Source organism: Thermoflexus hugenholtzii (assembly GCF_018771565.1).
In the GTDB taxonomy this organism is placed as follows: Bacteria; Chloroflexota; Anaerolineae; order Thermoflexales; family Thermoflexaceae; genus Thermoflexus; species Thermoflexus hugenholtzii_A.
In genome coordinates this window covers 2,889,567-3,114,774 of record NZ_CP076326.1, presented here as the reverse complement: position 1 = coordinate 3,114,774, position 225,208 = coordinate 2,889,567, and the positions used below count along the sequence as shown (strand labels likewise).

Genomic DNA, 225,208 nt, shown 5'->3' with positions numbered 1-225,208 from the left:
TCCGGCATGCCGGAGAAGCCTTGCGTGGCTCTGATCCACTACACGGCCCCACCGGTGGTCGGCGGGGTGGAGGCCGTGCTCGCCCGCCAGGCCCGCGCCCTGGCGGCGGCCGGCTACCCCGTGCGGATCATCGCCGGCGTGGCGGCCGTGGATGCGCCCGGGGTGGAGGCGGTGGCCATCCCACCGATGTATGGAGCCCATCCGGACATTGCCCCTCTCCAGGCGGCGCTGATGGAGGGCCGCCTCCCGGGCGCTTTCTCTCAATGGCGGGAGCGGCTGCGTCGCGCCCTCCAGGAGGCCCTGCACGGGGCCGACGTGGCTATCCTCCACAACGTCTGTACCATGGATAAGAACCTCGTCCTCTCCGCTGCCCTCTATGATCTGGTCACCGAAGATCCCCGGCGCTGGATCGGATGGCACCACGATGCGGTGATCCTGCGGGCGAGGGCCCCGCGTTCCCCGGGCGAGCCGTGGGAGCTGCTCGTTCGGCCCTGGCCGGTGATCCACGTGACGGTCTCCGAGGCCCGTCGGCAGGCCCTGGCCGCCGCCTGGGGGATCCCGGCCACGCGCATCCACGTGATCCCGAACGGAGTGGACCTGGGGGCGTTCTTCCGCTGGAGCGCCTGCACGCGATCCCTGGTGGAACATCTGGGTCTCATGGCCGCCGACGCCATCCTCCTGACGCCGGTTCGCATCACCCGCCGCAAGCGGCTGGAGGAGGCCCTGGCGGTCCTCCGGCATTTGCGGGCCCGGACCGGATGGGATGCCCGGCTGGTGGTGACCGGCCCGCCGGGCGCCCACACGCCGGCCAACCGGGCCTATCTGGAAGCGCTGCGCGCCCAGCGGGCCGCGTGGGGGCTGGAGGGGGCGGCGCACTTCCTGTATGAACATCTGGGAGAGGGTTTGCCGGAGGAGACGGTGGCGGATTTCTACACGTTGGCGGACGCGGTGCTGCTCACCAGCGAGGAGGAGGGGTTTGGGCTGCCGGTCCTGGAGGCGGGCCTGGCGCGTCTGCCGGTGTTCGCCCGGGAGCTCCCCCCCTTGCGGGAGCTGGGCCAAGAGGATGTCTTCCTGTTTCCCATGGAGGCCCCCCCGGAGGCCCTCGCCGCTGCCATCGCCCACTTCCTGGAGACGGATCCGGTGGCCCGGCTGCGCCGCCGCGTCCGCCAGCAATTCGACGCCGATCGCCTGATCCGGGAGCGCCTGATCCCCCTGCTGGAAGAGATGCCCTCCTGAAATTTCCTGCTCACCAGCGATAAAAACCCCTCCCGGTCTTCCGGCCGAGGAGGCCGGCCCGGACCATCTGGCGAAGCAAGGGGGCGGCCCGATAGACACCGCTTCGATGCTCCGCCTCCAGGGCATCCAGGATGGCCACCACCAGGTCCAGGCCGATGAGGTCCCCCCACTCCAGGGGTCCCCGAGGGTAGTTCGTGCCCAGCTTCATCGCCGTGTCGACGTCCTCAGGGGCCGCTACCCCTTCCATCACCGCGAAGGCCGCCTCGTTGATCAGGGCGCACAGGATGCGCGGGTGCACCATCCCCACCGCGTCCTGAACCACCACGGGGGAGAGGCCCAGCGCCTGCCACCAGGCCCTCGCCCGCTCCAGCGCTCCGGTATCCCCCGGAAGGGGATGGGCCAGCTCCACCGGGAGACCGAGGCTCAGGGGCGGCAGGAGGGCGAACCCCACCACACGGCCCGGATGATGGGTCCAGCCCGCCACCCGGGTCGCGGAGACGGTGAGGCAGAGGCTCAGCAGCAGCGCCTCGGGGGGCAGGGCCGCGTCCAGGATCTCCACCAGAGCCTGCTTGGCCTCCGGGGGGTAGGGCAAGGCCTCCACTGCCAGGGCGCTCCGCCGCGCCTCCGCCTCCAGGGTGGGGCGCAGCTCCGGCGCGGGCCACCCCTCCAGAGTCAGCACGGAAGCCGGATAGCCTTTCTCCAGACACCACGCGCCGATCTCCTCCGCGAGGATACCCGCTCCCACGATCAGCACGCGCTCCTTCAGCGGTTGGGTTCCCATCCCCCCTTCCTCCCAAACCGTGATCCGGGGATCCCGCGGGCTCAGGCCGGTGAGCCCTCGTAGTCATACCATCCTTTCCCGGTTTTGCGGCCCAGACGGCCGGCCTGGACCATCTGGCGCTGCAAGGGGTGTGGGCGAAAGCGGGGCTCCTCGAAGAAGGCCCGATAGACGCTCTCGCTGACCGCTAAGTTGACATCCAGACCGATGAGATCCATCAGCTCGAAGGGCCCCATCCGGAACCCCAGGGTCCGCATGATCCGGTCCACCGTGGATGGATCGGCGACGCCCTCTCCCACCAGGCGCAGGGCCTCCAGGTAGAAGGGCCGGGCCACCCGGTTCACGATGAACCCCGGCGTGTCCTTCACCACCACGGGGGTTTTGCCCCAGCGCCGGGCGAGATCGACCAGCGCCCGCACGGTTTCCTCGGACGTAGCCAGGCCTCGCACCACTTCCACCAGGCGCATGACCGGGGCCGGGTTGAAGAAGTGCATGCCGGCCACCCGCTCCGGCCGACGGGTGGCGGCCCCCAGGGCCGTGATGGAGAGGGAGGAGGTGTTGGAAGCGAGGATGGCAGTGGGAGGGCAGAGGTCATCGAGCCGGCGGAAGACCTCCTGCTTGAGGTTCAGATCCTCCGGGGCCGCCTCGATGACGACCTCGGCCTCCGCGAGAGCCTCCAAGCGGTCGCTGAGGCGCAGGCGCTCCCGGGCGTTCCGGGCCTCCGCCTCCGCGAGGCGCCCCTTCGCCAAAGCCTCCTGCAGCCATCCTTCGATCTGGGCGCGGGCGCGTTCCAGGGCTTCCTCCACGACATCGTAAAGGACGACCTCGGCGCCGTGGGTCAGCGCCACATACGCGATCCCTCGTCCCATCGTCCCCGCCCCGATGATCCCCACGCGCTCCATTGTTCTCCACCTCAAATGCGGCATCTTTCACGCCGATTGAAATCGGCCTTCTTAGGCGCTTCGCGCCAAGCGTCGGCCTCCGCCGACGCCAGAGATGCTTTCGGTCGGCGCAGGCCGACCGTCGGCCGCAAGGCCTCCCGAGGCCGAATTCATTCGGCACCCAGGGCCAACCGCCGGCCACAGGCTTTCACGCCGATTGAAATCGGCCTTCTTAGGCGCTTCGCGCCAAGCGTCGGCCTCCGCCGACGCCAGAGATGCTTTTCGGTCGGCGCAGGCCGACCGTCGGCCACAAGGCCTCTGGAGGCCGAATTCATTCGGCGCGCAGGCCAACCGTCGGCCGCAGGCTTTCACGCCGATTGAAATCAGCCTTCCAGGGCGCTTCGCGCCAGGCGTCGGCCTCCGCCGACGCAAAAGACACCCTCCCGGTCGGCGCAGGCCGACCGTCGGCCGCAAGGCCTCCCGAGGCCGAATTCATTCGGCGCGCAGGCCAACCGTCGGCCGCAGGCTTTCACGCCGATTGAAATCGGCCTTCTTAGGCGCTTCGCGCCAGGCGTCGGCCTCCGCCGACGCAAAAGACACCCTCCCGGTCGGCGCAGGCCGACCGTCGGCCGCAAGGCCTCTGGAGGCCGAATTCATTCGGCGCGCAGGCCGGCCATCGGCCGCAGGCCTCCCGGTCGAATTCATTCGCCACCATTCCCGTCATCCCCGTCGGCGGAGGAAGGCCTCCACGCGCTCTCGGTGCTCCGGCGTGCGGGCGGCCACCTCCTGGAGATGGGCCTCATAATCGAGGGACTGCTCCAGCGTGAAGGTCAGCGCCCGGTTGAGGGCCCGCTTCAGGAACCCCACCGCCCGGGCCGGCAGCTCCCGCAGCCGGGCCGCCCACTCCTGGGCCGTCGGCATCACCTGGTCCGGCGGGACCACCGCGTTGACCAGCCCCCAGGCCAGGGCTCGGGAAGCGTCCAGCCGATCGATGAGGGTGGCCGCCTCGAAGGCCCGGGCGTATCCGGCCAGATGGGGCAGGAACCAGGTGGAGCCCGAATCGGGGATCAGGGCGATCTTGGCGAAGGCGTTGAAGACGAAGGAGGCCGTCTCCGCCATCACCCGCAGGTCGCAGGCCAGGGCCAGGCTGCAGCCCGCGCCCGCCGCCACCCCGTTGATGGCGGCGATGAAGGGCTTCTCCGTGTTGCGGATGCGCAGGATCAGGGGATTGTAGCGGCTGCGCAGATGCTCGCCGATGGACATCGCCTCTTCCGGCCGCTCGTAGCGCGCCCGCATCTCCGCCAAGTCCTGCCCGGCGCAGAACCCCCGGCCGGCCCCGGTCACGATCACCACGCGGACCGCCTCGTCCCGCTCCACCGCCCGCAGGACGTCCTGCAATTCCCGGAACATCTGCTCGTTGAAAGCGTTGAGGACATCCGGTCGGTTCAGGGTGATGGTGGCGATTCCCTCCTGAACCTCATACTGCAGCGTCTCATAGGCCATGGCGCGACCTCCTCTACAGGGTCTGTCCTTGGCGAACCCGATGGATCCTCAGCGTTCTCCCGAAGGGATGAGGGCCGCAAGCCCTCCGATCAAGAGGGCCGTCGCTCCAGCCGTTAGCGGGAGGATCCTGGGGAGCTCCGGGATGGGCAGCGTCGTGGATCCGAAGAGCAACAAGGAGTAGACGGACCAACCGGCGATGAAGCCGAGCAGGGCGGCCCGCCACGCGCGATCCAGATCCCGGCGTCGGCCCAGCCGGAAGGACAGGCCGCTGACCCCCAGGATGGCCAGCGCGCTCCATCCGAAGATCGACCACCCTGCCAGGCCCGGCCCCAGACCCCGGCCCGGGCGCGACGGGGCCGCAGGCGTGGGCGTGGGCGAGGGGATCGGCGTCCGGGTCGGCTCGGGCGGAGCGGTGGGCGTCGGCGGGACCACCGTGGCGATGCGGCCCGGCTGGTTCTTCGCAATCTGGAGCTGCAACCGGTAGGAGAGGCGCGCCGGCTCGCTCACCGCCCGGATCTCCAGCATCCCCTCCCGATCCAGCGGGATGTCCACCTCCGCGAACCCATCCCGGGTTCCCACGACGAAGGGCCCGATGCTCCCCTGACCGGAATAAACGCCGGTGAAGGCAACCGGCGTGCCGTCCGGAACCAGGTATCCATCCCGGTCGCGGATCGGCCCGGCCCAGACGCGTAACGTCTCCCCAACCCGGACGGTCACGGGGGCCGGGGTTCCGGAGACGGTCCCTTCCCGTGGGCCTGCCCCCAGGGGGATCACCTGATTGGGATCCGGCCGCAGGCGGTCCGCCAGGTTATAGCCAAGGGCCGCGATGGAAAGGGGCGCGCGACTCCGGGGGTTCAAGGCGCCGAAGAGGGCCCGGGCCATGATCTCCACCGCGGGAGGCACGTGCGTCCAGAGCGCTTCGTAGCGGCTCAGCCGGCTCACCTCCCGGGCGGTCAACGGATACAGCGGCCCGAGGCTCCAGAAGACCACCTGCTTGCCGGCCAGCAGATCCGTCCGCTCGCTGAGCAGGAGATGCGGCAGGCTGGAGGCCGGATCCTCCGGGCGCTCGTCCAGGGCGACGATCAGCACCCACGTTGCCCGCTCGAACTCCGGCTGCAGGTCCGGCGCTTCGGGCGCCCGGGAAAGGAAGGCGAGGGCTTCCGCAAAGGTGCGCACCGTGATCCGGGTCGCGTCGAGGGCCTCCCCGCTGGCCGTCATGAGGGCCCGCGTGAGCATCTCTGTGGGCAACAGCCGTTGCTCCGGGCACGCGGCGCAGGCCCGGGCCGTCCGCCCGTCCACCAGCACCAGGAAGGTCTCCCCAGGCTGCGGGATGGGCACCGGACCGGTTTCGCGGGGGTGCAGGCGGACGAGGGCCTCCTCCAGGGCCTGGCGCACGATCTGGAGGTGAGCGGGGGTCGCGACGGTCTGGGGAAGGTTCGCAGAAGTGGGGAGCACCATCGGGGCGCTGAAGCCCGGGTAAAGGCCATACTTCAGGCGCAGGATGCGGGCCACGGCGCTGTTGACCAGGTTCTGGAACGCCAGATCGGTGGAGTATTTCTCCCGGAAAAAGGCGATGATCGCCGCCGCCTGACGGGCAGCCTCCTGGGGATCCGGGTGGAGCGCCCCCAGCCAGATCAGATCGTTCCCGGCCAGGAAGGCCTCCAGCGCCGCACGCCGGAAATCCACCTCCCCCCGCTCATCGACATACAGGTTGCGGATCACCGGAAGTCCCAGAGGCGGGGAGAGGAGGACGCCTCCGCCTTCCCGCCAGGCCTTGATCTCCGGCAACGCCAGCAGAGCGCCCAGCGCCGCCCCATCCACCGTTAGGGGACGGGTCCATTCCTGAGCGCTTCCTCCGAAGCCCCGCACCCGCATCGTGGAGACCTGGACGGCGCGCAACAGCGGGCGGCCGGATTCGGTGGACGTGCGCATCAGCGTGATGAAGGGGACCAGATCAAAGGCGGCCAGATCCTCCCGGGTGAGGACCGCTACCCGTTCCTCCCGCCCGTAGGCGCGCCCCTCGCCGGGGAACGCGCCCGGGACGACGAGAAGCCGGCCCTCGCTTCCTTCCGCGAGGCCGCTCAGATACGCCCGGGCCATGCGGCTCACCCAGTGGGGATCCCCTCCGAAGGTCTGCACCCCTGCATCCCCGAGGTCCGGCCGGGGCTCCAGCAACACTTCCAGGGGAGGGCCCAGGAGCAAATTGATGCCGACCGCCCGGAGCTCCTCCCCCAGGGACCGCCCCACCGCCTGCACCCGGTCCGGATTCCACGTGGCGCCGAGGGCCAGGGGGGAGGGAAGCGGCATCGCCCCGGAGGTCCAGGCGGAGCCGGGAGGGCCATCTCCCTGCTGGCGCAGGCCGATGAACAGCGGGATGAATGGGGTGAGCCCGGCGGCCTGTTGTTGCAGGGAAACGGTGATGGAGAACAGCTCCGAAGCGGTGGCTCCCACGTTGGAGAAGTTCCCCTGCTCGGGGCTCAGGATCACCCCGCCGATGCGCTGCGTCTCCAGCAGCGATCGCAGCGGATGATCCGGGCGGGCCACCGGGCCGGGGAGGGTGATCAGGAAGAGCTGCCCTACTTTGGCCTCCGGCGGCATCTGAGCCAGCAGGCGGGCGATGAACTCATCCTCGCCCCCCTGCGCGACGGCCGGAGCCACGTCCAACGGCCCCAGGGCCAGGCTCACGAGGAGAAGCCACCGGATCCATCGAGCCACCGGCTCACGCTCCCGTCCGCAACAGGCGCTGATGCTCGATCTTCATACAGCGGTCCATCACCACCAGCAGGCCTGCCTCCCGGGCGCGCTGGGCGGCCTCGAAATGGATCACCCCCAGCTGCATCCAGATCACCTTCGCCCCTTTGGCGATGGCCTGCTCCACGATCTCCGGGACGTAACGGGCCGGCCGGAAAACGTCCACCACGTCCACCGGTTCGGGGACGGAGAGGAGATCCGGGTAGGAGGGCTCCCCCAGGACCTCCGGGATCGTGGGGTTCACGGGGATGATCCGATAGCCCTGGCGCTGGAGATACGAAGCCACCTGATGGCTGGGCCGTTCGGGATCCGCGGAGAGGCCCACCACGGCGATCACGCGCGCCTCCCGGAGGATGCGGCGCAGGGTCTCGTCGTCCTGGACGGTGATCGGCTCCGGGATGCGCACCGTCGTTTCCTGGCGATCCAGCACGCGATCCCCGGCGAGGAGCCGGGCTTCCACCCGGTAAGGCGCCCCAGGATCCGGCTGCCGCAGGTGCAGCACATACGCCGGCCGGAGCTCCATCACCTCCATGACCGCCATGGAGTGGACCTCCTCTCCCCGGGCGTTGTAAAGGATGAGCTCCAGATCCGGGCGATGAGGGGAGGGCGCGAACTCCAGCTCCAGCTCCACCACCACCCGGCGCCCGTCCGGCATCGGGGTGGCCTGCAGGGAACGAATGCGCGGCGTCCCTTCCTGCGTCACGTGTTCCATGGGCGCCTCCATCGCCGGGTCGACCATCCGCAGCCGGGGCCTCTCTGGAGGGCGCAGGCGATTCCGGGAAACACCTTTCCCAATTTTATCACTTTCCTGCGCAGTCCCTTCCGGGGATCCGAGGAGACCTCAGCGTTTCCCGGGCTCGCTTCCGGCTACATCAGGTAGAGGATCAGGATCGCCGTCACCCCCCAGAGGATCACGGTGAGCAGAAGGGGGAGGTCTTTCAAAACCAGCTCGTCCGGCGGCGCGGTCTCCCCTCGGACGTGAATGAGATAGAGATAGCGGAAGATCCCATACAGCACGAAGGGGATGGTCAACATCATGGCGTGGTTGGAAGGAAGGTTGGGGGCGGAAAAGGTGTAAAGGGAATAGGCCACGATGGTGGCGGCCATCACCACGCCCATCATCTCGTCCAGGAAGCGGACGGTGTATTCCTCCAGGATCGCCCGGTGGTTGCGGGCGTTCTCGCCGAGCAGGATGATCTCCTGGCGTCGCTTGGCGAAGCCGATGAAAAGGGCCAGAAGCAGCGTGCACAGATAAAGCCAGGGGGAGAACCGTTCCACCTGAACCAGGGGCACGCCCGCGGCGACCCGCAGCACGTAGCCGCTGGCCAGGGCCAGCACATCCAGGATCACCTGATGCTTCAGCCAGAGGGAGTAGGCCAGGTTAAGCCCCCAGTAGACGTAGGCGAGGAGGGCGAAGAGGGGGTCCAGGGCGAGGGCCGGATAGGCCAGCCCGAGGGGGATGAGCAGGGTCGCCCCCCACGCTACCCGAGGATCCAGCTCCCCCGCAGCCAGGGGACGGTTCCGCTTGCGCGGGTGCTGCCGGTCTCTTTCCAGATCCTGGAGGTCGTTAAAGAGGTAAACCGCGCCGGAGAGCAGGCACAGGATCAGGAAGCCGGCGACGGTGCGCCCCAGGGGCTCCGGGCGGAGCAGTTTCTCATCGAACACCAGCGGGGCGAAGATGAACACATTCTTGATCCACTGGCGCGGCCGCATGGAACGGGCCAGCGCGGCCAGCGTGCGGCCCCGTGGCCAGACGAGGGCTTTCATCCGACAGCTTCCCCTCCTCTCATCTGGATCCCTGCCTTTCCCATTATAATATCGAGCAAAGGTCGAATTGCCCCGTCGAACGCCCGGGGGATCCTGTGAGGATCGTCTGCCGATGGACGAACAAGAACGTTTGACGTTGCGCCGGAAGATCGTCGGGATCGCCCTGCGGCAGGCCCGGGAGCGGGCCGGCCGCACGGTCCAGGCCTGCGCCGCCCTGCTGGGGATCTCCCCTGCGCGCTATCGGGCCTACGAGGCCGGGCGGCAGGATCCCACCCTGCCGGAGCTGGAGGTCCTGGCCTGGTTTTTCCAGACGCCCCTCTCCGCCCTCCTGGAACCGGATCAGCGGAACGCATCGCCGGAGGAGGAGATAGCGGAGGCGGCTCCGGAGTTCATCGCCCTCCGGCACCGGGTCATCGGGCTGATCCTGCGCCAGGCCCGGGAGGCTGCGGGGAAGAGCCTGCGGGAGGTGGCCGCCGCCCTGGGATGCACCCCCCGGCGGCTCCGCGCCTACGAATCCGGCGAGCGCCCGATCCCCCTGGTGGAACTGGAACGCCTGGCGGCCCATCTGGGGCTTTCCCTGGCCGACTTGCGGGACGCGGAGAGTCCCATCGGGCAGGCCGCCATCCTGCTGGATCAGATCGAAGGGTTCCGCGCGCTCCCGCCGGAGGTGCGGGCCTTCGTGACCGCTCCTGTGCACCTGCCCTATCTGCGCCTGGCCATGCGCCTGTCGGAGCTGCCCGCGGATCGGCTCCGGCACATCGCCGAAGATCTGCTGGAGATCACCCTGTGATGTGGACCACCCCTGTTCTGCTCCTCTTCCTCGGCGTGGGGGCCGGGCTGATCCGACACGTCCTGGCCGGCGGCGGGGCCCGCCGTTTGATCGGGGATCTGATCCTCGGGTGCCTGGGGATGATCCTGGGCCACGCGGCCGGGCGCCTCCTGGCCCCGGGCTTCGGTCAGCTTGGGACCACCGCCGTCCTCCCCGGGCTCCTGGGGGCGCTCCTCCTGCTGGGGCTCACTTCCCTCCCCCTCCCCCGCCGCTGAGCGAAGGTCGCGGCTGAAGCCGCTCCGATAACTCCGAACCTCCGTCTTCGATGACACAAAGGTCGCGGCTAAAGCCGCTCCTACAAAAAGATGGTTTCTGGTAGGAGGGGCTTTAGCTCCGAACTTCCCGTCTTCGATGCCACAAGTCGCGGCTAAAGCCGCCCCTACGGCCCCAAACCTCGGTCTTCGACCCTGCAAGGATCGCGGCTGAAGCCGCTCCTACAAGAATCGATTTTTCTGCAGGAGGAGCTTTCACCCCGAACCCTCCTTCGATCCCGCAAGGCCGCGGCGAAAGCTGCGCCCACGGGAGGAGGCCGAAATGAATTTCGGCTTACGTAGGAGGGGCTTTCGCCTCGGACCGCAGCTCCTGCGGCCCCGATAGGTCCCGGGAGTTCCGGGACACATGTCCCGGGAAAATCGGGACGCGCGCCTCTACCGGGCCTCCGACCTTCCGCTTAGAGTGAGAAGCGGAAAGATCCTTCCAAAGGAGGTCGGCGATGGAGCGCATGGCGCGCATCTGGTTGCTGCTCATCCAGATCGTCCTGGGCTATGAGTGGCTGCGCGGCGGTCTGGAGAAGCTGGAGACCGGCGGCGGGTTTGTGAAGGCTCTGCCTCAGACCCTGGCCCGCTTCGCCGAGAAGAACCCGTATCCCTGGATGAAGTCCTTCCTCACCGGCCCGGCCACGGCCAATGCGACGCTGTTCGGCAACCTGGTCCAGTGGGGCGAGTTGCTGGCCGGCCTGGGCCTGATCGCCGGCGCCCTCTACTTGCTGTTCCTGGCCCATCGCCTGAACGGCGTCCTGCGCCGGGTCGCCGGGATCCTGGTGGCCATCGCCCTGCTGGGCGGGATGACCATGAACGCCTTCTTCGGCCTGGCCGCCGGCCATACCAGCCCCTCCACCTCGGGGATTAACCTGGTGATGTTCTTCTCGCAGCTGATGCTGCTGGGCTTCTGGATCGGCGTCATCCTCCAGCCGGTGGAGGAGCTGACCCTGCAGCGGCGGCCGGCCTGAGCCGTTTCGTCCAGCCTCACGGAGGGGGGCGCGACTGCGCCCCCCTCGGCTTCATGAATCCGGTGGAACGTGGAACACCCGGATCCCCAGGCCGTCGCAGCGGGTGCGCGGCCGCCACGCCCACCACCCCCGGGGATACGCCGCCTGCAGGACGGCCCGGGTGGCCTCGTCCTCCGGATGCACCAGATACAGCTTGGGGCCCGGCAGCCGGCGATGCCGGGCCACCACCTGGGGCAGATCCTCATACCAGACCGTGTAGGGCCAGTCCAGATCCCCCAGCCACATCCCGATCAGCCGCGAATCGAACCAGTAAGGATAGGCCACGTAGAAGGCGTTCGTGGGCGGGCCGCCCCCCACATAGAAGCCGCGCAGGATCTCCGCCGCATCCGAAGCGTTGAGAACATGGTGGCAGTAGGACTGCGCGTATGTCTCAAAAACACGTGCGGCGTTCAGGCGGATCAACGCCAACGCCAGCAGCCCGGCGATCCCCCACCCCAGCCATCGCCGCGCGCCCGCGCGGCCCCACCATGCGGTCCACATCGCCGGGACCAGCGCGGCGAGGGCGAGGACGGAAGGCAGGGCGCCGGCCGCCCGCACCGTGCTGGGATTCTCCCGCGGGAATGAGAGGTTATACGCCGAGGGGAAGAGCATCACGAAACCGGCTGCCAGCGCCGCCAGGGGGACGGGATCCCGTCGGCGGATCATCCACCCGAACGCAGCCGCTCCACCCAGGACCAGCAGGGCTCCCATCACGGGATCCAGCATCGGCCGCAGGGGAATCGTCGCCACATACACCTCGTCGCCCGTCCAGTGGAACATCAACAGCGCCCGCCGCAGGTTATCGAGAAGGATCCACAGCGGATCCCCCTCGAGGGGCTTCTCCCAGGTGGAGACCCGGGTCATCAGGCGATAGAAGAACACCTCGGGGGACTCCACGATGAAGCGGAGCATGGGGGCCAGGACCGGGAGGGCCGTGAGCATGCCAAGGATGAAATCCCGCATCTGGCGCCACCCTTCGGCGGTCCGCCAGCCCCGACGGATCCCCCACACGAGCAGGAAGGCGGCCGGGAGCGCAGCGATCATCCCCCGAAAGGGGGAGTAGCCATACAGGCCGATCCCCAGGAACCATCCCATCCCCAGGAAGTCCGCCCGACGGCCGGAGCGCAGCCCCCGGATGAGGAAGGCCAGGGACCAGGCGGCGAAGGTGGGCAGGAAGGGGTAGCGCAACCCCACCCGGGACGGGATCACCGCCCAGGAGGCCACAGCCCCCAGGAACATCGTCCACAGCCCCCCATGCCGCCCCCACAGGGCCGCGCCGAGCAGATAGAGGGCGGGCAGGAGCAGGACCCCGATGAAGGCCGTCCCCACCTGGAGGGTGAACTTATGCAGCGGCATCCCGAAGAGCCGGATTGTCGCCGCCGCCAGATAAAACTGGAAGGCCTCCCGCCCGGTGTTCCGGGGAAAAAAGATCCGATACTCCCCGTTCAGGACGTCCCGCACGTCGAGGAGCTTCTCGGCGTGGTCGCTGTTCACATCCAGGGGAAGGTTCCAGAGATCCCAGTAGCGGAAGCCGATCCCGAGCCCCAGGACGAGCAGGAGCAGCAGATGCCACCCATGCACCCGCAGCCCCTCCCGGGGCCATCGTGGGAGCGGCGCGTCCCACCACGCGGCCAGCCAGGCCGCCACCGCCAGCCCCCACGCGATCACCCCGGGGAGCCGGAAACGGTTGCCGCCGGACTCAAGGAAAGCCAGCGCGGCCAGCCCCAGGCTCAGGACGGCCCAGAAGGGGCGACCGGAAGGCGAGGGGCTGGGAGTTGAGACGCTGGGACGTTCCCCCTCCAGCCAGGCTGGCTCCTGCCGAAGGGCCCAGAGGAACAGGGCCAGCGCCCCCGCATAAACCCCGAACGCCCGCGGGTCCGGAGCTTCCCGGGGGCTGGCGTCCAGCAGTCCCTGCGCGAACATGGCCAGAAGGCCCGCGAAGAGGAAAGCCAGCGCGCTCGCGATCCGCCGGGCCATGGGGCTATCCGCCTCCCTCTTTTCGCGCGATCATAAAGAAATACGCGCCCTCCGGGCCCGGGGGCTCCTCGTAGAACGGCCGCAGGATCCGCTCCACCGGCCGCAGGCTCCACCGCCAAGGGGCGAGGATCCAACGGCCGAGGAGCTTTTTGTAGATCAGGGAAGGCAGCCCATACGGGTGGCCCCACTCCAGCAAGGCCGTGGCGCCCGGGGAGAAATAGAACCACCAGCGGAGGGGGCGCAGGCCGGCCCGCTCCAGCCGGGCCGCCCAGACCTCGGGGGCATCGCAATGATGGTGACGGGAGATGCGGTTGAAGAGCCGGCCGTAGGCCTCCGCAGCCCATGGCAGCCGCAGCCGGCGCAGCAGCCGATAGAGCGAGAGGAACTCGACAAAGCGATGGCTGGGCGAGCAGAACAGGAAGAAGCCTCCCGGCCGCAGCACCCGGGCCACCTCCGCCAGGACGGCCTCCACCGGAGGGATATGCTCCAGGACCGAGTTGCTGACCACGGTCCCGAAGAAGGACGAGGGGAAGGGCATGCGGGCGCCATCGGCCTGCACCACCCACCGGTAGGCCCGGCGGGCGGCGGCCTCCTTCAGAGGCCCCCATTCGGGGTCCAGCCCGACCCACGCCTTCCCCGGGAAGGCCACGGAGGCGAAGTGCCCGTCCCCGCAGCCCAGATCCAGGACCGGCTCCGGCATCTCCAGGCTCTGGTAGAACCGGGCCTCCACCGCCCGCAGCAGCGCCCGGAAGGCAGGCACCTCCTTCAAATGGAGCCAGAGGAAATCGGGGGCCATCACGATCCGTCCAGACGGGTGAGATACGAGCGGACGAACGCCTCAGATCCCTATGCTTAAACTTTTGGGAAGGATCTCTTGAGCCTGTCGCTGGGGCTCGCTTCCCTCCTCACCCTGGAGATGAGAGAACAGCCATTCGTCCAGGAGGATGAGGCGGGAGGGCATCGCGGCTTCTCCTGAGAGGTCGTTCTCATTCGGAGGCCTCGGGCACACCGAGGAAGACACGGAGATCCTCCAGCTCCGCCTCCACAAACGTCCGCAACCCCCCTTCGATCTGGCCGCGCTCGTTCACATGCTGACGCGTGAAGACCGAAACGCCGTCCTTTCGTTCCACGAAATAACACGCCAGATCCGCAGGCCGGAGCGCGCCCCGGGCCACCTGAGCCAGAAGGGCGCCCAGGAACGCCTCGCTGTGGTAGGTGCGAGCTCCAGATCTACAATCTACACGCTCGATCGAACGGAAATTCCGAACAAACAGCCCGCGGATCGCCATTTTCAATCTCCTTTCTTCCTCCGGTCCCGGGACGCCCGCAGCTCCTCGAAAAGCGCCTCATAAGCGGCGGCGGTTCGCTCCGTATTATAGTGCTGGGCCACCCACTCCCGGGGCCGGCAGAAGGCCGGGCGCTCCGCCAGCACCCGCAGGATCGCCTGGGCCAGCGCCCGGCTGTCCCGCGGGGGGAAGGTCAACCCCATCCCTGTCGTCTGCGTCGGCACCCGCACCCCCGGCAGATCGCTGGCCACCACCGGGGTTCCGCACAGCATCGCCTCCACCTGCACCAGGCCGAAGGACTCGGTGGCGTTCCAGCTGGGAAGCACCACCACGTCGCAGCTGGCGTAGAAGGCCGCCATCTCCTCCGGCTCCAGCACCCCCACGAAGGTCCAGTGGTCCCGGTAGCGCTCAAAGAGGGGCGCCAGCCGGCGGGCGTAGGCCTCCTCCCCCAGGACGTTCCGGTAAGGCCCGGCGAAGAGCACGCGGGCGTTCGGATAGACCGCCAGGATATGGGGGAGGGCTTCCAGGAGATACTCCACCCCTTTCTCCGCCGCCAGGCGAGCGGCCATCCCGATGACCACATGTCCCTCCAGCCCCCAGCGGGCCCGGAAGGCCGCCACCCGCTCCGGATCCGGAACCGGGATCTCCACCGGCGGGGGGATCACCCGCACCTTGGCGAGATAACGGGAAAGATAGGGGGAATGGCGGGCGTAATCCTCCGTATAGCTCACGATGACATCGGCGAGGCGGGCCGCCAGGTGATCCATAAGGTGGACCACCTGGTTGGCCACCCGGTTCAGCCATCCCGGGGGAAGGGTCACGTCGCAGTGATAGGTCAGGACGACGGGCTTGTGGAACAGGCGCCCGCGCAGGGCGATGCCGGCGGCGTCGAACTGGGGCAGATGCAGCCAGAGGACGTCCGCCCAGCGGGCCAGGCGGGTCGCCCACCATCCGATGGTGGGCATGATCACCCCCTTGCTCACCCGCATCAGCACCGGCACCCGCCGGATCCGCACGCCGTCCCGCACCTCCTCGAGAGGAAGACGGCGGTCATACCGGGAGGTCAACACCAGGACTTCGTGACCCCGGGCCGCCAGGGCCCGGGCCGCCCGCTCCACATAGATCGTCAGACCGCTGATATGGGGACGGTAATAGGTGAGCGCGACCAGGATCTTCATCGAAGGTTCTCCCGCACCCACTCCGCCAGCCGGGTCAGCCCCTCCCGCACCCCCACCTGAGGCCGCCAGTCCAGGTCCCGCATCGCCTTGCGGATATCGCTGACATACACCTTCTGATCCCCCGGCCGCCAGGGCCCAAAGGCGGGAGGATCCAGGGGACGGCCCAGGATCTCCGCGAGCAGGGGGGCGAACTCATGCCAGACCGAGAGGGTGTGCTCGGGACCACCTCCGATGTTGTAAACCTGCCCCGCCGTCCGATCGATCCGCTCCACCGCCGCCCGCATGGCGGCCACCAGGTCCGTGACGAAGAGAAGGTCCCGCACCTGCTTCCCATCCCCGTAGATCGTGATCGGCCGCCCGGTCATGGCGGAGATCACGAAATGGGCCACCCACCCCTGATCCTCCGTCCCGAACTGGCGGGGGCCGTAAATACAGGACATGCGGAACACCACGGTGGGGAGGCCGTAGATGCGGGCGTAATCCCGCACATACTGATCGGCCGCCCCCTTGGAGCAGCCGTAGGGGGAGTGGAAGTCCAGGGGCTGACGCTCATCGATCCCGAAGGGGCGGTCCGCATATCGGTAACGGGTGGCCTCCTCCACCACCGGCACCTCCTCCATGGCCCCGTAGACCTTGTTGGTGGAGGTATACAGCACGATGGGGCGATGGCGGGCCTGGCGGGCGGCCTCCAGGACGTTGAGGGTGCCCAGGGCGTTGATCTCGAAATCCGTGCGGGGATCGATCAGGGAGGTGGTGACCGCCACCTGGGCGGCCAGATGGAAGACCACCTCCGCCTGCCGCACCGCCTCCGCCACCGCCGGGAAGTCCCGGACGTCGCCCCGGATGAAGCGGATGCGCCCGCCGTGCCGTTCCTGGAGCCAGGCCAGGTTCCGCTCCACGCCGGGCCGGGCCAGCAGATCGAAGATCCAGACCACCCAGCCGTCCGAGGCCAGGGCGTCCGCCAGGTTCGATCCGATGAAGCCCGCGCCGCCGGTGATCAGGGCCGAGGGGGGCATTTCCGACCTCCTGAGCGCGTTGAGGATCCCGAAGCACGCCCGAAGTCGAGCATGCCGCGGGATATTTTATTCCTCAGCCTGTAAACCGGAAGGGGCCATGAGGGGCCGGGCCCCTGCCTCTTTTCAGCGGTCCACCCTCTCCCCCTCCGCCCGCCGCAGGAACCCGAGCCCTACCTGCCCGGTCTCCAGCCACAGGCCGAGGGCCCCGAGGGTGGAGAGGACCCCATAGATCAGCCCGTGGGAGGCGACCGAGATGCTAAAGGCCGTGGCCTGCGGGATCCCGAATTCCCCCATCACCCAGACCGTGATCCCCTGCACCACCCCGATGTAGCCGGGGGTGGAGGGCACCAGCATCCCGAAGGTCAGGGCGCTCATCGTCAGCAAAGCCACCCACCCATCCGGGGTCTCCAGGAAAACCCCCATGACCGCGTAGAGATGAGCGGCCGTCGCCAGCCACGCCACCAGGGACCAGCCTGAGGCGGCGGCCAGAGCCCGGGGGGTCCGGAGGACCTCCAGTCCCCGCAGGGCCGCCTCCGCCTCCCGGCGCAGCCGGCCCTGAAGCGGCCGGGGAAGCGGCCGGGTGAGGGCGTCCGTGAGCCGCCGGGCCCACTGGGGCCGGAAGGCCCCGAGGAGGAGCCCTCCCAGCGCGCCCAGGGTGAGCACCGGCCCGGCGTGGCTCAGAAGCCCCAGCCCGCGGGCTCCCGGCTGGAGGGCCAGGGCCACCCCGGTCAGGGCCAGCACCACCCCCAGATCCAGCACGTGCTCCACGACGATCGACATCGCCACCAGGCCGGCCGGGGTCTGGGGGAAGCGGGCCAGCAGGAGGACCCGCGCGAGCTCCCCCATCCGGAAGGGGAGAACGTGGGTGACCAGGTAGCCGGCGTTCAGGATGTTCCAGAGGCGGAGGAAGGACACCCCCGGAGGCGCGTTCAGCAGGATCCGCCAGCGGGCGGTCCGGGCCGCCACGCTCAGGATCAGGGCGAGCAGGGCCGGGAGCATCCATCCGTAGTTCCCCGCGCGCAGCGTGGCCCAGAGCGTGGGGAGATCCAGCCCTCGCACCGCCCCGTAGAGCGCGAGGGCCCCGATCATCAGCCCCAGCACCCATCGCCAGCGACCCATCGAAACACCTCCGAACGCCCAAGATCCGCCGGCCGTCAGGGAGCGAGCCGGCCGGGGCGGCCCTCCGATCCCGTGGCTCCCAATGATAAACCGGGAGGGCCCGTTCCGCGATCTCCTCCGCTCACCGGAAGGGCGCAGACGCCCTGATCCGTCCTCCATCGGCGTGTCCATCGCATCCGGATCAAATTTAGGCTTGCCTAAATTTGCATCGCTCTCCTACAATGGGCGTGAGGGTGGATCCATCGGCATCTGTCCCAACTCTTGCAGAAAGGAGCGAGCGATGGTCGGCAAATGGGTCTACTACCAGGAGATGGAAGGCGCGGCGGCGCCTGCCCCCGAGGCGCCTGCGGAGGAGATGGCCCCGCCTCCGGCCCCCGCTCCGGCCAAGCCGGCCCGCAAGCCTGCGGCCAAGAAGCCTGCCAAGAAGGCCGCGGCCAAGAAGACGGCGAAGAAGGCGGCGGCCAAGAAACCCGCGAAGAAGGCCGCAGCCAAGAAGACGGCCAAGAAGACCACCAAGAAGACGGCCCGGAAGTAGCCGGAGCCTGCGTTCCCATCCTCCCTTCGGGCGGGCATGCCGGCTCCCGGCATGCCCGCCTGTCTTTTCCCCGGAAGTCGGTCAGGTCCTCAGGGGGCCGTGGGGGTGGGAGAGGGCGCAGGGGTGACATCCGGCGTCCCGGTCGGCGTCGGCGGGGGAGGGACGTAGAGGCGTTGCCCGGCGCTCAAGGACAGCGTGGTCAGGCAGTTCGCCTGCATCAGGTCGGAGAGGGGAACCCCGAAGCGCACGGACAGCCGGTAGAGGGTCTCCCCGGGTTGCACAGTGTAGAGCACCCAATCCGCGGGAGGCCCGCATGGCGTGGGGTTCGGGGTCGGGGTGGGCAGGCGAACCGGCAGATAGACCCGTTGCCCGATGAAAAGGGCCGGATGCCGCAGGCAGTTGGCCTCCAGGAAGCGCGAGACGGAGATCCCCGCCAGGGTCGCCAGCCGGTAGGCCGTGTCCCCCGGCTGCACCCGATAGGGGATCCAGTCCGCCGGCGGCCGGCACGGAGCCCTCGGCGTCCCGGTCCCCGTGGGGGTTACGGAGAGGGTCGGCATAGGGGCCTCCCCCGGCGTCCCGGACGGCGTTGGGGAGGGGGAGGCCGGGACAGGGGAGAACGCGGGCGAGGGGGGCGGTGTCTCCACCGTCTCCACCAGCCCCTCCTCGGTGGGGGTGGCGGTTCTCCCCTCTGGGAGAGAAGGCGCGGCGGGACGGGTGGCCCGGGGAACGGCCGCCGGGCGCAGCCGGCCCTCCACCACCGCCATCCCCAGGGCCCCCAGGATCAGAATCCCCAGCCCGAGCAGCGCCAGCAACGTCCGCATTGTTTCTTTCCTTGCCACAGTCCTCAGGAGACGGCCAGGGGCAGCACGACGGTGAAGGTGCTTCCCACCCCCGGCTCGCTTTCCACCCAGATCCGCCCCCCGCTGGCCTCCACCAGGGCCCGCGCGATGGAGAGGCCGATGCTATCCCCCACCCCGGGGATCAGCGGCGTCGTCGCCCGATAGCGTGGGACGAAAACCCGGGGGATCTCCTCCACCGGGATCCCTCCCCCCGTATCCCGCACGCTCAGGAAGAGCACGTCGGGGATGCTGGGGTTGCGGCGGGCCCGCAGGACGATGGCCGTGCCCGGACGGCTGCAGAGGGCCGCATTGTTCAAGAGATGATAGAGGATCTGCTGCCCTGCATCCCGGTCCAGCCGCACCGGAGGCAGATCCTCCGGCCACTCCAGCTCCACCCGGAGGCCCCGCTCCTGGAGCACCGGCTGCAACTGCTGGAGGGCCTCGTCTCGGACCTCCTCCAAGCGCAGCGGGCCGGGCTCCAGCCGGTAGGATCCGGCCTCCAGGGCGGCGATCTGCAGGGTCTCCCGGATCAGCCCCGCCATGCGCTCGATGTTGGCCCGGATCCGCAGCAGGAACTGCCGCTGGGTGGCGCCCAGGATCCCCACCGCTTCGCCCAGGAGCAGATCTGTATAGCCCAGGATGGCAGTGAGCGGCGTGCGCAGCTCCTGGAGGAGGGCCAGGACCAGCCCATCTCGCTCCTCCCCGGATCCAGAGGGAGTTTCCTTAACCGAGGCGGCCGCCACCGGCAGGGCGGCCCGGGCCTCCAGCAGCTGGGCCAGCTCCTCCGCCCGGCGCCGCCAGCGCTCCCGCTCCTCTTCCGCCTCCGCCGCCCGGGTGGCCCAGCGATGGATTTCCCGCTGCAGCGACCGGCGCTCTTCCTCCAGCCGGGCCTCCAGCTGCCGGATGGCCTCCTGGCGCTCCTGCTCCAGGGCCTGCAGCGCCGCCTCCAGGCGCGTCAGGCGCTCCCACTCCCGGAACAGGCGCAGCGTCCGGGCCAGCGCTCCGGCCATCTCCCGGGCCAGCCCGGGATCCGGGGGACGGCTTTTCCCGGCCTCCGGGGGATAGCCGATCAGCCAGAGGCCCAGAACCTGATCCGAAACGACGAGGGGCTCCACCTGCAGGGAGCCGATGCGCTCCATCCCGAAGGCCTGCCAGAGGCGGAGGAAGGCCTCTCCGGCTTGATCCGCCGGGGTCATGAAGTCCCCCCGACGTTGATCGATCGCCTCCTGACAGCGCGGGTATTCCGACAGCGTCAGGACGAGGTCCGAGCCGGCGCGGGGCAGGTTCTCCCCCTCCCGGGCGATGAAGACCAGGTGGTCCTCCTGCAAGAGCCCGATCCCCGTCCAGCGCGCGCCGAGCCATTCCCGTGCCATCCGGAGGGCTTCCCGGAAAGGATCCGAGACCTCCCGATCCTGAAGGGCCTGGAGCAGGCTTGCCGTCCAGGCCGGCCACGCGGATGCGGCCTGCCGCATCGCCGAAGGGCGCCCCCACGCCGCATCCAGGGCAAGCTGATAGGTCCCCGCCAGCCAGAGCGGATACGCGGCGAGGGCGCCCAGGCGGATCCATGGGGAAAGATGGGTTCCCAGGAGCGGGGCGTTCAGCTGCAGCAGCGCCCCCAGGGCGAGGAGGGAGAAGCCCAGGGCCCCGGAGGTGGGGAACCTCCGCGGGCGCTGGGAGAGCAGCAGCCCTCCGATGGCCAGGTTGAGCCCCAGCGCCCACAGGGTCCATGCCCGCTCCGGAGGGGTGGTGACGTAGACGGCCGTGGGATCCTGGAGGGCGATGCTCCACCAAGCCGGCGCCGTTGCCCCATAAGCGCCCAGGACCAGCACCGTATGGAGGGCCGGCGCCCAGAGCCCGGGCCCCGCGCCGGCCATGGCCCAGCCCAGCCATCCCCAGGTCGCCAGATCCACCGCCCGCTCCAGAGGCGGCAGGAGCGTCCCCGGAGGCAACCCCCGCGTCTCCCCGAAGGCCGCCCCGAACAGGATCAGGCGGCCCATCAGGCCCAGGCCAGCGGCCACCATCAGGCGATCCGCGAGCCCGCCCCTGCCGGACCGGCGCCGGAGGTCGAGGGCCATCAGGAGCAGGCCCTCCAGGGCCAGGCCCACGAGGAGATGGTAGAACAGGGAGGCGGAGGCCTCCGTCAGCCCGCGCATCAGCGCCTGGATCCCTTCCATATCTATCCCCCGGAGGATGCTCCGGATCCTTCGCCCGGAGGGCTCCCTCCGGCTTCTTGCTGGGCCATCCGGGTGGCGGCCATGGCGAGGCCGATCATCAGCCAGAACCACTGCACCATGTGGTGGAAATCGAAGTTCACGAAGTGATGATCGAAGATCCCGCTGACCAGCGCGGCGAGCACCGCCCCGTGGAGGCCCAGCCAGAGCGGCTCCAGCTCGGGCCGACGCCGGACCCCCCGCCGGGCCCTCCAGGCGGCGACGAACAGCACCCCGATGACCAGCAGGAAAATCCCCAGCCCGACCAGCCCCATCTGCACCGCCACCAGCAGGTAAATGCTGGCCACCTTGATGTAGAGATCCACATCCGGCACCCCGGCGAACCCGACGCCGAACAGCGGATAGCGGGAGATCAGGGTAAGGGCATCCCGATACTCCCCGAACCGCATGCGGGTGGCCAGGTCTTCCCCGCGCAACCCGGCCAGAAGATGCAGCGTGTAGTCCCGGGTTGCGGGAAGCAACAGCACTCCCACCAGGAGGATGAGCAGGAACGGGAGCGCACGGCGGTAGCGCAGGAGGCTGAGGGCCAGGAGGGCCGCCGCCGCCCCGATGAACGAGCCCCGGGAGAACGTCAGCAACAGCGCCACTGCCATCGTCCCCAGGAACATCAAGAGGAGCGGCCGGGGCCACACCGGCCGCCGGGCGAAGGCCTGCGGGAAGGCCAAGGCGATCAGGGTAGACAGCGTCGCCCCCAGCAGGTTGGGGTCCACCGCCGTCCCGATGGCCCGCTCCGGCTGCTGCGGATCATCCAGGATGTAGCGCAGGACCGGGCCGCCCTCCGGATAGTAGCCCAGCGGCCGCAGCCGCAGCAGCCAATCCTCCGCCCGGGCATCGGGGAGCGCATAGAGGACGACCGCCACGAGGGCCGCCAGGAATCCCAGCCCGAGGATCCATCGGACCAGCCGGGCCAGCCGCGTCGGATCCCGAACGAGGGTGACCACCCAGAAGAACGAGGCGATGGAGAGCAGGAACTCAGCGAACCGCCGGGCCACCGTCTGGGTCAGGGAGGCATGGCCCAGCCCCGCCAGAAAGGTCACCAGCGTGGTCCCCATGAAGGCCAGCACCGGGAAGGCCAGGGCCGTCCCCTCCAGGGCCGCCGTCCGCCCGGCGGCCCACCAGGCCAGCCCGCTCAGCAACCAGCCCATGACCGCCAGGTCCAGCCAGGTGGGGGTGAAGCCCAGGCGGACCGGGAAGGTGGCGAAGGGGAGCAGGAAGATCACCGCGAAAACCAGGAAGAAGGCCAGGTCGATGGAGCTCAGGACGCCCAGGACCAGGAAGGCGCCGAGCAGCCCTCCCAGCGCCAGGATCGGCCCCCCGGTGGCGATCCCCCATCCCAGCGCCCAGGCCATCGCCAGGCCCAGGGCCAGCATTCCCATTCTCTGCATCGGGAAAGAACGAAGCCGCGCCTGCAACCGATCCTCCGTTCCTCGGCGTCCGCGCGCCGGAGCGCCAGGCCCCTTTGTCCCCCAGAACCTGTTTCCGTCCCGCGATCCCGGCGAAGGCCCTGATGGCGGGGACGCCTGCAATTATAATCCTCGTGGGCTCCTTCACAGGGAACGCGAAGAGAGCTCCCTCGGGCCTCGAACGGAGGGACATTTCCGGAAGGAGGCACACATGGACGCCTTCACCGTCACCCTTCATCATGCCTATCAGGTGGCCGTAGAAGCCGCTGTGGAGGCCGGCCGGGTCCTCCGCTGGCACTTCCGGCGCGGCCTGGAGATCATTTACAAGGGGGAGATCGATCTCGTGACCGAAGCGGACCTCGCCGCTGAGCGGGTTCTGATCTCCCGCATCCGCGAGGCGTTCCCGGACCATCACCTGCTGTCCGAAGAGAGCGGGGAGATCCTCCAGGACTCTCCCTGGCTCTGGGTGGTGGATCCGCTGGATGGGACCACGAACTTCGCCCACGGGTTCCCGGTTTTCTCGGTTTCCATCGCGTTGCTCCATGAAGGGCAGCGGGTGCTGGGCGTGGTTTACGACGTGATGCGGGACGAGCTGTTCGCCGCCCGGCGAGGGGAGGGAGCCTTCCTGAACGGACGGCCCATCCGGGTCAGCCGGACCTCCCGGCTGGAGGCGGCGTTGCTGGTGACCGGGTTCCCCTATGACCGGCAGGAGTCGCCCTTCGACAACACCCGGGAGTTCGTCGCCCTGCTCAAACGCTGCCATGGGGTGTTGCGGGTTGGCTCCGCCGCCCTGGATCTGGCGGCGGTGGCGGCAGGGCGACTGGACGGATACTGGGAGTTCCGGCTGAGCCCGTGGGACCTGGCCGCCGGGGCTCTGCTGGTGGAGGAGGCGGGGGGGCGGGTGACCACCCCCACCGGGGACCCGTTGCCTCCCCTGGCCACGGACATCGTGGCCACCAACGGTCGCATCCACGAGGAGCTCCTGAAGGCCCTGGCTGCTGCGCGCGCCGGCGCTTGACCGAAGGGGAAGGCTCCGTGTAAAATGAAGGACGGCCCTGCGGGGTGGTGTAAGGGGCAACACACCGGACTCTGGATCCGGGTATGGAGGTTCGAGTCCTCCCCCCGCAGCCAGTCCGGCAGGAAAGGGCCGCTCCGCGCGGCCCTTTCTTCATCCGTTGCCAGACCACGCGGGAGGCGCTCCGTGTTCGCAGTCATTGAGATCGGCGGACATCAGTATCGCGTGAAGGCCGGCGATCGGATCCAGGTGGAAAAGCTCGACCTCCCTCCGGGCGCGTCCCTGGAGATCGACCGCGTCCTCATGGTCGGGGAGGGCGAGGGGGTGCAGATCGGCCGTCCGGTCGTCCCCCAGGCTCGGGTCCGGGCGACTGTGCTGGGCCACGTGAAGGGAGAGAAGATCATTGTGTTCAAATATCGCCCGGGGGCCAAGCGCTACCGGCGCAAGCAGGGCCACCGGCAGACCTACACCCTTTTGCAGATCGACGCGGTAGAGGCCGGCGTACCGGCCTCGGCGTGAAAGGAGGCGACGATGGCGCACAAGAAGGGCGGCGGTGCCAGCCGCAACGGCCGTGACAGCGAATCCAAGCGCCGCGGGGTCAAGCGGTTCGACGGCCAGTTCGTGCGGGCCGGCAACATCCTGGTCCGCCAGTGCGGCACCCGCATCTATCCCGGCAAGAACGTGGGGATGGGCCGGGATTACACCCTCTTCGCGCTCATCGACGGTTACGTCCGCTTCGAGATAGGGCGCGGAGGGCGCAAGCGGGTGAGCGTGTATCCCCATCCGGTCCAACCCGACGGCGCGTCCCCGAACGGAGGTGACGGATGAAGCCGGGCATTCACCCGACCTGGTATCCCAACGCCCAGGTGATCTGCGCCTGCGGCAACACCTGGACCACCGGAGCCACCGTGCCGGTGATCCGGACGGACGTGTGCTCCAAGTGCCATCCCTTCTTCACCGGGGAGCAGCGGATCGTTGACAAAGAGGGGCAGGTGGACCGCTTCATGCGGCGCCTGAGCGCCCGGGACGAGGCCTACCTGAAGGCCCGGGCGGAGCGCGCCCAGCGCCGCAAGCGCAAACAGGCGGTGATCGAGGTGGTCGAGGAGCCGGAGGAGATCCTCGAGCGCCTCGAGGGAGAAGAGGAAGCATCCTGAACGAGCGTGCGGGCGGGTCCTTCAGACCCGCTCGCATCGCTTTTTGGTAAGCCGAACTTCATTATCGGCTTAGGCCCGACGCCGCCGCCTACGGGAGCAGAGGCGGCGTCCCGTCTGATCCCAAGGAGGCGAAGGATGGAGAAGGCCCGCGCGGGCTGGGTGGAGGTGATCAGCGGGTGTATGTTCAGCGGCAAGACCGAGGAGCTCATCCGCCGGCTCCGCCGCGCCCAGATCGCCCGCCAGCAGGTCCAGGTTTTCAAACCCCTGATCGACACCCGCTACGGCCTGGAGAGAGTTCGCTCCCACAACGGCCTGGATATCGAGGCCATCCCGGTGCCGCACGCCCGGGCGATCCTGGACCATCTTCAGCCGGGGACGACGGTGGTGGGGATCGATGAGGCGCAGTTCTTCGACTGGGAGATCGCCGATGTGGTTCAGGCCCTGGCGGAGCGAGGGATCCGGGTGATCGTGGCCGGGCTGGATATGGATTTCCGTGGGGAGCCCTTCGGGCCGATGCCGTTGCTCATGGCTCAGGCGGATCAGGTGGACAAGCTGCACGCCATCTGTGTGGTGTGCGGGGCGCCGGCGACGCGCACCCAGCGGCTGATCAACGGGCGGCCTGCCCGCTACGACGACCCGGTGATCCTGGTGGGTGGCAGCGAGACCTACGAGGCCCGCTGCCGGCGCTGCCATGTGGTCCCCCGGGAGGCGACGGAAACCCCGTAGGGCTCGAACGGGACGGGGGAGGCGGGAGGTATGGAGACGCCGGTGGAGTCCCCCTCGAGCTGGGGATGTGAGCACCTGATCGACCGCATCCTGATCCCGGCGGATGTTCTGCAACGTCGTATCGCGGAGCTGGGCGCTCAGATCTCCCGGGACTACGCGGGCAAGGATCTGGTGCTGGTTTGCGTGCTCAAGGGCGGCGTGATGTTCCTCACCGACCTCATGCGCCACATCACCGTTCCCCATGAGATCGATTTCATGGCCATCACCAGCTATGGGATCGGCGCCCGGCAATCTACCGGGGTGGTGCGCATCCTGATGGACCTCCAGACCAACATCGAGGGGCGCCATGTCCTCATCGTGGAGGACATCGTGGACAGCGGGCGCACCCTCGATCACATCCTGCGGCTGTTGTGGACGCGGAACCCTGCCACCCTCCGGGTCTGCGCGCTGCTGGACAAGCGAGCGCGGCGCGAGATCCAGGTCCCCCTGGATTACGTGGGGTTCGAGATCCCCAACGTCTTCGTCTTCGGCTACGGCCTGGACCTGGACGAGAAGTTCCGGAACATCCCCTTCATCGCCGTGCTGAAGGCCGACGCTTTGACGGAAGGTTTGACCTGACTACAAAATCCACGTTAGCACAAAGACCGTAAGAGCTTGTTCCACGGAGGTGGGAGATGGGTCGGTGGCCGCGCCCGGTGCTTGTGCTGACCCTCGTGAGTCTGCTGGGCCAACCCTTCGTGCTTCCTCCGAGAGCCCCTGCCCCGGTTTTCCCCGAGCCCGCCTCCCGGCAGGCTGCGCCGGTCTTCCAGAGCCCGCTGCCTCCGCCTTCCCCCACTCCGCCGTCCGCGCCCCTGCCTCTGCCCCTGCCTCCACCGGAGGAACGGCCCGTCGTCCCTGGCGCCCCGGTGGCCTTCCTCAACGGCCGGATCACCGTGGAGGTCCCCGACCGGGTCCCCCTCGCCCGCCTGCGTCTGGCCGTGCGGGAGCAGCGCCGCCTGGGGGCCGGCCAGGCCGGCCTGGCCCTGGCCTTCGATCTGACCGCCGTGGATGCCCGGGGGGCGCCCCTTGCCCGCTTCGCCGCCCCCCTCACGGTGACCCTGCGGCTGGGGGACCTGGTGAACTGGGCCGCCCGCCCGGATTGGCTGCGGCCCTGGGTGGGACACTGGGACGAGAAGCGGCAGGGGTGGCAGACCCTCACCCCCACCCTCCTGGATGAGGCGGCGGGGGTGGTGGCCTTCCCCACCGACCACCTGTCGGTGTTCGGGGCCGGCACCCAGGGGGTGAAGGAGAGCGGCTGGGTGCTGAATTTCCACGACGCCCGGGTGGATCGCTTCTCGGGGGGTCTGGTGTGGGCATATCCCCTCGACCTCCCGCCGGGCCCGGGGGGCATCCGGCCGGATCTGCGCCTCGCCTATAACAGCCGCCGGCTGGACGGGGTGCTGACCTGGGCGCAGTCGGACGGGGTGGGCTGGGGCTGGAGCCTGGAGGTGGCCGAGGTGCTGTGGCGCAACGTGCGGCGGTGCTTTGACGGCGCGAACTTCTACCTGTGCTGGGACGCCGTGCCGCTGCTGGTGGTGAACGGGGAGGCGGTGAAGCTGGTGCCGGAGGCCCCGCTGCCCGATCGCGCTCAGTATCTCGGGCCGGGGAGCGCGACCTATCGCTTCCGCACCGAGGACGAGCGGTTCTGGCGCATCGAATGGCAGCCGGGGCCGGAGAACGGGTGGTGGGAGGTGACGCTCCGGGACGGCACCCGCTACCGCCTGGGGACCACCCCTGACAGCCGCCAGACCCTGCGGGGGTCCATCGGGCCGTGGACCGGCAGCGGCTGGACGACGGGGGCGGCCACCGTCCGCTGGCGGGTGAAGGAGATCGTGCATCCTACCGGGGTCACGGTGACCTTCTCCTACGCCGAGCAGACCCTGGCCCAGCAGTGCGACCTCTTCCGGGCGGCGGGCTTCCTCGGCCCGAACGAAGGCTGCCACGGGGACGACCCGAACTCCGAGCGGGCGAGCTATTTCACCCAGATGGAATATCCGGGAACCCGGGTGCGGGTCCTCTGGGACCGGCGCTGGAATGGCAACGGACCCCACGACGGCTTCGGGGCCCCGGCCTACCGATGGGACTTCGCCGCGGCGGGGATGGCGGCCATTTTCTGGCAGACGGACGCCGTGCAGAAGGTCGTGCTGGAGCGGCGGCGGGGGGATGGGACGTGGGCTGTGGTGCGGGAGATCCGCTTCACCTACGGGACCTTCATCCCCGAGGATGAGACGAACAAGCGCCTGCGGATCCTGACGGCGATCCAGGAATGGGCCCCCGAGGGCAATGCCTGGAAAGCCCTGCCGCCCTTCACCTTCGGCTACACCGGGTATCCCAATAAGGACTGGTGCAACGTCTTCGCCCAGCCCTGCAGCGAGTGGGACCAGGCCCGCTTTTTCTACCCCCGTCTGACCCGGATCGACAACGGCTACGGGGGCGTTATCGAGGTGGGCTACGAGACGCCGGATGGGGGCCACTGGCAGGCCAAGAACTACCGGGTGGCGTGGCGGCAGGTCACCGACGGCCTGGGCGGGGGCTGGCAGGAGGCCTACGCCTACAGCGGCGACAGCCGGGGGCGGTGCTATCTCTTCTGGGGCGAGGACCAGACCGGCTGCACCTGGCCGGATGGCTTCACCGGCCCCACCGGCGGCCCCTTCCTGGGCTACCGGGAAGTGACCGTGACCTTTCAGGACCGGAATGGGAATCCCCAGCGGGTGGAGTGGACCCGCTTCGCGCTCCCTGAAGGCCCCACGAACGACCCCTGGCCGGTTCGGGGGCGACCGCGGGAGCATCAGATCCGAAGCCCCAATGGGCAGGTCCTTCAGGCCATTGCCTCCACTTACGGTATTTCCCCCACCCTGGGCGGGGCGCATTTCGTCTTCCTCCAGCGCCAGGACGCCACGACCGATGGCCGCACTACACGCACCGAATGGCGCTACGACGGCTACGGGAACGTCACGGCGGTCTTCGAGCACGGCTTCCTGGATGTGGCCGGGGACGAGCGCACCACGCACCGGGGATATGCCTACAACACCTCGGCCTGGATCCTGGACAAAGTCGCCTGGGAGCGGGTCTACGAGGGGATCTCCGAGGATACCGGCGGGGCGGCCCTGCAGACCGAAACCCGCTTCTTCTACGACGGCGCCGCCTCCTTCACCACCCCACCCACGAAAGGCCTCCTCACCCGGGTGGATCGGGGCAAGGAAGGCTGGGGCTGGGTGAGAGAGCAGGCCGCCTACGACGTCTATGGCAACCCCACCGTCCTCACCGACGCCCGGGGCTTTACCACGACGTTCGGCTATGATCCGAGCGGCGTCTACCGGGTGTGGGAACGCAATCCCCTGGGGCACACCACCCGCTATGAACACTACGGGGTGAACGAGAGCGACCCGGGCGCCGGGCGGGGGCCGGTGGGGGCTTTGAAGCGGGAGGTGGACCCCAACGGGGCTTCCACGGCCTACACCTACGATCCCTTCGGGCGGCTGCGGACGGTGGTGCGGCCGGGGGACACCTGGGACTTCCCCACCGAGGAGTGGCTTTACTACGACGGTGTGGACCGTCCCTTCACGAACCGCTGGCCCCTGATGGTCGTGCGGCTGGTGCGGGGAACGCCTGGAGTCCCCTGGTGCGGGGGCGGGCTGGCCTTCTGGGAGCGGCTTTACTACGACGGCCTGGGGCGGCGGGTGGAGCGCCAGACCCCTGGCCCGGGATGGACCTGCTCGGGAGGGGGCCAGGAGATCGTCCAGTATACCCGCTACGACGCCCTGGGCCGGGCCGCCGAGGAGAGCCTGCCGTATTTCGTCCCTCAATACACCTACGCCACCACCCCGGACGGGAAAGTGGTCACCCCTTATCCGGGATCCAGACCCCAACGCCCCCCGGGTGCGCACCACGTATGACGCGTTGGGCCGTCCCCTCACGGTCACCGCCCCCGATGGGAGCGTCACCCGCTACGCCTACGCCGATGGCGGGGTGCTGGCCCTGGATCCCAACGGCCATCAGGCCCTGCGGTGCGCCGACGGCCTGGGCCGCCTGGCCGAAGTCTACGCCTTCAAAGGAACCTTCTCCTCCCCCACCCTTTCGGCGGAGCCCCTGGCGGTGGCCCGCTATCGCTACAATGCCCTGGACCGCCTCACCGATGTCCGGGATCCCCTGGGCAACCGGATCCGCATCGCCTACGACCCGTTGGGCCGCAAGGTGCGGATGGACGACCCCGCGATGGGCACCTGGTTCTACCGCTATGATGCGGCCGGCAACCTCATCGCCCAGGTGGACGCCCGGGGCTGGGCGGTGAACTTCTACTACGACCCCCTCAACCGGCTGAAAGGGAAAACCTACACCCCGAACGTCCCGGATGGCGCCGCTTACGTTCCCCCGCCGGACCCGGGGCCTTCGGGGTATGCCGTGGGCTTCGCTTACGATGAGCCCGGGTATGGGGCCTCCCTCGGGCGCAAGACCCGGGCCTGGACCGCCGAGGGGATCCAGCGGACCTGGGCCTACGACGCCCGGGGCCGCGTCCTCACCGCCACCCTCACCGTGGACGGCCAGACCTACCTCCAGCGCTTCGCCTACGACGCAATGGACCGCCTGGCGCAGCGGGTGGACCCCGACGGCGAGGTCCTCACGGTGGCCTATGGTCCGCACGGCTGGCCCACGGCCCTCACTGGATGGAGCCTCTATGCCGGGAACGCCGCCTACAATGCCGCGGGCCAGCTCACGAACCTCACCCTGTTCGGGGGCGGCCTCCTCCAGCGCGCCTACGACCCCCGCACCTTGCGGGTGGTCTGGATCCAGGGGCCGGGGCTGGACCTGGGCTACGCCTACGACCCGGCCGGCAACGTTTGGCGGATCACGGACACGGTGTGGTCGGAGGTTTGGGCCTTTGCCTATGATGAGCTGGACCGCCTCACCGGGATGAGCGGGCCGGTGAGCGGGACCTGGACCCTGGATGAAGGGGGGCGGTGGTTGCGGCGGACGGAGGGGGCCCAGGCCTGGGTTTACGACTATGGGGATCCCGCCCCGCCGACTGTCCCGCCGGGGCCTTACCGGGTCTACCTCCCCCTGGTGGCGAAAAGCCGCACCGTCCGCTGCCTGGACGAGGCCTGGCATGCGGCCTGGGCCGGAAGCGACCGCGGGCGTTCGTGGAAGCTGGTCTCGGTGAGCGATGGGACGACGCTGGGGTATGATGGGAACGGGAACGTGGTGACCCGCACCGTGGGCGGGGTGGAATGGCGCTACGTCTACGACCCCGAGAACCGCTTGAAGGAGGTCTGGCGGGGCGCCGAGCGGGTGGCTTCCTTCCGGTATGACCCCGAAGGGAACCGGGTCGTGCGGGAGGTGGGGGGCCTCCGCACGGTGGTGGTGGACGACGGCTACGAGATCCGGGGCGGGGTGGTGCGGAAGGTCTACCGCCTGGGCGGCGAGACGGTGGCGGTGCGGGAGGGAAGCGCGGTCTACGCCACGGTGGGGGACCATCTGGGCAGCGTCACGGTGCTGGCGCAGGGCGGAAGCCCGGCGGGCGTGACCCGGTATCTCCCGTATGGCGCCATCCGGCTGGAGACCGGGGTTTGGCCCACCGACCGCCGCTTCACCGGCCAGCGGTGGGAGGCGAATCTGGGCTTGTATGATTACCGGGCGCGCTTCTATGACCCGGCCCTGGGCCGCTTCCTGCAGCCGGATCCGCTGGTGCCTCAGGCGGGCGATCCGTCCAGCCTGAACCGCTATGCCTATGCCCGGTTGAACCCTTTGCGGTATGTGGACCCCACCGGCCATTGCTGGGGACCGGTGAGTTTCGTCCGGGGCCTCCCCGGATACGGGGTCACCTGCGGCAACCTGGATTTGGCCCTCACCATCGTCCAGCACCCCCAGGCCACCTGGGAGCAGAAACTGCTGGCTGGGGGCTATATTGCCGTGGTGGGGGCGGCCCACGGGGCATTGCTGGTGGGGCTGGGGATGCTGGCCTGGGAAGGGGGAAGCGCCCTCCTGGCGGGTGGGAGCGCGGCGGGGGGTGCGGTTCAGGCCGCCTGTGCCGATGCGGATTGCACCAATGAAGTCCGGGCGGCGGCGGAGGTGGCCAGGCGGGTATGGGATCTGCCTCCGCTGCAACGGGGGCAAATGCTTCATCGACTCTTTGGGCAAAATTTGCCAGAGCGGTTTCCAGTGGTGGATTATTGGATCCCTGAGGAAGGAAGGGTCGTCAGTCTCAAGACTCTAGATCTAGGGGCGCAGCGTTATCAAGACCTTAAGCAACTTCAGCAAGCTGTGCAAGAATATATTAAAAAATTAGCGGAATTTAGGGGTGCAAGTTACGGAAAAGAATCAGAACAAGTGATTATTCGAGCGCAAGATATTAAGATTCGTGAGCTTTGGTTAGTGATATCTGGAGGAAATGAAAAGCAATGGGAGTTGTTACACGCATTGAAGCAATTTGCTGCTGAGAGAAATGTGATGTTAAAAATTATCTTGGAGGTTACACGATGAAGCAGCGTGTTGAGATAGATATAACGGCTCGCTCCGGAAAAGCTTATCTTCCTACCCTCTATCGTGATGAAAAACACCGTTTATATTTTGCACGCGAACCGGTCTTAGTAGTGGATTTGACATCTGAGGGTCTCGCAGGTCTTGTCGAAGCAGTTCGGAGGAAGATAGAAGAAGGCAACCCTCATATTGAGGTGCCGGATTTGCAGAAAGCTTTCAAGCGTAAAGGTGTTCCCCCAGTGGCAAAAGCAGCAGGTTTTAAAAGCTGGCGCTCATTTGCTAAAAAAGCCCGCACCTATGGCATATCTTTTTTAGAGGAAAAGATTATCGTAGAGATGTCAGGTCCAGCGACGAGTGGTGGAGCATTTCTCTACGATCCGAAAAAGACACGAGAATTTCCTCCGGGCACGCCGCTGGAGGAGGTGGTGCAGGTGATCTGGGAAGACATCTGCTCCATTCCGGAGTTATGGGAGGAAGATGCACCTTAACAAGCATATAGCCCGGCTCCTGCCCCCTCGTCTACTTGGCGGATAGGGTCATTCCGGCGGAGAGTGGGCTTTTCCCCACCGACCGCCGCTTCACCGGCCAGCGGTGGGAGGCGAATCTGGGCCTGTATGATTACCGGGCGCGCTTCTATGACCCGGCCCTGGGCCGCTTCCTGCAACCCGATCCCATCGTGCCCGAGCCGGGGAACCCGCAGGCGCTGAACCGGTATGCATATGTCTACAACAACCCGCTGCGCTACACCGATCCCAGTGGCCACGTCCCGGTCATCCTGGTGATGATGGGGATCGGCGCCGTCAGCGGAGCGCTCATCAACTACGGCGTCCAGGTGGCCGCTAACATCAGCCAGAATGGCCTTCAGGTGCAGGCCTTTACGAACGTCAACTGGGCTGCTGTCGGCGCCAGCGCCGTAGCCGGGGCGGTCGGTGGAGCCACCTTCTATGGAGCCAGCGCGGTGTTGGGGACAGGCTTATGGGGGATGGTGGGCGCAGGGGCGTTCAGTGGCGCAGTGTCTGGGCAAGCGGCTCGAGCCACCGAGAACGTGCTGACCGGGAAGGCTATCGGGGAAGGGTTAGGCGATCCGGTTGAACTGGGGCGGGATGCGATCATCGGTGGGCTCAGCGGCGGGATCTTCCACGGTGTGGATCGGATGGTGATGCGAGCGGCATTTCGGGGAACCTATGTGCGCTATATCTCGGAGGGAGAACTCCGGGCCATCCAGGAAACCGGGCTGCTGCGTGGAGGACGGGTAGACAAAACGTATTTCACTACGGATGAATTTGAGAGCGCGAAGGAAGCCTTAAGCCATTTAGCCTTAAAGGAACCCCCTTCATATCGGGTGGAGTTTGAGATCACATCTCAGCCTCGTATCTATGGGCCTCGGCGAGTTCGGCCCTGGTTCTGGCCCCGAGACACGGGCTTCCGAGCCGGATGGGGAGTTGAATATTGGTCTCCAGATCCGGTTCGGGTTCTTCTTCTGCGCATCGAACGCTTGAAATAAGGAGCAAAAATCATGGGATCAAAAGCTCAGCTAATCATTGTCGACCCTTACGAGGCATTTGATGTTATTTATGGCGAAGTTTCCCGGATTCCCGTTTTGTTTCGCACAACTGACGGACGAATTTTCTATTTATGGCCTTATGGGTTGCTTGATGAGCTCGCGAATTGGTATTTAAGGGGAATTATGGATGTGATGATTATAGATCATAAAACCAAAAAATGGATTGGAAGGGGGGATTTAAGGAAAATATAGCCCTTCCTCGCGGACCGGCGGTTCACGGGGCAACGGTGGGAAGCGAATCTGGGCCTGTATGACTACCGGGCGCGCTTTTATGATCCCACGTTGGGCCGCTTCCTGCAGCCGGATCCGCTGGTGCCCGAGCCGGGGGATCCCCAGGCGCTCAACCGCTACGCCTACGTTTACAACAACCCGCTGCGCTACACCGACCCCAGCGGGCACTGGCTGGAGACCCTCTGGGACATCGCCAGCATCGCCTGGGACCTCTACGAAATCCGCAAGGACCCCCGCAACCTCTGGAACTGGGGCGCCCTGGCGGTGGATATCGCCGCTGCCGCGCTGCCCCTGGTGCCAGGAGGCGTGGGCGCGGTCGTCCACGGCAGCCGGGCCGCCCGGGCCGCCGCCCACGCCGATGAGGCTACCCGCCTGGCTCGCATCGCCGCCCGGCTGGAGCGTTTCGCCGGGGCCGGCCCGGAGGTGATCCGAGGGGTGGAGCGGCTGGCGAAACTGGTGGAAAACGAGCGGGTGCCTGCCCAGCTCCGGCGCGGCATGGCCGCGGAGCTGGCACGGGCCGAGGAATACTTCAAAGCCGGCAAGCTCCAGGCCGTGGAAGCAGTGATCGAGTCCGGCCGCGTCGACCTCATCCTCGTCACCGGCGAGATGGTGGAAGTCAAATACTGGAGGCAAAACTACGCTAAGGGTCATATCCGAGATATCCTGCGGCAAGTCAAGACCTACCAAGCTACCGGCCGGCCAGTGATCCTGGAGTTCGTGCAGACGAAAACCGACCCCATCACCGAGGCCTTTATTCAGGATCTTCTGGCTGCGGCTCGGGAAGCGGGAATCCCTCTGACCCGGGAGCAGATTCAGATCATTCCACTGGGAGGGCCATAAGATGCGTCACATCCGGGTGGATCTCTGCTTCTGGAACTGCGCCGCCACGGCGGTCGAAGATGTCGTCGCCTGGGCTCGCGTGCTTCAGGCTCACGGCATCCTCCTGCTGGCTCACTACACCTTGGAGCCCCTCGCTGAGGACACTTGGGAGGAAATCTTCCAGCAAGAACGATACAGGTTTGAGACTTTCAAATCCAGCATCAGCCATCGCATCGCCTTTGTGGACTGGGGGAAACTGAACGCTGATTTCGGGTTCGATGAATATCATGAAGGTGATGGCGGAGGGAATAAGCTACAGCTGGGGGGGTTGCTGGATTTCCAGTTTCAGGATGAGCGGCATCTGGTGGAACCTTTCGCCCAGCGGTTGCTGGCCATCGCCCGGGCGCTGTATCCCCTGGCCCGCCCCACCTACGGCGAGGTGGAAGGAAACTGGGGCGAGTGGGATACAAGGGCGGTCTCCCGCCTCCGCCTCCAGCACATCTCCTGGGCCAACTTCTTCAGCCCGGCCTACGTGGAAAAATATGGCCAGGACCTTCTGCTGAACATCCCTGGCTACAAAACCGAACTCCTTCCTGACGGGGGTGTCTTCCACCAGCTCTCGCCCACCTTCGTGGCCCCCAGCGAGGAGGAAGCCCAGCGCCTTCGCCAACAGGTCAAGGACTACTTCCGCCGGCACGGGCTCCAGGTCACCTGTAAGGCCCCCTTTATCATCCCGGGGCTGACCGTCCGACGGACACAGGCCAGGTCTCCGATCTCGGATGCCGAGCTGGCCGCCTATTTGAAGCAGATCCTGGGGGTGACCCTGGTGCTGGACGACGGCACACGGGTCAAGCATATTTCTATCCCCTGGGAAGCCCTGACACCGGAGCAACGGCAGATAGCAGTGGAGACCATCCGGCAGGCGGCCGTGGAGGAAGTGAAACAGGCCGGGGGGAAAAAGGTGCGCCTGGAATTCAACGAGATCCCCGACGAGCTGGACCAGGCGCTGGCGGAGTTTGCCGGGCGGGACAATCCGCATTTTGAGTGGGTGGAAGTGAGGAGGGATTCATAGGGCCTGGCAAGACTCATTTTAGAGGAGCACCTTAACAATCAAACTGTTCCACGGCGATGGGCGGGCCTCCGCACCGTGGCCGTGGATGAACGCGACGAGGTCCGGGGCGGGGTGGCGCGGAAGGTCCACCGGCTGAGCGGCGAGAGGGTGGCCGTGCGGGAGGGAAGCGCCGTCTACGCCGCGGTGGGGGACCATCTGGGCAGCGTCACCGTGCTGGCGCAGAGGGGGAGTATCGCGGGGGGCACGCGGTATCTTCCGTATGGGACGATTCGGTTTGAGGGCGGGGTTTGGCCCACCGACCACCGATTCACCGGCCAGCGGTGGGAGGCTTCTCTTGGCTTGTATGACTACAAGGCCCGCTTCTATGATCCCATCCTGGGTCGCTTCCTGCAGCCGGATTCTCTGGTGCCAGAGCCGGGGGATCCCCTGGCGCTGAACCGGTATGCTTACGTTTCCAACAACCCGTTGCGCTACACCGATCCCAGCAAGCGATGGCTGGAGACGGTGTAGGATGTAGCAAGGCCCAACGGATGAACTGAAAAGCGCGATTCGCCATGACCCCTGCGAGCAAAGCAAAGAGCCACTTCGGTCCAGAGCCCCAGCTCCCTGAGATCCGAAGACCTTTGAAACGAGAGCTGGATAAGGGGACTACCCGATTTGGGAAGTCCCCGTTAAAATCAAAGGGACCCGAACGTGTGGCATTGCCGCGGCTGCCTCAGCCTGAGCAAGCAAAGGCAAGGCGACGCAGGGATCCCCACGCAGGGGGTCAGGGAGCCATGAGCTGTCCCATAGCGTATGCGCTGGATCACTCCCATAGCGGCCGGAAGCATCCCTTCCGCGCCCCTCACATGCGACGCTGTCACTTCTGGACGGTTTGGGCCACTGCGGATTGCTGACCCCTTGCCCCTCCGCCTCTCACGGTTTCTCCTGCTTGCCGGATCCGGACACTCTCCTGCCTGGGAGGCATCCATGCGCGTGTTGGCCCTCGGTGGAGCAGGGGCCGTGGCCCGGGAGGCCACACGGGACCTCTGCCAGCACGGCTCGATCTTCCGCGAGATCGTGATCGCCGACATCGATCCCGCCAAGGCGGAACGCCTCGCCCGCGACATCGGAGACCCCCGCCTCCGGGTGGTCCCTCTGGACGTGCGGGATGAGGAAGCACTGGTCCGCCTGATCCGGGGCTTCGATGTCGTGATGAACGGCCTCCCCTTCGCCTATGATGTGCTGGTCACGCGGGCCTGCGTGGAGGCCGGGGTCAGCGGGGTGGACCTGGCCTTCGACGAGGCCCAGTTCGAGCTGGACGAGGCGGCCCGCTCGAAGAACATGGTGTTCATCCCGGGGGTGGGCGCCACCCCCGGCACCACCAACGTGATGGCCGCTTACGCCGCCCGTTCCATGGATCAGGTGGAATCCGTGGAGATCGCCTTCGCCGCCTTCCGCTGCCTGGCGCCCTCGCCGGGCCTCCTCCGCACCACCCTCTGGGAGTTCAACCCAGAGGAGCCAGAACGGGCGATGGTCTACTGGGAGGACGGGGCATGGCACCCCGCTCCGCCCTTCTCCGGGGAGAAGCGGGTGCGCTTCCATGAGCAGATCGGGGAGCAGACCGTGTATTACGTTCCCCACGATGAGGCCCGGACGATGCCACGCTCCTTCCCGGGCCTGCGCCGCGCCGCGGTGCGGGGCTGCTTCCCGCCTCACGTGATGCGGGCGATGCGCGCCCTCTACGAGATGGGCGCGCTCTCTTCCACCCCTGTTCCCCTCGATGGGGGCACCTACCCCGCCATCGATCTGGTGGCCCGCCTGCTCGCCGCCCTCCCCGCCTCCCGGGAGAACCCGGTGTGGGCCTACGGGCTGGTGGTGGAGGTGAGCGGCCGCCGGAACGGCCGCCCCCACACCATGGTGCTGCGCAACCGACATCCCCCCCAGGAGGTATGGGGCGGGGAGGCCGCCTACTATCGGAACATCGGCGTTCCCCTGAGCATCGGCGTCCAGATGATCGCTCGGGGTGAGATCTCCGTGCGAGGCGTTGTCCCCCCCGAACGGGCCATCCCCCCGGAGCGCTTCTTCGAGGAGCTGGCCCGCCGGGGGATTGAGATCCTGATCGAGTGAACCGAGCTTCTCATTCATCCTGAAAAGAATCAGGAGGTTCCCATGCGTCAGTGGCCGAAGACCCGCGCTCGATTTCTCCGGGCGAAGGAGGTGATGCCCTGGGGGGTTACCTCGAACTTCCGTTACTGGGGGGATGATCAGACCATCGTGGTCAGCCGGGGAGAGGGCCCCTACATCTACGATCTGGACGGCAACCGCTACATCGACTACCGCCTGGGCTACGGGCCGGTGATCCTGGGTCACGGCCACCCTGCGGTGGTGGAGCGGGTAAGCCAGGCCATCCGGGATGGGGTGATCTTCGCGGCCACCACCGAATGGGAGATCCGGGCGGCGGAGCGCATCATCCGCATGACCGGCGTGGACATGGTGCGCTTCTCCAACTCGGGGACGGAGGCGACCATGCACGCCCTGCGGATCGCCCGGGCCTACACCGGCCGGGAGAAGGTGATCAAGTTCGAGGGCCAGTATCACGGCCACCACGATTACCTGCTGTTCTCCACGGCCATGGCCCAGCGCCAACCCATGGGGAGCCGCCGCCATCCCATCCCCGTCGTCGCCAGCTCCGGCATCCCCCGGGTCATCGCCGACCTGGTCATCACCCTCCCCTTCAACGACTTCGAGGCCGTGGAGCGGACCGTGAAGGCCAAGTGGGGGGACATCGCGGCCATCATCGTGGAGCCTATGCTGGGCAACAGCGCGGCCATCATGCCCCACCCCGAGTTCCTCCCCTTCCTGCGGCGCCTGTGCGATGAATACGGCATCGTGCTGATCTTCGACGAAGTGAAAACGGGCTTCCGCATCGCCCGGGGCGGGGCCCAGGAGTTCTTCGGGGTGCGGGCGGACCTGGTCACCTACGCCAAGGCTATGGGGAACGGGTTCCCCATCTCCGCCATCGGCGGCAAGCGGGAGATCATGATGACCATCGAGCCCGGGGCGGTGGCCCACGCCGGAACCTACAACGGGAACGTGGTGGGCACCGCCGCCGCCGACGCCACCCTGGAGATCCTGGAGACCACGGACGCCCTGGAGCGGGCGGCCCAGGCCGGCGAGCGGCTAATGAAGGGGATCAGCGAGATCCTGACCGAGGCCGGCATCCCCCACGCCGTCTCCGGCCACCCCAACATGTTCAGCTTCCTCCTGAACTTCGATGGGACGCCCCGGGATCACCGGGACACCATGTCCAGCGACATCGAGCTCTACGCGGAGATCGGCCTGGCCTGCTATGAGCGCGGGGTGATGTTCGAGGTGGACCCGCGGGAGCCCTGGTTCACCTCGGCCGCCCACACGCCGGAGGTGGTGGACGAGACTCTCAACCGCTTCGCCGACGCCGTGCGCGCTGTCCTGCGGAAAGGGAAACCCGTCGGCCCGGCGGAGGTCACGTCGGTCGGGAAGTGAACGCAACCCGTGAGGGCTGGACGCCGGGAGAGCGATGGTGCAGAATGGACCCGGCGTCCAGCCCCCGCTTCCATCCTGATGCCGGCGAACCGCGGACGCTTCGGGACGAGGCCGCGATGGGCAAGGGGAACCGGACGGTCGCGGAGACCATCCTGCCCTCCGGGCACCGGGTGGTCCTGGTGCAGGGGGACCTGACGGAGGAGGAGGCGGACGCGCTGGTGAACGCCGCCAACTCCTACCTCCAGCACGGCGGCGGCGTCGCCGGAGCGCTGGTCCGCAAAGGCGGGCCTCAGATCCAGGCGGAGAGCGACGAGTGGGTGCGCCGCCACGGGCCGGTCCCCACAGGGGGCGTGGCGATCACCGGGGCCGGGCGGCTGCGGGCCCGCGCCATCCTCCACACCGTCGGCCCGGTGTGGTCCGGAGGGACCCGCGGGGAGGAGCAACAGCTGGCGGAGGCGATCCGCAACACCCTCGAGGCGGCTCGGGCCCAAGGTTATGAGCGGATCGCCATGCCGGCCATCAGCACCGGCATCTTCGGGTTCCCGAAGGAGCGGGCGGCTCCGATCTTCTGGGAGACCATCGCCGCCTTCGCCGCCGCCCACCCCGGCGAACCCCCCCGGGAGATCCGGGTGGTGATCCTGGACGAGGCCACGCTGCGCCCCTTCGAGGCCGCCTTCCACGCCCGGTTCGGGGGACAGGCCGCCGCTTCCCCGGCCTAACCGGCGAGCAGCCGGACCAGCAGGGCTTTCTGGGCATGGAGGCGGTTCTCCGCCTGATCGAAGATCACCGAGTGCGGGCCATCGGCCACCTCATCGGTGATCTCCTCGCCCCGATGGGCCGGCAGGCAATGCATCACGATGACATCCGGCCGCGCCTTCGCCACCAGGGCGGCGTTGACCTGATAGGGCGGGAACACCCGACGCCGGACCTCCGCCTCCGCCTCCTGGCCCATGCTGGCCCATACGTCCGTGTAGATGATGTCCGCGTCCCGCACCGCCTCCGCCGGATCGTAGGTGAAGAGCAGGCGGCTCCCGCTGCGGGCCGCGAAAGCCTTCCCCCGTTCGATGACGGCCTCCTTCAGCATATAGCCCGGAGGCGTGGCGATGGCGAAGTCCATCCCCAGCATGGCGCAGATGTAAAGCAGGGCGGTCGCCACGTTGTTGCCGTCGCCGACGAAAGCCAGCTTCAACCCCCGCAGGCGTCCCTTCTTCTCGTAAACCGTGAGCATGTCCCCCAGGGCCTGACACGGATGCTCATCGTCGGAGAGGCCGTTGATGACGGGGACCGTGGCGTAGCGGGCCATCTCCTCCAGGATAGAGTGGGCGAAGACCCGCGCCATGATGGCGTCCACGTAGCGGCTGAGCACCCGGGTCACGTCGGCCACGCTCTCCCGCTGGCCCAGGCCGACCTCCTGAGGGGAAAGGTAGATGGCGTCCCCTCCCAGATGGCGCATGGCCATCTCAAAGGAGACGCGGGTGCGCAGCGAGGGCTTCTGGAAGATCATCCCCAGGGTCTTGCCGGCGAGGGGCGTGGGGCGGACCCCCGCTTTCCACTCCGCCTTCATCCGCGCGGCGTCCAGGATCAGCGCCTCGATCTCCTCCGGCGCCCAATCCACCAGCGAGATGAAATGCCGCAGCGAGCCCATCGTTCCCTTCCCTCCGGATTCGATGTGTGAATCTCACGCCCCGACAGGAGCGCAGGATCGACCCGCCGAATCTTCCGTCTGCCTCTCGAGGTAGCGCGTCAGTCCGCGCAACAGGATCTCCCCCTCTAAATTGCCCCCGGAGAGGACGACCGCCACCCGCTGTCCGGCCCAGCGCGGGCCCGTCTCCCACAGGGCCGCGATGCCGACGGCGCCGGATCCCTCCACGATGAGGTGGGCCTCGGCCGCCAGCCACCCGATGGCCTCGAGGAGAGTCTCTTCCCGCACCACGAAGACTTCGTGGATCGCCCCCTCAAGCGCCAGCTGGTAGGCCCAGGCGCCCACCCCGCCGGCCAGGCCGTCCGCCAGGGTGGGGCCGGCCGGATAGTCCTCGTAGAGCCGTCCGTCCCGCAATGAGGCGGCCAGGGCCGGGGAGGCCTCCGTCTGCACGCCGATGATCCGGGTCCGGGGGGCGAGGGCCTGGTAAGCCCGGGCGATCCCGCTGATCAGGCCGCCCCCGCCCACCGGCACCAAGACGGCGTCGAGGGCCGGGAGCGCCTCCATGAGCTCCAGGGCGATGGTTCCCTGACCGGCCACCACCCATGGATCCTCATAGGCGTGGAGGTAACAGGCTCCTTGATGCCGGGCGAAGGCGACGGCGGCCGCGTGGGCCTCGGCGTAGGTCCGGCCCACCCGCTCCAGATGGACGCCGAAGGCCTCCAGGGCGCGGACCTTGTTGGGGGCGGCGGTCTCCGGGACGAAGACGGTGACTGGGATCCCGCTTAAGAGCCGGGCGGCGAAGGCCACTGCCAGCCCGTGGTTGCCCGCCGAGGCGGTCACCACCCCACGCGCCCGCTCCTCTGGTCGGAGCCGGCTCATCCGGGCCAGCGCCCCCCGCACCTTGAAGGAGCCGGTGGGCTGCCAGGCCTCCAGCTTGAACCAGACCTCCGCCCCCAGCTGCCGGTTCAGGTGGGGGAAGGTCCGCGCCGGCGTGGGCGGGAGGATCTCCCGCAGGATGCGATGAGCTTCCCGGATCATCGACAGATCCGGCGGGCTGTCCGTCGGCCGCTCGGAGAGTCCCATGGCTCCCTCAGCGAAACTGCGCCCGGACGAGACGGATGAGCTCCTCGGTGGGGCCCCGGAAGATGCGGGTGCGGGTGCCGTTCCACTCCAGCCACAACACGTCCGTTCCGGCCCATAGGGCCTGTCCGGGGCTTTCCCGAACCGGGCCGCGCCCGTAACGGGCCGTGGCGTAATCCCGATAGGCCTCCACGAACTCCCGGGCTTCGTCCTCGCTGTCCCAGACCGCTTCCAGAACCAGGAAATCCTGGCCGGCGGCCTCGTTCCAGTAGACCGCGTAGCGGTCCCCGCCCCAGCCGGCCGCCGCCTCCTCCGCCCGGGAGCGGTCCAGGCGTTCCTCCAGAACCACCCGGAGGTAGAACTCCCCCAGGACGTTCTCGTCGATCATCCGCCAGCCGCTTCCCAGGGTGTCGGTGAGCGGGGGCAGCGTCACCCGAATCGGGGCCTCGCGGCTCCAGAACTTCTCCGGATGCAGGATCTGCTCGGTGGAAGCGGGCGGGTCGCGAAACGCCGCGTCAATCGCCTCCCACCCTCCGCGCTCGTAGAGGGCCTGGACGAAAGCGAAACCCGCTTCATAGGGGAAGGTCAGCTCTTCGCGGATCGCGCGGGGGGCCCGGTCGAAGACCTCGCTGGGCTGGCGCTGGATGGCCCGGAGCCACTCCCGCTGCTCCGCGGCGGGCAATCGATTCAGATAGAACAGCTGCGTGAGGGTGGCGTCGCCCTCCACCAGGGCCCGCCGGGCCAGCATCGCGTCGTCGTCCAAGTCCTTCGGCCGCTTGCTTTTGTCGTCCGTGAACCCCAGGGCCACCAGGTCGAAATGTTGATCCTGGAGGAGGTGGGTGTATTCGTGGGCGAAGGTCACCCGCTCCAGGATGCCGGGCTGCCCCTGCTCGCTGATCACGAAGAACTGCTTGGTGTCCGGATCATAGAAGCCGGCGATCTGCTCGGTGTAAAGCTCCAGCAGGAAATCCCGCAGCGGGAAATCCCGGGGCAGCAGGTCGAAGGCGGCCAGGGTGAGGGTGTCCTGGCGGGCCTCCTCCGGCGTGTAGTCCTTTTCGAACTTCCGCTCCTGGTAGGCGCGCAGCTCCGCCTGGGTCATCAGGGATCGGGTGTAGGGCCCGGTGGCCCGCAGGCCCCGGATCTCCTCCACGGTCCGGGCGATGGTGTCGAAGACGGAGGCCGCCGGGGTTGCCGTGCGGGGAGCTGCCGTGGTGGGGGGAGGAGGCGCGGGGGTCTCCACCCGTGTGGGGGAAGGAGGCAAGGGCGTCGCGGTGGGCCACGTGGGTGGGGCCATCCGCTGAGCGGCCGTCCAGGTCAGGGCCACCGCCCCCGCGCTGCAGGCCAGGATCAGGAGGACGAGCAACGCGATCCCGAGTTTGCGCATGGCATCCCTCGCTCAGGGGTTCAGAGGGATTGTCCCCTGCGGGAGCGGGAACGTCAATCCGGGCGCAGTCGGGCGAGCAGCTCCGCATCGGAGCGGCGGCGGCGGGCGAAGACCTGAGGGCGTTTGCGGGCGACCCGGGGCCAGGTGAGGAGGCCCACGAGCATCCCCCGAAGACGCGCCCGGGCGGCCGCCCCCCGCCACGCCCGCAGCGCCTCGCCGGCGAGGCGCAGCTGCGCCCGGAGGACGCGCGGCCAGAACCGGCGCAGCAACCCCAGGGGGTAGTCCTTCGCGATCAAATAGAGGAAGTTGCGTCCGTCGTAGAAGCTGGCGATGGGGCCGCCGCCGGTGGCGCTGAGCTTGTGGTAGACCACCGCATCGGGGATATACCAGCAGTTCCATCCGGCGATCTGGGCCCGCCAGGCCAGATCCACATCTTCGCACGAATAGAAGAAATCCTCATCGAAGAGCCCGATGTCCTCGAGGAGCGCCCGCCGATAGGCGGCCGCCGCCCCGCAGGCGGAGAACACCTCCTCCTCCCGGTCGTATTGCCCGACGTCCGGCTCCCAGACCCCCCGGTTGCCCGGGATGCCGTCCACCCGGTAGTAATCGCCGGCGGAGTGGAAGACCTCCCGCCGGTCGAAGAGCAGGATCTTGGAGGCCAGCAGCCCGGCGTCGGGATGGCGCGCGAAGGCCGCTGCCAGCGCTTCGAGCCAGGTCGGCGCCGCCTCGGTGTCGTTGTTCAGGAGGACCAGGATCTCCCCGCGGGCAGCCCGGATCCCGGCGTTGACGGCCCCGGCGAAACCCCGGTTGCGCCCCAGCGCCAGGACCCGCACCTCGGGGTAGCGAGCGAGCAGGGAGAGGGAGCCGTCGGTCGAGCCGTTGTCCACCACCAGGATCTCCCGGTGGGGATACGTCTGTCGGCGCAGCGCCTCCAGGCAGGTCGGCAGATGCGCGGCGCCGTTCCAGTTGGGGATGATCACGGAGAGGAGGGGCAAGTTCATCCGACCAGCCATCCTTCCTCGGCCAGGTAGGCCTGCAGGGCCTCCGGCCAGGGCCGCAGGGTGATCCCCAGGGCGGCCCCGCACAGGTTGCGCAGCGGGGTAAAGGGAGGGACCCGCGAGGGGCGCGGGAACTCCGCCAGGGCGATGGGAGTCACCGGGATATGGCCCCGCCCGGTCCGGCGCAGGATCTCAACGGCGTATTCATAGCGGGAGCACATCCCTTCGTTGACGAAATGGTAGATGCCGTAGGCCTCGGTCTCGATCAGCCGGGCGATGGCGGCGGCCACGTCCCGGGTGTAGCTGGGCGAGCCCACCTCATCGTGGACCACGCGAAGGGCTCCCTGCTCGTCGGCCCGCCGGAGGATCTTGCGGATGAAGTGGTTGCCGCCCGGCCCGAAGACCCAGGCGGTGCGGACGATGTAGAAGCGCTGGAGGAGGTGGGAGACGAACCATTCCCCAGCCCACTTGCTGCGGCCATACGGGTTGATCGGGTTCGGGGGGTCGAACTCCAGATACGGCTCCCCTTTGGTCCCATCGAAGACCTCGTTGGTGCTGATGTAGACCAGGGCGGCGCCGGCGGCGACGCAGGCCATGGCCACCGCCTGGGTCCCCAGGGCGTTCACCCGGAAGGCTCGTTCCGGATCCCGGGCGCAGCCGTCCACGTCGGTCATAGCCGCGGCGTGGATGACCACATCGGGGCGGGCGCGGAGGATGGCCCGGAAGACCGCCGCGCGATCCGTGACGTCCAGGTCCGCCCGGGCGAGCGGAATCAACGTGTGGAAGGAGAGGGCCTCCTGCAGGGCCCGCCCCAGCTGCCCTCCCGCGCCGGTGATCAGGATGCGCATCGGCAGCCCGCCTCGGATGAAAGATGGGCACAGGGTTGAGGGAGCGGATCCCTCTTTACAGCAGGGGAGGCCGCCTGCGGCGGCCTCCCCCCATCCGACGCACGAACGTCCCGATCGCCGATGGGCTTCGGATCACTGGCCCGAGCCGGAGGCGGGCGCGCCGGCCAGCTCCGGCACCTCCCGCTTGCTCTGCCAGATCACCCAGAGCAGGACGGCGAGGAGGACCGCCACGGCCGCCCCGATGGCCAGCAGCGTCCCGGCGGTCAGGGCGCCGCGGAACTGGACGATGATGGGGGCGGCCAGCACCGAGACCAGGTTGACGGCCTTGATCATCGGGTTGATGGCCGGGCCCGCCGTGTCCTTCAGCGGATCGCCCACCGTGTCGCCGACCACGCTGGCCTTGTGGCGCTCGCTGCCCTTGCCCAGGTTGCGGGCGGGATCCCGCGGCTCGTTCTCCACCCGCTTCTTGGCGTTGTCCCAGGCGGCCCCGGCGTTGGCCATGAAGACCGCCAGCAGCTGTCCGACCAGGATGGAGCCGGCCAGGAAGGCGCCCAGGGCCTCCACCTGCAGCAACAGGCCCACCACCAGCGGGGTGGCCACCGAGAGCAGGGCCAGGGAGAGCAGCTCCTTCTGGGCCGCCAGGGTGCAGATGGTGACCACCCGGGCGTAGTCCGGCTTCACCGTCCCCTCCAGCACGCCGGGGATGCGGAACTGCCGGCGGACCTCCTCCACGATGAGGGTGGCGGCCCGGCTGACGGCCCGGATGGCGAAGGAGGAGAAGAGCCAGGGCAGGGCCCCGCCCAGCAGCAGGCCCACGAAGACCAGAGGCTGGTCGATGCGGATGCCGATGTCCTGGAGCGTAGGCATCTGGCCCAACTGGGCCTGCACCTTGCTCACGTCGGTGAGGTAGGAGCCGAACAGGGCCACGGCAGCGATCACCGCCGTGGCGATGGCCAGGCCCTTGGTGGTCGCCTTGGTGGTGTTGCCCACCGCGTCCAGGTCCGCCAGCACCTCCTGGGCCCGCTCCTCCAGCCCGGCCATCTCGGCGATCCCGCCGGCGTTGTCCGTCACCGGCCCGTAGGAGTCCATCCCCACCACGTTGCCGGTGAGCATCAGCAGGCCGATGCCGGTGAGGGAGACCCCGTAGAGGACGTAGACGGGCGGCAGGCCCCAGTAGATCAGGGTGGAGGTGGCGATGGTGAGGGCGATGACCACGATGGCCCACACGGTGGACTCATAGCCCACGGCCAGGCCGCTGAGGATGGTGGTGGCCGGCCCGGCCCGGGTGGCCTTCTCGATCTCGCCCACGGGGGCCCGCTCGGTGCTGGTGAAGTAATCCGTCAGCCGCTCGATGACCAGGGAGAGGATCAGGCCCACCGTCGTCGAGGCCACCACCCGCCAGTCCCGGGCGTAGAGGAAGCCGATGGCGGCGAAGCCGAGGAAGGAGAGCACCGCCCCGATCAGAAAGCCCCGGCTGATGGCCCGCAGGGCATCCCCCCGGCGGCCGGTCACCCCGCCGACAGTGTAGGTGCTGAGGATCGAGGCGATCACCCCCACCGCCCGGGCCAGCAGCGGGAAGATGATCCAGACCATCGAGTGCTGGGGATCCACCGCGCGGAGGGCGAGGCCCAAGATCATGGCCGAGACCATGGTGACCTCGTAGGACTCGAAGATGTCCGCGGCCATCCCCGCGCAATCGCCCACGTTATCGCCCACCAGGTCCGCCACCACCGCGGCGTTGCGCGGGTCGTCCTCGGGCACGTCCATCTCCACCTTGCCCACCAGGTCCGCCCCCACATCGGCGGCCTTGGTGTAGATCCCGCCGCCCACGCGCATGAAGAGGGCGAGCAGCGTCCCGCCGAACCCGAAGCCGAGCAGGGCGTCCGGCGCGGCGATCCCGAAGATCAGGAAGATGATGGAGCCGCCCAGCAGCCCCAGGCCGTTGGTCAGCATCCCGGTGATGGTGCCGGCCCGGTAGGCCAGGCGCAGGGCGGCGTCATAGCCCTGGGTGCGCGCCGCCTCCGCCACCCGGATGTTCCCCTGCACCGCCATGCGCATCCCCAGCTGCCCGACGGCCAGGGAGAAGCCGGCGCCCAGGATGAAGGCCACCGCCCGGCCCAGCCCCATCACCAGACGGAGGGTGGTCTCGTCCAGCTGGGGGAAGACCTCGCGGGCCTCCGGCGAGGGGGGGACGATGTAGACGCTGAGGAAGAGCAGGACGCTGAGCAACCCCATGAACGGCAGGATGCTCATGAGCTGCCGGCGCAGGTAGGCCTCGGCCCCCTCGCGGATCGCCTCCCAGACCTCCTGCATCTTCGGCGTGCCCTTGGGATGACGCATGACCTCCGCCCGGAGGATCCAGGCGAAGATCAGGCTGATCACCGCCACCCCGAGCACGGCGAGTACGGCGTAAAACTCAAAGGGCGTCAGCCCATGCCAGCCCATGCGCGCACCTCCCTAAGGGTTTCCGCCCGCACTGGGGAAATGTGAGGAAAGACGCAAACCCATTCTACTGAATCTGGCGGAAAGGGTCAAGGACAGTCTCCCCAAGGTTCATAAACTGGGGAAGAGAGCAACGATCGCCCGATCCACGGGCGAGACCGGTTCAGCCCACGAGGATTCAGCATAAGGAACTTTTCCGAGCTCCAGCCTGGCTGTAAAGGCCGGGGCGTCGAAGAGGACGTGCCCTCATCCGCACGGGGATCGCCCCCGGGATGGGTGCTCAGGGGTCTAACCCGCCTTGTCCCGAGATCTTCCCCCTCGGGCCCCCCTCATGGCCGAAGCGCGGTTCGCGGTTTCCCGGAAACTTGACAACCCGCCCATTTTGAGATAAATTTCACGAGGCCTGTCGGATCGGGGCGCGACAGGCCCATGGCTCACCTCCTGGCGTCGTGGGGCACGGGGGATCCCGTGCCCCACACGTCATGGATAGGGGTTTCTTCGGCGGGGGGCCGTCCACGAATGAGGAGCACGAATTAGGAGCCGCGACCCCTGCGCCATCGAGGACAGAGGGGTTCGGGGCGAAAGCCCCTCCTACCAAAACCGATTTTCGTAGGAGCGGCTTCAGCCGCAACCCCTGCGTCATCGAAGACGGAGGTTCGGGGCGAAAGCCTCTCCCACGTAAGCCGAAATTCATTTCGGCAACCCTGTCGTCAGAGCGGCTTTCGCCGCGACCTTTGCGTCATCGAAAACAGAGGGTTCCGGGCTGAAGCCCCGCCTACCATTCGACCCGGAGGTGTTTCAGCGCCTCCGGGATCGCGGCGGGGATCCGCGGGGCTTCGCCGGTGGCCCGGATGGCGCTGGGGACGTCTTTCAGGCCGTTGCCGGTGGCCATCACCACCACCTCCTCTTCCTCTCCCACCATCCCCTCCCGGACGGCTTTCTCCAGCCCGGCGAAGGCGGCGGCCGCCGAGGGCTCCGCGAACACCCCGACCTCCCGGGCCAGGGTCTGCATGGCCTGCAGGATCTCCTCATCCCGAACGGTGAGAAAGGCCCCGCTGGTTTCCCGGACCGCCTGCAGGGCGAAGCGAGCGTCCCGAGGGCGGCCGACGGCGATGCTGTCAGCGATGGTCTGGGCCGGCTCCGGGCGGGCATCCGGATCGCCCCGCGCCCACGCATGGGCCAGGGCCGCCGCGCCCTCGGCCTGCACGCCCATCAGGACAGGGAGGCGATCGATCCAGCCCAGCGCGGCCAGGTCCCGAAAGCCCTTCCAGATCCCGCTGAGGATGTTCCCATCCCCCACGGCCACGAACACCCGGTCCGGCGCCCGACCGCCCAGCTGCTCCCAGAGCTCGTAGGCCGCGGTCTTCTTGCCTTCGCGGGTGAAGGGATTGTAGGCGGTGTTGCGGCAATACCAGCCGAAGGCCTCCGCCGCTGCGACGGCCAGGTCGAACGCTTCGTCATACGTGCCTTCCACCAGATAGACCCGTGCGCCGTAGATCAGGAGCTGGGCGATCTTGGCCGGGGGGGCGGTATGGGGGACGAAGATGACGGCCGGGAGGCCGAGGGCCGCGGCCATGCCGGCCAGGGCCGCCGCCGCGTTCCCCGAGGAGGCGGTGGTGACCACGGAAGCGCCCTCCTCCAGGGCTTTCAGGGCCACCACGGCGCTGGCCCGATCCTTGAAGGAGGCCGTCGGGTTGCGGCCGTCGTCTTTCACGTAGACTGCCCGCAGGCCCAGCCGCCGCGCCGTCCGCTCCGCGCGATAGAGGGGGGTCCACCCCACGGTCTGCAAGGGCCCCGCCCCCTCCCCGCGCGTTAGGGTCTCGGGCCGCAAAGGGAGCAACGGGGCGTAGCGCCAGATGGACCGGGCCGGATGCGCCCGCAGCCGCTCCGGGTCCAGGGCCGCCCGCAATCGATCGTAGTCGTAGAGCACGTCGAGGGTCCCCTCCGCGCCGTCCCGCGGGCATACATATCGAACCTCGCCCGGATCGTAGGTGGCCCCGCACCGTCCGCAGCGAAAGCCGATGAACGCCATGGGATGCACCTCCGGCAAGGGATAGGGATGAGGCACTCCACGAATGATTCGTGGAATACCTTTTATGGTTCGCGCGCCGCCGCGCCGGAGGGGCATTGTTCCCCGGATCCTCCTATCGGTCAAGGGAAGGCCGATGGGAGCGCGCGGGGCCTGTGCTATACTGAGCGCGATTGCGGAGGCCGAAAGGAGTTTCGGCTTACATCCGAAAGGGGGAAGGAGTTCCCGATGCGAAACGGAGGCTATGTTCGGATCGCGCTAATTGCGCTGGGGCTGGCGGCCTGCGCCCGCCCCACGCCCGGCCCAGGGGGAGCGGGGACCCCAACGGCTCCCCCCTCTCCCAGCCCGTCCCCGGAGGCCACGGCCACCGTCCCGGCCGCTACGGCGCCGTCGGCCACCCCGGACCTGCAGCGGATCCTCTTCCCGACGCCGGAGGATTGGAGCAAAGGCGCCCCGGACGCCCGGGTGACCTTCATCGAGTGGGGCGATTTCCAGTGACCGTATTGCGGGCAGCTCGCACCGCTGCTCCGGCGTCTGGTAGACGCCTACCCGAATGAAGTGCGCGTGGTTTACCGGCATTTCCCCCTGCGGACCATCCACGACAAGGCGATGATCACCGCCGAGGCCAGCGAGGCGGCCGGGGCGCAGGGGAAGTTCTGGGAGATGCACGACTGGCTCTTCGCGCATCAGGCGGAGTGGGTCGCCAGCTCGAACATCACCGAAACCCTGATCTCCGCGGCGCGGACCCTGGGGCTGGACGCGGAGCGGTTCCGCCGGGATCTGGAGGAGGGACGCTATCGGGCCAAGGTGGAGGCCGCCTACGCGGAAGCGGTCGCCCTGGGCCTCCCGGGCACGCCCTTCCTGCTGGTCAACGGGCGTCCATGGCCGCAGACCCTGAATTACCTGGAATACGCCCACCTGGAGGCCATGGTGAAGCTGGCCCGGCTGGCGGAGCGTCATTTCCCGGCCCCGCCGCCCATGACCATCGATCCGACGCGGCGCTACCGCGCCATCCTGAAGACGGAGAAGGGCGAGGTGGTGATCGAGCTCTTCGCGGATCGAGCGCCGGTGACGGTGAACAACTTCGTCTTCCTCGCCCGACAGGGCTGGTATAACGACATCACGTTCCACTACGTGATCTCCGACGTGGTGGCCATCACCGGCGACCCCAGCGGCACCGGGTTCGGCGGGCCGGGCTACACCATCCCGGACGAGATCACGGAGACCCTGACCTTCGACGCGCCGGGGATGGTCGGGATGCTGAACGCCGGGCCGAACACCGGCGGCAGCCAGTTCTTCATCACGATGGCGCCCCTCCCTCAGCTGAACGGCCGCTATACGATCTTCGGGCGCGTGCTGGAGGGGCTGGAGGTCGTCCGCGCCCTGCGGCCCCGGAACCCGGAGGCGGACCCCGGGGCGCCCCCGGGCGACCGGCTGCTGGAGGTCGTGATCGAGGAACGCTGAGCGTTCCACCGTCCGGCTCCTGAACGGATCATCGACGGCCATGGGCATCCCGCCGATCCCGGAGGACCCATCCGAAAGGTACCACTCGGCGGAAGCCCGGGAGGAGGTCGCGGAGCGCTCCTCGCCGACCGGCGCGTTATGGGTGGCGGCGGGCCTCCTGACTGGGGTGGCCCTCGGCGGGCTGTGGCTGGGGCTGGCGGCTCTCGCCGCCCTCCTGAGCGCGCCGATGCCGCCCCCGGGGCTGCTCCTCCTCGGCTTGCTGATGGGGATAGGGCTCTTCCAGGAGGGCATCCGGATCACCCGGGGGATACCGGACGCCCTGCTCCCCGTCCCCACTCTGGCCGCCCAGGTCCGGATGTTGTCCTTCCTTCTGATCCTGATCGGATGCGGGGCGGTGGTCGAGCGGCTGGCTCCGGATCTTCCCATCGTGCTCCTTCCCCTCCACGCGGGGATCGCCGTGCTGGGGCCGCTGTGGTGGTTCAACCTGTTGCGCCAGCGCCTGGCCGCCTCCTGGTCCCGCCGTCGGACCTGGTGGGGCCTGGGCCTGGGGGGGCTGGCCGCGCCGGGCCTGGCGCTCCTCCTGGAGGGGATGGCACTGGTCGGGCTGGGCCTGGGGTTGCTGATCGCGCGGCTCGTCGTCGAGGGCCCCGATTTCATCCGCCGGTGGTTCCCGATGGGGTTCCCCCCGGGCGCGCCCCCCGTCGTCCCCACCGAGCGCCTGCTCGGCGATCCGTGGGTCTGGGCGGCCCTCCTCATCGGCGGCGCGGGGCTGGTCCCGCTGATCGAAGAGGCGGTCAAGCCGCTGCCGGCCTTCCTGCGAGCCCGGGCTCCCACCGCCGAGGGGATCCTGTATGGGGCGCTGGGAGGCACCGGCTTCGCCATCGCGGAGAATCTCTTGAACTGGACGCTGGGGGCTCCCTGGGCGCTGACGGCGCTGGGGCGTCTGGAGGCCTCAGCACTTCATGTCTTCAACAGCGCCCTGATGGGATGGGCCTGGGGGATGCTCCGTCAGGGTCGTCCGGGCGCGGGCCTCGGCGCGTATCTCCTGGTCGTCCTACTTCACAGCCTCTGGAACGCCGGGGCGCTGCTCCTGGGGATCGGCTTCCTAACTCCGCTCCCCGACCGGGTCCGGGTCCTGATCGCGCCCCCGGTGCTGATCGGGATGGGGGCGGTGGGGCTGGCGGTTCTCATCGGATTGGGATGGGCTCTGCCGGCGCTGGCGGGCGGAGAGGATCCGGTTGAACCGTCGGCAGGGGGATCATCGCAAGGAGGATGAAGGGGATGCAGGTCTGGCGGGAATGGCGGATGCGCTCCGCGCGGCTCCGGGCTTCTCTGGGGATCTCCGGGGAGGCCCGCGATCCGCATTTGCGGCGCAACTTCACGGTGGGGGTGATCAACGGCGCCCTGTTCATCTTCGCGGAGACCATCCTGGATCCCAACCTGGTGCTGATCTGGTTCCTCTCCCGCCTGGGGGCGCCCAACCTCCTGCTGGCCCTGGTCTCCCCGATGCGGGACGGCCTGTGGTTCCTGCCCCAGCTCTTCGTCTCCCGGCGGATGCGGCATCGCGTGTATTACATGGACCTGTATCGTCGCATGGCTTTCGTGCGAGCGGCAGGGGCCTTCGCCATGGCCCTGGGGATCTGGCTGGCCGCCCCGCATCCGACATGGATGCTGCTGGCCTTCTTCTTGCCTTATCTGGTGATCTCCCTCGCCTCCGGGATCTCCGGGCTGCCGTTTATGGAGATCGTGGGCAAGACCATCCCGCCCCGGCAGCGGGGCGTCTTCTTCGCCGCCCGCCTCTTCTTCGGAGGGCTGCTGGGTCTGGCGGCCAGCGGGCTGGTCCGTCTGCTCCTGGAGGAGCGCGCGGGGCTGTTCTTCCCCTACAACGTGGCGTTGCTGTTCCTGATCTTCGCGGTCTTCACCTCCGTCGGGATGGCGGTCTTCGCCATGGTGGTGGAGCCGCCCAGCCCCACCCGGGACGGTTATGCCGCGCCGCTCCCATGGCGGGAGGCCGTCCGGGCCCTCTGGCGCCATATCCCTTATCGGCTGTTCCTGGGAGCCCGGATGGCGCTGATGTGGGCGGCCATCGCCACCCCCTTCTTCACCGCCTACGCGGTCCGGGACCTGCGGATCCCGGACGCGGCCATCGGGATCTACCTGGGGTTGAACGTGGGGGCCTCCCTGCTCTCTAACCTGCTGTGGAGCTGGATCAGCGTGCGGTGGGGCCATCGGGCGGTGCTGGAGGGCGCCACCGCCTGCGGATTGGTCAGCGTCCTGTGGGCGTTGATGGTGGGGCCCCTGAGCGCAGTGCAGCCGGGCCTGGCGGAGGCGTTGATGGGGCCGGTGTTCGTCCTGAGCGGGGCCTACGCCTCCGGGGCGGCCATCGGCGGTCTCTCCCTGTTGCTGGAGATCGCCCCGGGCCACGATCGGCCCCTCACCATCGGCCTGACCAACACCCTGCTGGGCGTCGCCCTGCTTTCCACCGCCATGGGCGGCCTGATCGCCGACCTCATCGGCTACCGGGGGCTGTTCGCCCTCTCCTTCGGCTTCTACGCCCTGGCCCTGGCGTTGCTGTGGGGATTGCGACGGGCGATGGCGGCCTCCGCGTAAGCGCCCCACGCGTCTCTCCCTCACCGGAGACGCCACAGCTGGACGATCCCGCTGCGATGGCCCAGGGCCAGGCGCGCCCCGTCCGGCGAGAAGGCCAGGGCCCGCAGGGGATCCCCCTCCCGGCCCCAGCGGGCGTGGAGGATCCCCTCCGGCATCGCCCACAGGATCACCTCCCCTTCTTCGCCACCCGCGGCAAGCCACCGGCCGTCGGGAGAGAAGGCCAGAGCCCGAACGGCCTTCGTCCCTGCCTGCAGGACGCGGCGCTCGGAGCCGGCGAGGATGTCCCAGAGGCGCACCGTTCCATCCTCCGCCCCCACCGCCAGATACCGGCCGTCCGGGGAGAAGGCCACCGCATACAGGCGGAACGGATAGCGTCCCAGGACCTGGCTGCTAACGCCGTCGGCGGTCTCCCATCCCAGGAGGAGGGCTCCATCGCCTCCTACGGAAGCGAGAAGCTGTCCGTCCGGGGAAAAGGCCACATCCCAGACCTCGGCGGCATGGCCGATCCGCGCGTGTTCCACCCGTCGGTCCGGATCCCAGATCCGCGTCGTCCAATCCCACGAGGCGGAGGCCAGCCGCCGGCCGTCGGGGGAAAAGGTCACCGCCCGCACCGGCCCCCGGTGGCCGATCAATGTCCCTTCGAGGGACCAGTTCCCATCCGGGGCGCGCCGATAAAACCGGATGGGTCCCTCGGCCAGGCCGACGGCCAGCCGATCGCCCTCCGGGGAGAACGCCAGGCTCAGGCCCTCGCCGCTTCGGAGCGGGATCGGGGGATCGGCGGGCCCGTCGCCCAGAGGGCGGAACCGCACGAGCGCGCCCTCCAGGAGGCCTAAAGCCGCCCCGTCCGGCGTGAAACCCAGACCCCACACGGGGAGCAGGCGGGGGAGGAAGCGATAGCGCTCCGCGCCGGTCGCGGCTTCCCGGATCTGCACGAAGGGCCCGATGAGCTCCGGGAAGGCCGGATCCACCTGTCCTTCCCCGCGCACCGCCAGCCATCGCCCGTTGGCGGAGAAGGCGAGCTCATGCACGCGGCGGATCCACGGCTCCGGCCCGGCCGCCCAGCGCGCCCGCCCGCTTCGCAGATCCCGCAGAACCAGCGTGGGCGGGCTCCCCTTCGCCCACGCCAGCGCGGCTCCATCCGGGGAGAAGGCCGCCGGCCCGCCGGGTTCCGACCATCGGATCCGGCCGCTGCCTCGTTCCACCAGATCCAGGAAGTCCGCATGGCGGATGAGCAGCCAGCGCCCATCTCCGGAGAGCTGGAGCTCGCGGATCCGGGCGGAAAGGTTCCGCCACAGGATCGCCTCCGCGCCGCGCGGATCCCTCCGGCGGATCACGCCATCGCGCCCGCCAAGGATCCGCTCCCCCTCCGGGGTCCAGACCGGGGGGACCTCGGCGGGGAGGATCTCCCGCACCCGACCGGTGGCGACCTCCACCTCCAGCAGGCCCGATGGGGAAGGACACGGAGGATCCTCCGGACCCGGCGGCGCCGGAGAGGGACAGGTGAACAACCGCTCCCCGTCCGGGGAGAACCCGAGCGGCCGGGCCCCTAAGACGCGACGGATCTCCCGGCCGGTGGCCGTTTCCAGCAGGCGCACCCATCCATCGGCGTGACCCACGGCCAGGATCGCGGGATCCGGGGAAGCCATCAGGCCCGTGCCGATCATCCCGGCGTCGGACCATTCCTCCCGCCGGGAGGGGATCCCCCAGGCTTTCAGCGTGCCGGTCTCCAGCCGACCGATGAGGCGCTCCCCATCCGCGGCGAAGGCCAATTCGAGGACACGGGCCTCTGCGGTGAAGAACGCGAGAAGCCGCATGGAGGGGATGTGATAGACATACACCCGGTGGGAGGAGGCGAGGGCCAGCCATGGCCGGCGCGGGGACCAGGCCATCTGTAGCGGATGATCCCGAAACCCCCACTGGGCCTGGAGGGCGGGCTGAAGGGAGAGGGGGGTGGAGGGAAGGGTGGGGGCCGGAAGCGCAGGAAGAGGGGTGGGAGGGTTGCGCTCCGCAACTCCGGACACCTTCGGCGATGTCCGTTGACAGGACGCTCCGCCCAGCGTCAGAATCAGCCCCAGGGCGATCACCCATCCAGATCGGAAGAAGCTCACCGGTATCCGCCTTTCCATCCCAGCCCACTCCGGATTATAGGCGTAAGTCCGCAGGGCGTGGATCGCGCTGGAACGGGAGGTCCGATTCCATGCGGAGGAAGGGGCATGGAGCTGCGGGCGCTGGAGCAGGCCATGGAGGATTTCGTGACCTCGAAGGGCTGGTATCGGCCGGACTCGACGCGGCCGCAGACGCCGCGCAACCTGGCCATCTCCCTGGTCCTGGAGGCCGCGGAGGTCCTCGAGCTCTTCCAGTGGGGGGAGACGGCGGACCGCGAGGCCCTGGCCGATGAGCTGGCGGACGTGATGCTGTATCTGCTGCAGCTGGCCCGGCTGCACGGGATCGATCTGGGCGAGGCGGTGATGGCCAAGCTGGCCCGGAACGCCCAGCGGGAGTGGCCATGAAGGCGGAGGGACGGCTTCGCATCCTCGCCGTCTCCGACCAGGTGGTCGAGCCCCTCTATTCCCCTCAGGCCCGGGAGTGGCTCGCGCCGGTGCATCTCATCCTCTCCTGCGGGGATCTGCCTTACGGATATCTCGAGTTCCTGATGGAGGTGTTCAACGCGCCCCTGTTCTACGTCCATGGCAACCACGACCGGCCGGAGCTCCGCGCCGACGGGCGGATCCGCCTGGCCCCGGAGGGCGGACAAAGCCTGGAGGGGATCGTGGTGTGGGAGCAGGGGCTGCTGCTCAGCGGGCTGGGAGGATCACGGCGCTACCATCCCGAAGGCTCCCATCAATATACCGAGGGGGAGATGTGGGTGCGGGTCCTCCGGCTGGCCCCGCGCCTGCTCTGGAACCGGTGGCGGTATGGCCGAGCGCTGGATGTGTTCGTCGCCCACGCCCCGCCCCGCGCCATCGGCGACGCCCCGGACCTGGCGCATCAGGGTTTCGCCGCCTTCCGCTGGTTGATCCATCGGTTCCGCCCGCGCTATTTTTTGCATGGGCATGTGCATTTCTATGGGTGCCGGCCGATCTTTCAAATCGGCCCCACCCGAGTGATCAACGTGTTCCCGTATTACCTGCTGGAACTCTGATCGAACACACCACCCTGTGATGGGATGGAGGACAAGAGGCTGATCATGGAAGAGCATGGACCGCTCACCGAGGAGGTCGCTGCCCAGTATCGGAGGGCTCGTCTCCGGGCACTGGTGCGGAACCTTCTGGCCCGTTTGACCGGGCGTTCAAACCGGCTGCTGTCCTTCGGTGAGGTCAAGGAGAAGCTCCGCCTGCGGGGCTCCGTCTACCGGGGCCTCCAGCGGGTCCCCTTGGATCACATCATCGGGAGCGTCAACCGCTATCAGGATTTCGATCGGGCCTTCCTCCCGATCCATCCTCACACGGCCGACCGCTGGATCGCCGTGGGGACGATCCTCTTTCGGGAAGGAGATCTCCCTCCGGTCCGGTTGTATCGGATCGGCGACGCTTACTTCGTCCTCGACGGCCATCACCGGATCTCCGTGGCCCGGGCCATGGGCTGGAAGGAGATCGAGGCGGAGGTCATTGAGGTCCGAAGCCGGGTGCCGGTGGGGCCGGAGCTGCGAGCCGAGGATCTGGAGATCCTGCGGGAGTATGAGGAGTTCCTGGAGCGGACGCGCCTGGACGTCCTCCGCCCGGAGGCGGACATCCGGTTCACCATCGCCGGGGGCTATCATCGCCTGCTGGAACACATCGCCGTGCATCGCTACTTCATGGGCCTGGAGCAGGGGCGGGAGATCCCGGAGGATGAGGCCGTGACCCACTGGTATGACACCGTCTACCGGCCGGTGATCGAGATCATCCGCGCCCACCGCCTGCTGGAGGACTTCCCGGGGCGGACGGAGGCTGATCTCTATCTCTGGATCATGGACCATCTCTATTACCTGCGGGAGGCCTACGGTCCAGAGGTCGATGCGGAAAGCGCCGCCCTGGATTACGCCGAGCAGTTCCCGGAGCATCCCATCCGGCGCCTGGTGGCCGAGATCCGCCGCGCGGTGGAGGCCATGGGCGACCTCCCGCCGACTGAGATCGAGCCGAAGGTGTAGCGAGGATGGCCCGCGCGGTTGCCCGAAACCAAGCATGGGGAAGCACGGCCTGGGTCCGTTGGGGGTTCATGCTCGGCCTCCTGGGCCTGGCCTTCCAGCTCTCCGCCGCACCCGCCCGTGCCTATCAGGAAGAGGAGGCGGAGCGGGGGGCGGCCGTCTTCGCCCGACGTTGTTCGACGTGCCATGGCGACCAGGGGCAGGGGTTGACCGACGAATGGCGGGCGACCTGGCCCCCCACGCACCAGAACTGCTGGAAGGCCAACTGTCACGGCCCGCAGCCCTACCCCGAGGACGGCTTCACTCTCCCCCGGGTGGTTCCTGCGCTCATCGGGCCGGGGACCCTGCGTCGGTTCGCCACGGCCGCGGATCTCTACGCCTACATCCGGGCCCGGATGCCCTTCCACGCGCCCGGGAGCCTGCCGGAGGCCGATTACCGGGCGGTCACGGCCTTTCTGCTTCAACGCCACGGGATCCCTGCCGATGGCCGACCTTTCGATCCTGAGGCCGCCCGGGGCATCCCGTTATCCGCTCCGATTCCCCCAGGGGAGGGACGCCGGACGGTCCTGCCGGCGGCGATCCTGGCTCTGGGAGGTGTCGCGGCAGGGGGGATCCTGCTCGGCGTTCTCCTCGGGCTCCGGCGGCGAAGGAGGTCCTTGTGGCCATCCGGCTGATCCTGGAGACACTCTCTCCCGACGAATCGACGACCCGTCGCCTCGGCGCCGTCCTGGGACGCTGGCTCCGGGCCGGCGACGTGGTGGCGGTGCAGGGTCCTCTGGGGGCCGGGAAGACCCGCTTCATCCAGGGCCTCGCCGAGGGCCTCGGGGTGACGGACCCGGTCCAGAGCCCCTCATTTGTCCTGATCCAGGCCTATCCGCTGCCCGACGGCGGCCGGCTCTACCACGTCGACCTCTACCGGTTGTCGGAGCCCGGGGAGGCGTGGGCCCTGGGGCTGTGGGATCTGTTTGAGGAACCCGCGGTGATCGCCATCGAGTGGCCGGAGCGGGCGGTGGGTCTGATCCCGGAGCCCTATCTCCGGGTCACCCTGAGCCCGTTGGGGGATTCCGGACGCCGGGTTCGGATCGAGGCGATCGGGGAGTTTCCGCCGGAGCGCCTCGAGGCGCTCCTTGCACGATTGAAGGAGCAGGTGGAGACGGAATGAGGGAGCGGAAGCCCACGTATTTGCTGGCTCTGGATACGGCCACCTCCGGCCTCGCCTTGGCGCTTTTCGATGGGGTCGAATGGCGGGCGGTGGCCTGCTGGCGCACCCCGGACCGGCACACGGCCGAGCTGATGACGCGTTGCCAGGAGCTGTTGCGGGCAGCCGGTCTGGGGCCGGAGGATCTGGCGGCCATCGCCGTGGTGAGCGGCCCCGGGTCCTTCACCGGCCTGCGGGCGGGCGTCGCCGCCGCCAAAGGTCTGGCCCTGGCCCTGGAGCTTCCCCTCTTCGGGATCGGGACGGAAGAGGCCATCCTGGCGGAGCTGCCCGCCGCCCTCAGTCCTCTCCATCTGGTGATCCCGGCCGGGCGGGGACGGCTGGCCCTGCATCGTTACCGCTGGGAGGCCAGATGGATGCCGGAGGGAGAGCCGGTGCTGACCACCGCCTCCGCCCTGGCGGAAGCCTGGACGCCCGGAACCTGGCTGGTGGGGGAATGGACGGCCCGGGATCAGGCGGTGCTGGAGCGGCATCCGATCGCCGCCTGGTGCATCCCCTGGGAGATCCCATCCCGGGTGATGGGGGCGGCTCGGCGGGCCTGGGCACGCTATCAGGCCGGCGAACGCCCGGATCCGGCCCTCCTGCGCCCCACCTATCTGCGCACACCCAGCGTCCCGGAAGGTTAACCTCCCGCGCCGATTGGAAATCGGCCCTCCCAGGCGCTGCGCGCCAGGCGTCGGCCTCCGCCGACGCAAAACCCCTTCCCGGTCGGCGCAGGCCGACCATTGGCCGAAGGCCTCTCGAGGCCGAATTCATTCGGCACGTATGCCGACCATCGGCCGAAGGCCCCGAGGTCGAATTCGTTCGACGCACAGCACGCCGGGGGCCAGCCTTCGCCGGCGCTTTTCGGCTTCGCCTGTTTTCGCCCGGTGCGAAGATCCTTTGAGGGCGAATTCGCTCGAGGCTCGTCGATCGCCTCTCCCCCTGCGCTATAATCGGTGGGGGCTCGAGCCGGGCGTCCCGGCGGCGGGCCACTTTCGCGGCGGATGGATGGGCTTTCACCATTGAATCCGGACTGTGCGCGGAGGGAAGGCCCTGGTTCTGAGCCGGATGCTTGCAGGTCGAAACTCATTTCGACCGTCGACCGCGGCCCCGGCCGGCGCGGAGGACCGTCCGTCCGCAGGCGCCTGGATCAATTCGTAAAAGCTCCGCATCCGCTGCCTTCATCTCGAGGGAGAATGCCGGCGCTGGCGATCCCGGAGTCCGTTCCCTTTCAGATCGATCCGATGCGCTGGGAGGACGTCGCGGAGGTCATGGAGATCGAGCGGCGCACGTTCTCCATGCCATGGCCGATGCGCGCCTACGAGCAGGAGCTCCTGCGCAACCCCAACGCCCATTACCTGGTGTTGCGCCCGCGGGAGGTGCGCACGGCCATGCCGCTGCGGCCTTCCCAGCGCCTGCCGATCCTGGGCTATGGAGGCTTCTGGTTGGTCCCCGACGAGGCCCATATCAGCACCATCGCCGTCGACGCGCCGTGGCGGGGACGGGGGCTGGGGGAGCTGATGTTCCTGGCTCTGGTGGAGGAGGCCATCGCCTATGGAGCGAACCTGATCACCCTGGAGGTGCGGGCCTCCAACGCGATCGCCCAGCGCCTCTACCGGAAGTATGGCCTGGAGGTCGTGGGACGCCGCCCCCGATACTATCGGGACAACCTGGAGGACGCCCTGGTGATGAGTGTGGAGGGGGTGCGCTCCGCCGCCTACCGGGAGCGGCTGGAGGCCCTCAAGGCCCGCCTCTGGGCCCGCCTGCAGGCCGCCGGACCCATCTCCCTGCATCGATCCACACCCAATTAGCAAACGGCGGAGACGTTCTCTTCTATCTCTTCGAACTTTCCGGTTTGAGGAACAGCGATGCGCATTCGGGGGTTGATCTTCGATCTCGGCCACACGCTGATCGAGCTGCCGGCGGATCCGGAGAGCCTGCGCCGGGAGATGTATGCCGCCGCCCGGAGCGCGCTGAGCCATCACGGAATCCAGGTCGAGGCGCAAGCCTTCGAGGCCGCCCTCGAGCGCTGGATGGCCCTCCGGTATGGACGCTGGCAGGAGGACTGGCGGGAGTATCCCCTGGTGGAGACCTTCGGGCTGGCCCTGGCGGAGCTGGGCTATCCCGGGACGCCGGAGGCGATCCTCCGGGAAGCCGTTCGGGCGTTCCTGGCCCCTCAGGAGGCCCGCTGGCGGCTCTTCCCGGATGCCCTCCCGACCCTGGATCAGCTGAAGCATCGGGGCTATCGCCTGGCCCTGCTGACCAACTCCGGCGACGCCGATCACTCCTGGCGGCTGATCCGGCGCTTCGGGCTTCAGACTTACTTCGATCCCATCGTGATCTCCGCCGCCGTGGGTTGGCGGAAACCGCACCCGGCTCTCTTCGAAGGGATCGCGGCAGCCTGGGGTCTCCCCTCGGAGGCGATCGCCGTGGTCGGCGACCTCCCGGAGGCAGATATCCGGGGCGCCCATCTGGCCGGGATGCGGGGCATCTGGGCGGCGATGGTCGCCGGGACCTCCGCGCCGACAGGGGCCATCCGGCCCGATGCGGTGATCCGATCGCTCTTGGAGATCCCGGCGATCCTGGACCGCTGGGCTGATGGTGCGGAGGCATAGTTGACCTCGAGGGGATACGGTGGGATGTGGCGGGGAGTGCGGGTTTTCCTGGAAGCGATCAAGTTCGAGCACACCATCTTCGCCCTCCCCTTCGCTTACATCGGGATGCTGCTGGCGGCCGGAGGGTGGCCCCGCCTGGATCAGGTGTTCTGGATCACCGTGGCCATGGCGGCGGCCCGCACCCTGGCGATGAGCATGAACCGGCTGGCGGATCGGGAATACGATGCGCGCAACCCGCGCACGGCGAACCGTCCGTTGCCCCGGGGGCTGTTGCGGCCGGAGACCCTTCGATGGGCGGTGGGAGTCTCCGGGGTGATCCTGGTGATCGCCGCCTGGGCCCTGAATCCCCTCTGCGTGGCTCTGCTCCCGGTCGCGTTGCTCTTCCTGATCGGCTACCACTACACGAAGCGCTTCACCTGGCTCAGCCACTGGATCCTGGGGTTCACCGACGGCCTGGCCCCGATGGGAGCCTGGATCGCCCTGCGGGGCTCCTTCTGGAAACCGGAGGATCTCCCCGCCTGGATCCTGACCGCTGCCGTCACCCTCTGGATCGCCGGCTTCGATCTGATTTATGCCTGTCAGGATGTGGACTTCGACCGCCGGGAGGGCTTGCACAGCGTCCCGGCCCGGTTCGGGGTGGCCGCCGCGTTGCGGCTGGCCCGCCTGAACCACCTGGGGATGCTTCTCCTGCTGGCCGGACTGGGCCTCGGGCTCCGGCTGGGATGGCCTTACGGGCTCGGGCTGGCCGGGGTGGCGGCGCTGCTCGTCTACGAGCACCGTCTGGTCTCCCCGCAGGACCTCTCACGGGTGGACGTCGCCTTCTTCAACGTCAACGCCTACATCAGCGTGCTCCTGTTCGCCGCCACCTGGGGCGGGCTGGCCTGGGGACGATGGTAGCGACCCGCCTGGCTCCCTATGCCGATCGGCAATCCGCCTCTCAATCGGCTTCTCTGTTTAATCCGGACCGTGCGCGCGGGGAAGGCCGATCATATGGCGTCGCCCGGCTCTCGGTCAGGGCGACAGCCGGGCGACGATCAGAAGGAGGGAGCTCACGAGCAGCAGAAGCGTGGCGAGGACGATCAGACGCTCCCCCCAGCGTCGCCGCCGGCCGAGGCGGTGATGATGGCGGCGGCCCGCCTCCGCCTGCTCGGGATGCGCAACGGGATGCCCCTGGCGGCGATGCCACCACGCCCGGGCGCAGAAGACATACTCCCCGACCTCATGGGCCTGGATCCATCGCGGATCGTGAGGTTCCATCGCCTTTCCCACTTCGCGCGTGGATGAGGCGTCGCACACCTCATCTCATGCTTCTGGCCCGGAGGAGGCCTCCGAGCGTTCAGCAGGCCCTCAGGCCGGCAAGAGCGCGAGGGAGACCTCAAGCGAAAGGGTCTGCCCCAGCCGCTCGGAAGCATCCAGCACCGCAATGCCGATCAGCCGGCCCTCCCGATCGAAATCCGCATGCACACCCGGAGCGATCCACACTGTCCGGGCCTCGATCTTTATCGATCTTTTGCAGGAGAGGCTTCAGCTCCGAACCGGTATCTCGATGGCAACCGCGATCGTTTCGATAAGGAGGAGCCTTCCGCCCGCAATCCCTGTCTTCTTTGATCCCATCCATAGGGGCTCGCATTGAAAGCCGCTTCCGCAGCCCAAACCTCCGTCTCCTCGATCTCACAACGGTCGCGGCGAAAGCCGCTCCTGCAACAAACATATGGGTGCCGAAATGAATTTCGGATTACAACCGGAAGGGCTCCCGCCTCGCATCTTCCGCCATCAGACGGCCGGAGGTTGCAAGGGTTTTTTCGATCGCCTCCCGGGTAACACCCCGCTGGCCCATAGGAGCGCATCAATGCGGATGGAGATCCGCCTCAGTCAGCCGGATCCTGGGATCTTCCATCCGGACTGGCTCCCGTTGTGGGATGTGGCTCCCTTCGCGCTATCCACAGGCCATGGAGCGAATTCGCGAAGCCGGCCCTTCCGACGAGGGTTCCGGCCGGACCCAACCTGCCCGGTTGGCAGGATCCGCTGCTTCTACTATACTCGGTGTAGCGCGGGTTCCGTTGGGGCCTGTCAGGCGTTCCCGCAAACCCCTGTTTTGCAAAAGGAGGAGAAGCCATGCGTCGGAAGAGTCTTGTCGTTGCGCGTGTCCTGGTCCTGCTCGCCCTGGCGCTGGCCGCCTGCGCGCCCGGGGCGACCCCGACGCCGACGGCCACGGTTCCGCCCCCCACGCCCACCCCACCGCCTGCCACCCCGACTCCGGCTTTCCAACCCATGAAGGTGGAGGCGCCGGATTGCAACTACGGTGGGGAGTTCAAGGCCATCGAGGCCGTCGATCAATATACCGTGCGTTTCACCCTGTGCTACCCTGATCCCGCCTTCCCCTCCAAAGTGGCCTTCGCTGCCTTCGCCATCCAGGACAAAGATTACCTGGACGCCAACGGCGGCGACACGGTGAAGATGAGCGAGAAGCCCAACGGGACCGGCCCCTACAAGGTGAAGGAGTGGATCCGGGGCGATCGCATCATCTTCGAGGCGAACCCGGATTACTGGGGCGAGAAGCCGAAGGCCAAGACCCTCGTCTTCCGCTGGTCCAAGGAGGCCGCCGCCCGTCTGCTCGAGCTCCAGGCCGGGACGGTGGACGGCATCGACAACCCCAACCCGGAGGACTTCGAGACCATCCAGAAGGATCCGAACCTCAAGCTCTACATCCGTCCGCCGCTGAACATCGCCTACCTGGGCCTGAACAACAACCACCCGCCTCTGGACAACGAGAAGGTCCGCCAGGCCATCGCCATGGCCATCGACCGGGCGCGCCTGGTCAAGAACTTCTACCCGGCGGGCTCCATGGTGGCGGAGCAGTTCGTGCCGCCGGCCCTCAAGCCCGGCTACACCGAGGGCTTGAAGTGGTATGACTACAACCCGCAGGAGGCCAAGCGGCTCCTCGCCGAGGCCGGCTACCCCAACGGCTTCGACATCACCCTCTCCTACCGCGACGTGGTGCGGGGTTACCTGCCGCGGCCGGGCCAGGTCGCCCAGGACATCCAGGCTCAGCTCGCGGAGGTCGGCATCCGGGTCAAGATCAAGGTCATGGAGTCCGGCGCTTTCCTGGACGCGGTGTCTGCCGGCAGCGAGCCGATGTATCTCCTGGGCTGGCTGGCGGATTATCCGGACGCTACCAACTTCTACGACTACCATTTCGCCAATGAGCAGAACCAGCAGTTCGGCAAGCTCTTCCCCGACCTGGTTGAGGAGATCCGCGCCGCAGCCCGGCTGGCCGACCCGGCGGAGCGCCAGAAGCACTACGATAAGGTGAACGAGCTGATCAAACAGCACGTCCCCATGATCCCCCTGGCCCACGGGGTCTCTGCTGCGGCCTTCAAGGCGACGGTGAAGGGCGCCCACGCCAGCCCGCTGAACAACGAGCGCTTCTCGGTGATGGACCCCGGCAAGGACGAGCTGGTCTGGATGCAGAACGCGGAGCCCATCGCCCTCTGGTGCGCCGACGAGACCGACGGCGAGACCTTCCGGGCTTGCATCCAGGTCTACGAGCCGCTCCTGGATTACAAGGTGGGCGGCGTGGAGGTGGTCCCTGCCCTCGCCGAGCGCTACGAGGCCAACGCCGACCTCACGGTGTGGACCTTCTACCTGCGCAAAGGCGTGAAGTTCCACAACGGCGCGGAGCTGGACGCCAACGACGTGGTGGCCACCTTCAAGGCCCAGTGGGACGCCAAGGATCCCAACCACAAGGGCCGCACGGGGACCTTCGAATACTTCAGCGCCTTCTTCGGGAGTTTCCTGAACGCGGAGAAGTAGCGCGGGCCCTTGAAGCCTCTATCCGATCACCGGGGGGCGCCTGAGAGCGCCCCCCGGCGCTTTACGGCTGAATCTCAATGGGAACCTCGCACTGGGCAGCCTCCCGGGCCGCCTGATCCACCACCACCACGCGCAGCCGGTAAGCCCCCGGCTGGTTAAAGAACGGGCGGGGATCAAACAACCACAAGGGGCCCTGGAGCACCGGTTGCCGCACCACGTCCCCCAGAGTGACCCACTGGTCTCCCGTATACGGCCCGCGGATCTCCACCTTGTAGAACTGAAAGGCCGGATGGATGGCCGTCCCGATCATGGTCACCGGTTGGGAGATCACCTGGCCGGGGGCTGGGATCTCAATCTGCGCGTTCGGATCCGGGCAGCGGGCTCGCGGAACGGTTGGGCTCGGGGTGGGAGAAGGGGACGGTGAGGGGGAAGGAGACGGGACAGGTGTGGGCGTTCGAAGAGGCTCCGTAGGGAGTGGAGGAAGCACAGTCGGGGAAGGAAATGCTGGAACCGGCCGGGTGGGAGAAGGGGTGGGCGTGAAGGTCGGGGAGGGTGCCGCCGGGCCCAGCACAGGGAAGCCCGGTCCCAGCAGCAGCCACAGGCCCAGCCCCACGATGAGCAGCAGGCCCGCCCGGGCCAGCCCGCCCCACAGCTCCATTTGCGCCATCTCCCGCTCCACCCGGAAGAAAGCACGGACGAGCCGGCGATATGCGCGCCAGACCTGCCCCAGGGTGATCAGCACCAACAGGCCGATCCCCCCATACAGCACGGGGGCCAACGATTGAAGCAGCTCGCGAAGGGTTTCCATCAAGCGTGCGGCTTCGAAAGGTCAGACCCTGCTTCGTGGGGGAGGCGGCGCAGCACGCCGCGGATGAGGGTCAGCAGGCGAGGCGCCAGCACCCGACCGGCCTGAAGCACCTCTTCATGGGTGGGCGGCTCGAAGGCCTCCGGGTTCAGGACGTTGGAGATCCCCGAGAGCGCCAGGACGCGCATCCCCCCATGGCAGGCGACGATCACCTCGGGGACGGTGGACATCCCGACCGCGTCGGCGCCGATCATGCGCAGGAAGCGCACCTCCGCAGGCGTCTCGAAGCTGGGCCCGGCCAGCATCACGTAAACCCCCTCATGGACCGGCAGGCCCTCCGCCTCCCCGACCTCCCGCGCCAGGGCCCGCAGCGCCGGATCATAGGCCCGTGAGAGCTCGGGGAAGCGAGGCCCCCAATCGGCCTCGTTGGGCCCCCGCAGGGGGTTCATCCCTGCCATCCCCGGAAGCCCGATGTGATCCCGCACGATCATCACATCCCCGGGCCGGAAAGCCGGGTTCAATCCCCCCGCCGCGTTGGTGAGGATCAGCATCCGGACCCCGAGCAGCTGCATCACCCGGATGGGAAAGGTGATCCGCTGCACCGAGTAGCCCTCATAGAAATGGGCCCGCCCCTGAAGGACCAGGACCGGATGTCCTTCCAGACGGCCGGCGATCACCCGGCCGGGATGCCCCTCCACCGTGGCGGCCGGAAAGCCCGGGATCTCCGCAAACGGCCAGACCATGGCCTCCTCCACCGCTTCCGCCAGCGCCGCCAGGCCGGATCCCAGCACCAGTCCGATGCGCGGCAGGGAAGGTAGCCGCTCGCGGAGCCAGGCGGCGGCCGCCTCGTATTCCGAGCGGGGGATCACCTCGTGGACATGCATTCGGAGCCCCTCATCCCTGGGATTTGAGGAGAGCCTGTCGCTTCGCCTCGAATTCCTCTTCGCTGAGCAGACCGCTGCGCCGCAGGGCCTCCAGATGCATGAGCAGCCGGGCGCGGTCCTCCCCACCCTCCTCGCCCTCCAGCGCGAAGCGCCCCTCGAGGGCGGCTTTCTGATCCAGCATCACCTGTTTGAACCGCAGGGGGTCCGCGATGCAGCGCAGCCGGTTCACCCCGATCTCGCTGGCCGTCAGGATCTCGATGTCCCCGTAGTTCAGCAAGCGCCCCAACAGGGACTGGCGCAGCATGACATCGTTCACCTTCTCCAGGGACGAGTCCATAACGCTCTTGTTCAGGATCCCTTCGACCTGGACCACCCGCCGGGTGGTCACCAGATAAACCTCGTTCCACCAGCGCAGGAGGGTGTGGATCAACAGGATCAGGGGGATGGCAGCCAGCACCAGGCCGGCGATCAGGAGCGGGGGCGTCAGGGTCGGGAAAGCAGCCCCTCCCGCCAGGGCCAGGCCGATCAACACGCCGGTCAGCACCCCGTAGCCCAGAACCGGGCGGAGGAGGACCACCGGATGGGGATGGGTTCGGAAGAGGATCCGCTCGTTCTCCCCAAGCAACCGCTCGATGTATCCCATTCCGCACGCTCCTTTCCCGGGCGGACGGCGGGATTCGCCCACCCGATCGAAGGGGCTCCTGCGAACCTCGCCTCAGCGTTCGTCGGAAAGCTCCCCATGCCCGCCGGAGACTTGGGGGCCCTCGCTTTCCATCGCAGGCTCCCCGGTCCGGCCTCCCCCGCGCCGATGGGGCGGGATGGCTTCCATCAGCGAGAAAACCAGCTCGTAGCGGCCCATCGGCGGCATCACGTAAAGGCCCTGGACGAACTCTGCCAGCTCGGCGACGACCTCCTGCGCGATGCGGAGCCCCTCCCCCCGCGCCCGCCCCTCCCCGGCCCGCCGCAGGCGCTCCCGCACCGCCTCCGGCACCATGATACCGGGGACCTCGTTGTGGAGGAACTCCGCATGGCGAAGGCTGACCAGGGGAAGCACGCCGGCCAGGATCGGAATGGACAGCGGCCCCGCTTCTTCCTCGTAACGCCGCAGGAAAGCTCGTAGGGCCTCCGGCTCATACACCGGCTGGGTCATGATGAAATCCGCCCCCGCCCGCACCTTCCGGCGCAGGGCCTTGATCTCCCGGGCCGGATCCGGGGCGTTGAAGTTCAACGCCACCCCGACGAAGAAGGCGGTGGGGCGGCCGAGGGGCTCCCCGGCGTGATCCTGCCCCGCGTTGAACCGCTCCTTGATCAACCGGACCAGGCCGGAGGGCACGATGTCCATGGCGTCCGAGGCCTCTGGATAATCCCCCTGCGCGGGAGGATCGCCCATCACGATGAAGAGGTTCCGCACCCCCAGCGCGTGAACGGCCAGCAGATCGGACTGGATGCGCAGGAGGTTGCGACCCCGGGTGGGGAAGTGCAGGATGGTCTCCATCCCCACGTGGTTCTGCACCAGGAAGGCCAGCGCCCAGGGGCTCATCCGCAGTCGGGCCATCGGGCTGTCCGCGATGTTCAGCACGTCCACCCCGCCGGCCTTCAGGGAGCGGGCCACCTCCAGCAGGGCGCTGGCATCCGGCCCCCGGGGGGGATCCACCTCCACGCTGATCACCAGCCGCCCCGACCGCAGGCGCCTCGCCAGCTCCGTCGGGGGCTGCTCCGTGGGCGCAGGGGGTGGAGGAGGCATGAGGATCACCGGCCGAGGCTCCGGAGCGGGCTCCGGATGGGCCGACAGGGCGCGGCGAATCGCCGCGATGTGCTCCGGCGTCGTTCCGCAACATCCGCCGATCACCCGCACCCCCAGGGCGAGGAAACGTCCAGCATAGTCCGCGAAATAATCCGGCGTGGCCGGGTAGCGCAAGCGGCCCGCCGCCATCTCCGGCCAGCCGGCGTTGGGCATCACCACCAGATCGGGAGGCGGTCCCCCGGCCTCCCGCACTCGGGCGGCCATCCGGCGGATCACCGGGAGCAGCTTGGCGGGCCCCACGGAGCAGTTCGCCCCGATGAGGGGCACCCCCAGGGCCATCAGGGCGTCCACAACCTCCTCCGGCGTGTGGCCCATCAGCGTATGGCCATCCTGGGCGAAGGTCATCTCCGCCACCAGGGGAAGATGCGGGGCAACCTCCTGGGCGGCCCGCACCGCCTCCACCAGCTCCGGGAGCGAAGAGAAAGTCTCCAGGATCAGGAGATCCACCCCGGCTTCGGCCAGGGCGGCGATCTGCTCCCGGAAAGCCTCGCGGGCTTCCACCGCCTTCACCCGGCCCAGAGGGGCCAGGGGAACCCCAAGGGGCCCTACCGAGCCGGCGATCCACACCGGGCGGCCGGCGTCCGACGCAGCCTGACGGGCCAGCTCCACCCCCGCGCGGTTGAGGCGGGCCACCTGATCCTCCAGACCGTGCTCCGCCAGCCGGTAACGGTTCGCCCCGAAGGTGTTGGTCTCCAGGATCTCCGCCCCGGCCTCCAGATACAGCCGATGGATCTCTCGGACGACCTCAGGGGCTTCCACGTTCAGCGCTTCATAGCAGCGATCAAAGGAGAAGCCCCGGGCGTAGAGCATCGTGCCCATCGCCCCATCGGCCAGCACCGGACCCCGGGCCAGACGCTCCAGCAGCGAAGGTTTGGATGTCACCGCTCCTCTCTCCCGGGAGAAAGGGATCTGGGCTCCTCTCCACCAGCGATTTGACGAACCTGATCTCTCCTCAGTATACTATCCAACCCGGATGGGCGGGCGCTCGTCGGCTTGACCGGGAGAATTCGGACCGGGTATAATTGAGTCCGGGATGCCGACGTAGCTCAACCGGTAGAGCAAGCGCCTTGTAAGCGCGAGGTTGCGGGTTCGAATCCCGCCGTCGGCTTGACCTGGGCGGGTACCCAAGTGGCCAACGGGGCCTGGCTGTAAACCAGGTGGCGGAAGCCTTCGGGGGTTCGAATCCCTCCCCGCCCACTGAAACGGCTCACGCCGGGGCGCCCATGCGCCCCGGCCCATCGCACCGGCCCATCGTTGATCCAGGTTGTCCCGGCAGAAGCAGTTCCGCGAGCCCACGTAGCTCAGGCGGCAGAGCACACCCTTGGTAAGGGTGGGGTCACGGGTTCGAGTCCCGTCGTGGGCTCCTGTTCATCTCTCAGACGCTTGCACTTGATTTTTATTTTTTGTTGGAAAACCGCGGGGGATGCCCGGCTCATGCCCCGGGCATCCGTATGGGTGGTGCAGGCTGCAAAGTTCCGAACCCGACTGAAACCTTCTTCGAGAGGAGGCGAGCGATGTCGAAGGCGGTGTTTGTGCGGGCGAAGCCGCATGTGAATGTGGGGACGATTGGGCATATTGATCATGGGAAGACGACGCTGACGTCGGCGATTACGAAGGTGTTGTCGTTGAAGGGGTTAGCGGAGTTTGTGCCGTTTGAGCGGATTGACAAGGCGCCGGAGGAGCGGTTGCGAGGGATTACGATCAACATTACGCATGTGGAGTATGAGAGTGAGCGGCGGCATTATGCGCACATTGATTGTCCGGGGCATCGGGATTACATCAAGAATATGATTACGGGTGCGGCGCAGATGGATGGGGCGATTTTGGTGGTGGCGGCGCCGGAGGGGCCGATGCCGCAGACGCGGGAGCATGTGCTGCTGGCGCGGCAGGTGAACGTGCCGGCGATGGTGGTGTTTTTGAACAAGGTGGATATGATGGATGATCCGGAGTTGCTGGAGCTGGTGGAGCTGGAGGTGCGGGATTTGCTGAGCCAGTATGGGTATCCGGGGGATGAGGTGCCGGTGATTCGGGGGAGTGCGTTGCGGGCGCTGGAGAGCAAGAGCACGGATCCGGAGGCGGAGGAGTATCGGCCGATTTGGGAGCTGATCCGGGCGCTGGACGAGTATATTCCGGAGCCGGTGCGGGAGGTGGACAAGCCGTTTTTGATGCCGATTGAGGATGTGTTTAGCATTAAGGGGCGTGGGACGGTGGTGACGGGGCGGATTGAGCGGGGTCGGATACGGCCGGGGGAGGAGGTGGAGATAGTGGGGCTGCGGGAGGAGGTGAAGCGGACGGTGGTGACGAGCATTGAGATGTTTCACAAGTCGCTGGAGGAGGGGATTGCGGGGGACAATGTGGGGTGCTTGTTGCGGGGTGTGGCGAAGGAGGAGGTGGAGCGGGGGATGGTGCTGGCAGCGCCGGGGACGATCAAGCCGCATCGGGAGTTTGAGGCGGAGGTGTATGTGTTGAAGAAGGAGGAGGGGGGGCGGCACAAGGCGTTTTTCAGCGGGTATAAGCCGCAGTTTTACTTTCGGACGGCGGATGTGACGGGGGAGATTCAGTTGCCCGCGGGGGTGGAGATGGTGATGCCGGGGGACAATGTGAACCTGCGGGTGCGGTTGATTGCGCCGGTGGCCATTGAGGAAGGGCTGCGCTTCGCCATCCGGGAAGGCGGCCTCACCGTCGGCGCCGGCGTGGTCACCAAAATCCTCGACTAACCCCCGGGCTTACGGCGGCTGGACATCCCGGCCCCGTTCCGGTTAAAATATAGGAGGTGAGGCGCTGGGGCGGTTGCCCTCCGGGCTCGCCCCAGCGCAAATCCCCGGAATCTATCGAGACCGTCGAGGGCGCAATGGCGAAAGAGGTGCGGGTGGTGATCACCCTGGCGTGCACGGAATGCAAGGAACGGAATTACACGACCCAGAAAAACCGGAACAACGACCCGAACCGCCTGGAGCTGCGCAAGTATTGTCCCCGATGCCGCAAGCATACGCTGCATCGGGAGACACGCTGAGATCTTCTTCGCTTCTTGCTCGCAGGCCGGTAGCTCAACAGGCAGAGCAGCGGACTCCAAATCCGCAGGTTCCAGGTTCGAGTCCTGGCCGGCCTGCCTGAAGTTCCCCCGTGGGACACCGCTTGGCGGTGTCCCAATTTGTGTAAGGGGGATGTGGCCTCGGCCCCTATCAAGGGGAGGGGTGGCTTCGAAGTCCCGGCGGTCTTGCCGGGAGATCTCTTGCAGGGAGCGCATCCGGTGGCGAAGGTAGCGGAGACCCGGCGGTGGCTGCGGGGCGACTGGGCCCCGCTGCGCTATCTACGGGAGGTCCAGGGGGAGCTGAAGAAGGTCCGCTGGCCGGACCGGCAGGAGCTTTACCGGTTGACGGGGGTGGTCCTGGCGGTCACCATCGGCATGTCGATTCTCCTGGGGCTGGTCGACTATTTCTTCTTCTGGCTGTTCGGCGGGATCTTCACCACGCCCCAGGATCCCCTGCGGCTCGGGATCGCCGTAGTGGGCAGCTTGATCGGGCTGGGAGCCCTCGCCTTCGCCCTCAGCCGCGAGTGAGGCGAGGCGGGTGAGGACGGAGCGCTCCGGCCTCCTCTGTTATGCGCAATGGAAAGGAGATCTATGGAGGAAGAGCGGTCGGTGCCACAGGAGCCGGTGGAGGTCGATACGGAGTCGCTGGAGGAGCTGCTGCGCGAACTGGAACTGGAAGAACCGGCCTCCGCTCCTCCCGAGAAAGGAGAGGAGCCCGTCATGGAACCCCTTCAGGCTCCCGGCGAAGGCGCGGTAGAAGCCTCCGCCGAACCCGCCTGGTATGTGGTGCATTGTTACTCCGGCTCCGAGCACAAGGTGAAGCATAATCTGGAGCAGCGCATCGCCTCCCTGGGCATGCAGCACAAAATCTTCAACATCGTGGTGCCCGAGGAGGAGGAGATCGAGATCAAAGAAGGCAAGAAACGTCCGGTCCGCCGGCGGATCTATCCCGGCTACATCCTGGTGGAGATGATTATGGACGAGGATTCATGGGCGGTGGTGCGGAACACGCCGGGGGTGACGGGCTTTGTGGGGATGGGCAACCAGCCCACCCCACTGCGCCCGGAGGAGGTCCAGGCGATCTTCAAGCGCATGGAGAGCAAATCCCCTCGCATCCGGGTCACCTTCAAGCCTGGCCAGAAGGTCCGCATCACCGAAGGCCCCTTCGCGGATTTCGTGGGCATCGTGGACGAGATCGACCCGGACAAAGCGAAGGTGCGGGTTCTGGTCTCCTTCTTCGGCCGGGAAACCCCGGTGGAGCTGGATTTCACCCAGGTGGAGAAGATCTAAGACCTGCGGTCGGGGGCTCTAACTCCGAGGCGGATCTCCTCCAGGGCGGATGGAGGGAGGGATGGCGGTTCAGACGCTACGGCGGTTGTTCACCGTGGATGAGTATCATTCGGATGGCCCAGGCGGGGATCCTCTCTGAGGACGATCGGATTGAGCTGATCGAAGGAGAGATCGTGTGGATGAGCCCGATCGGAAGTCGCCATGCGAGGTGCGTCCGGCTTCTGAATCGGATCTTCTCGAAGGGGGTGGGCGACCGGGCGATCGCCGACGTTCAAAACCTCATCCACCTGGGGGAGCGTTCGGAGCCGCAACCGGACGTGGCGTTGCTGAAGCCCCGTCCGGATTTCTACGCGGGCCTCCATCCGGGCCCTGATGACGTGCTGTTGCTTGTGGAAGTGATGGAGCACTCCGCGGCTTACGATCGGGAGGTAAAAGTCCCGCTTTACGCCCGATTCGGGATCCCGGAGGTCTGGCTGGTGGACCTGGAGGAGGAGGTGGTGGAGGTGTATCAGGCGCCTTCTCCCCAGGGATATCAGAGGGCGGCGCGGTTCGGGCGGGGGGATCGGCTGGCGCCCCAGGCGTTTCCGGATCTCGTCCTGATGGTGGATGAGATCCTTTGATCCGAGAGCGAGACGCCGGATTCCTCTTTCGAAAACCTTGTTCTCAGGAGTTCGTCGATGGCCAAGAAGGTTAAGGCGATCATCAAACTTCAAATCGAGGCGGGCAAGGCCAACCCGGCCCCTCCGATTGGGCCGACCCTAGCCCCGCATGGGGTCAACGTGATGGCCTTCTGCAAGGAATACAACGCTCGCACCGCCCATATGGCGGGGCAGATCGTGCCGGTGGAGGTCACGATCTACACCGACGGCTCCTTCACCATGGAGCTCAAGACGCCTCCGGTGTCGGATCTCCTGCGTCGGGCGGCGGGCGTGGAGAAAGGGTCCTCGGAGCCGAACCGGCAGATCGTGGGCAAGATCACCCGTCAGCAGCTTCGGGAGATCGCCGAGCTGAAGATGAAGGACCTGAACACCGACGACATCGAGGCCGCTATGCGCATGATCGCCGGCACCGCCCGCAGCATGGGGATCCAGATCGTGGATTAAGCCGGCGCGCCGATACGCCCACCCATGTGGGAGGACCGAACAGGTCCGCTACAACCACAGGAGGTTCTCAACGATGGGGGAGCGAGGCAAGAAATATCTGGAAGCGCTGAAGAAGGTGGATCGCGAGCGTCTCTACTCTCCCCGAGAGGCGCTCGCCCTGGTGAAGGAAACCAGCTACACCCGCTTCGACGGCACCGTGGAGGTCCACATGCGCCTGGGGGTGGATCCCCGCCACGCCGACCAGCAGGTCCGCGGGGTGGTGGTTCTCCCCCACGGGCTGGGCAAGCGGGTGCGGGTGCTGGTGTTCGCGGCCGGGGAGGCGGCGCGGATCGCCCAGGAGGCCGGGGCGGATTACGTGATCAGCGACGACGAAGGCATCAAGCGGATCCAGGAAGGGTGGACGGATTTCGACGTCGCCATCGCCACGCCCGACATGATGCCCAAGGTGGGGCGCCTGGGGCGCATCCTGGGCCCGCGGGGCCTGATGCCCAACCCGCGGGCGGGCACCGTGGTCAACCCGGAGGACCTGCCCCGGGCGATCCGGGAGGCCAAGGCCGGCCGGGTGGAGTTCCGGGTGGATAAGACCGCCAACCTCCACGTGCCCATCGGCAAGGTCAGTTTCTCGGTGGATCAGCTGCTGGAGAACTTCGCGGCCCTGATGGACGCGGTGAAGAAGGCGCGTCCTTCCGGGCTGAAGGGGCCCTATATCCGGAAGGTGGTGGTGAGCGCGACCATGGGGCCGGGCATCAAGGTGGACCCCGCAGCGGCTCAGGCCCTGGAGGTCTCGGCTTAACGCATCGCCTGTTAAAAGATCCCTGCCGTTGAAGCTCGGTGCGCACGCTCAATGGGGGAACCCCGCCGGCGGAGGCAGGGCGTGAAGGATCCTCTCCGTCAAGGCCTGTGCGGCCTGGGGAGGGTTTCTGCGCGCGCCCTCATCTGCGCCGGCGGGGGCGCGCGATGTTTTTTCGGCAGTCCCCTCGCTGCCCCTCCGGGAAAGGCAGCGGGGATGAAAACCTCGCACAGGAGGTGACGCTTGCCGTTCACGCGAGCAGAGAAGGATCAGATGATCGCTCGGTATCGAGAGCTGCTCGCCCGCAGCCAGGCGGTGATCCTGGCGGACTATCAGGGGCTGGATGCGATGAGCATGTATCGCCTCCGGCAGAAGATCCGCAAATCCGGCGGGGTTTTCCACGTCACCAAGAACACGCTGCTGCGGATCGCCCTGCAACAGGCCGGGTGGACGGTGCCGGAGGACCTGCTGCAGGGTCCCACCGCCGCCGCCTTCTGCCTGGAGGACCCACCCGTCGTGGCCAAGGCGCTCCTGGAGTTCGCCGAGGAGAGCAAGATCCTGAAGGTCAAGGGCGGGCTGCTCGACGGGCGCCGGCTGCGCCCGGAGGACGTGAAGGCGCTCTCCGAGCTGCCGCCGCGCCCGGTGGTGCTGGGCCAGGTGCTGGGAGCCATCCAGGCCCCGGCGGCCCAGCTGGCCGGCGTGCTCACCGCGGTCCTGCAGCAGGTGGTGGGCGTGCTGCAGGCGCGGGCTGATCAATTGAAAGAAGCTTCCCAAACCCCTTAATCTTTTCGGAGGTGATCTTCCCATGGCGGATCTTCAGAAGCTGGTTGAGGAGCTGAGCAGCCTGACGTTGCTGGAGGCGGTGGAGCTGGTGAAGCTGCTGGAGGAGCGCTGGGGAGTGAAGGCCGCGGCGCCCGTCGCGGTGGCCGCTGCCGTCCCCGCGGCCGCTCCGGGTGCTCCCGCGGCGGCCCCAGCCGTGGAGGAGAAGACCGAGTTCGATGTGATCCTCAAGGAGGTCGGGCCGAAGAAGATCGAGGTGATCAAGGTGGTGCGCCAGCTGACCAACCTGGGCCTCAAGGAGGCCAAGGATCTGGTCGAGGCGGCCCCCAGGCCGGTCCTGGAGGGCGTCAGCAAAGAGGTGGCCCAGGACGCCAAGGCCAAGCTGGAGGCGGTGGGCGCGGTGGTGGAGATCAAGTAAGTTTGCCGCCGAGACAGGCGTCCGGCGGGGGCGATCCCCCCCGCTGGCCCCCGCCGGACGCCGTCCCAGAGGGCCTACAATGCGGAGCGGCCCCGGGCCTGCAGGAACAGGGCGTAAAGCGATCGCAACGCCTGCCCCGGCCGGTCCTCGTAATCCGCGGGGACGGGCAAAGGGGAGGGAGGGGCGGCCAGCGGGCGTCGGCGCGCGGCGAAACGGGCGATGACGTCCGCTGCTGGCTTGCGGGATCCGTCGGGCCGCAGCAGCCCGAAATGCCGCTCGTGGATCAGGCGATCGCACGGGGGCCGTGTCCACAGATCCGGATGATAGTCCGTGAAACACCAGATGAAGGCCCCCAGGGCGCCTTCCTGAACCAGCGCCTCCAGCGCCCGTTCATAGAAATCCGCCGTCTCGTTCTCGGAGATCAGCGTCACCTCGAACGCGCGATCCTCCAGCTGGATTGGGATCCGTTGGGTGGGCTGCCCGGGCGGCGCGGTGGGCAATCCGAACTCCTCCAGCAGCACCGGTTTCCCCCCCAGATCGGCGGTGAGCCGAGCCAGGAAGGGGAGAACCTGCTCATCCAGCGGATGGCGAGCCCAGGCCGCATAGACCGGGTAGCCGTGCATGCAGAGGAAATCCAGCATGGGAGCGAGGGTCCGCACCCGGAACCCCAGGTCCTCCTCCAGCACCGGGCTGTGGAAGCCGATGGTGATGGGATGGGCGGGATCGATGGCGCGCAGAGCCCGGGTGAGGGTGTCCAGCCACCGGGCAGCGGCCTCAGGGGTTCGAGGCCGCAGGACCAGGTCCGGTTCGTTCCCCAGATCCCATGCGAGCAGCGCCGGATGATCCCCCACCGCCTCAGCGGCAGCCTCCAGCATCCGGACCTGCGCCGCGAGGGCGAAGGGGTCCTCGTAGAGGTCCCGGATGCGGCTTTTCACGACGCGCCCGCCGGCGATCAAGCGGAAACGGGGGTCGCTTTCCCGCTCGCCGTCGAGCAGCCACGGCGGCAGCCAGTTCACGCCGCTCATGTGCCCGGTGAAGAGGGTGACGATCACCCGCAGTCCGTTCACCGCGGCCAGGTCCAGCACCTGGCGGAGGCGCTCCAGCATGCGGGGATCGACCCTCTCGGGGATGGGCATGAAGTCTTCCCAGAGCAGGAAGATGCGAACCCCTTCCAGGTTCAGGGCGGCGATCTCCGCCATGTCCGCCCGGACCTCTTCGGGGTCGAATTCCTTCCACCAGAACATCGCCTTGGTGCGCGGCCAGTAGTTCACGCCGATGAGGAAGTGATCTACCCATCCGCTCACCGCCGTCCCTCCTTGTCTGGTGGTCTGGGATTCGCGGCGCTGCTGCGCATGGATGGGGCCGCTCAGCGGCCGCGACAGAACCGCTCGACCTCCTCCGCGGTGACCGTGGCCACGCCGATCACCGCGTCCGCTCCACCGTAGTAAACATAATAGAGGCCATTGATCTCCACTGCCCCGCAGGTGAAGACCACCTGAGGGACCTGCCCCTCCTGCTCCCACGTGGTCTCCGGGGAGAGGATGGGAGCCTCCTGTCGCCGGATCACCCGAGCCGGGTTCTCCAGATCCAGGAGGGCCACCCCCAGTCGATAGACCCGCTGCTCATCCACACCGTGGTAAAAAAGCAGCCAGCCCCATGGCGTCCGGATGGGTTGGGCACCTGCTCCGATTTTCCATGACTCCCACGTGCCCGGGCGTGGCCGCATGATCACCTGATGGTCCGTCCAATGGATCAGATCCTCGGAGTAGGCCAACCAGATATCAGGAGGCCTACGGTGCAGCATCGCATATCGACCGTTGATCTTCTCCGGGAAGAGGGCCGCATCTTTGTTGTCTTCGTCCGGGAGCAGGATGCCGTGGCGGATCCAGGTGATGAAGTTGGTGGTGGATGCCATGGAAACCCGCACGCCGTGCTCAGAGTAGGCGGTGTAGAGGACGTAGAATCTTTCCCCGATTCGGGTGATGCGAGGATCTTCCACCCCACGGCTTTCCCAAGGTGTGGCAGGGACCAGGACCGGTTGGTCCAGACGATAGAAGTTCAGCCCGTCGGCGCTAACGGCATAGCCCAGGCGGGAGATCCCATCCTCTCCCATAGCCCGGTAGAGCATATGGACCAGACCGTTGTGGTAGACCACGCCGGCGTTAAAGACGTAGCGGGACTCCCAAGGATGATAGGCCACAGGTTTCAGGATGGGCTCAGGATGGCGGGTGAGACGCAGCATCGGTGTCCTCCTCAGACGGAGATGGGATACGGCGGACGACCTCCCGCCGGATGGACCAGATCAGGAGCGCCAAGAACCCCCCGCTGATCCCCAGGGCCAGGACGTCCACCACAAAGGCAGGGGATCCGGGCGGAAGGAAGGGGAGGGCCATCAGGGCGAGCAGGAACAGGGTCAGGCCCATTGTGAAGGCGAGGCGGCTGATAGCGGGTGCCATGGTGGGATCTCCGCCGCGAAATGGCAGGCCACGCGATGATCCACGGGGCCTTCGAGAGCCGGAGGGATCTCCCGGCAGATGGGACGCGCGTAAGGGCAGCGTGGGTGAAACCGACATCCGGAAGGCGGGCGCCGGGGATCCGGCGGATCAATCTCCTGGAGCGTCATCGGACGCATCGAACGAGCGCTCCGCGGATCCGGGATGGGCACCGCCGAAAGGAGGGCTTGCAGGTAAGGATGCCGCGGGTTCCCCAGGATCTCCCGAAAGGTGCCGTGTTCCACGATCTTCCCCAAATACATCACCGCCAGCTGTCCGTCCTCAGCCAGGTAACGGGCGGTTGCCAAATCGTGGGTGATGTAAAGGATGGCGATGCCCAGGCGGCGGTTGAGCTCGCGCAGCAGCTGAAGGATAGAAAGGCGTAGCGAGACGTCGACCATCGAAACCGGCTCGTCGGCCACGATGAGGCGGGGTTGCACGGTGAGGGCGCGGGCGAGGAGAACCCGCTGGCGCTGGCCTCCGCTCAGCTGATGCGGATACTTGTCCAGGAAGAGCTCCGGCGGCGTCAGCCCGACCTGGGTGAGCAGCGCTGCGACCTGCTCCCGAGCATCCCGCTCGGTCCGGGCGAGACGATGATGGAGCAGAGGGGCTTTCAGGGAGTGGTAAATGGTGCGGACCGGGTTCAAGGCGGCGAAGGCGTCCTGATGCACCAACTGGACAGCTCGCCGGTATTCCAGGAACGTGCGGCGGTCCATGGCCCGCAGATCTTGCCCTCGAAAGAGGACGCGGCCCCGGGTGGGCCGGTAGAGGCCGGCGACCAGCTTGCCCAAGGTGGTCTTCCCGCTCCCGGTCTCCCCCACCAGGGCCAGGATCCCACCCTCCGGGATGTTCAGGGATACACCCGCTACGGCTTCGACCCGCTCCCGAGAAGGCCAGCCTCGCGCGAAGACCAAGGAGACATCCTCCAGGGTGATCAGGCTGTTCTTCATTGCAGAGCCTCCAGGAGCGGCGCGCCCTGGTGGATGCGTTGCCAGTGATGACAGGCCACGCGACGGCCGCCCGCCTCCTCCAAGATCGGCTCCACCCGACGGCACAGCTCGTCGGCATAGGGACAGCGCGGATGGAAGCGACAACCCGAGGGCGGATGTCGCATGTCCGGAGGGGAGCCCGGGATCGGGCGCTTCGCGGCCAGGTCCCCGCGCAGGGTGGGGACTGCCTGGAGGAGGCCCTGGGTGTAGGGATGATAGGGCGCCTCGAATAGGTCTTCGGTGGGGGCCTCCTCCACAATCCGGCCCGCATACATGATCAGAACTCGACGGGCTGTTTTCGCGACCACAGCCAGGTCGTGGGTGAGCAGGAGCATCGTCAGCCCCAGCTGTTCCTGGATCTCCTTTAAGAGCTCAAGGATATGCGCTTGGGTGATCACGTCCAGGGCCGTGGTCGGTTCATCCAGGATCAGCAGGCGGGGGGTCAGCAACAAGCTCATGGCGATCAACACCCGCTGGCGCATCCCGCCGCTGAGCTCATGGGGATAGGCCCGGAGCACCCGGGAGGGCTCCAGGCGGACCATGCGCAGGCACCGGGCGGCCCGATCCAGGATCTCGTCGCGCGGCATGGCCTGATGCGTTCGCACGGTTTCCACCATCTGCTCGGCGATGCGCATGACCGGATTGAGGGCGTTCTGGGCTCCCTGGAAGACCATCGCGATATCCCGCCAGCGGCGCTCCCGCATTCGCCCGGGGCTCAGCTGGAGAAGGTCCACCGGCGTTTCCTCTCGATCATCCCACCACAACAGGCGGCCGCCGGAGATGAAGCCGGGGGGCGGGACCAGACGGATCAGGGCGAGGGCGGTGGTGCTCTTGCCGCTCCCGCTCTCCCCAACCAGGGCCACAAACTCGCCGTGCCCCAGGTCGAAGGACACCCGGTCGACGGCGACCAGACGGCCGTGCCGCCCCAGATCGAATGTGACCTCCAGATCCCGGGCCTGCAACAGAGGTTTCATGCCGGAGCTCGGAGACGGGGGTTCAGGATCTCATCCAGCCCGTGGGCGAAGAAGATTGCCCCCAGCTGGAAGAGGACGATCACCGCCATTGGCGCGATCACGTAGTGAAGTGCGTTGGGGATATAGATGGCACCGGTCTGGAAAACGGCCAGGTTCAGCATCGTGCCCCAGTTGGTGGGCGAGAAGGGAGCCAGCCCCAGGAAGATCAACCCTACGCTCGCCGTGATGGCGTCCCGCATGATCCGAATGAAGTGGATGACCACAAATGGGGTCAGGTTCGGAAAGAGCTCGCGGAACAGGATATGAAAAGTGCTCAGCCCCAGGACCCGGGCGGCCTCGATGAAATCGCGCTCCTTCAGCGAGAGGATCTGTGAGCGAACGGCGCGAGCCAGCGGGCCCCACATCCACAGGCTGATCAGGGCGGCGAACCCAATGGGGTCGCGGACCTGGAACACCGAGCCGATGAGAAGGTAAACCGGCACGGCCGGCACGGTGAGCTGAACGTTGGTCAGCAACATCAGAACAGCGTCCACCGCGCCGCCGGAGTAACCCGCGAGGGTTCCGACGCCGACGGCCACGGCCGTGGTGAACAGGGCGGTGAGGAAGGCGATGGCCAGGACATCCCGCGAGCCGTGGATGATCTGGGCCAGCACGTCCCGCCCGGCATAATCGGTGCCCAGAGGATGCGCGAGGGAAGGTGGTCGGAACCGTTCCGCGTATTTCATGGTGGGGTCGAGGGGAACGAGCGCCGGTCCGACGAGGGCCATCAAGAGGTAACCGGTCAGGATCAGGCCCCCCACAACAGCCCGTCGATTCTCTCGCAGCGCCTGGAGAAGATCACCCAGGAACGCGGCCGTGCCCATTTAATCCTCCATCCGGATCCGGGGATCCAGCAGGGGATAGATCAGATCGGTGATCAGGTTGGCCATCACGATGGCCACCGTGGTGAGGATGAGCAACCCTCGCATCATCCCGTAGTCCCGATGATCGAGGGCGAACTTGAAGAACCAGCCGATCCCAGGGTAATGGAAGACGGTCTCGATCAGGACGGAGCCTCCGAACATCCCCCCGAAGGCCAGGGCCAGCCCGGTGACCATGGGCAGGATGGCGTTGCGCCCGACATAGTGGGTGAGGATGCGGCTTTCCCGCAAGCCCCGGGCCCGGGCAAAGGCGATGAAGTCCTCACCCAGGACGGAGACCGCGCTCCCCTTCATCGCCAGCGCCCAGGCCCCGATGTTCTCCAGGGTATAGGCGGTGATGGGCAGGGCGGCGTGGTGAAGCACGCTGAGCAGGAAGGGCAGGTTGAACCCTGGGGTCAGGCTGCTGTCATAAGCCCCTTTGGAGGGAAACCATTTCAGCTGGAGGGCGAGGAAGATCAGCAGAAGGAGGGCGGTCAGGTAATCCGGCGTGGCGTCGGTGAGGGAGGCGTAGCCAGTGATCAGAGGATCCAGCCACGTGCGCCGGCGGACCGCGATCACTAGCCCGAGCAGGACGCCGATGGTAAAGCTCAGCAAAAGCGCTGTGGAGAGGACAAAGACCGTCCACGGCAGCGCCTGGAAGAGGATCTGATTCACGGAGATGCGATAAAAGTAGGAGAAGCCCAGGTTCCCCTGCAGCAGCTCCCCCATCCACTCGAGGTAGCGCTGGAGGAGGGGACGGGTGGGATCGTAGCCGACCATGCTGCGCACCTGGGCGTAAGCCACCTCGATGGAGACCCCCCGGGCTTGGGCGATCTCTTGAGCCATCAAATAGAAGATATCACCGGGCGCCTGTTCCACCACCACAAAGGTGAGGGTGGCCACCAGCCAGATCGTGAACAAGGCCAGCAACACCCGCCGTAGCCAGCGCATTCGGCGTGGACCTCCTGATGCGGGTCTGGGGGGCGCGCTTTCTGCGCGCCCCCCAGACCCCATGCGATGGCAGCCCCTACGGGGCCGGCTTCAAGATGCCCTGGATGAGCAGATGAGTGTAGAAACGCTCGATGGCACCGGGAGCCACCGTCCACAGCGGGTCGTTCGCCGCCGGCCAGCCTGTTACCCGGACACCATCGACATGGAAGATCATCAGCTGCTTCTCCAGCAAGCTAAGGACCGGCAGATTCTCATTGGTGATCCAGGCCAGCTGGCGGACGATCGCCTTCTGGCGCTCCGGATTCGGCTCCTTCAGAAGGCTGTCCAGGGCCTGGGCGACGTTCACGTCCTCGCCTTGCGGACCCTTCATCGTCGCCATGACGTCTTTGGCACCGGTGAACTCCGCGGCCTCGCCCTGGTAGAGGCGGTAATAGCCGGTGAGCGGGTGGGCCGTGCCCCACCAAGCGCTGCCGAACTGGATGGCCATGTCGAACTGGCCGCCCCGCAGGGTGGTGGGATACACCCCGGGCTCAACGGTGCGGGTCCGGACCTGGAAGTGTTTGTTCAGCTGGGTGGCGATGGCCTCCGCGGCCAGGATCCAATCCGTGGCCCCCGCCTGGGCCAGGATCTCAAACTCAGGGGCCTTGCCCGTGGGATCCCGCCATTTGCCGTCGGGCCCATTGGTCCAGCCCATCTCCTTCAGCAAGGCTTCTGCCTTCGCCGGGTCAAGATTGTAAGCCGTAAGGGAGCCGAGGAAATCCTTTCCGAGCCACTGCTCCTCAAAGGACTTGAGGACGCCGTGGGAGTAAGGGGCGGAGGTGAGCCCAGCGTAGTAAGAGATCTCCCGGACCTTGTCGCGGTCGATGAGGTAGGCGATGGCCTTGCGGAAGCGGACATCGTTGAAGGGCGCTTTGCGCAGGTTGAAGAGCAGGGCAAACTCGGAAAGGTCGGTGACCAGCTGAAGCCGCGTCTTGGGCTGGCGTTGCAGGATCTGATCCGCAACATCCTTAGGGGCCGCCGCATGGCTGGCGTCCAGTTCCCCGGCCAGATGGAAAGCCCACATCACCTCGTTGGAGGTCCAGCGCAGGAAGCGGATGCGGTCGATGCCGATGTTCTTCGCGGCATAATGGTGAGGGTTCTTGGTCAGGATCATCTCCGAAGCGCTGACGCTCTCGACCTGGAAGGGGCCGACGGCGACGGGCTTCTCCGGCTTGAAACCGGAGACCTCCTGGCGGATCTTGTTCAGCGCCTCCTCCGCCTCAGCGCCAGTCTGGCCCAGCCATTTGGCGGCCTCTTCCGCGAACTTCCCGTAGGCGGTGACGTTGACCAGAATGGGAGCGCTGCTGATCAAGGCCTTAGGGTTCGCCAGGGGCTGCTTCCATACGATGACCGCCGTTCGTTCATCGGGGGTTTCCACCCGATCGACCTCGCCGGGCCAGTTCCACATCAGCTTCATCAGGACGAAGGAGGCCCATACATCCTTGCTGGTGAAGGGGGTGCCATCTGACCAGCCGGTCTGGCGCAGTCGGAAGGTGATGCGGTCCGGCGCTTCCTCAAAGGATTCCGCCAGGCTGGGAATGGCTTCGCCGGTGGCCGGGACGTAGATGAGCAGCGGCTGGAAGACGAACCACCAGGCGCCCCCGACCCCGCCGGGAGCGAAGGGGTTGCCGTGGTAAGCGGGCGGGACCTCCCAGCTGGTGCCCAGCACGAACTCCCTCGGACGTGGGGCAGGCGTGGGGGTCACCACTTTCTCAACCACGACGGGGGTGGGGGAGGCGGTGGGCCCAGGAGCGGGGGTGGCGGGCGCGCAGGCGCTCAGCCCGAGGGCGAGCGCCGCGAGGATGAAGAAGAACCGCGCGCGCAAGCTGGATCCTCGGGACATGGCAAACCTCCTCTCCTCAGGATGGGATGGGGGAACTTCCGCAGGACTGACGCACGATCAGCTGGGTCTCGATGCAGATATGGACGGCCGGCTGCTCCGGGTTCCTCATCAGATCCAGCAACCGGGCGACAGCCAGAGCTGCCATCCTGGCGCGGAAGACGCGCATGGTGGTGAGCGGGGGGTCGGTGTGGAGCGCGAGGGGATCATCATCGAAGCCAACCACCGTGATCTCCTCCGGGATCCGCAGGCCCCGCGCCCGGATCGCCCGCATCGCGCTGGCTGCCGTGGGGTCGTTGGCCGCGACCACGGCTGTAGGTTGCGCCCGCTCCAGGAGCCGGCTCATCGCGATGAAACCCCCCTCGGGGCCTCGCTCGCCCTCGGCCACCAGCTCGGGATCGAAGGACAGCCCATGGGCCTCCAGCGCCCGACGGTATCCCTCGAAGCGCTCCTGAAAGCTCAGGTTGTCCAGGGTCTCCGCGATGAAGGCGATCCGACGATGCCCAAGGCGGATCAGGTGCGCCGTGACCTGGAAAGCGCCGCCCACGTTGTCTGTGAACACGCTGTCCACACCGGGCATGTGGTTGTCCACCAGCACCAGGGGGAGACGGCGTTCCTTCAGCGTCCAGATCAAGGAAGGGGGTAAGTCGCAGCCGACCAGGAGCAGACCATCCACGCGGTTCTCTTTGATCAGGGTGGGCAGGGAATCGTCCTCCACAGTGGCGAACTGGAGGTGATAACGGTGCCGGCGCAGCTCCCGTTCCACCGCGGTCAGGAGCTCCCCGTAAAAGGTGTGGGGGGAAAGGGACTGGAGGGCATGGATCAGGAAGCCGATGTTCTCTGTGCGGCGTAGCACCAGGCTGCGAGCGGCCATGTCCGGGGCGTAGCCCATCGCCTCTGCGATCCGCAGGATCCGCTGACGGGTCGCCTCATCGACCCGCCCCCGCCCGCTCAGGGCCCGGGACACCGTCGCCACCGAAACCCCCGCTTGCTCTGCAATCGCTTTCAAAGTGGGTCGTTTCATGTCAAAAATAAGACTATAAATACAGCAAAATTTGGTTGTTTTTACAATAAATATTTATGGAAAATAGTTAATTAAATTCGAATATTAATTATATTGATATCAAAGTTTTGCTTGTAATCGATTACACATTCATTTTACTCAAAAGAAGGGAATTTGTCAAGAGCCTTCCGGGTGTCCCGATCGCTGTGGGATGCGGAGGGAATCTGGAGGAGAACGCGAGAGGGGGAATCAGAAAGTAGAGGCGAGTCTGTCCGCTGCGATGGAACGTTGGAGAGAAAATTGTGCCCGGTCTTGACGCCGAGCCCGGGGAGGTAGGTGGAGACCTTTCTCAGCAGTAGAGGAAATCGATGCCCGGTTCGATCCGGCGAGGACCCGGCGCAGCCAGTTTGTTCAAGAGGAGGAAGAAGCGCTTTCAGCCCCTCTGCCTGCCAGCTCCTCCCGTATCTGTTCGATGATCCTATGGAGATCTGCCATAGAAATCGTGGGCGGCAACGGGGCCTGGGCGTAATCCGAACGACCCCCGCCTCCGGAGAAGCCGAGACGGCTCCGGATCCGCTCCAGAACCTCCTGGGCCGAGACGGGGATCCCCGGGCCGCACGCCACGGCGAGGAGACCGGCGCTCCCTCCCGCCGCCAGGATCACCAGGCGGGGCCCCGAGGCGCTGAGCCGCCGCGCCAGGCGGGGCAACAGCCCGGGAGGCAGCTGCGCCCACACGTGGATCACCAGCTCCCCAAACGGCGCCGGAAGCGCCTCCCGTTCCAGGATCGGAAGCGCTTCCTCAATGTAAACTTCCTGCAGAAGGGACAGGCTGCGCTGGGCTTCTTTCCATGCGCGCTGCAATGCCTGCACCGCCTCCGTCAGGTCCGCCTCCCCTGCGCTCAGCAGGCGGGCGGCCTGGAGGAGCCGCCGGTGTTTCCCCTGATAATCCCGCAGGGCCCGCCAGCCGCAGAGGAAGCTCACCCGCACTCCCCCGCCGCGACGCTCCCACCTCAGGATCTTGATCGGCCCCACTTCCCCCGTGCGCCGGACGTGGGTGCCTCCGCACGGGCTGCGATCAAAATCCGCCACCTCCACGATGCGGATCGGCCCCTCCACGGAAGGGCTCCGGCGCAACCCCAGGCTCCCCACATCTTCCTCCCCCACCCATCGGGTCCGCACCTCCCGGTTCTCCAGGACGACCCGGTTGGCCAGCTCCTCTGCGGCCTCGGCGATCGCCTCCGGGAGATCCGCCACCTCCAGGTCGATGGTCACCACCTCATGGCCGATGTGAAAGGAAACGGTCTGCGCGCCCGCGACCCGAAGGAAGGCCTGCGAGAGGATGTGTTGCCCGGTGTGCTGCTGCATGTGATCGAAGCGGCGCTCCCCATCGACGATCCCTTCCACCTCCTGCATCCCCAGCGGGCGCTCGAGGATGTGCAGGATCACCCCATCCTCCTCTCGTTCCACCACCTCCCGCACCGGGATCCCGTTCAGAGTCCCACGATCGGATGGCTGCCCGCCTCCAGCCGGGTAGAACGCGGTGCGATCCAGGATCACGGCCGGCTGGCCCTGATAGGTGGTTTCCTCCACCACCCGGGCGGTGAATCGCCAGAGATAAGGATCCTCCCAGTAGAGCCGAAGCGTCATCCGGTCCTCCCCGGTTCGTTCGCGGCTGCGCGGGATCGTTGCTCTGGATTATACTTAGATCCCGGTGGATCCCCGTGAGGCTGAACCGGATGGTCCGACATCCGCTGGAGGCGGCGGAGGCGCTGGAGCTCATCACCCGGGGCCGGCGGAGCGGCCGGCCGCATCGGGTGGAGCTGTGGTTCGTTTATCGGGAGGACGCGATCTACCTGATGGCGCACGCCAGGGCCCACGGCCGGGGCACCGACTGGTATCAAAACCTGTTGGCGAACCCGCAGGTGATTGTGGAGGGCGCCGGGCGGCAGTGGACAGGGATCGCAGAGCCGTTGCCGCTGGAGGAGCTGCCCCGGATCACCGAGTGGTTTCGATCCAAATACGGGGATCAGGCGGTTCGCATCTGGTATGAAGGAACGCTGCGCCGGCCGGTCCGTATCCGGCTTCTCGAGGAGGGCCGGCCCGGCGAGGGCGCATCCTGAAGCCTTCAAGGAAAGAACCTCCATGGCTTCGCCGTTCCAGCAGCTCCAAAAGATCCTCAAGCACGAAGCCCAGGACGGCTATCGAAACCGCATTGTGATCGGCGGGATGGGCCGCTTCGCCGATCACTGGTATCGACAGGCCCGGGCCGCGCTCCAGGGAGAGGATCCGGAGCTCCTCCTCGCCCTGGAGGCGATCTATGCGGACCTGCGGCGCTATGAGGCCGCCGACCCGGAGGAGCGCCGACGCTTGATCGAAGCGCTGGAAGCCCGCATCCAGGAGGCCCTTCAGCGGGAGCGCCATCTCCGGAGCGGCCGCAGCGCCGCTCCGACCCCACCCGAGCCGGTGGGTCGCCCGCAACCATCGCCGCCGTCGCCTCGCCCTGCGGCTCCGCCGGAACCTCCTGCCCTCCGCAAGCCGGAAGCGGAGCCTCCTGAAAAGCCCCGGGCCCGACCGGCTCCACCGGTTTCCCCACGCCGGGCCGCCCAGGTCGAGTCCCTGGGCCTGGAGGCTCCGGTCCATGTGATCCACGGCCTGGGGCGGGAGCGGGCCCAGCGCCTGGGGCGCCTGGGCGTGCAGACGATCCGGGATCTCCTCTACCTGCTTCCCCGCCGGTATGTGGATTTCCGGGCCCTCAAGCCTATCCACCGCCTGCGGGTGGGAGAGGAGGTGACGGTCATCGGGGAGGTGATGGACATCGGGAGCAAGCAGACCGGGAACGGCCTCACGGTGATCAAGGCGCTCATCACGGACGGCTCAGGGGTCGTCGAGTGCACGTGGTTCAACCAGCCCTATTTGCTGGATCGCATCAAGCCGGGCGCGTTCATCGTGGTGAGCGGGCGCGTCGATGAGTTCCTGGGACGACCGGTGTTCCGCTCCCCGGAATGGGAACCGGCGGACCGCGAGCTGCTGCACACCGCTCGCATCGTCCCCATCTACCCGCTGACGGAGGGCCTCACCCAGCGCTTCATGCGTTCGCTGATGAAGCGGGTGGTGGATTACTGGGCGGAGCGGGTGGAGGATCCCCTCCCGGCGTGGATCCGGGAAGCCTATGGGTTCCCGGATCTCCCCGCTGCCCTGAGGCAGGTTCACTTCCCCGACGATTGGGAGCCCCTGGAGAAGGCCCGGCGGCGGCTGGCCTTCGATGAGGTCTTCTACCTGCAGATCGGCCTGCTGGAGGCCCGACGGCGGTGGCGCAGCGCGCCGGGCCGGGCGCTGGCCTTCGACGAAGCCCTTCTGGAGCAGGCCATCGAGGCCCTTCCCTTCACCCTCACGAACGCCCAGCGACGGGCCCTCTCCCAGATCCTGGAGGACCTGCGATCCGGGGTGCCGATGAACCGCCTGCTCCAGGGGGAGGTGGGCTCAGGCAAGACGGTGGTGGCGGCCCTGGCGGCCTACGCGGTCTTCTTGGCGGGGGCCCAGAGCGCGATCATGGCGCCGACGGAGATCCTGGCGGAGCAGCATCACCGCAACCTGCTCGCCCTGGCCGAGCGCTGGGCGACCGCCGGCCTGCCCACCCCCACCATCCGGTTGCTGACCGCCGGGGTCACCGGGGTGGAGCGGGCGCAGATCTACGCCGAGCTGGCCGAGGGAAGCTGCCAGCTGGTGGTGGGCACCCACGCCTTGATCCAGGAGGAGGTCGCGTTCCGGGATCTGGCCTTCGTGGTCATCGACGAGCAGCAGCGTTTCGGGGTGCTGCAACGGGCGGCCCTGCGGGGCAAGGGCTACAACCCCCACGTCCTGGTCATGACCGCCACGCCCATCCCCCGCACCCTGGCCCTCACCCTGTATGGGGATCTGGATCTCTCGGTGCTGGACGAGATGCCCCCTGGCCGGCGGCCGGTGCTCACCCGCTGGCTGATGCCCGAGGAGCGGGAGCGGGCCTACGCCTTCATCCGCCGGCAGGTGGCGCAGGGCCATCAGGCTTATATCATTTGTCCGCTGGTGGAAGGCTCCGATAAAATCGAGGCCAGGGCAGCCGTCGAGGAGTATGAACGGCTGCAGCGCGAGGTCTTCCCCGACCTGCGGCTGGGGCTGATCCACGGGCGCATGAAATCCGAGGAGAAAGAAGCGGTGATGAACGCTTTCGCCCGCGGGGAGATCCAGGTCCTGGTGGCCACCCCGGTGGTCGAGGTCGGCGTGGACGTGCCCAACGCCACGGTGATCCTGATCGAGGGGGCGGACCGTTTCGGGCTGGCCCAGCTGCATCAGTTCCGCGGGCGGGTCGGCCGCAGCACCCATCCTTCTTACTGTCTCCTGCTGGCGGAATCCCCTTCGGAAGCGGCGATCGAACGCCTTCGGGCCATCGAGACCATCTACGACGGCTTCCAGCTGGCCCAGAAGGATCTGGAGATGCGTGGGCCGGGCGATTTCCTGGGCACCCGCCAGAGCGGGTTCCCCGAGTTGCGTCTGGCGGACCTCACCGACCTGCGCCTGCTGGAGCTCGCCCGGGAGGCCGCGGAGCGCCTGGCGGAGCGGGATCCGGAGCTGCAGGCCCCGGAGCACCGCCGTCTGGCGGAGGCGGTGACCCGCTTCTGGCAAGGCCCGGTGGAGCCGAGCTGAGATCTGATCGCGAGGAGCGCCGAATGACCCGAGCCCTGTATCCGGCGTCCTTTGATCCGATCCACTACGGACACATCGATATCGCCACCCGGGCGGCGGCGATCTTCGACGAGCTGGTGGTGGGGGTTTACGATCGGCCCAGCAAGAGCCTCCTCTTCTCGCTGGAGGAGCGGCTGGCGCTGGCCCGGGAGGCCCTTCAGCATCTCCCCAACGTCACGGTGATGGCTTACAGCGGGCTGACGGTGGATTTCGCCCGGCGCATCGGCGCCCGGGTGATCGTGCGGGGGCTGCGCGTGGTCTCAGATTTCGAGCTGGAGCTGCAGATGGCCCTGACCAACAAGCAGCTGGCCCCGGAGATCGAAGTGGTCTGCCTGATGACCAGCCGCGACTACGCCTTCATCAGCTCCAGCATCGTCCGCGAGGTCGCCCTTCTCGGCGGCGACGTCTCCGCCATGGTCCCGCCGCACGTGGCCCGGGCCCTGGCCGCCAAAGCCGCCGAGCGGGCCGGCGAGGCGGTGCCCATCGTCTCGATCCGGGAATAGGCGCCGTCGAGGCGCCCGAACGAAGGAGGGCTGGGATGGACATCCTCCATCTGATCGATCAGCTGGAGCAGCTGGTCCTGCGCAGCCGCCCCCTTCCCTTCCTCAGGTGGGTGGTGGTGGAGGAGCGTCAGCTGCTGGATCTGATCGATCAGATGCGGGTGGCCATCCCGCAGGAGCTGAAACAGGCCCGCCGGATCGCCCAGGAGCGGGAGCGGATCATCGCCCAGGCTAAGGAGGAGGCGGAGCGCATTGTCGCCCTGGCCCAGGAGCAGGCCAGCGAGCTCATCGCCCAGCACCAAGTGGTCCAGGCTGCGGAGCAGCGGGCCGCCCTGATCATCGAGCGGGCCCAGCGGGAGGCCGAGCGCCTGAAAGCGGACGCGGACGATTACGCCCTTACCCGCCTCCTGGAGCTGGAGGAAACCCTCTCCCATCTCCTGCAGGTGGTCCGCAACGGGATCGAAAAGCTGCAGAACGAACGCGCGGATGAACCCTCTCAGTCCCCCGATGCCGCAGCGCGTCCTCCTGATCGCCACGCATAACCCCGGGAAGCGCCGGGAGCTGACGGCGCTCCTCGGCGATCTCCCCCTCCGGCTGACGGATCCTGTGGAGCTGGGGATCGAGGAGGTCGCCGAGGAACCCCACGACAGCCTGGAGGAGAACGCCCGCTGGAAAGCGGCCCACTATGCGGCCCGCAGCGGGCTGTGGACCCTGGCCGACGATTCGGGGCTGGAGATCGACGCCCTGGGGGGCGCGCCGGGCGCCCGCTCCGCTCGGTTCGCCGGGCCCGCGGCCACGGATGCGGACCGCATCCGCGAGGTCCTGACGAGGCTGGCAGATGTCCCGTGGCCCCGGCGGACCGCGCGGTTCCGTTGCGTGATCGCCCTGGCCCGGCCGGGGGAGGCGCCGGTGCTGGTGGAGGGCCGCGTCGAGGGCTACATCGCCTTCGAGCCCCGGGGGTCCTCCGGCTTCGGCTACGACCCGATTTTTTACATCCCGGAGCTCGGGAAGACCATGGCCGAGCTCCCCATGGAGGTCAAAAACCGGATCAGCCATCGGGCCCGCGCCGCCCGGAAGGCGCGGGAGATCCTTGAGCGATGGCTACGGGAGGAGGCATGCGAAGGCTCCTGCTGATCGCTTTCGGCGCGGTGACCTTTTACCATCTGATCGCCCTGGCATGGGGATGGCCGAATCCCTTCTGGCTGATGCCGCTGAACACCCTCCTGCAGTGGGGATTCGCCCTCGCCCATGCGCTCCCCACCCTGGGCCGGCGCCGGGCGCTGCTCCTCCTGGGCCTGACCTTTGGGATCAGCCTGACGCTGGAGGCCGTGGGGGTGGCGACCGGCTGGATCTACGGCCCTTACGCCTACACCGACCGCCTGGGCCCGCGCCTCCTGAGCGTCCCCGTGTTGATCCCCCTCGCCTGGTTCATGATGGCCTACCCGGCGTTCCTGCTGGCCTGCATCGCCCTGGATGAGCCTCCGGCATCCCCCCGGGGATGGGGCGTTGCGGTGCTGGCAGCCATGTGGATGACGGGATGGGACCTGGCGATGGATCCGGCGATGGCCCGGCGGGGCTTCTGGGTATGGCAGGAGGCAGGCCCTTACTTCGGGGTCCCCACCCGGAATTTCATCGGCTGGATGGTCACGATGCTGCTGATCTACAGCCTCTACCTCGGGATCTCCCGTCGCTGGCCGTCCCCCGCCTCCGTTCCGGCCCCCATGGGAGAGGCGGTCGTGGCGTATGCCATCGCCGGCGCCGCCTTCGTCTTCTATCCCCTCCTGAACCCCCGGGCGGATCCGCTGACGCAGGCCCTGGGGATCGTGGCGTTCTTCACCATGGGCCCCCCGGTCTCGATCGCCTTCCTCCGTCTCCGATCGCTTCGAGCCGGGAGGCGTGCCCTGGGCGCGTGAGCGAGGTGGGAGATGTTGCGCGTGCGGATGTTCGGCCGTTTCGAAGTGTGGCGGGGGGAGACGCCGATCCCGGAGGCCGACTGGTTCACCCGGCGGGCGAAGCAGCTGTTCCAGATCCTGCTCCTGGCCCGAGGGAGGCCGGTGCCGGCCGATCAGCTCCTGGACTGGCTCTGGCCGCGGGCGGACCCCCAACGGGCGGCCATCACCCTGCGCAGCACGGTCCACGCCCTGCGCCGGGCCCTGGAGCCGGATCGGCCGCCCCGGGCCTCGCGGTATATCCGCGCCCAGCCCCCGGGCTACGCGGTGGTCCCGGAGGCTCCGCTGTGGGTGGACGTCTGGGCCTTTGAGGACTTGCTGGAGGCAGCCGGGCGGTCCGCCTCCCCGGAGGAGCGCCGGGAGCGGCTGATGGAGGCGCTGGCATTGTATCGGGACGACCTCCTGATCGAGGAGCCTTACGCGGAGTGGACCCTCGCCGAACGGGAACGGCTGCGGGAGCGCTATCTGGAGGCCGCGCTGGAGCTGGCGGAGCTGCTGGCGGAGGCCGGCGCGCCGGAGAAAGCCATCTCCCTCTGCCGGCGGGTGATCACCCTGGACGAGTTCCGGGAGCCGGCTTACCGGGCGCTGATGCGCTACCAGATCGCCATAGGAGACCACGCGGGGGCCCTCAGCACCTACGAGCGGTGCCGGCAGGCCCTGCGGGAGGCCTTTGGGGTGGAGCCCTCGCCGGCCACCCAGGCCCTTTACGAGGCGTTGCGGCGGGGAGAGCTGGCCCTGCCGCGCCCCATCGCCTCCGTCCAGCCTCTCCGGGACCTTCCGGAGGGGGAGGGAGGGCCCGAGGAGATATTCGTCGGGCGGGAGGCCGAGCTGGAACGGATGCGGGGGATTTTCGCCGGGTGGTCGCACGGATCCGGTGGCGTCGGGATCCTGAGCGGGGAGCCGGGGGCCGGGAAGACCCGGCTGGCGGCCGAGGCGATCCGCCGTTTCGCCCCTGAGGCGGATGTGCTCTACGTTCGGGGGCTCTTCATCGAACGCACCCTCCCTTTCGCCGCCCTGGCGGAGAGCCTGCGGCGCTTCCTGAGCCAGTTGCCCCCCGATCGGCGCGCCCATCTGCCCGCCCCGGCCCTGGCCCAGGTGGCCCGCCTGGTCCCCTCTCTCCATCTCCTGTTCCCCAACCTCCCAGCTGTTCCGGAGACCACCCCGGAGGAGAACCGTCATCGCCTGATCGACGGCTTCGCCAACCTCCTCATCGCCCTGGCGGATCAGCGCCCCCTGGTGGTGTTCGTGGACGATCTGCACTGGGCGGATGAGGCCACTCTGACGGTGATCGGACGGCTGGCCCGCCGCGCGGCCCGCCACCCCCTGGTGTTGCTGCTGGCCTATACCCCGGGGGAAGCGCCTGAAGGGCAGGAGGCCGCCTATCTGCTGGAAGGGCTGCGCCGGGAGGGGATCGGTTCCTGGATCCGGGTCGGGCGCCTTCCCCTGGAGGCCATCGTCCGCTGGCTGGCCTCTCTGTCCGAGGAACCTCCGGAGGACCTCCGCGAGCTGGCGCGCCGGCTCTACAGCCTGACGGAGGGGAACGCCCTGTTCACCGCGGAGCTGCTGCGGGCCGTCCGCGCGGCGGAGGGAGGCTTCCGCCGGGAGCTCCTGGAGCGCTACCTGGAGGGGCCGGCGGCGATCTCCTCCCTGCGTTCCCTGGTTTTGGAGCGGGTGGCTCGTCTGCCGGAGGGCGCCCGGGAGATCCTGGAGATCGCGGCGGTGATCGGCCGCGCCTTTCCCCTCCAGTGGCTGGAGCTGGTCGGCCCGCCGGACCCCACGCCCCATCTGCGGATCCTCCTGGAGCGCCATTTCCTGCGGGAGGAGGCGGAGGAGCGTCTCTCCTTCGTGCACGAGGTGGTGCGCCGGGTGATCTACGAGGCCATCCCGCCGGTGGTGCGGCGGCGGCAGCATCGCCGGCTGGCCGAGGCCCTGGCCGCCCTCTACGGCCCGCATCCGGGCCCCTACAGCGCGGAGATCGCCTATCACTTCCAGCGGGCTGGCCGCTCCGCCCTGCCGGCAATGGTCCGATATGCGGTGGAGGCCGGCGATCACGCCCGCCGGACCTACGGGTTCCGCCAGGCGGTCCGCCATTACGATGAGGCGCTCTATGCCGCCCGGGGCGCGGGGGGCGAGGGGATGGCGGAGTGGATCCGGAGGGCCTATCTGGGGCGCGGGATGGCCCTGGAGGCCCTGGGAGACTGGGAAGGGATTGTGGAGACTTACACGCGGTTCCGGGAGTGGGCGGAGGCCCAGGGGGATCGCCTGCACGCGCTGAACGCCGCCCGCCGGCTGATGACCACGCTGACGATGCTGGGCCGTCTGGAGGAAGCCGGCGGGCTTGCGGGGGAGATCCGCGCGCAGTTCGCGGATGTGCTGAGCCCGGCGGAGGCCGACCTGCTGGACCGGGTGGAGCTGGTCTTCGGGGAGGAGCCGGCAGGGTCTCCGCTTCGGGAGCCGCTCTTCCAGCCGGCTCCGCCGCTCTGGGGACGGCCGTGGAAGGAGCTGGCGGAGGCCCTGGCCCCGGAACAGGCGCCGCTGTTGCTGAACCTCTATGGCTGGATCCTCACCCTGCAGGGGATGCCGGAGGCGGCGGAGGCGTGTCTGGGCCAGGCGCTGACCATCGCGGAGGCCACCGCCCAGTGGCCCCATGTGGTGATGGGTTGCAACCTGATGGCTTATCTGCAGGACCTGCGGGGGGACTTCCCTGGGATTCAAGCCTGGCTGAGCAGGGGCCTGCAGCTGGCCCGCCGGGTGCCGGAGATGGACTGGAGCACCATCTGGGCGCGGATCTTTCAGGGCTATCTGGCCCTGCGAGCCCGCCGGCTGGAGGAAGCCCAGGCGCAGTTTCAGAGCGTGCTCACGTTGCTCAAGGGCCGCTCCGCGTTGCGGGCCCATCGGCTGAGCGCCCAAATCGGGCTGGGGATGGCTGTCCTCGCCCAGGGGGATCTGGAGCGAGCGACGGCCCTGCTCGATGAGGCCCTGGCCCAGGGGCGGGCCGTGGATGCCGTGGCCCGCAGTGTCGGGCTGGTGGGGGAGGCCCGGCTGGCGCGCCTGCGCGGCCGCCCCGAGGAGGCCCGGACCGTGCTGGATCGGGCGCTGCGTTACACCGGGCGTCGCGGGCTGGTGGCGGAGTTCGTGCACGCGGCGGTGGAGATGGGGCGCTGGGCCCGGGCGGTGGGCCGCCCCGAGGAAGCCCGGCCGGTGCTGGAGGAGGCCATCCGCTGGGCGGACGCGGCCGGGTTCCGCCCGGCCGCCCTCACGGCCCGCATTGCCCTGGGGAAAGTGCTGCGGGCAATGGGGGAGGCCTCGTCCCTGGAGGAGATCCGGGAGGAAGCGCAACGCCTCTGGCTGGCCCTGGCCGCGCAGCTTCCCGCGGGCGAGCCCGCGGAGCGCTATCTGATCCCGCGCCGGGCTGTGGAAAGCATGTGAGCATCCGCGCGCCGGGCGCAGATCAGAGCCATCCCTGCTCTCGGAGACGCTCGATCAGACGGCGCGCGTAGGCTTCCCCGCCGATCTCCAGCAGGATGACATCCACCGGCGGCAGCGGGTCCTGCCAGAGCCAGTCCACCCGCAACCAGAACCCGGGGATGACCCGGGAGCGATAGATCCCCTGGGGGTCTAGGGGCGCGTGCTGAAAGCGGCCCCGCTCGTCCCGCTGATAGAACTCGGCCCACTGGCTTTGGGGGTCGATGAGCCAGTATTCGGGGATGCCGGCTTCCTGGTATTCGTAGAATTTTTCGCCACGGTCGCGGGGCGCGCTTTCAGGGGAAACGATTTCGATCACCAGATCGGCAGGGCCTTCCAGATGGGTGGGATGAAGACGATGGAAATGTTCCTGAGCGACGAAAAGGACGTCGGGTTCGCGGCCGGAGCGGGACAGCTTCATCTGGAAGGGGGCAGACAATACCACTCCCAGGCGGTGGTGCTGCACATAGGCGCTGAGGAGGGCGGTGAGGAAGCCGACGAGCTCCTGGTGGCTTCGAGAGGCGGGGCTGTAGGGACGGACTTCGCCCTGGACCCATTCGGCCAGGGTGTCCTCATCCGCCCGGGCCAGGAACTCCTCATAGGGGACATAGGGGTTCTCCATAGGCGGGAGCAGGAGCTCCAGCAGCTTCCGCCGCAGCCCTTCGGTGAGGACGCCGGGTTTCCGAAGGAGAGCGAGGATCTCTTCCGCCTGGGCGCTCATCGTGCGTTCTCCCCTTAAGGGATGAGGCCGATCTGTCGGAAGGCTTCCAGGAGGGGTGGAGGATCCCAGAGCCATTCAATGCGCAGGCGGAGGCCGGGGATGGCCTGGCTGTGGTATTCCCCGCCGGATCCCTCCGTGATCAGGCGGTAGCGGCCGGTGGGCTCCAGACGATAGAACTCGGCCCACTGGCTTTGGGGGTCGATGAGCCAGTATTCGGGGATGCCGGCTTCCTGGTATTCGTAGAATTTTTCGCCACGGTCGCGGGGCGCGCTTTCAGGGGAAACGATTTCGATCACCAGATCGGCAGGGCCTTCCAGATGGGTGGGATGAAGACGATGGAGATGTTCCTGGGCGACGAAAAGGACGTCGGGTTCGCGGCCGGAGCGGGACAGCTTCATCTGGAAGGGGGCAGACAATACCACTCCCAGGCGGTGGTGCTGCACGTAGGCGCTGAGAAGGGCGGTGAGGAAGCCGACGAGCTCCTGGTGGCTTCGGGAGGCGGGGCTGTAATGACGGACTTCGCCCTGGACCCATTCGGCCAGGGTGTCCTCATCCGCCCGGGCCAGGAACTCCTCATAGGGGATGGGGCGGGCGGAGGTTTCCAGCAATAGCTCCAGCAGGCGACGGCGGAGCTCCTCCGTCAGCACCCCGGGCGCTCGAAGCAGCGCCAGCACCCGCTCCTCATGGGACTCCATTCCCCAGACCTCCCATCCAGCCTCCTCTATCGCTATGATAGCGCGGCTTCTCTCTTCCCCCAAGCCACGGGTGGGGCAGGACGGAAGGCCAATTTATTTAAAGGAAGCCTCCTCCGGGTCCTCCCGAAAACAGGCGGCGCACCCCGATGGGTGCGCCGCCTGACAATCGACGAGGGGAGCATCGGGTCATGGCCCGGCGTTCTTCATGACCAGCGGCAGGTAGAGGGTGGCCGCCGTGGGCACGAAGCGGATGGTGACCGGGACCTGGAGGGCCGTGGGGGCCGGAGCCGGGCCGATGAAGAGCAGGCCGTAGTAGGTGGCCGGCGGGGTGACCGCCTTGGAGAACGAAACCTGGAAGCTCACCGGGGTTCCCGCCATCACCGGGCCCGACGGCACCCCACTGACCATCAGGTCCGTCCCCTGGATGGCGTTGATGGTGATATCGAAAGGCTGGCTCCCGCCGGGCACGTTCCAGCCGTGGACGGTGATCCAATAGCGGCCATCCGGCGGCAGGGTGATGCGGACCCGCTCAAAGGCCGTGGGTGTGGTGGACGATGCAAGCAAGGCATCCTGGGTCCCGCATTCGAAGACGCCATCGCCATCGTCCTTGTAGATGTAGAGGTCGATGTCGAGCCCAGCCGCCGCGCTGGCCGTGGTCGCCTCCAGCAGCCCGCCGTTGCTGATGGTCTGCGAGATCACCCAGCTGGCCGTGCACGGGTTGTTGGGATTATCCTGGACAGCCGTCTGGTTGAGGAGCACTGTGGGCTGGCTCAGGCCGAAGGCCAGGACCTGGATGCCCTCCGGGATCGTGCGGGTGGTGGAGAAGACCTGGGTCCAGCTCCCAAAGGTAACCGGCGTGGTGATCACCACCGGGAACGGAAGGGCCTGGACCGCATAGGCGGCCCCCACGAGGGGCTCGCCGAACTGCGTCCCGGCGTAGAGGACATTATGCAGCGCCAGGAAGCCCAGGCCGTCACGCAGTTCCCCGGCCACGATCTCCCGTGGCCCACCGGTGGCGGTGTTGAAGACGAACCGGCCGCTGCCGATATAAGTGTCGGTGCTTCCACCCACCAGCTCCACGCTCTGGGGGCCGAAGAAAGTGGGATCCAGCGTGGAGTAGAAATCGACGGCGCGGCCGAAGATCCAGGTGTCCACATCGGTGGGCACCGTGACCCAGCGGGTGTCCACAACCATCGCCTTGCCCGGGGCAGCGGTGCCGTCCGGGATGTCGAAGTAGTAGAGCTTCCAGTCCCCGGACTCGTAGCGCCAGGCCCAGTCGAAGCCGCCGAAGAGATGGCCGTTGTCGTAGGGCTGGTTGCCGATGGGCTCCGTCAGGGAGGCAGCTCCGAAATCGAACGTGGGCCCGCTGGCCGCCACGTGCGCCACCACCGGGATCACGTGCTTGTGCGGGCCGTGGCGCACCTCGATGGCGCCTTCGTAGACGCCCGGCCGCGCCGTGGCGGGCACCGCAAGAGTGGCGTTAAAGGTGGCGCTCCCACTCGCCGGCAGGCTCACGCTGGAAGCCGAGAGGCTCAGCCAGCCCCAGTCGGCTTTCTTGTAGAAAGTGATGCGCACCTGCATGGTGACCGCATCGGAGCCGGTGCGCCGCTGGACGCCGAAGAAGACGCCGTCGTGGCGGCGGGACAGGCTGTCGCGGCCCAGGCTGGCCTCCAGGTAAGTGCCGCTGGGATAGCCGTATGTGAAGCGGTTATATTCGTAGATGCCACTGACGACATCGATCTCCCCCGCATCCACCCGGCCGTTCCCGTTGTTATCCGTCCAAAGGTTCCCGTCCCCATTTAGATCGGTCCAGTCGTAGAAGAGAACCCGCCAGCGGTCATCGTAAGCGTAGTTGGCATCGGTGTCGAACACGCTGTAGGGGAAGATCACCTGGGCCCGCACCAGATCCGGATCATAGGCTTCGATGAGAGGAGTGATGTCCGTGATCCAGGTGGGGCGGGTGAAGGGCGGCGGGCTGAAGGACGGGAAGGAGAGGGTGAAGGTGATCTCGGCGACCTTCTGGAGCGTCACGTCCTGCAGGCTGACCGAGAACGGCACGCCCGTGGGGTTGCGAACGGTGAAGGTCTTGGTAACGGTCTGGCCCGGGAGCACGATCGCCGGGAAGGCAGCGTATTCGATGCCCCGGTAATTTCCGGCCATCCACTGGGCCGGCTCCACCCAGTAGCCGTAGTTCATCCCCGCCGCGATATCCGTGGCCCGGTTGGCGTCCACATTGCCCGAGCCCTGGGTCAGCACATCATAGCCCAGATCGTGGGCGCCGTTGAGGAAGATGGCCTTCGCCTCCTGCCATGTCGGCCAGCGGCCGTGTTTGGCGCGGAAGGCATGGTAGACCAGAGCCAGGTTCCCCGCGGCGATGGGCGTGGCCATAGAGGTGCCGCCGAAGATGTCATAGGCGGCCTGGCCGTTGCCGTAGTAAAGGTTCAACGGGTTAGCGCCGGTACCCCAGGCCCCCACGGCCACCACGTCCGGCGAGACGTCCCCCAGGGTGGTAGGGCCGCGGTTGGACCAAGGCTGGACGTCGCCGTAGGTGAACTGGTCAGGGGTGACGAGCTCGAAATAAACCAGCGAGCCATAGGAGGTGCTGGCGCCCACATCAATGATAGAGCTGCCATCGGGCTCCGTCACCGTGCCGTAGCCGTGGCCACCGTTGCCGGTGGCCACCAGGAAGGCCGCGTTCGGGGCGAAGTAGTTGTTCAGCCAGTGGGCGAAGCGGGAGGTCGCGTCCCAGCCGTCGTTGAGGGTGCCGCTGGCACCCCAGGAGTTGCTGATGATCTGAGCTTCGTCCCCGCTGTTGGGAACGCCGTCGAAGCCCAGGGCGGCCAGGGCCCAGGAGTCGAAGGGGAGATTGAAGCCGTTCTGGAAGGCGGCCACCTTGGCCTTCGGGGCCATCCCGGCCAGCACCGGCCCGCCGGCGCCGCCGACGTTCGCCGCGCCCGCGAAAAGCGGATTGATGGGCCCAACCCATTCGGGGTCGGTGATCACGCCCTGGGCGGCGATGTCGCCGGCGCAGTTCGTCCCGTGTCCGTCCTCATCCCCGATGAAGGAGATCAGCCGGCCGGCGGCGGGAACGCTCACACCGGGATAGAGGGCGGAGACCCCGGGCGGCGGGTTCACTCCGTCCGCGATCCAGCTCAGCATCCCCGCGGAGAGATCCCAGATGCCATCTGTTCCTGGATCGCCGGCCGCATCGTAGAGGTCCGCTCCCGCCAGCTCACTGCCTTTGCGCATCGGCTTCTCATCGGTGAGATCCTGGTCGAAATCCACATCTACATACACAGTGTCGTAAACGCCGGGTGCGGCCTCGTCAGCCACGATGACGACAGCAGGGGCCCCAACCGTTGCCGCGTAGCCCAGGCCAAGATAAAAGCCTGCGATCAGATGGTAGATATCTGGATGCACCGTGTAGTAATACTGGCCGCTACGGGAACGGTCAGGCCACACAAAGGAGAGCGTCGAGGCGGCGTTGGTGAAGTCCAGCGTCAGGGCTGCGGTGCATGTGACGCCGTTGCATACAGCTCCCGTGACCGGCAGGGTGTGAGCGAACCAGGTCAGGGTGACCAGGTCCCAGTAATTATCCGGCCCGATGGTCATGGTGGGGTCCAGGGCGTAAAAGGCCCCGGATAGCGTGTTGTAGGCGAAGGGCCAGCCGGCATAGGGGCCGCTGGAGATGCGAGCCTGCGTCCCCTGAAGATCCGGATGTCCGAAGTCCACCCCGGTGTCCACAACGGCGACCGTCACCCCGGCGCCGGTGTAGCCCTTGGCCCATGCCGCGGAGGCGCCGTGGATGTCCTTCACTTGCACGGTAGCGGGCTGGATCCCGGATTCAGGGGCGGCGGACGGAAGGGCTCCCTGGGGCCGGATGCGATCGGGCTTTATAGGCTGCGGCCGGGGGACGCCTCGGGAGCGGAGCTCCTGAAGTTTGCGGAGGAGCGCCTCCTTTCCGCCCTGTCGCAACAACGACCGGATTTCCTTTGAGGTCAGCCGTTCTCGCTGCGGCTTCGCCTCGTCATCCCAAGGAGCCTCCACCGGCTGATAGGAGTCCGGGGAGATCACCGAGATCACGCCGGGGATGCCCGCGAGCTTGCGGAGATTCGTATCCAGGACCTCACCGATGGCCCAGCGGATGCCATTGAGAGGCTTGCTGTAAATCACTCGCCGCATCAGGCCGTTGAGGTCTGTATCCCGGGTCATCAGGACGCTGACCAGCACCGAGCGCTGAGTCGGTCGCAGCGCCGAAGCCCGGAGCTCCGGAGCCAGCTTGCGCAACGCGGGGTCTGAGGCGGTCTCGACGCGGGGGCCAGGGGAAGGAGGCTGAGGAGTGGAGGCACGTGCAGGGATCGGTTCGGATGCTGAATACAGATGTTTTGTGGAAGCTTGGACACCGACCGGAAGGCTTGTCGGGCCAGCGATTAAACCCATCACAGACAGGAGAAGCACCGCACGCCAGAGAGTTCTCAGGATCATAGGCGCCTCCGGATGCAGTTCATGGGGCCTGACCTCACATTTAAATTAAGTGTATGCAAAAAGCGGTAATCACCCCCCTGAGTAGTGCTCGGTGGTATAATCGGGGCCAGATTCCGACGGAGGTGGGCCCGATGAATCGAAAGCCCAATTCCCAGAACCCCCCCTGCCCTCGCTGTGGGGCCACCCATGTGGTAAAGAACGGCAGTAAGGGTGGGCGGCCCCGTTGGGTCTGTCGGAACTGCGGGCGCTCGTTTGGGCCTACCCTGGGCACGGCGATGTATCGCTTGCGTGTGACCCCTGCGGAAGTGGCGCGCACCCTGCTGGTGGTGATGCGTCGGGGGAGCCTGAGCGCCGCTGAGGAGATCACCGGCCACAAATATGAAACCATTGGCCGATGGCTCCGGATGGCCGCCCAACACGCTGAGGCCCTCACCGAGGTCCTGGTCCACGACCTGCATTTGAGCGAGGTCGAGGTGGATGCTTTCTGGTCGTTTGTCAAAAAAAGTGTCCAGAGGCTGGAGATCCAGACGCCTCGGCGGGCGGGGTGGGCCCGCGTTGGGGATGTTTGAGCCAGGACCGGGCGACTCGTTTTGTGGTGGCGTGGGGCTTTGGGTCTTCGGAGGATGAGGTCGCGCCGAAGGTGGTGGCGCAGACCCGCCAGCGCACATCTGGCAGGAGGGGCGTGATCTGGATCAGCGATGGACGGCCGGTCTACCGACGGGCGGTTCGTCAGGTCTATCGGGACGCGCAACCGACGGGAAAGCGGGGGCGTCCGCCCCTGGTGCTCACGCCTGGGGTGGGGTTGACGCAAGCGGTCAAGCGTCGTCATCAGGGCCGGATGGTGCGCGTGGAGGTGCGTCAGGTTCTGGGGAGGCGGTGGATTGCCCCTATCCGGTGCATGAGGAACGGTTGAATGGCATGTTGCGCGATCGGTTGAATGCGCTGACGCGTAAGACCCATGCCTTTGCGAAGACGACAGGGACCTGGGATGCGCTGGTGATCCTCTGTTTGTTTGAGCACAACTGGCTGCGGCCCCATCGGGCCTTGCGGGAAGCGGGGGAGGGCCTGCCGGAGGGGCGGCGGTATCGGCCGCGGACGCCGGCGATGGCCATCGGGTTGACCGATCATATCTGGACCTGGGAAGAGTTCTTGACCTTCAAGCATTATCAATACCAAAAGGAGTGACTACCCAAAAAGCAGGTCTACGTCAAGCCTACCGAGCCAGGGGATGTGTCCCAAAATCGCAGGACACCCCCCTGAATCATCGGAAGGGGCCAACAGGCAACCTTCGTCTCCTCGATCCTGCAGGGTCGCGGTGGAAGCCGCTCCTACGAAAGGCGGTTTTTGTAGGAGGAACTTCAGCCCCGAACCTCGGTCTTCGACGACGCAAAGGGTCGCAATGAAAGCCGCTTCGGTAACCCGGAACCCCTGGTTCTCGATGGCGCAAAGGTCGCGGCTAAAGCCGCTCCTACCAACAAACATAAGGATACCGAAATGAATCTCGGCTTACAACCGGAAGGGTTCCGGCCCCGAACCTCCCGTCTTCGAAACGGCCGGAGATCGTGGGGGAAGCCGCGCCTCCCGCATCGGTCTTTCTCCCCGCCCGTCGCGCCATGGGTTCACGCAGGGCCACCGCAGGCCGTTGACCGGCATCCAGATCTCCGATCATTAGAGGGAAGAAGCCTGTCCTACCCAGCGGCCATGCCCGACAAATCTGGGACACACCCGCCCTATCGTTCAGACGTGAAAGGGATGGATGGGGATCAGCTTTCTCACTCCCGCCTGAGTCTCGTTCCTGCGGTCAATCTTGAGAGAAGGGCATTTCATTGGCTTCGCGCTTGGGAGAAGGAAAGGCTTCTCCGCGCTCCAGAAGCCCGAGGGGGATCAGATGGGCCAAGGCGCTGAGCCAGAGGTTGCCGGTGAGGCTGAAGAGAACGGTGGCGGCCAGGACACCGCCCCAGATGCGGGGCCCGGGCGGATCCCCTCCCCGCGCGCCCAGGCCTCGAGCCGCCCCCCACCAGATCCCAAAGGCCATCCAGGCCACTGGAAGGGGATCCGAGATCCCTGCCGCCCAAAGAACCCCCCGCCACAGCCCCAGCATGGCCTCCCGTCCCAGCCCCATGGGGAGAGCCCCGAAAGCTGGAAGCGCCGACCTCCGGGAGGAAGCCAGCCGGCGCAACCCGGCCAGGCGAAGGGCGAGGACCGTGATCCCGCTATACAGCGCGGTCAGGCCCAGGCCGCGAGCCCAGTCGGCGACGGACCAGCCCAGGAAGGCGCCGGGGGCCAGGGGCATGGGGCCGATCAGCCCGACCTCCCGCAGGCTGAGCCAGCCCTGCTGCAGGACGATGAGCAAGGGCAACAGCCCATAGAGAAAGGGCGCGATCCCCTCCAGAAGCGGCCGCCCCCAACCCGGCGCCCGGCGGACGACGCGGGGGGAAACGCGCTCCAGAACCAGGGCCAGAACCGCCGCCAGCCCCGACAGGATCCCGGCCGACATCATGGCGTATCCTGGGACGAGGGCTCCGGGCTGAGGGCTGCCCGGGCGAGGGGCACCTCCAGCCGCACCCGGGTGCCCTGGCCCGGGGCGGACTCCACCTCCAGCACGCCGTTCAGCAGCTCCGCCCGCTCGAGCATGTTGAGCATCCCCATGCTGCCCCGACGGGCGTAGTCCGCCCGCAGCGCCTGAGGGTCGAAACCCTGGCCGTCATCCTCTACTCCCACCTGTAGCCGGTCCCCTTCCACCCGCACCCGTACCCAGACGTTCCGCGGCTCGGCGTGCTTGCGGGCGTTGTTGATGGCTTCCTCGATGATCGAGAAGACCAACCCCTTTGCGTTGGGATCCAGGAGCCGATCCACCTCCGGATCCACCTCCAGGTGGATGGCGAAGGGCTCCGTCTCCTGGAGCTTCTCCGCGAGATGGGTGAGGGCGGCCATCAGCCCCTGGGATTCCAGGATCAGCGGGCGCAGGCGGAAGAGGAAGTGCCGCAGCTCCTGCACCGCCTGGCGGGCCATCTGCTCGGCTTTCGCCAGCTCCGGCGGCAGCTGGGCCGGATCATGCCGGAGAAGCCGCTGCAGGAAGTTCAACCGCATGGCCAGGGCCGCCACGCTCTGGGTCGGGCCGTCGTGGAGCTCCCGAGCGAGCCGCCGCCGGGCCTCCTCCTCCACCTCCACCAGGCGCTCCTTCTCCCGCTGAAGGGTGTGATACAGCAGGGCGTTCTGCAACGCGATCGAGGCATGGGTGGCAATGATCCGCAACAGATCCTGCCGTTCCCCTGTGAACGCCTGGGGATCCGGGCTCCCGATCACGAGCGCCCCATAGCGCTCCGGCCCGATCCCCAGGGGAAGGATCAGCGCGGCCCGGGCGATGCGCATGACCACCAGACGACCGAGCTCAGGATCCTGGGCGGGTTGGGGGAGAAGAACCGGCTCCCCCCGCTCCAGGGCCTCCCGGAGCCCCCCCTCCAGGCCGAGAAGCCGCATGCGCTCATCCCGAGGGGGCAGGCGACGGGCGGCGGCGATGCGCATCCCCTCCGGCTCCAGCAGGGCGATGAACATCGGCGGGACCGGATGCCCGGTGCCCCGGAACAGGCTCTCGCTGGCCTCAAGGGCGGCGTGGAGGATCTCCTCGGCCCGCCGCATTTGCCCCAGGGCCGCGGCCAGCTCGAAGATGCCCTGGAGCTGCTGGCGGATCTGAGCGAGCTGCCGGCGCTGGCTCACCTCCCGCGCCCGAAGCTCCCGCAGGATCTCCCGCTTCAGGCGGTCGCCGACGACCCCGGTGAGCAATGCCCCCAACCCCAGCACGCTGCCTGCGATCAGGAGGGTGGACAGGCTCAGCCCTTCCCCGCCCCGAAGGCCCTCCCAGAGGGCCAGGCCCCCGAACAGGCCGAGGGTCACCAGCTCTCCCGCCCACCAGCCCATCCGCAACGCGGCGGTCACAATGGGCAGGAACGCAAAGAACAACAACGGGCTCCGCAGTCCGCCCGTGAAGGCGATGAAGGAGAGCGTCACCAGCGTATCCCCCGCCAGGGTGATGGCGGGCAACGGCAGCGGGGAGCGCACGAAAAGCAGGGCCAGCAGCACCAGGAAATTATAGATCCCGGTGAGGGCAAGCAGCGCCACGAAGGCCATCTCCGAGGCCCGCCACGAGCTCCGGTTCAGGACGGCGCCCAGGGCCATGGCGACGATGAGGAGCCAGCGCAGGTTCCCCAGGATCCAATCCAGATCCTTCGAGGAAGGCCCCCGGTCCTCCATCCCGGTCGCCGCGATCTCCACGGACTCCGCCGGCGTCACGCGCATGCGCATCCGGATCCACCCGCAGGCTCTCCGAGATCCCCGGTCGCTTCAGGGAAACCGCTGCGGACCGCTTCCCCAAAGCCTGGCGCGTAACTCCATCCTAATCGAAAGCCCGGAAATCGGCTACGGGGCCGATCCCGGACCACGGCGTTCCGGCCCGGCCCCAGGATGAAGCGAGCGATCCTCCATCGGAGCGGCAACTCGCACGTCCTCCCCGAAACCGAAGCGTTCAGGGCCTGAGCGAGGGCACTTCCCCTGGTATGATTGGGGGAAAGCGGGGGTTGATCCCCGAATGGCCATCCAGGGGTCAGGAGGGCGGAACCGACGATGCTCGGCGATCAGCCTTTGCGACGCGACATTCACCTGCTGGGGGATCTGCTGGGGGAGGTGATCCGGGAGCAGGCCGGGGCGGAGGGCTTCGAGCTGGAGGAGGAGGTCCGCCGGCTCTCCCGCGCCCGGCGCGCAGGGGATGCGACCGCGGAGGGGAAGCTCCGCACCCTGCTGGAAGGCCTGGGGCTGCCGGAGCTCCGGGTGATCGCGCGGGCCTTCACCATCTTCTTCGACCTGGCCAACCTGGCGGAGGACCGTCACCGGGTGCGGGTGTTGCGGGCGCGGGAACAGGCGGCCCATCCGGGGCCGCGCCCCGAGTCCCTCGCCGAGGCCTTCCAGCGGATCCGCGCGGCAGGCGTCTCCCCCGAGGCGCTGCGACGGCTTCTCCAAGCGTTCTCCATCGAGCCGGTGTTCACCGCCCATCCGACGGAGGCGAAACGGCGGACGGTGCGGGGGATCCTGGGGCGGATCCGGGCGATCCTGGCCGAGCTGGACGCCCCGGATCGGCTGCCCCGGGAGCGGGAGGAGCTGCTCCGGCGGCTGCGGGCGGAGCTCACCACGCTCTGGCAGACCGACCTCACCCGGGTGCGTCGTCCCTCGGTGATGGACGAGGTGGAGAACGGCCTCTCGTTCTTCGTCCGCACCCTGTGGTCGCTGACCCCACGGCTGTATCGGGAGTTCCAGGCAGCTCTGCAGGCCAGCTACCCGGAGATCCCGGATCCGCCTCCCCTGTTTCTGCGGTTCGGCTCGTGGATCGGCGGGGATCGGGACGGCAACCCCCGGGTCACGGCGGAGGTGACCGCCCAAACCCTGCGACGCCACCGCCAGGTCGCCCTCTCCCTGCACCTCCAGCAGGCCCGGGAGCTGTTCGTCGCCCTCGGGGTCTCCACCCGCCAGGCCCCCGTTTCCCCAGCCCTGGCTCAGGCCCTGGCGGACGCCGAGGCCCGCTGGCCGGCGATCCGGGAGCGCCTCTCGGCCCTTTCCCCTTATGAGGTTTACCGGCGGTGGATCTCGGTGATCGCCTGGCGCCTGGAGCAAACCCTGGCCTGGGATCCGATGAGCGAACCGCCTCCGGAGGGCGCTTATCGATCGGCCCGGGAGCTGGTCGAGGACCTGGAGCGGATGTGGGAGAGCCTGACGGCCCACCGCGGGGCCCGGATCGCCGAGGGGCTCCTCTGGGACTGGCGGATCCAGGCGCAGGTGTTCGGGTTCCACATCGCCCGGCTGGACATCCGGCAGGAGGCCCGCCGCCACGCGGAGGCGATCGCCGAGCTGCTGGCCGCCGCAGGGATCGGCGCGGATTTCACCCGCCTCCCCGAGGAGGAGCAGCTCGCCCTGTTGACGGAGACCTTGCCCCGGGCGGGATCCATCGCGGCCCAGGCGAACGTGTCCCCGGAGACCGACGAGGTCCTCGCGGTGTTCCGTCTGCTGCGCCGGGCCGCAGCGGCCTACGGTCCGGAGTCCCTGGGACCCTACATCATCAGCATGGCCCGGGGGGCGGCGGATGTGCTGGCGGTGCTGTGGCTGATGAGCGCCGCGAACGATCTCTCCGAGCCACCGGCCTTCCTCCGGGTGGCGCCGTTGTTCGAGAGCATCGGCACCCTGCGGGAGGCTCCGCGCATCCTGGCGCGCATCCTCGCCTGGCCGCTCTACCGAGCGCACCTGAAGCGCCAGGGGGATCATCAGATCGTGATGGTCGGCTATTCCGACAGCACCAAGGACGGCGGGTATCTGGCGGCGGCCTGGGCCCTCTACCGGGCCCAGGCGGAGATCGTCCGGGTGGCCCGGGCCTATGGGGTCACCCTTACCTTCTTCCACGGCCGGGGAGGGGCGCTGGGGCGGGGCGGCGGCCCGGCCGCCCGGAGCATCCTCGGCCTCCCGCCGGACGCAGTGGCCGGGCGGCTTCGCATGACAGAACAGGGGGAGGTCCTGGCGGAGCGCTACGACGACCCCCACATCGCCCATCGGCACTTAGAGCAGGTGATCGGGGCCACCCTGCTGGTCTCCGCGCTCCCCTCCCCGGAGCCTCACGAAGCCTGGGTCGAGGCGATGGAACAGATGAGCGAGGCCGCCTATTGCGCCTACCGGGAGCTGCTGGAAGCCCCGGGGTTCCTCACCTACTTCGAACACGCCACTCCCATCGACAGCATCGAGCAGCTGCCGATCGCCTCCCGTCCGCCTCGCCGGCGGCCGCAGCGGCGACTCGAGGAGTTGCGGGCCATCCCCTGGGTGTTCTCCTGGACCCAGTGCCGTCACCTGCTCCCCGGGTGGTTCGGGCTGGGGTCCGGAGTGGAAGCCTTCGTCCGGCAGGCAGGCCCCGCCGGATGGCAACGCCTGGAGGAGATGCACCAGCGCTGGCCGTTCTTCCGGGCGGTCCTGGCGGACGCCGCCCTGGCGCTGGCGAAGACCGATCTCGGGATCGCCCGGGCCTACGCTGAGCTGGTCCCGGACCCGGCCGCGCGGGAGGCCATCTGGTCCCGAATTGAGGGGGAATATCACCGGACCCGCCGGGCGATCCTGCGCATCACCGGCCTGCCGGACCTGCTGGAGGACATCCCATGGCTGAAGCGCTCCATCCAGGTTCGGAACCCTTACGTGGATCCGTTGAATTTCATCCAGATCCTCCTGCTCCGGCGCTGGCGGGAGCGGCCGGAGGCGGAGGAGCTCCGGGAGGCCCTGTGGCTCACCATCCAGGGCGTCGCCGCGGGCCTGCGCACCACCGGGTAGAGCGTGTCCCCATCCCGCTCAGCCGAAATGAATGTCAGCCCGCAAAGCGAGAGGGGCCAGGGCTTCACGCTCCCTGGCCCCTCGGTGCCTTCACGACTCTTCCAGGAAGAGGGGGATCCGCTCGAAGCGGTTGACGTCCACCAGCCCGATGTCCGTGATCTTGAGCTCGGGGATCACTTCCAGGGCCAGGAAGCTCAGGGTCATCAGGGGGTTGGGGAGCTCGCTCCCCAGGGCCCGGGCCGCCTGCAACACCTCATCCATCTGCCGCCGCACCGCCTCGATGGGCTGGTCGGACATCAGCCCGGCGATGGGCAAGGGCACGAGGGCCAGCACCCGTTCGCCCTCGGCCGCGGCCATGCCTCCGCCGGCCCCGGCCACCGCGCGGGCCGCCGTCAGCATGGAGACGTCGTCCGCCCCTACCACCACCAGGTTGTGGTGATCGTGGGCGACGGAGGAAGCCAGGGCGCCCCGGCGCAGCCCCATCCCCTTCACGAACCCCAGGCCCATCTGCCCGGTTGCCCGGTGGCGCTCGATCACCGCGATCTTCAGCAGATCGCGCGCCGGGTCCGCCACCGCCTCCCCGTCCAGGATCCGCGCCTCCTCGATCAAGTGGCGGGTGATCAGCTGGTCCGGGATGACCCCGATCACATGGATCCGCCGCCCCTGGGCCGGGATGCGGAAGCTCACGCGATCCCAGGCGATGTTCATAGTGCTGCGAAGGGCCACCTTCCGATTGACCGGTTCCCAGAGGGGGCGGCCGTTCTCGGCCACCTGCATCCCGTGGCGGAAGACCATCTCCGGCCGCAGGTCGTAGAGGTCCGAGAACACCACCAGGTCTGCCACGCGCCCCGGGGCGATGGCCCCCCGGTCGTGGAGCCGGAAATGCTCGGCAGGGTTGAGCGTGGCCATCTGGATGGCGATCACCGGATCCAGCCCCAGGCGGACCGCTTTGCGGATCAGGAAGTCGATGTGGCCTTCGTCCAGCAAATCCGCCGGGTGACGGTCGTCCGTGCAGAAGCAGAAGCGACGGCTGTTGGCCGGGGTGATGGCCGGGAGGAGATCCGCCAGATTGCGGGCCACTGAGGACTCCCGGACGAAGACATACATCCCCAGGCGGGCCTTCTCCCGGGCCTCCTCCGCCGTGGTGCATTCATGGTCGGAAGTGATCCCTGCGGCCGCATAGGCCACCAGATCCCGCCCGGTGAGCTGCGGCGCGTGGCCGTCACGGACCACGTGGGCGAAGGCCCGGAGCTTATCCAGCACGACGGGATCGCCCTGGATCACGCCGGGGTAGTTCATCATCTCCGCCAGCCCCAGCACCCATGGGCTGGAGAGCATCGGCTGCAGATCATACCAGTAGAGGGCGGCACCGGAGGTCTCCAGGGGGGAGGCGGGGACGCAGGAGGGGAGCATCACGAAGACGCTCAGCGGATTGTATTTGGCGGCGTTCAGCATGTACCGGATGCCATCCAGGCCCAGGACGTTGGCGATCTCGTGGGGATCGATGATCACGGTGGTGGTGCCGTGGGGGACGACGGCGCGGGCGAACTCCGGCGGGGGGACCATGCTGCTCTCGATGTGGACGTGGGCGTCGATGAAGCCGGGGGCCACGAAGCGGCCTTTGAGATCGATCACCTCCCGGGCGGTGTAACCCTCCCCGATGCCCACGATGTATCCCCCATGGATCGCGATGTCCGCCTCATAGACCTCACCCGTGAACACGTTGACCAGACGCCCTCCCTTGAGGAGCAGGTCGGCCGGCTCCTGACCGCGCGCCAGGCGGATCCGATGGGCCAGCTCCATCATGCGCTCCTCCTTCCCCCAATTTTTTCCGATTATATGCGCTCCACCGGCCTTCTGCGAACCCGATCCTCCCCATCGTCAGGGCCTTCCGGTCCCCCAGGACCACAGGCAGACAGGGTCCGGGCGATCCGCCGGATCGCCGAAACCGGCGATCCCCCGCGGGTCCCCACCCCGCGATGGATCCCGGCCCGACTCCCCCCGCCCGCTTCGATTGCCGAGCCCACGGTCCACAAAAAATTAAGCGAACTTGCTTAATTAGCGACAGAAATATAGAATTTCGCCTGATCCCGACAGAGGGGGGTGGATGGGGGATGTCGGGGCCTGGCGGGGAGATCTTCGGCGTGGGGACCCACCGGCGGGCGAACGCTTCAGCCGGGGGATTCGGGTTCCCCCCGGAGCAGGTGCGGGCGTGGCTTTCGGCGTTGCGCGCAGGCGGATTGCCCGAAGCCGTGGTCCTGAGCACCTGCGAACGGTTGGAGATCTACGGGGTCGGCGCGGCGGACGTCGCGGCCGCGTTCCTGCAACAGGCCCTGGGCATGGGATCCCCCCTCGCCTTGACCCGATGGACCGGATCGACAGCCGTCCGTCATCTGTTCCGGGTGGCCGCCGGCCTGGATTCCACCGCGGTGGGCGAGCCGGAGATCCTCGGACAGGTGCGGGAAGCCCTGACCCTCGCTCGGGAGGCCGGGACGGTCGGCGCGATCCTGGGCCCGCTGTTCGACCGGGCCATCGCCCTGGGCCGGGAGGTGCGTTCTCGAACGGACCTGGGGCGCTTCCCCTCCTCCCTGGCCGCCCTGGCCGTCCAGGAGATCCGGGAACGTGTGGGGCTGGCCGGCAAACGGATCCTGGTGGTGGGGGCGGGGACGATGGGGAGCGCGGTGGTGCGGGCGGTGGGGCGGGACCGGCCGCTTCGCCTTCGGGTGCTCAGCCGCACCCTGGAACGGGCGCGCCAGCTGGCCGAACCCGCGGGCGGGGAGGCCGGGACCCTGACGGATCTGATCTCCAGCCTGATCGAAGCGGATGTGGCCTTCATGGCCCTGGCCGTCCCTCAGCCGATCCTCTCCCGCCCGGAGCTCCACGCGGTGGCGCACGGACGGGGCGCGGCGCCGGCGGATCCCCTGTGGCTGGTGGATCTGGGAGCCCCGCCGAACGTGGACCCGCAGGCTGAGCTCCCGCCTTCCATTCATCGGATCGGCCTGGAGGATCTGCAGGCCCGTGGGAACGCGCGCCGGCAGCGGCTGGAGGCCGCGATCGCGCAGGCTGAGGCGATGGTGGAAGCAGCGGTGCGGGAGTGGGAGGCCGCGCAGCGGAGCCGGGCTGTCGGCCCGCTCATCGCCCGCCTGGAACGCCGGGCGGAGGCGATCCGCCAGCAGGAGCTGGCGTGGCTGTGGCCGAAGCTGGGAGAGCTCACCCCCGCCCAGCGCGCCCGCATCGAGCAGTTCGCCCACCGGCTGGTCCGCAAGCTGCTGCACGCTCCCCTCATCGGTCTGAAGCAGGCGGCCGGGGATCCGCAAGCCCTGGCGCTGTTCCAGGCCTTGTGGCAGCTGGAGGACGATCCCTTCTCTTCGGACGGAGGGGCCTCGCCGTGAGCGACCGCCCGTTGCGAGTGGGCACCCGGGGCAGCGCTTTGGCCCGGGCGCAAACCGAGCAGGTGATCCGCCGGCTCCGCGCCATGCATCCGGAGATCCCGGTGGAGACCGTGATCGTTCACACCAGCGGCGACCGCGGGCAGCGGGAGGTGCGGGGTGCCTTCGTCAAGGAGCTCCAGCACACCCTTCTGGAGGGACGGATCGACCTGGCGGTGCACAGCTTGAAGGATCTGCCCACGGATCCGGTGCCCGGGCTGCGGCTGGCGGCCGTGCTGGAACGGGAAGATCCCCGGGAGGCCCTGATCGCCTGCAACGGATGGACCTGGACGACGCTGCCCGCTGGCGCCCGGGTGGGGACCGGCAGCCCCCGCCGCACCGCCCAGCTGCGAGCGCTCCGGCCGGATCTGGCCTATCTCCCGCTCATCGGGAACGTGGACACTCGCTTGCGGCGCCTGGAGGAGGGGCGCTACGAGGCCATCGTGCTGGCCGTGGCCGGGCTGATCCGCCTGGGGCGCAGCGAGGCCATCACGGAGATCTTCCCCCTGGATCAGGTGCTCCCGGCCCCCGGGCAAGGAGCCATCGCCGTGGAAATCCGGGCGGACGATGCGCGGGCCCAGGCCCTCGCGGAGCGCCTCAACCATCCGCCCACGTGGTGGGCGGTGACCGCTGAGCGCGCCTTCCTGCGCGCCCTGGGCGGAGGCTGTCGGGTCCCCATCGCCGCCTATGGCGAGGTGCGAGGCGATCGCCTATGGCTGGACGGCTTAGTGATCTCCCCGGATGGGAGGCAGGCGATCCGGGATCAGATCGAAGGACCCGCGGAGGCCGCGGAGGAGCTGGGCCGCGCCCTGGCCGAACGGCTCCGGAGCCAAGGGGCGATTCGGATCCTGGAGGAAGCCGGATGAGCCGGACGCCACCGCTGCAGGGATGCCGCGTGCTGATCACCCGACCCCGTCCGGCGGCGGAAGGGCTGGCGGCGCAGCTGGCAGCCCTGGGCGCCATCCCGGTGCTGCTTCCCGCCATCGAGATCCGGCCGCCGGAGGATCCCCGCCCCCTGGAGGAGGCCGTGCGGCAGGCCCTCACCTTCGACTGGATCCTCTTCACCAGCGCCAATGGGGTCCACGCTTTCCTGGAGCGCTGGATCGCCGCCGGCCGATCGCCAGCGGAGCTGGCCCGGGTCCGCCTGGGGGCCATCGGCCCGGCGACGGCCCGCGCCCTTCAACGCTACGGCCTGCAGGCGGCCTACCAGCCGGCGGTCTATCTCTCGGAGGCCATGGCGGAGGGGCTGGGGGAAGTCGCCGGCCGCCGCGTGCTGCTGCCCCGCGCCGACATCGCCCGCCGGGAGCTGGCGGAGCGCCTGCGGGCCCGCGGGGCGGAGGTGGTGGAGGTGGCCGCCTACCGGGTGGCCGCCGCCGGGGATGCGGAGGCGCTGCGCACGGCGCTCAATCCGCGGCCTCACCGGGTGACCTTCACCAGCCCCTCGACCGTGCGGGCCCTGGCCGGGCTGCTGGAGCAACGGGAGGAGATCCGCCCGGCCGACCTGCCCGCCGTGTGCATCGGGCCGGTGACCGCCGCCGAGGCCGTGGCCCTGGGCTTCCCGATTGCGGCAGTGGCCCGGGAGCACACCCAGGAGGGCCTGATCCGGGCCCTGATCGAGAGCTGGGGTCGGAACCCATCTTCGAGCCCGGAGGGCTGAAGAGGGCCGGCCCTCCGGCGATCCCTTGAACCCCATAGGAGGTGAGAGATGGCGCAGGTGCTTTCTTCCATCCGGGTGGAGCCCATCGATCGCTTGCGACGGCTGCGCCGGACGGAGGGGCTGCGGGCGCTGGCCCGGGAGATCTCGCTGACGCCGGAGGACTTCATCTATCCCCTCTTCGTCCGACCCGGGCGGAACGTCCGAGAGCCCATCTCCTCGATGCCGGGCCAGTTCCGTCTCACCGTCGACCGCCTGGAGGCGGAGGTCGAGGAGATCGTCCGCCTGGGCATCCGCGCTGTGCTGCTCTTCGGGCTGGCGGAACGAAAGGATCCAGAGGCCCGGGAGGCCTGGGAGGAGAACGGCCTGGTGCCCCAGGCGATCCGGCGCATCAAGGCCATCGCCCCGGAGCTGGTGGTGATCACCGACGTCTGCGTGTGCGCCTACACCGACCACGGGCACTGCGGCATCGTGCGGGACGGCCGGGTGGATAACGACGCCACGCTGGCCCTGCTGGCCCGCATGGCCCTGGCCCATGCGGCGGCGGGGGCGGATCTGGTGGCCCCCAGCGCCATGATGGACGGCCAGGTCCGGGCGATCCGGGAGGCCCTCGACGAAGCCGGCTTCGTCGACGTGGGGATCATGGCCTACTCCGCGAAGTTCGCCTCCGCCTTCTACGGGCCGTTCCGCGAGGCAGCGGACTCGGCGCCGCGTTTCGGCGACCGGCGGAGCTACCAGATGGACCCGCCGAACGCCCGGGAGGCCCTGCGGGAGATCGAGCGGGATATCGCCCAGGGGGCGGACATCATCATGGTCAAGCCGGCCCTGGCGTATCTGGATGTGATCCGTCGGGCCCGGGAGCGCTTCGACCACCCCCTCGCGGCTTACAACGTGAGCGGGGAATACAGCATGGTGAAGGCGGCGGCGCAGATGGGCTGGCTGGACGAGGAGCGGGCGATGATGGAGATCCTCATCGCCATCAAACGGGCAGGGGCCGACCGGATCATCACCTACTTCGCGAAGGAGGCCGCCCGCCGGCTGCGCCGTTGAAGACCCCCCACCGTGCTCGGAGGAGAGCCTGCGATGGAGAAAACCGTGCTCGGGCACTTCGCCTTCTTCCGTTTGACTGAAGCTTTCTGGGCGCTGCCCGCCGCCCAGCGGCGGGCGCAGGCCGCCGCCTGGTGGGAGCAGATCTCCCGGGCCGCGGCCCGGGCCTACCTGTATCAGGTCTTCCCCACCCGCGTCGAGGCCGATCTCCTGGTCTGGAGCGCGGAGCCTGTGGAGGCGACGGAGACCCCGACCCGGTTCTTCGAGCGGTTCGCCCGGGCCGTTCACAGCTGCCGCACGCTCGTCCAGCCCGTCCTGACCCTGTGGGGCTTCACCCGCCCCTCGATCTACGCCGCCGGGCGCTCCCCCCAGGAGATCGACCCCTTTGAGGAGGATCGCCGACCTTACCTGATCGTGTATCCCTTCGTCAAGACGACGGACTGGTATCTCATGAGCAAGGACGCCCGCCAGGGGATGATGAACGAGCACATCCGGGTGGGGAAACAATACCCGGCGATCCGTCAGTGGTTGCTTTACGCCTTCGGCCTCCAGGACCAGGAGTTCGTGGTGGTCTATGAGGCCGAGGACCTGGTCCTGTTCTCCGACCTGGTTCAGGCCCTGCGGGGCACGGAGGCCCGCCGCTACACCCTGCGGGACACCCCCATCTTCACCGCGCTCTACCGGCCGCTGGAGGCGGCCCTGGACCTGCTCGGATGAGGAGGGCCCCATGCGCTACGCGGAGCGCCCGTTGCTCATCTACTGGGAGCTGACCCGCGCGTGCGATCTGGCCTGCCGGCATTGCCGGGCGGAGGCCATCCCCCAGCGGGATCCGCGGGAGCTCTCCACGGAGGAAGGCTTCGCCCTGCTGGAGCGCCTGACGGCCTTCGGGGATCCCCGGCCCCACCTCGTGTTAACAGGAGGGGATCCTCTGAAGCGCCCGGATCTCTTCGATCTGATCGCGGAGGCCCGGCGCCTGGGCTTTCTGGTGGCGCTGACCCCCAGCGGCACCTACGCCCTCACCGAGGCGGTGATCGACCGGCTGAAGGCCGCAGGGATCTGGATGCTGGCCCTGAGCCTGGATGGGTCCACGGCGACGCGGCACGACGCCCTGCGGGGGGTGCCGGGGAGCTTCGCCCAGACCGTGCGGGCGGCCCGCTGGGCGGCAGCGGCCGGGTTGCCTCTCCAGATCAACACCCTGGTGTGCGCCGAGACCCTGGAGGATCTCCCGGCCATGGTGGAGCGGGTGAAGGAGCTGGGGGCCCGCCGCTGGAGCCTCTTCTTCCTGATCCCCACCGGCCGCGGCCGGCTCCTCCGCGAGATCTCGCCGGAGGAGAGCGAACGCCTGATGCACTGGCTCATCGACCTGGCCCCCCAGGTGCCCTTCGAGATCAAGACCACCGAGGCCCATCACTACCGTCGGGTCCTGGTGCAGCGGGCGAACGGTCATCTGCCTCCCGCCGCGCGCCGCGGGTTTGGGGTTCGGGATGGCAACGGCATCATGTTCATCTCCCACATCGGAGAGATCTACCCGTCGGGCTTCCTGCCCATCCCGCTGGGGAACGTGCGCCGGGAGGACCCGGTGGCCATCTATCGGGAGCATCCCCTCTTCGTCGCCCTGCGGGATCCAGACGCGCTGAAGGGGAAATGCGGGCGCTGTCCTTTCCGGGCCATCTGCGGCGGATCCCGGGCCCGGGCTTACGCCGTCACCGGGGATCCCCTGGAGAGCGATCCCCTGTGCCCGTATCTCCCGGCATAAGGAGGCGGCGATGCAGGCCGAGCGTTCGGAGCAGCTTTTCGCCCTGGCCCAAACCGTGATGCCCGGAGGGGTCTCGAGCCCGGTGCGGGCTTTCCGGGCGGTGGGAGGCACGCCCCGCTTCATCGCCCGCGGGAAGGGGGCTTACCTCTACGATGTGGACGGCAATCGCTACATCGACTACGTGGGCTCGTGGGGCGCGCTGATCCTGGGCCATGCGCATCCGGCGGTGGTCCGCGCCCTGCGGGAGGCGATCCGACGCGGAACCAGCTTCGGCGCCCCCACCGAGGCCGAGCTGGCGCTGGCCCTCCGCATCCGGGAGGCCTTCCCTTCCATCGAAAAAATTCGATTTGTGAACTCGGGGACCGAGGCGACGATGAGCGCGCTGCGGGTGGCCCGGGCGGCGACCGGCCGCTCGAAGATCATCCAGTTCGAGGGGGCCTACCACGGGCATGCGGATTTCCTGCTGGCCCGGGCGGGCTCGGGGCTGGCCACCTTCGGGCTCCCCGCCAGCGCCGGCGTCCCCTCCGCCTGGGTCCAGGACACCCTGGTGGCGCCCTACAACGATCTGGAGGCCGTGGCCGCCCTCTTCGAGCGGTTCCCCGATCAGATCGCCGCGGTGATCGTGGAGCCAGTGGCGGGGAACATGGGGGTGGTCCCGCCGAAGCCCGGCTTCCTGGAGGGACTGCGGGACCTCACCCGCCGCCACGGGGCGCTGCTCGTTTTCGATGAGGTGATCACCGGCTTCCGGGTCGGCCCGGGCGGCGCCCAGGGGCTTTACGAGATAAAGTCGGACCTCACCTGCCTGGGGAAGATCATCGGCGGGGGGCTGCCCATCGGGGCCTACGGGGGACGGGCGGACCTGATGGACCTGGTGGCGCCGGTGGGCCCGGTGTATCAGGCCGGCACCCTCTCGGGCAATCCCCTCTCGATGGCCGCCGGGCGGGCCACCCTGGAGCAGCTCACCCCGGCCCTTTACCAGCAGCTGGAGGAGCTCGCCGCACATCTGGCGGAGGGCCTGCGGGCCGCCGCCGAGGAGGCGGGCGTGCCGGTCCGCATCCACCGGGTGGGCTCCATGCTCAGCGTCTTCTTCACCGAGGCCGAGGTGGTGGATTTCGCGACGGCCTCCGCCACCGACCGCGCCCGCTACGCCCGCTTCTTCCACGCGATGCTGGCTCGCGGGGTCTACCTGCCTCCCTCCCCCCTGGAGGCGTGGTTCGTCTCCGCCGCCCACACCGATGATCACATCGCGCGCACCCTGCGGGCGGCGCGCGCAGCGTTTCGGGAGGTGACCCGTGGCGGCGTTTAACGACCGCTTCCTGCGGGCCTGCCGTCGAGAGCCGGTGGACGCCACCCCGGTCTGGTTCATGCGGCAGGCCGGCCGCTATCTTCCCGAATACCGCGCCATGCGGGAACGGTATGCCTTCCTGGATCTCTGTCGCCAGCCGGAGCTGGCCGTGGAGATCACCCTCCTGCCCCTGCGGCGCTTTGCCGTCGACGCGGCCATCCTGTTCTCGGACCTGACCATCCCCCTCCTGGGCATGGGTATCTCCCTCGCCCTGGAGGAGGGCTCCGGCCCGGTGATCGAATCCCCCCTCCGCCGGGATGCGGATGTGGTCCGCCTGCGGACCCTGGAGCCCGAGGCGGACGTCCCCTTCGTCCTGGAGGCCATCCGCATGCTGCGGGCGGAGCTCACCGTGCCGCTCATCGGGTTCCTGGGAGGGCCTTTCACCCTGGCCTGCTACCTGGTGGAGGGTCGGGCGGCGCGGGATTTCGCCCGGGCGCGGGCCCTGATGTTCGCCGCGCCGGCCACCTGGCACGCCCTGATGGAGCGCCTGACGGAAAGCCTGATCCGCTACGCTCGCTCCCAGATCGCCGCCGGCGTCCACGCCCTCCAGATCTTCGAGAGCTGGATCGGCCTCCTCCACCCTCTGGACTACCGGGCCTTCGTTCGGCCTTACCTGCGCCGCTTGCTGGAAGCCCTGCAGCCGGCCGGGATCCCGCTGATCCTCTTCGGGACCGGGACGGCGGCCCTGCTGGAGGATCTGGCGGAGGCCGGGGCGTCCGTGATCGGGCTCGACTGGCGGGTGCCGCTGGACGTGGCGTGGGCGCGCCTGGGGGATCGGGTGGCCCTCCAGGGAAACCTGGATCCGGCGGTGCTGCTGGCGCCTTTCGAGGTGGTGGCCGCCCATGCGGAGCGGATCCTGCGGCAGGCAGGCGGCCGGCCCGGCCACATCTTCAACACCGGCCACGGGCTGCTGCCGGAGACCCCGCCGGACACCGTGGCCCGCCTGGTGGACTGGGTGCATGCCTATCGAGGGGATCTCCAGGGAGGGCCATGATGCGCGTGGTGATCGTCGGTGGGGGGATCGCCGGGCTGAGCGCGGCGTATTTTCTGGAGCGCGCGATGGCCCCGGGAGGCGGGCCGGTCGAGATCTTCCTGGTCGAACGGGCTTCGCGCCTGGGCGGGAAGATCCTCACGCTGCGGGAGGAAGGATTCATCGTCGAGGGAGGGCCGGATTCGTTCCTCCGGGCGAAGCCCGAGGGGATGGCGTTGCTGCGCGCGCTGGGACTGGAAAGCGAGGCAGTGCCCCCCCGGGCGCGCGCGGTGTATGTGCTGCGCCGGGGCCGGCTTCATCCGATCCCGGAGGCGCTGCTGGCCCTTCGGCCCGATCCGATGGCGGTGCTGCGGGCGGGAGGCCTCCCATGGCGGGGACGACTTCGGGCGCTGCTGGAGCCGTGGGTGCCGCCGCGCCGGGAGGACGGCGACGAGCCCCTGGCGGCCTTCCTGCGCCGCCGTTTCGGCCGCGCCTTCGCCGAGGCCATCGCGGAGCCGCTGACAGCAGGGGTCCATGCGGGGGATCCCGAGCGCCTGAGCGCGCAGGCGCTTTATCCCCATCTCCTCGCCCTGGAGCGGCGCTTCGGCAGCCTGGCCCGGGGGCTGCGGGCCGCTCGCCCCGCTGCACCCTCCGGCCCGGCGTTCGTCTCCCTGCGCGCGGGCATGGAGGCGCTGGTGGACCGGCTGGCCGCTTCCCTTCAGCGAACCCGCATCCTCACCGGGCGCGCGGTCATCGGCCTGGCCCCGCGCCGCGAAGGCCCCGCTTTCCGCTATCTGGCGGCGATGGCGGACGGAGAGACGCTGGAGGCCGACGGGGTGGTGCTGGCCGTCCCGGCCTTCGAGGCGGCGCGGTGGCTGGCCCCCTTCGCCCCCGAGGCCACCGCGCGGCTGCGGGAGATCCCCTTCGTGTCCACCGCAGTGATCACCCTGGCCTTCCGACGGGAGCAGGTGGCCCATCCGCTGAATGGGAGCGGCTTCCTGGTGCCCCGGGGGGAGGCCTTCCCGCTGGCCGGATGCACATGGACGTCCTCGAAGTGGCCGGGGCGGGCGTCGGAAGGCTGCGTCCTGCTGCGCGCCTTCATCGGTCGGGCGGGGGATGCCGATGCCCTCGCGCTGGAGGACCCTGAGCTGATCCGGATGGCGGTGGAGGCCCTGCGCCCGCTCCTGGGCCTGCAGGGGAGTCCGCTCCGCGCCTGGGTGCACCGCTGGCCGGAGGGGATGCCCCAGTATACCGTGGGGCACCTGGAGCGCCTGGCCGCCATCGAGGCGGCGCTGCGCCCCTTCCCCCGCCTGTGCCTCATCGGCGCTTCTTACCGGGGCGTGGGCATCCCCGATCTCATCCGGCAGGCTCGAGAGGCAGTCCGGCTCCTCCTGGGGGAGGAGATGGGCCCTTCGGGACCCCCGCGCTGAACCTCACGTTCGGAGGCGGAGATGGCCCGCATCGGCGTGCTGTTGATGGCCTATGGGACGCCCTCCTCGCTGGAGGAGGTGGAGGCCTACTACACCCATATCCGGGGAGGACGTCCGCCGTCGCCGGGCCAGGTGGAGGAACTGCGGACGCGCTACCAGCGCATCGGCGGGCGTTCCCCCCTTCTGGAGATCACGCTCCGGCAGGCCGAGGCCCTGGCGGCCCGGCTGGCCCGGATCGCCCTCGGCCACTCTTTCCACGTTCGGGTCGGCATGCGCCACGCGCCTCCGTTTATCGAAGAAGCCGTCTCCGGGCTGGTGAGGGAAGGCATCGACCGCCTGATCGCCCTGGCGCTGGCGCCGCATTTCTCCCGCATGAGCGTGGGCGCCTACCACGCCGCGATGCGCCGGGCCCTCGCCGCCCATGCCGCTGTCCTCCCCGTGGTGGAGATCGGGGGCTGGGGCGATCATCCGCTGTTCCTCATGGCCGTGGCGGAGCGCCTGCGGGAGGCCCTGGCGGATCTGCCCGCGGACGCGACCGAGGTGATCTTCACCGCCCATAGCCTCCCGGCCCGGCTGCGCGCGGAAGGGGACCCCTACGAGGTCGAGCTGCTGGACTCGGCGCGGCGGGTGGCCCGGATGGTGGGGTCGACACGATGGCGCTTCGCCTACCAGAGCGCCAGCGCCACCGGCGAGCCGTGGCTGGGTCCGGATCTCCGGGAGGTCCTGGAGGACATCGCCCGCAAAGGGGAGGCCCGGCACGTGGTGGTCTGCCCCATCGGCTTCGTGGCGGACCACCTGGAGATCCTCTACGATCTGGACGTGGAGGCCCGGGAGGCGGCGGCGCGGTGGGGGCTGGATTTCCGGCGCACCCGCTCCCTCAACGACGATCCGCTCCTGATCGAGGCCCTGGCCGCGCTGGTCTGCGAGGCCGTCGCCTGGGGATAGGGCGCTCTCCTCAGCGGGCGGGGGAGGCCCCCTGGAGCATCTGAAGCAAGGCCTCGGCCTCCTCGCGGAACGGGGAGGGCGCGGGGCGCTCCAGGAAGGCGCGCAGGTGCCGCTGGGCCTCCTCCACCTGCCCGATCTGGGCCAGCAGCCGCCCGAGCCAGTAGCGGGCCTCCGGCATATCCGGGGCGATGGCCAGAGCTTGCCGCAGATCCGCCTCCGCGCCCGCGAGATCCCCGCGGAGGAAACGGGCGGCCCCCCGCCCTACGTAAGCCTCCGCGAAGTTCTTCCGCAACCGGAGGGCGGCCTCGAAGGCCCCCTCTGCCTCCTCCAGCCGACCCTGCTGGAGCCGCACCGCGCCCAGCAGATAATGCCCCCGGGCTTCCTGGGGATCCTGAGCCAGGAGCGTCTGGAGCTCGGCCGCGGCCTCGCTCAGCCGGCCGCTCCGGTAAAGCGCCATGCTCAACCCCAGGCGGGCGGATCGATCCGCGGGTGCCCGCCGCAACGCCTCCCGGTAGGCGGCCTCCGCTTCACCCAGGCGGCCGGCCTGGGCGTAGGCCTCCCCCAGCAGGACACGGGCCTCCACCGCCTCCGGGTGCTCCCGGAGGAAGGCCTCCAGGAAGGAGGCGGCCTTCAGGGGATCCCCCTGCCGGAGGGCCTCTCGCGCGGAGGCGAGGCGGGGATCCCGCGTGGGAGTCGGGGAGGGAGGCGGGGCCGCGCGGCAGGCCAGGCCGACGCTCAGCAGGGCCAGGAGGGCCAGCGCCCGTTTCATCCCTCCTCCTGGGCCTGAAGGTTGAGCACGATGACCTGGGTCTCCTCCGGCAGCTCGGACCGAGAGAGCTTCAGGGAGTCCAGCGTCGGGGCCTTCTCGCTGCCCATCTCCTTGAGGAACTTCTGGACGGGGTCCAGCTTGAGGGTCAGCCCGGGCACCCGATAGTGCATGGGGATCACCACCCGGGGCTCCAGGAGGCTGACGACCTCGGCCGCCTGGGCGGCGTTCAGGGCCCCGCCCCCGCCGACGGGGACCAGCAACACATCCACCTCCCCCAGGGCCTCCTCGACCTCGGCCTGAGAGGGGACATGCTGAAGGTCGCCCAGGTGACACACCCGCAGATCCTCCAGCTCAAAGAGGAAGACCGTGTTGCGCCGCTCCCGATCCCGCTTGCGCCGGTTCTCGGGGCGGATGTCCAGGCCGGTGATGAACACCCCGCTGATCTCATACTCCCCGGGCCCGCTCAGGACATGGGGCTCGCCCTTGATGGCGCGGATCGCATTGTGGCCCGGGGCATCGTGGCTCACGGTGACGATGTCCGCCTTCAGGCGGGGCAGATTCAGCCCCACGCTTTTATCATACGGATCCGTCACGATCGTCGCTGTCCGACTGCGAATCCGAAAGCAACTCAACCCAAACCAGGTGATCTCCATCGCCGGAACGCCTCGCTGTCCAGGATCAGGGACCTCGATCTCTATGCGGGGGAATTCTACCACACCCGGTGGGCCCGGCCGCGGATCTCCGCCAGGCACCGGACGCCGTGGGCGCGCATCCACGCCTCCATCTCCTGACGGATCGCCCGGAAGGCCCCCAGGCCGCGGTAGGCCACCGCCGAGCCCACCCCCACCGCGGTCGCCCCGGCCATGAGCATCTCGATGGCATCCTCCCCAGTGAGGACCCCGCCGGTGCCGATGATCGGGATGCGCACGGCCCGGGCGATCTCGTAAACGCACCGGATGGCGATGGGCTTGAGGGCAGGCCCGGAGAGGCCGCCTTCGCGGTTGGTGAGGATCGGCCGCCCCGCCTCGATGTCGATCACCATCCCCGGCATCGTGTTGACGGCGGTGATGGCGTCCGCACCGGCCTCCTCCGCCGCCCGGGCGATGCGGGCGATGTCCGGCACGTTGGGGGACAGCTTGGCGATGACCGGGCAAGAGACCGCCGCCTTCACCGCCGCCACGGCCTCGGCCGTGGCCTGGGGGCTGGCGGCGAACATCTCCCCGTATTCCGCCGCCACGTTGGGGCACGAGAGGTTGAGCTCGATCATGTCGGGCCCCGCCGCCGCCAGGATACGGGCCACCTCCACGAACTCTTCCACGCGGGCGGCGAAGACGCTGGCGATGAGGGGGACGCCCATGGGGGCCAGCTCTTTGCGGGCCTCCGAGAGGATGGCCGCCATCCCTTCGGCTCCCGGGTTGGTCAGGCCCACGGCGTTGATCAGCCCGTGGCCCCAATCGAAGAGGATGGGGCTGGGATGCCCTGCCCGGGGGAGCCGGGTGGCCGACTTGGCGGTGATGGCGCCGGCCCCCAGACGGGCCATCCGGACCATCAACGCCGCGCTGGTCCCCAGGATCCCCGAGGCGAGCACCAGGGGGTTCGACAGACGCACCCCTGCGATCTCACAGGAGAGGTCCAGCGCCGACAGGGTTTCGTCGGAATGCGCCCTCATGCGGAGCCTCCGTCTCGGCCTTTGAGATCCGAGTTCATCCGGAGGATGCGGCAGCCGGGCTGCGCCGCAGCGCCTCCTGGATCCGATCCCGCTCGGCCGGGAGGAGCTTCCCCTCCGCGACCAGGGCGTCCAGCAGGGCGGTGAGGGTGGTGACGGCGTGGACCCGATAGCCGGCGGCCTCCAGCTCCGGCCGCCCGCCCTGCTCCCGATCCACCAGGACCACGATATCGGTGACCCGCAGCCCGGCTTCCTCTAAAACCCGGATGGCCTCCCATTTGCTGGCGCCCGTTGTCAACACGTCATCGAGCACGGCCACTGTCTCGCCGGGGTGGAAGGTCCCCTCGATGCGCTGGCCGGTGCCGTAGGCCTTGGCCTCCCGCCGCGGATACAGCAGCGGGCGCCGCATCCGCAGGGCCACCGCCGTCCCGATGGGCAGGGCGGCGTAGGGGATGGCGGCCAGGCGATCGAAGGTCAGCCGCTCCAGCACCGTAGCATACAGGCCCGCCACCATCTCCAGCAACGCTGGGAAGGCGACCAGCTGCCGCAGATCCAGGTAGATGGGGGAGCGCTGGCCGGATTTGAGGACGAAGTCCCCGAAACGGATGCACCCGGCCTCATACAGCCCGCGGGCCAGGGCGCGGATCGCCCCCGCCTCCGGGGCGGCCTCACGGCCTCGCAACGCCTCCCCCAGCGCCCGGGCAGCCGCCCCCGGATCCGGCGCCTCCAGGATCTCCCGGGAGGCGGCGATCAGGGCGGGGGGCCCGGCCAGGGCCTTCACCGTCTCGACATCACCCCCCTGGGGGCCGATCCCCGGGATCAGGAGCCAGCGATCGGGAGCCAGGCGCCGCAGAGCCGTAAGGGCCGCGGGGACCGTCGCCCCCACCACGAAGCCGATCCGCTCGCTCCCGGCCCATCCCTCTACCTGGCGGGCCAGAGCCTGATAGAGGGGCTCGCCCCGGACCGGCAGCTCCTGCACGACCTCCGCCCCCGGGTTCGAGGTCCGGATCAGGAGGAAGACCCCACGGTCCGCCCGGTCCAGGAACGGCCGAAGGGACTCGGGGCCCAGGAACGGGCTGAGCGTCACGGCGTCCGCCCGCAGGACATCGAAGGCGAACCGCGCGTAGGCCTCCGCGGTCCACCCGATGTCGCCGAACTTCCCATCCAGAATCACCGGGATCTCCGGCGGGATCATCGCGCGGACCATCCGCAGGGTCTCCAGCCCGGAGGTCCCCATGGCGAGGTAGAAGGCCAGGTTGGGCTTGTAGGCGGCGGCGAACTCCGCGGTGGCCTCCACCACCCAGCGCACGAACGCCACGACCGGATCCGGATGCCGGCGCGCCCATGCGGGGAGGCGCTCCGGCACCGGATCCAGCCCGATGCACAGGCCCAGCCCCGAGGGGCCGGTCCGCTCCCGCAACCGGTCGAAGAACGTCATGGTGGACGCCCCCTCTTAAGCCTTGCCCAGCACAGCGGCCAGCAGGGCCATCCGGATGTAGAGGCCGTTGGCCACCTGGCGGAAATAGGCCGCCCGCGGATCCCGGTCCACCGCCGGGTCGATCTCCCCTACCCGGGGCAGCGGATGCATGATGATCATCCGCTCCTTAGCCCGCTTCATCAGCTCCGGGGTGATCACGTAATAGTTCTTCACCTGCTCGTAGGCGTTAAGATCCGTGAAGCGCTCCTTCTGCACCCGGGTCACATAGAGCACATCCACATCCTCGATCACGTCGGCCACGTCGTAGGTCTCATAGACCGGGATCCCCTTCGCCCGCACCTCGTTCATCAGGTCCAGAGGCAGGCGCAGGATCTCCGGCGAGACGAAGGACAGGCGCACGTCATACATCGTGAGCAGCTTGGTCAGGGAATGGACCGTGCGCCCGAAGCGGAGGTCCCCCACCATGGCGATGTGCAGGCCGTCGATGCGGCCCAGCTCCTCCTGGATGGTGAAGAGGTCGAGCAGGGCCTGGGTGGGATGCTCGCCGATGCCGTCGCCGGCGTTGATCACCGGAACATCCGCCACATCGGCGGCGATCTTCGCCGCTCCCACCTCCGGGTGGCGCAGGACGATGACGTCGGAATATTGCTCCAGGGTCTTGATGGTGTCGGGCAGGGACTCGCCCTTGGCCACCGAGGAGAACTGGACGCCCTGGGTGATAGGGATGACGGCCCCGCCCAGGCGCTCCATGGCGGCGATGAAGGAGGAGCTGGTGCGCGTGCTGGGCTCGTAGAAGACGCAGGCCATCACGTAGCCCTTGAGGAGATCGCAGGCACCCACGCGGCGGACCAGCTCCCGCATCTCCTCCGCTACATCGAAGAGATAGGCCAGGTTCTCCCGGTTGAATTGGGAGACCGAGAGGATGTCCTGCATGTAGAAGCCGTTGTTCGGGTTCACCGGCTCGCGCGAAACCGCGCCGTCGAACTGGAACAGGCGAGGTCGGGTCACCATCGTCCACCTCCTTTCAAACTGGATTTCCCGCGAATGCGTTCGGATACCTGTGGATGCGACATCGTTCCACGCGGCAGCAAACAGCGCCGTTTCATGCCGGCGCTCTCGCTTCCGTTTTCCTGTAGGAGGGGCTTTAGCCCCGAATCTCCTATCTTTGATGAGCAATGGGTCGCGGCGAAAGCCGCTCCTACAGAGGATGGATCTTCCTGTAGGAGGGGCTTTAGCCCCGAACCTTCTGTCTTCGACGACGCAAAGGTCGCGGCGAAAGCCGCTCCTGCAGGCATCGATCTTTGTGAGGAGGGCCTCCGCCCGGAATCTCCGTTCACGGATCCGCGAAGAGCACCCGCCCGGAGCCCGGGGGCGCGCGGACCTCTCCGTCTTCAAAGGCCACCCGTCCCTCCAGGACGGTGCGCCGCACCCGGGCCCGCACTGTCATCCCCTCGAAAGGGGTCCACCCGCATTTCGTGAAAAGGCCCTCCCGGGAGATCACCCAGGGACCACCCCATTCGATCTCCACCCACGTCTCCGGGGGCTCCAGCAAGCCGTAGATCCGCCGGGGCCCGGTGGCGGTCAGGCGGACCACATCGGCCAGCTCCAGCCGTCCTTCGGCGACGGCGGTGAGCAGCAACGGCAGCATGGTCTCCAGGCCCGGCACGCCCGGGGGTGGGTTCTCCCCCTGCTTCTCCGCGATCGTGTGCGGCGCGTGGTCGGTGGCTACGGCGTCGACGATGGCGAGGTTCGCCCACAACGTCTCCTGATCCGCCCGCGAGGCCAGGGGCGGGCGCATCTGCCCGAAAGGGCCCAGACGGGGGAGGTCCTCTTCGGTCAGGAAGAGATGATGCGGCGTGACCTCGCAGGTGATCGGGAGGCCCCGCTCCTTCGCCCGGCGGATGAGGAGGATCTCCTCCCGCCGGCTGATATGGCAGAAATGCACCGGCTGGCGGAACAAGGCGGCGAGCCCGATGACCATCGCCACCGTCCGTCCCTCGGCGTGGACGGCGATGGGGCGGTGGCCCGGCCAGGCCTCGAAGTGGCGCAGGAGGGCCGCCAGGCCCTCCAGGCGGAGGGGGCCGTAGGTCGCATCCAGGTAGAGCTTGAGGCCGGCGGCCTGGCGGGCCAGGGCGGCGGCCTCCGCCGCGTTGTCCGCGGTGCCTCCGAGGAAGAGGCCCACCTCGCAGCGGGCCAGGGCCCGGGCCCGACGGACCGCCTCCCGGAACGCGGCCGCGTCGATGAGGGGCGGGCGGGTGTTGGGCATGGCCAGCACCGTCACCACCCCGCCGGCCAGGGCCGCCGCCGTCCCGCTGGCGAAGTCCTCCTTATGGGTTTCGCCCGGATCCCGCAGGTGCACGTGGATATCCGCTGCCCCCGGGAGGCGCAGGGTCGCCATCTTCCTCCTCCGACGCTGAAAAAATCAGGCACCGGGGGCGGAAGCGCCAGCCCGGTGCCTGAAAAACATCCAGAAGGCCCCTGCGGGGTGCGCTCCCCCGCCGGGGCGCTCGCGTTCGGATATGGGGAGGGGATCCCAATCGTTCCCGGCCCATGCCGGGATTCTATGTTGCCACAGCCGCGGCCGCCTGTCAAACGGAACAGCCTGGACCCTGGCATGAAGAATCCATCGCCCCCCTCGGATGGTGGAGGCCGGACCGTTGTCAGGCCCTCCCGGCAGGAGGAGAATTCAAAAGACAGAAGCCTCAGGGATCCCCGGGAGGATGGATCCGATGGAACGTGCGGCGCGATGGGATCGTCTTCGGGAGGAGATGGCCCGGGAAGGGTTGGAGCTCCTGGCCCTGGTCCCCGGCGCGAACCTGTTCTATCTGACCGGCCTCCACTTCCACCGCATGGAGCGACCGATCGTCGCCCTGCTGCCTCGGGAAGGGGAACCCACCCTCATCCTCCCCGCCTTTGAGGTCGAGAAGGCCCAGGGGGCGCCCATCCCCTGGCGCCTGTTCCCCTACACGGACGCCGAGGGGCCCACCTCCGCTTTCCACGCCGCCGCCGCAGTCCTGGGGGGACGCGGACGCCCCATTGCCGTGGAGGCCCTGGGAATGCGCGTGCTGGAGTGGTCCCTGCTGGCCCAGGCCTTCGAAAGCCCCACCCCCATCCCGGCGGAGCCCCTGCTGGCCCGGCTGCGGATGGTGAAGGGTCCGGAGGAGATCGCCGCCATCCGCCGGGCCATCGCCGCCGCCGAAGCCGCGCTGCAACAGTGGCTCCCCGAGGTCCGGCCGGGGATGACGGAGCGGGAGGCCACCCGGCGGCTGATCCAGGCCTGTTTTGCGGCCGGAGCGGATGCGCTGGCCTTCGAACCCATCGTGGTGGCCGGACCCAACGCCGCCCTCCCCCACGCCACCCCTTCGGATCGCCCCATGGGGCCGGGGGAGCTGATGATCGTCGACTTCGGGGTGATCGTGGATGGATACGTCTCGGATCTCACCCGCACCTTCGTCCTTGGGGAGCCGGATCCCGAGACAGCCCGGGTCTATGAGGTGGTCCGGGAGGCGAACGCGGCAGGGCGCGCCGCCGTGCGCCCGGGGATCCCCGCGGAGGCGGTCGATCGGGCGGCCCGCGCGGTCATCGAGGCCGCCGGATACGGAGCCTATTTCCCCCACCGCACCGGCCACGGGCTCGGGCTGGAGGTTCACGAGCCGCCCTACCTGGTCGCGGGGGACGCCACGCCCCTGCAGCCGGGCATGACCTTCACCGTGGAGCCCGGGATCTACCTGCCGGGCAAAGGCGGCGTCCGCATCGAGGATGTAGTGGTAGTCACTGAAACCGGCGGGGAGTCCCTCACGGCTTTCCCCCGGGAGCTCCACTCCCTCTGAAGAGGCACCCCTATGGCCCCAGGGGGATCAGGATCTCCACCTGGGCCTCCGCCCGCCAGGCCTGCAGCTGGGCCTGGATCCGCCGCTGCCGGAGCAGCTCCCGCTGGTCCTCGGAGAGGGGGCGAGCCGGGTCCTTCTCCACCACCCACAGGAGGTGATAACCCCGTGGAGTGGTGACCCATGTCACCTGGCCCGGCGGGGTGGCGAAGGCCGCTTCCTCCAGCTCCGGCACCGCCAGGGTGCCCCGGGCGAACCATCCCAGGTCGCCTCCCAGCTCCCGGGTGGCGGCATCCTCCGAATACCGGCGGGCCAGCTCGATGAAATCCTCCCCCTGCTGCAAGCGGGCCAGCAGCTGCCGGGCCAAATCCTCCTGGGACACCTGGATGTGCCGCGCGTGGACCTGTTCGGCAACCTCTGGCAGGTCCGCCGTCAGCTGCTGGAACACCTTCTGGGCCAGCATGGCCGCGCGCTGGTTACGCCGGAACTCCTCCTCCGTCATCCCCAGGGCGGCGAGGCGTTGGCGGAAGGCCTCTACCCCGCCGCTCTCCTGGATCAGCTGGGCCAGGGCGGCCTCCACCTCCTCCGGAGACACCGTGATCCCCATCCTCGCGGCGTGCTGCTCGATCAGGACCTCCTCGATCATCCCCTCCAGGATCTGACGAGGGAGCGCAGCAAGGCGCTGACGCCCCTCCGCGGACTGGGGGTCCAGGCCGTTGCGGCGCCACTCCTGCTCATAAGCGGCCAGCCGTCTCTCGAACTCCGCGAGGGGGATCGGCACCCCGTTCACCCGAGCCGCGAGGGCCATGGGCGTCGGGGAGGGCAAGGCGGTGGGCGCAACCGGCGTCGACGCGGGGGACGATTGGCATGCGGCGACGCCGAGCATCAGGATGATCAGCCCTCGCTTCCACATCGGTGCCTCCTCAAAAGGGGTAAGCTTCCGACACGCGTGCGTAAGCCCGGCTCAAGAAGGCGTGGAAATCCCGAGCGTCCTGCCAGGCCTGGGGGCGCAACGAGCGCTCCGCCGGGAAGATCAGGAAGGCGATCTCCTGAGGCCCGCCCAGGCCCCCATGGGTCCCCAGTTGATCCTCAAAACTCACCACCGTTCGACCGTCCCAGGCGCCCAGCAGGATGAGATCGCCACTCCCGGGCAGCCGGGCCAGGCGGGCCAGCTCCTGAGCCGTCCGCTCGGGATCCAGCCACCGCCCCTCCGGCGCCATGCGCTCCGGATCGGCCAGGGGGTCCTGGCCGTAGATCGAGGAACGGCCGTCGGCGCGGACGACGCGCGCGCCTCCCTGTCCCATCAGGAAGACTACCTCCCCTTCCCGGCCGATCACCAGCCCGATCCCCGGGTGCTCGATCAGGGCGTCCAGGAGCTGGGGCCAGCGGATGACGATCTCGCTGAGGGGGAGGGGCTCCGGCACGGCGGCGATGTAAAGATGGGCCAGCGGACCGGAGGCCCGGATGATCACATCGGCGGACGGCACGGCGGGGGCGGAGGGTTCCCCTCGCAGGAGGGACGCGCGCCGCTGCACATAGGCTCGGGCCGCCCGCACCACCCGGGCTCCGCGCGGGGAGAGGGTCCGTTCCAGCTCGCGCATCTCCGCCATCAGGTATTGCCACGAACGCCAGCGGCGGTCATCCGGCTCCACCGCCTCGTCCAGGGTCACCGACCGGGCCATGCAGCGCCGGACGAAATCCCCCAGGCTTTCACGGAAACGCCGGGCGAAAGGGACCGCCGGGGTCATCCCGTGATCCGAAAAGATGTAGAGATCATACGGCCGCCGGGCGAAGCGGGCCATCCGATCGATCTCCCGCAGGTAAGCGTCCAGCCGGCGGAGGGCCCGCAGGGCGACCGGATGCTCCGGCCCGTAGCGATGGGCCGCCTCATCATACAGCACGTAGATCCCATACAGAGGGGAGATCCCCCGATGGAGATCCATGCTGAGGCTGAAGGTCACCAGCTCGTGGAGCAGCGCGTTGCCCAGCGCCAGAAGGGCCGTGCGGAGCAACCCCGCCGGATCCCGCAGGAAGCGCCACCCGGCCCCCCAGGAGCGGATCCCATACCACAGCTCGTCCAGGATGTCGCGCACCACCATGCGGAGGATCCGCCAGATGCGCCCCGGGTTGAGCAGGACGATCAGAAGGAGCCCCACGCCCCGGACCCCATCGAGGAGCCCGGGCGGGCCCATGGCGCTTAGGGTGAAGACGGCCCGCTCGGCCCCCCCGTCGAACAGGCTGGCGTAACAGGCGCCGCCGCGCAACAGCCCCTCCGCGCCCTCCGCCTCCAGCCGCGCGACGACCTCCCGCACATGGCGCGGTCGCTTCATCCCGATGGGCTCGCGGCGGGCCTTCTCATACCACCGGAACCCCGGGATGGCATCCAGCCGCCCGTAGAGCAGCGCGGCGGTCACCACCGGGGTGGTGGTGGGGAAGCCGGCGAACCAGGGCGCCAGCCGGAACCGCCCCTTCTGGATCTGGCGGGCCAGATAGGGCATGCGGCCCGCCTCCAGGGCCCGCTGCAGATGCGGGAAGGAGAGGCCATCGATCTGGATCAGCACCAGCCCCCGCTCCGGCGTCGGCGGAGCCTCCGGCCGCCTCATCCGTCGGCCCAGGATTCGGAACTTCGCCCGATAAAACTCCCGGAGGACCGAGACCATCCTCCACCTCACAGGAGAGCGGGGGCGCTGCACGGAGATATCCTTCGCCCTTTCGAAAGCCGGAACAGCCGTCCGCCTGCAACCGCCTGTCCGGACTTCCGCGCAAGCCCAACGGAATTCCGCCTTACATCGCGGCGGCCTGTTCCAGCGCCCTTCCCCGACCGCTCCATCCGTTCACGGCCACCCGGCGGGAAGCTCCCGCGCCAGGGCTTCCACCCGCTCCCGGGGGATCCAGCCGGCCGGCCGGCCAGCCCGCAGGACCAGGACCCCGGGGCTTTCGCTCTGGGCCAGGCATAACCATGCGGCGCCCAGGGAAGCCGTCGCATCCAGGCTGGGGAGATCCAGGCGCCGCAGGCCGTCCCTCATGCGGACCAGGCCTCCCGGCCACCGCCCGGCCTCCTCCACCGGCAGGATCGGTTGTCCGCTGTGCTGAAGCAGGCGCCGGGCAGCGGGCTCCGGGATCCGATCGTTCACTGCCAGGGGAAGGGGCTGGAGATGCGGGACGAGGGGGATCTGCTGCAACCGCTCCCGGCGGCGCAGCTGCTGGGTTTCCTGGAGGGTCTGGCCGAGCAGCCACATGGCGATCAGCATCGTAACCAGCCCGCCTGCGTCCTGATGCCGGAACTGCCAGATCGCCAGCCCGCCGATCCCCAGGGCCCCTGCCTGCCCCACCCGCAACGCCAGCCAGGTCCCCCAGCCCTCCCCGAGGGCCATGGCCAGAGCGCTGCGCAGGATCCGCCCGCCATCCATCGGGAACACGGGGAGCAGGTTGAAGAGGCCCAGCAGGAGGTTCAACCATCCGAACACCACCTCCGGGCGCCATCGCGCTCCCGGGCCTTCCCAGCCGCCCAGCCCGGCGATGAGGAGGGCGAGGAGGAGGTTGACGCTGGGCCCAGCCAGGGCGATCCCCAGCTCCGCTCGGAAGCGGCCGGGGGACAGCCGGACCGCGGTGAAGCCGCCCATGGGCCAGAGGACCACCGCGGTCACCGGGACACGCAGCAGGCGCGCGGCGGCGAGATGCCCCAGCTCGTGCAACAGAACCGCCCCGAACAACAGAAGCCACCAGAGGCCCTGCCGCAGGGCTTCCCGCCATCCGGCCAGCAGGCCGGCTCCCAGCACGGCCGCCATCAGCAACGCCACCAGGCTCCCGTGCACCTGCACCGGAACCCCGGCGAGGGTGAACAGCCGGATGGCGGGAAGGCGGAAGCGGGACATCGCGCACCTCTCTACGTCCCAGGAGCCCTCAACGGGCGGGGACGCTCTCCAGAAGCCGGACGGCCGCCTCCAGGCGTCGCAACGTCCGCTCCCGGCCCAGGAGGGCGAGGGACTCAAACAGAGGGGGGGTGACCCGCCGGCCGGTGACCGCCACGCGGACGGCCATGAACAGCGTCCCCGCCTTCACGCCCAGGCGATCCGCGAGGCCCCGCAGCGCCGTCTCAACGGCCTCATGGGTGAACTCGGGGAGCGCCTCCAGAACGCGCCGGGCTTCCGTCAGCCAGACCCGCACCGCCTCGGGGGAGGCGCCCGAGGGCACCAGATCCTCCAATGCCGGCGACACCTCCTCCCTCCACAGGAATTCCAGCATCTCCGCCCCTTCCCGCAGCGTCTTGATCCGCTCCTGGATCAGGGGGATCGCCCGGCGCAGGGTCTCCGGATCCGGCCGCAGGCCGAGGGCCTCCACATAAGGCCGCAGCCGCTCCGCCAGAGCCTCCGGGCTCAGGCGCCGGATGTAGACGCCGTTCATCCACTCCAGCTTGTCGTAGTTGAAGGCCGCCGGCTTGGGGTTGATGCCGGAGATGTCAAACTTCTCGATCAGCTCCTCTACCGTGAAGAGCTCGGTCTTATCGTCGTAAGCCCATCCGGTCAGCGCCAGGAAGTTGATCAGGGCCTCCGGCAGGTATCCTTCTTCCCGGAAATCCCGCACGAAGACGGCCGTCTCCCATCGCCCCTGCTCCTGCAGCACCCGCTTGCTCATCTTCCCCTTGCCCGTCGGGCTCAAGATGATGGGCAGATGGGCGAACTGAGGCGGCTCCCATCCAAAGGCCTGGTAGAGCAGGATGTGCCGGGGCGTGCTGGGGATCCATTCATCCGCCCGCATCACGTGGGTGATGCGCATCAGATGATCGTCCACCACGTTGGCCAGGTGATACGTGGGGTAGCCGTCGGATTTCAACAGCACGAAATCATCCTGGGTCCGGTTCTGCACGGAGATCTCCCCGTGCACCAGGTCGTGGAAGGACGTGGTTCCCTCCAGGGGAACCTTAAGGCGGATCACATAGGGCTCCCCGGCGGCGATGCGACGTTGGGCCTCCTCAAGCGAGACGTTGTAGCGGCAGTAGCGGTCGTAACCGGTGGGCTGCTTGCGGGCCTCCTGCTCCCGACGCAGGCGCTCCAGCCGCTCCTCCGAGCAGAAGCAATAATAGGCATGGCCCAGGTCGACCAGGCGGTGGGCGTGCTCCCGGTAGATCTCCAACCGCTGGGACTGGATGTAAGGCCCGTAGGGTCCTCCGACGTCCGGGCCTTCGTCCCAATCCAGGCCCAGCCACCGGAGGGAGTCCAGGATATCCTCCAGGGCGCCGGGGACCAGGCGCTTGCGGTCGGTGTCCTCGATGCGCAGGACGAACTGGCCCCCGTGATGGCGAGCGAAGAGCCAGTTGAAGAGTGCCGTGCGGGCCCCTCCGACGTGCAGGAACCCGGTCGGGCTGGGTGCAAACCGAACGCGAACGCTCATCCGGGATCCCCTCCCAATCCCGTGATCACCGGGTATTGTAACTCAAGCGGCTCAGCGCGTCCGGGTTGGCGTGGGGGCCGGCATCAACGTCACCTGGAGGCTGGGAGGGATCAGCGTCCAGGAGAGGTTGGTCACCGTGGCGCTGAGGGTCACCGTGGGCGTCAAGGTATAAGTCCCCCGCTCCAGATCCCTCACCTCCACCCACACCCGCAGCTGATCCGGCTGGAGGCTCTCCACGTAAAGAAGGGGGCCCCGCACGATCACGTCCACCGTCTCCGGGGAGAGGCGGGCGATCATCCCCGGGCGCAATCCCTCCACCACCACCGGGACCTGCTGGAAGACCTGGGTGCTGAGGATCGGCTCCACCCGGAGGCGGACCTCCACCTGGTTGGAGGCGCCGACCAGGGCGACCCCGGGCGGCAACACCAGAGGGACTTCCGCGATCAACTCGCCCCGGGCCTCGGAGAGATCGATGGGCTCGGTGGAGAGATAGCTGCCGACCTCCTCCAGCCGCCGGGGATCCCCGGTCAAGGTGACCGTGGGGGGATCCACGGAGATCTCCGTCAGCTGATAGCCCCGCGCCGGGCGCCCGCGCAGGTTGACCCGCACCGGCAGCTCGCGGAAGCCCAGGCGCTGTTCAATGGGGACCGTGACCGTGATCCGGGCCGGCTCCACCTGCACCTCCGTCAGCACCCTCCCCTCGGAGTCCACCGCTTCCAGGGCGACCTCCGCCTCCACGCTTTGACGCGCCCCCTCGATGCGGATCCGCCCCACGGCCATGGCCGCAACGGCGATCCGGGAGCGGGGGCCGGTCACCCGGACCTGGGGGAGGGCGGGAAGCGGGACGCCGACCTGATAACCAACGGCGGGCTGGCCCAGGATCTGGATGGAGACCGGGATCTCCCGGCCCTCCAGGCGCTCCAGACGGAAGCGCACCGCCGGGGGATCCACTTCGAGGATCTGGATGCCCCGCCGGTGAACGCGGATCTGCACCGGCCGCTCATAGGCTCCCTCGCCCAGGCCGGACACGTTCACAAAGGCCTCCACATCCTGAGGGACGATGGTTCCCTCCATCGCCCGGGGCACCCGCAGGCGGAGGCGGACCCGCTCGGCGGAGCGTTCGAAGACCACGTGATCGGGCGCCAGGCCTTGAAAGGCCAGCGGGACATCGGTCAAGGATCGCTCCACGGGCGGGTTCTCCTCCCAGACGGCGGCGGCCCAGAGGGCGAAGGCCAGCCCGAAGGCCAGCAGCGCCAGCCCCATGTTCTCCCGGGCCCACTTCATTGCTTACCCCCAGCTCCCCGGATGGGGAAGAGCACCAACCACACGCGCCGGCCGAGTTCCCGCAGCTCCTGCAACCAGCGGTAAGTTTGCGCCACCTCCGGCGGCGGGCTGTAGAAGTTGCGCAACACCAGCTCCAGGCGCCGCGCGTCCAGCCGGCGCACCATCCGCCCGTTCAGCGCCACGGAGATCGTCCCGCGTTCCTCAGAGATCACGATGGCCAGGGCGTCGCTCACCTCCGTGATCCCGATGGCCGCCCGGTGTCGCAGGCCCAGCTGGGGATCCCCCAGCCATCCGGTGGTGAGCGGGAGGATGCATCCCGCCGCCACCACCCGCCCGTCCCGGATGATCACCGCCCCGTCGTGCAGGACCGTGTTGGGCGCGAAGATGGTCATCAACAGCTCCGGGGTCACCCGGGCGTCCAGGCGGATCCCGGTGTCGATGTAGGTCTGGAGGCCGGTGGTGCGCTCCAGCACGATGAGGGCGCCGTGGCGACGCTCCGCCAGCCGGGGGCACGCCTGGACCAACGCCTCGATCACCTCATCGACGGGCGCCTCCCTTGGATCCCGCTGGAGCCAGAGCCCCACCCGCCCCAGCCGTTCCAGGGCACGCCGCAGCTCGGGCTGGAAGATGATGGGGATGGCGATGAGCAACGCCGGGAGCGCCCGCTCCAGAAGCCAGCGCATCGCCCGGAGGGAGCGGAGGGGGCCGCTCAGGATGAGCACGAGCAGGATGAGGATGAACAGGCCCCGAACGAGGGTGACCGCCGGCGTCCCTTTCAGGGAATACAGGATCCCGAAAAAGAGGAGGGCCACCAGCCCGATATCGATCAAACTGATCCAGCTCAGCTGATCCAGCAGGTAGAGCAGATCCCGCACGCGCCATCACCTGTTCGATCGAACGTGGATCCGCAACCTCTTCTTTTCGGATCGCGCCGCGCTGCGGCGTTCCTCCCGCCCTCATCCGCTGGAGCTCAGCAGGGCCTGGTAACGCTCGGCCTGGGCAGGGTTCAGGCGCATCAAGGAGCGATACACCGCCTGGGCCTCGGAGAGACGCCCGGCCTGCAGGTATTGCTCCCCCATCCGTTCCAGATGGGCCACCGCCGCCCCGGGCTGTTCCAGCTCCAGATACAGCTGAGCCGCTTGCTGGCGCAGGGCCGGCTCCTCGGGGAAGAGCAGGATGAGCTCCTCCAGGTTCCGGGCCGCCTCCGCCAGCCGCCCGGCGGCCCGCGCCCGCTCCACCAGCTGCTGCAGTTCCTGCACCGCCGCATCCTTGCGGTTCGCCCGCAGGTAGGCCTCCACCAGGCCCCAGCGGGCCTCCAGGTCCTCCGGGGCGAGGGCTCGCAACCGCTCCAGGTGTTCGATCGCCCCGTTCCAGTCCAGACGCTGGACGGCGATCTCCACCAGCCGGCGGAGGAGGGGCGACAGCGTCGAGCCGGGGAGCCCATGGCGGGAAGCCCACGCCAGCCCCTCCCGGCCGATTCGCTCCGCCTGTTCCAGATCCGCCATCTGCATATGCGCGTCCACCAAGCCGCAGAAGGCCTGCAGCGCCCGCGGCGCATCGCCCAGGGTCTGGGCGAGCTGCAGCAGCCGTTCCAGAGCCGCCAGATCCATGGGAGCCAGCCGGGTGACCTGCTCGAAGGCGGCGAGGGCCATATAGGGATCTTCCAGATGCAGGAAATAGGCCCCCAGGATCCGGAATTTGTTCGCCGCCGCCGGGATGTGGCGGCTCCAGACCAGCAGCTGCCCGAGGATGAGATGGGTCAGCGGGGCGAAGGGGGCGCCGGCCAGGATCCGCAACGCCTCCTCCAGCGCGCTGTAGAACAGGCCCAGCTGGGCCCACGTATAGGTTTGCCCCAGATCCAGGAGCACCCGCTCCCCCTGGGGAGAGAGGAGGGCGTCGGCCAGGGTGAGCCGGAACGGCGTGCCGGCAGTCCATTGATCCAGCGCCTGGCGGATCCAGAGGATCCGATCCTCCCAGGTCGGGCTCTCCAGGATCTGACGGGCCCCCTCCAGGAGGGCCGCCTGACGATCTGGATGCCGGGGGAGCCAGGAGCGCAGGAAGCGATAGCGCTCCCGGAGGACCTCCTGGCTTTCCTCCCGGGCCAGCTCCTGATCCAGGGACTCCAGGGCCTCCAGGTAGCGCAGGGCGGCGGACGCCGCCGCGCCCTGCCGTTCCTCACAGCGGGCCAGCAGGAGGAGACCGGCGAAGGCATAGGTGGGGACATCCGTGGCGCGCCGGAGATACGAGGCGGCTTCCTCGCAACGCCGGAGCTCGGCCAGCGCGGCGCCGATGGCGAAGGGGAGGGCCGGGTGCTCCAGCCCGGCGGCGCGCACCTGTTCGTAGAAGGCCAGCGCCTCCCGCAGCTGGCCCTGGGCGTGGGCGTCCACCGCCCGGCCCAGGAGGGCATGGATCCGGAACCACTCGGATTCAGAAAACGAACCCGGCTCCTCCGAGAACACGAGATCCGCCAGCTCCCGGAGCGCTTGGGAGAGGGCGCGGCGGATCGGATCCGCAGGGGCTTCGGCCTCCTCCGGGGCCAGCATCCAGAGGGCCTCAGCCCGGGTCTGCTCCGCCTCGGCGCTTTCGGCCCTGGACGTCGGCCGGGGCAATGGACCGGTGCCGGTCCGCCGGGCCAGCTGGACGCGCAGCCAGTCCCGGGCCTGCAAGGCCTGCGGATGATCCGGATCCAGGGCGAGGGCGGCGTCGATGGCCTCGAGGGCCCGCTGCAGGTCCCCTTGCTGGATCCAGGCGCGGGCGAGGGCCAGATCCACCCGGATCGCCGCCTCCCGCTGATCCAGCTGGCGATACGCCCGGGCCAGGGCCTCCAGCGTCTCGATCCGGCCCGGATCCAGGCGGACGGCCTGGGCCCATGCCTGGATGGCGCGTCGAAGATCGCCGCGATCGGCGAACATCCGGCCGGCCCGGTGGTAATGGGCCGCCGCCTCCGCCGCCCGGCCGGCGCGCTGATGCACCTCGGCGAGGCGCCACACCGGCGCGGGATCCTCGGGGCGGAGGCGCTCCAGCTGCCGGAAGGCCTCCAGAGCCTCTTCATAGCGCCCGGCCTCCATACAGGCCAGGCCCAGCCCGGTCAGGGCCTCCGGCTCCTCCGGCGCCACCGTCAGGGCCTCGCGATAAGCCGCGATGGCCGCCGCCCACTGCTTCTGCCAGAGCGCGGCATGGCCGCGCTGCAACGCCTGTTCATACCGCAGGCGCTCTTCCCCCACCGCGGGTCTCCCGCCTGTTGGATCCGTCAAAGTCCAAGTATACCAGCGGGGAAGGTGGCTTGAAAGGGCCCTTTGGGGCCGCTACAATAAGCCTTAGATCCTTGGGGAAGGCAGGAGATCCTTCGCGGCGTAAGGAGGCCGGACGATGGGTCGGATCACCCCTCGCCATGAAGATTACAGCCAGTGGTATCTGGATGTCATCCGGGAGGCGCAGCTGGCGGATTACGCCCCGGTCCGTGGATGCATCGTCTTCCGGCCTTACGGCTACGCGATCTGGGAGAACATCCAGGCGGCCGTGGACCGACGGTTCAAGGCCCATGGCTACCGGAACGCTTATTTCCCTCTGTTCATCCCTTATTCGTTCATCCAGAAAGAAAAGGAACACGTGAGCGGCTTCTCGCCGGAGCTGGCGGTGGTGACCATCGGAGGTGGGGAGACGCTGGAGGAGCCGCTGGTGGTGCGCCCCACCTCCGAGACCATCATCGGCTACATGTATGCCCAGTGGATCCAATCCTACCGGGACCTGCCGCTGCGGATCAACCAGTGGTGCAACGTGGTGCGCTGGGAGAAGCGCACCCGTCCGTTCCTGCGGACGCTGGAGTTCCTCTGGCAGGAGGCCCACTCGGTCTTCGCCACGTATGAGGAGGCGGAGGAGGAAGCGCTGCGGGTGCTGGATCTCTACACCGATTTCGCCGTGGAAGACGCCGCCATCCCGGTGATCCAGGGCCGCAAGAGCGAGTCGGAGAAGTTCGCCGGCGCGCTGCGCAGCTACACCATCGAGGCCATGATGGGAGACGGCCGCGCCCTGCAATCCGCCACCTCCCACAACCTGGGTCAGAACTTCTCCCGCGCCTTCGAGATCCGCTACCTGGACGCCCAGAACCAGATGCAATACGCCTGGACCACCTCCCACGGCCTTTCCACGCGGGTGGTGGGAGCTGTGATCATGGTGCACGGGGACGACCGCGGGCTGATCCTGCCGCCGCGCCTGGCCCCCATCCAGGTCATCATCGTGCCCATCTGGAAGGGAGAGGAGGAGCGCTCCCGGGTGCTGGAGGCCTGCGAGCAGGCACGCCGCATGCTGCAGCCCGAGATCCGGGTGGAGGTGGACGCCCGGGAGGAATACACGCCGGGGTGGAAGTTCAACGAGTGGGAGCTGCGCGGGGTGCCGCTGCGCATCGAGATCGGCCCCCGGGATGTGACCGAGCGTCAGGTCGTGCTGGCCCGGCGGGACCAGCCCGGCCCCCAGGGCAAGCGGACGGTCCCGATGGACGGCTTGCTGGGAGCGGTCCAGGAGACCCTGAGCGCCATCCAGGCCGACCTCTACCAGCGAGCCCTGGCCTTCCAGAAAGCGCACACGCATTACCCGGAGACCTACGAACAGCTGCGGGAGGCCGTCGCCGACGGCTTCGCCTGGGCCTGGTGGTGCGGGAGCGCGGAGTGCGAGGGCCGGATCAAGGCCGATACCACGGCCACCAACCGGTGCATCCCGCTGGAGCAGCCCGGCGGCCAGGGACGGTGCATCGTCTGCGGCGCGCCGGCCCGGGAGATGGCCATCTTCGCCCGCGCCTACTGATCGAACCTGCGAACGGAGGAGGGAGCCAATGGATTTCGTGATCGTCGGAGCGGCGGAGACGCCGGGGCTGCGATGGTTCCGCCAGGGGTTATGGCAGGCCCTGCGGGCCCACGGGCACACGTTTCTGGAGGAGCCCACGCCCACCATCCGCCTGGTGCTGAACTTCACCCGTCCGGAGCGCCCGCGCCCCTTCCGACGCAAATCCCAGGGCACCTTCGTGGCCTCCGTCGTCGAGCTGCCCGAGGTCCCCACCGACTTCCTGAAGACCTGCTATCCCATCCTGGTCCGCGCCCTCTCCAACCTCCTCATCGTCCTGGTCCCGGGCGGCCGGTCCTCCTCTGTCAACGGGGCGCGCTGGGAAGCGCACTTCATCACCCTGGAGCTGGGCCATTACGTGGAGGCCTGCGGGGAGGATGAGGCGGACTTCTTCGAGCGGATCTACCGGCGCCTTGCCCCACTGGCCCAGGCCCGGCTGGTCATCAACAACGAATTCCACCCGGATCTCCCTCCCGAGCTCTGGAACGGCAACGAGCGGACGGAGAAGCTGAAGGAGGCAGGGCGGTTCCTGGCCTCCCTGAACCTGCTGCCTGCCCCCTTCCCCCTGGAGGAGATCCTTCCGCCCCGGGATTTCCAGCACGTCAAGCGGCTTTACGGGCTGGGCGGTCTGAGCTACGGCAACCTGAGCGTGCGGGAGGACGCCCAGCGCTTCTGGATGAGCGCCAGCGGCGTGGACAAAGGCAATCTGCAGGTGATCGGGCGGGACATTCTGCTGGTGAAGGGCTACGATGCAGCGCGCAACGTGATCCTCCTCAGCGTCCCGCCCCATATCGAACCCCGACGCGTCTCCGTGGATGCCATCGAGCACTGGATGATCTACCGGGAGCACCCCGAGGTGGGGGCGATCATCCACGTCCACGCCTGGATGGAGGGGATCCCGGTGACCACGGTGAACTATCCGTGCGGGACGTGGGAGCTGGCGGCGGAGGTGGCTGAGCTGGTGCGCCAGGCCCCCGATCCCGCCCGAGCGGTGATCGGGCTGCGCAACCATGGGATCACCGTCACCGGCCGCAGCCTGGAGGACATCATGGAGCGCCTGCGCGGACGCGTCATCCCTCAGGTGCCCATGGAGTAGAGGCCCAGCGCTGCTACGCCCATCGCAGCGGCGCTGCGCCCCTCCCACCAGGCGGATAGGCGGATGCGATGGGGGAGCCTTTCCGATTCCGGCTGTCTATCCCGGCCGCCGGGCTGTTGCTGGCGCTGGGGCTTCTGCTGAGCCCGCAGACCCAGGGGCCCGGGGAGCGGTTCTTCCCGGAGACCGGCCACACCGTCCGGGAGCCCTTCCTGCGCTTCTTCGAGGCGCACGGTGGGGTGGACTTCCTGGGCTATCCGATCACCCCGGCGGTCCTGGAGCCCCCGGATCAGATCCAGTGCTTCCAGTATGCCTGCCTGCGCTGGGATCCCCTGGCGCCGCCGGAGGAGGCCGTCCAGCTCCTCCCCATCGCCGAGGCCATGGGACTGGGCGCGCCGCCGCTGCCGCCCGAACGCATCCCCCTGGGCCGCCCGTTCCGCCGATATATCCCGGAGACCGGGCACACGGTGAGCGCGATGTTTCTGGCCTTCTGGCTCCGCCACGGCGGCGCGAAGATCCTGGGGAACCCCATCACGGAGCCCTTCCTGGAGAACGGCCGTATCGTCCAGGTGTTCCAGCGGATGAAGGTGGGATGGGATCCGGTGGATCAGCAGGTGCGGCCGCTGCCCCTGGGGGAGCTTTACGCCCAGGCCCGCGGGATGAGCCCCCGGGTCCCCGCCCGCATCGCCGGGCCCATGCCCGCCCTCCGGGTTCAGCTCCTCCTGCACCGCCCCATCGTGGCCGCCGGGGAAATCCAGCGGGTCACCGTGCTGGTCACCGACGAGACCGGCCGGCCGGTGCCTCAAGCCCGGGTGCGTGTGGAGGCACCCGGAGCGGATCCGCTGGAGCGGATCACGGATGAGCAGGGAAAGGCGGAGGGGGCGTTCGGGGTCGGAGCCTTCCCCAGTGGAACCCTGGTGGAGGTCCGGGCGGTCGCCTCGGATGGCGTCCGTCAGGCGGAGACCTTCGCGGCCTTTCGAGTCTGGCCGTGAGGACGGCCCCTCTCACTGAGCAGGCTTCTCAGGCGGAGGCCTCCTGGACCAGACGGCGGACCGCAGGGGCGTCCTCCTGCGCCAGGGCGGCCTCGGCCAGGGCCTGAGCCTCCTGCAGGGACCAGCGACGGACGACGGCTTTGACCTCCGGCACGCGCACGGGGTTCACGCTGAGCTCCCGGACCCCCAGGCCGATCAGCACGGGCACCGCCTGGAGGTCGCCGGCCAGCTCCCCGCAGACCCCCACCCACTTCCCGGTCCCCTCCGCGGCGGCCGTCACCTGGCGGATCAGGCGCAGCACCGCCGGATGCAGGCCGTCCGCCATCCCGGCCACCGCCGGGTTGGTCCGATCCGCCGCCAGCACATACTGGGTGAGATCGTTGGTCCCGATGCTGAAAAAATCCACCCAGGGCCGGAAGTGCTCCGCCAGCAACGCCGCCGCGGGCACCTCCACCATCATCCCCACCTGCAGGTCCTCCGGCAGGGGGACGCCCTCCCGCGCCAGAGCGGCGCGCACCTCGTCCAGAAGCGCCCGGAGCCAGCGGATCTCCTCCACGGTGCTGACCATCGGGAACATGATGCGAAGGGGGAAGCCCGCGCCGGCCCGCAGCAGCGCCCGGAGCTGCCGGCGAAGCAAATCCGGATGCTGGCGCGAAAGCCGCACGCCTCGCACTCCCAGGAAGGGATTGGGCTCGGAGGGCATCGGGAGATAAGGCAGCGGCTTGTCCCCCCCGACGTCCAGGGTGCGCACCACCACCGGCTTCCCCCCCATGGCCTCCAGGAGCGCCCGGTAAGCGGCGACCTCTTCCTCCTCGGTAGGAGCGGCCGTCCGCTCGAGATAGAGGAACTCCGTGCGCAGCAGGCCGATGGCATCCGCTCCCCTTCGGAAAGCCTCCCGGGCGTCCTCCAGGCTCCCGACGTTGGCCGCCACCTCAATCCGGACCCCGTCGCGGGTGAGCGCCGGCTCGTGGGCGGCGGCCTCCGCCTGCGCCCGCTCCGCCTGCCAGCGGGCCTGTCGCGCCTGGGCCTGGCGGATCACTTCCGGGGCGGGCTCGATCTCCACCCAGCCCGCCTCGCCATCCACCAGGAGCGTCGCGCCGTCGGGGACGGCTCGGAGCGCCGATCCCACCGCCACCACGGCGGGCACCCCGAGCCGGCGGGCGAGGATAGCGGCGTGGGCCGTCGGCCCGCCCCCCTCGGTCACGAACGCCAGCACCCGCTGGGGATCCAGACGAACCGTTTCGGAGGGCAGCAGGTCGTCGGCGACAACGATCACCGGGTGGGCCGGCATGGCCGGCTCCTCCGGAGCGCCCATCAAATGGCGGAGCACCCGGTTCCCCACATCCCGCACATCCGCCGCCCGGGCCTGGAAGTAGGGGTCCGGCAACGCCGCCAGCCGGGCGGCGAAAGCTTCCACCGCCTGGCTCCATGCGGCCTCGGCGGAAGCCCCCTCGGCCAGCGCCGCCTCCACCTGGGCCAGGAGCTCCGGATCCTGGAGCATCAGGGTCTGGGCCTCGAAGATGGCCAGCTCCTCCGGAGACAGACGATCACGGTTCGCTTCCTGCAGCGCCGCCAGCTCGGCGGCGGCTTGCTGCCGGGCAGCCTCCAGCCGCGTCCGCTCCACTGCGGGATCCTCCCCTCGTGCCCGCAGCGGGCCCCGCTCGGCCCGCCGGAACCACCAGGCAGGGCCGAGGGCGACCCCAGGGGAGGCCGGAAGACCCTGCAGGCGGCGGCTCATCCCCCATCCTCCCCGAACCGCGACTCCACCAGGGCCTGGAGGGCCGCGATGGCCTCCTCCTCATCCGGCCCTTCGGCGACGATCTCGATCTCGTGGCCGTGCTCCGCCCCCAGGGTGAGCACCGCCAGGATCGCCTTGGCGTTCACCGGTGGGGTTCCCCGGGTGAGGTTCCGCACCGTGATGTTCGAACGAAAGCGCGCGGCCGTCTGGACGAACACCGCTGCCGGCCGCGCGTGTAACCCGACCGCGTTGGTGAGCGTGAGCGTCACCTGCCGCATCCGCCTCCGGACCTCCGTGGGATCTCCTCAACGGATCACCTTAGGCATCCGACAAGCCTCCACTGCCGAGGCTTCCACCTCCGTCGCCCCCTTTCCGATGGCGGCCTCCACGGCGGCGACGATGGCGCCTTCGACCAGCGGCGCCTGGCTGAGGAGGATGCGCGGGCGGACCTCGGGGGGAAGCATCTCCACGGCCATCTGCGTCCCCATCACCGCGCTCCCCAGATCCATCAGGACCAGCACCTCATCCGCCCGGGAGAGGGCGGCCTCCAGAGCCTCGCGGATCCGCTCGACGTTGGTGCCCAGGGTGTGGGCGTCCAGGCCGCCCGCGGCGAAAATGGGGACACGGCCCTGGACCATCTGGTCCGCCAATTCCTTCACCCCCTCCGCCAGCTTGGCGCTGTGGGCCACGATCACCAGGGCAACCATCGAGGCTCCCCTATCGAGGCTGAGAGACAGGCTCGCCCACCAGGGCGGCCACCAGCTCCCGGCAGAAGGCCGGGATGTCCGGAACCACCCGACCCCAGACCAGATTGCCGTCCCGGAAGGCCGGCTCGTCGACCCAGATCGCCCCGGCGTTGATCAGGTCATCTTTGATCCCCAAACTGCCGGTGGCCCGATGACCCCGCACGATCCCGGCGGAGATCCCCACCTGGCCGCCGTGGCAGATCATGGCCACGATCTTGCCCTGGCGGTAGGCGTCGCGGACCAGGCGGAGGACCGCCTCGTAACGGCGGAGCTTGTCGGGGGCCCAGCCGCCGGGAACCACCACGGCGTCGAAGTCCGTTGCGGAGACCTGATCGGCGGCCACATCCGCCTTCGCCGTCAACCCACCGCTCTTGCTGCGGACCACTTTCCCGGCCTCCAGGCCGACCACGGTCACCGAGGCCCCTTCTTCCTGCAGACGCATCAGCGGGACCCAGAACTCCAGGTCCTCGAAGCCTTCCTCCACCAGGATGGCCACCTTCTTGCCGCTTAAGCGCATCGCCTTTCACCTCCACTCCATGATCTTCCCGCCGTCATGGGCGCCCCGATCAGGCCCCTTCAACAGTGAGCGGCTGGCAGGCCGGGCACGTTTCCACCTCCCATACCCGCTCCAGGGCCGCCGCGTCGATGGCCTCAGGGGGGCCCTCCCGGAAGCCGACGGCGCCGCATCGGCAAGCATACCAGCCCGGGGAGATCTCTTCAAAGGATCGGGCGGGCCCCAGATCGATCTCCTCCACGCCCATGCGCCAGCGGGCGTTGGTGAACAGCCGGCGGCAACCCGCGGCCTGGAGCTTGCGGATGTAGAACGGGAACGAGGCGCAGTGTCGCATCAACAGCACCGCGGTGTCCACCGGGGGAAAGGGCCAGGTCCGCGCGTCGGCCCAGACCACAAGCAGGCGTCCCTCCCGGAGCGGGATCGGCCGCTCCCAGCGCAAGATGCCCGGGGAGAGGCCCAGGGCCTGCAGCCCTCGGGCCAGCACCGCCCACTGGCGCTCCACCGCGATCACCCCGACCCCCGCCTCGACCATCCGCAGGGCCAGCCGCAGATCCCCGGCGCCGATCTCCAACACGCGCTCCCCGGGCCGGAGGCGCTCCAGGATCCTGCGGTAGGCCTCCTCCTCATAGGGCGCCCACAGGGCTTCCCAGTCCAGCGCTATAAACCTCGGGAGCGGATCAGCCATGAGAGCCACATCCCATAGCCGATGATCCCCAGCGCCAGCAACGTCAGGCCCCGCTTCAGCCAGCGGTCCGTCGCCGGGCGGATGCCCAGATCCAGGAGGATGGCCCGCACCCCCATCAGCGCGTGGGCGGTGACCACGATCAGCAGCGCGATCTCCCAGGCGAAAACCAGGGGATGAGAGAGGTAGGCCACCACATCGCGGTAAGTGCGCAGACCGCCCTCCACCACGAAGTGATTGAAGATCATGTGCAAGGCCAGCAGGACCAGAAGAAGCAATCCGGTGAACGCCTGCCAGATCCACATGGCGCGCCTCTTTCCGCAATCTTAAATCATCCGGCCAGCGCGAAGATGGCGTAGACCGCCACCCCGGTGAGCAGCAGGGTCAACACCATCACCCCCCAGAACAAACGGGCCTGGAGGGGCACCCCGATCCCCAGCCCCAGCAACGTCACCCGGACGCCGTTGAAGGCGTGGTAGAGCAGGCCCAGGATCAGGATCCCGTCCAGCATCAGGAAGAGAGGGGATTTGGCAGTGGCGATGAAGGCGTCCCAGGCCTCCGGCCCCTGGGCCAGCAGGCGGAGGACATACAAATGGAGGAACAGGTAGATCACCAGGCCGATGCCGGTCAGCCGCATCAGCAAGAAGGCGAGCCCTCCTTCCCGCCTTCCCCGGAGATCCATCCATCCCCGGGCTCGCTTCCAGCGCGGTTCCGTCGTCATCATCCACCTCCCAGCCAGCGCCGCAGCTTCTCCGCTAACAGGTAGCGACGCAGCCGTCCGATGGCCGCAGCCGGATCTACGTTCGAGGGGCAGACGGCCGTGCACTCCATCGCGGAGTGGCAGCGCCAAACCCCGTGGGGGTCATCCGCCAGGGCGAGGAGCCGTCCGCGGTCCGCCCCTCGGGGCTCGGCCAGCATGCGCTCGATGGCCGCCAGGGTCGCCGGCCCCAGATAGGCCTCGTCGGCGGCCATCACCGGGCACGCCGAGAGGCACAGGCCGCACTCGATGCAATCCTCAAACCGCGTGGCCTTTTCCACCCCTTCCGGCAGCGGACGGTCGGCCGTGAGCTCGTCCCGCCGGATGACGGCGAAGCCCACCGCCATCATCCGGCGCATCATCGGCGACACGTCCACCAGCAGGTCGCCGAGCCAGGGGAAATGCCGCAACGGCTCAACGACAATCGGACGATCGGGAGCGAACTCCCGGAGCGGGGTGATGCACATCAGCCGCTCTCGTCCGTTCACCCGGACCCCGCACGCCCCGCACGAGGCGTGGTGACAGGCGTGGCGGAAGAGCAGGTCGCGGTCCTGCTCCGCCCAGATCTTCTCCACCGCGTCGATGAGGTAGGCCTCGGCCGGGAGCTCCACCCGATACGTTTGCAGGCGGGGCGGGTTTCCCGGGCGGCCCCGCAGCAGGCGCAGCTGCCATGTGGGCATGCCGGTATCCTCCGGTGCGATCAGGTCAACTCATAGAAGGCCCGATAGGGGAGCAGCGGCACCTCATGGGTCCGGCATGGGATGGAGAGGCCCAGCTTGGCGCACACGACGTCGACGACCTTCTCGGCCATCGCCCGGGCGGTGGTCATCTTCCCCCCGGTGATGGTCACGAAGCCCTCCACGCCGTCGGCCGCGTGGTCGAAGCACTCGAAGGTTCGGGAGAGCTCGCGGCCGTCGGCGGCCACCCCCCGCCGCCCCACCAGGGGCCGGGCCACCGCGAAGACCCCCCGGATCCCTCCCTGGGTGTAGCCGGGGATGAACCGTTCGGCGCTCGCCAGGAGCAGGCGGACGTGGTCCTCCGGGATCGGGATGAAATCGGGATCTTCCACCTTCCAGGAGGTGGTTCCGATGATGGCCGTGCGCCGCTGGGGGACGATGATGTCCCCGTCCCCGGGGAGGTTCAGGCGGTTGATCACCATGCGGTTCCAGCGCCGGCCGACGGAGATCATCACCCCCGCGGTGGGGACCACGGGCACGTCCACCCCGGCCATCGCCGCGATCCTCCCGGCCCACGGCCCAGCGGCGTTGATCACCACGTCCGCGCCGATGGTCCGCTGCTGACCGGTCCGGCGATCCCGCACCCTGACGCCGGCCACCGTCCGACCCTGGAAGACCATGTCCACCACCTCGGTATAGGTGAGGACGGTCGCCCCGTTGCGTCGGGCGGTGGCCAGGAAGGAGAGGCAGAAGCGCAACGGCTCGAACACCCCATCGGGGACCTGAACGGCGGCGCGGATGCCGGGGTTGAGATGGGGCTCCAGGGCCAGGGCCTGCCGCACCGGGATCTCCCGGGCCGGGATGCCGCACTCCTCACAGGCGGCCAGGAACCGCTCCTTGAAGGAGAGATCCCCTTCGTCCAGGGCGACGAAGAGCCCATCGTTGAGCTCCAGGGCGTCCGGCATGATCCGGCGCAGGATCATGTTCTCCGCGATGCACTCCCGGGCGGACTCGGGGTCTTTCATGGCGTAACGTCCCCCGGAGTGGAGCAGACAGTGGTTCCGCCCCGAGGTCCCGGAGGCCACTTCCCCGCGCTCCACCACCGTCACCCGGAAGCCCCGGAGGGCCAGGTCGTGGGCGGTGGCCGCCCCGGTGGATCCGGCGCCGATCACCACCACGTGATAAGCCATCCGGCGTTCCTCCCTTGGCGAAAAGGGGCCGGGCAGGCACCCCCGGCCTCGCCCGGCCCCCTGGGTTCACCGGAGTCCGGGCTCCTTAGAACTCCACCCATCCGAAGGAGCGCTCCACCGCCTTCTTCCATCCGGCGTAGAGCTTCTCCCGGGTCTCCGGATCCATCTTCGGCAACCAGCGCTTATCCTCCTTCCAGTATTGACGGATCTGCTCCGGGCCGCTCCAGAAGCCCACGGCCATCCCGGCGGCGTAGGCCGCGCCCAGGGAGGTGGTCTCCTGGATCACCGGCCGCACCACCGGCACCCCCAGGATGTCGGCCTGGAACTGCATCAGCAACTCATTGCGCACCATCCCCCCGTCCACGCGCAGCTCAGCCAGCCGGATCCCGGAGTCCGCATACATGGCGTCGAACACGTCCCGGGTCTGGTAAGCCGTGGCCTCCAGGACGGCGCGGGCCAGGTGGCCCTTGTTGATGTAGCGGGTGAGCCCCACGATCACGCCCCGGGCGTCCAGCCGCCAGTAGGGGGCGAAGGCGCCGGAGAAGAAGGGCACGAAGTAGATGCCCCCGTTGTCCTCCACCGTGCGGGCCAGGTCCTCCACCTCCGCGGAGGTCTTGATCAAGCCCAGGTTGTCCCGCAGCCACTGGACCAGGGCGCCGGTGATGGCGATGGAGCCTTCCAGGGCGTAGATGCAGGGGCCGTCCCCGAATTGATAGGCCACGGTGGTGAGCAGGCCGCTCTTGGAGGGGACGATGTTGGTGCCGGTGTTGAGGAGGAGGAAGCAGCCGGTGCCGTAGGTGTTCTTGGCCATCCCGACGTCCAGGCCGGCCTGGCCGACCAGGGCCGCCTGCTGATCCCCCAGGTCCCCGCAGACCGGCACCTCGGCCCCGAGCAGCCCGCTCTTCGGCGTCTTCCCATAGAAGCGGGGGTCGGAGGACGGGCGGATCTGGGGGAGCATCTGGCGCGGGATGCGGTGGATCTTCAGGATGTCATCGTCCCAGTCCAGGGTGCGCAGGTTCATCAACATCGTCCGGCTGGCGTTGGAGACATCGGTGACGTGGGCGCCCCCGTCCGGCCCGCCGGTCAGCCACCAGATCAACCAGGTGTCGATGTTGCCGAAGAGGGCCTCCCCCTTCTCCGCGTCCTCCCGCACCCCGGGGACGTTGTCCAGGATCCACTGGATCTTGGGGCCGGAGAAGTAAGTGGCGATGGGGAGGCCGGTCTTCTCCCGATACGTGGCCTCGTAGCCCTCGCGCTGGAGCTGGGCGCAGATGGGGGCAGTGCGGGTGTCCTGCCAGACGATGGCGTTGTAATACGGCTTGCCGGTGCGCTTGTTCCAGACGATGGTGGTCTCCCGCTGGTTGGTCACCCCGATGGCGACGATGTCGGACCCGCTGATCCCGGCCTTGGCCAGGGCGTTCTTGACCACCTCCTGGGTGCGCTCCCAGATCTCCATCGGGTTGTGCTCGACCCAGCCGGGCTGGGGGTAGATCTGCTCATGCTCCTTCTGGTCCCAGGCCACCACGTTGCTCTCGTGATCGAAGATCATGGCCCGGGTGCTGGTTGTTCCCTGATCGATGGCCATCACATATTTCGCCATGGCAGACCTCCTTGCAGAAAGATGGATTGGATGCGCCCTACGTGACGTGACCCCAGGTGTCCGCGGCCGCCTTCAGGATCAGGTAGGAGGACGTGGCGCCGGGGTCCTGGTGGCCGGCGGAGCGCTCCCCGAGGTAGCTGGCCCGCCCCTTGCGGGCCACCATGGGGATGGTGGCCTTCATCCCCTGCTCGGCCGCCTCGGCCATCCGCTGCAGGGCCTTCCCGAAGGAGTCGCTGTTGCGGATGGCTTCCTTGAAGGCCTCCAGGGCCGGCAGCAGGGCATCGACCATCGTTTTGTCGCCCGGGCGGGCCTGGCCGCGGGCGATCACCCCGTTGATGCCCGCCTCCAGCGCCTCAGCCCAGTCCTCCGGGGTGAGCATGAGCTTGTTGGCGGTCTTCACACCCATCTGCAGGAAGAAGGTGCCGTAAAGCGGCCCGCCGGCCCCGCCCACCGTGGCCACCAGGGTCATCCCCAGGGTCTTCAGGATGGTCCCGATGTCCTTATCGGCGACCGAGGGCAGCTTGGCCATGAAGGCCTTGAACCCGCGGTCCATGTTGACGCCGTGGTCGGCGTCGCCGATGGCTGCGTCCAGCTGCGTGAGGTAATCCCGGTTCTCCTCCAGCACCGCCGCGCAACGCTCCAGCCAGGCAACCACATCGTCCCGCATCACTGGCATTTTCGACGGCCCTCCGCTTTAAGATCGAGTGAGGGATGGGGGAGCGCGGAACCGCTCCGCCCACCCCCGGATCCTTCGCCCTCTACATCCCCCAGCGCAGCGCCGGGGTCTTGACCGGGTGATCCCACAGCTCCAGCATCTCGTCGTCGGCCCGGAGCAGGGTGATGGAGGTCCCGGCCATCTCCAGGGAGGTGATGTAGGCCCCCACCAGGTTGCGGACGATCTGAATGCCGGACTTCTCACAGATCTCCGCGACCTTGCGGTAGACGATGTAGAGCTCGCTCAGGGGAGTGCCGCCCATGGAGTTCACCATGCAGATCACCCGGTCGCCGGCCTTGAAGGGGAGGTCCTTCAAGATGGGCTCCATCAGCCGCTCGACGATCTCATCGGCCTTCTTCAGGGGCTCGCGGTAGCGGCCGGGCTCCCCGTGGATGCCGATGCCGATCTCCATCTCATCCTCGCCCAGCTCGAAGGTGGGCTTGCCCACGTGAGGGACGATACAGGAGGTGAGGGCCATCCCCATGGAGCGGCCGTTCTCCGCCACCCGGCGGCCCAGGGCGGCCAGGCGCTGGAGGTCGTAGCCGCGCTCGGCGGCGGCCCCCAGGATCTTCTCCGCCAGCACGGTGGTGCCGGTGCCCCGCCGGCCCTGGGAGTAGAGGCTGCTCTCCACCGCCACGTCGTCGGCGATCAGCACGCTCTCCACCTGGTAGCCCTCGCCTCGCAGCAGATCCGCCGCCATGTCGAAGTTCATCACGTCCCCGGCGTAGTTCTTGACGATCATCAGGATCCCCGCGCCCCCGTGGACGGTCTTGGCCGCCTCATACATCTGGTCGGGGGTGGGGGAGGTGAACACGGCGCCGGGGCAGGCAGCGTCCAGCATCCCGTAGCCGACGAAGCCCACATGCATCGGCTCGTGGCCGCTGCCGCCGCCCGAGATCACCGCCACCTTCCCCGGCCGGGGCGCGTCGGCGCGATAGACGTAGTTGGGGTTGAAGTGCACCTTGATCAGGTCGGGATGGGCCTTGGCCATCCCCTCCAAGGCCTCCGGGACCACATTCATCGGATCGTTGATCAGCTTCTTCATGGCGACCTCCTGACGGATCGGGGGAACGGGAGATCCGGGTGGGGGAGGGGAGTGAACCCTCCCCCACCCGACGATGCTGGCTCACAGCCCCAGGGCGACGAAGAGGAAGGCGCCGATCAGGCCGCCCACGATGGGGCCGACCACCGGCACCCAGCTGTAGCCCCAGTCGGAGTCGCCCTTGCCCGGGATGGGCAGCACCGCGTGGGCGATCCGCGGCCCGAGGTCACGGGCCGGGTTGATGGCGTAGCCCGTGGGCCCACCCAGGGAGAGGCCGATGGACCACACCAAGAAGCCCACGAGAAGAGGGGCAAAGCCTTCGGCCAGCTTGTTAGCGGTGATGGCCAGGACCCCGAAGACCAGCGTGAAGGTCCCGATGACCTCGGTGATGAAGTTCAGGGGGTAATTGCGGATGTTGGGGGCTGTGCAGAACACCGCGCGCTTGAGGGCGGGATCGGGCGTCTCCGCCCAGTGGGAGTAGTAAGCCAGCCACACGAGCACCGCGCCGATGAAGGCGCCGATGAACTGCCCGACGATGTAGAGCGGGACGTCCGACCAGGGGAACTTGCCGACCGCGGCGAGGGCGATGGTCACGGCCGGGTTGATGTGGGCGCCGCTGATGCGGCCCACCGCATACACGGCCACGGCCACCGCCATGGCCCACCCTGTGGTGATCACGATCCACCCCGAGTTCTGGCCCTTGGTCTTGCCCAGGACGACGTTGGCCACCACGCCGTCGCCCAGCAGGATGAGGATCATGGTGCCGATGATCTCTGCCACCCAGGGTGCCATGGTCGCACTCCTTTCGTTATGTCAGGGGCATGCGGACGCTGCCGCTGAGCGGAAACGCACCGATCCGGCAGGACGGACGGGCCGTCCGCGAAAACCCACCGCGTCTCCTCACGCACTCCCCTCACCCCGCTCCCCGGCGCACCTCCTCGCATCCGAATTCAGACCTATTTGTTCGGTTTCTATCTTCCCAGACTCCCCGCACATGGGCAAGCGCTGAGGCCGATTTGTTTCAAGCTGAAACAACCTCCCATCAAAAATGTCTCAAAATGAAACGATTAATCGGGGTCGGAGGCGGGGGGTGGGGTGACGGCCTGCGGGGCGCTTACGGAATTCTCATAGAGGAGAGATATATTGATGCGTGGACGCTGACCCTGGGAATCCGGGTGCAGGAAGGAGGTGAGGGTCTATGTTGCGGCCGGATCTCGGGTGGGCGATCTTGCGCGTCCTGATCGGTTTGCTCTTCGCGGGCCACGGGGCCCAGAAGCTGTTCGGGTGGTTCGGTGGCCACGGCCTCAGCGGGACGGCGGGCTGGCTGGAGAGCTGGAACATCCGGCCGGGCCGTCTGTGGGCGTGGCTGCTGGGACTGGGGGAGTTCATCGGCGGGCTGCTGCTAGCTTTGGGCCTGGCGACGCCGTGGGCGGTCCTGCCGCTGATCGCCTCCCAGCTGGTGGCCATCGTCCGCGTGCATGCGCCGAAGGGGCTGTGGATCGATCGCGGCGGGTTTGAGTATAACCTGGTCCTGGTGGCCCTGAGCGGCTTCTTCGGGCTCTACGGGCCGGGCCGCTATAGCCTGGACGCGGCGCTGGGCCTGACCTGGCCGCAGCCCCTCGCCTTCGGGGTGATTCTGATCCTCGCGGTCCTCATCGCGCTCATCGCCCTGACCGCTCCGGGCTGGGCGCCGCGGCTCTTCCGGCAGGCGGCCTGAAGGGCCTTGCGGGTTCCCCCTTCCGGGCGGCCGCGTCCTGCGGCCGCCCGTTCTGGTTCTCATGCGATCATCGGGGCTGAGGGCGGGCGGCCCAGATCTCGTCGAAGATCTGGGCGCCGGTCTTGCCGGTGCGGCCGCTGCGGGCCAGAGCCAACGCCCGCCGATACCCTGCGGCCAGATCCACCCCGGTGGCCTGCTCGATCAACTCGATGGCCCGGGCCGCCTGTCGGATCACCAGGCGGGGCTCCAGCCCATCCAGGTCCTCGAAGAACCACCCGCAGCTGGCGAACATCCGCTGGCGGTGGACCTGGGCCTGAAGGGCCAGGAGCAGCCGCCGCTCCACGTCCGAGGGAAGGGGACGATCAGCGAACTCCCGTAACAGAGCCGGCGCCTCCATCGCCCCCAGCACCACGTGGATGTATTCGTCCCGCAGCCGCCACGGATCGCGGATCCAGCCGTGGGCGAGATCCAGATAGGCCGCGTCGATCTCCTCCGCCAGAAGGTCCATAGCCGCCCGCAGGATCGCCTTCCAGCGAGAATCCCCCGGGGTGCAGGCGCACCCGGTGCTCCAGCGGGCCAGCCCGTGGGCGCAGCTCCACGCCGTGTTCTGCAGGACCTCCACCTCCTCCACCGGCGGATGGGCCCGCAGGTATTCGGTGAGGGTCACCACCTCGTAAGCCCCCGCCGGCGGCCGGAGCAGACGCTCGAGGAAATCGACGCCCTCCCGGTGATGATGGCCGAAGGTCTCCCCATCGGTGGCCAGCAGCGTGAGCGCCGTCCGATCCCGCAGGGCCTCCGCCGCCCAGCGATCCGCCGGCCCCAGGGAGGGCATGACGAAGGAGACCTGGTTGGAGAGATCCCGATCGCGGACGAACACGGTGAAATAGGCGTTCGCCTCCAGGCGGACCCGATAGGGCCCCGCCCCGCGCGGGAGGGGTCCGCGCACCTGCTCGGAGGAGAGGATGGTGAAGGTCAACCCGGCCTCCGCCAGCACCTCCAGGGTGGCCAGGTCCACGGCCATCTCGGGCAGCCACATCCCCCGGGGGTGCCGGCCGAAGCGGTGCTGGAAGGACTGGATCCCCCAATAGACCTGGGTGACCTTATCGCGGCGCCGGGCCAGGGGGAGGATGGTGTGATGCGCGGACTGGGCGATGGCGTTGCCCACCCCCCGGGCCACGTTCACGCGGTCCGCCTCCAGGATCCGACGGTAGGTCTCCGGGTCATGGCGGGCCAGCCAGCCGATCAGGGTCGGCCCGACGTTGAAGCTGATCCGTTCGAACAGGCAACGCTCCGCCAGGGGGCGGTAGCATTCCGCCGTGATCTTCTCGTTGAAATCGTGATACGGCGCGGCGCCGGGCTCCGGCGGCACCTCCCCGGTCCACGGATCCTCGCGGGGGGGCTGATAGAAATGCCCATGCACAGCCAGCGCGGGACGGGATTCCCCCAACGGTCACCCCCTCGGGCGTTCAGAACTCGGTCACGCCGGTGAAGGTGAAGGCCTCCAGCAACAGGGCGGGCACGCAGGTGAAGCCGAAGCCCTCCGAGATCAGCCAGCGCTCCTTCCCCACCGCGCGCACCCCGGCCAGGGCAGGCACATACCCCTGGGTGAACCGCAGGTTGCGGACCGGATAGGCGATCTCCCCCTTCTCGATCCAGAACACACCGTCCCGCGTCATGCCGGTCAGCACGCAGTCCCGCGGGTGCACCAGCCGGGTATACCAGAACCGGGTGATGTAAAGGCCTCGATCCACCTGCCGGACCATCTCCTCGATCGTGGCCTCGCCGGGGGCCATGAACAGGTGGAGCGGGATGGGGCCCAGGCTGGCGGTCTGCGGACGGGAGCGGGGGAGGGCGTGGCCGGTGGACCGTCGGCCTTCCCGGGCGGCGGTGACCGTGTCATACACCGGCCCCTGAGGGACCCCGCGCTCGACGATGATCACCCGCTGCCGGGGCACCCCTTCGAAGTCGAAGGGCAGGGGCAGCCCGGCCGGATCCCGGCCATCATCCCAGATGGTGATCTGAGGGGACATCACCGGGCGGCCGATGCGATCGTTCATCCACGAGCGACCCTCCTGGACGGCCAGGGCGCCGGCCCCCGCGTAGCCCAGCCAGGAGAGGATGTCCTCCACGGCGTAGGGCTCCAGGACCACCGGATACACCCCGGGCTCGATGGGACGAGGGTTCCGGCTCCGCAGGGCCCGCTCGATGGCCGAACGGCCCAGCGCTTCCACATCGAGATCGGCGAGGCGCCAGGCGGCGCGGTGGGCGTAGCCGGATCCATCGTCGCTCATCACCACCGTGCTGAAGTGGGTCTCGGTGCCGGCGTGATAGGCGAACACCCCTTTGGAGTTGGCCACCGCCAGCTCATACACCCCGGTGGAGAGGGCCCCCGCCGCGTTCACGCCCATGGATTCCGCCAGCCGGCAGACGGCCCCCACCGCCCGCGCCCGCCACTCCGGCGTGGCCCCCGCCACCGCCTCATCGAAGGCGGCCACCGGCTCGATGGGCTGGGGTTCCGGCAGGCCCGGGAACTCCGGGTTCTCCGGCTGCAGCCGGGCGAGGGCCACGGCCTCTTCGATGGCCCGCCCCAGGGCCTCCTCCGTCAGGCGATTGGTGACCGCGGCGCCCACCCGCTTCCCGAGGACCACCCGGACGGCGATCTCGGTGTTGACCTCGGCCACGTTCTGGTGGATGACGTTGTTGGCGAAGCGAGTGAGGGCGCTGTCGTGGGCCTCCAGCACGATCTCCGTCTCGTCGGCCGGGGAGGCTCGCAACGCCTTCCCCAGGATCTCCCGGATGATGGGTTCGCCCAGCATCGTTCGGCTCCTCAAAGGGGAAAATGGAAGACTGCGCAGCCGCTCATTTCCGACTGAACACCCGCACGTTCCGGAAGCGGGCGGGGGCGGCCCCGTGGCCGGTGTGGGCCAGCTGGGAGGGTTGCCCCTTGCCGCAGTTCGGCGTCCCCCAGATCACCCAGTGGTCCGCGTTGCACACCGCATCACAGGAGCGCCAGAACTCCGGCGTGATCCCGGTGTAAATCGGGTTCTTGAGCATGCGGGTCAGCTTTCCCCCTTTGATCTCCCAGGCGATCTCGCAGCCGAACTGGAAGTTGAGCCGCTTGTCGTCGATACTCCAGGAGCGGTTGGTGTCCATGAAGATCCCTTCGTCAGTGTCGGCGATCAGATCCTCCAGCCGCCAGGTCCCCGGGAGCAGGTTCACGTTGGTCATCCGGATCAGGGGGATACGGTTCCAGCCCGAGGCCCGCATGGTGCCGTTGGAGAGGCCGGTGACGTAGGGGGAGGGGCCCAGGAGCTTGAGCAGCTGACGGGCCGTCTCCCGGGAGGTCATGTAGCCGACGAAGAGGCCCTCTTTCACGATGTCCACCCGCTGCGCGGGCACCCCCTCATCGTCCCACCCGAAGGTGCCCAGGCCCCCGGGGAGGGTGGCGTCGGCGGTGATGTTCACCACCTCGGAGCCGTAGCGGAACGTCCCCAGCTTCTCCGGAGTGAGGAAGGAAGTGCCCGCATAGGCGGCCTCGGTCCCGAACACCCGGTCCAGCTCGATGGGATGGCCGCACGATTCGTGGATCTGGAGGGCCACCTGGGAGCCGCCCAGGATCACCGTGGTCACCGTCTCCGGACACGGGTCGGCGGTGAGGAGGGCCACCGCCTCCTCCGCGATGCGCGGGGCGTTCCCGGGCAGGTCACACTCTTCGATGAACTCCCAGCCCCGGGTCATCTGGTGACGCCCCACCGATTTGGGGTAGGAGCGGCGCTGCACCTCATCGGGACCCACGGCGGTCGCCTCGATGCCGCAGCCCGACTCGATGATCTCCTGTTCGATCCAGGAGCCTTCGGTGCTGGCAAAGGTCTTGCGCTCGCGGATGAACACCATCTCCGCTTCGGTGGCGGCGATCCCGCGCACGGCGCGCATGGCCGCATCGGCGGCGAGCAGGATCTCCAGCTTCTTCTCCAGGGGGACGGTGAAGGGATCGATCTGCACCGGGGTCCGATAAGTTCCGCGCTGGACCACCGGCGGGCCGATGTCCACGTCCTCTTTCTTGAAGAGGGCGCTGGCCCGGGCGATCTGAACGGCCCGTTCGGCCACGCGCTCAGCCTCCTCCAGGGTGAGGCGGGCGCTGGAGGCGAAGCCCCACGCGCCGTCGGCGATCACTCGCACCCCGAAGCCCATATCCTCGATCTGGCTGATGCCCTGCACGACGCCGTTGCGGACCAGGAGGGATTGCTCGATGCGGTGGACCAGGCGGACGTCCGCATAGGTCGCGCCGCGCAGCTGGGCCACGTTCAACGCGCGCTCCAGGATCTCCTTCACGGCTGCCTCCTGAGTGGATCTTGCCCGGCCGGGAAGTGCGCGACTGCTCACCCTTGTCGCGCCCTCTGGAACAGGATTGCGCTCCCATTATACCCGCCGGGGGGCCGCACGGCGCGGTTCTATGGAGACTGGGGAACCTCCTCAGCGGGGATCTGGATCAGCCTCCCCGCTCGGAGGACGCCGAACAGGGCCAGGGGGAGGAGCAGACCGGCGACCTGCAGGGGGCGAGCCGGATGAAAGGAGAACAGGAGCCCGGCGAAGGGAGCGGCCAGCGCCAGCGCCAGGCTGCGGGCGGTGTGCAGGAGGGCTGCGGCGGTCGCCTGGGTCTCCGAAGGGGTCAGACGCAGGATCCGCGCGGCGGCCAGGGAGTAGGCGGCATACGCCCCTCCCACAAGAACCATCGCCGCGCCTGCCAGGGGAAGCACGCGGAATCCCAGGAGGAGCAGCCCCATTCCGATCCCGGCCAGCCCCCATGCCGCCGCCAGCCCCACCGGCCGCGCCCGGCCCTGATCCCACCGCCCCAACGCCGGGCCCAGCAGGATGGTCCCCAGGGCCTGCAGGGAGGCGAACAGCCCCAAATGGGACTTGGACCATCCTCCCGCCTGTTGCAGGAAGTTCGGCAGCAGGATCAGGCCCACCTGCCCCACGGTGAACAACGCGAGCAGGGCCAGCCCGAAACGCCAGGGGATCCGCCGCCAGGATCCCAAGCGGCGGCCCCGCCCATGAGGATCCGGTGGGGGATCCAGGGGGAGGAACAGCGCCGCGACGGTGGAGAGGGCGAAGAGGCCGGCGCTGAGGAGCAACACCGGGCGCATCCCGACTCGCTGAGCCATCCATCCGCCCAGGGCCGGCGTCAGCAAACCGCCCACGGCGTAACCGGCGCTCAGGAGGGGGAAGGCCCGCTCCAGCGGGATGGGGCCGGCCATGCGGGCCACATAGGCGTGGATCACCGGCAGGCAATAGCCGGACATCAGATAGAGGGTCAGGCCGGGAAACAGGGCCCACCAGGTGGTCGCCCCGGCCATCAGGAGGATCCCGATCAGCCCGGCGAACCACCCGCCCAACATCAGCGGCTTGCGCCGGGTTCGATCCGCCAGCCATCCCACCGGCAGATAGGTAAGGGTCAGGGCCAGCTCCCCGACCCCGAAGGCCAGCCCAACCTGAGCAGGAGTGGCCCCCAGATCCTGCACGTAGACCGGGAGCAGATAGAAGAACAATCCCTCCCCCACCGCCCAGAGGATCTCCGAAAGCAACATCAGGCGGATCATCGAGCGGGGATGGAAGGCGATCTCTTCGATGGATGACATCGTCATCGGCGCGGCTCGCTCTCCGATCGGATCCGCAGGGCCATTCGATAGACCGCGTCCCGGGGCCATCCGGAGGCCCGGGCCACCTCCCGGGCCGCCTGGGCTGGGGTCCGTCCGCTGCGCAACAGCTCCTCCAGCCGGGCGCGCACCTCTTCTTCTTCCCATTGGGAAACCTCCTCCGGCGCCCCGGCGATGACCAGGGTGAACTCCCCCCGAGGCTCCACTTCGGCGAAGTGCGTCAGGATCTCCCGCACCGTCCCGCGGCGGATCTCCTCGTGGATCTTGGTGAGCTCCCGGGCGACGGCCATCGGGCGGTCGCCCAAGATCTCCAGGATGTCCCGGAGGGTTTCGCGGAGGCGATGGGGCGCCTCAAAGGCCACCAGGGTCCACGGGAGGGCAGCCACCTGGGCAAGCAGCCGGCGACGTTCGCCGGGCTTGCGGGGCAAAAAGCCCAGGAAGAGGAAACGATCCGCCGGCAGCCCGGAGACCACCAGGGCGGTCACCGGGGCGGAGGGCCCGGGGATCGGCACCACCGGGAACCCGCGCTCCAGAGCCGCCCGAATCAGGACGTAGCCCGGGTCCGAGAGGCCGGGCATTCCCGCTTCGGAGACCAGGGCCACATCCCCCTGGGCCAGGGCCTCCAGGATCTGGGGGATGCGGGCCGCCTCGTTGTGCTCGAAGTAACTGATCATCGGCTTCTCGATGCCGTAGCGGTCCAGAAGAATACGGGTCTTGCGGGTGTCTTCGGCGGCGATCAGGGCGCACTCCCGCAACACCCGCAGCGCCCGCAGGGTGATGTCCTCCAGGTTCCCGATGGGAGTGCCCACCACATACAACGTGCCCATCGCATCTCCACGCCAGGATCCTTGTCCGAAACCCGATGGATCGATGCCCGCTTCATGTTACATCGGGCAGGCATCCGCCCCGGAGAACCACGCATGGGGTGCGGCGACGAGGGAACCTGCAGGACAGGTCCCAAAATCGTAGGACAACTGCGAGCAGTTGTCCTACAACGCGGCGAGGCCCGACAAAATTGGGACACACCCTTCAGGACGGGATTCAACGGGCGATGACTGGAAGATATGCCCGCCAGGGGACCGCCGTGATGACCACCTCGCGCTCCCACACGCCTCCCCACGCATCCTCGGCCCGCAGGACGAGACGCCGGGGATCCGGCTCCAGCGTCAGAGGCGCCCCGAGGGCGATAACCTGCAGCGGCTCCCCGGGGCCCAGCGTCCCGGACCACACGCCGCTGCCCGGGGAAGGCTGAGGCAGATCGCTTCCATCCATCCGGAAGCGGGGATCCTTCCAGCCCATGGGCAGGGTCAGCGTGAGCGCCAGGGAGAGATCGCCGGATGGCTGGAGCGTCCAGGATCCGGCGTAGGCCTGTCCCGAAGGAGCACTGGGATCTCCTGCGAAAGCGATGGCGAGATCCGAGACCCCTACGCCAACCGGGAGGATCTGCCGCAGGGGCCAGCGCCCGTCGGTGCCCTCCAGCGTCAGAGGGGCCCACCCGGAGGGCCCCTCCAGGATCATCGAGGCGGTGAGCACCGCTGGGGCGAGGATCCGGCCCTGCCATCCGGGAAGCTCCGGGTCCAAGGTCCACCCGGGCGATTGATCCGGATCCCGGATGGTCCATGGCGGAGGCACCTGCAGGCGGAGGGCGATCGAAAGCCCTTGCGTATGGGTCACGAAGACGGCGATCTCCCGCCGGGCTCCAGCGGGCGCGATCCGAGGGACGACCTCCAGCCTCGTCTCCCCCATGGGCCCCAGCCCGGAGAGCACGTGGCGCATCACGGCTGCCTGCAACGGCTCGGGCACTCCCTCCAGGCCGAGGGTGGAGAAAACCAGACGCCCCGCTCCCTCCGAGCGGGTCAGGGCGATCGGCCGGCCGTGCGCGCCACGCCAGAGCGGTCGGGCATCGGGCATCGGCTCCAGGGCGTCGGTCCAGTTCGGGTAGGGAAGAGTGAGCTCCCAGCGGGGGAGCCCCCGGCCGATTGGAGAGAGGGGGCTGGGGAGGGCCACCGTTGTGGTGAGCCCCTCGTCATGGGTCCTCACCCCGAGGGCACGGGCGAACGCCCAGGATCGCCCGCCGTTGAGCAGCGAATACAGGTAATCCTGCGAGAAGAAGACCAGGCGCCCGCCGCCCTGCACATACGTTAGCAGCCGCGCTTCCTCCGCCGGCGAGAGCGGATCATACCAGTCATAGCCGGTGAACCAGATCACCCCCTCGTAGCGCGCCAGGTCCCCCTCCGATGGGGATCCCTGTCCGAAGAGGTCGGCGACCCGCCAGCGATCGAAGGAGATCCCCACCGCCGTCAGGGCCCGGCGATAAGCCTCCCCCACCTCATACCAGCGATCGTCCTCCACCAGCAACAACCGGGCAGGCGTTTTAAGTTGCCACACGCCGGAGGCGGAGAGGGTGGGGGAGAGCGTGGAACGGGCGGTGACCGTGATCCGGGCTCCTGCATCCCGGGGGAGCCCGGCGGGGACGTCCACGGTCAGCGTGAGGACCCCTGCGGCGCAGGGGGCCAGGGTCATCGCATCGGGCGTGAGCGTCACCGGCCAGCCGGTTCCTTCCATCTCCAACCGTATGGTATCGGTGGCCACCTCGCTCAGGTTCTGGAGGGTGGCGGTGAAGAGGACCTGAGTGGCGGTGGGCACCACGCGCTCGGTGTAGGCCGGATCCCAGCGCAGGCCGGCCGGAGACGGCGGGGCGATGAGGGCCCGAAGCGAGCGCTCCAGGACCTCCCCCCGCAGCGCGGGGTCCGGGATCCCCTCCAGGCCGAAGGCGAACACCAGCCCACGATGGGGGCGGCACAGGCCCACGGCGGTCACGGCCCCCCCGTCGTCGAGGTAGCGCATCGGCTGATCGGTCAGCGGGTCGGCGGGGGCGATCTCATCCGGGAAGCGCTGGTTTTGGGCGCCGCCTTCCCCGCGAATGTCCACCACCAGCCCGTCGAAAGGCCCTCCCAGCGCTCCGGTCACCGTGAAGATCCCGCTGGAGTCCCGCACATATCGGGTCCCCAGCATCCTTCGCAGATACGGCGCGTAGAAGAACCCGTTCCCCCCATCGTCCCAGAAGGCCACGTCCTGGCCGCTCACCAGCAGGCGGCCGCCCTGGCCCAGGAAGAAAGTCAGCGCGCGGTCTGCGCCGATGTAACCGGGGGAGTCGAAAGGCGAGGACCAGATCACCACCTCGTAAGCGGTGAGGGTGGCGGTGGGCGGTGGGATCGGCGGATAGGTCACCCGGTATTCATCGTAGGACCACGCCTGGGCGTCGAGGGCCTGCCGGTAAAAGAAGAGGGCGGACTCGTTATACCAGGCCCCGGAGTCCACCAGCAGGACGCGGGGCATGCGCGGCATGGTGAGGATGCGGGTGGTGGTGATCCCGGCCGCGATCTCCACCGTGTCCGTCACCACCCGATGGCCCAGCGCCCGCAGGCGCAGGAGATAAGTGCCGACCGGCAAGGAGAGGGTGAATGGAAAGGCAGGCTGGGTCAGGGAAACAGGAGTCCCTACCAGGGAGAGAGAGGGATCCCGAACCGGGGCGCCGTGCTCATCGACGGCGTGGACGACCAGAGAGCCCCGGGGGAGAGGATCCAGCCGGAAATCCAGGGAGCGGGTGATCCCCTGAAGGATCTGGATCCCGAAGACCTGGGCTGGGGCGTAGCCGAAGGCGGAGGCGGTGACATCGTAGGTGGAGGCCCGGAGGAAGAGCCGGTAACGCCCCGCCGGATCGCTCTCCCGGGAGACTTGGAACCGCCCATCCCGGGCGCGGGCGGTCACCGTGGCCCCGGCGATCGGGCGGCCCTCGGGATCCTGAACGGCGCCCTCCAGAAGGCCGCTCTCCACCACCGCGCTGAGGGCCTCCATCGCGTTCACCAGTCCCCACCCGCTATCGAAATTCGGGACGGTGACGGTGAGAGGTGTCGCGGTGCGGGTCAGGATCTCCGCGATCTGCAGAGGGGAGAGCTCCGGCCGGGCGGCCTTGAGGAGAGCAGCCACGCCTGCAGCGTGGGGCGCGGCCATCGAGGTCCCGCTGAGCTCCCCATAGGTCCCGCCGGGGAGGGTGGAGCGAACCCGGACCCCGGGGGCCACGACGTGGGGACGAACCTCCCCCCAGGGGGAGGGGCCCCGACTGGAGAACAGGGCCACCTGTCCCTCGGCGTCCACCGCGCCCACCGCGAAGGCCCCCGGGAGGCTGGCGGGGGAGGCGATGGAGCCAGGCCCCGGGCCCTGATTGCCGGCGCTGAAGACCGCAAAGATCCCGGCAGCCTGCAGGGCCGCCAGATCCTCCATGAAGGTGGTATCCCAGCCGTCGGGGTTCCCCCACGAGTTGTTCACGATGTCAGGGGCCAGAGCCGGATCCCCCTCCGGCGCCAGGATCCACTGGAAGGCGGCGTGGATCCACGAGTCGTAGGCGTAGCCCTGGGCGTCGAAAGCCCGCGCGGCGATCCAGCGGGCACCGGGGGCGACGCCGGTCCCCTCGCCCACCATCAGGCCCATGGTATGCGTGCCGTGGCCGTTGGCGTCCACCGGATAGAGCGCGCCGGCTCCGGTGGCGTCGAACCAGTTCCCCGCATGACGATGGAAGCCCCGGGCGTCGTAACCCCGGTACGCCCGCTGCAGGGCCGGATGCAGCCAGTCCACCCCCGTGTCGATGTTCGCCACCACCACGCCGGTGCCGGTGATGGCGAAGGCTGCCCACGCCTCCGGCGCGCGCACCATGTCCAGATTCCACGGCGTCGAGAGCGGATCGAGGGTCTCCCGGAGGGGAGCGGCGGTGATCCAGCGCCGGAAACGATCCTCGCGGATCTGTCGGACGCTGGGCTCCCGGGCGAGGGCGAGCAGCATGCGGGGAGAGATCCGGGCGGCGATCTGATTCGGGAGCCAGAGCAGGTGAACTCCTTCGGCCTCGCCGGCCCCCTCGGCCTCCCGGAGACGCTGGAGGAGCGGGGCTCCGGCCGCTTCTGCCCGGGCGCGCAGGCGGGCGACCAGGCGCGCGCGTCGTTCCGCGGCCGGTCGATCCGCGCCGGCCTCCGCGGCCGCTGCCTCGCCGGGCGAGGCCCCCTCCAGCTGGATCAGGACCGGGATCTTTTCCTCGGGGCGGGCCCGGAGCAGCCGCCTCGCCAGAGCGGGATGCAAGGTCGGTATTCCCGGGATGAGAGACGAAGGCGGGGGACGATGGGCGGCGAGGGGACGTGGGGAGGGGAGCAACGCCAGCGCGAGGAAAAGAATCCGCAACGCTCTCAGGAGCCTGCGAAGCGCCCGGCCAGCGCCTGCAGGCGCCGGAGCGTGTCCCGCCACTGGATCTCGGAGAGACCCAGCTTCTGGCGCAGGTCTTCCGGATCCATCCCCCGGATGAAATCCTGCAACGCGCATGTCCACCGCAGGGTCTCAAAGGAGAGGTGCGCCATCCCGGCCCGACGGGCCACATCGTCCAGCACGTATTCTAAGTTCCGGGGCGTCCACGGGAAAACCCGACCTTCGATGCGATATTGCTGGAGATACTCCCGGAACAGCTCCGGCCACTCCGGCGGGAGCGGGAGCCGGCGCTCCTTATGGCGATAGCGAGGATGGGCGTAACGGATCCAGACCGCCGGCTCGCGGAGATCGAAATGCTCCAGGCGCAGGGCAACCACCTCGCTTTTCTTCAGGCCGGTGTGGAGGAGCAGGGTGAGCAGCGTGAGGGGACGGGCATCCCCTTCCCGACGGAATCCCTCCGCCGCCTCCCGGACGGCCCGGACCTGTTCCGGGGTCAGCACCTCCGGGAGGGGTTCGACGGCCTCGGGGTAAACCAGGGCCTCGGCGGGGTTGGTCGGCAGGACACCGAGCTCCTCATGGAGCCAGCGGAAGAAGGCCTTCACGGCCGTGATGCGCCGCCGCAGGGACTTGGGCGTGCATGGGACCCCGCGACGATGGCGGAGCCAATCCACGAAATCCTGCAGATCCCGCAGCCCGATGGTCCCCACGGGGCGATCCTCGCCCAGGCATTGCCCCAGCAGGCGGAGATCGTGGGTGAAGAAATACACGGTGTGCCGGGAGTAATCCCCGCCCTTCAAGTGATCCGCGAAGGCCTGTCGGGCCCGGGCGAGGGGAGTCTCCGGCGTCAGCTCGGAACGGGCTTTGAACTCAAACAAGCTGGGCTGATGCGCCATCGGCCTCACCGGTGGCTGAGGGAATGAACCTTCTCCCGCCGCTCCACGACCCACGAGGCCAGCCCGCTGACCAGGAGGGTCAGAAGCACGATGGCCAGCGAGAGGGCAGGCGGGATGTGGACGTAATCCGAAAGCAGCATCTTGAGCCCGATATAGGTCAGGATCACGGAGAGGCCGTAGTGGAGATAACGCAGGCGCTGGATCAGGCCGGACAGGACAAAGTAAAGGGCCCGCAGCCCCAGGATGGCGAAGATATTCGAGGTGTAGGCGATGAACAGCTCGGGAGTGATGGCCAGCACCGCCGGCACCGAGTCCACGGCGAACATCAGGTCGGTGCTCTCCACCACCAGCAGGGTCAGCAGCAACGGCGTGGCCATCCACCGGCGCCCCTCCCGGATGAAGAAACGCTGTCCATGGAAGGTCGGGGTGATGGGCAGGAAGCGACGGGCGAAGCGGAGGACGGGGTTGCGCTCCGGGCGCACTTCTTCCTCTTCACTGCGCAGGGCCAGCCGGATCCCCGTGTAGACCAGAAAGGCGCCGAAGAGATAGACGGCCGGATGGAAGGCCTTGAGCAGCTGAACGCCGGCGAAGATGAAAGCCGCCCGCATCAGGACAGCGCCCAGGATCCCCCAGAAGAGCACGCGGTGCTGATAGGCCGGCGGGACGCCGAAATAGGCGAAGATCACGGCGAAGACGAAGAGGTTATCGGCGCTGAGGGATTTCTCCACCAGGTAGGCGGTGAGGAAGTGGAGGGCGGGTTCGTGGCCCCAGGCCAGCAGGATCAGGGCGTTGAAGGCCAGGGCCACAGCGATCCAGACCACGCTCCAGATCATCGCTTCTTTTAACCTCACCTCGTGGGCGTTCCGGTGAAACACCCCGAGGTCCAGAGCCAGCATGACCGCTACGATCAGGTGAAAGAAAATCCAGGCCCAGAGCGGAAACTCCATCTGTCCACCTCTATGCCCTCAGATTCAAGGATGCGGCGGGCGATGGCCTCGCTTCCGGCGGACCAGCGTCCACCCCAGGGCCACTGCTGCGAACCCCCCAATGATTATCACCCCCGGGAGGGAAAGCGTCGAAATCCATACGTCCAAATGCCAGGCCAGGAAGAGGCCGGCAGCAGTCTGCAAGGTCGCCCGCAACGCTGCCCCCAGGGCGGTGAGCCCCCCGAAGGGCATCAGAGGCATCCCGCTCATCCCGGCGGGGATAGCGATCCCGCTGCGCAACCCGGGGATCAGATGGGCGACGAGCAGGATAGGAGCCCCGTAGCGTCGGAACAGCAGAAGAGCGCGGTCGACCTCCGCCTCCCGGATCCCCAGCCAGCGCCCATAGCGGCGAACCGCGCGGCGGACACCCGGCTCGCCCCGTCGCCCGAAGGCGTAGAGGATCAGGGCGCCGACCACGGTGCCGGCGGTGGCGGCGAGGATGACCCCTTCCGGTCTCAGGACGCCGCCGGCGGCCGCCACTCCCGCCGCCGGCACCAGAAGATCCGAGGGCAGGGGCGGGAAGACCACCTCTACCACCGCAGCCAGGAAGATCCCCCCATACCCCAGCTCCGCCATCACCGATTCGATCAGCGCTCGAACCCGGCTTGTCCCCTCTCCCAGCATCCGGTCCGCCTCCGTTCTGGATCAGCCGTCCAGGGATCCCAGCAGCCCCCGGCGCTCGACCCACTTCACCAGCTCCAGCACCGGCACCACCGTGGCTGCCGCCATCAGGACGATGGCCCAATCGATCGGCGGGAGGCTGTAGATCCCGAACAGATCCCGCAGGAAGGGCACGTAGATCAGCAACAACAGCATCGCCCCCTCCCAGAGGATCGCCCGGTTCAGCCAGCGGTTCGCGAAGGGCTGCCGCAGGACCGAGTGTCGATCCGAACGGAAGTTGTAGGCCTTGAAGAACTGGATCAGGACCAGGGACACGAAGGCCATGGTCATGGCCTCTTGCAGGCTGCGGCCGGAGGAGAGGGCCCAGGCGAACAGGGAGAGGTTGACCAGGGCGGACCAGAGGCCTCCGGCCAGCATCAACAGCACCACGGGCCGGGTGAAGAGGCCGCCGCGGGGGTTGCGGGGCGGCCGGCGCATCAAATCCGGCTCCGGCGGGTCCACCGAGAGGGCCAGCGCGGGCAGGCCGTCGGTGGCCAGGTTCACATACAGGATCTGAGCCGCGCTGAGGGGTGGGGGGAGCCCGGCCAGGGAGGCCAGGGCCATCAGAAGGATCTCCCCCACGTTCGAGGAAAGCAGATACATCAGGTATTTCTTGATGTTGGAGAAGATCGCCCGGCCTTCCTCCACGGCCGCCACGATGGAAGCGAAGTTGTCGTCCAGCAACACCATCGCCGCGGCCTCTTTGGAGACGTCCGTGCCGGTGATGCCCATGGCGACGCCGATGTCGGCTTTCTTCAGGGCGGGAGCATCGTTGACCCCATCCCCGGTCATCGCCACGATGTGGCCTTTCTTCTGGAGGGCGGTGACCACCCGGAACTTATGGGCCGGCGACACCCGGGCGTAGACATCGATCCCCTCCACCTGGTCCTCGAACTCCTCATCGCTCATGCGATCCAGCTCTGCCCCGGTGACGACCCGGCCATCCCGGAGGAGGCCGAGCTCCCGCGCGATGGCCTGGGCCGTCAGCGGATGATCCCCGGTGATCATCACCACCCGGATCCCGGCCTCCCGGCACACCCGGATGGCCTGCTTCGCCTCGGGACGCGGGGGGTCGATCATCCCCACCAGGCCCAGGAAGACCATCCCCTCCTCGGCGTCCTCCGGAAGGGCCTGGGGCTTGTCCGCCACCCCCAGCACCCGGAGCGCCTCCCCGGCCATCGCCCGGGCGGCCTCCAGGATTTGCTCCCGATCCGAAGGGGTGAGGGGTCGCTCGCCTTCCTCCGTGAGCAGAAAGCGGCAGCTCTCCAGGATCACCTCGGGGGCTCCCTTGGAGGCCGCGAAGAGGCCCTCCGGACCCTGATGCAGGGTGGTCATCCGCTTGCGCTCGGAGGTGAAGGGGATCTCGCGGACCCGAGGATGACGGCGGTTCAGCTCCTCCGGGTCCAGCCCGGCCTTCATCGCCGCGACCAGGAGGGCCCGCTCCGTGGGATCCCCCTGTCCCTGCCAGGCGCCATCCGCGCCCCGATAGAGGCGGGCGTCCGAGGCCAGGGCGGCGGCCCGAAGGAGCCGGCGCACGGCCTCTGAAGGCGTCACAGGTTGCCCGTCCACCCGAAACTCCCCCGCCGGCTCGTATCCGCTCCCGGTCACCTCCCAGAACCGCCCACAGACGAAGAGGCGCCGCACCGTCATCTCGTTCCGGGTGAGGGTCCCGGTTTTATCCGTGCAGATCACATCGGTGCTCCCCAGGGTCTCCACGGCCGGCAGCCGCCGGATCAGGGCGTTGCGCCGGACCATCCGCTGCACCCCCAGGGCCAGGGAGATGGTGACCACCGCCGGCAGGGCTTCCGGGACCACGGCCACGGCCAGGGCCAGGCCGAAGATCAACATCTCCAGCCAGGGCCGGCCCCGCAGCAGACCCAGGGCCACGATGAGGGCCACCACCCCCAGGGCGGCCCGGGCCAGCGCCTTCCCCACCCGATCCAGGTTCTCCTGCAGCGGCGTCCGCTCCTCCTGGATCGTCTGCAACATCCGGGCAATGGCCCCGAACTCCGTCCGCATCCCGGTGGCGACCACGAGCCCCTGGCCCCGCCCATACGTCACCACCGTCCCCGCATAGGCCATGTTCCGCCGATCCCCGATCGGGAGCGCAGGATCCGGGATCGCCGCCGTGTGTTTCTCCACCGGGACCGACTCGCCGGTCAGGACGGCCTCATCGATCTGGAGGTTGACCGCCTCGATCAGCCGCAGGTCCGCCGGCACCCGATCCCCGGCGTGGAGGACCACTACGTCCCCCGGCACCAGCTCCCGCGCGGGGATCCGCTCCTCCACGCCCTCCCGGAGGACGGTGGCCATCGGCGCGGCCATCCGGCGCAACGCCTCCAGGGCCCGCTCCGCGCGGTATTCCTGGACGAAGCCGAGCAGGACGGAGAAGAAGACGATGATCATGATGACCACCGCCTCCGTCCCATGGCCCAGGACGATGGAGAGGGCGGTGGCGGCCAGGAGGATTAGCACCAGGATGTTCCGGAACTGGGCCAGGAGGATGGCCAGGGGCGAGATGCGCCGGGGGGGCTCCAGCTCGTTGGGGCCCCATTCCCGGAGCCGGCGGGCCGCCTCCTCCCGGCTCAACCCCGCCGGCCCCGCGCGCAGCCGCTGGAAACACTCTTCGACCGATAAGGTATGCCAGGGGATCCGGGGCTCGGAGGTCTGCTCCATCGGCTATTCCTCCGAGCGCCGCATGCCCATGGCCAGGAAGGCGTAGTAGGCCAGGGTGGAGAGAGCCTGGGCCAGGGCCGCCACGTAGGTCAGCGCGGCCGCCCGCAGCACCTCCCGGGCCCCCGCCCGCTCCTCGGGGGTCCACAGCAGCCCGCTCGACTCCAGCAGGGCCAGGGCCCGGCGGCTGGCGTCCAGCTCCACGGGCAGCGTGACCAGGGCGAAGAGGGCGGCGGCGGAGAAGAACAGCACCCCTGCCCAGACCAGCGTCAGGCTCTGCATCAGGAAGCCGATCAGGAAGAGGATCGGGCCGAGCCAGGAGCCGAAGTTCACCGCGGGCACCAGGGCCGCCCGGGCCCGCAGCCCCCAGTAACCTTCCGCGTCCTGGAGCGCGTGCCCGATCTCATGGGCCGCCACCGCCAGGGAGGCCACCGAGGGCACGCCCGCCACGCTGGGGGAGAGCCGGAGCACCTTGCTCGAAGGATCGTAATGGTCCGTCAGGTGCCCGGGGGTTCCCTCGATGCGCACCTCATACAGACCGGCCGCCTGCAGCAGGCGCTGGGCCGCCTCCAGCCCGGTCAGTCGAGCCGGCGCCCGCAGCCACCGGTTATAGGCCGCCTGGACCTTCGCCTGAGCATACAGGCCCAACAACAGCGCCGGCATGGCGAACAGGAAGTAAAGGGGATCCCACCAGAACAGCATCGCCGCACCTCCTTCAGGTTCCCTGAGAACCTCAGGGTCGGATGGACGTTCCGCGCGCCCCTGTTCCGCTAAAGAAAAAGACCTTCGACCGACGCCCGAACGCATCCGGCAAGGATGCTTCCCGGCATCGGCCGAAGGTCTCGCCGCACCCGGAGCGGGCGATGGGACCGGGGATCGGGATTCGGAACATCCCGTGCTGACGATCCCATCACCGGGCCCGGTGGACCCGGGGGCTACTCCCCTTCCGGCCATGCCTATGTTTACCCGGAAGGGATGCCGCTGTCAAATTCGGAAGGCCGGCGCGCCGGCCTTGAAGCCATGCCCCCTTTGCGCTATGATGGGTCACCGGCACACGTGGATCGATCTGTTGCCGGGATCCCCCAACCTGGCGGAGGGATGGATCATCGGATGGAAGAGACACGCCCCTTTTCGCTGGATTCCCGCATCTTCGTGGAGGACCGCCTCCACTTCGCCACTGTGGGGGCGGTGCGGACGGAGCAGGGATGGATCTGCATCGACACCCCGGCGGACCCGCTGCACGCCGCCTGGTGGCGGCAGGCCCTGCAGTCCATCGCCCCCATGCCCATCCTCGCCGTCATTTACACGGATGCCACCCGGGATCGGGTCATGGGCACCCCCTTCCTTCTGGAAGGGAAGCCCGCCCTGATCATCGCCCATCATCACGTGTTCGATCGGCTCCGAGGCCATGGGGAGATGGGACGCCAGCAGCTGATCGACCTCCTCATCAGCCTCGGCCAGACCGAGTCGGCGGAGCAACTGGCCCGCGCCCCCCTCATGCTGCCCAATCTGACCTTCTCCGACCGTCTGGTCCTGAAGTTCGGCGCGCCGACGGTGATCCTGGAGCACGTGGACGGGGCTTCCCCCGGGCAAATCTGGGCGCGCATCCCCGAACATGACGCGGTGTTTGTGGGAGACACCGTGACGCTGAGCACCCATCCCAACCTGGGGGAGGCGGACCTGGAGCGGTGGCTGGAGCAGCTGGAGCAGCTGCGCGCCGGCCGGGTGGCCCGTCACATCGTGCCCGGGCGGGGCCCCCTCGCTTCGCCCTCGGACATCTCCCCTCTCCTGGATTACCTGAAGGCGTTGATGCGACGGGTCCGGGCCCTGGCGGCCTCCTCGCGCAAACCCGAGCTCGGCGCCCTGATCGCCGAGTTCATGGCCTACTTCCCGGTCCCTGAATACGAGCGGGAGCGGGTCCAGCGCCGCATCCGCTCCGCCCTGGAGCGGCTGCTGGAACTTTACGCCGCCGGCAAGAAAGCCCCGAAAGAGAAGCCCAAGGAGAAGGCGGGGGCGGCCAAATCTCGCAAAAAAGGCGGCGCCTCCCGCTAAGATCCGGCAGGCTCCCCGCGCGCCCGCCTATCCCGGGCGAAAGGGCGGGGGTGTGTCCCAAAATCGCAGGACAACTGCTCGCAGTTGTCATGCAAGACGGCCAGGCCCGACAAAGTCGGGACACACCCAAGGGCGTGCGTTGTTGCGGGTCCCCCCTTCGATGTGTTAGGATGGACGGGAGCAGCAACCTCATCACGAGGTGAGCGGATGGCCTCTCCGACCCGTGAATCCCTCTCCGTGGAGGCGATGCCGGACGCGCCCGTCCGCCCGGCGCGGCGCCCCGAATGGTTGAAAGTCCGGGCCCCTCAGGGCGAGACCTATGAGTTCGTGCTCCGGTTGATGCGGAGCAAGCGACTTCACACGGTCTGCGAGGAAGCCCGCTGCCCCAACATCGGGGAGTGCTGGGGGCATGGCACCGCCACCTTCATGATCCTCGGAGATGTGTGCACCCGCTCCTGCCGCTTCTGCGCCGTCCGGACCGGCCGCCCCCTCTCCATCGACTGGGACGAGCCCAATCGTGTGGCCGAGGCCGTGCGGGCCATGGGCCTCTCCCACGTGGTGATCACCTCGGTGAATCGGGACGAGCTGCCCGACGGCGGGGCCACCCTCTTCGCAATGACCATCCGCCGCATCCGGGAGCGGGTCCCCGGATGCACCGTGGAGGTCCTCACCCCGGACTTCAAAGGCTCCATCGAGGCCCTGCGCATCGTCATCGAGGCGCGGCCGGATATCTTCAACCACAACGTGGAGACCGTGCCGCGTCTCTTCAAGAAGGTGCAGCCCCAGGATCGTTATGAGTGGGCTATGGCTACCCTCTCGAACGCCAAGAAGCTGTGGCCGGAGTGCGTCACCAAGTCCGGCATCATGGTCGGGCTGGGCGAGACCTGGGAGGAGATCATCGATGTGATGAAGGACCTGCGGGCGGTGGGGGTGGACATCCTCACCATCGGCCAGTATCTCCAGCCCTCCCGGAACCACCTCCCGGTGGAGCGGTTCTACCGGCCGGAGGAGTTCGAGGCCCTCAAACGGATCGGATATGAGCTGGGGTTCCGCTGGGTGGAGAGCGGCCCTCTGGTCCGCAGCAGCTATCGGGCGGAAGCCCAGGCCCGGGCCCTCTCCCGGGTCCCCCGTCCCTGAAAAGCCGGACGGAATAAAAGCGAAGCGCCGGGGGCCGCCATCCCCGGCGCTCGGCTAAAAGGAGGAGAAGAGGTTCCGCCCGCTGCTCACTTATCAATATACAGGGTCCTCTCCCTCGGATCTGGACGCTTGCCCAACGTTTGCCCGACGTTTCCCCAACGCCGAAACGGACCCCCAATCGGCCCGCCCGAATTTTACCGCAGGAAGGATTTTAGATCCAACTTCCTTAACTGTTTCGGTCGAATGGTCCCTTAAAATCCGATGCCTTGCACCCGCAGTTGGGGTCTAAGACCGAAGTGTAATTTCCAAAGGTGGATAAGCAGATCCGCCCGGGATGTGCCGCTCCGAAAGAGGATCGGCCCCATGATTTGGGGTAAACTAAACCGGAGATGAGAGCGGTCATCCTGGAGAGGCTGGATCCCGAAACCGAAGAGGCGTTCAGCCCATGGAAGATCGAGCGGTTCCAGCGGTGCGCACCGAGCGCCTGACCCGGGTTTACCGGGTCTCCCGCCGGCGGGGGCAACCTCCTCAGGAGCGGGTGGCCCTGCATGAGGTCGACCTGGAGATCCATCCCGGGGAACTGTTCGGGCTGCTGGGTCCCAACGGGGCCGGGAAGACCACGCTGATCAAGATCCTCACCACGCTGCTCCTGCCCACCTCCGGGCGGGCGTGGGTCGCCGGCTACGACGTCGTGGCCCAGCCCGAGGCGATCCGCCGCCGCATCAACATGGTGGCCGGTGGGGAGTCCTGCGGTTACGGGCTGCTCACCGTGCGGGAGAACCTGTGGATGTTCTCCCAGTTCTACGGCCTGGACAACCGAACCGCCCGCCGGCGCATCGAGGAGCTCCTGGAGCGGTTCGGCCTGCGGGATCGGGGGGACTCCAAGATGTCAGATCTCTCCACCGGGCTGCGGCAGAAGGTCAACATCATCCGGGGGTTCCTGACCGACCCGCAGATCCTGTTTCTGGACGAGCCGACCCTGGGGCTGGACGTCAACGCCGCCCGACAGATCCGCTTCTTCATCCGGGAGTGGATCCGGGAGCGGCCGGGTCGGACGATCCTGCTGACCACCCACTACATGCTGGAGGCCGATGAGCTCTGCGACCGGGTGGCCATCATCGACCGGGGGCGCATCCTGGCGTGCGACGCCCCCGGGAACCTGAAGCGCCAGCTCCAGCGCGATGCGGTCTTCTCCCTGGAGATCGACGGCCTCGGAGGATGGTTCCCCGCCCTGCAGGGGATCCCGGGCGTGCGGCAGGCGTATTACCGGCCTCGGGACGGGCGGGCGGAGGTGGATCTCATCCTGGAAGAGGAAGGGGCGATCGGGCCGGTCATCTCCGCCCTGACCGCTCACGGCGCCCACATCCTGGCCCTGCGCAAGCGCGAGCCCACCCTGGAGGATGTGTTCGTCCGCCTGGTGGGCCGCGGGCTCTCCGAGGCCGAGGAGGAGGAGCCCGAATGAGCCGGGAGGCCGTCATCCTCTTCCTGCGGACGATGATCGCGCGGGCGTATCCGCGCATCGTCGGCCAGAACCGGGAGCCCAGCTGGGTGCTCATCGACGTGGGGTTGCCGCTCCTGGGCACCTCCGCCTATGTGTTCATCTACCGGGCTCTTCAGGCCCCTGAGGCCTATATCGGGTTCGTGATCCTGGGCGGGGCCATGACCGCCTTCTGGCTCAACGTCCTATGGTCCATGTCCAGCCAGCTCTACTGGGAGAAAGAATCCGGGAACCTCCCCCTTTTCATCATCGCGCCGGGCCCGATGATGGGGATCCTGGCCGGCATGGCCCTGGGGGGGATGCTGGCCACCACCCTCCGGGCCTCGGTGATCGTGCTGGCAGGGTCCCTCCTCTTCGGCGTGCGTTACGCGCCGGCGGATCCCCTGGCCCTGATTGGGACCTTTCTGCTCACCCTCCTGGCGCTCTATGGGCTGGGGATGCTGCTGGCGTCTCTCTTCCTGATGTGGGGTCGAGAGGCCTGGCACCTCTCCAACCTGCTCCAGGAGCCCATCTATCTGCTCTCCGGGTTCTACTTCCCCATCCGGGCCCTGGGGTTCTGGGTGGGCGCCCTGGCCTCCCTCATCCCCCTCACCCTGGGCCTGGACGCCATGCGGCAGCTGCTTTTCCCGCAGGCCGCCAGCGGCCTGTTCCCCGTCGGCATCGAGATCGCCGGCCTGGCGGCCCTCAGCGGGATCTTCCTCCTCGCCGCCCACCGGGCCCTGAACGCGATGGAACGGCTGGCCCGCCGCGAGGGTCGGCTCACCGAACGGAGGCGCTGAATGCGAACCCTCTGGCGAACCCTCCGCACGGCAGCATGGCTGGGCTGGCAGATTGAGTCCAACTGGACGGATCCCTTTCTGTTCACGGTTTACTCCATCGCCAAGCCCATCGCCAGCGTCCTCATCCTGATCCTGATGTATAAGGTGGTGGCCCGGGCGGATTTCGGGCACCCGATGTTCGCCTATCTCTATCTCGGGAACGCCTTTTACATCTACGTGGGAGCGGTCCTCACGGGGATCAGCCAGGTCCTGATCATCGACCGCGAGGAATACGGGATCCTCAAATACTTCTACATCGCCCCGATCCCGCCGGAGGCGTATCTGGTGGGTCGGGGGATGGCGCGGATGGCCACCGGGACCATCGCCGTGGCCATCACTCTGCTGTTCGGGGTTTTGGCCTTCGGGCTTCCCCTCCGGCCCTCGGCCGCGGGCGCGGGGGTTTTCCTCCTCGCGATGGCCCTGGGGATGCTGGCGATGATCGGGCTGGGGGTGGGTCTGGCCGGGGCGACCCTGCTGGCCGCCCGTCACGTCTGGGTGATCGGCGAGGCGGTGGCCGGGGCGCTGTATCTCTTCTGCGGCGCGGTGTTCCCCCTGGAGGTCCTCCCGCCTTTCCTGCGGCCGCTGGGCTACGGCCTTCCCCTCACCTACTGGCTGGAGAGCGTCCGCCGGGCGCTGCTGGGCCCCTCCGCCTTCCGTTTTCCCACTTTCGCCGGATGGTCGGACGCCCAGCTGCTGGGAGCGCTGAGCGGGATGGCCCTCCTGTCGCTGATCCTCGGCTTCGGCTTCTACCGCTTCGCAGAGGGCCGGGCCCGGCAGCACGGGGCCATCGATCGGGAGACCGGCTACTGAGGAAACAGAGCCCGGTCAGGGCCTGTGGGATCCTCCCGGATCACGGCCGCGCGGATGGGCGGGGCGGCGTAGGGAGGCTGGCGGAGAAGCCCAGGAGGGCTCCCAGAAGGAGGGCGGCCAGAGCCTCCCACAGGGGCAGGGGGATGCCGGATACCAGGGAGAACAACCACGCCACCACCAGGCCCAGCACGGCCCCGCTGAGGACCAGGGCCGGTCGAGCCCAGCGCCTGCGGAAGGAATCCGAAACCGGTTCCGGCGCGCGTGCCATCGGAGATGAATCCCGCTTCACAGCGAAGCGAAAACAAAAACGGCGTGGGGAGGGAAGCCCCCACACCGACCGGATGGCGCCCCCGGCGCGACTCGAACGCGCAACCACTGGATCCGAAGTCCAGCGCTCTATCCAGTTGAGCTACGGGGGCCCTCCAGGGAGGGCGACGGGGATCGAACCCGCGACCTCCTGATCCACAGTCAGGCGCTCTAACCGCTGAGCTACGCCCTCCACGCCTTTTATATTCTACCGTGCTTCACCCCGCATGGCAATCCCCGGTCTCCCATCCCCCGCTCCGGCTTTGCCTTCGCCTCCGGAAGAGAGGAGAATCCGAAGCGGCGAGGGATCTCCTGGCGCATTCGGAAAGTCCGCCGGCAGGAGGAGCCTTGGACTGGGATCCGGAGGAAGTGCGACGGCTCACCGAGGAGATCCCCTGGATCCGGGAGATCTACCTGTATCCCGAGGTCGGGTCCACCAACGATGTGGCCCGAGACCTGGGGGATATGGGCGCGCCGGAGGGGGTGGCCGTCCTGGCAGACGCCCAGACCCGAGGCCGGGGACGGGCCGGGCGGTCCTGGTGGACCCCCCGGGGGCGCGCCATCGCCCTCTCGCTCCTGGTTCGCCCGCGCCGGCCCGTGGCGGACTGGCCCCAGCTGGTGATGGTCGCCGGGCTGGCGGCGGTGGAGGCCGTGCGGGGGACCGGCTGCCCGGCCGGCCTCAAATGGCCCAACGACCTGATGATCCCCCCCGTCACCGGCGAGGTTCCTTCCTTAATGGCCTGGCGGAAGGCCGGCGGCATCCTGGTCGAAGCGTTTCCTCCGGCCTTCGCGGTGATCGGGATCGGGATCAACATCAACATCTCGCCGGAGGAGATCCCTCCGGACCTGCGGGAGATCCTGGGAAGCCTGTCCCAGACCCTCGGCCGTCCGATCCCCCGGCTCGCCGTTCTCAAAGGTCTGTTGCGCGCCTTCGCCTCTCTGTATCTGGAATGGAACGCGGGGGCGCGGCTCGTGGAGCGCTGGGCCGCAGCGCTGATCATGCTGGGGCACCCGGTGCGGGTCCTGACCCCGGAGGGGGCCTGCGAAGGGATCGCCGAAGGCGTAGATGAGGGGGGCGGGCTGCGGGTGCGCCTCCCGGATGGGCGCGAGCGGCGCTTCCACGCCGGCGAGGTCTCCCTGCGCGGATGACCGGCCGGCAGCGGCAAGGCCTTGCCTTCTGAAAGAACCTTTGCCGATTCCCACCCTCCTCGCTATAATTGGGGCAAGCCTTTCCCGGGCCTTATGGGATCTGACCCTGCGTCAGGAGTTATGTGGGATGAGCGAAGAGATCCGGCAGGATCGCCCCGAAAACGCCAACGCCATGGCCGAGATGGGCGAGTGGCTGGAGCTATCTCCCCCCTCGCTCCGACGCGGCGACATCGTGCGCGGCACCATCGTCCGGATCACCCCGACGGAGATCCTGGTGGACATCGGCATGAAGGCCGAGGGGGTGATCACCGGCCGCGAGCTGGAGCGGATGCCGAAAGAGATCCGCGAGGTGCTCCGCGAGGGGGATGTGATCCAGGTCCAGGTGGTGAACCCGGAGGATCGCAGCGGGAACATCCTCCTCTCCCTCCAGCGGGCGCTGATGGAGGAGGACTGGCAGCGCGCCCGGCAGCTGATGGAGGCCGGGGAGATCCTGGAGCTCACGGTCAGCGGTTTCAACAAGGGAGGGCTGGTGGTGAAGGTCGGACGGCTGCGAGGGTTCATCCCGGCTTCCCAGGTCCTCCCTCAGGAGCCCGGCGAGGAGAAGCTGCCGGTGGAGCAGCGCCTCAAACGCCGGGTGGGCCAGAAGATCTGGGCTCGCATCATCGAGGTAGACCCGGAGGCCAACCGGCTGATCCTCTCGGAGCGGGAGGCTCAGAAGGAGCTCCAGAAGCGGCAAAAGGAGGAGCTCCTGGCGCGCCTGGAGCCCGGGATGCGGGTGAAGGGCCGGGTCATCAGCCTGACCGACTTCGGCGCCTTCGTGGACCTGGGCGGGGTGGACGGCCTGATCCACATCAGCGAGCTCTCCTGGCGTCGAGTGCGACATCCCCGGGATGTGCTCTCGGTAGGCCAGGAAGTCGAGGTGGAAGTCATCGGGGTGGATCGGGAGCGCAAGCGCGTCGCCCTGAGCCGCAAACGGGTGGAGCCTGATCCCTGGCAGGAGGCGATCTCCCACCTGCGAGAGGGGCAGCTAGTCGAGGTGGTGATCACCCGCCTGATGAACTTCGGCGCCTTCGCCGCCCTGAAAGAGTTCCCGGAGGTGGAGGGCCTGATCCATATCTCGGAGCTGGCCGAGCACCGGGTGAACCATCCCAAGGAAGTGGTGCGGGAAGGGGAGGAGCTGGTGGTGCGGTTGATCCGGATCGACGCGGAGAACCGGCGGCTGGCGCTCAGCCTGCGTCGGGTCGCTTCCCCCGAATACGCCATGCTGGACTGGGAGATGGCTCAGGCGCGCCTCCGGGCCAGCGAGCAGACGGGACCGGAGGAAGCTTCCTGAAGGCCCTACCCGGCCGGAGGAAGGACACGACCTGAACCGCCGGCGCCCCAGCTCCCTCGCTCCGCCCATCGCAGCAGGGTTTGGCATCGCCCTTCCACACCCATCGGATCGGCTAAGGCGTTGCGGACGGATTAACGAAGGCGACTTCCTGCGATTGTGTTGTATGGCAACGCGGGGATCGAAACCGCTTAGAGTAGCGGCAATCCGTTTTCTGAAACTAACCGGCGAAAGGGATGGCGTGTTATACTAAGAGTGAAACCGGTTGCGGGTTCGCCGGGCACATTCAGCGGTCAGCCGGAAGGAGGACGCAGTGTCGAGCAAGCTGGATCGGTTCACCCAGCGGGCCAGGCGGGTGCTGGCGCTGGCCCAGGAAGAGGCCGAACGCCTGAACCACACCTACATCGGCACCGAGCATCTGCTCCTGGGCCTGGTGAAGGAAGAGAACGGCATCGCCGGCCAGGTGCTCCGACGTCTGGGGGTGACCCCCCAGAAGGTGGAGGAGATGGTCCTTCGCATGTCGGGGCCCGGCCGCCGCACCCCTCACAGCAAACCCGATTTAACCCCCCGGATCCGCCGGGTGATTGAGCTGGCCGTCGACGAGGCCCGGCGGATGGGACACCACTACATCGGCACCGAACACCTCCTCCTCGGGCTGGTCCGCCTGGGGGATGGGATGGCGGTGGACATCCTGAAGAGCCTCGGGCTCTCCCTGGAGCAGATCCGCCGGGAGACCAACCGGATGATCCAGGAGACGACCGCGGCCGCCCGGCCCCGGCGGGAGCGCCCGAAGACCCCGCTGCTGGACCAGCTGGCGATCGATCTGACCGCCCTGGCGGAGGAGGGGAAGCTGGATCCGGTGATCGGGCGGGAGCAGGAGATCGAGCGGGTGATCCAGATCCTCTCCCGTCGGACCAAGAACAACCCCGCTCTGATCGGGGAGCCCGGGGTGGGCAAGACCGCCATCGTCGAGGGCCTGGCCCAGCGCATCGTGGCCGGCGAGGTCCCCGAACCTCTCCTCAGCAAGCGGGTCCTCCAGCTGGACGTGGCCTCCCTGGTGGCGGGGACGATGTATCGGGGCCAGTTCGAGGAGCGGCTGAAGCGGGTGCTGGAGGAGCTCAAGAGCGCCGACTGCATCCTGTTCATCGACGAGATGCACATGCTGGTGGGCGCCGGGGCGGCCGGCAGCGCGGTGGACGCCGCCAACATCCTCAAGCCGGCCCTGGCCCGGGGTGAGATCCAGTGCATCGGGGCCACCACCTTCGACGAGTATCGCAAATACATCGAGAGCGACGCGGCCCTGGAGCGCCGGTTCCAGCCGGTGGTGGTGGAGGAGCCCACCATCGAGGAGACCATCGAGATCCTGCGGGGCATCCGCCACCGCTACGAGGAGCACCACAAACTGACCATCACCGACGAGGCCATCGAGGCCGCCGCACGCCTCTCCGCGCGCTACATCCCCGAGCGTTATCTCCCGGATAAAGCCATCGATCTGATCGATGAGGCCGCCGCCCGGGTGCGGATGTATAAGGCCGCCCGCTGGCCCAGCCTCCAGAAGGTCTACAACGAGCTGCGGACGGTGCAGCGGGAGCGGGAGGAGGCCCTGGCCGAGCGCCGCTACGAGGACGTGGCCGACCTGAAAGCCCGGGAGGAGGAGCTTCAGGCCCAGCTGCAGCAGCTGCGCATGCGCAGCGAGACCGATGAAGGGCCGAAGGTGACCGCCGAGGACATCGCCGAAGTGGTCTCGATGTGGACCGGCATCCCGGTCAGCCGCATCGCCGGGGACGAATCCCAGCGCCTGCTCCAGATGGAGGAGGAGCTGAAGAAGCGCATCGTGGGGCAGGATGAGGCCATCAGCGTGATCTCCCGGGCGGTGCGACGGGCCCGCGCCGGCCTCAAGGATCCCCGCCGGCCCATCGGCTCCTTCATCTTCCTTGGGCCGACCGGGGTGGGCAAGACGGAGCTCACGAAGGCCCTGGCCGAGTTCCTTTTCGGCTCTGAGGACGCCCTGCTCCAGCTGGACATGTCCGAGTTCATGGAGCGGCACAACGTCTCCCGCCTGGTGGGCGCGCCTCCCGGCTACGTGGGCTACGAGGACGCCGGCCAGCTCACGGAATATGTCCGCCGCCGGCCTTACTGCATCGTGGTTTTCGACGAGATCGAGAAGGCCCATCCGGACGTGTTCAACATGCTCCTCCAGATCATGGAGGAGGGCCGGCTGACGGATGCCCGGGGCCGCAAGGTGGACTTCCGCAACACGATCATCATCATGACCTCCAACATCGGCGCCGAGACCATCCGCAAGGCCCACCTGGGCTTCCCCACCCAGAAGCAGGAGGAGGTCGATCTGGAGCGGCGCTACCGCGAGATGCGGGAGAAGCTCCTCAATGAGCTGCGCAAGGTCTTCCGGCCGGAGTTCCTCAACCGGGTGGACCAGGTGGTGGTCTTCCGGCCGCTGAGCCGGGAGGACATCCTGAAGATCGTGGACCTGGAGCTGGGCAAGGTGGCGGCCCGCCTGAAGGAGCATCGCCTGAGCATCGAGGCCACGCCGGCCGCCAAGGCCTTCCTGGCCGACAAGGGCTACGACCCCGAATATGGGGCGCGGCCGTTGCGCCGGGTGATCCAGAACCTGGTGGAGGACGCCCTCTCGGAAGGAATGCTGGCCGGCCGCTTCGGCCCCGGCGACACGGTGGTGATCGATGTGGAAGGGGACCAGCTGACCTTCCGGGCGAAGGGGATCGAGGAGCTGACCCCGCCGCCCGCCCTGGTCGTAGAAGGCTAAGGGATGGCACCCGGGGGCGCGTCCTGCGCCCCCGGGTTTTTACGTGGGATCGCCCCCGCGATAGGGAGTCGTCCCCGAATCGAACGCGAATCCACCCATTCGATCTCCGGCCTCTCGGGACGCGCCCTCATTCGCGGACGGGCCCTACGTCAACACCCCCTCCCCTTGCAGCGCCGCCTGGAGAACCTGGGCCAGGAAGCGGCGGGCATCCAGGATCTCCAGGAGCGCCAGCTGCCCATCGGCCGTGAAATGGGCGATCAGAGAGCCCGTATGCTCCGCGTGGTCGATCACGCCCTCGGGGAGCCATTCGATCGCCAGGATGTCCGCCTCCCGATCATATCGCACCTTCATAGCGCTCCCTCCTTGCGGAATACAAGGCGATCACGCTGAGGTTCTCTCCTTCCTTTTCCGCAGAGGGCGAGGAGGCTTGTGCCCTTTCATGCTTCATGCAAGTCCGTATTCCTCCCACCGCCGATCGACCAGGGCCCGGATCTCCGGGCTCATCTCGATGCGCTCCGGCCAGCCTCGGGGATGCCCTTCCTCCGGACCCTTGGCTGTGGCGTCGATGCCGATCTTGCCCCCGTAGGCCCGCAGGGGCGCGGCGTGATCCAAGTGATCCACCGGCCCTTCCACGATCACCACGTCCCGCTTCCAGTCCACGTTCCCCAGAACCTGCCAAGCCACCTCGGAGAGGTTATGGACGTCCACCCACTCATCCACCACCACGATGCATTTGGCCAGGCTGAGCAACCCCAGACCCCACAGGCCGAAGATCACCTTGCGGGCGTGACCGGGGAACCGCTTGCGGATGCTCACGATCACCAGGTTGTGGAAGACTCCCTCTGCAGGCATGTTGTAATCCACCACCTCCGGCAGGAAGAGACGGACCAGAGGGAGGAAAAGCCGCTCAGTGGCCTTGCCCATCCAGTAATCCTCCATGGGCGGGCGCCCTACGATGGTGGTGGGATAAATGGGATCCCGCCGATGGGTGATGGCGGTGATGTGCATCACCGGGAAGGGCTCAGGAGGCGTGTAGTAACCGGTGTGGTCGCCGAAGGGACCCTCCAGCCGCTGCTCCCGAGGATCGATGTATCCTTCGATGACGATCTCGGCCGAAGCCGGGACCTCGAGGGGCTGCGTGACGCAGCGGACCATCTCGACGGGCCGGCCCCGGAGCCAGCCGGCCAGCAGGTATTCGTCGATGTCCGGCGGCAAAGGCGCGCTGGCCGCCCAGATGCAGGCCGGATCCCCGCCCAGGGCCACGGCGATGGGGATGCGCTCCGCCCCCACCTCCCGGGCGGCCCGCTCGTGCTCCGCTCCCCCTTTATGGATCTGCCAATGCACGCCCAGGGTGCGTTCGTCGTGAACCTGCAGGCGATACAGCCCGACGTTGCGCTTGCCGGTGCGAGGATCCCGCGTGATCACCTGGCCCAGGGTGATGTAACGCCCCCCATCTTTCGGCCAGCATTTCAGGATCGGCAACCGATCCAGGGAGGGCTGCTCGGTCTCTACCACCTCCTGACAGGGCGCGCGGGAGACCCGCCGGGGGCCCAGGCCGATGCTCCGCAACGCCCCCAGCACCTGGCCCAGCCGCTCCAGGGCCTCCCCCACCCCCTGCGGAAGCTCCGGGCGCAGCAACGCCTCCAGCCGCCGCCGGAGGTCCTCCAGATCCTCCACCCCCAGCGCCCAGGCCATCCGGCGCGGGGTGCCGAAGAGATTGATGACCACAGGGATCCCCTTCCCATCCACGTTCTCAAACCACAGTGCCTTGTTGCGCGCTGCCGGGCCCTTCATCACCCGGTCCGCGATCTCCGTGATCTCCAGCTCCGCGGAGACCGGGGCGCGGATCCGCACCAGCTCCCCGGCCTCCTCCAGACGCCGCAGGAAATCCCGCAGGTCCCGATAGGCCATCCTCCACCTCCTCCCAGAGCCTCGTTCCCCCATAGTGTATCGAAATTCCCCCTCCCCGGCCCCCTGACCGATTTAGAGCGGACCAATGATGAGGGTGAGACTATAATGGAGGCAAACTCCATGCCGGGAGGTCGCGATGCCGATGGTGCGCAAAGTGCAGGGGGTGCTGTGCCCGGTGCGGGATCTGGCGCGGGCGAAGGCCTTTTATGGGGAGACCCTGGGGCTGCCCCTTCGGGAGGAGGACCCGGAGGGCCGGTGGGTGGAGTTCGGCCCTCCCCGCGGCCCGGGGATCCTGCTCTATCAGGGGGCGGCGGGCTCCGGAGGCGGGGCGATGTTCCCGGTGCGAAACGCCCAGCGCACCCTCCGGCGCCTGAAGCGCCTGGGGGTTCAGGTGGGAGATCTGGTGGAGGTTCCCGGGGTGATGATCATCGGAACGTTCTATGATCCCGACGGGAACCCCCATCATCTGGTGCAATCGCTACGCCCGAAGGCCCCGCGGCGCCGTCGGGCCTCTGAGGGCGGCGAGGTCGCGCCTCCCGAACCCCAGCCCTAAGCCCAGCAACCCCATCTCGGTGGGGCACATGGGGCCGGGGATTTCTCCATTTCCCGGCCCCTGTTGATCGGATAGACTAAAATCATCCTCGGCGGAGGGAGCTCCGGAATGCGACGGGCTGTGATCGTGGACTTCGGGGGCGTGCTGGTGCGGACGGAGGACCTCTCCCCCCGGGAGCAGCTGGCCCGAGAGCTGGGGATGAGCCGGGAAGCGCTGGAGGCGCTGCTCTTCGCCAGCGATCTCTCCCTGCGCGCCCAGCGGGGAGAGCTCCCGGAGCCGGCCTTCTGGCAGGCCGTCGGGGAGCGCCTGGGGATCACCGATCCGCAGGCTCTCCATCGGCTGCGCGAGCGTTTCTTCGCCGGGGACCGCCTGAACGAGCCCCTGGTGGAGGCCTTGCGGCGGTGGAAAGGCCGCATCCCTCTCGGCCTGATCAGCAACGCCTGGTCCGGATTGCGGGAGGTGCTGCGCCGGCTGGGTCTGCTGGAGCTCTTCGACGTGGTGGTGATCTCCGCCGAGGTGGGGCTGTTGAAGCCGGACCCCCGGATCTACCGGTGCGCTCTGGAGGGCCTGGGCCTTCCCCCGGAGGCGACGGCTTTCCTCGATGACCTCCCCGAAAACGTGCAGGCGGCCCGCGCCCTGGGCATGCATGGGATCCTGTTCCGAGATCCAGAGGAGGTCCTCAGGCAGCTGCAGGAATGGCTCAACGGGACACGCTGAGCCTTCCAAGGGCCCCGTCGGCTCCTCAGGCGGAGGGAGGCCATGCCCCTGGAGATCCATCTGGACGATGTGGTGCAGCTACGAAAGCCGCATCCGTGCGGCGGCACGGAGTGGCAGGTGGTCCGCGTGGGGGCGGACATCGGGATCCGTTGCCTCACCTGCGGGCGCCGGGTCCTGATGCCCCGTCGGGAGTTCGAGCGCCGGGTCCGACGGATCGTCCGTTGCTCCCGGCCGACGCAGCTCTGACGATCCGGCCCGTCCTCCCACCCTCCTTTCCGGCAGGCTCCGAGGGCAGGGCATGGGCCGATCGCCTCTCACTGCACATCCCATCTTCGGAGGGGCCATCATGAAACGCTGGGGAATTCGAATCGGCGGCGGGCTGGTGCTGCTCCTCATTACGCTTTTCCTGATCGCGGCCTTCTGGCCGGTTCCCCCGGATCTTCCCCCAGGCGGTCTGTCCGATGGGATGCCCGGCGCGACCGGGGCCCTCCGTCGCCCCTTCCCCCCGATGCCCATCCCTCCGGACAACCCCCAGACCCCCGAGAAGGCGGAGCTGGGTCGGCTCCTGTTCTACGACCCGATCCTCTCGGGCGATCGGACGCGTTCATGTGCGACCTGCCATCATCCGGATCTCGGCTTCACCGATGGCAAGGGACGATCCATCGGGGCCGATGGGCAGCCGATGCGGCGGGGCGCCCCCACCCTCTGGAACGTGGGCTACCTGCGCCGCCTGTTCTGGGACGGGCGCGCCACCTCCCTGGAGGAGGCGGCCCGTATGTCCCTCACCGATCCTCGGGAGATGGCCACGGACCCGGAGCGCCTGGTCCGGGCCCTGAAGGCGATCCCGGAATACCGGGAGCGGTTCGACCGGGCTTTCGGGGGCCGGGACGGCTCGGCGGTGACGTTTGAGAACATCGCCAAGGCCATCGCCGCTTTCGAGCGCACCCTGGTCAGCCGGAACTCTCCCTTCGATCGCTTCGCCGCCGGCGACGCCGCAGCCCTCACCCCCGCCCAGCGACGCGGCCTCAACCTCTTCCGCTCCGGCCGCACCCGATGCTTTGAGTGTCACACGCTCCCCTTGTTCGGCTCCTCGGACTTCCGGGTCATTGGGGTGCCGGATCTCCCGGGAGGGCCGGCGGATCGGGGCCGCGCGGAGGTCACCGGCTCCCCTCGGGACGAGCGGGCCTTCAAGGTGCCCACCCTGCGCAACGTGGCCCTCACCGCGCCCTATATGCACAACGGGATCTTCGCCACCCTGGAGGAGGTGGTGGACTTCTACAAAGATGGCGGAGGACGGGGCCGGGGCATGGATCTGCCGAACTTAGACAGCAAGATCCAGTCCTTCCGCCTGAGCCCGGAGGAACGCGAGGACCTGGTGGCCTTCCTGTATGCCCTGACGGATGAATCGGCCATGCCCCCGGTGCCCGAATCCGTCCCCTCCGGCCTGCCGGTGGTGCCCCGCCTGGAGAACCCCGCTCGCGCGGTGGCCGCCCGTTACAACGTGGGGGCCGCCGCCGCGTCGGAACCTCCTCGCGCTCCGCAGACCCGGGTGGTCCGACCCGGTGAGTCCATCCAGGCGGCCCTGGATCAGGCCGGCCCCGGGGACACCATCCTGGTGGAGCCCGGGATCTACCGGGAGTCCCTGGTAGTAGAGGTGGAGAACCTCACCCTGAGGGGAATCGTCCGGGACGGCCAGCGGCCGATCCTGGACGGGGAAAGCATACGCGGGGACGGCATCATCGCCACCCGGGACGGGTTCACGGTGGAGAACTTCATCGTGCGCCATTACACCAACAATGGCATCGTGGTGCCCGGCGCCCGGGGGATCGTGATCCGGGACGTGGTCACCGAGGACACCGGGGCTTACGGCGTGTATCCGGTGGGCAGCGAGGACATCCTGATCGAACGGGTGGTGGCCACCGGGGCCTGGGACACCGGCATCTACATCGGTCAATCCCGCAATGGGGTGATCCGCGACAGCGAGGCCTACGGCAACGTCAGCGGGATCGAGGTGGAGAACTCCGTGAACATCACGGTGGTGAACAACTACGCGCACGACAACGCGGCCGGGTTGCTGGTCTTCGTCCTGCCCAATCTAGAGTCGAAGGTAGGCTCCCGCAACCGGATCATCGGCAACCGCATCATCCGCAACAACGGACCCAACTTTGCCAAACCGGGGGCCATTGTGGGCAACGTCCCCTCGGGGACCGGGATCCTGATCATGGCGGCGGATGAGACCGAGGTGACCGGCAACGAGATCCGGGACAACGCCTCGGTGGGCATCGCCGTGGTGGGCCTGCACCAGGTCTTCCCGAAGGGGACGGTCTTCGACGTGGGGGCCATCCCGGAGCGCAACTGGATCCACGACAACGTTCTGGTCCACAATGGATTCAACCCGGATCCGAAGGTGCGGGCGGCGGGGCTGCCAGGGGCGGACCTGCTGTGGGACGCCAGCGGATGGGATAACCTGTGGCGGGAAGCGGGGGCCCGAGCCTTCCCACCCTTCCTGCCCGGGCCGGACTGGCCAGGGCCGGTCCGGCGGGCCTACTGGCGGCTGCTCCAGCTGCTGGTGCAGCTTTTGGGATAGCCGGATCCCGGAGGTCGCGATGCCGGAACAACCGGTCGGCGAGGACAGTATTTTTTACGCTGTTCACACCGATGTCCACGCGCGTCACACCCTGCTCCTGATCCACGGTGCCGGGGAGTCCCATCTGGTGTGGCCCGGGGCGCTGCGGAACCTCCCGGGGGCGACCGTTTACGCGCTGGATCTGCCCGGCCACGGCCGGTCCCGGGGGCGCGGGCGCTCCTCCATCGCGGACTACACCCGGGTGGTGGTGGAGTGGATGGCCGCCCTGGGGTTGCCGCCGGCCATCTGGGTGGGTCACTCGATGGGCGGAGCCATCGCCCAGTGGGCGGCCCTCCACCATCCGGAGCGCGTGGCGGGGCTGATCCTGATCGCCACCGGGGCCCGCCTCCGGGTCAGCCCTCAGATCCTTGAAGGCCTGCGGTCCGATTTCCACCGCACGGTCGAGCTCATCACCGAGTGGAGCTGGGGAGTGGATCCACCGGTTCGGCTGGTGGAGGAAGGACGCCGCATGCTCCTCTCTGCGGACCCCCGGGTGATGGAAGGGGATTATCGGGCGTGCGACGCCTTCGACGTGATGGGCCGCCTGGGGGAGATCCGAGCCCCCACCCTGGTGATCGGCGGGACAGCGGACCGGATGACGCCCTTCAAATATGCGGAATATCTGGCGGCCCATATCCCGGGCGCGCGGCTGGTGCGGATCGAGGGGGCAGGCCACATGGTGATGCTGGAGCAGCCCGAAGCCGTCGCCGAAGCGATCCGGTCCTTCCTGACGGAGATTGCCTCCCGCACAGATCCGGATGCCTGAATCCCTTCTCGGAGTCACAGCGCGCGGATGATCGCGATCGGAGTGGATATCCTGGAGATCCGACGGATGGAGCAGGCCATCGCCCGCTTCGGGGACCGTCTGCTCCGGCGGGTTTTCACGCCGGCCGAACGGCAGGCATGCCGCGGGCGGGTGGCTGAGTATGCGGCCCGCTTTGCGGCCAAGGAGGCTGTCGCCAAGGCCCTGGGGGTGGGCCTTCGGATCATGGCCCGCGAGGGCATCGGATTTCACGACGTGGAGATCCTCCCGGACCACCGGGGACAGCCTCACGTACACCTGCGGGGATGGGCCGCGGAGCGCGCCCGGGTGCTGGGCCTGAAGCAATGGGCGGTGAGCATGACCCACGACGGGGGGTTCGCCATCGCGGTAGTGGCCTCCATCGGAGGGCTTCCCCCTCTCGATCTTCCCTCGGAGCGCCGTTCATGACGGGCTTCCCCCCGCTCCCCTGGCTGCGCCCGCCCGAGCGCTCCCCGGTCCCCCCGGATCCCCGGGACGTGCGGATCGCGGATCTGCTGCAAACGGATCCGGCTGGGGCCCATGTGGCGGTGATCGGCATCCCCTTTGACACCGCGGTGATCGGCCGGCGGGGTGCCCGGGAGGCCCCTGCGGCCATCCGCCGCGCCCTTTATCGGATGACAGCCTTCGATCTGGAGAGCGGGGTAGATCTGGCGGAAGGCCTCCGGCTGGTGGACCTGGGGGATGTGGCCGTGGTGCACACGGATATCCACGAGACCCACCGGCGGGTGACGGCGGTGCTGCGGGAGGTGACCCGTCAGGGCCTGCGCTCCCTGGTCCTGGGCGGAGATCACAGCCTCTCGTATGCCACCCTGCGGGGGGTGATCGAAGGGCTGGGGAAGCCTCTGGGGGTGATCCAGTTTGACGCCCATCATGACCTGCGGGAGCCTCTGGAGGGGGAGATCACCAGCGGAACCCCTTTCCGCCGCCTGCTGGAGGAAGGACTGGTCGAGGGGCGGCATCTGGTGCAAATCGGGCTGCTGGGGGGACGCAACAGCCGGGCCTATTATGAAGTCGCCCGCCGGCATGGCGTCCACATGATCCCGGCGGCCCACGTCCATCGGGAGGATCCAGAAGTCCTGACTGCCCAGGTCTTGGAGGTGGTCACTGCAGGCACCCTTGGGTTTTTCATCAGTTTTGACATGGATGTGTTCGAGGCCGCCTGCGCGCCCGGGGTGTCCGCGCCCAGCCCGGGGGGATTGCTACCCGCGTCGGTGCTGGCGCTGGTGCGGAGGTTGGCCGCCCATCCGGCATGCTGGGGGATGGATCTGATGGAAACCGCTCCACCTCTGGATCCCGATGGACGGACCGTGGCGCTTGCGGCGGCGGTCGCATGGGCCTTTCTGATCGGGCGGGGGATGGTCGGGGTGAAATCCGAATCCGGGATTGACACAGGTCCGCCCGCCGGGCCATAATCATCCCAGACGGGAGGCATACGATGGCGCTGACGGCGGAAGACCTGCGGGATCTGGTGGTCCTCTTAGAGACCCACCCGGAGTGGCGGAAGGTCCTCTGGGCCCTGCTGGCCTCGGAGGAGGTCCTCCGCATGCCCGCCGAGCTGGCTGGGCTTCGGGCGGAGACTGAACGCCGCTTCGCGGAGCTGGCGGAAGCCGTTCGTCGCCTGAGCGAGCTCTTCGTCGCCCACCGTCAGGAGTTCCTGGCTCAACAGGCCCACACGGACGCTCGCCTCGCCGAGCTCACTGAGACCGTTCGTCGCCTGAGCGAGCTCTTCAACACCCACCGTCAGGAGTTCCTGGCCTATCGGGAGGAAACCGATCGCCGCTTCGCCGAGCTGGCCGAAGCCCAGCGCCGGCACTACGAAGAGTTCGCCGCCCACCGCCAGGAGTTCCTGGCCTATCGGGAGGAAACCGATCGCCGCTTCGCCGAGCTGGCCGAAGCCCAGCGCCGCACCGAGGAATCCCTGGCCGCTCACCGCGCCGAAACCGACCGCCGTTTCGCCGAGCTGGCCGAAGCCCAGCGCCGACACTACGAGGAATTCGCCGCCCACCGCGCCGAAACCGACCGCCGCTTCGCCGAGCTGGCCGAAGCCCAGCGCCGCACCGAGGAATCCCTGGCCGCCCATCGCGCTGAAACCGACCGCCGTTTCGCTGAACTGGCCGAAGCCCAGCGCCGGCATTACGAGGAATTCGTCGCCCACCGCGCCGAAACCGACCGCCGCTTCGCCGAGCTCAGCGCCGAGGTCCGCGCCTTGGCCGAAGCCCAGCGCCGCACGGAGGAGATCCTCCAGCAGGTCCTTCTGCGCCAGGAACAGTTCCAGCGCACCCTGGACCACTTCGGCCAGATCATCGGCCCCATCACTGAAGAACATATGGTCCAGGCCCTCCAGGAATGGATCGCCCAGCAGGGCGGCACCCTGCTGACCCCCGTGGTCTCCATCACCCTGGACGGCCTCGGCGAGGTCGATGGCCTGGCCCGGGCCCGCCTGCCCGACGGCCGGGAGGCCTGGTTGTTAGTCTCGGCCAAAGCGAAGGTGTGGGCCCGCTCCATTACCGAGTTCGTGGAGCGGATCCTGCGGCACCCGGAAGCCCGCGAGCGCCTGCAGGCCCAGGGGGTGGGGGATCCGGTGCTGCCGGTGGTGTTCGGACGGGCCCTGGATCATCGGGCCCTGGAGGCGGCACAGCGGGCGCGAGTCGGGCTGCTCATCGGGCGGCAGGGGATGCTCGTCCCCCCCGCCCTCTGGTCCCTCTCGGAGGGCAAACCCCTGGGGCCATCGTCCTGATCTCACCCCTCCCACCACGCTACGGCAGGGGTCCCTCCACCCACTGTCGGGGGTCAACCGGGATCCCCCGCACCCGGATCTCCCAGTGGAGGTGGGCCCCGGTGGAGAGGCCGGTGTTCCCCACATAGCCCAGGAGATCCCCTGCCTTCACCGTCTGACCCTCCCGCACCGCTACGGCCTGGAGATGCCAGTAGCCGCTGCATATACCCCATCCGTGGCGCAGGATCACCGCGTTGCCCCGCACCACCAACGCCTCCGCCAGGGCCACCAGGCCGTCTGCCGGGGCATAAACCGGCGTTCCAGCGCTCCCTCGCAGGTCCAGCCCCTCGTGATAGCTGGAGTAAGGACCCCCATTATACGAGCGACGGGTACCGAACTCGGAGGTCACCTCCGGCCGGGCCACCGGATACCGGAAGGGTCCCTGCCAGCGCCGTTCCGGTTCAAAGGGCGTGCAGGCCGCCAGCACCTTCTCCCGCTCCACACGGAGCAGCTCGGGGTCCAGCAGACCCTGGCGATCGGGCGGCAGGCGGATGGCCTCTCGACCGTAGGGACCAGCCACCACCTGAACCGGAAGGCTCACCTGCACCGTCCGGCCGTCCGAAGTGCGGGCGGTCACCCCCAGGGAATAGACCCCTGGGGCCTGCATGGCGGGCACCGCGATCAAGCCCTCCCCGCCCTCCGGGGTGGGAGCCAGCGGAAAGGCGATGCCCAGGAAGCGCGCCTCCAGGGTAGCCGGCTGGGAAAGCCGCACCCGCACCGGAAAGACCCGTCCCTGCACCGCCGGCGCCGGACCGAGCCGGATGTCTTGGAAGGGTGCCGGCCAGGCGGCCGGCGTCCCAGGGGCCTCCTCGGGGATCCGGAGGAGCTGCCCGACGAAGATCCGGTGGGGGTTGCGAAGGCCGTTCAGGGCCATCAGCCGTTCCACCGTGGTGCCGTAACGCAGGGCGATGCGGTAAAGGGTTTCCCCGGGTTGCACCGCATGAACCCGACCGGAGGGCGAGGGGGAGGCGGTGGAGGCCGGGATGAGCAGGACCTGGCCCACATAGATCAGGTTGGGGTTGACCAGATGGTTGGCCTCCGCCAGGGCTTCCACCGTGGTGCCGAAGCGCGCCGCAATGCGAGTGAGCGTATCCCCGGGCTGGACCGTGTAGCGGACGGGCTCCTGGGCGAAGGCCGGCTGGATCCGAAGCAGGGCCAGCGCCAGCATCAGCCCCGCTACGATGCCCCATCGTCCTCGCGCCATGTCCACACCTCCCCCACATGGGCCTCCCGGAGCAGACGGACCGATCCTTCGATCAGATAGCGGGCCGGGCGCGGAGGGAGATACACCCGGAAGGGACGGGCCTCGACGGCATGGACGATGCGCCCTTCTTCATCCAACCAGATCGCTGCGATCGGGAAAAAGACGAAAAACATATGGATGGCGGTCTCCCAGCGTCCGGCGCGGGGGAACACAAAGAACAGCCCATCCTCCTCATCCAGAGCGCGTCGGAACATCAGCCCGCGCCCGCGACACGCCAGGGAGCGGCATAGCCGCAGCCGGGCCAGGGGACGACCTTCGGCGTTATAGACGGTAACCCATCGCGCGGGCATGGACGGACGCCGATCGTTACGGAGCCTTGTCTCCCCCTTCAGGCCAGGCTCGCACAGCTGGAGCTTCCTCCGCCTTCGCCTGATTCCACAACGCATCCATCTCTTCAGGGGAGAGATCCTGGAGGCGACGGCCGGCCGCAGCGGCCAGCGCTTCCATGCGGCGGAATCGGCGGGCGAAGCGGGCGTTGGCCTCCCGGAGGGCTGCCTCCGGATCGATCCCCCAGTGGCGGGCGAGCTGAGCCAGGGTGAAGAGCAGGTCCCCGAACTCCTCCGCGCGACGCGCAGAGTCCGCCGCGCTGGCGATCTCCCGAAGCTCCTCCCCGATTTTCTCCAGCACCCCCTCCGCGTCGGACCAGTCGAACTTCAGGCGAGCGGCCCGCTCCCCGTAGGCGGCCGCCTGGGCCAGGGCCGGCAGGCCCTTCGGTACCCCATCCAGGGCGGAGGTCTCCGCTCCCCGCCCCGCCTTCTCCCGTTGCTTGATCTGCTCCCAGTTCTCCAGGACCTGGCGGACGCCGCTGACTTTCACGTCTCCGAACACATGGGGATGCCGGCGGCGGATCTTCTCGTTGACGTGGGCGATGACCTCGGCCATGGAGAACTCCCCGCTCTCCACGGCGATCTGGCTGTGGAAGACCACCTGGAGGAGCAGATCCCCCAGCTCCTCCTTCAGGCGGGCCGGGTCATCGGCGTCCAGGGCCTCCAGGACCTCGTAGGCCTCCTCCAGCAGGTTGGCGCGCAAGCTCTGATGGGTTTGCTCCCGGTCCCAGGGGCAACCCTCCGGGGAGCGCAGATGGGCGATGGTGTCCTGGAACGTCTCAAAGGCCCCGGGTCGGGCCAGGGGCGGCACATAGAGCGCCGTCAGGGGCGTGAAATCCGAACGGTGGTCCAGGGCATAAAGCGGGAAGGTAAGGACCCGGGCTTCCGGCAGCCCGGCCGCGTCCAGGAGGGTGACCGGATGATCCGGGGGATACTGGTTCATCAGGGTCAGCTTCACATCCGCCGCCACCGTCCGGCTGTCCAGCTGGGCGATGAGGGCGGGACGGTCAGGGTTCAGGGGGGGATGGTAGCGCTCGGCCAGCTCAAAGGCATCCGCGATCTGCAAGCCGTCCAGCGCGTCCAGCCCGAGGAGCTCCAGGGCCACCTCGATGAAGCTGAGGCCGTGGACGATGCGAACGGGGAGGCCGGCTTCGGCGGCCAGCGCCCGGATCCGAGCCACCGTGGCCTCCCCAACGAAGGGGGAGCCCGGCACGGCGTAGCAAACCCCCTCCGGCCGCCGGCCCAGCTCGACGATGGTCCGGGCGATCCGCTCGTAGACCGCCTCCAGGGTCTCCGCCTCCGCATAGACCGCGTCGAAATCGTGGACGATGAGATGCGGGGGCAAGGCGGCCACCGCCGGATGCCGGCGGGTCCGCACATAGATCTCCCGGATCCCCTGAAGCACCTCCAGCGCCTCGCGGGTCCAGTAGCGGGGATCTCCGGGGCCCAGGCCGAGGATCACGATCATCGCGCTCCCTCCACGTCGGCATCACGACGCAGCCCGGCGGGTCGGCAGATACCATCCGACCGTCCGCCGGGAGCGGACCAGATAGGCGCGGGCGACGCGCTGGACATCCTCGGGGGTCACCTGTTTGAGACGGTCCAGATAGCCTTCGAACCAGGTGTAATCCGCGAAGATCTCGCTCCAGCCATACCAGAAACCCTGGTTGGTGACCGACTCGCTGCTATAGGCGAAATCGGCGCGGGCCTGTTTCAGAGCCTTCTCGAACTCCTCCGGGCGGAGGGGTTCCGTCTGGAGCCGGTCGATCTCCGCATCGATCACGGCCTCGGCCTCCTGGGGATGACGCCCGGGCTGGAGGGTGGCGGTCAGACGATACAGGAAAGGCTCCACCGTTGGGATCAAGGAGCCCTCGATGTCGGCCGCGATCCCGCGCTCCACCAGAGCCCGGTAAAGCCGGGAGGTCTTGTTGGAAGTCCCCCCACTGAAGCTCAGGGATCCGGTTCCCGTGAACACCGCGTTCAGAACCACCATGGGCAGGAAATCCGGGTGGGTGGCCTCGGGGATGAGATAGGCGATCTCCAGATAGGCCGTGTTCCCCTCTCCCTCAAGGACCGTCCGACGCTCCCCGCGGGGAGGCGGCTCCTGGACCCGCAGCCGGGGGATCTCGGGGACGGGACGGATGCGCCCGAAGGCGCGTTCGATGACGCGCAGCGCCTCCGGGATGCGGAAATCCCCCACGGCCACGACCACCGCGTTGTTGGGCGCGTAGTAAGTCCGGTAATGGCGGTAGAGGTCCTCCCGGGTCATGGTCTGCAGGTCTCCGGGCCATCCGATGACCTCGTGGCCGTAGGGATGGGCCTGGAAGGCCAGCGCCTGGACCTGCTCGCTGAGCAGGAAAAGGGGGTTGTTCTCGTAGCCGTGGCGCTCGGAGAGGATGACGGTGCGCTCGGCCTCCACCTCTTTGGGATGGAACAGGGCCTTCGTCATCCGATCCGCTTCGATCTCCGGGGCGATGGTCCAGCGGTCTGAGGGCAGCGTTTCAAAATAGGTGGTGAAATCCAGCCAGGTCATCCCGTTCCAGGCCCCACCTTCCCGGGAGATCAGGCGATCCAGGGTCCCCTTGGGGTAAGTGGGGGTGCCCTTGAAGAGCATGTGCTCCACCCAGTGAGAGATGCCGGTGAGGCCGGTGGGCTCATCCCGGCTGCCCACCCGATACCAGATCCAGAAGGTCACCACCGGCGCGTGATGCTGCTCCTTCAGCACCACGGTGAGGCCGTTGTCCAGGCTTGTTTTGAGGAAGCCGTCCCGGCGCACCGGGCGAGGGCGCCGGCGGCTCCGGGACGGCACGGGGAGAGCGGGGGCGCGTCGGGCCATGGCGCTCACCTCAACAGATGAGGCAGAAGGAAGGCGAGGGCGATCTGGGCGCCGAGGAGCACCCCGGCCAGGACGCCGATGCGGCGCAGATCCCGCCGCACGTAGCTGTAGTCGTAATTGGACAGGCTGGAGGTCGGCCGGCGGGACGGCGGGGGAGCCGCCGGCGAGGGCACGGCCTCTCGCGCGGGCGCGGGCGCTGGGGCGCCCCGCGGGGCCACAGGGGTTGTGCGAACCCGTCGTTTCTTGGCCATATGCGCACACTCCTTTCCGGCTGAGATCCAGAGCGCGGCAGATCCTGGAAGATCCCTCCGGCGCGGCCCGGGCTCAGCGGGCGATCTCCACCGCCCGGGTCTCCCGGATCACGGTGACCTTGATCTGGCCCGGGTATTGCATGGTCTCCTCGATCTTGCGGGCGATCTCCCGGGACATCCGGATGATGGCCAGGTCGTCCACCTCCTCCGGCTTGACGATGATGCGGATCTCCCGCCCGGCCTGGATGGCGTAGCATTCGGCGACGCCCGGGTAGGAGCGGGCCAGGTTCTCCAGCTCCTGGATCCGCTTGAGATACATCTCGAGGGTCTCCCGGCGGGCGCCGGGCCGGGCACCGGAGATGGCGTCGGCGGCCTCCACGATCACCGCCTCGATGCACTCCTGGGGCACCTCGTGGTGATGGCTGGCGATGCAGTTGACCACCTTGGGGGGCACGCCGTAGCGGCGGGCCAGCTCCGCCCCGATCAGGGCGTGGGTGCCCTCCACCTGGTGATCCACCGCCTTGCCGATGTCGTGCAGCAGCCCGCCCATGCGGGCGATCCGCACGTCCGCCCCCAGCTCGGCGGCGATCATGCCGGCCAGCCAGGCCACCTCCACCGCGTGGTGCAGCTGGTTCTGGCCGTAGCTGGTGCGGAACTTCAGGCGCCCGAGGAGACGGATGAGCTCGGGGTGCAGGCCGGTGACGCCGGCGGCGGCGGCGGCCTGCTGCCCCTCCTCCCAGATGATCCGCTCCACCTCCTCGCGGGCCTCGGCCACCACCTTCTCGATCCGCGCCGGATGGATCCGCCCATCCTGGATGAGGCGGGTGAGGGCGATGCGGGCGACCTCCCGGCGCACCGGATCATGGGAGGAGAGGGTGATGGCCTCGGGGGTGTCATCCACGATGATCTCAACTCCGGTGATCTTCTCCAGAGCTCGGATGTTACGGCCGTTCCGCCCGATGATGCGCCCCTTCATCTCGTCGTTGGGCAGGGGCACCACTGAGACGGTCAGCTCAGCGACCTGTTCGCTGGCGATGCGCTGGATGGCCGTGGCGATGATCTCCCGGGCGCGTTCCTCGGCCTGGAGCCGGGCCTCGGCCTCGATCTGCCGGTAGAGGCGGGCCATGTCCTCCCGGGCTTCCTTCTCGACCATCTCCAGCAGGACCTGACGGGCCTGCTCGGCGGTCATCCCGGCGACCTGCTCCAGGGCCGCCCGGCGTTCCTCCTCCAGCCGGGCGACGGCGGCCTGCAGCTGCGCGGCCTGCCGTTCCAGCTCCGCCTGTCGCTCGTTCAGGCGACGCTCCTGCTTCTCCAGACGCTCAGCCCGGCGGTCGAGCTCCTCCCGCCGGTGGCGCAGCCGCTCCTCCTCCTTGCGGAGATCGGCCCGCCACTTGCGAAGCTCGGCCTCGGTGGCCTCCCGCAAGCGCAGGGACTCGTCCTTTGCCTGAAGCAGGAGCTGAGCGGCCTGCTGTTTGGCCTCCTCCACCAGACGCTGCGCTTCCTGTTGAGCGGCCTCGATCTCCCTGCGGAGCTGTCCCCGAACCTGTTGCTTCCCCAGGAACCATCCCAGCGCACCGCCGCCGATCAACCCAATCACGGCGAGCGGGATCCAGATGATTTGCTCCATGGCCGATCCTGTGATGGAAAGGATCTAACGAGAGGGGGATGTTCCCCCTGTCCGGATCCGGCGGGCAGCGGGGGTTCCCGCCTACCCTTCCGGCGCTTCTTCCTCCTCGCTTTCGATATCCAGAGCGCGAAGGACTTCCATCACCAGTTCCCCGTCGAACCCCCGACGGCTCAGGTAGCCGGCCAGCCGCCGCCGGAGGGTCCGGGGGTCCAGGCCTTGCAGACGTCGGGCTCGCTCCCGGGCCAGTCGCAGGGCCAGCGACCGTTCATCCGGGGCGCTCTCTCGGAGGACCTCCCGGATGACGTCGGGGGGGACGCCCTTGCGTCGGAGCTCCGCCTGCAAGGCTCGCCGACCCCGTGGCCGGAAGGCGGTTCGGTTCTCCACCCAGAACCGGGCGAAGGCGTAATCATCCACCAGCCCGGCCCGACGGAGCCGCTCGAGTTCCGCCTCCACCGTGGCGGCGTCAAATCCTTTCTGGCGGAGATAATCGCCGACCTCCCGTTCGCTCCGCGGGCGGTAGCTCAGGAACCGGAGGGCGGCTTCGTGGGCCTGTTCCAGACGATCCCGCTCCTGCAGCTGAGCGATCTCCTCGTCGGAGAGCACCTGGCCCGGCCGCAGCCGGGCGGCCTCCAGGGCCGTCAGGACGAAGGCCCGGCGGCCGTCCAGATACACCGCTACCCGGCCGCTCTTTAAAGCCTGAAGCCGCGTGATCCGACCGCCCATGGGAAGGGGGAAGCGGGAGGCCGCTCACTCCAGCTCCGGGATCGGCGCCGCCTCCTCGGGCGCCTCCGCGCTCACCCCCAGGCGTTTCAGGGAGGCGGCGCGGGCGGCGTTCTCCCGGATCCGTTGCTCCAGCTCCTCCATCAGCTCGGGGTGGGCCTTCAGGAACTCCCGGGCGTTCTCCCGCCCCTGGCCCAGGCGGGTGTCCCCATACATGAAGAAAGTGCCCCGCTTGGTGATCAGCCCGAGCTCAGTCGCCAGATCCAGGATATCCCCCGCTTTGCTGATCCCCTCATTGTAGAGGATGTCGAACTCGGCCTCCCGGAAGGGTGGGGCCACCTTGTTCTTGGTCACCCGGACCCGAACCCGGCTCCCGATGATCTCGCCGCCGGCCTTGAGGTTCTGCAGGCGGCGGATCTCCAGGCGGACGGAGGCGTAGAACTTCAGAGCCATGCCGCCCGTGGTGGTCTCCGGGTTGCCGAACATGGTGCCGATCTTCATCCGGAGCTGGTTGGTGAAGAGCATGGCGGTGTTGGACTGGCGGATGGCCCCGGCGAGCTTGCGCAGGGCCTGGCTCATCAAGCGGGCCTGAAGCCCCACGTGGGCGTCGCCCATCTCCCCCTCGATCTCCGCCCGCGGCACCAGCGCGGCCACCGAGTCCACCACCACGACGTCCACCGCTCCGCTGCGAATCAACGTCTCCGCGATCTCCAGGGCCTGCTCCCCGGTGTCCGGCTGGGCGATGTAGAGGTTGTCCACGTCCACGCCGCACCGTTGGGCGTATTGAGGGTCCAGGGCGTGCTCCATGTCGATGAAGGCCGCGATCCCCCCTCGCTTCTGGGCCTCCGCGATCACATGAAGGCAGAGGGTGGTCTTCCCGGAGGCCTCCGGGCCGTAGATCTCTGTGATCCGCCCGCGGGGGATCCCGCCGACCCCCAGGGCGAGATCCAGGGCCAGGGATCCGGTGGGGATGACCTCCACCGGCTGCTGGGCGGCCTCCCCCAGGCGCATGATCGTCCCTTCCCCAAACCGCTTGGTCAGCGTCAGCACCGCCGTCTCCAGCGCCTTCAGCCGCGCGTCCTTTGTCATCGCTCACCTCTCTGCGCTCAGGCTCCACGCTTTGAAGATAGTTTAACTCAAATCCGGGAAGGCCGGAAACGAGCGGGTCGTGGGGACTCGGGGGGGAAAGGCGAGGCGCATGCGGAACAGGCCCTGGCCCCTCGGGCCGGCTCAGCGCGCCCGTGTCCACGAGACGGCCCACCGCAATGCCCGTGGCTTCAGGCCCTCGACATACTTCGGCCAATCATAGAGCGCCTTGGGATCGAAGTCCGCCCCATTCGGCCAGACCAGGGTAGGGGCCTCCGGGTCGATCGCCACCTGGCGGAACAGCGCCTCTTTTCCGCTCCCGTTCGTGCGTTTATGGATAGACCCTTCCATGCACAGCAAATTTGCTCCTTTAGAGCCCTTCTGGGTAGGATGAAGCGAGAAGGATATCACACGGGTGGAGGCGGATGCGGTTCTTGCTGGATCTTTCCCTGGAAGAGCTGGAGGAAACGCTGGCCGCGTGGGGCGAGCCCTCCTATCGGGCGCGCCAGATTTGGCACTGGGTTTACCGGCGCGGGGCGACGGACTTTGAGGCCATGACGGATCTGCCGAAGGCGCTGCGGGAGCGCCTGACGGAGGCTTTCACGCTCTCGGCCCTCCGGCCCGTCGCGGAGCGGGTCTCCCGGGATGGATGGACCCGCAAGTGGCTGTTCGCCTTGCCGGATGGGGTGAACGTGGAGGCGGTTTTGATGGAATACACCGATCGGCGCACGGCCTGTGTCTCCACCCAGGCTGGGTGCGCCATGGGCTGCCCCTTCTGCGCCACCGGCCAGATGGGCCTGCTGCGCAACCTCACCCCCGGGGAGATCGTGGAGCAGGTCCTCTGGGTCGCCCGCTGGCTGTCCGCCCATGGCGAGCGGCTGACCCATGTGGTGTTCATGGGGATGGGCGAGCCCTTCGCCAATTACGCGCACACCGCCAAAGCCCTGCGCTTGCTCATCCATCCGGAAGGCATGGGCCTGGGCCAGCGCCGCATCACCGTCTCCACCGTGGGGATCGTCCCGGGCATCCGGCGGTTCGCCCGGGAAGGCTGGCAGATCAACCTCGCGATCTCCCTGCACGCCGCCACGGACGAGCTGCGCGACCGGCTGGTCCCGATCAACCGGGTCTATCCTCTGAACGCCCTGATGGCGGCCGTGCGGGATTATATCGAGCAGACCCGGCGGCGGGTGACCTTCGAGTGGGTGATGATCCGAGGGGTCAACGACACGCCGGAGCAGGCATACGCCCTGGTCGAACGCATCCGGGGGATGCTGGCCCACGTGAACCTGATCCCTCTGAACCCCACCCCGGACTTCCCCGGGGAGGCCTCCCCGCCCGAACGGGTGGAAGCCTTCCGTCGTATCCTGGAGAAGGCGGGGATCCCCTGCACCGTCCGGGTGCGCCGGGGGATCGATGTGGCGGCCGGATGCGGTCAGCTCCGGGCTGAAGTCGTCGGCCGGCGTCCGCGGATCGTGCGTCCCATGCTTCAGGAGGCCCAGGCATGAGGGAGGTGAAGATCGCGCCCTCCATCCTCTCCGCCGATCTCCGCTGCCTGGCCCGGGAGGTCGAGGCGGTGGCCCGGGCGGGAGCTGACTGGATCCACGTCGATGTGATGGACGGCCATTTCGTGCCCAACCTGACCTTCGGGATGCCCATCGTGGCGGCCCTGCGGCGGATCACCTCGTTGCCCCTCGACGTCCATCTGATGATCGAGGCCCCGGAGCGGTATCTCGAGGCCTTCGCCCAGGCCGGCGCCGACCGCCTCATCGTCCACGTGGAGGCCTGCCCCCACCTGCACCGGGTGATCCAGGGGATCCGGAGGCTGGGGCTGCGGGCGGGCGTGGCCCTGAACCCGGCCACTCCCCTGAGCGCCCTGGAGGAGATCCTGCCGGACGTGGATCAGGTGCTGATCATGACCGTGAACCCCGGGTTCGGCGGCCAGGCGTTCATCGAACGTATGCGGGAGAAGGTGCGCCGGGCCCGGCGGATGATCGACGCCCTCGACCGACCCATCGAGCTGGAGGTCGACGGCGGAGTGGGGCCGGAGAACGCTTCCGACCTGGTGGAAGCAGGGGCCACGGTCCTGGTGGCCGGGGCTTCCATCTTCGAGGCCCCTGACGGGGCCGAAGCGGCGCTCCGGCGCCTCCGCCAGGCCGTCGAAAACGCCCGCATCCCACGTTTTCCTTGAGAAGCGCCCAGGGCCCGGAACCGGGATTCCGAAACCATCTGCGGAGGGGACCCCGGGATGTCCCTTTACGGCGCGGTGGAGGCCGGCGGCACCAAATTCCTCTGCGCGGTGGGCACCGGGCCGGATCACCTGGAGGCCACCCTGCGCATCCCGACCACGACCCCGGAGGAAACCCTGGCCCGGGTGATCGCTTTCTTCCGGCCCTTCGCCAAAACACTGAAGGCCATCGGGATCGGCTCCTTCGGCCCGCTGGACCTGGATCCCGGGTCGCCCACCTTCGGCACGATCCCTACTACCCCCAAGCCGGGATGGTCCGGGGTGAACCTCCTGCGGCCTTTTCGGGAGGCCTTCGAGGTTCCCATCGGCCTGACGACCGACGTCCAGGCGGCGGCGCTGGGGGAGGGGCGCTGGGGGGCCGCGCAGGGCCTGCACACTTTCGTTTATCTGACGGTGGGCACCGGCATCGGGGGCGGCGCCATCGTCCACGGCCGGATGCTCCACGGGGTATGGCATCCGGAGATGGGCCACATCCGGATCCCCCATGACCGGGAGCGGGACCCCTTCCCCGGGGTGTGTCCGTTCCATGGGGACTGCCTGGAGGGCCTGGCCTCCGGACCGGCGATGGCGGCCCGCTGGGGGCAGCCTCCGGAGGTCCTGCCGCCGGATCATCCCGCGTGGGAGCTGGAGGCGGAGTATCTGGCCCTGGGCCTGGTGAACATCCTGTGCATCCTGACGCCGCAGCGCATCCTCCTCGGCGGGGGCGTCGCCCAGCATCCGGGGCTGCTCCCGCGGGTCCGAGGGCGGATGCAGGCGCTGCTGAACCGGTATCTCCCGGCACCGGCCCTGGAGGGGGACCTGGAGACGTATGTGCTGCCCCCGGCGCTGGGGGAACGGGCCGGGCTGCTGGGGGCTCTCGCCCTGGCGATGGAGATGGCCGGTTGAGGATGCGATCATCCTGCTTCTATGGAACAGCCATCGGCAAACCGAAGGGAGTGGAAGATGCGATGGCACTTCCTTCATCAGGCACGGGAGCGGTTCTGGGAGATCGCGGGCGGGGTCAGCGTGCGGACCAAAATCCTGGGCATCGTCCTGGGCGGAACGGTGCTCTTCGGCCTCACCACCATCCTGCAGGTCCGCTACGCCCTCTACCATGTGCTGGTCGCCCGCACCCAGGACTGGGGGATCGCGATGGCCAGCGACCTGGCGGCGCGGAGCACGGACCTGATCCTGATCAACGACCTGATGGGGCTTCATCGGCTGTTGCAGGATGCGGTGGATCACAACCCCGAGCTGCGCTATGCCTTCGCCCTCTCCCCGGAGGGGGAGGTCCTGGCTCACACGTTCGGGACCGGGCCGGAGTTCCCGGTGGGGCTGGTCGAGGCGCATCCTCTCCCGCCGGGGGCGTCCTACCATCTCCAGCCGCTGCGCACGCCGGAGGGGGTGATCTGGGACATCGCGGTCCCGGTCTTCCGGGGACAGGCGGGGGTGTTACGCCTGGGGCTGCGGGACACAGGGGTGCGCGCCGCTGTCGACGCGTTGACCGTGCGGTTGCTGCTGACCACCGTGGCCGTGTCCGCCCTCAGCATCGGCATCGCCCTGTTCCTCACCCATCTGATCGTCCGTCCCATCCGGGGCCTGGTGGCGATGACCGAGCGGGTGGCCCGGCGGGATTTCACCGCCCGGGCGGTCGTGTGGGCCAAGGATGAGATCGGGGCCCTGGCCCAGGCGTTCAACGCGATGGTGGAAGAGCTGGCCCAGCAGGAGCGCATGCGGGCCTTCTATATCCAGCGGATCATTGAGGCGCAGGAGGAGGAGCGCCGGCGGATCGCCCGGGAGCTGCACGACGAGACCGGGCAGGCCCTGGCCTCGCTGCGCGTGGGGCTGCGGAACATCGAGCAAGCCCTCGACCCCGAGACCATGCGCTCCCGGCTCCAGGACATGTATCGGCTGGTCGATGAGACGCTCAACCGTGTGCGGCGCCTGGCTTTCGAGCTGCGGCCCTCGGTGCTGGATGATCTGGGCTTGGTGGCAGCCCTGGAGCGCTACATCCGGGACTACCGCGAGCGCTTCGGGATCGAAGTGGAGATGCAGGTGATCGGCCTGGATGGCCGCCGCATCCCCCCGGCCATCGAGACTGCCGTCTACCGCATCGTGCAGGAGGCCCTGACCAACGCCGCCAAATACGCCGGTTGCCAGCGGATCAGCGTCCTCCTCCAGGCCTCCCCCCGTCTGCTCTCCGTGATCGTGGAGGATGACGGCTGCGGCTTCGACGTCGATCGCGTGCTTCGGGAGGAGCCCGGCAACCGCCTCGGGATCTACGGGATGCGGGAACGGGCCCAACTGGTGGGAGGCTCCCTGGCCATCGAATCGGCGCCGGGCCAGGGCACCACCATCTATCTCCGCGTTCCGCTGGAGGACTCATGATCCGGGTGCTGATCGCGGACGACCACGCTGTGTTCCGGGCCGGCCTCCGGCTGCTCCTCAGCGCCCAACCGGACATCGAGGTCGTCGGAGAGGCGGAGGATGGCTGGCAAACCCTGCGCCAGGCAGAGGCGATCCGCCCGGACGTCATCCTGCTGGACCTCACCATGCCGGGCATGCCCGGTTTGCAAGCCCTCGCCCTGCTGCGCCGGCAGGTGCCGGAGGCGCGGGTGCTGATCCTGACGATGCACGAGGACGAAGCATACCTGCGGCAGGCCCTGGCCGAGGGCGCCGCCGGTTACATCATCAAGCGCGCCACCGATGAGGAGCTGATCACAGCGATCCGCGCGGTGGCGCGGGGCGACCTCTACATCCACCCCGCGATGACCCGCGCGCTCCTGGAGGATCTGATCCCTGCCCCGCAGATCCCGGAGACCCCGGAGCCATGGGAGAGCCTGAGCGAGCGGGAGCGCCAGGTGCTCCGCATGGTGGCCATCGGGCACACCAACCAGGAGATCGCCGAGCGCCTGGGCCTGAGCGTCAAAACCGTGGAGACCTACCGGGCTCGCGGGATGGAGAAACTGGGCCTGCGAACCCGCGCCCAGCTGGTCCGCTACATGATCCAGAAGGGCCTGCTGAAGGAAGAATAAGCGGCGAGGGCTTCCCTCCGAATCACCGGAGCGCGCAACTCCAGATGGAGACCTCCTGCCCGGTGGGGTGGAAACCGAACCGCCGGTAGAGGGCCTGGGAGATCCGGTTCTCGACCTGCGTGTTGAGGGTGATGGGATAAGCCCCCAGGTCGATCAGATACCGCAGGCTCTCCGCCAGCAAGCGCGCCCCCACGGACCGGCCCTGATGGGCCGGGTGGACCGCCAGGCGGACGATATGTCCGTGCATGCCATAGAGGTCGGCGAAGGCGTAGCCGATGATCTCTCCCTCCGCCTCCGCCACGATGAAGTAGGGCACCTGATGCCAGGCGCGGGTCAGGATGGTGGGGCCATACCACCAGAGGGGCTCGAAGGCCTGGCGATCCACCGCCGCGATCCGTGGGATGTCCTCCAGCATCGCCCGACGGACGCGAACGGGGACGGCCGGGAGCTCCGGGATCCGCCAGTCGTCCTTCCGCAGGGTGATCACCACCGTGCGGCGGGTGAAGCCGGCTGCCGGATAGACAGACTCCAGCCATTCCCCATAGGCCATCCCGACGGCCTCCATTGCCCCCTGGGCCGCCAGGGCCCGGGCCATGGAGGGCCAGAGCTGTCGGAACAGCTGGGGCGCGTCCTCGCCGTCGGCCACCGCCGCCACCCGCAGCCACGCCACCGGGCTGTCCACCTGGATGCCCAGCCAGAAGGCGATCACCCGGCCCATCCGCTCCACCACCCAGGCGGTCGGGGCTTCCAGCCATTCCTCCAGGGACCACCAGTCCAGCGTCATTTGAGCCCGCCGATGCTCCCGGACCAGATGCAGGATAGCGCTCCGATCGGCCCGGGTGGCAGGGCGCACCGCCGAGAACATCGATCCCCTCCAAAGCGCGCTCACCGTTCCGCTTCCGCCACAAACTGACAGGTCTCGCCCTCCACGGCCGCGCAGGCGATCTCCCGAACGCGGACCGGGCGCCCCAGGGCGACCTCCAGGAAGCCGGCGATGTATCCTGCCAGGGGGTGACAGACCGGCTTTCGCTGGGGCCGGAGCCCCTCGGCGAGGACGGAATGGGTCACCTCCACCCGGATGGTGGCATCCTCCCGCTGCCAGCGCGCCTCCCCCCACTGGGCGGCCTCGAAGGCGATGCGGGCTGCCTCCACCAGATCCTCCCCCTGCAGGCCCAGCCGTTCCTGAAGGAGCTGGGCGCCCCGCAGCCCGGCCTGCCGTCCGGCCTGGTAGAGCATCCCCCCCACCCCCAGCCCGGCCAGCCGGAGCACCGCTCCGTAGAGCGAAACCAGCCCCGCCCGATCGATGAGCACGGATTCCTGCCGGATGACCTCGACGACACGCGCGGCGTCCATGTGCGTCCTCCGAGCGGAGATGCGCCCCTCCCCCCGCTTTCGGGTATACTTAGAGTGCCTTGATGCGACAAATCCACGGGAGCTGGGCCGTTCCGGAAAGGAGGGGTAGCGGGACGAACGGCGCAGCTCCCGATCCGCTTGGGAACGATCGTGGGGGACCATGGCCACTCGTCGCTCTCCCGCAGGATCCCGGGACGAGGAGCGGAGGCTGGTGGAGCAGGCCCGACGGGATCCCGAAGCCTTCGGGGAGCTCTACCTGCGTCACGTGCGCTCGATTTACAACTACATCTTCTACCGCACCGGCGATCCGGAGGAAGCGGAAGATCTCACCAGCCGGGTCTTCCTGCAGGCCTTGCAGCACCTGCCCCGGTTCCAGGAAAGAGGGCTGCCCTTCGCCGCCTGGCTCTTCCGCATCGCTCACAACCTGGTGGCCAACTGGCATCGGGACCGCCGCCGGCGCCCGGTGGTCCCGCTCTCCGAGAACGGGCACGAGCGGGCCCCGGATCGGGTGGAAGCCCTGGTGGAGCGTCAGGAGGAACGGGAGCGGCTGCTTCGGGCCCTGCGGCGCCTGCCCCCGGATCGCCAGCAGCTGCTGATCCTCAAGTTCGTCGAGGGACTTTCCAACGCCGAGATCGCCCGGATCATGGGGCGGACCGAGGGGGCGATCCGGGTGCTGTATCACCGCACCCTGGAGGCGCTCCGGAAGGAGCTGCTGCGGGAGCCCTGAATCCCTTCGCGGAGGACATCATGCCGGATCTCGCAGAGTGGCTGGAGTGGCATGCTGCGCGTCTGCAACAGGGGCTGCGGGGGGAAGCGGCGTATCCGCTCCCTCCGGTGGCGTTCTCCCCTCGGGACCGCGCGCTCTTCCAGCTGGCAGAGCAGCTGGCGGACGCCCTGCGGCCGGTGGAGCCGCGGCCGACCTGGGTGGCCTCGCTGTATGAGCGCCTGATGGCGGAGGCCCGGCAGGCTCCCCGCCGGAGGCCCTCCACCCCGGCCATCCCCCTCTGGTGGCTCGGGGTGGCCCTGGGAACGGCCGCGGTGGGGCTGTGGGCCTATCGCCGACGGCAGCCGGTCCGCTCGGCCCTCCCGCTGAATAGGTGAGGAGAGCCTATTCGGATCCCAGTCCGAAAGGAGGGAGCGATGCCATGGTATAGCCGGATCGCCGGATGGGGGATGGCGGTCCCCCGGAAGGCGCTGACCAGCGCCGAGCTGGCCCAGCAGCTGCATACCACGGAGGAATGGATCCTCACCCGCACCGGGATTCGGGAGCGGCGGATCGCCGGTCCCGGCGAGACGATGTCAGACCTTTCGGTGGCCGCGGCGCGGGAGGCGATGGCCCGCGCGGGCGTCCTGCCCCAGGATCTCGATCTGATCATCGTGGCCACCTCCACGCCCGATTATGTAATCCCCCCGGTCTCATCCATCATTCAGCACAAGCTCAACGCCCGTTGCGGGGCCTTCACCCTGGGCGCCGGGTGCACCGGCTTCATGTATGGCCTGGCGGTGGCCCACGCCTTCATCGCCGCCGGGCTGATGCGCAACATCCTGGTCATCGGCGCGGAGATCATCAGCCGCAACATCGATTGGAGCGACCGCAACACGGCCGTGCTCTTCGGCGACGGGGCCGGGGCCATGGTCCTGCAGGCCAGCGAGCTGCCCACCGGGGTGCTCTCCTTCGTTCTCGGATCCGATGGCTCGGGGGCGGAGCACCTGATCGTGCCCGGCATCTCCACCAACCACGTCATCACCGAGGAGACCATCCGGCACAAGGGGCATCTATTGCGCATGAACGGCCGGGAGGTGTTCAAGTTCGCCACCCGGGTGCTGGGGAAGGTCGCCATCGAGGCCATCGCCCGCAGCGGCCTGGCCCCCGATGAGATCGACCTGATGATCCCTCACCAGGCCAATGAGCGGATCATCGAGGCCGCCTGTCGGGAGCTCGGCTTCCCGATGGAGAAGGTGTTCCTCAACCTGGACCGCTACGGGAACACCTCGGCGGCCTCCATCCCCATCGCCTTCGCCGAGGCCATGGCCCAGGGGCGGATCCGGGAGGGGGATAACCTCCTGCTCATCGGGTTCGGGGCCGGGCTGACCTGGGCCGGGGCGGTGGTGCGCTACGGGGTGCGGGCGGAGGACCGGCCGATCCCGGTGGAGAACTGGCCGGTGCGCCTGCCGGTCTCCCTGCCGGATCTCAACCGCCTGGAGCCGGTGCGCCAGGCCAAAGTGATGGCCCTGCGGGCCCGCCGCCAGCTCCTCCAGACGGCCATGAGCCTGCTGCTGCCCTTCTACACCCGGTCCCGCCGCCGACGACGCTGAGCAACTCTCGACGATTCATGCCTCCTCGGCGGGCAAAGCGCGGCCCTCCTGGGCGAGCCTCCGGAGGGGACGGAGGGCCGCGCTGAGGGCCGCCCACTCCTCCAGGGAGAGGGTCTCCGCCCGGCGGGCGGGGTCGACCCCCGCCCGGGTCAGGGCCTCCCGCACCGCTTCATCCGGAAGCCCCAGGCCGTGGGACAGGGCGTTGTGGAGCTGCTTGCGGCGCTGCTGGAACCCCGCCCGGACCACCTCGAAGAACCAGTCCGGATCCCCAAGGTCCACCGCCGGCCGCTCGTAGGGATCGATCACGACGACGGCCGAATCCACCTCGGGGCGGGGCCAGAAGGCCCCCGCCGGGATGCGCGCCACCACGCGGGGACACCCATACACCTGCACGCTCACTGCCAGCAGGCTCATCGCGCCCGGCCCGGCCGTGATCCGCCGGGCCACCTCGTGCTGAACGGTGAGAACCACCCGGCGGGGACGGGGGGAGGCTTCCATCACGTGGCGCAGGATCGCTGATGTGATGTAGTAAGGGATGTTCCCGATCACCCGATAGGGGTGGCCCTGCACCAGCGCCCCCGGATCCAGGGCCAGGATATCCCCCGGGATGACGGTGATGTTGGAGTAAGGGGCCAGGATCTCCCGCAGGAGCGGGAGGAAGCGGGTGTCGATCTCCACCGCCACCACGTGAGCGGCCCGAAGGGCCAGATGTCGGGTGAGGGTGCCGGGGCCCGCCCCGATCTCCAGCGCCCACTCCCCAGCCTCCAGCTCCGCCGCATCGGCGATACGGGCCAGGAAAGACTCCTCGATGAGGAAATGCTGGCCTAGCCCCTTGCGAGGATACAGGCCGTGGGCTTTCAGATAGCGGGGCCAGGGCATCGGAGGCGGAGGAGGCATCCGGACGCTCATGGAGGCGGGGAGGGCCAGTCCGGCAACACATAGGGGATGGATTCCGGAGGCGGCACCGGCGTCAGCAGATACACGTCCACCCATCGATACCAGAGGACCAGATCCTCATCGTTGTAACCCAGGTCGATGCGGCGGCCGATGATCCCCCCGCCGGTGTCGGCCGCCAGGCCGATCCCATAGCCCGGCACATACACCCGCCACCCCAGGCGGATGACCCGCGGGTCCACGGCCACGATCCCCCGTTGCATGGGCAGCCCGGTCCGTGTCCGCCCGAAGTAGGGGGCGGAGGGATGAACCCCTGCGGTGGAGGCGCTGTAAGAGGTGGCCAGCATTCGGATCCGCCGCCAGTATTCCACCGGGCCCTCCGGGGTTTCCAGGGTGCGCACCACGATCTTCGTCCCATAGACCCACACCCGGGGCTCCGGTGGCCGGACCACCGTCTCATCCACCACCTCCCGGGCCATCGCCTGGCCGTTCTCATACCGGACGCGGATCCGTCGCTGCAGCAATCCGTTCCGCCCCGGGGCCTTCTGCACCCACGTGTCCAGCTCCAGGTTCGGGTCCGGCTCCCAGACCGTGCGGAAGGGGATCGGGCTCTCCTCGATCTCAAAGTCCTCCCGCACCCGGATCACCCGCACCGTCTCTCCGCCTTGCAGGGCCGCCCCTTCCTCCGGGATCACCCGATCCTGGCCGTGCAGGGTGAGCCCGAGCTCCCACAACAGATCCCGAACGGTCCGGGCGGTGGTATGCACCACCTGGACGCGGCCGTCGGCCTCCACGGTGATGGGACGGGCGCGAAAGAGGCTCACCTGCAACCCGCCGTTCAGCATGGTTTCGGGACCCGGGATCAGACGATCCGCCGGGTGCAGGGAGAAGCCCGCCTCCCGGAGGGCAGCCCCCACGGTGGGCGCAGTGGTCAGGATCACCCGGCGGGATCCATCCTCCAGGCGCAAGACCAGAGGGGCCGCTCGCTGGATGCGGATCTCCCCGGGGGGCGCTCCTCCGTCCACGGTCTTCGCGCCGAGGGACCATGGTTGTCCATCCACCCACAACACGTCCCCGGGCTCCCGCTCCACCCCCGCCTGCCGCAGGATGGCCTCCGGATCCCGATGGAGGGTGTAAACCCGGAGCTGCCGGGAGGGCTCCGTCCCTCTCCCCTCCACCCGGATCCACACCGGCTGGGCCCGGCGGACTCGGATGAGGGCCGGTGGGCGGATCTCCTGATCCGGGGCCGGGAAGACCTCGTCCTCCGGACGCAAGGACACCCCGGCCTCCCGCAGCACCCCGGCCACGGTTCGTTGATGGGTTCTAATGGGAACGATCCGATCATCCAGGAGGAGGGTTACCGTCTGTTGGGAGCGCCAGTAACCCCAGAGGCAGAACGCGCCCAGCCCGAGCCAGGCGATCGATTGGAGAAGCCTCCAGCGGTCCATTCGTGCAGCGGCGGAACTCGGGCCGATGGGCCCATGGAAGGATCTCGGAAAGGCCATGGTCGCCGGTTCGCAGCCTCCCGAGGGCGGCCGTGCGCCCCTTGTCGAGCCCGCCTCTCCCCCTGGGGGAGCCCTCGTTCGGCTCCGGCCCGGCGCCCCTGCGGCGCGCGAACCGGGACGGCTTACCGTTGCTCCCTTCCGGGCCTGGCGGGGTTCACCGGGGTCCGCCGCGCAGGACCGGACCTTCATCGCCGGGAGGGAGCCCCACAGGGGGCCGCGCTAACCCTCGAAGGGGATGTCGGCCCCGCGTCTGGCGGATTTCGGGTGCAGGGAACCGCCACCTCCCCGCCTGAGCACGGCCGCCACCTTTAGCGTAGCGGATCCCGACCCCCATGTCAAGCCGGGGCCGTCCAGGAACGCACGAACAGAAAGGTCCTGAGGGCGAAGCAAGCCAGCCTCCCTCAGGTAGAATCCTTTGGGGTGAGAAAGATCAAGACGGCTTCAGAGGAGAAAGCAGATGGAGGACTGGATCCTGCGCCCGGCCCGGCCGGAGGACGGACCCATCATCCGACGGATGATCCGGGAGGCCCGGCTGAACCCCTTCGGGCTTCACATCCCCCGTTTCTGGGTGGCCGAGGTGCAGGGACGGGTGGTGGGGGCCGTCCAGATCCGCCCGCATCGGGATGGCAGCCGGGAGCTGGCCTCCCTGGTGGTGGATCCCGCGTGGCGGGGCCGGGGCATCGGCAGCGCCCTGGTCCGGGCGCAACTGGCCCGGGTCCGGGAGCCCCTGGTGCTGATCTGCCGGCCGGAGCTGGAGCCGTTTTACGCCCGGTTCGGCTTTCGAAGGCTCAGGCCGGAGGAGATGCCGCCCTTCTTCCGATGGACGGAGCGGATCGCCCGATGGCTGGGCCGGCCCCTTCGGATCATGGGCTGGGATCCGGCGGAAGCCGCCGGAGAACCTTCGGAGGGATCGCAATGAAAGAGCGGTCCGGGGAGATCTTCCAGCGGGAGTTCCTGTATGGCCGCCACGCGGTCCACGAGGCCCTGCGGGCCGGGCGGCGGCGCATTTACCGGCTGCTCATCGCCGAAGGCCTCCAGCCCCGGCCGATCCTGGAGGAGCTGATCGCTCTGGCCGAGGCCCAAGGCGTCCCGGTGCTGCGCGTCCCCCGGGCGCGGCTGGACGCCGTGGCGGACGGCCACCAGGGGGTGGTCGCCGAGGCGGATCCTTATCCTTATGTGGATCTGGAGCAGGCCTGGGCGGAAAGCGCCCGCCGTTCGGATCCGCCCTTCTGGCTGGCGCTGGATTGCCTGCAGGACCCCCAGAACTTCGGGACCCTGTTGCGGACGGCGGAGGCGGTGGGGGTGCATGCCGTGCTGTTCCCGGAGCATCGCAGCGCCCGGGTGACGCCGGCGGTGGTCAACGCCTCGGCCGGCGCGGTGGAGCACCTTCCGGTGGTCCAGGTCACCAACCTGGCCCGGGCCCTGGAGCAACTCAAGGCCCGCGGCGTGTGGGTGGTGGGCCTGCAACAGGATCCCCGGGCGATCCGTTACGATCAGGCGGACCTCAGCGGACCCATCGCCCTGGTGGTGGGCAACGAGGAATCCGGCATCCGTCCGCTGGTGCGACGGACGTGCGATTTCCTCATCTACCTCCCCATGCGAGGACGGGTCGCCTCCCTCAACGCCGCGGCCGCCGGCGCCATCGCCCTCTATGAGATCGCCCGACGCCGGGGCTTCTCCTAAAAACAAAACAGGCGGATCATCAGGGGATGACCCGCCTGCCCAGAGCCCCCAGCGGGACTCGAACCCGCGACCTTTGGCTCCGGAGGCCAACGCTCTATCCAGCCTGAGCTATGGGGGCCTGTCACTTAAGAATCTACCGCAATCGGCCGGATCTGTCAACGCGGGCCGCCCCCCGGGTGTGTCCCAAAATCGTAGGACAACTGCGAGCAGTTGTCCTACAAGGCGGCCAGGCCCGACAAAATCGAGACATACCCCGCCCCCGGCGTATGACGGGGATCATACCGGAGTGGGCCGGCCTGGGCCACGATATCCCTGAGCATACGCGCGCCGACCCGGGAGACCCTCCCATGCCACTGCAACAAGAGCCGTCCGCCCGGCCGTTGCCGGACCCCTTCCCGGATTACGTGACCTGTCCGGTCTGCGGGGAGCCGGACATCGAAATCTGGTGCTATGAGGAGACCGTCCGCTGCCCGACCTGCGGGGCCAAGATCTCCCACGGGCCTTTCCCCTGCTGGACCACCTGCCCCCGACGCCCCCTCCCCCCTCCGACCCCATGACAAACATCATCGATTGGGCACGAAGGCTATCACACCATATGACGAACCGCACCCCTATTTTATGACATTCATCGTCCCTAAATGACCTCCTCGTATGACGTAGATCATAGGCTCTGGCGGCCGAACCGGACAAGATAGAGGCCAGAGCGTCCGGCCTGATGGGAGAGTCGGCCGCACGATCATGGATGGGAGGAGGTTCCGATGATGCATGGGAAAGCGAAGGGGGTGATCCTGGGGGTTCTGATGGCCCTGGTGGCGGCCTGTGCCCGGGGTGGGGCGACCCCGGTGGCGGGCCTGCCGGCGGAAGCGCAGACGGTGATCCGGGAGCGGGGCCTGTCCCCGGAGGACGTGGTTGCTGCGCTGCGGACCTACGTGCCGGGGGGCAAGTATGACGAATACGTGATGTTCGCCTCCGGCGGGCACTCCGGCCAGGTCCTGGTGATCGGCATCCCCTCCATGCGGCTGCTCAAGGTGATCGGTGTCTTCACGCCAGAGCCCTGGCAGGGCTACGGGTTCGGGGAGAAGGGCACCCTGGAGGTGCTGGCGGAGGGCTTCGCCCGGGGCAAGCCCATCCTCTGGGGCGACACCCACCATCCGGCCCTCTCCGAGACCGAAGGGGAATACGACGGCCAGTTCCTGTTCATCAACGACAAGGCCAACGCCCGCCTGGCAGTGATCGATCTGCGCGACTTCGAAACCAAGCAGATCGTCAAGAACCCCAACGCGATCTCCGACCACGGCGGCGGCTTCGTCACCCCCAACACCGAATACGTCGTCGAGGGCCCGCAGTATGCGGCCCCCATCGGGTGGGAGTATGCCCCGCTGGATCAATACAAGGACAAATACCGGGGGCTGCTGACCTTCTGGGCCTTCGACCGCCAGAAGGGCCGGGTGGATCCGGACCGATCCTTCCAGATCGAGCTGCCGCCCTACTGGCAGGACCTGTGCGACGCGGGCAAGAAGGTCTCTTACGGCTGGGTGTTCTGCAACTCCATCAACACCGAGATGGCCACCGGCGGCATCGAGGAGGGCAACCCGCCCTTCGAGGCCGGCACAGCCAAGAACGAGATGGACTACCTCCATATCATCAACTGGAAGAAGGCCGAGGAGCTGATCCGGGCCGGCAAGTATGAGGTCATCAACGGGATCAAGGTGATCCGCCTTCAGACGGCGGCCCAGGAAGGGGTCCTCTTCTTCGCCCCGGAGCCCAAGAGCCCCCACGGGGTGGACGTGGCGCCGGGCGGCGAATACATCGTGGTAGGCGGCAAGCTGGATCCCCACGTGACGGTCTACTCCTTTGAGAAGATCCAGAAGGCCATCGCCGCCGGGAACTTCGAGCGCGACCCCTTCGGGGTGCCGGTGCTGAAGTTCGAGGACGTCAAGGAAGCCCAGGTGGAGCTCGGCCTCGGGCCGCTGCACACGGTCTTCGACGACAAGGGCTACGCTTACACCTCCCTCTTCCTGGACAGCGCCGTGGCCCGGTGGTCCCTGGGCGGCCCCTACCGCAAGGACGGCGCGGAGCCCTGGAAGCTGGTGGAGAAGCTGCCGGTCCACTACAACATCGGCCACATCGCCGCGACGGAAGGGGACACGGTCTCGCCGGACGGCAAATACGTGGTGGCCCTCAACAAGTGGTCGGTGGATCGCTTCCAGCCGGTGGGCCCGCTGCACCCGCAGAACTTCCAGCTGATCGACATCAGCGGCGGCAAGATGCGGCTCCTCTATGACATGCCCATCGGCATCGGCGAGCCGCACTACGCCCAGATCATCAAGGCCGACAAGCTCAAGCCGTTCCTGGTCTACCCGGAGATCGGGTGGAACGCGGTGAAGATGGCCAAGGACCCCAACGCCACCGAGGCTGGCCGGGAGCGGGTGGAGGTGCGGGAGGAGGGCGGCCGGCGGGTGGTGGAGATCTGGATGACGGCGGTCCGCAGCCACTTCAAGCCGGAGCGCGTGAAGATCCGCAAGGGCGATCACGTGATCTGGCACATCACCAACATCGAGCGAGCCCGCGACGCCACCCACGGCTTCGCCCTGGGCGGCTACAACATCAACCTGAGCCTGGAGCCCGGCGAGACCGCCACCATCGAGTTCGACGCCGACCAGAGCGGGACCTTCCCCTTCTACTGCACGGAGTTCTGCTCGGCCCTCCACCTGGAGATGATGGGCTACTTCTTGGTGGAGCCGTGATCCGGGACCGCAGGGGGGCGGCCGGCCAGCCGCCCCCCTTTAACGGTTTCCGATTTCGATGAGGGATCGAATCGAATACCCCGGGGCCTGAGGGCGCGGACCGCAATCCCTTGAGGAGAAGAAGACCATGATGGAGCGAGTGAACACATGGCTTCGGGAGGATCCTTTCCGGCTGCCCCGGGCGTTCTTCATCGGGGCATCCTGGCTGCTGCTGCTTTCCCTGCTGTTCCCCTACTGGCGCATGACCCTTCAGGCCCCGCAGTATCCCGGGGGGCTTCGGGTGGACGTCTACGTCACCCACCTGGCCGGGGATGTGAGCGAGGTAGACAACCTGAACCATTACATCGGGATGAAGAAGCTCCATGAGGCGGCCCAGGTGGAACGCTTCCTGGCGCCCCTGGCCATCGGCGCGGCGGCGCTCCTGGGCGAGGCCCTGGCCTTCACCCGACGCCGCTGGGCGGCGGTGCTGGCCCTGCCGGCCATGCTCTTCCCCTTCATTTTCCTGGCCGACATGTATTACTGGCTCTACCGCTACGGTCACGACCTGGACCCGAACGCCCCGCTGCGGCTGCCGCCCTTCACGCCGCCGCTGCTGGGCACCGGCGTCGTGGGCCAGTTCCGCACCGTGGCGGAGCTCCAGCTCGGGTTCTGGATGGCCCTCGCGGCCTCCTTCCTGATCGCCCTGGGCCTGCACTTCCGCCGGGTGGTGCGGACCGCCCTGGAACGCCGTCAGGCCGTGCGTCTCGGCCCTCTCACCCTGGTCCCGGAAGGAGCCCGTGGATGATCATCCCCCTGGCCCTGGCCCTCTGGGCGCTGCTCGGGGGCGCCCCTGCGGATCCCGGGCGCTCCCTCCAGGAGGCCATCGACGCCGCCCCACCGGGGGCGACCCTGGAGGTGCGCGGCGGCGTGCACGACGGCCCCATCCGCATCGATAAGCCCCTCACCCTGATCGGTGTCGACAGCCCGGTGCTGGATGGCCAGGGCCAGGGCACCATCCTCTGGATCACCGCCCCCGGGGTGACCGTCCGCGGCTTTGTGATCCGCCGCTCCGGCCGCTCCCTGACCCATGAGGACGCGGGGATCCGGGCGGAAGGAGCCCCCGGGGTGATCCTGGAGGACAACCGGCTGGAGGACGTCCTCTTCGGGATCTACCTGAAGGATTCCCCGGGGGCTCGCATCCGGAACAACCGCATCCGCGGCCTGGACGTGCCGGAGGCGGAGCGGGGGGACGCCATCCGCCTGTGGTATAGCTCCGACGCCTACATCGAAGGCAACGAGACGGAGCGCGGGCGGGACGTGATCATCTGGTTCTCCGATCGCTCCGTCCTCCGGGACAACCGGTTCCGGGGCGGGCGCTACGGGATCCACTACATGTATTGCAATGAGAGCCTGGCGGAGGGGAACATCCTGGAAGGCAACTACGTTGGGATCTATATGATGTATAGCCGGGGCGGGGTCTTCCGCCGCAACCGCTTCCTTCACCACCGGGGACCCAGCGGCTACGGCATGGCCTTCAAGGACAGCGATGAGATCCTCGCCGAGGAGAACCTCTTCGCCGACAACACCGCTGCCCTCTTCCTGGACAACACCCCGCGCGCGGAGGGCTCCCCCGTCCGCTTCGAGCGGAACCTCTTCGCTTACAACGGGATCGGGGTGCTGGCCCTGCCGATGGTGCGGGGGGTGATCTTCTGGGAGAACGTCTTCTGGGAGAACGAGCAGCAGGCCGCCGTGCAGGGAGAGGGGAACCTGCAGGCGAACCGCTGGGAGGGCAACTTCTGGAGCGACTACGTCGGCTTCGACGTCGACGGCGATGGGATCGGCGACCTCCCCTATCGTTCCCAGCGCCTCTTCGAGGCCCTGACCGATGCGATGCCGGCCCTGCGGATCTTCTGGGGCACCCCCGCTGTCCAGGCCCTGGAGACCGCCGCGCGGCTGGTCCCCTTCTTCGCGCCCCAGGTTCGCCTGGAGGATCCGGCCCCCCGGATACGGCCGCCAGCCGGGATCCCCGGGGCCGCCGGGCACACTCCCCGGCATGGGGTCCCATGGCTCGGCTTGGGGCTGGGGGGGCTGGCCCTGGCGATGATCGGATGGCGCTGGCTGCAGCGCACCCCCGCCGGGCCCATCCGGGCGGATCCCCGCCAGACCCCAGCGGCGATGCTGGAGATCCGGGGGCTCCGCAAACGGTTCGGGCAGACCTGGGTGGTGCGCGGGCTGGACCTGCGCGTGCAGCCGGGGGAGGCGGTGGCCCTGTGGGGACCCAACGGGGCAGGGAAAACCACCGTCCTCCGTTGCATCCTGGGCCTGCTCTCCTTTGAAGGCCACATCCGGGTGGCGGGTCGGGACGTCCGGAAGGAGGGTCCGGCGGCCCGCCGCGCCATCGGCTACGTGCCCCAGGAGCTGGCCTTCTACAGCTGGACCGTCCGGGAGACCCTGGCTTTCTTCGCCGCGCTCCGGGGGGTTCCCGTGGATCCCGGGATCGTGGAGGCCATGGGGTTGGCGCCCTATCAGGACCGTCCGGTGCAGGCCCTCTCGGGGGGCCTGAAGCAACGGCTGGCCCTGGCCCTGGCCCGGATGGGAGACCCGCCCCTCCTGCTCCTGGATGAGCCGACGGCAAACCTGGACATGGCGGCCCGGCTGGAGTGGATGCGCCAGCTGCAGGCCCTGAAAGCCCAGGGGAAGACGCTGATCTTCAGCTCCCACCGGCTGGAGGAGATCCTGGAGCTGGCGGATCGCGTGGTGGTGCTCCGGGAGGGACAGGTGGTCGCGGAGGTCGCGCCGGAAGCCCTCGCCCGGACGGTTGGGTTGCAGGCGCGGCTCCGGCTGAGCCTCCCGCCTGCCGAACAGGACCGGGCCCGCCGGCTGCTGGAGGAGGCAGGCTACCCGGTCGTCGCCAACCATCATGGCCTGACCCTCACCGTGCCGGCGGATCAGAAGCTGGCCCCGGTGCGGCAGCTCTGGGCGGCCGGGATCCCGGTTCAGGACGCGGAGTGGGAGCTGAGCGAGCCATAAGCGGGGGATCCCATGGGCGCGACGCGCTGGTTGATCTGGAAGGAAGGACGGGAGATCCTGCGGAGCCGCTGGTTCGGGATCACAGCGGGGAGCTTCTTCGTGATCGCCCTGGCCATGGCGGCCCTCTCCATGGCTGGCTCCGGCTACATCGGGCTGGCCGGCTTTGGACGCACGGCCGCGGCGCTGGTCCACCTCTCCGCGCTGATCGCCTCCCTGATGGGTCTGGGGTTGGGGGCCATGACCTGGGCGGCGGAGCGGGAGAGCGGGACGCTGGCTTACCTCCTGTCTTATCCGGTCTCCCGGGCTCAGGTGTGGGCCGCCAAGGCCATCGGGGGGGCCATGGCGCTGGCCGCCGCGATGGCTCTGGGGTTCGGGATCACCGGCCTGATCATCGGCCTGGGAGGAGGCCTCGGCGGCGCGGAGGAAGCCGGCCGTTATGCGGCCCTGGCGGCCGGCGCCACCCTGCTTGCCTGGACCACCTACGGCCTGGGGATGACCCTGGGTGTCGGGTTGCGCCGCCAGAGCACCGCCCTGGGCCTCTCCCTGCTGGTCTGGCTGGCCGGCGTGTTCCTCTCGGACCTGGGCCTCATGGGGCTGGTGGGGGCCTTCGCCCTGTCTCCGGCCGTCCTCTGGTGGCTCACCGTCCTGAACCCCCTCCACGCCTTCCGCATCCTGGCGATGGTCTGGCTGAACGGCTCCCCGGATCTCCTGGGGCCGGCGGGAGCCTACGCCTGGCGGACGTATGGGGAGGCCCTGGGGTCGATGCTGATGGCGATCATGCTGGGCTGGCTGGCCCTGGCGTTCCTGATGGCCGCCCTGCGCTTCGGGAGGTTGCAGGACATCGCCGCCTGAACAGAGGAGCTCCTCATCCAGGAGGGGGAATGATGCGTCGAATGGTCGCGATCGCGCTGATGCTGGCGGGGCTGGTGGCCTGCGCGCGGCCCAGCGGGCCCAGGCCGCCGGATATCGCTTATGGGAAGGATCCCTGCGCCAACTGTGGGATGCTCATCAACGATCCCCGCTTCGCCGCGGCCTACGTGACCCGGAACGGCCAGGCCCGCCTCTTCGATGACATCGGGTGCATGATCGATTACTACCGAGACCATCCGGAGGATGTAGCGGCCTTCTATGTGCGTGACTTCGAGGGTGGGGGATGGATCGAGGCGGACCGCGCCGTCCTGGTCCTTGCGCCCGATGTGCCGACCCCCATGGGCTACGGCCTGCTCGCCTTCGCCATGCGGGACCGGGCTGAGGCCTTCGCCCGGGACCACGGCGGGCAGGTGATGGACTGGGCAACCGCCCGGCAGACCGTTCGATCCCCCCATCGCCACGGGCCGTAGCGCAAGCGCAGCTGGAGCGGGAGGGGCGCAGCGGGGCTGCGCCCCTCCTCCGCCGAACATCCCCTCCGAACCCCCGCGGTCTTTGCTCCCCTCCGGATGCCCGCAACCGGTGCGCCGGAATATACTGGAGGAGCCGAACGCTTCGGGCCCGACAGGGGGAACGCCCGAAGCCGGTGGATGCGATGATCGGCGAGGATCGGGATGCGGGTGATCACCCTGACGACGGACTTCGGGGATGAGGACGGCTATGTGGGGACGATGAAGGGGGTGATCCTCTCCATCGCCCCCGATGTGCGGCTGGTGGACCTCAGCCACCACATCCCGCCTCAGGACATCCGGCGGGCGGCCTTCGTGGTGGCGGAGGCCGCGCCCTACTTCCCCCCCGGGACCATCCACGTGGCGGTGGTGGATCCCGGGGTGGGCAGCGGGCGCCGCGCGTTGATCGTGGAGACGGAGCGGGCCCTCTTCGTGGGGCCGGACAACGGGCTCTTCAGCTTCATCCTGGACAACCATCCGGAGGCCCGTTGCTATGCCATTGAGGAGCCCGCCTATCGCCTGCCCCAGGTCAGCTACACCTTCCACGGCCGGGACATCTTCGCCCCGGCCGCCGCCCACCTCGCCCGCGGGGTCCCTCCCGCTGCCTTCGGCCCGCCGGTGACGGATCCGGTCCGCCTCCCTCCGCCCCGCCTGGATCTGGAGGAGGAGCGGATCGTCGGGGAGATCCTGCACGCGGACCGGTTCGGGAACCTGGTGACCAGCATCGGCCGGCTGCAGTGGCAGGGAGCCGCCCTGGTTTTGCAACCGGCCTTCGGTCCCCTGGCCCGCCGCTTCCCGGTCCTCTTCCGGGCGGGGGAGGCGCGGGTGGAGGTAGGGAATCGCGTGCTCTCCGGCATCCTCCACACCTTCGCCGAGGCCAAACCCGGGGAGCTGATCGCCTATCCGGGCAGCTCCGGCTTCTTAGAGATCGGCCTGGTGAACGGGTGCGCCGCGGCCGCCCTGGAGGCCCGGCGCGGCGATCCGGTGGTGGTTCGGGTGCGCCTGCTGGCGCTGGAATAGATGCAATACCCATTGCGCACGATCGGCCGGAGAGGAGCGAGGGGATGACCCGAGAGGCCTGTTTCGTGATCGAGGGAGGGCGGCGGCTCCGGGGGGAGGTGCGCCCCGGGGGCAACAAGAACGCTGCCCTCCCCCTGATCGCGGCCGCTCTGCTCGCCGAGGAGCCAGTGGTGCTGCGCAACGTGCCCCGCATCCGCGACGTCCGCACCATGGTGCAGCTCCTCAGCGAGCTGGGGGCGACGATCGAGGAGCTGGACCCGCACACCCTGCGCATCGACACCCGGGATGTGCGGCCCCGGCCGCTGAACCCGGAGCTCTGCCGGGATATCCGGGCGAGCATCCTGCTGGCCGGGCCGCTGCTGGCCCGCTTCGGTGATGTGGAGATGCCGCCCCCCGGAGGCGACGTGATCGGCCGGCGCCGCCTGGACACCCACTTTCTGGCTTTCGAGGCCCTGGGGGCGCGCTATGAGGTGAACCGGATCTTCCGGCTCCGGGCCCCCGGCCGGCTCCGGGGCCAGGACATCCTCCTGGACGAGGCCAGCGTGACCGCCACAGAGAACGCGGTCATGGCCGCGGCCCTCGCCCGGGGCACCACCGTCCTGCGCAACGCCGCCTCCGAGCCCCACGTCCAGGCCCTCTGCCATTTCCTCAACCGCCTCGGCGCCCGCATCGAGGGCATCGGCTCCAACACCCTGGTGATCCACGGGGTGGATCGCCTGGGAGGCGGAGAGTGGGAGATCGAGTCGGATCACATCGAGGTGGGCTCGTTCATCGGGCTGGCCGCCCTCATCGGCGATGGGGTCTGGATCCGTCGCGCGGTCCCCCAGCACCTCCGGATGGTGCAGCTGGTCTACCGGCGCCTGGGGGTGCACTTCGAGGTGCATGGGGAAGACATCTACGTGCCGCCGGAGCAGCCCCTCCGGGTGATCCCGGACATCGGGGGCCATATCCCCAAGATCGAGGACGCGCCCTGGCCCGGCTTCCCGGCGGATCTGATGAGCATCGCCATCGTGGTGGCCACCCAGGCCGTGGGGCCGGTGCTCTTCCACGAGAAGATGTTCGAAAGCCGCCTCTATTTCGTGGATAAGCTCATCGCCATGGGGGCGCGCATCGTCCTCTGCGACCCTCACCGTTGTCTGGTCCACGGCCCTTCCCCTCTGCATGGGGAGCGGCTGGAGAGCCCGGACATCCGGGCCGGGATGGCCCTGGTGATCGCCGCCCTCTGCGCCGAGGGCACCAGCGTCATCCGCAACATCGTGCAGATCGATCGGGGCTACGAGTGCCTGGACGAGAAGTTGCGAGCCCTGGGCGCCGCCATCGAACGGGTGGAGCGATGAGCCATGGGCAACTCGCCTCAAGACCTCCGGAACCGCATGTGGATCTGGATCGCCGCGCTCATCCTGATCGCCGTGGCCTGCGGGTGCATCGGCCTGGCGGTGGGCGGGCTGGCCGGCTATCTGATCGGCCGGGGCGTGGGCGCTCCGACTCCCCCCGGGCCCACTTCTGGAACCCCCTGGTTGGGGGTGATGGTGACCCATGATCGCGATGGGGCGCGGATCCTCCAGGTGCTCCCCAACAGCCCGGCCGAGGAAGCCGGCCTGCGCCCCGGCGACCGGATCACCGCCGTGGACGGCGAGCCGGTGGACGACCGTCATCCTCTCCCCGATGCGCTCCGACGCCATCGCCCCGGGGAGACGGTGCGCCTGACGGTGATCCGGGACGGGGAAGAGCGCACGCTCTCCGTCACCCTGGGCCGAGCCCCTTAGGCGCTGGGCAGCGCGGAAGCAACGAACCGCCGGGTCCGTTCGCAGGAGCAAACAGCCCCCATTGGGGTCCGGCTGACCATCCCCTGCGCCCATCCGAGGGGGCAGGGCCCGATCACGATGTCCCACCCGAATCATTCATCGGCCGGAGACGCGGATGGGAGCGATGGCTCGGAGCGGGCGTTCTCTCCCCCGCGCGATGGGCCTCCTCAGTCTGGCCCTGGCCCTGGGGATCCTCACCGGGGCTCTCGCCATCGGGTCCGCCCGCTACGCGCCCTCCGTCCTGACCCTGCAGGGACCGGAGGGAAAGATCACCCTGTATGCGGTGGGCCCAGCCCAGTGGCGCATAGAGGCCGGCTCGCCGCGGGATCAGGCCTTCGCGGAGGGCGTCCTGGATGGGCTGGATGCCGCCCCGCTGCTGATCCTGCGGCGGGCGGCGGCCTACGGCCAGCTGGAGGCCCTGATCGGGCCGGAGGCGGCCGAGGCCGACGCCTGGGCCCGGGAGCGCCTCGCCCCCGTCATCGCCCGGGCCTGGGAGGCCCTGGACGCAGAGACCCGGTCCCGGCTGGAAGCCTACGCCGCAGGGGTGAACACCGCCTGGCGGATGGGGATCCCGATGATCCGCCGGCTCCCCTCGGATCCCCTCGCCCGGCCCTGGGAGCCCCGGGATAGCCTGGCGGTGGCGGCGGGCCTGGCCCTGGCCCATCCGGGCTGGATGGAGGCCGAGATCGCGGCCGCCCTCCGGCACCTCCCTCCCGCTCCACGCGCCGCCCTGGAAGATCCCCGCTGGTCGTCCGCGACGCCGGCCCCGGACGTCGCGCGGCGTGAGGCGGCATGGCGCGCCTGGGCGGCGGTGGGAGCGGCCCCCGAGCTCGGGCTCTTCCGAACGTGCCAGGAGGACGCCGGGATCCGCCTGCACGCGATGGCCGCCCCGGTCTTCCCCCTGCCGTGGCGCCCGGTATGGGTGAACGACGGCGTCCGCCTCCGCTGGCCCGGGATCCCGGGGGCTCTGGCGCGCATCCGCCAGGCGGAGGGCGCCCAGCTGGAGCCGAAGCCGGGCCCCGGAGACGTCCTGGATGCCCTGGGGGAGCTCTCCGTCCGCATCATCCGGGAAAGCGGGGAGTCCCCCCTCTGGGCCTGGCAGGGAAAGGACGCATGGCCCCGCTGCGCGCCGCCCGCGATGCCGGATCGCGAGGCGCTGCTCGCCCTGACCCCAGAGGACTGGCTGCAGCGGCGGGTGCATGGGATGCTCGCCCGCTGGGACGGACAGCTGGACGTGAAGAGCCCCTCCGCCCTCGTCTATGAGGCCTGGCGATGGGAGATCATCCGCACGGCGCTGGGACCGGCGGTGGGGGAGGAGAACCTGCGACGGCTGCTCGCCCGACGGCCGGCGGAGCGCCTCCGGGCCGCTGCGCAGGCCCTCTGGGAGGCTCAGGGAAACGAGGTCCGGGAGCTGAAGGCGGTGGCTTACCGGCGGGCGCTGGCCGAGATCGGACGGCGATATGGGGATCTGCACACCATCTGGGAATGGGGAAAGGCCCACGCGGCCACCGTGCGGATCCCAGGCTGGCCGATCCGCGCGGAGATCCCGCTCGGCGGCGATGAGAGCGCCCCCTGGCCGACCCCCGTGGATCCCGTGCGACCCTTCGCCACGGCGTTCTGGCCTGCCCTCACCGTGCAGCAGGCGTCCCACGTGATCCTGAAGATCGCCCCGACGCCGGTCTGGTGGAGGTGGCCGTAGCGGAGGAAGGCGACCGCCCCTGTTCAGGACTCCGGAGGGGCTCGTCGGATCAGGACGGCCAGCTCGCGCTCCAGCTCCGCCCGACGCTGGGCGGCGGCCTGCCGCCCCTCCTCCACGACCTGCTGCCAACGGCTCCGAATCCTCTCCCGCAGCTCCGGCCCGGAGCAGGGAGCCCAGAGCAGCGCCAGGCCGGCGCCGATCAGCCCCCCCACCAGAAACCCATAAATCCAGAGAAGCCCACGGCGCATGAAGATCTCTCCGCAGGTATGTGAACGTCCACCTCCGCGGATATTGTAACCCAGACCGCTGCTCCCCTCCGGCCCCTTCGCATGCGCGGAAAGATCGCTCTGCGCTTCCGGCCGTGTTATCATCAGGATG

Annotated in this window: 204 protein-coding genes, 8 tRNA genes, 1 other RNA gene and 3 pseudogenes; 112 read left to right on the top strand and 104 right to left on the bottom strand. The window is 68.5% G+C overall.

What is annotated here, in order from left to right:
• Positions 1-6: 6 nt before the first annotated feature.
• Positions 7-1,236 carry a glycosyltransferase family 4 protein gene (locus tag KNN16_RS14165; RefSeq protein ID WP_303897746.1) on the top strand — a complete coding sequence of 410 codons (1,230 nt, stop codon included), beginning with the start codon at positions 7-9 and terminating at the stop codon, positions 1,234-1,236.
• Between the two features lie 10 nt (positions 1,237-1,246).
• Here the strand turns inward: KNN16_RS14165 and KNN16_RS14160 are convergent, their stop codons facing one another.
• From KNN16_RS14160 to KNN16_RS14135, 6 genes are all read right to left on the bottom strand, one after another.
• Complete coding sequence (locus KNN16_RS14160; RefSeq protein ID WP_303897745.1) at positions 1,247-2,017, bottom strand: 3-hydroxyacyl-CoA dehydrogenase family protein; 771 nt, start codon at positions 2,015-2,017, stop codon at positions 1,247-1,249.
• 41 nt (positions 2,018-2,058) lie between these two features.
• Positions 2,059-2,916 carry a 3-hydroxyacyl-CoA dehydrogenase family protein gene (locus tag KNN16_RS14155; RefSeq protein WP_303897744.1) on the bottom strand — a complete coding sequence of 286 codons (858 nt, stop codon included), beginning with the start codon at positions 2,914-2,916 and terminating at the stop codon, positions 2,059-2,061.
• A 699-nt stretch (positions 2,917-3,615) separates the two neighbouring features.
• A complete protein-coding gene (locus KNN16_RS14150) occupies positions 3,616-4,398 on the bottom strand; it encodes an enoyl-CoA hydratase-related protein (RefSeq protein WP_303897743.1) in 783 nt (260 codons plus the stop codon).
• A 48-nt stretch (positions 4,399-4,446) separates the two neighbouring features.
• Positions 4,447-7,113, bottom strand: coding sequence for a glycoside hydrolase family 3 N-terminal domain-containing protein (locus tag KNN16_RS14145; protein WP_303897741.1), 2,667 nt, complete (start codon positions 7,111-7,113; stop codon positions 4,447-4,449).
• 4 nt (positions 7,114-7,117) lie between these two features.
• Positions 7,118-7,861, bottom strand: coding sequence for a CoA-binding protein (locus KNN16_RS14140; RefSeq protein ID WP_303897739.1), 744 nt, complete (start codon positions 7,859-7,861; stop codon positions 7,118-7,120).
• 155 nt (positions 7,862-8,016) lie between these two features.
• Positions 8,017-8,916, bottom strand: a complete 900-nt coding sequence (locus KNN16_RS14135) for a decaprenyl-phosphate phosphoribosyltransferase (RefSeq protein ID WP_299286928.1) — start codon at positions 8,914-8,916, stop codon at positions 8,017-8,019.
• 112 nt (positions 8,917-9,028) lie between these two features.
• Between KNN16_RS14135 and KNN16_RS14130 the strand changes: the two genes are divergently transcribed.
• The 3 genes from KNN16_RS14130 to KNN16_RS14120 all read left to right on the top strand — a co-directional run bounded on the left by KNN16_RS14130 (position 9,029) and on the right by KNN16_RS14120 (position 10,973).
• Positions 9,029-9,706 carry a helix-turn-helix transcriptional regulator gene (locus tag KNN16_RS14130; protein WP_303897736.1) on the top strand — a complete coding sequence of 226 codons (678 nt, stop codon included), beginning with the start codon at positions 9,029-9,031 and terminating at the stop codon, positions 9,704-9,706.
• On the top strand, positions 9,706-9,960 hold the full coding sequence (locus KNN16_RS14125; protein WP_299286934.1) for a hypothetical protein: 255 nt from the start codon (positions 9,706-9,708) through the stop codon (positions 9,958-9,960). Before KNN16_RS14130 ends, KNN16_RS14125 begins: the two co-directional genes overlap by 1 nt.
• A 497-nt stretch (positions 9,961-10,457) precedes the next feature.
• A complete protein-coding gene (locus KNN16_RS14120; RefSeq protein WP_303897734.1) occupies positions 10,458-10,973 on the top strand; it encodes a hypothetical protein in 516 nt (171 codons plus the stop codon).
• A 51-nt stretch (positions 10,974-11,024) separates the two neighbouring features.
• Here KNN16_RS14120 and KNN16_RS14115 read toward each other — a convergent pair whose 3' ends face one another.
• From KNN16_RS14115 to KNN16_RS14085, 7 genes are all read right to left on the bottom strand, one after another.
• Positions 11,025-12,989 carry a hypothetical protein gene (locus KNN16_RS14115; protein WP_303897732.1) on the bottom strand — a complete coding sequence of 655 codons (1,965 nt, stop codon included), beginning with the start codon at positions 12,987-12,989 and terminating at the stop codon, positions 11,025-11,027.
• Positions 12,990-12,993: 4 nt separating this feature from the next.
• A complete protein-coding gene (locus KNN16_RS14110; protein WP_303897730.1) occupies positions 12,994-13,785 on the bottom strand; it encodes a class I SAM-dependent methyltransferase in 792 nt (263 codons plus the stop codon).
• 42 nt (positions 13,786-13,827) lie between these two features.
• Positions 13,828-13,950 (bottom strand): hypothetical protein, encoded by a 123-nt coding sequence (locus KNN16_RS14105; RefSeq protein WP_303897728.1) that lies wholly within the window; start codon positions 13,948-13,950, stop codon positions 13,828-13,830.
• 25 nt (positions 13,951-13,975) lie between these two features.
• The gene (locus tag KNN16_RS14100) at positions 13,976-14,278 is read right to left on the bottom strand and encodes a hypothetical protein (RefSeq protein ID WP_303897727.1); all 303 of its coding nucleotides are present in this window, start codon (positions 14,276-14,278) and stop codon (positions 13,976-13,978) included.
• Positions 14,279-14,280: 2 nt separating this feature from the next.
• A complete protein-coding gene (locus KNN16_RS14095; protein ID WP_303897725.1) occupies positions 14,281-15,453 on the bottom strand; it encodes a glycosyltransferase family 4 protein in 1,173 nt (390 codons plus the stop codon).
• Positions 15,450-16,469 carry an SDR family NAD(P)-dependent oxidoreductase gene (locus tag KNN16_RS14090; RefSeq protein ID WP_303897724.1) on the bottom strand — a complete coding sequence of 340 codons (1,020 nt, stop codon included), beginning with the start codon at positions 16,467-16,469 and terminating at the stop codon, positions 15,450-15,452. The genes KNN16_RS14095 and KNN16_RS14090 overlap by 4 nt, the downstream gene beginning before the upstream one ends.
• A gap of 123 nt (positions 16,470-16,592) precedes the next feature.
• Complete coding sequence (locus KNN16_RS14085) at positions 16,593-17,588, bottom strand: lysylphosphatidylglycerol synthase transmembrane domain-containing protein (RefSeq protein ID WP_299283657.1); 996 nt, start codon at positions 17,586-17,588, stop codon at positions 16,593-16,595.
• Between the two features lie 280 nt (positions 17,589-17,868).
• On the opposite strand from KNN16_RS14085, the gene KNN16_RS14080 reads away from it, so the two are divergent.
• The gene (locus KNN16_RS14080) at positions 17,869-18,123 is read left to right on the top strand and encodes a hypothetical protein (protein ID WP_303897722.1); all 255 of its coding nucleotides are present in this window, start codon (positions 17,869-17,871) and stop codon (positions 18,121-18,123) included.
• An 89-nt stretch (positions 18,124-18,212) separates the two neighbouring features.
• On the opposite strand, the gene KNN16_RS14075 is transcribed toward KNN16_RS14080, so the two are convergent.
• From KNN16_RS14075 to KNN16_RS14065, 3 genes are read right to left on the bottom strand one after another with little or no spacing between them, the layout of a single operon-like run.
• On the bottom strand, positions 18,213-18,944 hold the full coding sequence (locus tag KNN16_RS14075) for a LysM peptidoglycan-binding domain-containing protein (RefSeq protein ID WP_303897720.1): 732 nt from the start codon (positions 18,942-18,944) through the stop codon (positions 18,213-18,215).
• A gap of 23 nt (positions 18,945-18,967) precedes the next feature.
• The gene (locus tag KNN16_RS14070) at positions 18,968-21,136 is read right to left on the bottom strand and encodes a HAMP domain-containing sensor histidine kinase (RefSeq protein ID WP_303897718.1); all 2,169 of its coding nucleotides are present in this window, start codon (positions 21,134-21,136) and stop codon (positions 18,968-18,970) included.
• 2 nt (positions 21,137-21,138) lie between these two features.
• Positions 21,139-22,569 (bottom strand): O-antigen ligase family protein, encoded by a 1,431-nt coding sequence (locus KNN16_RS14065; protein ID WP_303897717.1) that lies wholly within the window; start codon positions 22,567-22,569, stop codon positions 21,139-21,141.
• 238 nt (positions 22,570-22,807) lie between these two features.
• Here KNN16_RS14065 and KNN16_RS14060 point away from each other — a divergent pair, with 238 nt between their 5' ends.
• The 17 genes and pseudogenes from KNN16_RS14060 (at position 22,808) to KNN16_RS13980 (ending at position 39,913) form a co-directional block, all read left to right on the top strand.
• On the top strand, positions 22,808-23,614 hold the full coding sequence (locus KNN16_RS14060) for an inositol monophosphatase family protein (RefSeq protein WP_299283667.1): 807 nt from the start codon (positions 22,808-22,810) through the stop codon (positions 23,612-23,614).
• A 38-nt stretch (positions 23,615-23,652) separates the two neighbouring features.
• A tRNA-Gln gene (locus KNN16_RS14055) sits at positions 23,653-23,727 on the top strand.
• Between the two features lie 70 nt (positions 23,728-23,797).
• A complete protein-coding gene (gene rplU, locus KNN16_RS14050; protein ID WP_088569849.1) occupies positions 23,798-24,130 on the top strand; it encodes a 50S ribosomal protein L21 in 333 nt (110 codons plus the stop codon).
• Between the two features lie 12 nt (positions 24,131-24,142).
• On the top strand, positions 24,143-24,439 hold the full coding sequence (rpmA, locus tag KNN16_RS14045; RefSeq protein ID WP_299283670.1) for a 50S ribosomal protein L27: 297 nt from the start codon (positions 24,143-24,145) through the stop codon (positions 24,437-24,439).
• Positions 24,436-24,642 (top strand): annotated as a pseudogene (gene rpmE, locus KNN16_RS14040) (50S ribosomal protein L31); the annotation flags it as partial. The gene rpmA and the pseudogene rpmE, both read left to right, overlap by 4 nt.
• A gap of 258 nt (positions 24,643-24,900) precedes the next feature.
• The gene (locus KNN16_RS14035; protein WP_088569852.1) at positions 24,901-25,491 is read left to right on the top strand and encodes a thymidine kinase; all 591 of its coding nucleotides are present in this window, start codon (positions 24,901-24,903) and stop codon (positions 25,489-25,491) included.
• Between the two features lie 30 nt (positions 25,492-25,521).
• The gene (hpt, locus tag KNN16_RS14030; protein WP_303897713.1) at positions 25,522-26,109 is read left to right on the top strand and encodes a hypoxanthine phosphoribosyltransferase; all 588 of its coding nucleotides are present in this window, start codon (positions 25,522-25,524) and stop codon (positions 26,107-26,109) included.
• Between the two features lie 56 nt (positions 26,110-26,165).
• A complete protein-coding gene (locus KNN16_RS14025; protein WP_303897711.1) occupies positions 26,166-29,426 on the top strand; it encodes a hypothetical protein in 3,261 nt (1,086 codons plus the stop codon).
• Positions 29,410-32,007, top strand: coding sequence for an RHS repeat-associated core domain-containing protein (locus tag KNN16_RS14020; RefSeq protein WP_303897709.1), 2,598 nt, complete (start codon positions 29,410-29,412; stop codon positions 32,005-32,007). Before KNN16_RS14025 ends, KNN16_RS14020 begins: the two co-directional genes overlap by 17 nt.
• Positions 32,004-32,492, top strand: a complete 489-nt coding sequence (locus tag KNN16_RS14015) for a hypothetical protein (RefSeq protein ID WP_303897707.1) — start codon at positions 32,004-32,006, stop codon at positions 32,490-32,492. The genes KNN16_RS14020 and KNN16_RS14015 overlap by 4 nt, the downstream gene beginning before the upstream one ends.
• A 35-nt stretch (positions 32,493-32,527) precedes the next feature.
• Entirely contained in the window at positions 32,528-33,508 is a 981-nt protein-coding gene (locus KNN16_RS14010) for an RHS repeat-associated core domain-containing protein (protein WP_303897705.1), read from the top strand.
• A gap of 279 nt (positions 33,509-33,787) precedes the next feature.
• Positions 33,788-34,639, top strand: a pseudogene (locus KNN16_RS14005) (RHS repeat-associated core domain-containing protein); the annotation flags it as partial.
• Position 34,640: 1 nt separating this feature from the next.
• Positions 34,641-35,690: a hypothetical protein gene (locus KNN16_RS14000; protein ID WP_303897704.1), complete on the top strand. Its 1,050-nt coding sequence runs from the start codon at positions 34,641-34,643 to the stop codon at positions 35,688-35,690.
• Between the two features lie 75 nt (positions 35,691-35,765).
• Positions 35,766-36,200: an RHS repeat-associated core domain-containing protein gene (locus KNN16_RS13995; RefSeq protein WP_303897702.1), complete on the top strand. Its 435-nt coding sequence runs from the start codon at positions 35,766-35,768 to the stop codon at positions 36,198-36,200.
• Between the two features lie 459 nt (positions 36,201-36,659).
• Positions 36,660-37,799: a saccharopine dehydrogenase family protein gene (locus KNN16_RS13990; RefSeq protein WP_299283675.1), complete on the top strand. Its 1,140-nt coding sequence runs from the start codon at positions 36,660-36,662 to the stop codon at positions 37,797-37,799.
• 42 nt (positions 37,800-37,841) lie between these two features.
• Complete coding sequence (gntE, locus tag KNN16_RS13985; protein WP_299283677.1) at positions 37,842-39,194, top strand: guanitoxin biosynthesis PLP-dependent transaminase GntE; 1,353 nt, start codon at positions 37,842-37,844, stop codon at positions 39,192-39,194.
• A gap of 116 nt (positions 39,195-39,310) precedes the next feature.
• The gene (locus KNN16_RS13980) at positions 39,311-39,913 is read left to right on the top strand and encodes a macro domain-containing protein (RefSeq protein ID WP_088569856.1); all 603 of its coding nucleotides are present in this window, start codon (positions 39,311-39,313) and stop codon (positions 39,911-39,913) included.
• Here KNN16_RS13980 and argF read toward each other — a convergent pair.
• From argF to thrC, 7 genes are all read right to left on the bottom strand, one after another.
• Positions 39,910-40,839, bottom strand: coding sequence for an ornithine carbamoyltransferase (gene argF, locus KNN16_RS13975; RefSeq protein WP_303897700.1), 930 nt, complete (start codon positions 40,837-40,839; stop codon positions 39,910-39,912). The two genes, KNN16_RS13980 and argF, sit on opposite strands and share 4 nt — an antisense overlap.
• Positions 40,840-40,872: 33 nt before the next feature.
• Entirely contained in the window at positions 40,873-41,919 is a 1,047-nt protein-coding gene (locus KNN16_RS13970) for a threonine/serine dehydratase (RefSeq protein ID WP_299283682.1), read from the bottom strand.
• 7 nt (positions 41,920-41,926) lie between these two features.
• Complete coding sequence (locus KNN16_RS13965; RefSeq protein ID WP_303897698.1) at positions 41,927-43,300, bottom strand: hypothetical protein; 1,374 nt, start codon at positions 43,298-43,300, stop codon at positions 41,927-41,929.
• 53 nt (positions 43,301-43,353) lie between these two features.
• Complete coding sequence (locus KNN16_RS13960) at positions 43,354-44,301, bottom strand: glycosyltransferase family 2 protein (RefSeq protein ID WP_303897696.1); 948 nt, start codon at positions 44,299-44,301, stop codon at positions 43,354-43,356.
• Positions 44,298-45,146, bottom strand: a complete 849-nt coding sequence (rfbD, locus tag KNN16_RS13955) for a dTDP-4-dehydrorhamnose reductase (RefSeq protein WP_303897695.1) — start codon at positions 45,144-45,146, stop codon at positions 44,298-44,300. Before rfbD ends, KNN16_RS13960 begins: the two co-directional genes overlap by 4 nt.
• 132 nt (positions 45,147-45,278) lie before the next feature.
• Positions 45,279-47,591 carry a sodium-translocating pyrophosphatase gene (locus KNN16_RS13950; RefSeq protein WP_303897693.1) on the bottom strand — a complete coding sequence of 771 codons (2,313 nt, stop codon included), beginning with the start codon at positions 47,589-47,591 and terminating at the stop codon, positions 45,279-45,281.
• 772 nt (positions 47,592-48,363) lie between these two features.
• Entirely contained in the window at positions 48,364-49,620 is a 1,257-nt protein-coding gene (gene thrC / locus KNN16_RS13945; RefSeq protein WP_303897691.1) for a threonine synthase, read from the bottom strand.
• Between the two features lie 225 nt (positions 49,621-49,845).
• Here thrC and KNN16_RS13940 point away from each other — a divergent pair, with 225 nt between their 5' ends.
• The 5 genes and pseudogenes from KNN16_RS13940 (at position 49,846) to KNN16_RS13920 (ending at position 53,691) form a co-directional block, all read left to right on the top strand.
• The gene (locus KNN16_RS13940; RefSeq protein ID WP_299285390.1) at positions 49,846-50,115 is read left to right on the top strand and encodes a hypothetical protein; all 270 of its coding nucleotides are present in this window, start codon (positions 49,846-49,848) and stop codon (positions 50,113-50,115) included.
• A gap of 12 nt (positions 50,116-50,127) precedes the next feature.
• Positions 50,128-50,493, top strand: a pseudogene (locus KNN16_RS13935) (DsbA family protein); the annotation flags it as partial.
• A gap of 51 nt (positions 50,494-50,544) precedes the next feature.
• Entirely contained in the window at positions 50,545-51,081 is a 537-nt protein-coding gene (locus KNN16_RS13930) for a peptidylprolyl isomerase (protein WP_314184044.1), read from the top strand.
• 40 nt (positions 51,082-51,121) lie between these two features.
• Complete coding sequence (locus tag KNN16_RS13925) at positions 51,122-52,357, top strand: PrsW family glutamic-type intramembrane protease (protein ID WP_303897690.1); 1,236 nt, start codon at positions 51,122-51,124, stop codon at positions 52,355-52,357.
• 5 nt (positions 52,358-52,362) lie between these two features.
• Positions 52,363-53,691 carry an MFS transporter gene (locus tag KNN16_RS13920; protein WP_303897689.1) on the top strand — a complete coding sequence of 443 codons (1,329 nt, stop codon included), beginning with the start codon at positions 52,363-52,365 and terminating at the stop codon, positions 53,689-53,691.
• A 20-nt stretch (positions 53,692-53,711) separates the two neighbouring features.
• Here the strand turns inward: KNN16_RS13920 and KNN16_RS13915 are convergent, their stop codons facing one another.
• Positions 53,712-55,799, bottom strand: a complete 2,088-nt coding sequence (locus KNN16_RS13915) for a WD40 repeat domain-containing protein (RefSeq protein WP_303897687.1) — start codon at positions 55,797-55,799, stop codon at positions 53,712-53,714.
• A 105-nt stretch (positions 55,800-55,904) separates the two neighbouring features.
• Here KNN16_RS13915 and KNN16_RS13910 point away from each other — a divergent pair, with 105 nt between their 5' ends.
• The 9 genes from KNN16_RS13910 (at position 55,905) to KNN16_RS13870 (ending at position 62,527) form a co-directional block, all read left to right on the top strand.
• Entirely contained in the window at positions 55,905-56,201 is a 297-nt protein-coding gene (locus KNN16_RS13910) for a nucleotide pyrophosphohydrolase (RefSeq protein ID WP_303897686.1), read from the top strand.
• On the top strand, positions 56,198-56,833 hold the full coding sequence (locus KNN16_RS13905) for a metallophosphoesterase (RefSeq protein WP_299285378.1): 636 nt from the start codon (positions 56,198-56,200) through the stop codon (positions 56,831-56,833). Before KNN16_RS13910 ends, KNN16_RS13905 begins: the two co-directional genes overlap by 4 nt.
• A 45-nt stretch (positions 56,834-56,878) precedes the next feature.
• A complete protein-coding gene (locus tag KNN16_RS13900; protein ID WP_299285375.1) occupies positions 56,879-57,820 on the top strand; it encodes a DUF4032 domain-containing protein in 942 nt (313 codons plus the stop codon).
• 5 nt (positions 57,821-57,825) lie between these two features.
• A complete protein-coding gene (locus tag KNN16_RS13895; RefSeq protein WP_303897685.1) occupies positions 57,826-58,491 on the top strand; it encodes a c-type cytochrome in 666 nt (221 codons plus the stop codon).
• Positions 58,476-58,979 (top strand): tRNA (adenosine(37)-N6)-threonylcarbamoyltransferase complex ATPase subunit type 1 TsaE, encoded by a 504-nt coding sequence (gene tsaE, locus KNN16_RS13890; RefSeq protein WP_303897683.1) that lies wholly within the window; start codon positions 58,476-58,478, stop codon positions 58,977-58,979. Before KNN16_RS13895 ends, tsaE begins: the two co-directional genes overlap by 16 nt.
• Positions 58,976-59,659: a tRNA (adenosine(37)-N6)-threonylcarbamoyltransferase complex dimerization subunit type 1 TsaB gene (tsaB, locus tag KNN16_RS13885; protein ID WP_303897681.1), complete on the top strand. Its 684-nt coding sequence runs from the start codon at positions 58,976-58,978 to the stop codon at positions 59,657-59,659. The genes tsaE and tsaB overlap by 4 nt, the downstream gene beginning before the upstream one ends.
• A 552-nt stretch (positions 59,660-60,211) precedes the next feature.
• Positions 60,212-60,826 (top strand): ribosomal protein S18-alanine N-acetyltransferase, encoded by a 615-nt coding sequence (gene rimI / locus KNN16_RS13880; RefSeq protein ID WP_299285363.1) that lies wholly within the window; start codon positions 60,212-60,214, stop codon positions 60,824-60,826.
• A 57-nt stretch (positions 60,827-60,883) separates the two neighbouring features.
• Positions 60,884-61,630, top strand: coding sequence for an HAD family hydrolase (locus KNN16_RS13875; protein ID WP_303897679.1), 747 nt, complete (start codon positions 60,884-60,886; stop codon positions 61,628-61,630).
• A 24-nt stretch (positions 61,631-61,654) separates the two neighbouring features.
• A complete protein-coding gene (locus KNN16_RS13870; RefSeq protein WP_299285357.1) occupies positions 61,655-62,527 on the top strand; it encodes a UbiA-like polyprenyltransferase in 873 nt (290 codons plus the stop codon).
• A 114-nt stretch (positions 62,528-62,641) separates the two neighbouring features.
• On the opposite strand, the gene KNN16_RS13865 is transcribed toward KNN16_RS13870, so the two are convergent.
• Together KNN16_RS13865 and KNN16_RS13860 are read right to left on the bottom strand one after the other, a co-directional pair.
• Positions 62,642-62,887, bottom strand: coding sequence for a hypothetical protein (locus KNN16_RS13865; RefSeq protein WP_303897677.1), 246 nt, complete (start codon positions 62,885-62,887; stop codon positions 62,642-62,644).
• Positions 62,888-62,977: 90 nt separating this feature from the next.
• A complete protein-coding gene (locus tag KNN16_RS13860; RefSeq protein ID WP_303897676.1) occupies positions 62,978-63,112 on the bottom strand; it encodes a DUF2283 domain-containing protein in 135 nt (44 codons plus the stop codon).
• A 633-nt stretch (positions 63,113-63,745) separates the two neighbouring features.
• On the opposite strand from KNN16_RS13860, the gene KNN16_RS13855 reads away from it, so the two are divergent.
• The gene (locus KNN16_RS13855) at positions 63,746-65,443 is read left to right on the top strand and encodes an ABC transporter substrate-binding protein (RefSeq protein ID WP_303897675.1); all 1,698 of its coding nucleotides are present in this window, start codon (positions 63,746-63,748) and stop codon (positions 65,441-65,443) included.
• 61 nt (positions 65,444-65,504) lie between these two features.
• Here the strand turns inward: KNN16_RS13855 and KNN16_RS13850 are convergent, their stop codons facing one another.
• The 4 genes from KNN16_RS13850 to KNN16_RS13835 form a co-directional block, all read right to left on the bottom strand.
• Complete coding sequence (locus KNN16_RS13850) at positions 65,505-66,251, bottom strand: hypothetical protein (RefSeq protein ID WP_303897673.1); 747 nt, start codon at positions 66,249-66,251, stop codon at positions 65,505-65,507.
• A complete protein-coding gene (locus tag KNN16_RS13845; protein ID WP_303897672.1) occupies positions 66,251-67,132 on the bottom strand; it encodes a purine-nucleoside phosphorylase in 882 nt (293 codons plus the stop codon). The genes KNN16_RS13850 and KNN16_RS13845 overlap by 1 nt, the downstream gene beginning before the upstream one ends.
• Before the next feature lie 10 nt (positions 67,133-67,142).
• Positions 67,143-67,775, bottom strand: a complete 633-nt coding sequence (locus tag KNN16_RS13840) for a PH domain-containing protein (protein ID WP_303897670.1) — start codon at positions 67,773-67,775, stop codon at positions 67,143-67,145.
• A gap of 72 nt (positions 67,776-67,847) precedes the next feature.
• On the bottom strand, positions 67,848-69,818 hold the full coding sequence (locus tag KNN16_RS13835) for a bifunctional homocysteine S-methyltransferase/methylenetetrahydrofolate reductase (protein WP_303897668.1): 1,971 nt from the start codon (positions 69,816-69,818) through the stop codon (positions 67,848-67,850).
• 153 nt (positions 69,819-69,971) lie between these two features.
• Between KNN16_RS13835 and KNN16_RS13830 the strand changes: the two genes are divergently transcribed.
• The 13 genes from KNN16_RS13830 (at position 69,972) to rplL (ending at position 76,348) form a co-directional block, all read left to right on the top strand.
• A tRNA-Thr gene (locus KNN16_RS13830) sits at positions 69,972-70,044 on the top strand.
• A gap of 6 nt (positions 70,045-70,050) precedes the next feature.
• Positions 70,051-70,133: transfer RNA gene (locus tag KNN16_RS13825), tRNA-Tyr, on the top strand.
• A 93-nt stretch (positions 70,134-70,226) separates the two neighbouring features.
• Positions 70,227-70,299, top strand: a tRNA-Thr gene (locus KNN16_RS13820).
• 151 nt (positions 70,300-70,450) lie between these two features.
• Positions 70,451-71,653: an elongation factor Tu gene (gene tuf, locus KNN16_RS13815; protein WP_303897667.1), complete on the top strand. Its 1,203-nt coding sequence runs from the start codon at positions 70,451-70,453 to the stop codon at positions 71,651-71,653.
• A gap of 134 nt (positions 71,654-71,787) precedes the next feature.
• Complete coding sequence (rpmG, locus tag KNN16_RS13810) at positions 71,788-71,949, top strand: 50S ribosomal protein L33 (RefSeq protein ID WP_200808192.1); 162 nt, start codon at positions 71,788-71,790, stop codon at positions 71,947-71,949.
• Positions 71,950-71,972: 23 nt separating this feature from the next.
• Positions 71,973-72,045: transfer RNA gene (locus KNN16_RS13805), tRNA-Trp, on the top strand.
• A gap of 141 nt (positions 72,046-72,186) precedes the next feature.
• Positions 72,187-72,495 carry a preprotein translocase subunit SecE gene (secE, locus tag KNN16_RS13800; protein ID WP_299284685.1) on the top strand — a complete coding sequence of 103 codons (309 nt, stop codon included), beginning with the start codon at positions 72,187-72,189 and terminating at the stop codon, positions 72,493-72,495.
• A 63-nt stretch (positions 72,496-72,558) separates the two neighbouring features.
• Positions 72,559-73,257, top strand: coding sequence for a transcription termination/antitermination protein NusG (nusG, locus tag KNN16_RS13795; RefSeq protein ID WP_303897664.1), 699 nt, complete (start codon positions 72,559-72,561; stop codon positions 73,255-73,257).
• A 98-nt stretch (positions 73,258-73,355) separates the two neighbouring features.
• A complete protein-coding gene (locus KNN16_RS13790; RefSeq protein ID WP_303897662.1) occupies positions 73,356-73,877 on the top strand; it encodes a Uma2 family endonuclease in 522 nt (173 codons plus the stop codon).
• A gap of 57 nt (positions 73,878-73,934) precedes the next feature.
• Positions 73,935-74,360, top strand: a complete 426-nt coding sequence (gene rplK / locus KNN16_RS13785) for a 50S ribosomal protein L11 (protein WP_299284693.1) — start codon at positions 73,935-73,937, stop codon at positions 74,358-74,360.
• 73 nt (positions 74,361-74,433) lie between these two features.
• Entirely contained in the window at positions 74,434-75,153 is a 720-nt protein-coding gene (rplA, locus tag KNN16_RS13780; RefSeq protein ID WP_303897661.1) for a 50S ribosomal protein L1, read from the top strand.
• 240 nt (positions 75,154-75,393) lie between these two features.
• Positions 75,394-75,933 carry a 50S ribosomal protein L10 gene (rplJ, locus tag KNN16_RS13775; RefSeq protein WP_088571964.1) on the top strand — a complete coding sequence of 180 codons (540 nt, stop codon included), beginning with the start codon at positions 75,394-75,396 and terminating at the stop codon, positions 75,931-75,933.
• Positions 75,934-75,955: 22 nt separating this feature from the next.
• A complete protein-coding gene (gene rplL / locus KNN16_RS13770; RefSeq protein WP_273091720.1) occupies positions 75,956-76,348 on the top strand; it encodes a 50S ribosomal protein L7/L12 in 393 nt (130 codons plus the stop codon).
• Positions 76,349-76,422: 74 nt separating this feature from the next.
• Here rplL and KNN16_RS13765 read toward each other — a convergent pair whose 3' ends face one another.
• The 10 genes from KNN16_RS13765 to KNN16_RS13720 all read right to left on the bottom strand — a co-directional run bounded on the left by KNN16_RS13765 (position 76,423) and on the right by KNN16_RS13720 (position 87,182).
• On the bottom strand, positions 76,423-77,652 hold the full coding sequence (locus tag KNN16_RS13765) for a cellulase family glycosylhydrolase (protein ID WP_303897660.1): 1,230 nt from the start codon (positions 77,650-77,652) through the stop codon (positions 76,423-76,425).
• Positions 77,653-77,714: 62 nt separating this feature from the next.
• On the bottom strand, positions 77,715-78,590 hold the full coding sequence (locus KNN16_RS13760; protein ID WP_303897659.1) for a hypothetical protein: 876 nt from the start codon (positions 78,588-78,590) through the stop codon (positions 77,715-77,717).
• Positions 78,565-78,804 (bottom strand): hypothetical protein, encoded by a 240-nt coding sequence (locus KNN16_RS13755; RefSeq protein WP_303897658.1) that lies wholly within the window; start codon positions 78,802-78,804, stop codon positions 78,565-78,567. The genes KNN16_RS13760 and KNN16_RS13755 overlap by 26 nt, the downstream gene beginning before the upstream one ends.
• A complete protein-coding gene (locus KNN16_RS13750; protein WP_303897657.1) occupies positions 78,762-79,790 on the bottom strand; it encodes an ABC transporter ATP-binding protein in 1,029 nt (342 codons plus the stop codon). The genes KNN16_RS13755 and KNN16_RS13750 overlap by 43 nt, the downstream gene beginning before the upstream one ends.
• On the bottom strand, positions 79,787-80,803 hold the full coding sequence (locus KNN16_RS13745; RefSeq protein WP_303897655.1) for an ABC transporter ATP-binding protein: 1,017 nt from the start codon (positions 80,801-80,803) through the stop codon (positions 79,787-79,789). The genes KNN16_RS13750 and KNN16_RS13745 overlap by 4 nt, the downstream gene beginning before the upstream one ends.
• Entirely contained in the window at positions 80,800-81,666 is an 867-nt protein-coding gene (locus KNN16_RS13740) for an ABC transporter permease (protein ID WP_303897653.1), read from the bottom strand. The genes KNN16_RS13745 and KNN16_RS13740 overlap by 4 nt, the downstream gene beginning before the upstream one ends.
• Positions 81,667-82,653: an ABC transporter permease gene (locus KNN16_RS13735; protein WP_303897651.1), complete on the bottom strand. Its 987-nt coding sequence runs from the start codon at positions 82,651-82,653 to the stop codon at positions 81,667-81,669.
• A 76-nt stretch (positions 82,654-82,729) separates the two neighbouring features.
• Complete coding sequence (locus KNN16_RS13730; protein WP_303897650.1) at positions 82,730-84,535, bottom strand: ABC transporter substrate-binding protein; 1,806 nt, start codon at positions 84,533-84,535, stop codon at positions 82,730-82,732.
• A 16-nt stretch (positions 84,536-84,551) separates the two neighbouring features.
• Positions 84,552-85,556, bottom strand: coding sequence for a LacI family DNA-binding transcriptional regulator (locus tag KNN16_RS13725; RefSeq protein WP_303897648.1), 1,005 nt, complete (start codon positions 85,554-85,556; stop codon positions 84,552-84,554).
• A gap of 390 nt (positions 85,557-85,946) precedes the next feature.
• Positions 85,947-87,182 carry a hypothetical protein gene (locus KNN16_RS13720; protein WP_303897647.1) on the bottom strand — a complete coding sequence of 412 codons (1,236 nt, stop codon included), beginning with the start codon at positions 87,180-87,182 and terminating at the stop codon, positions 85,947-85,949.
• 89 nt (positions 87,183-87,271) lie between these two features.
• Between KNN16_RS13720 and KNN16_RS13715 the strand changes: the two genes are divergently transcribed.
• Genes KNN16_RS13715 through KNN16_RS13685 form a run of 7 tightly spaced genes read left to right on the top strand, consistent with a single transcriptional unit; the run spans position 87,272 to position 96,132 of the window.
• Positions 87,272-87,655, top strand: coding sequence for a nitroreductase family deazaflavin-dependent oxidoreductase (locus KNN16_RS13715; RefSeq protein ID WP_303897646.1), 384 nt, complete (start codon positions 87,272-87,274; stop codon positions 87,653-87,655).
• A 22-nt stretch (positions 87,656-87,677) separates the two neighbouring features.
• On the top strand, positions 87,678-90,215 hold the full coding sequence (recG, locus tag KNN16_RS13710; RefSeq protein ID WP_303897645.1) for an ATP-dependent DNA helicase RecG: 2,538 nt from the start codon (positions 87,678-87,680) through the stop codon (positions 90,213-90,215).
• 23 nt (positions 90,216-90,238) lie between these two features.
• Positions 90,239-90,757, top strand: coding sequence for a pantetheine-phosphate adenylyltransferase (coaD, locus tag KNN16_RS13705; protein WP_273088706.1), 519 nt, complete (start codon positions 90,239-90,241; stop codon positions 90,755-90,757).
• Between the two features lie 35 nt (positions 90,758-90,792).
• Positions 90,793-91,296, top strand: coding sequence for a hypothetical protein (locus tag KNN16_RS13700; RefSeq protein WP_303897643.1), 504 nt, complete (start codon positions 90,793-90,795; stop codon positions 91,294-91,296).
• The gene (rdgB, locus tag KNN16_RS13695) at positions 91,262-91,888 is read left to right on the top strand and encodes an RdgB/HAM1 family non-canonical purine NTP pyrophosphatase (RefSeq protein WP_303897642.1); all 627 of its coding nucleotides are present in this window, start codon (positions 91,262-91,264) and stop codon (positions 91,886-91,888) included. Before KNN16_RS13700 ends, rdgB begins: the two co-directional genes overlap by 35 nt.
• On the top strand, positions 91,870-92,667 hold the full coding sequence (locus KNN16_RS13690) for a carotenoid biosynthesis protein (RefSeq protein WP_303897641.1): 798 nt from the start codon (positions 91,870-91,872) through the stop codon (positions 92,665-92,667). The genes rdgB and KNN16_RS13690 overlap by 19 nt, the downstream gene beginning before the upstream one ends.
• A 12-nt stretch (positions 92,668-92,679) precedes the next feature.
• Positions 92,680-96,132, top strand: a complete 3,453-nt coding sequence (locus KNN16_RS13685) for an AAA family ATPase (RefSeq protein ID WP_303897640.1) — start codon at positions 92,680-92,682, stop codon at positions 96,130-96,132.
• 22 nt (positions 96,133-96,154) lie between these two features.
• On the opposite strand, the gene KNN16_RS13680 is transcribed toward KNN16_RS13685, so the two are convergent.
• The 3 genes from KNN16_RS13680 to KNN16_RS13670 form a co-directional block, all read right to left on the bottom strand.
• Positions 96,155-96,889 (bottom strand): Uma2 family endonuclease, encoded by a 735-nt coding sequence (locus tag KNN16_RS13680; protein ID WP_303897639.1) that lies wholly within the window; start codon positions 96,887-96,889, stop codon positions 96,155-96,157.
• A 14-nt stretch (positions 96,890-96,903) separates the two neighbouring features.
• Positions 96,904-97,584 carry a Uma2 family endonuclease gene (locus tag KNN16_RS13675; protein ID WP_303897638.1) on the bottom strand — a complete coding sequence of 227 codons (681 nt, stop codon included), beginning with the start codon at positions 97,582-97,584 and terminating at the stop codon, positions 96,904-96,906.
• A gap of 186 nt (positions 97,585-97,770) precedes the next feature.
• The gene (locus KNN16_RS13670) at positions 97,771-101,871 is read right to left on the bottom strand and encodes a S8 family serine peptidase (protein WP_303897637.1); all 4,101 of its coding nucleotides are present in this window, start codon (positions 101,869-101,871) and stop codon (positions 97,771-97,773) included.
• 473 nt (positions 101,872-102,344) lie between these two features.
• Between KNN16_RS13670 and KNN16_RS13665 the strand changes: the two genes are divergently transcribed.
• The 3 genes from KNN16_RS13665 to KNN16_RS13655 are packed head-to-tail and all read left to right on the top strand — an operon-like array spanning position 102,345 to position 103,254.
• Entirely contained in the window at positions 102,345-102,638 is a 294-nt protein-coding gene (locus tag KNN16_RS13665) for a hypothetical protein (protein WP_303896281.1), read from the top strand.
• Entirely contained in the window at positions 102,614-102,982 is a 369-nt protein-coding gene (locus tag KNN16_RS13660) for a hypothetical protein (RefSeq protein ID WP_303896284.1), read from the top strand. Before KNN16_RS13665 ends, KNN16_RS13660 begins: the two co-directional genes overlap by 25 nt.
• Positions 102,979-103,254: a hypothetical protein gene (locus KNN16_RS13655; RefSeq protein ID WP_303896286.1), complete on the top strand. Its 276-nt coding sequence runs from the start codon at positions 102,979-102,981 to the stop codon at positions 103,252-103,254. Before KNN16_RS13660 ends, KNN16_RS13655 begins: the two co-directional genes overlap by 4 nt.
• Positions 103,255-103,870: 616 nt before the next feature.
• Here the strand turns inward: KNN16_RS13655 and KNN16_RS13650 are convergent.
• Together KNN16_RS13650 and KNN16_RS13645 are read right to left on the bottom strand one after the other, a co-directional pair.
• The gene (locus KNN16_RS13650; RefSeq protein WP_303897636.1) at positions 103,871-104,566 is read right to left on the bottom strand and encodes a hypothetical protein; all 696 of its coding nucleotides are present in this window, start codon (positions 104,564-104,566) and stop codon (positions 103,871-103,873) included.
• Positions 104,566-106,371, bottom strand: coding sequence for a GAF domain-containing sensor histidine kinase (locus tag KNN16_RS13645; RefSeq protein ID WP_303897634.1), 1,806 nt, complete (start codon positions 106,369-106,371; stop codon positions 104,566-104,568). Before KNN16_RS13645 ends, KNN16_RS13650 begins: the two co-directional genes overlap by 1 nt.
• A 318-nt stretch (positions 106,372-106,689) precedes the next feature.
• Here KNN16_RS13645 and ppc point away from each other — a divergent pair, with 318 nt between their 5' ends.
• On the top strand, positions 106,690-109,419 hold the full coding sequence (ppc, locus tag KNN16_RS13640) for a phosphoenolpyruvate carboxylase (protein WP_303897632.1): 2,730 nt from the start codon (positions 106,690-106,692) through the stop codon (positions 109,417-109,419).
• Positions 109,420-109,509: 90 nt separating this feature from the next.
• Here ppc and ade read toward each other — a convergent pair whose 3' ends face one another.
• Complete coding sequence (gene ade / locus KNN16_RS13635) at positions 109,510-111,225, bottom strand: adenine deaminase (RefSeq protein WP_303897630.1); 1,716 nt, start codon at positions 111,223-111,225, stop codon at positions 109,510-109,512.
• A 308-nt stretch (positions 111,226-111,533) separates the two neighbouring features.
• Here ade and hemA point away from each other — a divergent pair, with 308 nt between their 5' ends.
• From hemA to hemH, 10 genes are read left to right on the top strand one after another with little or no spacing between them, the layout of a single operon-like run.
• Positions 111,534-112,811, top strand: coding sequence for a glutamyl-tRNA reductase (gene hemA, locus KNN16_RS13630; protein ID WP_303897628.1), 1,278 nt, complete (start codon positions 111,534-111,536; stop codon positions 112,809-112,811).
• Positions 112,808-113,713, top strand: a complete 906-nt coding sequence (gene hemC, locus KNN16_RS13625; protein ID WP_303897625.1) for a hydroxymethylbilane synthase — start codon at positions 112,808-112,810, stop codon at positions 113,711-113,713. Before hemA ends, hemC begins: the two co-directional genes overlap by 4 nt.
• Positions 113,710-114,504 (top strand): uroporphyrinogen-III synthase, encoded by a 795-nt coding sequence (locus tag KNN16_RS13620; RefSeq protein WP_303897624.1) that lies wholly within the window; start codon positions 113,710-113,712, stop codon positions 114,502-114,504. The genes hemC and KNN16_RS13620 overlap by 4 nt, the downstream gene beginning before the upstream one ends.
• Positions 114,505-114,552: 48 nt before the next feature.
• On the top strand, positions 114,553-115,551 hold the full coding sequence (gene hemB, locus KNN16_RS13615; RefSeq protein WP_303897622.1) for a porphobilinogen synthase: 999 nt from the start codon (positions 114,553-114,555) through the stop codon (positions 115,549-115,551).
• A 33-nt stretch (positions 115,552-115,584) separates the two neighbouring features.
• Positions 115,585-116,265: a chlorite dismutase family protein gene (locus KNN16_RS13610; protein WP_303897621.1), complete on the top strand. Its 681-nt coding sequence runs from the start codon at positions 115,585-115,587 to the stop codon at positions 116,263-116,265.
• A 10-nt stretch (positions 116,266-116,275) separates the two neighbouring features.
• Positions 116,276-117,304 (top strand): radical SAM protein, encoded by a 1,029-nt coding sequence (locus tag KNN16_RS13605; RefSeq protein WP_303897619.1) that lies wholly within the window; start codon positions 116,276-116,278, stop codon positions 117,302-117,304.
• A 10-nt stretch (positions 117,305-117,314) separates the two neighbouring features.
• Complete coding sequence (hemL, locus tag KNN16_RS13600) at positions 117,315-118,610, top strand: glutamate-1-semialdehyde 2,1-aminomutase (protein WP_303897618.1); 1,296 nt, start codon at positions 117,315-117,317, stop codon at positions 118,608-118,610.
• On the top strand, positions 118,597-119,643 hold the full coding sequence (gene hemE, locus KNN16_RS13595; RefSeq protein ID WP_299283955.1) for a uroporphyrinogen decarboxylase: 1,047 nt from the start codon (positions 118,597-118,599) through the stop codon (positions 119,641-119,643). Before hemL ends, hemE begins: the two co-directional genes overlap by 14 nt.
• Entirely contained in the window at positions 119,643-121,049 is a 1,407-nt protein-coding gene (hemG, locus tag KNN16_RS13590; protein ID WP_303897616.1) for a protoporphyrinogen oxidase, read from the top strand. The genes hemE and hemG overlap by 1 nt, the downstream gene beginning before the upstream one ends.
• Before the next feature lie 21 nt (positions 121,050-121,070).
• Complete coding sequence (hemH, locus tag KNN16_RS13585) at positions 121,071-121,994, top strand: ferrochelatase (RefSeq protein WP_303897614.1); 924 nt, start codon at positions 121,071-121,073, stop codon at positions 121,992-121,994.
• 10 nt (positions 121,995-122,004) lie between these two features.
• On the opposite strand, the gene KNN16_RS13580 is transcribed toward hemH, so the two are convergent.
• The 6 genes from KNN16_RS13580 to KNN16_RS13555 all read right to left on the bottom strand — a co-directional run bounded on the left by KNN16_RS13580 (position 122,005) and on the right by KNN16_RS13555 (position 128,265).
• Positions 122,005-122,763 (bottom strand): tetratricopeptide repeat protein, encoded by a 759-nt coding sequence (locus KNN16_RS13580; protein WP_303897612.1) that lies wholly within the window; start codon positions 122,761-122,763, stop codon positions 122,005-122,007.
• Positions 122,760-123,416, bottom strand: a complete 657-nt coding sequence (locus KNN16_RS13575; protein ID WP_299283963.1) for an MBL fold metallo-hydrolase — start codon at positions 123,414-123,416, stop codon at positions 122,760-122,762. Before KNN16_RS13575 ends, KNN16_RS13580 begins: the two co-directional genes overlap by 4 nt.
• A 56-nt stretch (positions 123,417-123,472) precedes the next feature.
• Positions 123,473-124,432, bottom strand: a complete 960-nt coding sequence (locus KNN16_RS13570; RefSeq protein WP_299283965.1) for a dihydroorotate dehydrogenase — start codon at positions 124,430-124,432, stop codon at positions 123,473-123,475.
• A 34-nt stretch (positions 124,433-124,466) separates the two neighbouring features.
• Positions 124,467-125,867 carry an orotidine-5'-phosphate decarboxylase gene (pyrF, locus tag KNN16_RS13565; RefSeq protein ID WP_303897606.1) on the bottom strand — a complete coding sequence of 467 codons (1,401 nt, stop codon included), beginning with the start codon at positions 125,865-125,867 and terminating at the stop codon, positions 124,467-124,469.
• 15 nt (positions 125,868-125,882) lie between these two features.
• Positions 125,883-126,800, bottom strand: a complete 918-nt coding sequence (gene pyrB / locus KNN16_RS13560; RefSeq protein ID WP_366972237.1) for an aspartate carbamoyltransferase — start codon at positions 126,798-126,800, stop codon at positions 125,883-125,885.
• Positions 126,801-127,200: 400 nt separating this feature from the next.
• The gene (locus tag KNN16_RS13555; protein ID WP_303897603.1) at positions 127,201-128,265 is read right to left on the bottom strand and encodes an amidohydrolase family protein; all 1,065 of its coding nucleotides are present in this window, start codon (positions 128,263-128,265) and stop codon (positions 127,201-127,203) included.
• Positions 128,266-128,596: 331 nt separating this feature from the next.
• Here KNN16_RS13555 and KNN16_RS13550 point away from each other — a divergent pair, with 331 nt between their 5' ends.
• Complete coding sequence (locus tag KNN16_RS13550; protein WP_303897600.1) at positions 128,597-129,697, top strand: Xaa-Pro peptidase family protein; 1,101 nt, start codon at positions 128,597-128,599, stop codon at positions 129,695-129,697.
• Positions 129,698-129,707: 10 nt separating this feature from the next.
• On the opposite strand, the gene KNN16_RS13545 is transcribed toward KNN16_RS13550, so the two are convergent.
• The 7 genes from KNN16_RS13545 to KNN16_RS13515 form a co-directional block, all read right to left on the bottom strand.
• Positions 129,708-130,607: a SurA N-terminal domain-containing protein gene (locus tag KNN16_RS13545; RefSeq protein ID WP_303897598.1), complete on the bottom strand. Its 900-nt coding sequence runs from the start codon at positions 130,605-130,607 to the stop codon at positions 129,708-129,710.
• Between the two features lie 10 nt (positions 130,608-130,617).
• Positions 130,618-132,354, bottom strand: coding sequence for an alkaline phosphatase family protein (locus tag KNN16_RS13540; protein ID WP_303897596.1), 1,737 nt, complete (start codon positions 132,352-132,354; stop codon positions 130,618-130,620).
• Between the two features lie 174 nt (positions 132,355-132,528).
• Entirely contained in the window at positions 132,529-133,569 is a 1,041-nt protein-coding gene (locus tag KNN16_RS13535) for a site-2 protease family protein (protein WP_303897593.1), read from the bottom strand.
• A 28-nt stretch (positions 133,570-133,597) separates the two neighbouring features.
• Complete coding sequence (gene gltX / locus KNN16_RS13530) at positions 133,598-135,085, bottom strand: glutamate--tRNA ligase (protein WP_303897590.1); 1,488 nt, start codon at positions 135,083-135,085, stop codon at positions 133,598-133,600.
• A 51-nt stretch (positions 135,086-135,136) separates the two neighbouring features.
• The gene (locus KNN16_RS13525; RefSeq protein WP_303897587.1) at positions 135,137-136,369 is read right to left on the bottom strand and encodes a YbbR-like domain-containing protein; all 1,233 of its coding nucleotides are present in this window, start codon (positions 136,367-136,369) and stop codon (positions 135,137-135,139) included.
• Positions 136,366-137,244 (bottom strand): diadenylate cyclase CdaA, encoded by an 879-nt coding sequence (gene cdaA / locus KNN16_RS13520; RefSeq protein ID WP_299283253.1) that lies wholly within the window; start codon positions 137,242-137,244, stop codon positions 136,366-136,368. The genes KNN16_RS13525 and cdaA overlap by 4 nt, the downstream gene beginning before the upstream one ends.
• Positions 137,245-137,325: 81 nt before the next feature.
• Positions 137,326-139,593 carry a tetratricopeptide repeat protein gene (locus KNN16_RS13515; protein WP_303897585.1) on the bottom strand — a complete coding sequence of 756 codons (2,268 nt, stop codon included), beginning with the start codon at positions 139,591-139,593 and terminating at the stop codon, positions 137,326-137,328.
• A gap of 145 nt (positions 139,594-139,738) precedes the next feature.
• Here KNN16_RS13515 and proS point away from each other — a divergent pair, with 145 nt between their 5' ends.
• From proS to KNN16_RS13500, 3 genes are all read left to right on the top strand, one after another.
• Entirely contained in the window at positions 139,739-141,169 is a 1,431-nt protein-coding gene (gene proS / locus KNN16_RS13510; RefSeq protein WP_299283249.1) for a proline--tRNA ligase, read from the top strand.
• Positions 141,170-141,197: 28 nt separating this feature from the next.
• Complete coding sequence (locus KNN16_RS13505; protein WP_303897583.1) at positions 141,198-142,301, top strand: class II aldolase/adducin family protein; 1,104 nt, start codon at positions 141,198-141,200, stop codon at positions 142,299-142,301.
• Positions 142,302-142,369: 68 nt separating this feature from the next.
• Complete coding sequence (locus KNN16_RS13500; RefSeq protein WP_299283245.1) at positions 142,370-143,290, top strand: carboxypeptidase-like regulatory domain-containing protein; 921 nt, start codon at positions 142,370-142,372, stop codon at positions 143,288-143,290.
• A 28-nt stretch (positions 143,291-143,318) separates the two neighbouring features.
• Here KNN16_RS13500 and ptsP read toward each other — a convergent pair whose 3' ends face one another.
• The 13 genes from ptsP to KNN16_RS13435 all read right to left on the bottom strand — a co-directional run bounded on the left by ptsP (position 143,319) and on the right by KNN16_RS13435 (position 153,743).
• Entirely contained in the window at positions 143,319-145,028 is a 1,710-nt protein-coding gene (gene ptsP / locus KNN16_RS13495; RefSeq protein WP_303897580.1) for a phosphoenolpyruvate--protein phosphotransferase, read from the bottom strand.
• Positions 145,025-145,306: an HPr family phosphocarrier protein gene (locus KNN16_RS13490; protein ID WP_299283240.1), complete on the bottom strand. Its 282-nt coding sequence runs from the start codon at positions 145,304-145,306 to the stop codon at positions 145,025-145,027. Before KNN16_RS13490 ends, ptsP begins: the two co-directional genes overlap by 4 nt.
• A gap of 27 nt (positions 145,307-145,333) precedes the next feature.
• Positions 145,334-145,735, bottom strand: a complete 402-nt coding sequence (gene dhaM / locus KNN16_RS13485; RefSeq protein ID WP_299283238.1) for a dihydroxyacetone kinase phosphoryl donor subunit DhaM — start codon at positions 145,733-145,735, stop codon at positions 145,334-145,336.
• Positions 145,736-145,745: 10 nt separating this feature from the next.
• A complete protein-coding gene (locus KNN16_RS13480; RefSeq protein WP_088571603.1) occupies positions 145,746-146,291 on the bottom strand; it encodes a type 1 glutamine amidotransferase domain-containing protein in 546 nt (181 codons plus the stop codon).
• Positions 146,292-146,340: 49 nt separating this feature from the next.
• A complete protein-coding gene (locus tag KNN16_RS13475) occupies positions 146,341-146,973 on the bottom strand; it encodes a hypothetical protein (RefSeq protein WP_303897575.1) in 633 nt (210 codons plus the stop codon).
• Complete coding sequence (locus KNN16_RS13470; protein WP_088571605.1) at positions 146,946-147,275, bottom strand: hypothetical protein; 330 nt, start codon at positions 147,273-147,275, stop codon at positions 146,946-146,948. The genes KNN16_RS13475 and KNN16_RS13470 overlap by 28 nt, the downstream gene beginning before the upstream one ends.
• 26 nt (positions 147,276-147,301) lie before the next feature.
• The gene (gene sdhC / locus KNN16_RS13465) at positions 147,302-147,691 is read right to left on the bottom strand and encodes a succinate dehydrogenase, cytochrome b556 subunit (protein ID WP_303897572.1); all 390 of its coding nucleotides are present in this window, start codon (positions 147,689-147,691) and stop codon (positions 147,302-147,304) included.
• A complete protein-coding gene (locus tag KNN16_RS13460) occupies positions 147,691-148,407 on the bottom strand; it encodes a succinate dehydrogenase/fumarate reductase iron-sulfur subunit (protein ID WP_299283223.1) in 717 nt (238 codons plus the stop codon). The genes sdhC and KNN16_RS13460 overlap by 1 nt, the downstream gene beginning before the upstream one ends.
• A 20-nt stretch (positions 148,408-148,427) precedes the next feature.
• Positions 148,428-149,594: an FAD-dependent oxidoreductase gene (locus KNN16_RS13455; RefSeq protein WP_303897570.1), complete on the bottom strand. Its 1,167-nt coding sequence runs from the start codon at positions 149,592-149,594 to the stop codon at positions 148,428-148,430.
• Between the two features lie 85 nt (positions 149,595-149,679).
• Positions 149,680-151,194: a glycerol kinase GlpK gene (glpK, locus tag KNN16_RS13450; RefSeq protein ID WP_303897567.1), complete on the bottom strand. Its 1,515-nt coding sequence runs from the start codon at positions 151,192-151,194 to the stop codon at positions 149,680-149,682.
• A gap of 37 nt (positions 151,195-151,231) precedes the next feature.
• Positions 151,232-151,870, bottom strand: coding sequence for a dihydroxyacetone kinase subunit DhaL (gene dhaL, locus KNN16_RS13445; RefSeq protein WP_299283215.1), 639 nt, complete (start codon positions 151,868-151,870; stop codon positions 151,232-151,234).
• 82 nt (positions 151,871-151,952) lie between these two features.
• Positions 151,953-152,954: a dihydroxyacetone kinase subunit DhaK gene (dhaK, locus tag KNN16_RS13440; RefSeq protein ID WP_299283212.1), complete on the bottom strand. Its 1,002-nt coding sequence runs from the start codon at positions 152,952-152,954 to the stop codon at positions 151,953-151,955.
• An 81-nt stretch (positions 152,955-153,035) separates the two neighbouring features.
• Complete coding sequence (locus KNN16_RS13435) at positions 153,036-153,743, bottom strand: MIP/aquaporin family protein (protein ID WP_303897564.1); 708 nt, start codon at positions 153,741-153,743, stop codon at positions 153,036-153,038.
• A gap of 406 nt (positions 153,744-154,149) precedes the next feature.
• On the opposite strand from KNN16_RS13435, the gene KNN16_RS13430 reads away from it, so the two are divergent.
• Positions 154,150-154,668, top strand: a complete 519-nt coding sequence (locus KNN16_RS13430) for a DoxX family protein (RefSeq protein ID WP_303897562.1) — start codon at positions 154,150-154,152, stop codon at positions 154,666-154,668.
• Positions 154,669-154,735: 67 nt separating this feature from the next.
• Here the strand turns inward: KNN16_RS13430 and KNN16_RS13425 are convergent, their stop codons facing one another.
• The 11 genes from KNN16_RS13425 to KNN16_RS13375 all read right to left on the bottom strand — a co-directional run bounded on the left by KNN16_RS13425 (position 154,736) and on the right by KNN16_RS13375 (position 171,489).
• A complete protein-coding gene (locus KNN16_RS13425) occupies positions 154,736-156,115 on the bottom strand; it encodes a DUF3536 domain-containing protein (protein ID WP_303897558.1) in 1,380 nt (459 codons plus the stop codon).
• A 19-nt stretch (positions 156,116-156,134) separates the two neighbouring features.
• The gene (locus KNN16_RS13420; protein ID WP_299283206.1) at positions 156,135-157,484 is read right to left on the bottom strand and encodes a TldD/PmbA family protein; all 1,350 of its coding nucleotides are present in this window, start codon (positions 157,482-157,484) and stop codon (positions 156,135-156,137) included.
• Positions 157,485-157,527: 43 nt separating this feature from the next.
• Positions 157,528-159,000: a TldD/PmbA family protein gene (locus KNN16_RS13415; RefSeq protein WP_303897555.1), complete on the bottom strand. Its 1,473-nt coding sequence runs from the start codon at positions 158,998-159,000 to the stop codon at positions 157,528-157,530.
• Between the two features lie 119 nt (positions 159,001-159,119).
• On the bottom strand, positions 159,120-160,313 hold the full coding sequence (locus KNN16_RS13410; RefSeq protein ID WP_303897553.1) for an MFS transporter: 1,194 nt from the start codon (positions 160,311-160,313) through the stop codon (positions 159,120-159,122).
• Positions 160,310-161,152 carry a 16S rRNA (cytidine(1402)-2'-O)-methyltransferase gene (gene rsmI / locus KNN16_RS13405; protein WP_303897551.1) on the bottom strand — a complete coding sequence of 281 codons (843 nt, stop codon included), beginning with the start codon at positions 161,150-161,152 and terminating at the stop codon, positions 160,310-160,312. Before rsmI ends, KNN16_RS13410 begins: the two co-directional genes overlap by 4 nt.
• Before the next feature lie 214 nt (positions 161,153-161,366).
• Positions 161,367-165,554, bottom strand: a complete 4,188-nt coding sequence (locus tag KNN16_RS13400) for a S8 family serine peptidase (protein WP_303897549.1) — start codon at positions 165,552-165,554, stop codon at positions 161,367-161,369.
• 5 nt (positions 165,555-165,559) lie between these two features.
• Positions 165,560-166,468, bottom strand: coding sequence for a tyrosine-type recombinase/integrase (locus tag KNN16_RS13395; RefSeq protein WP_303897547.1), 909 nt, complete (start codon positions 166,466-166,468; stop codon positions 165,560-165,562).
• A gap of 5 nt (positions 166,469-166,473) precedes the next feature.
• Positions 166,474-167,415 carry a TerC family protein gene (locus KNN16_RS13390; protein WP_273094501.1) on the bottom strand — a complete coding sequence of 314 codons (942 nt, stop codon included), beginning with the start codon at positions 167,413-167,415 and terminating at the stop codon, positions 166,474-166,476.
• Between the two features lie 24 nt (positions 167,416-167,439).
• Positions 167,440-168,078 (bottom strand): DedA family protein, encoded by a 639-nt coding sequence (locus KNN16_RS13385; RefSeq protein WP_303897539.1) that lies wholly within the window; start codon positions 168,076-168,078, stop codon positions 167,440-167,442.
• 21 nt (positions 168,079-168,099) lie between these two features.
• Positions 168,100-170,790 carry a cation-translocating P-type ATPase gene (locus KNN16_RS13380; protein ID WP_303897537.1) on the bottom strand — a complete coding sequence of 897 codons (2,691 nt, stop codon included), beginning with the start codon at positions 170,788-170,790 and terminating at the stop codon, positions 168,100-168,102.
• Between the two features lie 3 nt (positions 170,791-170,793).
• Positions 170,794-171,489, bottom strand: a complete 696-nt coding sequence (locus KNN16_RS13375) for a zinc metallopeptidase (RefSeq protein ID WP_303897534.1) — start codon at positions 171,487-171,489, stop codon at positions 170,794-170,796.
• Positions 171,490-171,897: 408 nt separating this feature from the next.
• On the opposite strand from KNN16_RS13375, the gene KNN16_RS13370 reads away from it, so the two are divergent.
• The 5 genes from KNN16_RS13370 to KNN16_RS13350 all read left to right on the top strand — a co-directional run bounded on the left by KNN16_RS13370 (position 171,898) and on the right by KNN16_RS13350 (position 177,102).
• Complete coding sequence (locus KNN16_RS13370) at positions 171,898-172,839, top strand: MBL fold metallo-hydrolase (RefSeq protein WP_299285713.1); 942 nt, start codon at positions 171,898-171,900, stop codon at positions 172,837-172,839.
• Between the two features lie 207 nt (positions 172,840-173,046).
• Positions 173,047-173,976 (top strand): lipoyl synthase, encoded by a 930-nt coding sequence (lipA, locus tag KNN16_RS13365; RefSeq protein ID WP_299285716.1) that lies wholly within the window; start codon positions 173,047-173,049, stop codon positions 173,974-173,976.
• Positions 173,977-174,421: 445 nt separating this feature from the next.
• Positions 174,422-175,438, top strand: a complete 1,017-nt coding sequence (locus KNN16_RS13360) for an ABC transporter ATP-binding protein (RefSeq protein ID WP_303897529.1) — start codon at positions 174,422-174,424, stop codon at positions 175,436-175,438.
• Positions 175,435-176,253 (top strand): ABC transporter permease, encoded by an 819-nt coding sequence (locus KNN16_RS13355; protein WP_299285722.1) that lies wholly within the window; start codon positions 175,435-175,437, stop codon positions 176,251-176,253. The genes KNN16_RS13360 and KNN16_RS13355 overlap by 4 nt, the downstream gene beginning before the upstream one ends.
• Positions 176,254-177,102 carry an ABC transporter permease gene (locus KNN16_RS13350; protein WP_303897526.1) on the top strand — a complete coding sequence of 283 codons (849 nt, stop codon included), beginning with the start codon at positions 176,254-176,256 and terminating at the stop codon, positions 177,100-177,102.
• A 40-nt stretch (positions 177,103-177,142) separates the two neighbouring features.
• Here KNN16_RS13350 and KNN16_RS13345 read toward each other — a convergent pair whose 3' ends face one another.
• The 3 genes from KNN16_RS13345 to KNN16_RS13335 all read right to left on the bottom strand — a co-directional run bounded on the left by KNN16_RS13345 (position 177,143) and on the right by KNN16_RS13335 (position 177,601).
• On the bottom strand, positions 177,143-177,370 hold the full coding sequence (locus KNN16_RS13345) for a hypothetical protein (RefSeq protein WP_299285727.1): 228 nt from the start codon (positions 177,368-177,370) through the stop codon (positions 177,143-177,145).
• A 74-nt stretch (positions 177,371-177,444) separates the two neighbouring features.
• Positions 177,445-177,521: transfer RNA gene (locus tag KNN16_RS13340), tRNA-Arg, on the bottom strand.
• 7 nt (positions 177,522-177,528) lie between these two features.
• Positions 177,529-177,601, bottom strand: a tRNA-His gene (locus KNN16_RS13335).
• A gap of 155 nt (positions 177,602-177,756) precedes the next feature.
• Here KNN16_RS13335 and KNN16_RS13330 point away from each other — a divergent pair.
• From KNN16_RS13330 to KNN16_RS13320, 3 genes are all read left to right on the top strand, one after another.
• On the top strand, positions 177,757-178,557 hold the full coding sequence (locus KNN16_RS13330; protein WP_303897522.1) for a biotin--[acetyl-CoA-carboxylase] ligase: 801 nt from the start codon (positions 177,757-177,759) through the stop codon (positions 178,555-178,557).
• 127 nt (positions 178,558-178,684) lie between these two features.
• Positions 178,685-179,890 carry a 30S ribosomal protein S1 gene (locus KNN16_RS13325; protein ID WP_299285732.1) on the top strand — a complete coding sequence of 402 codons (1,206 nt, stop codon included), beginning with the start codon at positions 178,685-178,687 and terminating at the stop codon, positions 179,888-179,890.
• Positions 179,891-180,200: 310 nt separating this feature from the next.
• Positions 180,201-182,669, top strand: a complete 2,469-nt coding sequence (locus tag KNN16_RS13320) for an ATP-dependent Clp protease ATP-binding subunit (RefSeq protein WP_303897520.1) — start codon at positions 180,201-180,203, stop codon at positions 182,667-182,669.
• Between the two features lie 144 nt (positions 182,670-182,813).
• Here the strand turns inward: KNN16_RS13320 and KNN16_RS13315 are convergent, their stop codons facing one another.
• Complete coding sequence (locus tag KNN16_RS13315) at positions 182,814-183,020, bottom strand: DUF2283 domain-containing protein (RefSeq protein ID WP_299282619.1); 207 nt, start codon at positions 183,018-183,020, stop codon at positions 182,814-182,816.
• Between the two features lie 93 nt (positions 183,021-183,113).
• Positions 183,114-184,580 carry a menaquinone biosynthesis decarboxylase gene (locus KNN16_RS13310; RefSeq protein ID WP_299282622.1) on the bottom strand — a complete coding sequence of 489 codons (1,467 nt, stop codon included), beginning with the start codon at positions 184,578-184,580 and terminating at the stop codon, positions 183,114-183,116.
• 136 nt (positions 184,581-184,716) lie between these two features.
• Between KNN16_RS13310 and KNN16_RS13305 the strand changes: the two genes are divergently transcribed.
• The 8 genes from KNN16_RS13305 (at position 184,717) to KNN16_RS13270 (ending at position 192,015) form a co-directional block, all read left to right on the top strand.
• Entirely contained in the window at positions 184,717-185,133 is a 417-nt protein-coding gene (locus KNN16_RS13305) for a VOC family protein (RefSeq protein WP_299282624.1), read from the top strand.
• Positions 185,134-185,241: 108 nt separating this feature from the next.
• Positions 185,242-185,850: an HAD family phosphatase gene (locus tag KNN16_RS13300; protein WP_303897514.1), complete on the top strand. Its 609-nt coding sequence runs from the start codon at positions 185,242-185,244 to the stop codon at positions 185,848-185,850.
• Between the two features lie 42 nt (positions 185,851-185,892).
• Complete coding sequence (locus tag KNN16_RS13295) at positions 185,893-186,096, top strand: DUF951 domain-containing protein (RefSeq protein ID WP_303897513.1); 204 nt, start codon at positions 185,893-185,895, stop codon at positions 186,094-186,096.
• Positions 186,097-186,196: 100 nt separating this feature from the next.
• Positions 186,197-188,437, top strand: a complete 2,241-nt coding sequence (locus KNN16_RS13290) for a parallel beta-helix domain-containing protein (RefSeq protein WP_303897511.1) — start codon at positions 186,197-186,199, stop codon at positions 188,435-188,437.
• A 19-nt stretch (positions 188,438-188,456) separates the two neighbouring features.
• Complete coding sequence (locus tag KNN16_RS13285) at positions 188,457-189,242, top strand: alpha/beta fold hydrolase (RefSeq protein ID WP_303897509.1); 786 nt, start codon at positions 188,457-188,459, stop codon at positions 189,240-189,242.
• 27 nt (positions 189,243-189,269) lie between these two features.
• Positions 189,270-189,686, top strand: coding sequence for a holo-ACP synthase (gene acpS, locus KNN16_RS13280; protein ID WP_299282637.1), 417 nt, complete (start codon positions 189,270-189,272; stop codon positions 189,684-189,686).
• Entirely contained in the window at positions 189,683-190,690 is a 1,008-nt protein-coding gene (hutG, locus tag KNN16_RS13275) for a formimidoylglutamase (protein ID WP_303897507.1), read from the top strand. The genes acpS and hutG overlap by 4 nt, the downstream gene beginning before the upstream one ends.
• Before the next feature lie 23 nt (positions 190,691-190,713).
• The gene (locus KNN16_RS13270) at positions 190,714-192,015 is read left to right on the top strand and encodes a hypothetical protein (protein WP_303897504.1); all 1,302 of its coding nucleotides are present in this window, start codon (positions 190,714-190,716) and stop codon (positions 192,013-192,015) included.
• Positions 192,016-192,034: 19 nt separating this feature from the next.
• On the opposite strand, the gene KNN16_RS13265 is transcribed toward KNN16_RS13270, so the two are convergent.
• The 9 genes from KNN16_RS13265 to KNN16_RS13225 all read right to left on the bottom strand — a co-directional run bounded on the left by KNN16_RS13265 (position 192,035) and on the right by KNN16_RS13225 (position 200,515).
• Positions 192,035-193,258, bottom strand: a complete 1,224-nt coding sequence (locus KNN16_RS13265) for a LysM peptidoglycan-binding domain-containing M23 family metallopeptidase (RefSeq protein ID WP_299282643.1) — start codon at positions 193,256-193,258, stop codon at positions 192,035-192,037.
• Positions 193,231-193,608 (bottom strand): DUF192 domain-containing protein, encoded by a 378-nt coding sequence (locus tag KNN16_RS13260; protein ID WP_273088211.1) that lies wholly within the window; start codon positions 193,606-193,608, stop codon positions 193,231-193,233. Before KNN16_RS13260 ends, KNN16_RS13265 begins: the two co-directional genes overlap by 28 nt.
• Before the next feature lie 16 nt (positions 193,609-193,624).
• Positions 193,625-195,112: a nucleoside triphosphate pyrophosphohydrolase gene (mazG, locus tag KNN16_RS13255; protein ID WP_303897501.1), complete on the bottom strand. Its 1,488-nt coding sequence runs from the start codon at positions 195,110-195,112 to the stop codon at positions 193,625-193,627.
• A 21-nt stretch (positions 195,113-195,133) separates the two neighbouring features.
• Positions 195,134-196,480: a pitrilysin family protein gene (locus KNN16_RS13250; RefSeq protein WP_303897498.1), complete on the bottom strand. Its 1,347-nt coding sequence runs from the start codon at positions 196,478-196,480 to the stop codon at positions 195,134-195,136.
• A gap of 5 nt (positions 196,481-196,485) precedes the next feature.
• Complete coding sequence (locus tag KNN16_RS13245) at positions 196,486-196,731, bottom strand: hypothetical protein (protein ID WP_299282655.1); 246 nt, start codon at positions 196,729-196,731, stop codon at positions 196,486-196,488.
• A 73-nt stretch (positions 196,732-196,804) separates the two neighbouring features.
• Positions 196,805-198,358 (bottom strand): ribonuclease Y, encoded by a 1,554-nt coding sequence (rny, locus tag KNN16_RS13240; RefSeq protein WP_299282658.1) that lies wholly within the window; start codon positions 198,356-198,358, stop codon positions 196,805-196,807.
• A gap of 81 nt (positions 198,359-198,439) precedes the next feature.
• The gene (locus tag KNN16_RS13235) at positions 198,440-199,081 is read right to left on the bottom strand and encodes a regulatory protein RecX (RefSeq protein WP_303897493.1); all 642 of its coding nucleotides are present in this window, start codon (positions 199,079-199,081) and stop codon (positions 198,440-198,442) included.
• Positions 199,082-199,105: 24 nt separating this feature from the next.
• Entirely contained in the window at positions 199,106-200,167 is a 1,062-nt protein-coding gene (gene recA / locus KNN16_RS13230; protein WP_088570507.1) for a recombinase RecA, read from the bottom strand.
• Positions 200,168-200,308: 141 nt separating this feature from the next.
• Positions 200,309-200,515, bottom strand: a complete 207-nt coding sequence (locus tag KNN16_RS13225; protein ID WP_303897490.1) for a DUF2442 domain-containing protein — start codon at positions 200,513-200,515, stop codon at positions 200,309-200,311.
• 74 nt (positions 200,516-200,589) lie between these two features.
• Here KNN16_RS13225 and rlmN point away from each other — a divergent pair, with 74 nt between their 5' ends.
• From rlmN to KNN16_RS13200, 5 genes are read left to right on the top strand one after another with little or no spacing between them, the layout of a single operon-like run.
• Positions 200,590-201,669, top strand: coding sequence for a 23S rRNA (adenine(2503)-C(2))-methyltransferase RlmN (gene rlmN, locus KNN16_RS13220; RefSeq protein ID WP_299282672.1), 1,080 nt, complete (start codon positions 200,590-200,592; stop codon positions 201,667-201,669).
• Positions 201,666-202,352, top strand: coding sequence for a ribulose-phosphate 3-epimerase (gene rpe, locus KNN16_RS13215; protein ID WP_299282674.1), 687 nt, complete (start codon positions 201,666-201,668; stop codon positions 202,350-202,352). Before rlmN ends, rpe begins: the two co-directional genes overlap by 4 nt.
• A gap of 57 nt (positions 202,353-202,409) precedes the next feature.
• Positions 202,410-203,294, top strand: coding sequence for an ROK family protein (locus tag KNN16_RS13210; RefSeq protein ID WP_299282677.1), 885 nt, complete (start codon positions 202,410-202,412; stop codon positions 203,292-203,294).
• A gap of 57 nt (positions 203,295-203,351) precedes the next feature.
• Entirely contained in the window at positions 203,352-204,776 is a 1,425-nt protein-coding gene (locus tag KNN16_RS13205) for a sensor histidine kinase (RefSeq protein WP_303897486.1), read from the top strand.
• Complete coding sequence (locus tag KNN16_RS13200) at positions 204,773-205,423, top strand: response regulator transcription factor (RefSeq protein WP_299282683.1); 651 nt, start codon at positions 204,773-204,775, stop codon at positions 205,421-205,423. The genes KNN16_RS13205 and KNN16_RS13200 overlap by 4 nt, the downstream gene beginning before the upstream one ends.
• A 22-nt stretch (positions 205,424-205,445) precedes the next feature.
• Here KNN16_RS13200 and KNN16_RS13195 read toward each other — a convergent pair whose 3' ends face one another.
• A complete protein-coding gene (locus KNN16_RS13195; RefSeq protein WP_303897483.1) occupies positions 205,446-206,288 on the bottom strand; it encodes a GNAT family N-acetyltransferase in 843 nt (280 codons plus the stop codon).
• A 20-nt stretch (positions 206,289-206,308) separates the two neighbouring features.
• Positions 206,309-206,776 (bottom strand): V4R domain-containing protein, encoded by a 468-nt coding sequence (locus tag KNN16_RS13190; protein WP_299282689.1) that lies wholly within the window; start codon positions 206,774-206,776, stop codon positions 206,309-206,311.
• A 211-nt stretch (positions 206,777-206,987) separates the two neighbouring features.
• Here KNN16_RS13190 and KNN16_RS13185 point away from each other — a divergent pair, with 211 nt between their 5' ends.
• Genes KNN16_RS13185 through KNN16_RS13175 form a run of 3 tightly spaced genes read left to right on the top strand, consistent with a single transcriptional unit; the run spans position 206,988 to position 209,092 of the window.
• Entirely contained in the window at positions 206,988-207,503 is a 516-nt protein-coding gene (locus tag KNN16_RS13185) for a sigma-70 family RNA polymerase sigma factor (protein WP_299282692.1), read from the top strand.
• 20 nt (positions 207,504-207,523) lie between these two features.
• Positions 207,524-207,877: a hypothetical protein gene (locus KNN16_RS13180; RefSeq protein ID WP_299282695.1), complete on the top strand. Its 354-nt coding sequence runs from the start codon at positions 207,524-207,526 to the stop codon at positions 207,875-207,877.
• A 39-nt stretch (positions 207,878-207,916) separates the two neighbouring features.
• Positions 207,917-209,092, top strand: a complete 1,176-nt coding sequence (locus KNN16_RS13175) for a beta-ketoacyl-ACP synthase III (protein WP_303897479.1) — start codon at positions 207,917-207,919, stop codon at positions 209,090-209,092.
• Positions 209,093-209,107: 15 nt separating this feature from the next.
• On the opposite strand, the gene rsmA is transcribed toward KNN16_RS13175, so the two are convergent.
• From rsmA to ffs, 3 genes are all read right to left on the bottom strand, one after another.
• On the bottom strand, positions 209,108-209,989 hold the full coding sequence (gene rsmA / locus KNN16_RS13170) for a 16S rRNA (adenine(1518)-N(6)/adenine(1519)-N(6))-dimethyltransferase RsmA (protein ID WP_303897477.1): 882 nt from the start codon (positions 209,987-209,989) through the stop codon (positions 209,108-209,110).
• A gap of 8 nt (positions 209,990-209,997) precedes the next feature.
• Positions 209,998-211,434 (bottom strand): ubiquitin-like domain-containing protein, encoded by a 1,437-nt coding sequence (locus KNN16_RS13165; protein WP_303897475.1) that lies wholly within the window; start codon positions 211,432-211,434, stop codon positions 209,998-210,000.
• An 87-nt stretch (positions 211,435-211,521) separates the two neighbouring features.
• An RNA gene (gene ffs, locus KNN16_RS13160) (signal recognition particle sRNA large type) lies at positions 211,522-211,790 on the bottom strand.
• A 158-nt stretch (positions 211,791-211,948) separates the two neighbouring features.
• Between ffs and KNN16_RS13155 the strand changes: the two genes are divergently transcribed.
• Complete coding sequence (locus KNN16_RS13155; RefSeq protein ID WP_299282707.1) at positions 211,949-212,410, top strand: GNAT family N-acetyltransferase; 462 nt, start codon at positions 211,949-211,951, stop codon at positions 212,408-212,410.
• Positions 212,407-213,174 (top strand): 23S rRNA (guanosine(2251)-2'-O)-methyltransferase RlmB, encoded by a 768-nt coding sequence (gene rlmB, locus KNN16_RS13150; RefSeq protein ID WP_299282710.1) that lies wholly within the window; start codon positions 212,407-212,409, stop codon positions 213,172-213,174. Before KNN16_RS13155 ends, rlmB begins: the two co-directional genes overlap by 4 nt.
• A 43-nt stretch (positions 213,175-213,217) precedes the next feature.
• Here rlmB and KNN16_RS13145 read toward each other — a convergent pair.
• Positions 213,218-213,292 (bottom strand) — tRNA-Arg (locus KNN16_RS13145).
• Between the two features lie 229 nt (positions 213,293-213,521).
• Between KNN16_RS13145 and KNN16_RS13140 the strand changes: the two genes are divergently transcribed.
• The 10 genes from KNN16_RS13140 to KNN16_RS13095 all read left to right on the top strand — a co-directional run bounded on the left by KNN16_RS13140 (position 213,522) and on the right by KNN16_RS13095 (position 224,830).
• Entirely contained in the window at positions 213,522-213,731 is a 210-nt protein-coding gene (locus KNN16_RS13140) for a hypothetical protein (RefSeq protein WP_299282713.1), read from the top strand.
• Between the two features lie 201 nt (positions 213,732-213,932).
• Positions 213,933-215,921 (top strand): Sec-dependent nitrous-oxide reductase, encoded by a 1,989-nt coding sequence (gene nosZ, locus KNN16_RS13135; protein ID WP_303897472.1) that lies wholly within the window; start codon positions 213,933-213,935, stop codon positions 215,919-215,921.
• A 127-nt stretch (positions 215,922-216,048) separates the two neighbouring features.
• Positions 216,049-216,705, top strand: coding sequence for a hypothetical protein (locus KNN16_RS13130; protein ID WP_303897470.1), 657 nt, complete (start codon positions 216,049-216,051; stop codon positions 216,703-216,705).
• Positions 216,702-218,930, top strand: coding sequence for a nitrous oxide reductase family maturation protein NosD (nosD, locus tag KNN16_RS13125; protein WP_303897467.1), 2,229 nt, complete (start codon positions 216,702-216,704; stop codon positions 218,928-218,930). The genes KNN16_RS13130 and nosD overlap by 4 nt, the downstream gene beginning before the upstream one ends.
• Positions 218,931-218,942: 12 nt before the next feature.
• Entirely contained in the window at positions 218,943-219,782 is an 840-nt protein-coding gene (locus KNN16_RS13120) for an ABC transporter permease (protein ID WP_303897465.1), read from the top strand.
• A 32-nt stretch (positions 219,783-219,814) separates the two neighbouring features.
• A complete protein-coding gene (locus KNN16_RS13115; RefSeq protein WP_299282725.1) occupies positions 219,815-220,270 on the top strand; it encodes a nitrous oxide reductase accessory protein NosL in 456 nt (151 codons plus the stop codon).
• A 201-nt stretch (positions 220,271-220,471) separates the two neighbouring features.
• The gene (locus KNN16_RS13110) at positions 220,472-221,326 is read left to right on the top strand and encodes an S-adenosyl-l-methionine hydroxide adenosyltransferase family protein (protein ID WP_303897462.1); all 855 of its coding nucleotides are present in this window, start codon (positions 220,472-220,474) and stop codon (positions 221,324-221,326) included.
• A gap of 44 nt (positions 221,327-221,370) precedes the next feature.
• Positions 221,371-222,663, top strand: coding sequence for a UDP-N-acetylglucosamine 1-carboxyvinyltransferase (gene murA, locus KNN16_RS13105; protein WP_303897460.1), 1,293 nt, complete (start codon positions 221,371-221,373; stop codon positions 222,661-222,663).
• 3 nt (positions 222,664-222,666) lie between these two features.
• The gene (locus tag KNN16_RS13100; RefSeq protein WP_299282732.1) at positions 222,667-223,092 is read left to right on the top strand and encodes a S1C family serine protease; all 426 of its coding nucleotides are present in this window, start codon (positions 222,667-222,669) and stop codon (positions 223,090-223,092) included.
• A 163-nt stretch (positions 223,093-223,255) separates the two neighbouring features.
• The gene (locus tag KNN16_RS13095) at positions 223,256-224,830 is read left to right on the top strand and encodes a penicillin acylase family protein (protein WP_303897457.1); all 1,575 of its coding nucleotides are present in this window, start codon (positions 223,256-223,258) and stop codon (positions 224,828-224,830) included.
• Positions 224,831-224,853: 23 nt separating this feature from the next.
• Here KNN16_RS13095 and KNN16_RS13090 read toward each other — a convergent pair whose 3' ends face one another.
• Positions 224,854-225,078 carry a YtxH domain-containing protein gene (locus KNN16_RS13090; RefSeq protein ID WP_303897455.1) on the bottom strand — a complete coding sequence of 75 codons (225 nt, stop codon included), beginning with the start codon at positions 225,076-225,078 and terminating at the stop codon, positions 224,854-224,856.
• Positions 225,079-225,208 lie beyond the last annotated feature (130 nt).

Excerpts from the sequence above, each read along its gene's own strand:
- hutG (WP_303897507.1), top strand. The coding sequence starts at position 189,683 with ATGACGGGCTTCCCCCCGCTCCCCTGGCTGCGCCCGCCCGAGCGCTCC.
- KNN16_RS13865 (WP_303897677.1), bottom strand. The coding sequence starts at position 62,887 with ATGGAACCTCACGATCCGCGATGGATCCAGGCCCATGAGGTCGGGGAG.
- KNN16_RS14085 (WP_299283657.1), bottom strand. The coding sequence starts at position 17,588 with ATGGGTCGCTGGCGATGGGTGCTGGGGCTGATGATCGGGGCCCTCGCG.
- KNN16_RS14125 (WP_299286934.1), top strand. The coding sequence starts at position 9,706 with ATGTGGACCACCCCTGTTCTGCTCCTCTTCCTCGGCGTGGGGGCCGGG.
- KNN16_RS13740 (WP_303897653.1), bottom strand. The coding sequence starts at position 81,666 with ATGGGCACGGCCGCGTTCCTGGGTGATCTTCTCCAGGCGCTGCGAGAG.
- tsaB (WP_303897681.1), top strand. The coding sequence starts at position 58,976 with ATGAGGGAGCGGAAGCCCACGTATTTGCTGGCTCTGGATACGGCCACC.
- KNN16_RS13940 (WP_299285390.1), top strand. The coding sequence starts at position 49,846 with ATGCGAAACGGAGGCTATGTTCGGATCGCGCTAATTGCGCTGGGGCTG.
- KNN16_RS13905 (WP_299285378.1), top strand. The coding sequence starts at position 56,198 with ATGAAGGCGGAGGGACGGCTTCGCATCCTCGCCGTCTCCGACCAGGTG.
- KNN16_RS13685 (WP_303897640.1), top strand. The coding sequence starts at position 92,680 with ATGTTGCGCGTGCGGATGTTCGGCCGTTTCGAAGTGTGGCGGGGGGAG.
- rplL (WP_273091720.1), top strand. The coding sequence starts at position 75,956 with ATGGCGGATCTTCAGAAGCTGGTTGAGGAGCTGAGCAGCCTGACGTTG.
- KNN16_RS13470 (WP_088571605.1), bottom strand. The coding sequence starts at position 147,275 with ATGTGGATCTGGCAGGCGTTCACCGGATTGCTTCTTCTGGTCCTGCTG.
- mazG (WP_303897501.1), bottom strand. The coding sequence starts at position 195,112 with ATGATCGTGATCCTCGGCCTGGGCCCCGGAGATCCCCGCTACTGGACC.
- KNN16_RS13375 (WP_303897534.1), bottom strand. The coding sequence starts at position 171,489 with ATGCTGTTCTGGTGGGATCCCCTTTACTTCCTGTTCGCCATGCCGGCG.
- KNN16_RS13505 (WP_303897583.1), top strand. The coding sequence starts at position 141,198 with ATGGATTTCGTGATCGTCGGAGCGGCGGAGACGCCGGGGCTGCGATGG.
- KNN16_RS13430 (WP_303897562.1), top strand. The coding sequence starts at position 154,150 with ATGTTGCGGCCGGATCTCGGGTGGGCGATCTTGCGCGTCCTGATCGGT.
- KNN16_RS13350 (WP_303897526.1), top strand. The coding sequence starts at position 176,254 with ATGCGAACCCTCTGGCGAACCCTCCGCACGGCAGCATGGCTGGGCTGG.
- KNN16_RS13575 (WP_299283963.1), bottom strand. The coding sequence starts at position 123,416 with ATGGAGATCACCTGGTTTGGGTTGAGTTGCTTTCGGATTCGCAGTCGG.
- ppc (WP_303897632.1), top strand. The coding sequence starts at position 106,690 with ATGCTCGGCGATCAGCCTTTGCGACGCGACATTCACCTGCTGGGGGAT.
- gntE (WP_299283677.1), top strand. The coding sequence starts at position 37,842 with ATGCGTCAGTGGCCGAAGACCCGCGCTCGATTTCTCCGGGCGAAGGAG.
- dhaK (WP_299283212.1), bottom strand. The coding sequence starts at position 152,954 with ATGAAGAAGCTGATCAACGATCCGATGAATGTGGTCCCGGAGGCCTTG.
- KNN16_RS13665 (WP_303896281.1), top strand. The coding sequence starts at position 102,345 with ATGTATCGCTTGCGTGTGACCCCTGCGGAAGTGGCGCGCACCCTGCTG.
- pyrB (WP_366972237.1), bottom strand. The coding sequence starts at position 126,800 with ATGCAGGACATCCTCTCGGTCTCCCAATTCAACCGGGAGAACCTGGCC.
- KNN16_RS14140 (WP_303897739.1), bottom strand. The coding sequence starts at position 7,861 with ATGGAACACGTGACGCAGGAAGGGACGCCGCGCATTCGTTCCCTGCAG.
- rlmN (WP_299282672.1), top strand. The coding sequence starts at position 200,590 with ATGCGGTTCTTGCTGGATCTTTCCCTGGAAGAGCTGGAGGAAACGCTG.
- rplK (WP_299284693.1), top strand. The coding sequence starts at position 73,935 with ATGGCCAAGAAGGTTAAGGCGATCATCAAACTTCAAATCGAGGCGGGC.
- KNN16_RS13960 (WP_303897696.1), bottom strand. The coding sequence starts at position 44,301 with ATGAACTTGCCCCTCCTCTCCGTGATCATCCCCAACTGGAACGGCGCC.
- rdgB (WP_303897642.1), top strand. The coding sequence starts at position 91,262 with ATGCCGCAGCGCGTCCTCCTGATCGCCACGCATAACCCCGGGAAGCGC.
- KNN16_RS13715 (WP_303897646.1), top strand. The coding sequence starts at position 87,272 with ATGGTCCGACATCCGCTGGAGGCGGCGGAGGCGCTGGAGCTCATCACC.
- pyrF (WP_303897606.1), bottom strand. The coding sequence starts at position 125,867 with ATGACGTTCTTCGACCGGTTGCGGGAGCGGACCGGCCCCTCGGGGCTG.
- KNN16_RS14115 (WP_303897732.1), bottom strand. The coding sequence starts at position 12,989 with ATGGCCCGGCGGATCGCGAGCGCGCTGGCTTTCCTCTTCGCGGGCCTT.
- KNN16_RS13610 (WP_303897621.1), top strand. The coding sequence starts at position 115,585 with ATGGAGAAAACCGTGCTCGGGCACTTCGCCTTCTTCCGTTTGACTGAA.
- recG (WP_303897645.1), top strand. The coding sequence starts at position 87,678 with ATGGCTTCGCCGTTCCAGCAGCTCCAAAAGATCCTCAAGCACGAAGCC.
- KNN16_RS14000 (WP_303897704.1), top strand. The coding sequence starts at position 34,641 with ATGCGTCACATCCGGGTGGATCTCTGCTTCTGGAACTGCGCCGCCACG.
- KNN16_RS14120 (WP_303897734.1), top strand. The coding sequence starts at position 10,458 with ATGGAGCGCATGGCGCGCATCTGGTTGCTGCTCATCCAGATCGTCCTG.
- KNN16_RS13370 (WP_299285713.1), top strand. The coding sequence starts at position 171,898 with ATGGAAGAGACACGCCCCTTTTCGCTGGATTCCCGCATCTTCGTGGAG.
- KNN16_RS13680 (WP_303897639.1), bottom strand. The coding sequence starts at position 96,889 with ATGAGCGCCCAGGCGGAAGAGATCCTCGCTCTCCTTCGGAAACCCGGC.
- proS (WP_299283249.1), top strand. The coding sequence starts at position 139,739 with ATGGGTCGGATCACCCCTCGCCATGAAGATTACAGCCAGTGGTATCTG.
- acpS (WP_299282637.1), top strand. The coding sequence starts at position 189,270 with ATGATCGCGATCGGAGTGGATATCCTGGAGATCCGACGGATGGAGCAG.
- KNN16_RS13325 (WP_299285732.1), top strand. The coding sequence starts at position 178,685 with ATGAGCGAAGAGATCCGGCAGGATCGCCCCGAAAACGCCAACGCCATG.
- coaD (WP_273088706.1), top strand. The coding sequence starts at position 90,239 with ATGACCCGAGCCCTGTATCCGGCGTCCTTTGATCCGATCCACTACGGA.
- KNN16_RS14080 (WP_303897722.1), top strand. The coding sequence starts at position 17,869 with ATGGTCGGCAAATGGGTCTACTACCAGGAGATGGAAGGCGCGGCGGCG.
- KNN16_RS14015 (WP_303897707.1), top strand. The coding sequence starts at position 32,004 with ATGAAGCAGCGTGTTGAGATAGATATAACGGCTCGCTCCGGAAAAGCT.
- KNN16_RS13620 (WP_303897624.1), top strand. The coding sequence starts at position 113,710 with ATGAGCCGGACGCCACCGCTGCAGGGATGCCGCGTGCTGATCACCCGA.
- KNN16_RS14060 (WP_299283667.1), top strand. The coding sequence starts at position 22,808 with ATGGACGCCTTCACCGTCACCCTTCATCATGCCTATCAGGTGGCCGTA.
- KNN16_RS13260 (WP_273088211.1), bottom strand. The coding sequence starts at position 193,608 with ATGCCCGCGCGATGGGTTACCGTCTATAACGCCGAAGGTCGTCCCCTG.
- KNN16_RS13980 (WP_088569856.1), top strand. The coding sequence starts at position 39,311 with ATGGGCAAGGGGAACCGGACGGTCGCGGAGACCATCCTGCCCTCCGGG.
- KNN16_RS13875 (WP_303897679.1), top strand. The coding sequence starts at position 60,884 with ATGCGCATTCGGGGGTTGATCTTCGATCTCGGCCACACGCTGATCGAG.
- KNN16_RS13925 (WP_303897690.1), top strand. The coding sequence starts at position 51,122 with ATGGGCATCCCGCCGATCCCGGAGGACCCATCCGAAAGGTACCACTCG.
- rpe (WP_299282674.1), top strand. The coding sequence starts at position 201,666 with ATGAGGGAGGTGAAGATCGCGCCCTCCATCCTCTCCGCCGATCTCCGC.
- KNN16_RS13725 (WP_303897648.1), bottom strand. The coding sequence starts at position 85,556 with ATGAAACGACCCACTTTGAAAGCGATTGCAGAGCAAGCGGGGGTTTCG.
- KNN16_RS13845 (WP_303897672.1), bottom strand. The coding sequence starts at position 67,132 with ATGCATGTCCACGAGGTGATCCCCCGCTCGGAATACGAGGCGGCCGCC.
- KNN16_RS13605 (WP_303897619.1), top strand. The coding sequence starts at position 116,276 with ATGCGCTACGCGGAGCGCCCGTTGCTCATCTACTGGGAGCTGACCCGC.
- KNN16_RS13545 (WP_303897598.1), bottom strand. The coding sequence starts at position 130,607 with ATGTGGAAGCGAGGGCTGATCATCCTGATGCTCGGCGTCGCCGCATGC.
- KNN16_RS13550 (WP_303897600.1), top strand. The coding sequence starts at position 128,597 with ATGGAACGTGCGGCGCGATGGGATCGTCTTCGGGAGGAGATGGCCCGG.
- KNN16_RS13730 (WP_303897650.1), bottom strand. The coding sequence starts at position 84,535 with ATGTCCCGAGGATCCAGCTTGCGCGCGCGGTTCTTCTTCATCCTCGCG.
- nusG (WP_303897664.1), top strand. The coding sequence starts at position 72,559 with ATGGAGGAAGAGCGGTCGGTGCCACAGGAGCCGGTGGAGGTCGATACG.
- rsmI (WP_303897551.1), bottom strand. The coding sequence starts at position 161,152 with ATGGGCACGTTGTATGTGGTGGGCACTCCCATCGGGAACCTGGAGGAC.
- KNN16_RS13270 (WP_303897504.1), top strand. The coding sequence starts at position 190,714 with ATGGCGCTGACGGCGGAAGACCTGCGGGATCTGGTGGTCCTCTTAGAG.
- KNN16_RS13200 (WP_299282683.1), top strand. The coding sequence starts at position 204,773 with ATGATCCGGGTGCTGATCGCGGACGACCACGCTGTGTTCCGGGCCGGC.
- KNN16_RS13700 (WP_303897643.1), top strand. The coding sequence starts at position 90,793 with ATGGACATCCTCCATCTGATCGATCAGCTGGAGCAGCTGGTCCTGCGC.
- KNN16_RS13460 (WP_299283223.1), bottom strand. The coding sequence starts at position 148,407 with ATGCCCACATGGCAGCTGCGCCTGCTGCGGGGCCGCCCGGGAAACCCG.
- KNN16_RS13930 (WP_314184044.1), top strand. The coding sequence starts at position 50,545 with ATGGTGAAGCTGGCCCGGCTGGCGGAGCGTCATTTCCCGGCCCCGCCG.
- KNN16_RS13850 (WP_303897673.1), bottom strand. The coding sequence starts at position 66,251 with ATGGAAACCCTTCGCGAGCTGCTTCAATCGTTGGCCCCCGTGCTGTAT.
- KNN16_RS13920 (WP_303897689.1), top strand. The coding sequence starts at position 52,363 with ATGCAGGTCTGGCGGGAATGGCGGATGCGCTCCGCGCGGCTCCGGGCT.
- murA (WP_303897460.1), top strand. The coding sequence starts at position 221,371 with ATGACCCGAGAGGCCTGTTTCGTGATCGAGGGAGGGCGGCGGCTCCGG.
- argF (WP_303897700.1), bottom strand. The coding sequence starts at position 40,839 with ATGGGCTCGCTGCGGCATTTCATCTCGCTGGTGGATTGGGCGCCGGAG.
- KNN16_RS13950 (WP_303897693.1), bottom strand. The coding sequence starts at position 47,591 with ATGGGCTGGCATGGGCTGACGCCCTTTGAGTTTTACGCCGTACTCGCC.
- KNN16_RS13380 (WP_303897537.1), bottom strand. The coding sequence starts at position 170,790 with ATGGAGCAGACCTCCGAGCCCCGGATCCCCTGGCATACCTTATCGGTC.
- KNN16_RS13435 (WP_303897564.1), bottom strand. The coding sequence starts at position 153,743 with ATGGCACCCTGGGTGGCAGAGATCATCGGCACCATGATCCTCATCCTG.
- KNN16_RS13100 (WP_299282732.1), top strand. The coding sequence starts at position 222,667 with ATGGGCAACTCGCCTCAAGACCTCCGGAACCGCATGTGGATCTGGATC.
- KNN16_RS13525 (WP_303897587.1), bottom strand. The coding sequence starts at position 136,369 with ATGAAGTGGGCCCGGGAGAACATGGGGCTGGCGCTGCTGGCCTTCGGG.
- rfbD (WP_303897695.1), bottom strand. The coding sequence starts at position 45,146 with ATGCGCATCCTGATCACCGGCGCGGGAGGGCAGCTGGGGCGGGCCCTG.
- KNN16_RS13570 (WP_299283965.1), bottom strand. The coding sequence starts at position 124,432 with ATGAGGGCGCATTCCGACGAAACCCTGTCGGCGCTGGACCTCTCCTGT.
- KNN16_RS13580 (WP_303897612.1), bottom strand. The coding sequence starts at position 122,763 with ATGAAACGGGCGCTGGCCCTCCTGGCCCTGCTGAGCGTCGGCCTGGCC.
- KNN16_RS13345 (WP_299285727.1), bottom strand. The coding sequence starts at position 177,370 with ATGGCACGCGCGCCGGAACCGGTTTCGGATTCCTTCCGCAGGCGCTGG.
- KNN16_RS13300 (WP_303897514.1), top strand. The coding sequence starts at position 185,242 with ATGCGACGGGCTGTGATCGTGGACTTCGGGGGCGTGCTGGTGCGGACG.
- KNN16_RS13175 (WP_303897479.1), top strand. The coding sequence starts at position 207,917 with ATGCCATGGTATAGCCGGATCGCCGGATGGGGGATGGCGGTCCCCCGG.
- KNN16_RS13235 (WP_303897493.1), bottom strand. The coding sequence starts at position 199,081 with ATGGGCGGTCGGATCACGCGGCTTCAGGCTTTAAAGAGCGGCCGGGTA.
- KNN16_RS13500 (WP_299283245.1), top strand. The coding sequence starts at position 142,370 with ATGGGGGAGCCTTTCCGATTCCGGCTGTCTATCCCGGCCGCCGGGCTG.
- KNN16_RS14075 (WP_303897720.1), bottom strand. The coding sequence starts at position 18,944 with ATGCGGACGTTGCTGGCGCTGCTCGGGCTGGGGATTCTGATCCTGGGG.
- KNN16_RS13480 (WP_088571603.1), bottom strand. The coding sequence starts at position 146,291 with ATGCGCTTAAGCGGCAAGAAGGTGGCCATCCTGGTGGAGGAAGGCTTC.
- KNN16_RS14065 (WP_303897717.1), bottom strand. The coding sequence starts at position 22,569 with ATGGGAATGCTGGCCCTGGGCCTGGCGATGGCCTGGGCGCTGGGATGG.
- KNN16_RS13245 (WP_299282655.1), bottom strand. The coding sequence starts at position 196,731 with ATGGCCAAGAAACGACGGGTTCGCACAACCCCTGTGGCCCCGCGGGGC.
- rny (WP_299282658.1), bottom strand. The coding sequence starts at position 198,358 with ATGGAGCAAATCATCTGGATCCCGCTCGCCGTGATTGGGTTGATCGGC.
- KNN16_RS13155 (WP_299282707.1), top strand. The coding sequence starts at position 211,949 with ATGGAGGACTGGATCCTGCGCCCGGCCCGGCCGGAGGACGGACCCATC.
- KNN16_RS14025 (WP_303897711.1), top strand. The coding sequence starts at position 26,166 with ATGGGTCGGTGGCCGCGCCCGGTGCTTGTGCTGACCCTCGTGAGTCTG.
- nosD (WP_303897467.1), top strand. The coding sequence starts at position 216,702 with ATGATCATCCCCCTGGCCCTGGCCCTCTGGGCGCTGCTCGGGGGCGCC.
- KNN16_RS13130 (WP_303897470.1), top strand. The coding sequence starts at position 216,049 with ATGATGGAGCGAGTGAACACATGGCTTCGGGAGGATCCTTTCCGGCTG.
- ptsP (WP_303897580.1), bottom strand. The coding sequence starts at position 145,028 with ATGAGCCGCCGCCTGCAGGGTCTTCCGGCCTCCCCTGGGGTCGCCCTC.
- KNN16_RS13355 (WP_299285722.1), top strand. The coding sequence starts at position 175,435 with ATGAGCCGGGAGGCCGTCATCCTCTTCCTGCGGACGATGATCGCGCGG.
- KNN16_RS13420 (WP_299283206.1), bottom strand. The coding sequence starts at position 157,484 with ATGCTGGGCGAACCCATCATCCGGGAGATCCTGGGGAAGGCGTTGCGA.
- KNN16_RS13645 (WP_303897634.1), bottom strand. The coding sequence starts at position 106,371 with ATGCGCATGCGCGTGACGCCGGCGGAGTCCGTGGAGATCGCGGCGACC.
- rsmA (WP_303897477.1), bottom strand. The coding sequence starts at position 209,989 with ATGCCTCCTCCGCCTCCGATGCCCTGGCCCCGCTATCTGAAAGCCCAC.
- KNN16_RS13475 (WP_303897575.1), bottom strand. The coding sequence starts at position 146,973 with ATGGCTGATCCGCTCCCGAGGTTTATAGCGCTGGACTGGGAAGCCCTG.
- glpK (WP_303897567.1), bottom strand. The coding sequence starts at position 151,194 with ATGGCGAAATATGTGATGGCCATCGATCAGGGAACAACCAGCACCCGG.
- KNN16_RS13555 (WP_303897603.1), bottom strand. The coding sequence starts at position 128,265 with ATGGCGACCCTGCGCCTCCCGGGGGCAGCGGATATCCACGTGCACCTG.
- KNN16_RS14070 (WP_303897718.1), bottom strand. The coding sequence starts at position 21,136 with ATGGAAGGGATCCAGGCGCTGATGCGCGGGCTGACGGAGGCCTCCGCC.
- KNN16_RS14135 (WP_299286928.1), bottom strand. The coding sequence starts at position 8,916 with ATGAAAGCCCTCGTCTGGCCACGGGGCCGCACGCTGGCCGCGCTGGCC.
- KNN16_RS13390 (WP_273094501.1), bottom strand. The coding sequence starts at position 167,415 with ATGGAGTTTCCGCTCTGGGCCTGGATTTTCTTTCACCTGATCGTAGCG.
- KNN16_RS13265 (WP_299282643.1), bottom strand. The coding sequence starts at position 193,258 with ATGGCGCGAGGACGATGGGGCATCGTAGCGGGGCTGATGCTGGCGCTG.
- KNN16_RS14150 (WP_303897743.1), bottom strand. The coding sequence starts at position 4,398 with ATGGCCTATGAGACGCTGCAGTATGAGGTTCAGGAGGGAATCGCCACC.
- KNN16_RS13490 (WP_299283240.1), bottom strand. The coding sequence starts at position 145,306 with ATGCGGCAGGTGACGCTCACGCTCACCAACGCGGTCGGGTTACACGCG.
- hemH (WP_303897614.1), top strand. The coding sequence starts at position 121,071 with ATGGCCCGCATCGGCGTGCTGTTGATGGCCTATGGGACGCCCTCCTCG.
- hemL (WP_303897618.1), top strand. The coding sequence starts at position 117,315 with ATGCAGGCCGAGCGTTCGGAGCAGCTTTTCGCCCTGGCCCAAACCGTG.
- KNN16_RS14095 (WP_303897725.1), bottom strand. The coding sequence starts at position 15,453 with ATGAAGATCCTGGTCGCGCTCACCTATTACCGTCCCCATATCAGCGGT.
- KNN16_RS13385 (WP_303897539.1), bottom strand. The coding sequence starts at position 168,078 with ATGCTGGGAGAGGGGACAAGCCGGGTTCGAGCGCTGATCGAATCGGTG.
- KNN16_RS13140 (WP_299282713.1), top strand. The coding sequence starts at position 213,522 with ATGCCACTGCAACAAGAGCCGTCCGCCCGGCCGTTGCCGGACCCCTTC.
- KNN16_RS13205 (WP_303897486.1), top strand. The coding sequence starts at position 203,352 with ATGCGATGGCACTTCCTTCATCAGGCACGGGAGCGGTTCTGGGAGATC.
- KNN16_RS13790 (WP_303897662.1), top strand. The coding sequence starts at position 73,356 with ATGAGTATCATTCGGATGGCCCAGGCGGGGATCCTCTCTGAGGACGAT.
- nosZ (WP_303897472.1), top strand. The coding sequence starts at position 213,933 with ATGATGCATGGGAAAGCGAAGGGGGTGATCCTGGGGGTTCTGATGGCC.
- KNN16_RS13250 (WP_303897498.1), bottom strand. The coding sequence starts at position 196,480 with ATGGCCCGACGCGCCCCCGCTCTCCCCGTGCCGTCCCGGAGCCGCCGG.
- KNN16_RS13310 (WP_299282622.1), bottom strand. The coding sequence starts at position 184,580 with ATGGCCTATCGGGACCTGCGGGATTTCCTGCGGCGTCTGGAGGAGGCC.
- thrC (WP_303897691.1), bottom strand. The coding sequence starts at position 49,620 with ATGGCGTTCATCGGCTTTCGCTGCGGACGGTGCGGGGCCACCTACGAT.
- KNN16_RS13535 (WP_303897593.1), bottom strand. The coding sequence starts at position 133,569 with ATGTCCCGCTTCCGCCTTCCCGCCATCCGGCTGTTCACCCTCGCCGGG.
- KNN16_RS13165 (WP_303897475.1), bottom strand. The coding sequence starts at position 211,434 with ATGGACCGCTGGAGGCTTCTCCAATCGATCGCCTGGCTCGGGCTGGGC.
- KNN16_RS13290 (WP_303897511.1), top strand. The coding sequence starts at position 186,197 with ATGAAACGCTGGGGAATTCGAATCGGCGGCGGGCTGGTGCTGCTCCTC.
- KNN16_RS13285 (WP_303897509.1), top strand. The coding sequence starts at position 188,457 with ATGCCGGAACAACCGGTCGGCGAGGACAGTATTTTTTACGCTGTTCAC.
- rimI (WP_299285363.1), top strand. The coding sequence starts at position 60,212 with ATGCCGGCGCTGGCGATCCCGGAGTCCGTTCCCTTTCAGATCGATCCG.
- KNN16_RS13410 (WP_303897553.1), bottom strand. The coding sequence starts at position 160,313 with ATGACGATGTCATCCATCGAAGAGATCGCCTTCCATCCCCGCTCGATG.
- KNN16_RS13195 (WP_303897483.1), bottom strand. The coding sequence starts at position 206,288 with ATGTTCTCGGCGGTGCGCCCTGCCACCCGGGCCGATCGGAGCGCTATC.
- KNN16_RS13225 (WP_303897490.1), bottom strand. The coding sequence starts at position 200,515 with ATGGAAGGGTCTATCCATAAACGCACGAACGGGAGCGGAAAAGAGGCG.
- KNN16_RS13315 (WP_299282619.1), bottom strand. The coding sequence starts at position 183,020 with ATGAAGGTGCGATATGATCGGGAGGCGGACATCCTGGCGATCGAATGG.
- KNN16_RS13910 (WP_303897686.1), top strand. The coding sequence starts at position 55,905 with ATGGAGCTGCGGGCGCTGGAGCAGGCCATGGAGGATTTCGTGACCTCG.
- KNN16_RS14090 (WP_303897724.1), bottom strand. The coding sequence starts at position 16,469 with ATGCCCCCCTCGGCCCTGATCACCGGCGGCGCGGGCTTCATCGGATCG.
- hpt (WP_303897713.1), top strand. The coding sequence starts at position 25,522 with ATGGAGACGCCGGTGGAGTCCCCCTCGAGCTGGGGATGTGAGCACCTG.
- KNN16_RS13120 (WP_303897465.1), top strand. The coding sequence starts at position 218,943 with ATGGGCGCGACGCGCTGGTTGATCTGGAAGGAAGGACGGGAGATCCTG.
- rlmB (WP_299282710.1), top strand. The coding sequence starts at position 212,407 with ATGAAAGAGCGGTCCGGGGAGATCTTCCAGCGGGAGTTCCTGTATGGC.
- KNN16_RS13965 (WP_303897698.1), bottom strand. The coding sequence starts at position 43,300 with ATGCGCAAACTCGGGATCGCGTTGCTCGTCCTCCTGATCCTGGCCTGC.
- KNN16_RS13870 (WP_299285357.1), top strand. The coding sequence starts at position 61,655 with ATGTGGCGGGGAGTGCGGGTTTTCCTGGAAGCGATCAAGTTCGAGCAC.
- KNN16_RS14110 (WP_303897730.1), bottom strand. The coding sequence starts at position 13,785 with ATGGCCCCCGATTTCCTCTGGCTCCATTTGAAGGAGGTGCCTGCCTTC.
- KNN16_RS13455 (WP_303897570.1), bottom strand. The coding sequence starts at position 149,594 with ATGGCTTATCACGTGGTGGTGATCGGCGCCGGATCCACCGGGGCGGCC.
- KNN16_RS13650 (WP_303897636.1), bottom strand. The coding sequence starts at position 104,566 with ATGTCGGCCGGGATCCTGTCGGGGCTGGCGGCGGTTCTGGCCCTGGTT.
- rpmA (WP_299283670.1), top strand. The coding sequence starts at position 24,143 with ATGGCGCACAAGAAGGGCGGCGGTGCCAGCCGCAACGGCCGTGACAGC.
- KNN16_RS13750 (WP_303897657.1), bottom strand. The coding sequence starts at position 79,790 with ATGAAGAACAGCCTGATCACCCTGGAGGATGTCTCCTTGGTCTTCGCG.
- KNN16_RS13840 (WP_303897670.1), bottom strand. The coding sequence starts at position 67,775 with ATGGGATACATCGAGCGGTTGCTTGGGGAGAACGAGCGGATCCTCTTC.
- dhaM (WP_299283238.1), bottom strand. The coding sequence starts at position 145,735 with ATGGTTGCCCTGGTGATCGTGGCCCACAGCGCCAAGCTGGCGGAGGGG.
- KNN16_RS13990 (WP_299283675.1), top strand. The coding sequence starts at position 36,660 with ATGCGCGTGTTGGCCCTCGGTGGAGCAGGGGCCGTGGCCCGGGAGGCC.
- KNN16_RS13395 (WP_303897547.1), bottom strand. The coding sequence starts at position 166,468 with ATGGCGCATCAGCCCAGCTTGTTTGAGTTCAAAGCCCGTTCCGAGCTG.
- KNN16_RS13970 (WP_299283682.1), bottom strand. The coding sequence starts at position 41,919 with ATGGGACTCTCCGAGCGGCCGACGGACAGCCCGCCGGATCTGTCGATG.
- rpmG (WP_200808192.1), top strand. The coding sequence starts at position 71,788 with ATGGCGAAAGAGGTGCGGGTGGTGATCACCCTGGCGTGCACGGAATGC.
- rplA (WP_303897661.1), top strand. The coding sequence starts at position 74,434 with ATGGGGGAGCGAGGCAAGAAATATCTGGAAGCGCTGAAGAAGGTGGAT.
- KNN16_RS13210 (WP_299282677.1), top strand. The coding sequence starts at position 202,410 with ATGTCCCTTTACGGCGCGGTGGAGGCCGGCGGCACCAAATTCCTCTGC.
- hemA (WP_303897628.1), top strand. The coding sequence starts at position 111,534 with ATGTCGGGGCCTGGCGGGGAGATCTTCGGCGTGGGGACCCACCGGCGG.
- tuf (WP_303897667.1), top strand. The coding sequence starts at position 70,451 with ATGTCGAAGGCGGTGTTTGTGCGGGCGAAGCCGCATGTGAATGTGGGG.
- KNN16_RS13305 (WP_299282624.1), top strand. The coding sequence starts at position 184,717 with ATGCCGATGGTGCGCAAAGTGCAGGGGGTGCTGTGCCCGGTGCGGGAT.
- KNN16_RS13755 (WP_303897658.1), bottom strand. The coding sequence starts at position 78,804 with ATGGCACCCGCTATCAGCCGCCTCGCCTTCACAATGGGCCTGACCCTG.
- KNN16_RS13295 (WP_303897513.1), top strand. The coding sequence starts at position 185,893 with ATGCCCCTGGAGATCCATCTGGACGATGTGGTGCAGCTACGAAAGCCG.
- KNN16_RS14165 (WP_303897746.1), top strand. The coding sequence starts at position 7 with ATGCCGGAGAAGCCTTGCGTGGCTCTGATCCACTACACGGCCCCACCG.
- KNN16_RS13095 (WP_303897457.1), top strand. The coding sequence starts at position 223,256 with ATGGCTCGGAGCGGGCGTTCTCTCCCCCGCGCGATGGGCCTCCTCAGT.
- KNN16_RS13895 (WP_303897685.1), top strand. The coding sequence starts at position 57,826 with ATGGCCCGCGCGGTTGCCCGAAACCAAGCATGGGGAAGCACGGCCTGG.
- KNN16_RS13720 (WP_303897647.1), bottom strand. The coding sequence starts at position 87,182 with ATGACGCTTCGGCTCTACTGGGAGGATCCTTATCTCTGGCGATTCACC.
- KNN16_RS13735 (WP_303897651.1), bottom strand. The coding sequence starts at position 82,653 with ATGCGCTGGCTACGGCGGGTGTTGCTGGCCTTGTTCACGATCTGGCTG.
- KNN16_RS13690 (WP_303897641.1), top strand. The coding sequence starts at position 91,870 with ATGCGAAGGCTCCTGCTGATCGCTTTCGGCGCGGTGACCTTTTACCAT.
- recA (WP_088570507.1), bottom strand. The coding sequence starts at position 200,167 with ATGACAAAGGACGCGCGGCTGAAGGCGCTGGAGACGGCGGTGCTGACG.
- KNN16_RS13110 (WP_303897462.1), top strand. The coding sequence starts at position 220,472 with ATGCGGGTGATCACCCTGACGACGGACTTCGGGGATGAGGACGGCTAT.
- lipA (WP_299285716.1), top strand. The coding sequence starts at position 173,047 with ATGGCCTCTCCGACCCGTGAATCCCTCTCCGTGGAGGCGATGCCGGAC.
- KNN16_RS13360 (WP_303897529.1), top strand. The coding sequence starts at position 174,422 with ATGGAAGATCGAGCGGTTCCAGCGGTGCGCACCGAGCGCCTGACCCGG.
- KNN16_RS13090 (WP_303897455.1), bottom strand. The coding sequence starts at position 225,078 with ATGCGCCGTGGGCTTCTCTGGATTTATGGGTTTCTGGTGGGGGGGCTG.
- KNN16_RS13760 (WP_303897659.1), bottom strand. The coding sequence starts at position 78,590 with ATGCTGCGTCTCACCCGCCATCCTGAGCCCATCCTGAAACCTGTGGCC.
- ade (WP_303897630.1), bottom strand. The coding sequence starts at position 111,225 with ATGATGGAGCTGGCCCATCGGATCCGCCTGGCGCGCGGTCAGGAGCCG.
- hemG (WP_303897616.1), top strand. The coding sequence starts at position 119,643 with ATGCGCGTGGTGATCGTCGGTGGGGGGATCGCCGGGCTGAGCGCGGCG.
- KNN16_RS13115 (WP_299282725.1), top strand. The coding sequence starts at position 219,815 with ATGCGTCGAATGGTCGCGATCGCGCTGATGCTGGCGGGGCTGGTGGCC.
- KNN16_RS14035 (WP_088569852.1), top strand. The coding sequence starts at position 24,901 with ATGGAGAAGGCCCGCGCGGGCTGGGTGGAGGTGATCAGCGGGTGTATG.
- hemB (WP_303897622.1), top strand. The coding sequence starts at position 114,553 with ATGGCGCAGGTGCTTTCTTCCATCCGGGTGGAGCCCATCGATCGCTTG.
- KNN16_RS13540 (WP_303897596.1), bottom strand. The coding sequence starts at position 132,354 with ATGGTCTCGGTCCTCCGGGAGTTTTATCGGGCGAAGTTCCGAATCCTG.
- gltX (WP_303897590.1), bottom strand. The coding sequence starts at position 135,085 with ATGAGCGTTCGCGTTCGGTTTGCACCCAGCCCGACCGGGTTCCTGCAC.
- KNN16_RS13855 (WP_303897675.1), top strand. The coding sequence starts at position 63,746 with ATGCGTCGGAAGAGTCTTGTCGTTGCGCGTGTCCTGGTCCTGCTCGCC.
- KNN16_RS13745 (WP_303897655.1), bottom strand. The coding sequence starts at position 80,803 with ATGAAACCTCTGTTGCAGGCCCGGGATCTGGAGGTCACATTCGATCTG.
- KNN16_RS14160 (WP_303897745.1), bottom strand. The coding sequence starts at position 2,017 with ATGGGAACCCAACCGCTGAAGGAGCGCGTGCTGATCGTGGGAGCGGGT.
- KNN16_RS14105 (WP_303897728.1), bottom strand. The coding sequence starts at position 13,950 with ATGCCCTCCCGCCTCATCCTCCTGGACGAATGGCTGTTCTCTCATCTC.
- KNN16_RS13180 (WP_299282695.1), top strand. The coding sequence starts at position 207,524 with ATGCCGGATCTCGCAGAGTGGCTGGAGTGGCATGCTGCGCGTCTGCAA.
- KNN16_RS14155 (WP_303897744.1), bottom strand. The coding sequence starts at position 2,916 with ATGGAGCGCGTGGGGATCATCGGGGCGGGGACGATGGGACGAGGGATC.
- KNN16_RS13900 (WP_299285375.1), top strand. The coding sequence starts at position 56,879 with ATGGAAGAGCATGGACCGCTCACCGAGGAGGTCGCTGCCCAGTATCGG.
- KNN16_RS14130 (WP_303897736.1), top strand. The coding sequence starts at position 9,029 with ATGGACGAACAAGAACGTTTGACGTTGCGCCGGAAGATCGTCGGGATC.
- KNN16_RS13190 (WP_299282689.1), bottom strand. The coding sequence starts at position 206,776 with ATGGACGCCGCGCGTGTCGTCGAGGTCATCCGGCAGGAATCCGTGCTC.
- sdhC (WP_303897572.1), bottom strand. The coding sequence starts at position 147,691 with ATGACGACGGAACCGCGCTGGAAGCGAGCCCGGGGATGGATGGATCTC.
- KNN16_RS14100 (WP_303897727.1), bottom strand. The coding sequence starts at position 14,278 with ATGGCGATCCGCGGGCTGTTTGTTCGGAATTTCCGTTCGATCGAGCGT.
- KNN16_RS13675 (WP_303897638.1), bottom strand. The coding sequence starts at position 97,584 with ATGGAGTCCCATGAGGAGCGGGTGCTGGCGCTGCTTCGAGCGCCCGGG.
- dhaL (WP_299283215.1), bottom strand. The coding sequence starts at position 151,870 with ATGCCAGTGATGCGGGACGATGTGGTTGCCTGGCTGGAGCGTTGCGCG.